Below are 230,686 nucleotides of genomic sequence, written 5' to 3' on the forward strand. Positions count from 1 at the left end.
CGAGCAAGAGCTGGCCGATAAGCTTCACCGGTTGGAGTTTGAACGAGCAGGAGAGATTGTTGCAAAACCCGGAGCTCAAGAAATCCTTTCCTACCTTAAAGACCAGGGATCAAAACTCGCCCTTGCCACTTCAAGCAAAGTTCCTCGTGCGGAGATCATCCTGACAAACAATCGTCTGCGTGATTTTTTTAATGAACTCACGTTCAGCCATGAGGTCAAATATGGCAAACCCGCTCCCGATATCTTTTTGAAAGCTGCATCAAAGCTTGGCGAGAAGCCCGGTGAATGCGTCGTGTTTGAAGACTCCGAAGCTGGCGTTCGCGCTGCTCATGCAGCGGGCATCCCTGTTATCTGCATTCCGGACTTAAAGCAGCCAAGCGACGAGGTGCGTGCACTTGCCTGGCGCATTGAGCCATCGCTTCTCAGTGCGTTGGAGTTTCTGCGTCAAAGCTAGCCTCTAAAGACTCTTCATTCGGCAGTGGAGTGGTAACATCCAGCGGAATTCCAAGCTTCCAGTACGAAAGGCTAAATGCCGGCAACTTCACAGTACCTGACAGGTCAGCAGACTCTCCCGTAAGTAACTCTTGCGCCGCTCCCCCATTAAGCGGTACGTCAAAGTCGCATTCGTCAGCGTTGACGGCAACCCAGATTTTCTCGCCATCACACGCGCGCTCAAAAACCAACTGTCGGTTGGTAAGAAAGACCTGTCGATAACCACCATATTGAAGCGCTTTTTGTTTGCGATGAAGCTTTGCGAGCCGCGAAATCAACGCGGTAAGCTCATTCCATTCAGGCGTGGGATAGCTCATACGCAGCGCGTCGTCTCCGTCGTGCTTATCGCCTACAGCACCCCACTCGCTGCCATAATACACACAGGGAATGCCAGGCATGCCAAAGAGAATTCCATAGAGTGCCGGCAGGTGACGTTTATCTTTGAGTATTGTTGCGACGCGCGTAACGTCGTGATTGTCAGCAAACGACAAAAGATGTGTGTTTTGGTATATACCGCCCTCACCAAACTGCCGGTTGAGGGAGTAGTTAATTTCAAACAGGTTAAGGTCGTTAAAGCTGGAATACAGCCCCTTTTGACATTCGTAGTTTGTGCAGCTCTCAAGCATGTCGGGATTGACGATGCGCTTGTAGTCTCCACCGAGGATCTCTCCAAGCAGCAAGAAATCAGGTTTCAGGCTGTCACAAAACGAACGCAGCTGTCGCAAAAAGCCCTCATCAAGCAGATATGCCACATCAAGACGGATCCCATCGATGTCAAATTGCTCAGTCCATAGCCTGATGGACTCAAAGAGATGCTGTACTACCTCAGGATTGTGCAGGTTCAGTTTTACCAGGTCATAGTGGCCTTCCCAACCCTCATACCACAGGTTGTCCCCATAGGCATCGTTGCCGCCAAAGTTTATAAAAAACCAATCTTTGTAACGGGATTGCTCTCGCTTTTCCAGCACGTCCTGAAATGTCCAAAAGCCGCGGCCGACGTGATTAAACACACCGTCAAGCACCACACGAATACCTGCTTCGTGAAGTGCTGCGCACACGTTGGCAAAGTCCTCATTCGTTCCCAAGCGCACATCGATTTTTTGATAATCACGCGTATCGTAACCATGCCTATCCGATTCAAATACGGGCGAGAAGTACACGGCATTGCAGCCAAGCCTCGTCAGATGAGGTATCCAGTCAACGACCTTGAGAATTCTATGTTCAAGTACACCGTCGTTCTCGCGTGGTGCACCGCAAAACCCAATGGGATAAATTTGGTAGAAAACGCTCTCGTTTGCCCAATTGATTGAATTGTTGTCAGCCATAACCCGCTCTCTTCTGATTGCTTTGTACTCACCATAGATATGGTACATATTCAGTTTAGCTTTAGGGTCTTACTTTTGAGGTTTATGAAACCAAGTATTCTTGATTTGCCACGTCTTGTGCTTTTATGCCAAAGGTTAAGAGCGTAAAATACTAGAGGCAGCTTTAACTCAGTCTTTTGAACATCAAAACATTTCAACAAAATGTGAGGTGCGTATGAGGGTACAACGGCTTATCAAAGAAACCTGCAAAATCGTCTCCGAAGATGTGGGTGAAGTCAAAGCAGCCCAAATCGCACGGTCAGCGCAAAACCGATATGAAGCTCTACGTGCAGAAAACTCGTCGGATTCCAAAGAGCTCCGATCTCATTCATATAAGCGCATTTATCCTGGAATTGCAGTATATGAAGCCATGAGGTCAGAGGGTATTTCTCAAGAAAAGGCCGTCTGGTATATCCGCGAGTATTTCCAACGACTTGCTGCTAAAAGAGTGCCTTTTTTCCAGAGAACCATTAAAACGTTTGGCCTTGCTCGGAAATTCCCTCACCTTTTTGTGGCAGGCGTTAAGAAAAGCTGTCAACCAAACGCAGGATTTGTCTATGAGCTTCCAGAAAGCCATGACAATGAAGCTCGAATCAATATTGTCAGATGTCCATATTTCGAGATATGTAAACGGTATGGCTGTCCAGAAATAACTTCTGCATACTGCGATAGTGATGACGCAGGATATGGCAACCTGCACCCAAATCTCATCTGGGGTCGTACAAAAACCATAGGACACGGTGGTGATTGTTGTGATTTTCTTTTGGAATATAAGGAAGAATAAATTGTATGTAAAACGTCATTTATTCTTTTCTCAATTTTTAAACCATGAAATATTACGTTGTACTATATAGATTGTAAGGAGACGAGAAACCCTATGTGCTTGATTTGCGACCGAATCCAAATGATCAAAGCAGGCAACAATCCTTATTTTGTTAAAGAATTAGAAACAGGCTATGTCGTCCTGGGAGATAATCAACATTTCAAGGGTTATACAATCTTCCTCTGCAAACAACATGCTACAGAACTACATGAGTTAGACGCTGACTTCAAGCTTAACTTTCTCAAAGAGATGTCGCTTGTTGGAGAAGCTGTATCGCGTGCGTTCCCATGCGAAAAAATGAACTACGAGCTCCTTGGCAACGGCAACTCTCATCTTCACTGGCATCTCTTCCCCAGAGTAGCCGGCGACCTTGGAAAATATGGACATAACGGCAAAGGTCCCGTCTGGTGGTATCCCATGGAGAAGATGTATGACGACTCCACTCGTCCTTCTCCAGTAGAACTAGATGAGCTGAAGTCAAAACTTTCACGTGAGCTTACTAAGGCGGTTTCTTTATAAAAAACATAGTTTGTTACGATAGGACTGCTTTCGCTAACCTTTCGTAAAGGAGATGAAGAATGGCTTTTGACTTCAAAAAGGAATTTAAAGAGCTATATGCACCAAAAAATAAGCCCAGCTTAATAACTATTCCGCCTATTAATTATCTTGCGGTAAGAGGATCTGGAGATCCCAACGTAGAAGATGGTGAATACAAGCAGTCAATAGGTCTGCTTTACGGCGTTGCTTATGCCATCAAAATGAGCAAAAAGAGTACACATCATATTGAAGGATACTTTGATTTTGTTGTTCCTCCATTAGAGGGCTTCTGGTGGCAAGAGGATACTCAGGGCGTTGATTACGCACATAAAGAAAACTTCAAGTGGATTTCAGTTATTCGCCTGCCTGACTTTGTTACCAAAGAAGATTTTGATTGGGCTGTTGCTGAAGCAACTAAGAAAAAGAAGTTAGATTTTTCTAAGGTAGAATTCTTTACCTATGATGAAGGCCTCTGTGTACAATGCATGCATATTGGACCTTACAATAACGAGCCTGAAACTGTTTCACTCATGCATGAATACATGGAGAACCAGGGATACGTTTTAGACATCAACGATGAGCGCATGCATCATGAAGTTTACCTAAGTGATGTGCGTAAGGTAGCTCCTGAAAAACTAAAAACCGTGATCAGACATCCAATCAGAAAAGCCTAATGAACTTCATTGCTTTGGGTATAAATCTGTAAACCAATCTTCTAACTAAAGCAATAACATTAAATTCTAATTTCACGAGTAGTAAAATAACGAAGGAGGAGGTGTTTATGTCAAAGAAACAGATTAATCTATTTGTAGGCTCTATCGGAGCTTTTATCGGAGTATTTGTTTTTATCGCTTATATTCCACAAATTATTGCAAACCTACAGGGAGTAAAGGCTCAACCTTTTCAACCACTATTTGCAGCAGTTTCTTGTCTAATTTGGGTCATCTATGGTTGGACTAAAGAGCCCAAAAAGGACTGGATTCTTATTATTCCAAATACTGCTGGTGTAATTTTGGGCGGTTTAACGTTCCTCACTGCTTTATAGTAATTAAACAACAGCTTTAATTTAATAATCCAGCAGCATCTAGTGGTGCTGTCGGATTTTAATTAACACACATCTTGCCTCTGTAGTTTTTCTTGGTGCTTTTTTCGTTCTGTATCATAAACAAACTCAATAGGCTAGTTTTTAGACATCCATTCTTGGAAAACCAATCTGCCTCAGCGCCTCATACAGCACAATGGCAGCCGCATTTGAGACATTGAGTGCGCTGACCGAAAACTCGTTAGGGTCAATAAAGTTCCCACAGATATCCTGCTGTAAAAGCACAGGATGAGAGTACTGATCCTCACCGTCAAGTGCGTCGTGCTTCTGGCTCCAGTCTTCACGGTTAACTAGACTGACAGAGTCTTGCAACATCGGAATTCTCTCGCACTCGTCTGCGTACTTAGCAAGAAGTTCCTCGGATAGTCCTAGGCTTTCTTTGCCAAAAATGAGATAATCACCATCACGATACGTTGCCTGCGTATACGTCTTCTTGGCTTTTTTAGTAAGAAAATGCAGGCGAGGTTTATCTACAGCACCATCGTTAACATCGTGTGTAAAATCGTCTGCTGATACGTTAGGCATATCGGCTAAACCGTTCTTCTCTACAAATTGATTCCAATTGTCATAGACAGAAACGTTTAGACTTTTCCAATATGCCATACCTGCACGTTTGAGGCTTTTATCATCAAGTGAGAAACCCAAGGGGCCAACTAGGTGCAGATGCGTACCACTTACAACACAGGTGCGACCAATATTGCCAGTATTGGCAGGAATCTCTGGTTCTACTAATACAAGATTAAACATTACTGACCTTGCCGTTATGCCAAAACAAAGCTGATCAAGAAAGCAATCAAGCCGCCAAGCGCCATGGTTGCCGGCAACGTAACAAACCAAGCGGCAATAATTTTACGAGCCACACCCCAACGAACAGAGCTACGACGCCGAGCAGATCCGGCGCCCATGATGGAAGTGGTAATGACCTGCGTGGTGGAAACGGGTGCGCCTATGGCTGTCATGAGTTCGATAGCAACCGTGGAGCTTGCTTCTGCAACAAAGCCAATAACCGGAGTAAGCTTGGTTACACCGTCGCCAACGGTGCGCATGATGCGGCTACCTCCAATAGAGGTACCGAGCGCCATGGTGGTTGCACAGAGTAGCTTGACCCATAGAGGAATTCCCATTGAAGGGTCATGAAGGCCGGCTGTCACCAGTGCAAGTGTGATGATACCCATGGTTTTTTGAGCATCGTTGTTACCATGACTGTAAGCCATAAATGCAGCCGAAAGAACCTGAAGACGGTGAAACAGACCGTGCGCTTTTTTAGGTGGCCAGTTTGCAAAGAGCTCAAAGACCAGCTTCATGATGAAATAACCCAAAGCCATGCCAATAAGCGGAGAAGTAAACAGTGGGATAACGACCTTCTTCAGAACACCTTCCCACATAATGTGATTGGTAGTTCCGGTAAATACGATGGTTGCACCAATAAGGCTCCCAATCAAAGCATGCGAAGACGAACTTGGAATTGAAGCCCACCAGGTAAATAAATCCCAAATAATGGCTCCGGCCAATGCAGCAAAGACCACATAAAGCTGCAGCTGAATATCGACAAGACCGGACGCAATGGTCATGGCAACTTTTTCACTCATTAAAGCGCCAATGAAGTTCATGGTTGCCGACATCAGAATGGCAACACGTAAAGGCAGTGCCTTGGTATACACCGTAGTGGCAATGGCATTTGCAGTATCGTGAAAGCCGTTAATAAATTCAAAAATGACTGCGGCGGCAAGAACCGCAACAAGCAGAATACTACCCATTTTTCACAATGACATTCTGTAGGGCATTTGCGACGTGTTTGGTGGCATCAAGCGTAGACTCAAGTCTGTCCATCAGGCTCTTCCACTTAATGACCTCAATAGGATCGGTGACGTTTCTAAAGATTGAACTCAGGGCATTGCGGTAGACAACATCACCTTGATCCTCGTATTCGTTGGTTGCCCGCGTATGATCAATAACAGAATCATCCTTATGATAATCAGGGAGATGTTCAAATGCTTTCTGAAGTTCTTCGGAAGCAAACAGGATAAGATGTGCCATCTGACCTGCTTCTGGACGTATCTCGTCAATATCGTACATATCAATATGAGCTGTAACGCTTTCTATACCATCCACAATCTCGTCCATAAGAAGAGCCAGCTCAGAGATATCTTCACGATCAAAAGGTGTGATAAAAGAGGTGTTAAGAGTAGAAATAATCTTTCCTACCTGATCGTCACAGAGCGACTCGTAATTTGTAATTTGAGCGGTAAGATCTTCATGATCAGGGTAATTTTCAATAAACGTGACAAACAGTTTTGCAGCTGAAACGGTCAAAACACTAAACTCAGAAAACATACTGTAAAAAGCATCTTCTCTACGAGAAACACGGCTCATATATTGCCTTTCGATCAAGCTATTTTGCCAAAACCACAAATACATTATGAGTATACAGCAGCGTAGGAAAACTATTAAGCACGTTGTAGAGGCTGAAAGTGCTTTATTTATAGTTGCTTTATGTCTTGAATTTCACAACTCGTTTTCTTGTCAGACTTCCCAACTGCATACCTTCATATCAACGCGACCATCAGGCAGAAACGTAATACCTTCTTTCTCGAGAAGTACTCTTTGTGCGTCAGGTCCACCGAAGGCAAAGCCGGGAGCAAGGGAACCATCTTTGAATACCACACGGTGGCAAGGAACTCCTCCGGCTACACCGGGACTTTGGTGCATGGCAAAGCCCACATAACGAGCCTTGCGAGGCTCACCGATCATACGGGCAATCTGCCCGTATGTGGTAACTCTGCCTTCAGGAATCTGTTTGACAATATCAAAAACGCGCTGAAAGAAGTTGTCCATGGCACCCGCTTCATTTGTTTGCTTTAGAAAAGAAATGTTGATTCTTACTTGCTCATTTTATGCCCAGATGATAAGGTACTAAATCGTGCAATGAAGACGCACATCGGGTGGTGGCGCAGTTTGGTAGCGCACTTGACTGGGGGTCAAGGGGTCGCTGGTTCAAATCCAGTCCACCCGACCATTAAAACACAAGGTCAGAGGGTATATTTGCTCTCTGACCTTTTTCATTATGCCCCAACTGTACCCCGCACTGATTTTGTAGTAATGATATCCGCATCAGTTCCGGCCACCCGGGCGAGAAGCACGGCGCCAAGAGCAACGGGAGCCTGAACCCTCAGACCGGAAATCTCCTTGACAACGTCAACTACTTTATCCTTTGGCACCTCTACCGACGTCTTCACCGAAACCATGTCAATAACACCATTGTCTACGGGAACCGTAGTGGTAACCGTACGCACGGGATGCGTCACCTCAGCGCGGGCATAGGAATTCCCTCGAGGACAAGCGTTGCCTGAAACTTCAACGATCTTCTCGTCATCAAAATGAACGGTTACCGAGCAGCCCCTCGGACACCGGATACAGGTAACGGTCTGTATGTTAGGCATGGGCAACCTCCTCAAGGCAAACGGTGATGGAATCAAGCGCGCCGTGGTCATGTGTGTAAGAAAGAATCGCTTCTTTTTTGAGAACTACCTGCTCCATCTCACCCGGCACCATAATGGGTTTACGCTTCTTTAGTACTTGCGTGTCATCAAAATAGACTGCGATCGCTCTGTCTTTATATACGTTGTCCACGCGAAAACGCACACACAGGCGCTCTCCCATAGCCTCGGGGTCAATGTGCTGCGGAACGGTGTACCGGATGCCGTCTTTAGCGAGAAGCTCAATATGAGAGGAGTTCTCTTGAGACAGCGCCTGCCCACGCTCCACAAAAGCAGCGGCACTCTGACCTGCAAAGCAGGCTTCTTCGGAGACATAATCGACAAGGTCATGCACGTGAAGAACGTTTCCGCAGGCAAAAATTCCGGGTATGGATGTCTCAAGGTGCTCAGAGACTACGGGTCCGCGAGTTATACGAGAAAGCTCTACTCCGGTCTCACGTGAGAGATCGTTTTCGGGAAGCAGACCCACGGAAAGCAGCAAGGTATCGCAAGGATAGAGTTTTTGCGTACCGGGGATGGGAGTGCCGTGAGCATCAACCTCGGAGATCTCCACCGCCTCCACGCGCTTCTCGCCATCAATCCTGGTGACGGTATGTGAAAGCAGCAGTGGAATGCCAAAGTCATCAAGACACTGCACGATATTGCGCTTGAGGCCGCCTGAATACGGCATAAGCTCGGCCACACAGGCAACATGAGCTCCCTCAAGCGTCATACGGCGAGCCATGATAAGGCCAATGTCACCGGAACCAAGGATGACAACTTCTTTGCCCGGCATACGTCCTTCGATGTTCACCAGACGCTGCGCCGTACCGGCGGTAAAAACTCCGGCAGGGCGAAAACCGGGAATGGCAAGTGCACCACGTGGGCGCTCACGACAACCCATGGCTAAAATAACGGCTCCCGCATGAATGTGCATGAGACCGTTCCGTGAATTTACACACGTAACGGTTCGGTCACTCGCAACGTCAATGACCATGGTGTTTAAAAGCACCTCAACGTTTGGATCGTTTGCAACTTTCTCCACGTATCGTGCGGCGTATTCAGGTCCGGTAAGCTCCTCTTTGAATGTGATAAGCCCGAAACCGTTATGAATGCACTGGTTAAGAATGCCGCCAAGCTCGCGGTCGCGCTCTACAATGAGAACGGAATGCGCACGCGTCGCACCGACGTTTACCGCCAAGGCTGCCGCCAGTCCGGCTGGTCCCCCACCGATAACAACCACGTCATATGAGGCGGACACCAAGAACTCACTATTCACACTTCTCACCTGCCTCAAATGGGGCAACAAGCTGCCCTTTATTCAATCCATAAAATATTTCTGAACCAGTCCCTGCTTTCGAGGTTTTCTCGATCGTAAGTCCCGGTACCCATTGAGCGAGAAGATCAAGAATCTTCGGCGTACAAAATCCCGCCTGGCAACGACCCATACAAGCTTCCGTGCGGCGTTTAACACCGTCTAAGGAGCGCGCACCCACAGGAGAGGTGATGGCAGCGATAATCTGCGCCTCCGACACGCGATTACAACGGCATACGATTTGTCCGTACGCGGGATTTTCATCTATCAGCGCTTGCCAATCGTCTTCCGATATTTTCAAGAGATCCGGCATTTTAGGACGATATGGATTAAACGAAGGATTTTGCGGAAGGCCAAGCATCTCTTGAACCATCTGCGCCACAAGGTGCCCAATGGCAGGCGCTGAACTGAGACCCGGAGACTCGATTGCGGCACAGTCGATAAAACCGGGAGCTTCAGGAACCTCGCCGATAACAAAGTCATGATCTGGCTGATGTGCGCGAAGTCCGGAAAATGTGGCAATAATATCCCAAAATGGAATATCTTTTACCGTCATTGCAGATTTGGCCTTCACCTCAAACAATCCCTCTGCGGTAGTGTCAGTCCCCTCTTTTTCCGTAATGTCTTCCGCATTGGGTCCTACAAGAAGATTTCCACCTGTCGTTGGAGTAACTAACACACCCTTTCCCAACTTTGTAGGAAGCGAGAATATCGTGTGGTTGACATGGGCTCCCGCCGATTTATCAAGCACATAATACTGGCCTCGTCGTGGAGTTATGGTGAGCTTCTTTGTGGAAACCCAGTTATGAATTACGTCTGCATAAACCCCAGCGGCATTAACAACCGCACGAGTCTGGTATTCACACTTACTTGTACGAACACACCAAAGAACCTTGCCGTCATCTGTTATGAGTTTTTCCACGCTTTTTACGGGGCTGTCAAAGAAAAACTCAACGCCGTTTTGCGCGGCACAATCTGCAAGGTGATGACAGAGCTGGAAGGGATTAACGATGGCGCTTGTTGGAGCAAAGAGAGCCCCTACGGCTTCCTCGGATATGTGAGGCTCAAGCTCAACTAAACGTTTACGATCTATAACCTCAAGCTCATCTACACCGTTATCTTTGCCACGTTGCTGCAGATCATACAGACCTTTGAGCATCTCTTCTGCAGTGCAGACCACAAGCGCGCCAATTGGGTCATAATCCACGCCCAACTCTTTGCAAAGCCGTGGCATACGACGTGATCCCTCAACGTTGAGTTGAGCCATAAGACTGCCTGGTTGTGCATCAAAGCCGGCATGTACGATGGCAGAATTTGCCTTTGTCGTTCCGGCACAAACATCTTCTTCACGTTCAATGACTGCAAAGCGTCCGCCGTACATGGAAAGCTCTCGCGCAATGGCGCAGCCAGAAACTCCTGCTCCGATGACAATCGCATCGTAAACCTGCATTACCTTTCACCTCTCCTACCGTGCAATGGGCTTCTCGCTACGCCCCGATGTTGAACCGATCTTTAGTTTTGAGTTTCTTCAAACTGGCTCTCGTAGAGCTTTGCATAAAAACCACCATGCGCAATAAGCTCATCGTGAGAACCACGTTCAATTATGCCCCCATCCTTAAGCACAAGGATACTGTCAGCCGTGCGAACGGTAGAAAGTCGGTGGGCAACGACAAGAGAGGTGCGTCCTTCCATCATGGTATCAAAGGCCGTCTGTACCAATTTTTCGGTTCGTGTATCAATACTTGAAGTAGCTTCATCCAAAAGGAGAATGGGAGGATCGGCGAGCATGACGCGAGCAATACACAGAAGCTGCTGCTGACCCTGGGAAAGCGACCCTCCGCCTTCCCCGATCTTAGTGTCATATCCTTGAGGCAACTGAACGATAAACTCATGCGCCTGTGCCTGCCTGCACGCATCTTCAACCTCTTTATCCGTGGCGTGAGGCTTGCCATATCGAATATTCTCCCGTATGGTTCCCTCAAAGAGCCACGTATCCTGCAGCACCATACCAAACTGTGCTCGAAGTTCAGAGCGCATAAGGTTTTTCGTATTGTGCCCATCAACGAGAATGGCTCCGGAATCAATGTCGTAGAAACGAAGCAACAAATTGATAAGGGTTGTTTTTCCGCAACCGGTAGGTCCGACAAGTGCGATTTGTTTACCCGGAGCTGCATGAAAACTAATGTGTTGCAGCAAAGGATGCTCTTTATCATACGAAAATGACACGTCATCAAAAACGATATCGCCCAAAGGATTCTCGATATGTTCAGGACAGGCGGGATCGGCGGTATCCTCTTTGGCGTCAAGCAAAGAAAAAACCCTGCGAGCACTTGCATAGGCAGTCTGCACTTGTGTGACAACGGCTGAAATTGCGTTAAACGGGCGCATGTATTGGTTGGCGTATGCCAAAAAGCTCTGAACTTGGCCGATACTCAGCACCGAAGGGATACCGGTAATGACACAAATACAACCCAATGCAGCCACAAGAGCATAAATAAGATTGTTGACCAAACGGGTCGATGGATTTGAAAGAGAACTTGCAAATTGTGCACGCTGACCTACCGTATAAAGCCGTTCGTTGATGTCTTGAAAGTCCTTCTCGACAGCGCTTTTATGGGCAAAAGCAGCGATAAGTTCTTGGTTTGTAACCATTTCCTCGGCATAGGCGCTCAACTCTCCCTGAAATGCCTGCTGGCGTGCAAAAGACTGGGTGGCAAAACGGGCCACCAACGTCGCGGCCACAATAGAAAGAGGCGTTGCAAGAGCCACCACAAGCCCCATTGGTACGGAAAGCGAGAACATAAAAGCAAGCGTTCCTATGATGGTAACCACGCCGGTAAGAAGCTGAGTAAGACCTTGCAAGAGACCGTCTCCCAGCTGATCAACATCGTTGACCACACGGGACGCAAGGTCTCCTTGGGCATGAGAGTCAATATAGGAAAGCGGGAGACGTGCGATTTTCTCGTGAGCGGCAATACGAATGGCGCGTGTTGTTTCATACGTCAAACGATTTGTGGCCCAACTTGCAATCCATTGGGTCACGCTGGCACAAAGCACCACAAGAGCCAACTTGACAAGCACGGGAATCAGCGTGGCTTCACTCCCCTGTACCAAATGAATCAGCTGATCGATAGCCGAGCCAACGATGATCGGCACCCAAAGCTGGAGCACCATAGTCACAACGGATCCTAAAAGAGAAAGTAAAAATAGTGCCGCATGGGGAGCAATATATCCCGCAAGGCGTCGGGTAACCTGTGCTGCGGACATTTGAGTCCCGTCTTCCGAAGCAAAGGATTCATGATGTTTTGGATCGTTCGAGCCGTCACTGCGCACGCTGGCGCTGATGGCAGAGGCCGATCCGCCGGCTGCATACATATCGGCCATCTATGCTTCCACCTCCTCCGGACGAAGCTGTGAGAGACAGATTTCTTTATATAGAGGACAGGTGGCGAGAAGTTCTTTATGGGTACCAAGGCCAACCTGATGCCCATGGTCAAGCACCAATATCTGATCTGCCTGCATGACGGCAGCCACACGCTGGGAAATAATGACGGAAGTCACCTCTGTACGCAGTGAGTACAGTGCCCTACGGAGGCTTGCATCCGTCGCAAAGTCAAGTGCTGAAGCCGAATCATCAAGTATCACAATGCGCGGATTTCCTACCAACGCTCGTGCAATGGTAAGTCTCTGCCGCTGTCCCCCGGAAAAGTTTGTGCCGCCTGCCTCAACAGGGCTGTCAAGCTGACGAGGCTTCTCGCGTACAAAATCAGCCGCCTGAGCAAGCTCAAGGGCTTTCCAAAGATCCTCATCGGTTGCATGAGCATCGCGCCAAGTAAGATTTGTACGAATGGTGCCGCTTACCAGTGAAGCATGCTGAGGTACAAGGGAAACAAGATGCCGGAGTTGAGAGAAGGTATAGGTAGAAGCGGCATGACCAAAAACTTCAACGCTTCCCTCTTCCGGCTCATAAAGACGTTCGCAAAGCTTGGCTAAAGACGATTTTCCCGAACCCGTACCTCCAATAATTCCCAGTGTTGTACCAGCGGGTACCGTAAGAGAAATATGAGAAAGTGCGGGATCTCCTCCGCCGTCATAGGTGAGCGTAGCGTCTCTCAACTCAAGAGCAACACCATCGGAAAGCTCCTGATCGGAAAGGGTAATGGAGACGTTTCTTTCATCGGAAAGACCGGGAGTGATATCGAGCACTTCCATAACACGACGTGTAGAGGCCACCCCCCTGGTAACGATAATAATCAAATTTGCAATATATCCCACTGCCAGAAGTGTCTGGGTCATATAGCCAACCAGCGCAACGATACTGCCCGCGGAAAGTGAGCGAGAAGTAACCTGCGGTGCCGCAATCCAGAAAATGAAAGCAATTCCTGCATACATTATGAAAAACGTTGCCGGATTTAAGAGCGCCGAGTAGTTGGCGGCCGTAGCCGCAATATGCGTCTGTCTATCAACCGCTTGAGCAAATTGCACGCGCTCGCTCTCTTCTCGGCGAAAAACCCGAATTACGCGCACGCCGGAGAGCATTTCCCGCATAAAAAGTGAAACCGTATCAAGACTTTCTTGCAAGATATGAAAAAGCACCGTAGTGCGGCGGATAATACACCAGAAAATAATACCAACGATGAGCATTGCTCCCAAAAAAACACTGCCGAGCTGTGGGTCAATTAAAAATGTTGCCACAATTGAGCCAACGGCCAAAATAGGCCAGCGCATCAACTGTCTGATTCCGAGCGCTACCATAACTTGCACTTGATTAATATCGTTAATGAGACGGGTAATAAGTGTATCGGTGCCAAAACGGTGTACATCAACGCTCGACAACTCTTGCACCTTTACAAAAAGTGCACTTCGCAAATCAGTACCAATGCCTTGCGATACGATTGAGGCGTTATATTGACAAAATATGGTAAACGCAAAGCCAATACATGCGATAAGCACCAGCAGAAGACCATAGCGGATAATGTCATATACATTGCCCGAGGCAATGCCTGCGTCTATCATGCGTGCAATGATAAGTGGCGTAAGTAAATCTCCCACCACCTCAATACTTTTTGCGCCCGTTGCCATCAGTGCACGCGTGCCGTATTTTGTCAGCATAAAGCGGCTAAAAAGTTTCTTCACTCCATCTCACCCAAGTTTCTCTGAAAGCTCAAGCCATTCATTCTCAAGCTCCGAAACGGCGGCATTAGCATCTTCCAGCTCCTTTTGCAGCCTCATAAGGGTCTCAGCATCGCTTTGATCAGCCGATGCCATCTGAGCCTGTACCTGATCAGGCACAATCTCAGCCTTTTTAAGACGTCGCTCAACCGAATCAAATCGCTTCTTGAGTTCCCGCCGTTCCTGGTTGGCCAGAACGTGGCGAGAAGAACCCTTGGTATCTTCGTCCTTCTCGTCAGCGCAATTCTCGCCCATGGCGTATGTCTTTGCTGATGAAGCTGCTTTTGAACCGTCTTTTACATGGCGAGACGAATCTATGTTTTTAAGGTACTCGTCAACACCACCGGGAACGTGACAAATCTTGCCTTCCATGAGAGCAAATTGATCGTCGGTGACGCGCTCCATGAGATATCTATCGTGCGTAACCACCAAAAGCGTTCCCGGCCAGCTGTCAAGCAGATCTTCAAGAACAGCCAGCATATCGGTATCCAAATCGTTTCCCGGCTCATCAAGTACCAAGACGTTTGGCTCTTCGAGAAGAACGCACAGAAGCGCCAGACGTCGCCGTTGTCCGCCTGAAAGATCTTTGATGCGGTCGGTAAACTCTCGACGATCAAATCCTAAGCCTTCAAGAAGCTGTGTGGGGCTCTGCATTCTACCGTCAACGTAGTAGCTGGTCTTATACCGAGACAAAAGAGTGAGAACGCTTTGATCTTCTTTTTCAGACAGTCCGTCAAGTTGCTGAGAAAGCCAGCCAAACGTAACCGACGCGCCTACTTTTATCAAACCTTTCGTAGGCATAAGCTGCTGTGTCATGAGCTTTAAGAGCGTGGATTTTCCGGCGCCATTCTCGCCAAGAATACCGTAGCGGTCTCCTGGTCCTATCAGCCACTCAACACCATCGATAATGGGCTTTGCGCCTCTGCCATCTGAAGACGGATAGACAAATGAGACATCGTGCATCTCAATGACCTGCTTGCCAAGGCGTGACATAGCCATCCGTTTCAGCTCAAGGGTATTGCGGAGCGGCGGATCGTCGGCAAGAAGTTTCTGTGCAGCCTCCACACGAAACCGCGGTTTTGACGTACGTGCTTTAGCTCCATGAGCCAACCAGTTGAGTTCTTTGCGAAGGGTATTTTGCCGACGCTCTTCCGTTGCGGCGGCTTGTCGGTCTCTCTCAACCCTCTGCTGGATATAGGCCGAATATCCTCCTTCAAAGGGATCGATAGTACCGTCATGCACCTCCCACATATGGTCGCAAACCTCATCAAGAAACCAGCGGTCATGCGTAACCACGATAAGGGCACCCTGACCCTTGGGCCAAAGGTTTGTGAGTTGTGCGGCAAGCCATTGTATGGCGTGCATATCAAGATGGTTGGTAGGCTCATCCATCAAGATGACATCCCATGTACCCGACAAAAGACGTGCAAGATCACAGCGGCGACGCTGTCCGCCGGAAAGCTGTCTTACGGGAGCATTCCAATCAAGATCTCCCACCAGCTCATCGATGATATGACGGATACGTGCATCGGATGCCCACACATATTCAGGGGTATCCCCCACGATAGCCTGGCCAACCGTTGCATCATCATCCAACGTATCCTGCTGGCCCAGATATCCTACATGGATATTGCCGCGCCAAACCACCTGGCCCTTGTCGGGCGTTAACCGATGAGCAATAAGCCGTAAAAGCGTTGACTTGCCGTCACCGTTTTTTCCCACAACGCCGATACGGTCGCCTTCGTTAATTCCGATGGTCTGGTCCGACAATACTTTTTTGCTTGGCCATTCCATCGTAAGTTCTTCACAGCCAATTAAAATACCCATGTATACCACACGATTTCTACCGAGCTTTCAGAAGTTGCAAGGTCTTATCAAGTACCGCATTGGCAACGGCAACCAGCGGCAAAGTTTCCAGCTGCTCAATCCCTGTCTTACTTACGAAAGCGACTCGATCGGTATCGGCACCAAAGGTGGAATCGGCTCTTGAAACATCATTGGCCACAATCATATCGGCACCCTTACGCTCAAGTTTAGCCTGAGCGTTTTGTAAAAGATTGTTGGTTTCAGCAGCAAAACCTATCACAATACGGTTACGCTTTTGAGCCGATAGGGTTGCGAGAATATCTGTGGTCTCTTTGAGCTTAATCTCTACAAGCGGTTCATGTTCTTTCTTGAGTTTATGGTCTGCGCACATAACAGGAGTATAGTCGGCAACGGCCGCTGTCAGAATGGCCGCATCAACACTCTTAAATGCCGACTCTGCAGCCTCAAGCATTTGATCTGCGGAAATTACGTCAACACGACGTACTCCACAAGGTGTCTCAAGTGAAACGGGTCCCGCAACCAACACGACATCGGCGCCACGGCGAGCAGCCTCTGCCGCCACGGTAAATCCGAGCTTTCCCGTTGAGGCATTTGCCAAGAAGCGCACCGGATCAATAGCCTCGTGTGTGGGCCCTGCGGTAATAAGCAGGCGCTGACCGGACAGGTCTTGAGCTTCTTGCGATGCGCTCCGGAAACTTTGATCCAAGAGCTTGCAAGCAGCCGAAACAATTTCATCAACCTCGGCAAGCTTTCCGTTTCCGGTGTATCCGCAGGCGAGAAGACCGCTTTGCGGTGAGACAAAATGGTATCCCCGGCACATCAGGCTATGAACGTTTGCCTGTGTCGCCGGGTTATTCCACATGTGGGTATTCATGGCCGGCGCAATAAGTACGGGAGTATGAGCCGCAAGTAAAGCAGATGTGAGTGCATCATCACCGATACCTGCAGATATTTTTGCAATTACATTGGCCGTAGCCGGAACTACCAAAAACAAATCGGCCCAGTCGGCTATATCAACATGAGGCGTTGGACTCTCACTATAGTCATAGAGGTCCGTGAGCACTGGATGCTGCGAAAGGGTACGAAACGTTGTTACTCCCACAAATTTCTGCGCATCGGTCGTCATGATAACCCGCACATCACAGCCGCCGCGCTGAAGCGCGCGCAGAACTTCAACAGCCTTATATGCGGCAATACCCCCCGTTACCGCAAGCGCTATCTTTTTTTGTCCCGAAGTTGCACGTATCATGACCGACTTTTCTCCTTTTCAGAGATTTCCTCCGGCGTATAGTCCGTTACCAATATGCGATGGCAATACGGACACTCGGTAACGTTTGGACCATGTGCAAGATCGTGAAATGAGCTTGGTTGCAATGCCACCCGGCAGATGCTGGGCGTATTGCCGTCAAGATATTCAACCGCCAGACCCTTAAAACGTTTGCGTGCGCTTTCGTAAGTTGTCAGCATGTCTTCGGAAAGTTGGGAAACCACATGCTCACGTTCGTCTTTAAGCTTTAACACGCGACTTTGAAGTGAAGCGGTATCAACGACAAGAGACTTATGTGTAGTCTCAAGCTCAGCATTAAGCTTGGTAAACATTGTCTCGGCTCCTACTTCGGTATGCTTCAGCTTTTGTAGTACCTTCTGAGCCTCCATAAGCTTAAAGCTCGTCTTCTCAAGTGCTTTTGCCAGCGTAGAGAGCTGCTGGTCATAGTCTTGAATGGCACGATAGTCAGTTTCAGTAGCTGCACGATCTTGGGTTTCCTGCTCTTTTTTCTGATATGTCTCATGCTGACTTTCAAGATCTTTGACCTCAAGTTCCGCGTCCTTACGAAGGCCAACTATCTTGTTGTACTCACTTGAAAGCTTCTTTTTTGCAAGTTCAATGGTTTCAAGCCGCTTATGTTGCGGCATGGCAGCGAGGGTTGAGGCGGCTTTAAGCAGTTTAAGATCAATGGTTTGGAGCTGCACCAATAACATAGATTCGCTCATATTCCCTCCTTATACGGTTATGTCCACATACTAGAGTAACGCAGTTAGCTGAAGAAAACCTCAGAATTTACAAGGTAGTCTTTCACTCAACAAGTCCTAAAAGTGCCTCCGCAAAGCTCTCAAGCTCTTCTTCTGAAACTCTTTCGTCAAATGAAATTCGCAAAGACCCCAGAGCCTTCTGGCGAGAAATTCCCATGGCCGACAAAACATGGCTTGGCTCAAGCGATCCTGAAGAACAGGCAGAGCCTGCCGAAACTTCAAATCCTGCCTGATCAAGCGCAAGTACCAACGATTCCGAATCCATACTGGGAACAAGGATGCTCACGGTTCCCGGCAGATGGTCATCCCCAATAACGGTGGAAGTTGTGGGCTCAATTTTACGAGAAGCACATAAACGCTGGTAAAGATGGTCTGCTCGCATTGAAACGGTGTTCTGCGTTGCGCTAAGCCGCTCCGTACACTCACGCGCCACTGCGGCAAATGCAAGCGCTCCGCGAACTGCCTGCGTTCCGTGGCGTCTCCCCTGTTCTTGTCCGCCGCCATAGCTTTGCGGTCTCAACGGCGTACGGGAACGAATAAGTTCGGCTCCAATACCAATGGGACCACCAAGTTTGTGTGCGGTAATCGTAAGTGCATCTACGTCGTCAAGATGCAAAGCAATGCGTCCAAAAGCCTGAACCGCATCGGTATGAAAAAATGCACCATACTGATGCGCCACTTGAGAAAGCTCTCTTATCGGCTGTACAACCCCTGTTTCATTGTTCGCATACATAATGCTCACAAGAGCGACGGACACATCAAGTAGTTCACTGAGTGCCTGAGGTTCAATCTTCCCTTGACGGTTAGGCTTAACGATACGCACGTCAAACCCTCGATCGCGAAGTACCGGCGCAGTATCCAAGACCGACTCATGCTCAATGGCCGACATCACAACAACGGTCCGCGTGTGATCTTTTTGACGCACTCCCTCAGCAATGCCGAGAAGCGCAAGGTTATTGCCTTCGGTGCCTCCTGAGGTAAAGATAACATCAGGAGTTCTAAAGCCTCCTCCTGCCGCCTGTACGAGATCTCTACGCGCAGCGTCAAGTGCACGTGCGGCTTGGCGACCCAAGGTATGCAAAGAATTTGGATTAACTCCCGCAAACGCTGAGTTTTCATAGGTTTTCTCGGCAAGAAGAGCGGAAGGTCTTGTTGGTGCGGAAGCAGCGTAGTCAAGATATAGGTATGGCATAGTTTGTTGTGATCTCCTCTTATGCCTGCGTACTGTTGCCCAAACGGGCTTCATGTTTCAATTCGGAAATTGCAGCCTCTCTGTCGTCTGCCTTAAAGATGGCGCTTCCGGCAACCAGCATGGTTGCACCTGCACTCACAAGCTCGGAAGCGTTTGCCGCACTGACGCCACCGTCAACCTCAATGAGAGGTGTAACCTGATGGCTTTTACACAGCTCCTTGACTTGCCGAATCTTGGCATATGCACCCGGAATAAACTTCTGTCCGCCAAATCCCGGATTCACGCTCATAACGAGTACCAAATCAACGTCTTCGATGATGTCTTCCAAAAAACAGACCGGCGTTGCCGGGTTGATGGCAATACCTGCCCGAGCACCGGCGGAGCGTATAAGATGCACAAGTCGATGGGCGTGAGGCGTTGCCTCCATATGAAAGGTAACGATGTCCGCGCCAAGATCCAAAAACAAAGGGATGATCTCGGCGGGATTGGTAACCATAAGATGCACGTCAAACGGCATCTGAGTTGCCTTTTGTGCTTCCTTCATAATGGCCGGACCAAATGAAATGTTTGGCACAAAATGTCCGTCCATCACGTCATAGTGGATATAGTCAGCGCTCTTGATGCTTTCCAGCTCATGGGCAAGCCGGGTAAAATCAGCCGAAAGAACCGATGGAGCAATATAGACGTTATTCATATACCTTCCCATCACTCAATACCATAAAATTCGTTGCGAGGCATACGATCCATAAGATTTGCAACAACTGCGTCAATGGAGGCGCCTTCATACAAAATGGCATGAACCGCATCGGTAAGCGGCATTTCAATATGCTTTTGGTGTCCGAGTTCGTACAGACCCTTTACCGCCTGAGCGCCTTCTACCACCATATGAGTGCGACTCTGGTATGTATCGAGAGTTTCCCCTCCTACCAGCGCCTCACCAAAGCTTCTATTGCGAGAATGGCGGGAAGTACACGTAACTACCAAATCTCCCATACCGGCAAGACCCATGCATGTGAGCGGGTTTCCCCCAAGTGCCACAACGATGCGACCGAGCTCAGCAATACCTCGCGTCATAAGAGCCGCAAGCGTATTGTCTCCCGCACCGCTTCCGACTGCAACGCCACAGGCAATGGCAACCACGTTTTTGGCGGCAGCGCACGCTTCCACGCCTCTCACGTCATCACTTACGTACGTCCTGAACTCTCGACACGAAATGGCTTTCTGAAACCGCTTCGCACACGTAAGATCTTCGGAGGCAACAACTGCCGCAGAAAAGCTCTTCTCGACAACCTCTTCTGCGTGATTGGGGCCTGAAAGAACCGCAATTCGCTCCGGATGCCCAAGCTCATCAGCGACAACTTCATGCATGAGCTTATGAGAGTGCGCTTCCATGCCTTTTGAAAGTACCAATATCGGAACTTGAGTATCAATATATGGAGCCAGTGAAGCGCAGGTGGAACGCAGAAAAGCCGACGGAGTTGCAAGTACAACAGCTTCAGACCCAGACACCGCTTCTTCCTGAGAAGTTGTGGCAACGATATTTTCCGGCAAAAGAGCATCGCGTAAATGAAGGCAATTTCTATGCTCTGACCTTATGCTTTCTGCAATTACGTCCTCACGCGACCACACGACAACCGTCTCGCACGTAGCTGCCAAGAGTGTGGAAAACGCGGTTCCCCAAGAACCCGATCCAACAACACAGACACGCTTCATCGTGTGCCCTTTTCCCTACGGACGCTGCGTCTCTCTTGAGGCTGATTCCCCAAAAGCTGTGCCTTTTTGGCGGAAGGATGCTGAATATGCGGTTTTTCCTTACCTTCTTCAATGGGCTTCTCGCCAAAGTCTTTTGATCCAATACTGAATTTTCGCTCGCTCCCCTGCGACAGGCGGCTCAGGTTTTCGCGGTGTGCCCATACCACAGTGGCACCGACCACTAAGATGCACAGCACGGAAAACGGCGGCTCACCGAAAATAATCGCAAAGACACCGATGGCCACGGCAGCGCCCACCGAACCAAGCGAAACATACTGCGTTGGCAAAGCAAGCGCCAAAAAGACAAGAAAAGCCATGACTGCCATTGGCCAATTAAGCGCCAAACCTCCGCCAAAGCCAACCGCAATACCTTTTCCGCCGTGAAAATGGAGGAAGGGAGAAAATATATGCCCCAGGACACAGCACGCATATACAAACGAAATTGCCCAGTGATATGCGCCCTCGAGGTCAAGCGCAACCGATCCGCCATCAACCACAGAAGACAGGATAAGACGCGCCACACAAACGCTTAAGAAGCCCTTGCCAGCGTCACATACAAGCGTGAGCACACCCGCCGTACTTCCGGCACTTCTCGCCACGTTGGTAGTACCGATATTGCCGGATCCCACGCTTCGAATATCCTCGTGTGCCAACAGCCGAGCGATGATGAGCCCAAAGGGAATGCCTCCCACAAAAAAGGCACCGACGCTGAGAAGTAAAATAACAAAAATGCTGGCCATATCTATGCCTCAGCTTTCTTACGGAACTTTAGGCGCAGAGGAGTTCCCGTCAAATCAAAGCACTCCCGCAGACGGTTTTCAATAAACCGCTCGTAATTGTCGTCAACAAGATCGGGGGCATTGCACCAAAACGAAATTACCGGAGGTTTTGATCCAGTCTGCGTCGCATAGTGAATCTTAAGGCGGCGTCCTTTGTCGGATACGCTGTGTCCGCCCTCACGAATCCGAGTGAGAAGATCATTCAGCTTTGAGGTGCGGATCTCAGAAGCACGTGCGCCTGCCGCAGCCAGCGCGGCGCCGAGCACCTTATCAATCGCTCTGCCCGTCAATGCAGACACACGAATAAACGGAATCCACGGCGAGAAAGACATGCGCTTGTCCACCGAAGCGGACACCTCTGCTTGCTTTTCCTCGGTGTCGATAAGATCCCACTTGTTCAAAAGTCCTACCAGCGCACACCCACGCTCAACGGCCATATTGGCGAGTTTTTGATCCTGCTCGGTAACGCCGACCGTTGCGTCAATTACCAAAAGACACACGTCGGCTCTATCCATTGCCCGAAGTCCGCGAAGCAGACTGTAATATTCAACGTCTTCATGCACCTTACTCTTCTGGCGCATACCCGCGGTGTCCACAAGGCATATGGGCTGATCTTTCCACATAATCATTGTGTCTATCGCATCGCGCGTAGTGCCCGCAACATTAGAGACGATGGAGCGCTTCTTGCCTGCCAAGCGGTTTGCAAGAGACGATTTCCCTACGTTGGGCCTTCCGATAATGGCCAAGCGTATAATGCTGTCGTCTACCGGCTCTTCTCTCTCTTCAGGAAGCTCCGCTACGATACCATCAAGTAAGTCTCCCGTACCAATGCCGTGCGAGGCAGAAATGGGAAGGGGTTCTCCTACACCAAGGGCATAAAAGTCCCACAGCCCGTCTTGCTCGGTTTCGGGACTATCCTTTTTGTTGACCACTAAAAAGACCGGCTTGTCGGACCTCCGCACAATGCGAGCCACCTCTTCGTCTTCGTCGGTAATGCCCGTTTTGCCGTCAACGACAAACACAATGACGTCGGCTTCTTCACACGCAAGGAGCGCCTGCTCACGAATGTGCGGTGCAAATTGATCCTTTGACTTCACGGATTCAATGCCGCCGGTATCAATAAGACAAAACTCACGTCCGTTCCAATCGGCATCATGGTATGAGCGATCGCGCGTAACGCCGCGAGACTCGTGCACAATGGCCTCGCGTCTTTGAGCAAGGCGATTTACTAAGGTTGATTTACCGACATTTGGACGGCCTACAACAGCAACAATAGGCTTAGGCATAACTCTCCTTGAATGTATGTACAGACACTATCATGTTACCATGATGCGTCTCTTAGTGTTTCTCCACCATCTGTGAAATTGCATCTTTAACGGCTCTAATTTGAGCGGCCGGAGTTGAAGCGCCGGCGGTTATGCCAATGTCTTGCGCTCCGTCAAACCAGTTGGCAAGAAGCTCTTCCGCTCCTTCAATATGGTGTGTTTTGCGGCAAAATTGAGATGAAATCTCTGCAAGCCTCGTAGTATTTGCAGAGTTCCGACCCCCTATCACAATCATTACGTCAGAGCGTTTTGCAAGACGCTCACATGATTGCTGATGGCCCGCCGTAGCCTCGCAAATGGTATTCATTACACGGAGTTCTTCCACGAGCGGCAAAAGAGCGCCAACTACCTCGCGCAGTCGAGCAGCCGACATCGTTGTCTGTACAACCAACCCAACTCTGCGTGCATCTTGAAATTCTCGCGCACGTGCCTCTACCTCAGAGACGGAGTCAATGGCGGTAGCACCCGGGACGTGTGCAAGGGTTGCTTCTACTTCAGGATGACCTGCCTCGCCAACCACATACACAGCATAGCCTTCACTCGCCAGACGTTCTGCGGCCGCATGAGTCTTCTTTACAAAAGGACAGGTTGCATCCATAACCTCCGCGCAATCAGCGCGCGCCAAGTGCTCTTCTTCAGGAGTAACCCCGTGAGTGCGCAACAAAAGTGCAGATCCCGCAGCATCTTTTGCACGATCCACAACCTGAACTCCTCGCTTATTAAGGGATTTGACCACCTTTGGGTTGTGGATCAGAGGACCCAAGGTTTTTACCGGAGCGGCTCCTTCCTCAAGCGCCGCTTCGACCATTTCAAGAGCTCTCTCAACGCCATAACAAGCGCCTGCTTCATCTGCAATTCTAATGGTGGGCACAACTAATTCCTCCCAGGATGCTCACGCATCAGCTGATCTCTGAGTTCATATACCCGATCCATACCAAGCTCTTCCATCTCCCGAGCTTGATCTTTACGCTTAGTGGCCTGCAGATCGGCAAAACTGATACGCTCTCCCGCCAAACCCCAAATCTTAACGGGCCGAATTACGGGCGAGTTTGCACGCTTGATGTCCAAGGCACCAAAAATAGCCGCAGGCTGAACGTCGCAACCCGCAAGCTGAGCAATGAGTGCAAAACCGCCATGAATTTCAGGGCGTATGTGATTGTCGCGGATGCGCGTTCCCTCAGGGAAAATCAACAGGCATTCTCCCCGGCCAATCGCCGCCACCGAGCGCCTGATTGCTTTCATGTCGGCTTTTCCGCGCTCAACGGGAATCGCACCCACCCGAGAAAACAACCATTTTACCAGTGGGTTTTTATCAAACTCACTCTTGTAGATGGTACGGACAGGAATGTGATGCCACATGAGATAGGCAACCATCATCACCGGATCAAACATCGACGGATGATTCATGATGATAACGCGCGGACGCCTGTCGTCTTTAAGCAATGAGGCGTTGGCAATACTCCAGCGAAACCAGAGTTTTGTCACTACCATAAGAACAAAAATGGCAATCCGTAAAAAGATTTTTGCCGGAAGCGGAAAGTTCAAGAGCCCCGTGTCAAAGTAATCGTCACATGAGTTGCCCCTAAATGCCTTAAGTTTCTTATCCCCACTCTTTTTTTCGCGCGTACCTTTTCTCTTCTGATCAGCCGATCTGTGAGACTCGCTATCGTCTGAGGAGGACGTTTTTGTTTCATGCGTGCTTTGGTGGCGAGAAGCACGTGGTGCGTGCCGATCTCGTTCCTGAAGACCAGGATGAAGTGCGACAACGGCATCTACCACTTCGTTGAGCGTCATGTGCGAAGAGTCTATATGGTGCGCATCGGGCGCAGGCTTTAGAGGGGCAACCTTTCTGGAAGAGTCGGCCTCATCGCGCGCTTTGATATCCTCGAGAATTTTCTTCTCTTCTGCCGCATCGGCAGTTGCGGAAGCATTTGTTGCAGTATCTTTTCCTTCTCGCTGTACCGCCCGTCGGTGAGCCCTGGCTTCAGGATCTGCCGTCAGAAATACTTTAACTTCTGCTTTTGGAAATACGACCGTTCCGATATCTCGTCCTTCGGCTACCACGTCTCCCGCCTCGCCAGCACGTCTCTGAAGGACAACCATAGCCTCACGAACCTCGGGAATGGCCGCAACGCGAGAAACACACGCATCAATTTCAGGGGTCCGGATAGCCTGAGTGACATTGTGTCCATTCGCAAAAACAGTCTGACCCTCAGGTGAATTTCCAAAGGTGATCTGAATTTCACGAGCCTCTTTGATAATGGCTTCCGTGTCGTCAAGAGAGATGCCTTTCTCAAGACAAACAACACTCACCGAACGATACATGGCACCAGTATCCAAAAAGACAAGGTTCAAGCGCTGAGAGAGCGCACGGGCAACGGTGGATTTTCCTGAACCTGCGGGTCCGTCAATTGCAACGATCATGCGTCCTCCTTGTGAACTCCCCAAATGTTACGAGAGTCGTAGATACTGGGTGTTGTTGAAGCGTATATCACTTCTTGTGGATCAAGATTAAAACCGCCTAATTTTAAGTCATTTCCTCCGTTTGAGGTGAAATAAACAGAAGATGTATTGGCAAGATGTACACCACACGCGGTATTTGCAGGAGTTTTAAGAATTTGACCCATCATACAGCGCAAATATCCGCCATGCGTCAAACAGACCGTACGCCCGTCCAATGCTACCAACTCATCAAGAATGTGCTGACAGCGAACGCGTACCGCTTCATACGACTCCGCATAAGGTGCGGGTTGTGAGTGGTTTTGCTCATCCGAGCTCCATGGAAATGTCAGGCCATACGGAGCCAACACCGTGCGAGCCTCGGCAAAAGAGACGCCTTCAAGAATGCCAAAATCTATTTCTGCCAGGTCATTCTTTACCTCAAGCGTAAGTCCCAAGCGTTGCGCCGCCATCTGCCCCATATCACGACAACGTGAAAGCGGACTTGTCCAGATGCGATCCGGCTTAAATGCCACAAGCGCCTCAACCGCACGCTTTCTTTGAATGACACCGTTTTCCGTAAGAGGTACATCTCGTCTGCCGGAGAGAAAACCTTGCGTATTGGCAATGGTTTCGGGATGACGCATAAACAGTATGCGATGCGTAATGCCACTCACCGGCCTCTCCTTACCGTCACTCATCGGCATCCTCTTTATCCGCACTTGTCTGCTCTCGCAAAGCTGCAATTTCCTCGTCTCTCAGCTCTCGCCAACAACCCTCTTCAACATTGGTAAGCCTTAACGGACCAAAGGCGTCTCTGTGCAAAACCAACACACGGTGCCCAATGGCACTCATCATCTTTTTAACCTGATGCTTTCTGCCTTCATGAATCCAAATCCCTACGATGGCGTTTTGAGGCTTGTTTGGATTTTGGGGATATCGAGACGTTCCGTGAAGCTCCAAAAGATCATCTCTCAGCTCAACTTTTGCCGGCTGAGCCATACCGTCATCAAGCATGATGCCGCGCCTCAGCCGCTCCAACTCGGCTTCAGTAGGCACTCCCAAAACAAGCGCCAGATAGTGCTTCCATACGTGGCGAGAAGGATGCAGGAGCTCCTGCGCCATGGTGCCATCGGTGGTAAACAATAAAAGCCCCGACGTATCCATATCCAGACGGCCAACCGGAAAAAGACCGGGATAGCGCTTTGTTGGAACCATGGTTTTGATGGTGGGACGTCCCTGCGGGTCACTCATGGTTGTAAGGTATCCCTCGGGCTTGTTCAGCATAAGATATACCGGTGCATCGGCAATGCCGACAATATGTCCGTCCACCTCTACCGTATCGCGCGTCGGATCAACTTTACTGCCCAACTCACTGACCACAACGCCGTTGACACGTACGCGACCTTCTGTCATAAGGCGCTCGGAACCGCGTCTGCTTGCTACACCCGCTCGCGCCAAAAAGCGTTGCAGGCGCATGGGTACAATACGCTCACCTTCCACGTTATTCATCGTCCTCAAGCGAGTCATCCGACACGCTGCTCCGCGCACCACGTGACGTACTTCTCGGCGTGTCAAAAATCTCCGCATCATAATCTATGTCATCAATATGACCGATGTCATCAATATCGTCATCGGTATAGTCTTCACGCAAAAGTTCTTGTTCTTCCGCGAGGTCTTCGGCCGCCTCTTCGAGCGTTGAGGAAATGCTTCTCCCCGAAAGACGCTCGCGAATAAACTGCTTTGACTCTTCATCGGGCGCAAAATCTTCCAGAGGCGGCAACTCCCTCAGCGATTTAAGACCAAAACGATCCAAGAAAAGTGCCGTTGTTCCGTACAAGATTGCCTGCCCATGAGCCGCGTCTCTACCAACTTCTCGCACGAGGTTCTTCTCGCAAAGAGAAGAGATAACTCCATCAGAATTAACGCCGCGAATCGCACGGACCTCTTCTCGCGTGACCGGCTGATGATATGCAATAACGGCAAGAGTCTCCAAAGCAGCCTGAGAAAGCCGGCGTGTATCCCAGGAAAGCACAAAATCAGCCACAAGGTCGTGAAAGGCGGGATGTGTAAAAAGTCGCCAGCCACCGGCAACTTCTCTAAGCTGAAATCCACGGTTCGCTTCCGCGTATTCAACGGAAAGCTCCGCGAGGGCAGAAGCCACCTCGCCGGGGGCAGCACCGGTTATCTTTGCCAGCTCCGTTGCCGGTACGGAATCTGATGCCACAAGGAGCAGGGCTTCAAGGGAAGGCTTCAAAGAGCCGCTATCGAGTGTTTTCAGATCGGCTTCCATTACACTTCATCCTCTGTTTCATACTCCGAAAGTACAGATGCATCAAGCTCGTATGGATCCGTGCCTTCGATATGTTCAATTTCAATATCACCAAACAAAGCGTTTTGAGTTACACGTACAAGCCCGCGCTTGAAGAGCTCAAGAACGGCTAAGAAATTAGTTACCACGATCTCAGGCGCATCCTGACCGTCGAGAAGTTCAGAAAACCTCACGTGGCCACGTGAGCGCGTAAGGCGATCAACCGAAGCAACCGTGAGCGCCACGGGAAGTCTCCGCGGAGCCACATGCTCTGCCTCCAGAAGAAAGGTCTCCCTGCGTGAATCAATATCCGCGCAAATAACGGCAAGACTTCTGAGCGTAATGCCTTCAAGATAATCCGGCATAAGATTCAAAAACTCAGGGTCGGGCCCCACACTGCGAGCAAACATGCGCTTCTCGGCCTCTGCCCGAGCACCAAGCGCTGCGCCGGCATTCCTAAACTGCTTATAGGCAATAAGTCGTGCGATCAGCACCTCCCGAGCTTCATCGGGAGAAAGTCCTTCAAAAAGGTCTTCATCCTCATCGTCGTCCTTGTCTACACGCAAAGATGCGTCTTCAGGAACGAGGGCGGACGCCTTCATATCCAACAAAGTAGCGGCAACCAATACAAAGTCGGACGCGACATCCAAGTCAAGATCTCGCATGGTTTCAACCTCTGCAAGATATTGGTCGGCAACCTCCGAGATGGATATGGAACCTATGGCCACCTTCTGACGGCTTACAAGCTGGAGCAAAAGATCAAACGGGCCGGAATAGGTAGCTGTTTTTACCCGATATGACATCTTAACCGACCATAAGTTTCATAAAGAACGATACGCCCGTATCGATAATCGCATTGATCTTTTCGGGGGCAAACCAGAGAAGCACCATGAGTGCAATCATGCAATACGGCTCGATTCTGTAAAATTTTTGACGGGCGTCTTCGGGCAATATCAAAAGCAGCAACTTGGAGCCATCAAGCGGTGGCAGAGGGATCAGATTGAAAACCGCAAGTACAATGTTTGAAATGATTATGGTTGAAAGTATCGGAATGACCCACGCGGCCAACAGATCTATATGCGTCATGGCCCACGCGGGGTTATTCCGAACGAAACCAATCAAAATACGATAGATACCCACAGCAAGGGCAGCCTGCAGAAGGTTTGAAAGCGGACCGGCAAGCGCCACAAGAACCTCATCTATCCTGCGTCGCCGTAAGTTGTTGGGATTGTACGGAACGGGTTTTGCATACCCAAACCCCGGCCAACCGAGAATTGCACAGATTGCCGGCAGAATAACCGAGCCAAAGGGATCTATATGAGCCACCGGATTGAGCGTTAAACGTCCTGCATTTTTTGCCGTTGGATCGCCGCAAAGATATGCAACATATCCATGAGCGATCTCGTGAAAAATAATGGCAAAAAAGAGCACTATGACATGGACAAGTATTGCAATCCATTGAATGCCGTTATATGCATGAGTCACATGAAGCCTTTCTTCTTACCTTGTACTTCTCGCCACACGCGAAGCACCCCACGCGGCGGCTATAGCAATGATAACAACAATTAAATAATCTCCACGCAAAACACCGCCCGTTGGCAAAGGGAACACATACAGACCGGCAAGCGTCCGCGGTAAAAGCCTCGTGGCAAAACCGTCAAAGTGCAGCTGCCACACGCGAAGCATGTCGGGTTTTATGATATCAACCGTCAAAATAATTCCATAAAAAATTGCCAGCGCACATGCCAAAAACAGTATCACCCGAAGAAGTGTTTTTATTGCGCCTCTCATGGTGCGAGAAGACCTACTCATGAGCGTTCGCCTCCATCTTCTCTGAGAGTTCGAGCCACTCCTGTTCAAGCGCGGGAATCTTTTTTGCAAGCGCATTGTATTCCGCCATGCACGCATCAAACTTTTCCGCATCATTGTAGAGGTCTTCGTCCGCCATCAAAGCCATGAGCTCATCGTAGCGTTGATGTGCCGGCTGAAGAGCGGCTTCGACTTCTTTGAGGCGCTTCTTTGTATCGCGCAGCGCACGGTTCTTGCGATTGCGCTCCTCTGCCTCAGCGCGCCGTTGCTCTTTTGTCTTCACATTGCGAGAAGTGCTGATTGGAGCCTCATGGTGCTTTTCTGCGCGAGCTCCGTCAGAGCCATACGCGGTAGGTGCTTTGTGCTTCAGAACACCCGCGTCCGACGCTCCATTTTTTGTACCCACAGCCTCTGCTGCCTCAAGTTCAGCCCGTTTGAAACAGAAATACTCGTAGTCGCCCTCGTACACCGTGATTTTGTGGTCGCGTACGTCAACGACCTTGTTTGCAAGTGCTCTGACCAAATGCTCGTCATGACTGATGAGGACGATAGTTCCTGGAAAATCAACAAGAGCCTTTTCCAGCACATCGACCGAATCAATGTCCAAGTGATTGGTGGGCTCGTCAAGTAAGAGCAGAGGATCCGGCGATACGAGCATCTTGGCAAGAGCCAAACGAGCACGCTCACCTCCGGAAAGAACCTGGACGTGCTTCTCGACATCATCGCCGTGGAACAGAAAGGCTCCCAAAAGGCGGCGTTCCTCGCTGGTAGTCCAGCCGGGAGCCACCGAATCAAGTTCCGCCATGACGGTGTTTGCGGGATCGAGCTCTTCAAGCTGATGCTGGGCATAGTAGGCTTCACTGACGTTCTGGCCAAGTTCAATTTGCCCGGTATCAGGGGAAATCTTGTGTGCCATGAGTTTCATAAGCGTTGATTTTCCGGCACCATTGGGGCCGACAAGCGCCACGTGGTCACCCCGGTAGAGCTTCAGGTCAACATCTTGGTAGACAAGGTTATCCTCATAGGATTTAGAGACATTCTCAAGTGAAATGACGGTATCCCCCGTACGCGGCGGATCGGGAAACCGAAAATGTACGTGGTGAGACTGCTCCGGAAGCACCACCAGCTCTTGCTTGATCTTCTCGACTTTTGCCACACGCTCCTGCACCTGCCGCGCCTTTGTCGGCTTGTAGCGAAAACGCTCGATAAACACTTCCATGTGGGCAATGTCGCGCTCCTGAGCCGAGCGCTTGGCGCGGAGCTGTTCAAGGTTTTCCTCGCGCTGATGCAGGTATCCCGAGTAGTTGCCAGTATAGGTTACCAACATGCGATTTTCCAGCGCGGCTACATGACTTACGCAAGCGTCCATAAAGGTGCGGTCGTGTGAGACGAGAAGCACCGCGCCGTCGTAGGCGGCCAAAAACTTCTCCAGCCATTGAACCGACTCGAGGTCAAGATGGTTGGTAGGCTCATCGAGCAGCAAGAGATCGGGATGGCGCAGAAGTAACTTTGAGAGGGAGATGCGCATCTGCCAGCCGCCCGAAAACTCTTTGGCGGGCTTGTCAAAGTCCTCCACCGGAAAACCGAGGCCGCCAAGGATTTGACGCGCCCGGGCCTCAAGCTCATAGCCGCCCAAACGCTCAAAGCGCTCCATGGCATGACCATAGGCTTCAAGGATCTTCGTGAGCTTTGGACCTTCCGGAGTCTCGGCAATCTCTTGCGAAAGCTTGGCCACCTTGCGCTCCCACGTTTTGATTTCGTGCGCCGAATCGATAACCTCTTGAAGTGCCGTCTTCTCCCCCATAAGCTCGGTTTCTTGCTCAAGATAGCCGATGGTAGTATCGCGCGCAAAGGAGATTGTGCCCTCATCGGGAGTTTCTTGTCCCATGATGATTTTCAGAAGCGTTGTCTTGCCGGCGCCATTAGGACCGACAAGCGCCCAGCGCTCACCGGCGTTAAGCTGGAGCGTTGCGCCCGAGTAGAGGACGCGTCCACCAAATGACTTTGAAATTTTATCTGCCAGTGCGATCAAAAGGACTCCTGAGCTCTCTAGAATGCAGCTGTCTATTATATGGCATATCCGTAGGTATAACGTAAAACTCTATGCCCGTTTGTCTTCTCGCCTATGCGCTTGCACATGCATCCTGATGCGCTTGCGTGTTCATCCCTGCGCGCTTATGTACTCACGCCGAGGTCTTTGTAAGACACCATTTCACCACTAAACGAGAAATTCTGGAATCTGCCGGAAATCGACTGTTTAGTGGTGATTTTTCCGGGATTTGGGTGTTTAGTGGTGGATCAAACCACCACTAAACACCCGATTTGGTACCTTTTCCGAAAAAAGCAGTTTGTCGGTGATTTTACCGGTCGCTCACCGGCTACGAAACGGCCGCTCGATGGCCACCCACCGGCTGTCCGATGACTGCCATCGGCTACGCAATGATTGCCCGATACTACTTGAGCGCTTTACTCATATACAAAAGCAGCGAGTCGTCATTGCAACAATCGGCATACTGCTCGAGAATCTCTGAGTTGTACCACACTCCGGATCCGTCAGGTACATATCCTCTTTTTACATACAGCCGTTGGGCGTTTCCATATCCATAATGAAGCCCTACGGCAAGAGTAATCTCATCTGAAAACCTTGCGACATCTTCTTCTATTACGTTTAAGATGGCACTTCCTATACCCTTTTGCTGATATGCATCGAACACTCTCAAATCTGATATTTCTGGTTTGCCTTTTTCTTTCCACGGTCCACTCTCAGCGGAAAAAAGCAACGTACCGTATCCCGCTATTTTGCTACCGTATTCTGCTACATAAACACTACGAGCACCTACTTCTTGGTCTTTAAAATATCCGGAGTAAGTTTCTATTTTGTTATTCCATCCATATGATTGAAATACCTCAATGATTGCTTGAGCATCACTTTCTAGCATGCTTCTTATCTTGAGTTTTCCATGCTCATAATATATTTTCATAAGAAGTTACCTCAATTACCAGTCCCTAAGATATGTACTCACTTCAATACACTTTATATAGATACACAAATCTAACAATCTACACAGATCTAACAATCGAAAATTTCCTCCCACTGTACACATTTTTTGTGGCAGTAGGTCTCAAAGAACTGTATGCATACTCCAAGAGAAAATATGCAGAACTAAGAACAAATCTTCAAAGGTGCCCTACGATGACCTCGTGGGGCACATTTTTTTACAGCGTGGGGCACAATGAAAAAAGCCAGAGAACAAATATACCCTCTGACCTTATGTTTTAATGGTGGGCGATACAAGATTTGAACTTGTGACCTCTGCCGTGTGAAGGCATTGCTCTACCCCTGAGCTAATCGCCCGATTAGCGCTTGCAAATCATATCAAAAAGCAACCCATAATGCTAGTTTCTTACGCAATTATGTATGTAAAGTTGCCTATTTTGCTTCGATGGACTTTTTTACCCTGCGAGATCCAAAGGTAACAAAGACCGATAAGGCGAGAAGAACCAGCTGTTCGACACCCAATACCGTAAGATTCTGAGCCACCGCTATCTGAATAACCGTAATGACTGCCAACACCGCAGTTGCTCCTAAAAGCATTGAAAACGCATCTGCTGCTTGGTTGGGAACATTGGCGGCTCGAGCCGCATATCCGCCTTCAAGAATGGCAATCATACACGCAAAGAGAAAAAGTGCCGAGTCAAGTTTTGGTCCGTTTCCGATAACCGCAACTACCACGGTTATCAGACCCAAAAGACCACCAATCAACAAAAACAAGCTGACGAGCTTCATTGCACGAGTTTCAGGAGTCATAACTCCCCTTTCATTTGAAAAGCAATACGAGAGGTATAGCACCACTACATATTTTACCCTCACGTCTTTCAGAAACCATAATATTTTCAAACACGTTACTACTGCGTCGCTACCGTGTTGCTACTGTGTTGCTGCCGCATTCTCTAAGCCCAGCTGATATTTTACAAAAAGACCCATAAAACCAGAAAAACCTGACAGATAAAAATCCTGCCAGGTTGAATGGTTGGTGGGCCCAGTAGGATTTGAACCTACAACCCAAGGATTATGAGTCCTCTGCGCTAACCGTTGCGCCATGAGCCCGTATAAAAAAGGCGACGGTCGCCCGCCGCCTGTCATGTATGGTGGAGAATAGGGGGATCGAACCCCTGACCTCATGACTGCCAGTCATGCGCTCTCCCAGCTGAGCTAATTCCCCGGAAGTGGTGCGGAACTACTATATCAGAGTACGCATATCACGCAAGCGAGAAACTCAGATTGCATCCAAAAAATGCTTCCGAGAGCCCTTCTCGCCCCTCTACAGCTGCCTGAGTGGAGCGATGCGGGAGACAAGCCATGCGGCAACTTCATCAAGTGCTACATCAACGCGCTCACCGGTTTCTCGATTTTTGACCTCAGCCACACCGTTTGCAACGCCACGCTTACCCACAATAACCTGCCACGGCAAACCGATAAGATCGGCGTCAGCAAACTTGACACCGGGACGCTCGTCTCTGTCGTCCACGACGGTTTCAAGACCCGCTTCAACAAACGAATCGGCAAGCTGTTTGGCAACCGGCCAAACCGTATCATCACCAACGCTCAGAGGAACAATTTCCACCTCGTACGGAGCAACGCACACCGGCCAGATAATACCGTGCTCATCGTTGTGCTGCTCGACAACAGCCGCAAGCAGGCGAGAAACACCAATACCGTAGCAGCCCATCAGGAACGGCTGCTCGGTGCCATCCTCAGCGGTAAACGTTGCGCCAAGTGCCTCGGAGTATTTGGTTCCCAGCTGGAAGACCTGTGAAACTTCAATGCCGCGCGCTTCATGAAGGGGTTGGCCGCACGTAGGACAAAGGTCTCCCTCACGAGCCGTCACCACATCCACCCACGCATCAATCTCAAAATCACGTCCAAGTTTTGCGTGTGTAAAGTGGAAGTCCTTCTCGTTTGCACCGATAAGCCACCACTCGGAATCTTTTAAAGAAACGTCCGCTACCGCGCGAATACCGGCAGGCAAATCTTTGGGGCCGATAAAGCCCTTCACAAGACCGTTCTCTTTGAGTTCCTCATCGCTCATAAGGTGATAGTTGCCAAAGACATGCTCGCCTTTGACCTCGTTAAGCTCGTGAGTGCCGGGTACAAAGCACACCACCGGACGGCCATCCCCATCGATAAGTGCCAGCGCCTTGCGTGTTGCACCCTCATGAACGTGCAAAAACTTCGCAACATCTTCAATGGTACTAACTTCGGGCGTGGCGACTTTCTCAAGCTCTCCTGCCGTCCCCTCTTCAACATGAACCTTCACGGTTGCAGCTTCGGTATCGGCTGCATATCCACAGTCGCAATATACAAGTGCCGCCTCACCCGCATCGGCAAGCGCCATGAACTCAACGGAGGTGTCTCCGCCAATCTGACCTGAATCGGCAATAACGGGCAAAGCACGTATCCCTGTACGCTCACAGATTCGAGCATATGCCCCTTTTTCAGCGTCATAACACTCTTGCAGTGACTCCTGCGTAGACGAGAAGGAATACGCGTCTTTCATAATGAACTCACGACCGCGCATAAGACCAAAGCGCGGACGCATTTCATCACGAAATTTATCCTGAATTTGATACAGCGTTACCGGCAGCTGCTTATAGCTCTTAAGCTCGTTGCGTACCAAATCCGTAAAGGTCTCCTCATGAGTGGGACCAAGCGCAAACTTACGCTCATGGCGATCGTGCAGGCGCATGAGCTCAGGTCCGTATACGTCCCAGCGACCTGACTCTTCCCAAAGCTCCGCAGGAGTCAGAATCGGAACCAATATCTCCTGCGCTCCAATGCCGTCCATTTCATCACGGATAATCTCTTCAATCTTGCGAAGAGAGCGCCATGCAAGCGGCAGATAGCTGTAGAGCCCTGCGGCGGTCTTGCGAATCATGCCCGCACGAAGCAAGAGTCTATGGCTGGCAAGCACCGCCTCAGCAGGGTCTTCTTTCAAGGTCGGCGCATACAGTGACGACATTTTTACCCAGTGCTTCAAAGTTATTCCTTCCGGTCACACTCTGGCGAGAAGCCCTTCTCGCCACCACGTTTTCTTATAGTTTACGTATTCTTGTCTTCATCGTCGGGCTTTTTGACAAATCGAGCTTCTATTTCACCAAAAAGCTCATCAACGATATCTTTTTCGGCAATTTTTTTTGTAGGAACGCCTTTCTCAAAGAGAACGGCACTCCCCTTGCCGCACGCAACTCCTATATCAACGCCACGCGCCTCGCCGGGGCCGTTTACCACGCATCCCATAACGGCCACCGAGATTGGTGCGTGAACGTCCTCAAGGCGTTTGGATACCTTTTCCGCAATAGGTATCATGTTGACACCGCAACGCCCGCAGGTAGGACAACTCACGAGCTCAGGCTTATTGCGGCGCATACCCAATGCCGCAAGAAGCTCCCATGCCACATGCACTTCTTCCACCGGATCGGCCGTAAGCGAGAGGCGCATGGTGTCTCCGATTCCCTGCTCAAGAAGGATTCCCACGGCCGCAGCATTTTTGACCGTTCCCTGACGAAGCGTTCCTGCCTCGGTTACCCCTATATGTAAAGGTATCCGGGGAAGCTCACGGGAAAGTGCTCGATACACCGCAAGAGTTGTAGGAACGTCATGAGCCTTTGCAGAAAGCACAATATCATCAAAGCCACGTGCTTGGAAATGAGCGACAAAAGAACTTGCCGATGCTACCAGCTTTTCTGTAAGTGTCATATCGGGGCGTGTATCAAACTCTTTTGCAAGAGATCCCGCGTTTACGCCTATACGTATGGGAATACGAGCCTTTTGTGCTGCCTCAATAACCGCATCCACACGCTCCCACGAGCCAATATTTCCGGGATTGATGCGAAGTGCTGAGGCACCGAGACGCGCTGCCTCGATGGCAAGCCTATGATCAAAGTGAATATCAGCAACAACAGGAAGCGGGCTTTTCTGGCATATCTCTTCAAATCCCGCAAGAGCATGTGCGTCAGGAATGGCTACACGGATTATCTCGCATCCTGCGTCTGCAAGTGTTTTAACTTGTGCAAGTGTCGCAGCAGCGTCCGTTGTTTTGGTGGTACACATGGACTGCACGGATACCGGAGCGCCACCTCCCACCTGCACAGACCCCACCATCACCGGATGTGTTTTTTCACGGGCAAGCTCAGCCATACGCATATCAGTTATCTCAGCCATACCTCCACCAGCTATCCAAACAGTAAACGGAAAATGTCATTTTTGAGTGCAACAACAAAAATGAACAAAAAGAATGCAAGACCGATATAGGTCAAAATATTTTGTACCTTTACGGAAAGAGGACGGCGGATAATTATCTGGACAATCTCTATCAGTATCTTGCCGCCATCAAGAGGCGGAATGGGAAGCAAGTTCATAAAACCTAAAGACATCGAGATCATGGCGATGATCATAACAAGATTGGCAATTCCAGACTCAGCAGCCCGAGATGCCATGACCGAGATTCCGACTACCGAAGACGATTGATTAAGCACATTCATAGTCTGTGTGGGAATCAAAAGGCTTCCCGCAAACTGTGCCACCTTACCAGCATAGTTAAACGATGCCATAACCGCTTCGGAAAGAGAAAGTCGATACTGGGCCGCTGTAGGAGAAATGCCTATAACCTTTGCCTCCGGCTTGAGAGTGGGATTGATGGTCACTTCAAGATTCATACCGTCCCGCGTGTATGCCACAACCATCTCACGTTGCGCAGACAACGCCGAGTGAATCTCCTCGCTCATATCCGTCCACGTAGACACCGCTTTTCCATCAATGGCGGTAATGGTGTCTCCCGGCTTAAGACCTGCGAGCGCCGCAAGTGATTTCTCCTCAATGGCACCTATCTGTGGCGTATTTTGCGGAACCGCCACACCCACAACCATCAAAGAGCCTGCCACCAAAACCAAAGCAACGGCCACATTGACCACAATTCCGCCAAGAAGCATCACAATTCGCTTGGGAATGCTGGCACCAAGGTAGGTGTGAGAGCGTTCCTGGGCGAGAAAATCGTCTTGATTCATCTGTGGCTCATGGGGCTCTCCTGCCTTGGTTGAGCCGTCAAGGGTAAAATCATGGCCACGATCATATTCGGTTCTCAGCTTTGCATCACGTGCAAGGGTTTGATATTGAATAAGGGCCTCATCGTCCGTCTCGCCATTGTCCGTCTCACCGGTTTTGTGCGCCTCATACGCCTCAATTGCAGCCCAATCTGCAAGGACCTCTAAGGCTTCATAAGCAACATTGTTTTCAATGTTGAGCTCTGCGGCAACTTCGCCAACCGTAACGCGACCCTTTTTCTGCACATAGGCAAGCGCTGGTGCAAGATTGGCACTTTCAGCGCCCTCCATACCACAAATGCGCGTATAACCACCTAAAAGCAGCGGAGTTACTCCGATTTCGGTTCCATGCGAAGCGCTCTTATAGGAGAGCTTATAGCGAAACGGCATGCCTAAAAAGAACTCCGTTACCCGTACGCCAAACGCACGAGCCGCAAGATAATGGCCTGCTTCATGCACAAATACCAAAAGCGATAAAACAACCAATCCCCAAAAAACAGGAGATAAAATACTCAATATATTCAATTCTTATCCTTTCAACACACACGTCTGAGCAAGAGCTCGCGCATGCGCATCAATCTCAGAAAGCTGGGCAATGCTTTCGGTAGACTCTCTTGGAATTTTCTCTATAACGGACGAAACAATACGCTCAATATCAAGAAAACCAATTTTTCCGAGACGAAACGCCTCATTTGCAATCTCATTCGCAGCATTCATCACGCAAGGGGCAGTTCCTCCCGCCCTTCCAGCTTGCTTTGCAAGTGCAAGGCAACCGAACGTCTCTTCATCAGGCTCTGCACAGGTCAGAGGGTTGGTAGTCCCCCACAAAACAGGTTGGGCAACCCCCTGCCAGCGCTCAGGATAGCTCAGGGCATACTGAATGGGGATGCGCATATCTGAGGGGCCAAGCTGTCCTTTAACCGAACCGTCAACAAATTCAACCATGGAATGGATACGGCTTTGCCGATGAATCAACACGTGAATATCGTCGATGGGCGTTTCAAAAAGATGATGAGCTTCGAGTATTTCAAGTCCCTTATTCATAAGCGTCGCCGAATCAATGGAGATTTTTGCCCCCATTGACCAGGTTGGATGTGCAAGAGCATCCGCAACGGTAACGTGCGCTAGTTCTTCTCGACACTTGCCAAAAAATGGTCCGCCTGAACATGTCAGCCAAATTTTTGATACATCCGAGAGTTTCTCGCCGACAAGACATTGGAAGATGGCACTGTGCTCGGAGTCCACGGGAATAAGCTGACCGGGACGGACCAGCGGCATGAGAAGATCGCCACCGACCACAATGGACTCTTTATTGGCGTAGGCAAGAATCTTTCCCGCGGTAAGCGCTGCATATCCGGCATAGATACCCGCCTCACCCACAACGGCATTAACCACACAGTCAACATCCTCAAGCTCCGCAAGTGCGCACACCGCCTCAGAGCCGAAGGTGAGCTTACAGTTTGCAGGCAGATTGGCGAGAAGCGCATCATGACGACAAGACTCATCGGCAACGGCGACGCACGTGGGATGAAACTCATGCGCTGCTGCAACAAGCGCCGCACATGAAGAGTGGACCGCAAGCGCAACAACCTGCAGCCTATCTGTATGATGCCGGCATACGTCCAATGTCTGCTGACCAACCGAACCGGAGCAGCCCAATATGGCCACGCGCAAAGGACGCCGGCGCGACGCATGCGGTGCGGTGTTCTCAAAGATACTCATACAAGCAAAAACGCTCCCAAGAAATAGAACGAGAAGTTTAAGAATAACAGAGCGGCTACGCTCCCAAAAATCATCGAGTCAGAACGATCGAGAAGACCACCGTGGCCGGGCATTATGGAGCCTGAGTCTTTTATACCGACACCACGCTTAATGCGCGATTCAAAAAGGTCGCCAACAACCGCAAAAATGCCCTCAAAAAGACCAGCCACAATGCCCCACCAGATAGGCATATGGAAGGTAGGGCTCAACGTACTTATGAGGACCCATACTAAAACAGATCCTATAAGGCCGCCGTAAAATCCTTCCCAACTTTTATGAGGAGAAATACGGGGAGCCATTTTATGTTTTCCAAACTTAGACCCTATCAAAAAGGCAAACGAATCATTTGCCCAAACTGATACCATAACGGCCAAGGTAAGCCATGGAACAGAAAATGACGGTTCGTATGAGCGAAGCATCACTATGGTGGAATATGCCAGCGAAGTGTATACGGGACCAAAACAAGTTACCGCAACATCCGCAAGATTGGCACGGGGTGTCAGTACATACCAAGCTCCACAGAGTATAAGCAATATGAGCAGGGAGCTGAACATGCCATAGAATCCAAAACGAGCCAAGACGGGAAAAACGACCGCAAACGTGAGTCCCAAAGGCTCATTGGGCATGCGTCCGCCCAACCGGCAGATATGAAAAAACTCCGAACAACATACCCAACCCGTTGCCGCTATAAGAACCGTCGTGGCATCGTGGCCAACATAGAGACATGCCAGCACGGTAATGGCATAAATAGCACCCGACAAAGACCGCGTTAAAAGTTTTTCCGTTAGAACGCGAATACGTTGTCCAAAGAGATTTCCCTCTGCTCGAAGCGGTTCCTTTTTGGAGCGTCTATTCTCAAGCTTATCAATCTGTTTATCCAGTCCGGCGGCCTGCTCGGAGAATTGATGGGCAGCTTCGACGGTTTCGGCTGTTTCGGCTGTTTCGGCTGTTTTAGAAGTTTCGGCGGCTTCGGTGGCGTGAGAGCCCTGCGATAAAATATTTTTATGTTGTTTTTTCTCTGCCGTCATGACTGCGCGCCCCCAAAGCGTCTTTCACGCTTTTGATACGCCACAAGCGCACGTAAAAAATCCCAGCGAGTAAAGTCGGGCCACAACACTGGTGTGATGTAGAGCTCTGAATAGGCAATCTGCCAAAGAAGATAGTTGGAAAGACGCTTTTCACCCGAAGTTCTAATAAGCAAATCAGGATCGGGCAGACCGGCGGTATAGAGGTTCTTCTCGATATCTTCCGGTGTGATGGCTTCAGGATCAATACTCCCCTCTTGTGCTTGCTTGGCGAGAAGAGCTGCCGCTCGAGTAAGTTCTGCGCGGGCTCCGTAATTAACTGCCAGCGCGAAAATCATACCGGTATTGTCTTTTGTTTCAGTAAGCCCTCGTTGAAATGTCATGTATGTCTTTTTGGGAAGCGCTTCCAGATTTCCAAAAAAACGGAGCCGTACATTCTCTTGATGGAAAAGTGGCAATTCTTTGATGAGCGTTTCAGCAAAAAGTTGCATCAGAAAGTTAACTTCTTTTTGTGAGCGCCGCCAATTTTCCGTTGAAAACGCATATACGGAAAGAACGTCCAAGCCAAGACGGACTGCTGTTGTTACCGCTTCACGCAGCGACGTCACTCCTGCACGATGACCCTTTGTGCGCTCAAGACCTTGAGCCTTTGCCCAGCGACCATTTCCGTCCATAATGAGCGAAACATGTGCGGGTATACGACTTAGATCAAGGGCATCAAGTGAGATATCATCCGGAGCGTCCTTGTAATATGCAGCCAGCTTTGCCTTGTCAAACTGCATTTATATCTCCATGACCTCAGCGGTCTTGACCTTCAGAAGTCTTTCAATCTCTGCGACCGAATCGTCGGTGAGCTTTTGAATATGCTTTTTCTCGCGTGCCTGGTCATCTTCGGAGAGCTCTTCGTCACGCTCAATTTTGCCATTTATATCACGGCGGACATTTCTGATGGCAATACGCGCTTCTTCCGCCAAACCGGCACATTCTTTTGCAAGCTCACGGCGACGCTCTTCTGTAGGCATCGGGAATGGGAGGCGAATCGTGGCGCCATCGTTAGATGGTGTGATTCCCAAATCGGATGCCTCAATGGCCTTCTCGATAGCTTTAAGCGAAGTCTTATCCCATGGCTCAATAACCAGCAGTGAGGCTTCCGGTACTTTTACTGCAGCAAGCTGCATGATGGGCGTAGGCTGACCGTAATAATCAACTTTAATGGGATCAAGGGCATGCGGATTTGCTCGACCCGTACGCACGCGTGCGAAATTATTTTTGAGTGCCTCAATACCCTTATCCATTGAGGCTTTTGCTTTGTCAGTATAGACGCTCATTAGTCCTCCTCAATAACAGTTGTACCTACTTCTTTTCCGCAGATAGCATCATGAAAAACACCCGTGGTTGCCATATCAAATACCACAATTGGCATCTTATTATCACGGCAAAGAGCAATTGCCGCTGCATCCATAACCTTAAGCTCTTTGGTCAAAACGTCCTTGTACGTTACGACGTCATATTTAACGGCATGAGAATTTGTCACCGGGTCACAGTCATATATGCCATCGACCTTGGTTGCCTTCATAAGAGCTTCCGCTCCTATTTCACATGCGCGAAGTGCAGCCGCAGTATCGGTTGTAAAGTAGGGATTACCGGTTCCTGCAGCAAAAATAACAATACGACCCTTTTCAAGATGGCGAATTGCCCGACGGCGAATATACGGTTCTGCAATCTGCGACATGGTAATGGCGCTCATGACACGGCAGTACATACCGTTTCTCTCAAAGCAATCTTGCAGGGAAAGTGCATTGATGACGGTCGCGAGCATGCCCATGTTGTCACCTTGAGCACGATCCATACCCGCAGCAGCCTGAGAGACGCCACGGAAAATGTTTCCGCCACCGACAACAACCGCAATCTGGACGCCTGACTCCCATACCGGCTTGATTTCTTTGGCAAGCTGTTCAGGAACAGAAGGGTCAATTCCAAAGTTCTGCTCGCCCATAAGAGCCTCACCAGAAAGCTTTAGAAGAACTCTCTTGTATTTGTATTCTGACAAGATTTCCTCCATCCACACGCAAACATCTAACCGTTCATTATTTTATCAGACGCTCTGTTTGGCATTCGTCTCAGACAGCCATTCCTTCGGTAAGCCTTCGTCCCAGACAAATTCGCCTCAGACAGCCATTCTCCCAGTAAGCATTCGCCTCAGTAAGCGCGAATGTGGTATACAAAAAAGAGCCAACTGCAAGCAGCTGGCTCTTTTGTCTACGACGATAATTTTTACTCACCAAAAGAGAAGCGAACGAAGCTGACAACCTGAACGTTATCATCAACTTTCTTGGAAACAAGCTTTGCATATTCACCGATGGTCATATCCGGATCCTTTACAAAGGCCTGCTCGGTAAGGACGCTCTCCTTGTAGTACTTCTCAAGGCGACCCTGTGCCATGCGCTCCTGAATTGCCTCAGGCTTACCGGACTCGGCAGCCTGTGCCTTATAGATAGAAAGCTCATGCTCAACAATATCGGAAGGAACATCCTCACGACGTGCCGCAACAGGCGCAGCGGCTGCAACCTGCATGGCAACATCATGGGCAAAATTCTTGAAGTCTGAAGAGTCGCGTGTTTCAGGCTTGTTAAACTCAAAAGTCACCAATGTGGCCAGCTTGCCACCAAGGTGAACGTAGCCGGCAAGGGCACCGGATTCAACCTGAGTGCGTGCAAAACGCAAAATGCGCATATTCTCACCGATGTTGTGGATCTTGTCGGTGAGAGCCTCCTGTACCGTGCCCTCGCCAAACTTTGCCGCGAGAAGAGCGTCAACATCGGCAGGATCATTTTCAACAACAGCTTCGGCAAGCTCAGACGCAAAGCCGGTAAACTGCGGGTTGGTACCAACGAAGTCGGTCTCGCAGGAAAGCTCAAGAATTGCTCCCTTTGTACCATCAGGCGAGATAAACGTTGCAATTGTACCTTCATTAGTCTCGCGACCGGCACGCTTAACGGCCTTGGCGACACCCATAGTGCGAAGGATATCAACTGCCTTGTCGATATCGCCGTCTGCCTCAACAAGTGCCTTCTTGCACTCCATCATAGGAGAACTCGTCATATCACGAAGCTGCTTGACAAGAGCTGCAGTAATTTGTGCCATGTCCCCTCCTTAGGGGTCGTAGGAATACCTGTCTTAGAACTTATGAAGCGCTTATGCGCTCTGCGTAGCCTTACTCAGCCTCAGGTGCTGCTGGCGCCTCGTCTGCCTGAGGAGCAGCCATTTCTTCCGCTGAAATCTGCTCTTTGCCACTGCCGGCAAGAATTGCGTCTGCGGCAAGCTCGCACATCAGCGAAATGGAACGGATGGCGTCGTCGTTTGCGGGAATACCGTAGTCAACCACATCAGGATCGGAGTTTGTATCGAGAAGCGAAACCACGGGAATGTGAAGGCGATTGGCCTCACGAATGGCATTCTCTTCTCGCTTGGAATCAATTACAAAAAGTGCGTCCGGAAGCTTGTTCATATCACGAACGCCGCCGAGGTTAAGCTTGAGCTTTGCGAGCTCCTTGTTGCGAAGAGCCTGCTCCTTTTTAGGAAGCGCCTCCATGCGACCATCCTCAACCATAGCCTCAAGCTCTTCCATACGCTGGATTCGTGAGCGCATGGTAACAAAGTTGGTCAACATACCGCCGAGCCAGCGCTGGTCAATATAGGGGGCATTTGCACGCTTTGCCTGTGTTGCGACGGGCTCTTGAGCCTGCTTTTTAGTTCCGACAAACAAAATGGTTCCGCCTTTTGAGGCAAGATCTTTAAGGAACGTGTACGCCTTGTCGGCACCCAGCATAGTCTGCTTAAGGTCAATAATGTAGATACCATTGCGATCGCCAAAGATATAGGGCTTCATCTTAGGGTTCCAGCGACGAGTCTGGTGACCATAGTGGCAACCAGCATCAAGCAGTGTCTGGATAGTAATCTTTGCAGCCATAGATAACCTCCTGGTTTAACCTCCGCACGAGGTCGGCCTTATCAAATCCACTCACAGTCTGGCTCGAACTCTGAGCACCACGGATGATAAGTAGTCGTGCGTGTGTGATTGTGCCGCTTGGTAGCGACAGACCGTGCATTTACACAGCCGGGCGATAGTATACCACGACCCGCTACAATTCCGAGCGCGGATGAGCTTGTTTTGCAGCATCTTTGAGTCTCTCTATCGAGAGATGCGTATAAATTTGAGTTGTCGAAAGACTCTGGTGTCCGAGAAGCTCTTGTACAACACGCAAATCGGCTCCACCACTCAGCAGTTCTGTTGCAAATGTATGTCTCATTGCATGAGGCGTGAGCATTGGATCAAGGCCTGCCTTCTTCACGTAAGTCTCAAACATTTTACGCAAAACATCGGCGCTCATGCGATGTCCTCTTATGGAGACAAAAAGAGCTTTCTCTTCTCTTGGATTTCGCAACGATTTTCTCCCCTTTCCAATAAGCTGAGATCGAGCTCCATACATATATGCCTCAAGCCAATCGCGTGCCGTTTTGTAGAGAGGAACGTCTCGCTCCTTAGATCCCTTGCCAAAAAGCCTTACCACACCTTGGCTCATGTCTACATCTTCTCTGTCTAAATGAGATATCTCTGAGATTCGAGCCCCGGTAGCGTACATACATTCAAGAATTGCTCTGTCTCGAAGTCCTACGGCAGTATCGGTATCGCACGACAATAACAGCTTTTGAACATCTTCATCCGACATGGTTTGCGGAAGTCGGCGAGAAGTACGTGGGCTGGTAAGAATTAAAGAAGGGTCCACTTCAAGATATTTCTCTTTATTGAGCCACTTGTAAAATCCCCGTAAAGCCGAGAGATGCCTATTGAGTGTACGCGCTGAATAACGTGCCTGGTCAAGATAGGACAAATACGCGCGAAGACTTCTGTGCGTGGCTTGCAGAGGATCAAGCTCTTCTCGCTTGCACCATGATATATATGAAGCTAAATCTACAGAATATGCCCTGGTTGTGTTATCGGATAAGTTTCTTACCGTTCTCAGATACGCAATGAACTCATCAACATATGAGTTTGCGGGCGAATTGTCAGAGGTTTGTGACAAGAGCATCACCTTCTAGTACAAAAATATCATGACGTGTACTGAGGTACTCATCAAAGTCTCTCTGTGCTCGTTGCGTCATACGCCGACGTCGCTCATCCTTCTTTTTTATTTCTTCGTCCAAAGGCGGGAAAAGCCCAAAATTCACGTGCATGGGTTGATATTCTTTGGTATTGGGATCTGTGGCATACGAGACAAGAGAACCAAGCGCACCGGTTTTTGGCAAACAAATCTCAGGCGCGGCGATAAGGTCAGCATAGGTATTAAGCGCCGCAAGCAACCCCGATGCGATTGCCTCGACATAGCCCTCCGTACCGGTAAGTTGTCCGGCAAGTCGTATGTGGGTATGGGGAATTGCAAATGAAGGAGTAAGGGCATGGGGTGCATCTACAAAAGAATTTCTATGCATAACACCATAGCGCAAAAACTCTGCCTCCCCCAGACCGGGAATCATCGAAAAAACTCGCCGTTGCTCACCCCATACGAGGTTGGTCTGAAAACCAACCAGATTATATGCCGTAGCATCCGCATTCTCAGCACGAAGCTGAACAGCAGCCCACGGACGCCGTCCATCTCTTGGATCGGTAAGCCCTACGGGTTTAAGCGCACCAAAACGAAGTGAATCTACTCCGGTACGCGCCACCTCCTCAATGGGTTGACATGCTTGAAAAAGATCCCTTTGCTCAAACTCATGCGAAACCACACGACATGCAGCCAAAAGCTCTTGAATAAACATCCCATATTCGTCCTTATTCAAAGGGCAATTGAGATAGTCGCCTTTCTCGCCTTCGCTGTATCGTGATTGCGCAAACACAATAGAACGATCAATGCTATCGGCAGCGATGATCGGTGCCGCCGCATCATAAAACGACATGCGATGAGTGCCAAGACGCTGAGAAATTGCGTCGTAGAGACTATCCGAGCAAAGGGGGCCAGCAGCAATTACGCAAGGTTCCGCTGGTATTTCCACCGCTTCCCTACGCTCGACTCTGATGAGCGGATTCGATGAAATAGCAGCAGTTACCATGGAAGAAAATTTTTCTCTGTCTACCGCTAACGCTCCGCCGGCAGGAACCGCAGTGTCTTGTGCAAATTGCAGAAGAAAACTTTTCATTCCGGCTAATTCCCTTTTCAGAATGCCTGCGGCGCTCTCCTCCTTTGTTGACTTCAGTGAATTTGAGCAGACGAGCTCCGCAAAATTACTTGTATGGTGCGCCGGCGATTGTTTGGTAGGCCTTTGTTCTATAAGCAAGACCTCTATGCCTCGAGCCGCAAGCTGAAGCGCGCACTCGCTGCCCGCAAGACCTGCTCCTATAACGGTTACTTGTTTTTTCATACTATCCTTCAGGTACGCATTTTTGGTTTGTCTACTAATCCTAAATGATACTCGCGCGTTGGGGTATAGCGACCGTCGGGCAACCTTTGAATGATTCCGGATGCTTCAAAGTCTGTCAGAGTTCTCATGAGGGTCAACACATCCTCCCCTAATCTCATAGCCAATTCCTCTGGCCTGCTCGGTGAAGCGAGAAGTGCGGAAATAATGCGACTTTTAGGCGAAGTTTGGTCTTTTTGCGCCCGAGCAACGGTTCCAAAATCGAGAGCAAGAGACACGGCAAGTGAACTCTCGTCTGAAATAATTCTTGCTCCTTCAGAAATAAGTCGATTGGTTCCTGCTGAGGTGGGAGAAAAAATTGATCCTGGAATTGCATACAGTGCTCTGCCTAAATCTATTGCGGCTTCCGCCGTTGTCATAGTTCCTGAGCGAATGCCCGCCTCTGTCACAACAAGAACAGATCCAAGTGCTGCAATAATGGCGTTTCTTCTTGGAAAGGCAAAACGACGAGGCGGGGTTTTCCACGGATCCAAGGACAGAACCACCCCTTGTTCTTGAGCGGCTAAAATAAGGGGTTCTGAAGAGCGCGGATAGATAACGTCAGCACCACATCCAAGTACTACAATTGTCTTTCCTCCCGCTGACAGAGCGCTCATTCCTGCTGCAAAATCACAACCCATAGCGCCTCCGGAAACAACGGTAACACCACAATCCACCGCAACTCTCGCCGTCATTTCTGCAATGGCAATTCCATAGGGAGTTGCCCTGCGCGCTCCAATCACTGAAAGCATCGGAGCTGAGAGTAACGTTGGATCGCCTATGCCATATAAAACTCTCGGTGGAGAATGTAGGTCTTCAAGACATTTTGGATAGTAGTCATCTCCGCGTGTAAGTATCCATCTCTCTGCCATATATCCACTACCTTAAAATCCGTGAACGAAATGCTACCGCTTCGCTCAGATCGTCTTTTGTTACAAGCTCATGGTGCTCAAGATCAGCCACCGTTCGCGCAACGCGAGAAACCCTGGCAATTGATCTGCCTCCTAAAGACAGACCTCTGGCATAACGCTCAAAAAGCCGTTGAGCTCCTTCTTCAAACACAGCGCGTTGATCTCCTTTGGATTGTTGTTCTTCTCGCCAACGCCGATACTCGCGACCTGATATCACCAGCTGCCTCATCTCTTTTGAAGTAAGACCTCTATCTCCTTCAATAACTTTGGTTGACGAAGGCCTCACAACATCGCACACAATATCTATCCGATCCATAAGCGGACCCCCTATTTTTGACTGATATGTATCAATGCGTGCCGGAGTGCAAGTACAAAGATGGTCCGGGTCGCCGCAAAAACCGCAGGGACAAGGGTTAGCTGCAGCCAATAATTGAAAATCACAAGGAAATGTATATAAACCATCAACGCGTACGAGCCGGACCTTCTTGTCCTCTAACGGCTGACGCAAAGCCTGCAGCGTATTGGTTGCAAACTCCGGCAGCTCATCGAGAAATAAGACACCCTTGTGCGCAAGTGATACCTCCCCTGGTAAAACAGGTCTTCCTCCTCCAATGAGGCCACCCAAAGATATTGAGTGATGCGGAGCTCTAAATGGCCTCATACCATGAGCCAGTAATTTTGAAGACTCACCGGCTACTGAATGTATAAGAAGCGCTTCTTGTAATTCGTCTTGTGCAAGTTTTGGAAGAATCGATAAGAACCGCCGTGCAAGCATGGTTTTTCCTGAACCCGGTGGCCCAACCATCAACATGCCATGCGATCCAATCGCAGCAAGAACAAGCGCTCGCTTAGCAAGTTCTTGATCGATAACGTCTCCAAATTCAAGATCTTTTCCACAGCTTTCAGAAATCTTCGGATTTCTCATGCCTCTTTGGCAATATCGTTGTAGTTTGACGTGCATACATAGGTCACGTAAAGATTGGATGGCATAGACGTGTTCTGTATGTATGCCGGCTAACTCACTTTTATCGGAGATAACCAAATTATTTTGTAAATCATGGGCAAGTGTGGCGTATGCGATTGTCCCTCTTACAGGAGAAACATCACCGTTAAGCGTAAGCTCTCCAACAAAAATGTTATCTCGAAGAATCTCTTCAGAAAGCTGACCTGTAGCAACAAGAATTGCAACGGCCATAGGCAGATCAAATCCTGAGCCGGTCTTTCTCATATCAGCCGGCGAAAGGTTTATGGTAATGTGTCGTCGAGGAATGGCAAAACCGCAGGCATTGATGGCACACCTTACCCGAGAACGCGCCTCAAGAACCGCTGAGTCCGGCATTCCTACCACAGTTACGCCAGGGATACCTCCCGCAACGCTTGCCTCTACGTTTATCGGAACAGACTCAATTCCTCTAATCGTTGCAGTTCTCACGCAAACCACTTTTGAACTAGACATTTTCATCCCAGCTAAAAGCACCAATGAGGTGTCTGAGACTTGCATTGTGTTCAGCAACAAGATTGATAGCAATCACATCGAAACGGATCATACTCACTTGTCCATGAAACGCAAGGTAGAGCAGAGCCATCTTTCTATACATTCGTTGTTTTTGCGCGGTAACGGCTAATTCAGGCATGAGATTTGCATCTACTTGAAGCATCCTTCGAGTCTTTACTTCAACCATGACATACACATCACCATCTTGAGCAATAATATCTGCTTCTCCGCCGCCCTTGCACCTCCAGTTCCTCTGTATGATTTTGTAGCCGCGCTCGGCAAGATAATCGGCTGCAAGTTGCTCTCCCATTGCTCCTATTTCCCTTCGGGAACATTCAGATAGCAGCCTTTTGGATAATACAGACTCATTACCTGTAGCGCCGTTAGGCTCTTTTTTACTTTTCCCCATACCGTTCATGAGCTCTCCTTCTACCTCTTCTGGAAGAGCAATCATGACAGGTGTATCTGACAGATATCTGACCGCTATCTGACTGATATCTGACAGATGTTTTCAACATAAAAAACTTTGATATCAAATTTTGAAGAGTTGTGAACAATCGCTGTACATACGGCTTAAAAATTCCAATGCACCTACACCAACACGCACGAGTAATTAAGTACTTGATTTAATACCCATTAAAAGAGACGGGGTCCCTTCGCAAAATTTCCACAAAAGGTTGTACGATGAATCGGTGTAAGACCATAATCGGCAATTGCTTTAATATGATCGGCTGAAGCATATCCCTTGTTTTGGGCAAAGTGATATGCCGGATATTGTGCATCATAGTCAACCATAAGGGCATCTCGGGATACTTTCGCAACAATAGAAGCGGCAGCAATGGATGCTATTTTTGCGTCACCTTTTACAATGGTCTTCTCACGAGGATGTACGTGAACCGGATTTCCATCAATAAGAACACAATCGGGGTCTACCCCCGTTTGTTCAATGGCAATCTCCATTGCTTTTCTGAGCGCAGCAGACATACCAATTTCGTCTATTTCTGCAGGTTCAATAAAAGCCATTCCTATCGCAAGAGCAACTTTTGCAATCCGTGCGGCAATAGTTTCTCGTCTTGCAGCGCTCAGTTTTTTTGAATCGTTTAAACCATCAATGAGAGGCGTATCCGAAAGCACCACGGCACCAACCGTTAAAGGACCGGCGACCGGCCCCCGCCCAACTTCATCGACACCAACAATAATGCCGGAGCCCCCGAGCTTGCGCTGAAGGGTATACATTGCTTGCACGCGAGAGTTCTCAACGGCAGAGCGCTCTAGTCTTCGTTGCGCAGACTCTAGGGCTTGTTGAACTTGTTTGCGCGGATCCTCGGCATAACGCTCGGAAAGAGCGGCAATCTCCGATGCGGACGCATCACTTAAAAGAGCTGCTATCTCTTTTGCGGTAAGCCGAGACGAATCAAATGCCACCATACTCTCCCGCCATACAAAAAGCCGCCCATACGGACGGCTTTATCATAAACCAATTGCTTCTAAAACTAGCGCTGCTCACGAAGACGAGCTGCCTTACCAACGCGATCGCGAAGGAAGTACAGTTTAGCGCGGTGTACAACACCATGACGAACAACCTCAAGCTTAGCGATCTTGGGACTGTGAAGCGGGAAAGTACGCTCAACACCAATACCAAAGCTGATCTTGCGAACCGTAAAAGTTTCACGAGATCCGGCACCAGAAAGACGAATGATATCGCCCTGGAAAACCTGTTCACGGGTACGGTCACCCTCAACGATGCGATAGTGAACCTTGACATTGTCACCAACACGAACAGCAGGAATATCCTCGCGGATCTGCTGGCGCTCAATTGCGCGAATGTAGTCCATAATTCCTCATTTCTAGAGGTGCCGACGCGACCGCGAGCGACACATAGTTCAACACACAGGTGAAAAGTATATTAGACCAAGCGCTTCTCCGCAAGAACAACACAAGATTTTTATTGCCCCATTTTTATTGCCATATGTATAAAAACCTTGGTATTCACAAATTCATAGCGAGAAACACGTAGTTTAGCCCCTATTTTCTGGAATAGTTGCCTCTTCTCTCCCTCCACGACCTTGGAAGTCTTAATTCTTCAAAGGTACGGGTAGCATATCTGTCAGTCATTCCCGAAACGAAATCCGCAACTTGAAGTTCAGGGTTTTCCGCATCATGAACCGTATACTCAGCAGGTATTTCATTGGGATGCGAAATAAAGTAATCAAAGAGCTCGATAATGAGATCGTATGCCTTCGGCTCTTCATATTTTGCATCACCATTTGCATAAAGGTTTTCGAAAAGAAATGAACGCATCTGCATCATGGCAGTCCATATAGTATCTGACATGCGGATATCTCCACACTGAGCGCTTTGCTCCACGATATCGTGAACCATGGTTTCAATGCGCTCTGAGGACGAATTGCCGAGAAGAGCTCTTGGACCTGCCGGAAGTGCTTCTTCGGTAAGCAACCCCGCGCGCTTTGCATCATCGATATCATGCGTAACATATGCAATCCGATCAGCGATGCCAACTACCTGGCCTTCTGCTGTCATGGCTCGGAGACTACCCGAGTGACAGCGAATGCCGTCAACTACTTCTCGGGTTAGATTAAGTCCTCTGCCATTGCGTTCAAGAAGATCCACGATACGGGCGCTTTGTTCGTTATGCGCAAAGATTCTTTGATTTTTCGGATCAAGCGGATCCAAACCGCGATACAGAGCAATTGCTGTTGAGAGCGCTTTCTCGCCAATATGACCAAAGGGAGTGTGTCCAAGGTCATGACCTAATGCAATGGCTTCAGTGAGATCCTCATTGAGCCCCAACGGACGTGCAACAGAGCGAGAAATTTGTGCCACTTCCAGCGTGTGGATTAAACGGGTTCGATAGTGGTCTCCTTCTGGCGCAAGAAATACCTGCGTCTTATGGGCAAGACGTCTGAAACTCTTGCTATGCAAAATACGATCTCTGTCACATTGATAACAGGTACGAAGCGCATCAGGCTTCTCGGGAATCATACGCCCCTGTGAACGATCAGAAAACGCCGCTTCCTCAGCAAGGAATTCATGTTCGCGACGCTCAAGTTCTTCTCGCGTGAATGCCTTCATGAAGCCTCCAAACCCAGCACAACACTCAGATACGATTCTCGTCAAAGTCTAACAGAAAAGGAGGATGCCCGAAGACACCCTCCTCATCATATCGACGAAAACTCGATACGTACTTCTTATGCCTACAGCCTACTACCTAAAAGCTTACTTGGTAGCAATCTTTTGAGGACCACCATTTGCCTCAAGCTTTGCCTGAGCTGCAGAAAGACGTGCAATAGGCACGCGGTATGGCGAGCAGGACACGTAATCGAGACCAAGGTTGTAGTACATGTGGATGGACTCAGGATCTCCACCGGTCTCACCGCAAACACCAATGGTGAGGTTTGGATTACCCTTGCGGCCACCCTCAACCCCCATACGGACAAGCTCTGCAACACCCTTATCAAGCGTAGCAAACGGATTGGTTTTAACAATCTTGCGCTCCAGATAAAGAGGCATAAAGGCAGACTCAACGTCATCGCGTGAGAATCCGAGACATGTCTGGGTAAGGTCATTGGTACCAAAGGAGAAGAAGTCAGCATGCTTTGCAATCTCCTCAGACATGATGGCAGCACGAGGCAGCTCGATCATGGTGCCAACAGGAATGTCAAGCTCAACACCATATTCAGCCTCAACCTGCTTAATGGTATTCTCGACCTCTTCACGTACCTGTACAAGCTCCTCTTCAAAGCCAACAAGAGGAACCATGATTTCAGGACGAGGATTGAGGCCAACGCGCTTAAGCTCAGCTGCAGCAGATGCAATGGCGCGAACCTGCATAACATTGAGCTCCGGATAAACAATACCAAGACGGCAGCCGCGAAGTCCGAGCATGGGGTTTGCTTCCTGGAATGCATCAAACTTAGCGAGAAGGGCACGCTTAGCGGCAACGTCCTTACCCTGCTCTTCATCATGTGCAATCTCAACCTCAAGATCACGTGGAGAATCCAGGAACTCATGCAGAGGAGGATCAAGCAGACGCACGACAACGTCTTTGCCGTCCATTACCTTGAACATGCCAAGGAAATCACCCTTCTGGGCGCGACCAAGCTGCTCAATGGCAAGCTGCTTAACATCTTCAGAATCGGCCAAGATAAAGTCCTGAATAAGGTGCTTGCGCTCACCGAGGAACATATGCTCGGTACGGTCAAGACCAATTGCCTCTGCACCATTATCAAGCGAAGTCTGTGCGTCAGCAGGATTATCCGCATTTGCACGAACGCCAATATTGCGGCCACGCGAGCTGTCAAGACGAATCTCGTCGGCCCACTTCAAGATAGTTTGAAGATCGCCGGAAAGCTCTGGCTGGACAAGATCAACAGAGCCGAGAATAACATCGCCGGTAGTGCCGTCAATGGAAATGATATCACCCTCATTGACTACCAAATCCGAACCGGCAACGGTAAAGCGCTTGTTGGCTGCATCAATGCGAAGGACATCAACGCCGCAGACACACGGAGCGCCCATACCGCGGGCAATAACTGCAGCATGGCTGGTCTTACCACCGTGGGAAGTCAAAATACCTTCAGCGGCTACCATGCCGTGAAGATCGTCGGGCGTGGTTTCCCAACGAACCAAAATACAAGGCTTGCCGGCCTCGGCGTACTTCTCGGCATCAGCTGATGAGAAGACGGCAGCACCGACGGCAGCACCAGGAGAAGCATTCAGACCCTTGGCGATAGTCTCATACTTGGCGTTGGGGTCAAACTGTGGGTGCAAAAGTTGATCGAGCTGCTCAGGGGCAACACGAGTAACGGCCTGCTCTTTGGTGATGCGGCCTTCCTCGTACATCTGAATGGCAACCTTCAAAGCAGAAAGTGCCGTACGCTTACCAACACGGGTCTGGAGCATCCAGAGCTTGCCGTTTTCAATGGTAAACTCAATATCCATCATGTCTGCATAGTGATCCTCAAGAATCTCAAACACGTGGAAAAGCTCTTCTCCTGCCTGCTTAAGTGCGGGAACTTTAACCAAATCGGTAATAGGCTCAGTGTTGCGAATACCGGCAACAACATCTTCACCCTGTGCATTAACCAAGAAATCGCCGTAGCGCTCGTTTGTTCCGTCAGCCGGGTTACGCGTGAAAGCAACGCCTGTTGCAGAGGTCTCGCCCTTATTACCGAAAACCATAACCTGAACGTTGACGGCCGTACCAAGATCATCAGGAATCTTGTTCTGCTTACGATAGAGAATGGCGCGATCGTTCATCCAAGAACCAAAGACCGCCTGCTCCGCAAGGCGAAGCTGAAGATATGGATCAGAGGGGAATACCGCAAAACCACCCTTAGAAACTTCAGGATGCTCTTTAACATCAACGTTTGCTGCAAAGATACCCTTAAACCACGTTACCAGCTCACGAAGATCGTTTGCTGTGAGTTCCGTATCAAGTGTAACACCCTTCTCGGCCTTCTTAGCAGAAATTGCATCCTCAAAGAGCTGACCGGAAACGCCCATAACAACACCAGAGAACATCTGGACAAAGCGTCGATATGAGTCCCACGCAAAGCGCTCGTTTCCTGTTTGCTTAATAAGACCCTGAACAGACTCATCATTCAAGCCAAGGTTCAAAACGGTGTCCATCATGCCGGGCATAGAAAATGGAGCGCCCGAGCGAACGGATACAAGAAGCGGGTCTTCCTTGTCACCCAACTTTTTACCCATACGCTCTTCAAGATCCTGCATGGCTGAATCAATTTCATCAAGAACACCGTCGGGCCATACATTACCGGCTGTCGAATACGCAACGCATGTCTGGCAGGTAATTGAAAAACCCGGAGGAACGGGCAGACCGATCTTGGACATCTCGGCAAGGTTGGCACCTTTTCCACCAACAATCCACTTTGCCTCATCTACGGATGCGCCGGCGACCTCAGTCACATCGTTTCCGGCATGATCCTTTCCGAAGCTGTATACATGCTTCTCAGACATAACACTCCAAACCTTTTAAAACCAGACACGCCGAAGCGTGCACTTACAACACGACACTTGTGGATTAGACCTCACAACAAAATCCACATCGAACTATTTTATCAAGCTTAAGACTCTTTGAGGTCTGTTATACGGTAAACGGCTTTATTTAACCGCTCACAGATTTTTATATTTGAAGCATAATGAAGTATGCAACAAATGCTATAACTGCGACCCACATAAGAGGCTTCACCTTTTTTACATTGCCGGTTACAAGAGCAACAATCACGTAGAAGATAAATCCAAACCCGATACCGTCTGATATAGAGTATGTAAGTGGAATTCCAGCGATAACCATAAATGCGGGGAATCCCTCAAGAAGATTATTCCAGTCTATCTCGGTCACTTCAGTCATCATCAAAAAGCCCACAAGAACAAGGGCACCTGTTGTAGCACATGAATCAATGACAGAGATAAGTGGTGCAATGAATGCAGCTGCAAAGAAGCATAAACCCGTGAAAACGGAGGACAACCCGGTACGTCCACCGTCAGCTGCTCCTGAGGCAGACTCGATGAATGTGGTAATTGAGGAGGCACCAAACAAACCACCAGCCGCAGCTGCTGCGGAGTCAACGATAAGAATCTGTTTGATGTCCTCTACTTCTCCGTCCTTGGTAAGAAATTCTCCCTGCTTTGCAATTGCCATTGCAGAACCCATAGTGTCAAAAAAGTCAGACATCATAAGTGAAAAAGCAAACACGAGAAGTACCGGAGTAGTCAAGACTTTCACAATACCCATAACACCATTGGTGTCGGCTTGGAAAGGGGCTCCAAACGATGAAAAATCAAGACCTGAAATAATTCCTTCAGGAACTGCCGTCACTCCCAATGGAATGCCGGTAAGAACCGCCAGAATAATACCTATAAGCAGCGCACCCTTTACCTTTGCGGAATAGAGAATCACGGTAGCAACAATGGAAACTAAGCCAACTATAAACGTTGGTTTGAAAATGTCACCGAGCGCAACCATAGTTGACTCATTGGCAACAAGAATCCCTGCATTCTTAAGGCCGATCATTGCAATAAAAAGGCCAAGGCCCACCGAGATTGCATGGCGCAACGAAACGGGAATTGCATTCATGATTGCCTCACGAAGCCCGCAAAGAACCAGCAAGAGAATTGCAAGGCCCTCTATAAAAATAACCGCCATTGCAGCATGCCAGTCTCCATTGGTTATTTGGGAAAGAGTAAAAGCAACAACCGCATTGACTCCCATACCTGAAGCGCAAGCAAGTGGCCTATTTGAAAAAAGTCCCATACAGATTGTCATAACGCCGGCACCAATACATGTAGCCGTGATTGCTGCACTTAAAGGAATTCCGGCGACCTCAAGAATACCTGGGTTTACGGCAATGATATATGCCATTGCTAGAAATGTTGTAAGTCCTGCTCGTAATTCTTGGCCTACAGAAGATCCGCGTTCCTGTACCTTAAAGAACTTTCCCATCACGTACTCCTCTCCCAGATAAACCAACTAGAAACATATTTGCAAGATCTAAACACCACTTGACCCAAAACCACCGGCACCACGATCAGTTTGATCCAGCTCATCTACCTCAACAAGCTGAACAACGGGAACTTTTTGAATTACAAGCTGGGCAATACGTTCTCCCCACTCTATATGGATTGTCTTTTTTGCATCAAGATTAACCGCGCAAACCTTAAGCTCTCCACGATAGTGAGCATCGACAAGACCAGGGGTATTGGCCATTGAAAGACCCTCACGATATGCAAGGCCACTCCTCGGTTGAACAAACCCCGCGTATCCATCTGGAATTGCAATAGCAAGACCCGTTGCAATGAGACGACGCTCGAATGGTTTTAAATCAAGCTCTTCTGCACTACGGAGGTCTAAACCAGCATCTCCGCTATATGCATACGAAGGAAGTTCCACGGAAGGATCAAGACGTTTAATAGGAAGCTGGATGGTGTAGGTATCATCATGACAACTCATTGGTTTAAGCTCCTTAACTCTTCACTAAATTCATCTACATCTTTAAAATCCCGATATACTGAAGCAAAACGAATATATGCAACCTTATCGAGAGTAACGAGCTCCTTTAAGACGGCGCTTCCAAGATCTTCTGATGAAACTTCGTTTTGCCCGCCGTCACGAAGACTGGACTCAACGGAATCAATAAGTGTCCCAAGTTTCTCAATGGGAATATCTCGTTTTACGGTAGCCGCAATAAGACCTCTCATAAGCTTTTGCCGGTCAAAAGGTTCTTTATGACCATCTTTTTTCAGCACTACAAGAGGCGTTTCTTCTCGTCTTTCATACGTTGTAAAACGATAGCCGCACTCTATGCATTCACGGCGTCGCCGTATGGCATCATTATTGTCAGAGGAACGAGAATCAACAACTTTTGATTCTTCACATCCACACTTTGGGCAATGCATAATATCCTCTCTGTCAGCATATCAAGAAGATACCATGTATTTTATAAAAAGAAGTTCAGAGTTACGAATCCAACTCCAAAAAAGTATCACTATTCTCAATAATCATCACGCAACAGGAATCTTTAACAGCTGACCGGAAACCAACCTATCCGAAGAAATATGGTTAATCTTTTGAACATAGCGAACCATATCTGTTGTAGAAACTCCAGAAACGTTATGATCTTCTGCAATTTTCCAAAGAGAATCTCCTGGCTGCACCATAATTGTCTCCACGGGAGCATATTGGAGTTTATCTAAAACTTCATTTTCAATTGCCGCTGCGCGTAAGTTGTATGTTGAAACAAGAAAACATACTATTGCAACTAACGCAAGAGCTGCCACAAATAGCTGTTTTCTCGAAAGAGGACAATATGAGGCGCTTGACCGCTTATTAAGAAATTCTGCCGATGTAGCTATATCTTGTGCTACAGAAGCCCCTCCCTCAAGAAGCGTAAACTCACAAGGTTTTGAGGCTAGCGCCGATGTGCCATCAGATATGCATCGATTAACGTATTGCTTTTTCATATTTCAATCCTTTCCGAAATGTTCCTCGGAATGGTTATACCTAACCGGCCGGACAACAATTGAATCGAACGTCTGTACTTAATATAAACCGCACATTTGTTCGTGTCAATAAAAAATTAGAACATTCGTTTGATTTTTATATAGAACAGGTGTATGATACGTTTACCAGTAAAGGAGGTTTCTATGCCCAAAGGAAAACTCAGTAAGCGTCAAACAGCTATCTATGAGTATATTTGCTCTTACACAGACACACATGGATATCCACCTTCAGTACGAGAGATTGGTAAAGCGGTGTGTCTCGCTTCACCTTCAACCGTTCATATGCACCTTAAGGTACTTGAGGAACTTGGGTTTATCAGCCGAGATCCTAAGAAGCCTCGCACTATGAAAATAGTTACCAATCAAACATCTGACAATCAATCTACCAACAAACTTTCTTCCATTTCTCAAGATTTAAATAGCAATGTCATAACGTTGCCTGTAATTGGAAATGTCGCTGCAGGTACTCCAATCCTTGCAGAACAAAATGTTGAAGATAAGCTTTCGCTACCAACTAGTATCGTTGGAGATTCAAGCACTTTTATTCTTCGTGTTCATGGTGAATCTATGATTAATGCTGGAATTTTTGATGGTGACTACATCATTGTCAAAGAGCAGGCAGAAGCTCACGATGGGCAAATTGTCGTCGCCCTTATTGATGACTCGGCAACCGTTAAGACATTCTATCGGGAAAAAGATCGTATTCGTCTCCAGCCAGAAAATGACACAATGGCTCCCATCTATGCAAAGAATCCTCGAATTCTAGGTATTGTGACCGCTCTTATTCGCTCCATCGTATAGGAGCAGCTTTGGATACATCTGAGCTCTCGCCAAAGAATCATACTGAAGGTCGTGTTGTATTTTTTGATATTTGGCGAGGGTTCGTCATTGTATCGATGGTTTTATTTCATTTTGTATATGATCTCGTTTACTTGAGCAGTATACACTTGTCGTGGTTTGCCTCTCCGTTTATTGACATCTGGCGCGCCAGTATATCGTGGTCATTCCTTTTTATTGCAGGATCTATGTGCGCATTCTCAAAGAACGCTCTCAGAAGGGCGTGTCTCTATGGCACTCTTGCGGCTCTAATTTTTTTGATTACTTCACTTGTCCGCGTTGATGTCCCTATTTCGTTTGGCATCATTTTTTGCATGGCAGGCTCTACGTTACTGGAAGCTATTCTTCAAAAGTTTCACATTACCCTACAAGGATATATTCCGGCAGCCATCTTCTTTTGTATATTCCTTTTTACGTTGCGCCTTCCTTTTGGAACGATAGGAATTGGCCCTCTCAATATACAAATCCCGCAAATTTTATATACCTCTGATTTCTTCGCTTGGCTTGGCTTTCCAAGCAAATACTTTTTATCCGGTGATTACTATCCTTTGCTCCCTTATGCAATGCTCTATCTCTGTGGAGCTTCCTTTAATAGATCAGCTCTTAAACACGGATATCCACACGCTCTTATGAAGCTGTCTTGTCCCATAATTTCTGAAATTGGTAAACATCCTTTAAGCATATATCTTCTGCATCAGCCTCTTTTGCTGCTACTTGTCAATCTGCTTACCGGAAGAGCCTTGTTTTAGGAGCACGTAAAAGGGCTTAGAGTTGCTTGCATTTGTTTGTCGGCACGGACAGTCATCTGCAATCCGCTGGCCTGATAGCATGTACGAATTATCTGACAGCGCTCGTGCACCATATGGATAAGAAAACCTTGGTCAAATGGAATACAAACATGCAGCGTTTTATCGTCTTCACCGGCGATATGGGCAATCGTATACAAAAGCCCACGTAAGCCCATCGCTTTTTGGGCAGAAATAAAGACCGCATCAGGATATAACGTGCGCATTTTTGCAAGATTGTTGGTATCGAGAAGATCAATCTTATTAAACACCAGCAATTTTTTATGCGCAGAAACCTTGATATCATTCAAAATCGAAGTAACCACTTCGATTTCCTTATCAAAATTTTTATCGGAAGCGTCCACAACCAAAAGAATCAAATCGGCTGCCTGAGCTTCAGCAAGTGTTGACTTAAACGACTCAATTAACGTCGTAGGCAACTTCTGAATAAAGCCTACGGTATCAGTGAGGGTAATCTTTCTCCCCTCTTCCAGCGTAATAGTGCGCGTCGTTGGATCAAGTGTTGCAAAGAGCTCGTCTTTTGCATACACCGATGCATTCGTAAGCTGGTTTAAAAGTGTTGATTTCCCTGCGTTAGTATATCCGGCAAGTGAGACGCTAAAGATGCCGGAATCCCACCGCAACTTACTCTGTACTTCTCGCCTCTTCTCGAGATTTCGAAGCTCATGTTGAAGCATGGAAATCTTATCGCGGATTAGGCGTCGGTCAATTTCAAGCTGGCTTTCGCCTTGGCCAAAACGACTTCCGATACCTCCGCGTGTCTGCTCACCCACTAAATGACTCCACATTCCTCGAAGCCGAGGAAGAACATATTGCAGTTGTGCAAGCTGCACCTGGAGTCTGCCCTCACGTGTTTTTGCGTGCGTTCCAAAGATATCAAGAATCAAAGCAGTTCTATCAATAATCTTTGTTGGCGAACCTACTATTTTCTCAAGATTTGATTGTTGAGATGGAGAAAGCTCGTCATCAAAGATAACCACATCAACATTCAGATTCCGAACAAAAGAGACAAGTTCTTCTGCCTTGCCTTTACCGATAAAAGTCTTTGAAACAGGAGTGTCGAGCCGTTGGGTTAACGTAGCAACTACCTCTGCGCCATCAGTTTCAGCAAGTCGTGCAAGCTCTGCCATAGAATCTTCGAGCGACCACTCTCGCCTTCCGTATTCAACACCTACAAGCAGCGCCCTTTCGGGAACAGGTTCTGTATCAAATGGTTTAAATCGACTCATGACAACCCTTTTCAATCTCTGAAAGAATGGTCTTCGTCGCTTGCTCTATCCCCATTGTATCCATATCAAGCCATCTAACACGGCCGTCGCGCTTAAGCCAGGAAAGCTGGCGTTTAGCATAGTGGCGCGTATGTTGTTTCACGGCCTCAACTGCTTCTTCCTGTGAAAGCTTACCTGACAGATAGAGCAAAACTTCCCTATACCCAATTGCCTGACCGGCGGTACTGTTTTCCTCAAATCCCTGTGATTTAAGACGTTGAACCTCATCTATAAGACCCATTGAGAACATACGCTCAACTCGCTCGTCTATTCGTGTATACAGACGCTTCCGATCCATCACAAGACCCCAGATCAGGGCGTGATAGTAAGGAAGATGGCCTTTTAAGCCTCTGTGATGTTCTGCATATGAAACCCCTTCATCGAGCATTTCAAGTGCACGTATCACACGACGCACATTGTGCGGATGGATAAGTTCGGCGCTTGCCGGATCTCGATCACAAAGAAGCTGGTACAGCGCAGCGGGACCGTCCGTTTTCGCACGTTGCTCGTACAAAAGGCGACTTTTTGAGCCTACTGTTCCTGAAGGAAAGTGCATCTGGTCAATCACGGCATCTAAGTAAAGGCCGGTTCCTCCACAAAGAATGGGGATTTTTTGCGCGGCGAGAAGCGCGTCTATTTCAAGGCGAGCATCCTTCTGAAATAGTTGCACGGAATATTCTTGTGTTGGGTCCACTCTATCAACCATCAAAAGAGGCACTGCTCGCTCATGCTCAGGAACTTTTGCCGTTCCAATATCCATTCCTTTATAGACCTGCATTGCATCAACCGAAACAACCGAGGAATGCAAATTTTTTGCTACTTCCTCAGCAAGAGCACTTTTTCCCGAGGCGGTTGGACCAACAATGCAGACGACAAAAGGACAATCTCTCATCGAGGTTCCCCTTGAAGCGTTCCCTTGAGGTACCACGTACGAGCTTTTTCAACATACACATCAACTATTTTTCCAATGTAATCATCGCTCACGTGACCTTCCGGAAGAACAAAATGTACCGTCTGGTTCTTCTCGCTATGTCCCACCATAACGCGATTATCGCGCTTTGAGGTGTTCTCAACCAATACAGACACCGTTGTATGCAGATCCTTCTGATTTGCCTCAAATGCCTGCTTTGCCACAAGATCGGTCAATCTATTAAAGCGCTCCTGAATAACCTCATGGGAAGTATTGTCCTCAAACTTTGCAGCAGGAGTTCCCGGACGCTTAGAATATATAAACGTGTACGCCGAGGAATACGCAGCTTCTTTTACCAGCGAAAGAGTCTGTTCAAAATCTTCTTCGGTCTCCCCTGGAAAGCCCACGATAATATCGGTAGAAAAGGCAATATCCGGCATGGCCGCCTTAAGACGATGCACCAGGTCAAGATATTCTTCCCTCGTATAGCTTCGGTTCATCTTTTTCAAAATCCGCGTGGAACCGCTTTGTACCGCAAGATGCAAATGAGGCATAACGGCAGGCGTTTCTTTCATTGCAGCAATGGTTTCGTCGGTAAGATCTTTTGGATTAGAAGAGGTGAACCGAAGGCGCTCAATACCGGTTTTACCCACTGCCCGAAGAAGCTCGGCAAACCGAGGCGTTCCATATAGATCTCGACCATACGAATTAACGTTTTGACCCAAAAGAGTGATTTCGCGTACCCCGTCGGCCACCAGGCGCTCGCATTCACCGACAACCGCCTCAAACGTCCTGCTGCGCTCTCTGCCACGAACATACGGCACGATACAGTAGGTACAGAAATTATTGCATCCCGTCATAATGGGTACCCATGCGTGAAATACTTGATCTCGATGACTCGGAAGATCCGTCGAGAAGCCCTTGTGCTCCTCACTGGTATCAACTTTGACAGAATCGTCATCATCTGCAAAAGCGGCACTTAAAAGTGAAGGAACACTTGCAAGAGCGCTGGTTCCAAAAACCACGTCAACTGCGGGAACTTTCTTCTTAAGCGCTTCTCCGTCACGTTGCGCAATGCATCCGCCAATGGCAACAACACGCTTTCCCGACGGAGGCGTAGGAGCGCTAACCATAGCCGACGCCTGTCCATAAAGACGTTGATCGGCATTTTCACGGACACTGCAGGTCATGAATATAACGATATCCGCATCGTCAGTACTCTCTACCTCATTACAGCCACACACATCCAAAAGCCCACGTACTCTCTCAGAGTCATGAAGATTCATTTGGCAACCGAATGTTTTTATATGGTATGTCTTTCCAACGAGCTCTTCAGCTTCATACATAATCTATATAACTCCATTAAAGTGAGAATTTTCCTGTTGGGCGTTCTTCTCGCCATCAAAATTGATTGTTTGCAATTCAACAACGTCAGTTGAAGGAGGAAGGGTGTGCACGTATACCCCAATACGAATGGCAGTTCTGCTCTCCCCTCCTATTTCAATTTCAGAAAAGGTGGGGGCACAAGAAATGTCATAGCCGGTTGGTATAAGAAACCCACGCGCAATAGCCACTGCCTTAATGGCTTGATTTACGGCACCGGCCCCAATACACTGCAGCGTAACAGGCTCCTGATCTTTAACCAAACCCGCAATGGCACCTGCAACCGAGGCGGGTGATGACTTGCTTGAGACTTTTAGTAATCCCATTCATACTCCTGCATACTACGTTTGAGCTTCATTCTTACAATAATCACAACTCACCACTATATCTACGCCGCTACTCATCTGAGCTTAGTCCAAATGTTACGACAATCTTGTCTTTTTTGACGGTAATCTTAGGTTCATCACTCATGAATACATAATATTTCTCAGAAAGATAGTTAAAATCCTTCTCCAACAGACGCGCAAATGCACTTTTATCCTGCTCTGATACTTTCAGGCTGCGCCTATCCTTATACAGATCGATTTGTTTTGCCGCAGATTTTTCCTGAGTGTGAAACAAACGAGAATAGCAGCTTCGAAGAGGTTTGATTTGTCCGGCCAAAATACGATGACAGGTACGCTCAGACAAATCAAATCCAAGTGATCTGCACACATCAGAGAGCTCCTGAACATCAGAGGCACCACGGAACCTCTCAAGTACGGGCAGCTCTGAGAGATCATCAACAAAAAGAAGATCGGAAGACGATACGGAAAGCCGAACTCGGCTGCGAGCGGTTGCGATAATTTCTGCCGGAGAACCAAGAAATATGTCACAGCTTCCCTTTGATTCCAGGGCAAATTCACAGCAGGTTCGAACGATATTATGAGGTCCTTTTATAACGGACTTTTCTCCGTCATCATCAACACCTACACGAGGCCAACTTGATTGATCGCTGCGCTCGGTGAGCTTTTCTGCATCAACGACCACTTTTATGGCAGATCCCAGACCCGGTGCGGAAGACTCAACTTTTGTATAGTCAGCATTCTCTCTGATGGAATACAGTGCCATACCACGGCCATGGACACCCCATCGATCCATATGCACGCTTTCAAGCTTGGATGTTACGCGGGCGTCAAATACTTTTTCTTGCATGTCTTTTGGTATTCCGGAACCATCATCCAGAATAATAAGTGAGCGAGTGTTTTGTTCACGAGTGGTCGCGACATATATGTGACGAGCTCCGGCATCGCGAGAATTGCGAAGCATTTCGATAACAATGTCTTCAACGCAACGGATATCATGCTTTGCCTGTCTGCGCTCGGCCTCAGCAACACGAAGACGAACGTACCCTGCACCAAGGTTTTCCTCAATGCGAAGTGCACGCTCGCCTCCCATAGAAGCAACAAAGTCCAAAAGCTGCGTTGTATCTGTCATGCGCTATTTAGCCACATCAACCGCACGGGACTCGCGAATGACAACCACGCGAACCTGACCGGGATATTCCATCTCGTCTTCAATCTGCTTGGCAATATCATGCGCAAGCACCGTAGCTTCGGCATCGGAGATCTTCTCGGGCTCTACCATAACGTGGAGTTCACGGCCTGCCTGCATTGCATAGGTACGCTCAACACCCGCATGTGCGTTGGAAATCTCCTCAAGTTTTTCAAGACGCTTGATGTAATTCTCCGCAGACTCACGACGGGCACCGGGACGTGCAGCCGAGATGGCATCGGCGGCCATTACCAAAACATCAAGTACCGTATTAGGCTCAATATCTGCATGGTGAGCCTGAATGGCATGAACGATATCAGGACGCTCTCCATGACGGCGTGCAAGTTCGGCGCCGATAACCGCGTGAGGACCCTCAACCTCATGATCTATTGCCTTGCCAAGATCGTGCAGGAGACCCGCGCGCTTTGCGGGGGCTGGATCCATGCCAAGCTCCTCGGCCATAATGCCACAAAGAACGGCTACTTGAACCGAGTGCGCCAATACGTTTTGCCCATATGAGGTACGGTAACGAAGCGCACCAAGCGTTCGTATAATTTCCGGATGAAGATCATGGATACCACAGTCAAACGCTGCCTGCTCTCCCGCTTCAATAACGCGCTCTTGTACAAGGCTCTCTGCCTTTTTATAAAGCTCCTCAATACGCGCTGGGTGAATTCTGCCATCCGCAATCAAATTCTCAAGAGCAACTCGAGCAGTCTCACGACGAACGGGATCAAAGCTTGATAGCACTACCGTCTCCGGCGTGTCATCAATAACAAGAGAAACACCAGAAACCTGCTCAAAGGTGCGAATATTTCGACCTTCTCGGCCAATGATTCGACCTTTTAAGTCATCCGAGGGAATGTGGACGGTAGTAACCGTGATCTCAGAAGCCTGATCTGCGGCAACACGCTGGATGGCAGTAGAAATAATCTCACGAGCGGTTTTATCCGCCTGGGTGCGAATTCGCTGCTCAGACTCACGTAAAACTTGTGCTTCATCACGAACACTCTCGGCACGAACACGCTCCATAAGCTCATCGTGAGCTTCATCTCGTGAAAGAGCGGCAATACGCTCAAGCTCTGTGGATTGCTGTGCAACAAGTGTATCCAGATCATTTTTCCGACGATCGAGCTGTCCTTGAAGGCTGGAGAGTTGGTGTTCCCGCTTATCAAGAGCATCATTTCTGTGATCGAGAGATTCTTCACGCTGCAAAATCCGATTTTCCATGCTCCGAAGCTCGCTCTTGCGCTTTTTTTCTTCCGCTTCAGCATTCTGCTTCAATTGCAGAACCTCTTCTTTTGCCGAAAGAATGGCTTCTTTCTTTATCGTTTCAGCCTGACGGCTTGCCTCAGAAGCAATGCGTTCAGCATTTGATTCGGCTTGCTTAAGCTGCTCATCAGCAGTTTTTAAGCGAGAATTACTTTTTCCGGCAAGAATGCCGTACGCAATGGCAGCGCCAACGACTAAACAGGCCACTCCTACGACTATAAGTGTTACTTCCATACTTACTCCTAAAATGGCAATTACAAAATGTTCAGGAGACTCTACTGGGATGCAGTAAATACATCAAAGTAAAGAACCCGCCACAAGAGGAGAAAACCACACACAAATACAGAACATTATGCTTGCTATACAAACTCTATAAAAGTGACGCCGGCAAACCGACGGGAAATGCTCATTCTCATGGCATTCTTAATCCTACTGAGTAGGTTGGCATTTGTCAATTAAAAGCAGGTAAACAGATGAATTTATAGCAAATAAACATACTAACCATTGATATGAACTACACGTCTCTTAACATCTGCCTTGCCACATCAGTGCAAATTCCCAAGGGATACCCCTTTGCTGCTAAAAATCGAACAATCTTTCCATAATCATTTTTACCCGTTAAACGCTTACGTTGTGCCAACATATGCGCGTGTTCGCGCTGGTTTTCCAAAGACAGATAGGTATCGGGCCAACCGTCAAGTAAGGTAGGTTCTATCCCTCTTTGCTTTAACTCACAGGAAATCTTGAGAGGACCCCACCCTTGTGAAACCTTTGATCGAACATAGAGGTCAGCGTATCGTTGATCATTAAGAAGGCCTACTTCAACGGCGCGTGCAACGGCTTTTTCAACAACGGGAATAAAAAAACCGTCCAAGCGTAACTTTTCTGAAAGCTCAAATGTTGAATAATCACGCCGTTGCAGCAGGGCCTCAATACGAACACGAACAAGATCTTTTTGTATAAGCGTAAGCCGTTGGAGGAACTCTGACCTTGAAACAGAATCAAGCTGAGATTCCTTATCAAGAGCGACCACCTTTTTTGCTACGCTTATAGGAACAAAAAGCTTCTCATCCCCATGTGTATCAGACGAAAGAAAAATTGTTGCACGAGGCTTTTTTCGATTGAATGTTGTCTTCTTTTTCTCGGGAAAAACAACACTCCACGTAAAATCTGCCACTATTGTGCAACCTCAGTCTCTGTTGGCATTACAGGCGAACCTACAGCAGTATCTTCATCTTCAATAAGGCCAACAGCCAAACGAACCTTATGGTCAATTTCTTCCATAAGCTGCGGATTTTCAAGAAGGAAGGTTTTTGCCGCTTCCCTTCCCTGACCAAGACGCTCTCCTTCATAGGTAAACCAAGAACCAGACTTGTTTACGATCTCTTCTTCAACGGCCATATCAAGAATGGAACCTTCTTTAGAGATGCCTTTGCCGTACATAATGTCAAACTCAGCCTGCTTAAAAGGTGGAGCCACCTTATTTTTAACAACCTTTACACGAACACGATTTCCTACAACATCACCATTGACTTTAATGCTATCAATGCGACGAATATCCATACGAACCGAAGAGAAAAACTTGAGTGCACGCCCTCCTGAGGTAGTTTCAGGATTACCAAACATGACGCCAATCTTCTCTCGAAGCTGATTGATGAATATACATGTTGTGTTTGATTTGGAAAGTGATCCTGCTAACTTACGAAGTGCTTGGCTCATAAGACGTGCTTGAAGGCCAACACTTGAGTCACCAATCTCACCCTCAATTTCCGCGCGAGGAACAAGAGCGGCAACGGAGTCTATTACCACAACATCAATGGCGCCGGAGCGAACCAGCATGTCGCAAATTTCAAGCGCTTGCTCTCCGGTATCAGGCTGGGATATAAGCACCTCGTCAATATCAACGCCAATACGTGCAGCATATCCTGGATCAAGTGCGTGCTCTGCGTCAATAAACGCAACAACACCACCAAGAGCCTGTGCTTCAGCAAGAATCTCAAGAGAAAGAGTGGTCTTACCTGAAGATTCAGGACCATAAATTTCAATAATTCGACCGCGTGGGACACCGCCGATCCCTAGAGCTGCATCTAATGCAATTGAACCTGTAGGGATAGATTGGATATCAAAGGAAGGGCCTCCGTCACCGAGCCTCATAATGGAGCCCTTGCCAAATTTCTTCTCTATTTCTGAGGTAGTTGTCTCAAGGACTTGGTCTCTTTCTTCACCGGTGGTACGAGGCTTGATTTCCCTGATAACCTGCTTTTTTACCATTGCTTCTCCTTGCACTTGAACTGTAAACATCCTATAGGAACAAGCGTTCTAAGTCAACACTTTATCGATGATTCTAGTGAAGCAATTTGTCTGATATTTGACGGTTATCTGACACAATTTTGACGCGTATTGCAAGAAGAGCACACATAAAAACATAAACCTGCTGGAAGACATCGTTGCTCTAAAAAATAGATTGTTGAAAAGCCGATCTATTGAGAATTTGAACTCTCCACAATTCCATCACGAAGAAGCTCAAGTGCATGAATTACCGCTTGAAGACGAACTTCATTACGGCTGCCTTCAAAGTGCATGACATGAGCACGAGTACCCAGAGGCGTTGAAAGACCGAACCATACCGTTCCAACGGGTTTTCCGGGTTCTGCTCCGCTTGGTCCCGCAATACCGGTTACAGAAACAGCTAAGGTGGTTCCCATAAGACGTTGCACGCCTAAAGCCATCTGACAAGCGCACGGTTCAGAAACGGCACCGAGTTGTGGGTCGTCAAATATCTCTTTTGAAACACCAAGTACCTTTTGTTTGATTGAAATGGCATAACTCACTACCGAGCCGAGAAGCACTTCAGAAGACCCCGGTACTGCGGTAAGAGCACCCGCAACAAGACCTCCCGTACACGACTCCGCCGACGCAACGCTCACATGAGCGTCAGTCGCCTCATGAACAACCAAAGTTGCAAGATTTACAACTTTTTCGTCAAGAATTTTTTCATCAAGCGCTGATGAGGCCATGAGCTTATTCTCCTTTGGCAATAACCGTCCACGACTTTATAAAGTAGTCGATACCGCTCCATGCCGTCAAAGCAACGGCAACCCACATAAGCGCCGAAAAAAGAAAACCGAGACCTTCCTGTATGGCTCCTGAGGGAATGACGGTCAAGAACAAAAGGCCACATATGGCAACCATCGTTGTTGCGGTTTTCCACTTCCCCAGATTTGATGCCGCTATCACGGTACCTTCCGAGGCAACAACCATACGTAGACCCGATACGAGAAATTCACGCGCCACAATTACCAGAAGAACCCACGGAGACACCATATGCCACTCAAGCAGTACAAAAAGTGCCACAACAACGGCGAGCTTATCGGCAATAGGATCAAGAAACTTTCCGAAAACCGTCACCTCATTTCTGCTGCGCGCAAGATAGCCATCGAGCTTATCGGTAAGAGAAATCACCACGTAGCTCAAAAACACCGCGAAAGCCCCTATGGACACACCGCCCTCAGCGGCAGCCGTGGCAACCGAGCGTCCCAGCAGTTGTGCGAGAAACAACCATACGGGTACCAGCACCACACGGGCACAGGTTACGATATTTGCCGGCGTCCACATTTTTTTAGACACGAGAAATCCCCCAATTACCTGTTCTTCTCGCCAACAATCTCACCAATAATTTCGTAGCAAAAAGAATCAACCAAATCGCAAAGAACAATATCGCCCACACGGGCCTCTCCATTGGCAATGTGTACCGCACCGTCGCAGTCCGGCGCCTGAAACCACGCATGTCCGATAAGTTCAAACCCCTCATCGGTATCCTCAATGCCGTCGATAATTACTTCGCACCGCTCCCCCACATGACGAGCAGTGCCCGCAAAACCAAGTTCTTCCACAAGGTCAATAAGTCGCTGCGTGCGCTCCATCTTTATCTCATCAGGAACTTGGTTGGGCATCGACGCCCCCGCCGTTCCCTCCTCCGGAGAATAGGTAAAGACCGAGGTGTAGTCAAATTCCTGCTCCTGAATAAAGTCGTAAAGCTCGTCCGACTCTTCTTCCGTCTCACCAGGAAAGCCGCACATGCCGGTTGTTCGAAGTACCATGCCAGGGATTTCACGGCGCAGACGATCAAAAAGACTACGCAGCTCAGGGGCAGAGCCCGAGCGACCCATACGTGCAAGAACACGTTCGCTGCAATGCTGAATGGGAATGTCAATATACGGCAGACACTCAGGGGTATCTCTGATGGTAGAGATAAGTTCATCGGTCATGCCTTCCGGTTGAAGATACAGCACGCGAACCCATCCGTTATACGGCCGCACAACCTGAGCAACTTGGCGCATAAGCCACGCAAGCGTAGGAACCTCGCCGGTGTTGGTCTCTGCAATATCATTTCCCCAAATACCGGTATCTTGTCCGATAAGGATGATTTCACGAACTCCTCCCTCCATGAGAGAAGAGACTTCCGACAAGATTTCATCTGCGGGGCGGGATTGATAATGACCTCGAATATACGGAATGGCACAAAATGCACAGAACCGATCGCAGCCATCAGATATCTTTACGTATGCGCTTGCTCCCTCAACAGTCCGAAGCATGCCATGCGCCGCAATAACAGATTGAGGCGTGCGTTCAATTCCCAGAACTTCAGACACCACTTCAACAATGCCGTCTTCTTCATCCGCTCGTACAAAAGCAGCAACCTCAGGAAGTTCCTCGGGAAGCTTTGATCCATACCGGGAAGGTACGCAGCCGCACATCACAATAGGAAGACTCCGAACACCGTGAGACGCTCCTTCTGCAATTTGAAGCGTAGTCTCAATGGATTCTTCAGTCGCCGAAGCCAAAAAAGAGCAGGTGTTAATCAGGACTATATCGGCCTCATTAGGTGTATCAACCTCAGAGAACCCTTGCGCAAAAAGCAAGGCCCTCATGCGGTCGGTATCTACCTCATTTTTTGCGCATCCCAAGGTAACAAAAAGGATGTTCTTCTTATCGATAGTTGGTGTATTGGAGGGGCTGACCATACTCCTGCTCCTTTAAAAATGCAATAACAGACTGGAGCGTATCGCGAGAAGCGCTTGTCACTCGCAACTTATTACCCTCAACGGTAGCTTTAGCCTTAACCTTCATATCACGAATATCTTTGGCAATACGCTTCGCCGTTTCTTGATCAATGCCCTGTACCAGCGCTCCCGTTTGCCGAACCGTAGAACCTGCAGCTGCGATGGGATCTTTCCAGCGCACGCTCTTCAGATCAATACCCCGCTTCACAAGCTTACTTCCCAAAACATCACGAACCTGTGCGGCGACAAAATCCGCCGGTGCCGTAATGGTAAACGTTCCTTCTTTTTTAGAAAGTTCAAGCGTTGCGCCGGAATCCTTTAGATCATAGCGTTGTGAAAGTTCTCGAACGGCCTGTTGATATGCATTGTCAACTTCCATCAAATCGACTTCAGACACAACATCAAAGCTGGACTCTTTAGCCATACATTCTCTCCTTGTATACAAGCGGTGAGAAGATCTTCTCGCCGCTGAAATTTATATCCCTTAGTTGCTTGACGAGCTTGACGATGAGGACGAAGTTGATGACGTCTTGGTACCCGTATTTGAGCTCCCTTGAGAGTTCTCGGATAACGTGGTTGTCTTGGACGACTCCGTACTTGTCGTTGAATTCGTAGTGTCTGAGGAGGTATCGTCCGTATCCGAACCCTTAATGGTCATGACGCCGACCCCTTGCGAATTAATCTCAAAGGCCTTTGTCTCTCCGTTAACCTTTACGGTAACCGCACCGGGAACACCCGATTGGATCTTCAATGTGCCCTTTACGGTAATCTTCTTTGACCATGGTCCGGTTACTTTGTCCGCCACGGTGTACGTACCGTCTTCATTTACCTCAAGCCAGCTCGCCTGTCCCTCAGGAACGCTGATTTCAACCTCTTTTGTATCTGTTTTGGTCTCCGTCGTTGTCTCAGGCTTCTTTGATTCAGAAGAATCCTTCTTGGTATCTGTCGTCTTATTGGTATCAGAAGCATTCGTTGAAGAAGTCTTCTCCTGCGTCTTGGACTCGCTATTTACGCTTACCGTACGTGAAGGAACCGGATTTGTTTTACTGGTAGTACACGTACGAACCGAGAAAATGATAATAAGCGTCAGAATAATGGCAAGCGCAATGACAATCGTAGCAATGGTCCGCGCGGGGTTAGAGAAAAACTCATCAAGAGCACCCAAAATACCACGACGACGAGGACGGCGCATCGTACGCGGTGACGATCCCGCCGGCTGACGGCGGCGAACATTTGGCCTGTCCACCCGTGCAATATTGCGAGAACCACGGCGACCTGAAATAGTGGATGCGCGCTCGTACGGAGCCGCCGGATCATCGTAGTGCAAATCGTCCACATATTCACTTGGTCCCACGCTTCTTGTACTTACATCAGAGCGAGAACCAAGCCTTGAACCACGAGACATCATGCGCGTTTGATCATAGGACGGCGGATATGAAGATGATTGTGTTTCACGAATCAAGCGAGAAGATCCCTCCGTTCCGGACACTCCCGCAATTCCCACACGACGCCGTGCGGCAACACCTCGTGTACGAGCCCGCGCCGAACTTTGCCTCTGAGAAGTATCAACCGAAGCATTATACGCATGACCAGTTGCGTATTCGGAAAACGAATACGCATTTGTCTCATTAGAAGAACTTGCTAAAGGAACACTTGATTGGCGTGAGCGCACACCTGAAGTGGTTGCAAAAGCACCCATATCACCTGCAGGACCGCCGGCCGTCGGAAGCAATCCATGATACTGTACATACGCTTTTGGACGAGACTCCGCCTCGTTCGGAATATCATAGCCCGAAATTCCACGACCCGACTGCGTATCGCGTGTCTTGCGTCGAAGCTCATGCGAATAGGTACCGTGTTCATGTTCAAAGACTTCCTCCTGAAAGAGGTCAACGACCTCTCGAGGATTGAGTCCAAGATAGCGGGCATACGAAGACAACATACCCTGCGCATAACCACTTTGAGGAATATTTTCAAAATCGCCTTCTTCAAAGGCAATAAGCGCCTGCTCTTTTAACTTCAGAGTCTTTGATGCCTGGGTAATTGAAATCCCAAGCTGGCGGCGGCGGGCAACAAGCATCTCACTAAAACGCGGGCGTGGCATGCTTACTCGACCTCCTTATAGGCTGCGTCCTGCACTTTCAACTCTTCAAGTGCATCTTTATCTATCAAAACTTCACGAGGCTTGGAGCCGTTAGCCGGACCAACAACTCCCTTTGCTTCAAGCATATCCATAATTCTACCAGCACGAGCATATCCCACAGAAAGAGCACGTTGCAAACTGGACGTCGATCCCAGCTGCGAGTCAACAATAATCCGAGCGGCCTCCCAAATCAGCGGGTCATCTTCGCGAGAAGCGCCTGCAGATGCACCGCCATCAACCTGGCTGGGCACTGCAACCGTCAGGATATTGTCGTGATACTCAGCAGTGCGTTGCTCGCGTATATACTTGACGGTTTGCTCGATCTCCTCGTCGGAAACCCAACATCCCTGCGCGCGTTTGGGCTTGCTTCCGCGAAGCTTCACCAGCATGTCACCGCGGCCAAGCAACTGCTCGGCACCTTTTTGATCCAAAATAATGCGTGAGTTGATGGAATTGTCAACGGAAAGCGCTACTCGGTTGTCGATATTGGCGCGGATAAGACCCGTGACAACATCTGCGGAAGGACGCTGCGTGGCAACGATTAAGTGGATACCGGCCGCACGACCAAGCTGCGCAATGCGGACAATGGAAGATTCCACGTCTTTGCCCGCAACCATCATAAGGTCGGCCAGCTCGTCGATGACAATTACAAAATACGGCATGTGCTTGGGAGGATTTTCCATGTCGGCATATTTGCCACCGTCAACGTTTCTGTTATACGTCTTAATTTCACGCACCTTATAGTGCTCAAACACCTTGAGGCGGCGCTCCATCTCAGTGACTCCCCACTGAAGCGCGCTTGCAGCCTGGCGGGGCTCGGTTACCACAGGAACATACAAGTGAGGAAGGCCGGCATAACCGGTAAACTCAACGCGCTTTGGGTCTACCATAATAAGGCGTACCTGTTCCGGTGTGGTACGCATCAACATCGACATCACAATGGCATTCAAAAGCACCGACTTACCCGAGCCTGTGGTACCTGCCACCAACAAGTGAGGGAGGCTTGCCAAATCAACCACGATAGGCTTGCCTTCGGAATCGCGGCCAAATGCACATTCAAGAGGGCCACCTTTTGCATAAGGGAGCACGTCCGCAAGGTTAACCGCCTGTGATTTTTCATTGGGTATCTCAATACCCACAAGCGATGTCCCCGGAATAGGAGCAAAGATACGTACCGATTTTGCCGCCAGAGAAAGAGCGATGTCATCCTCAAGATTTGTTATCTTGTTGACCCTCTCTCCCTCACCCATTGAGATTTTAAACGTGGTAACCGAAGGGCCGGACACCCAACCAACGACCTGACTGGAAAGACCAAATTCCTCCAGTGTTGATTGGAGACGCTGTGCAGTAGCCTCAAGTTCGTCTTGGGAGACGGCTGACTTCCCCGAGTTGGCATTTGTCTTTAAAAGCGAGAAGGGCGGAAGCTCATAGGTGCTGTCGTCATCGCCGGGCCTTTTAAGCGCATCGGGGTTTGCAAGAAAATCCGGAACGTCATGTTTCTGCTTACGAGATCCGGGCTTTTTCCTCGTCTTCTCAGACGTCTGTGTATCCAAGGAACCCGAATCGTTTTTTTCCGCGTGGGTGTCCTGTGCGAGAAGCGTTGTTTTCGCCTTATCTAAAAGACTCGTAGGAGCATCTCCTGCATCCTCACGCGCCTCATCTTCTTCAAATTTTTGCGCACGACGGCGCAAAACACTGGTCTTTCGATCCCCAATGAAGGTGGTTTTGCCTTCTCCCGTCTCATCAAAAAGCGACGGTCGGCGAGAGTCCTTGCGCCCCCTCTTGTTTTGAGGAGCAGCGTCTCCTTCATCCCACGAAGTCTCTTCCTGCTTGGCCAGACGCTCTTCTTTGCGCAGACGATGCTCTTCTCGCAAATCATCAAGGTGTCCTGAGGCGCGCATGACCATGTCAGAAATTGAGAAGCCACAAACAACGATGCCCGCAATAAGCACGCCGCACAAAAAAATGTTTCCCACAATACGTCCAAGCAACTGTAAGAGCAACAGCGCTATGCCGCCTCCTACATAGCCTCCGGCAGCTTCAAGGTTGGCGGCATACAACAAACTCTGCGGATTTGCTTCTGCTCCGGGAAAGTTTAGAGAAATCAGTGCAAGAGCAGCCAGCACGTCAAGAACCAGTCCCGTTGCAATGCGTGTGGAAATGGATCCTTCATTTCGCATAAAGAAGGTCATGGCAATCACAAAAAGCGCAATGGGAAAAAGAGGCGCACCGGTACCAAAGCACAACCTGAGGGCATGGCCCGTCGCATGTGTCACCACGGCAGAAGTAGGCACCAGTACCGAGACAAACAGTGCTATGGCAAGCACCGCAAGAACAACGCCGATAATATCGTTCTGAACAGGTGTAAGACCCTTGGAAAGAGTAGAACGATCTGAACGGGTTCCTCGTTTTGCTGCATTTGAGCTACGTTTAGCGGGCATTCGGCTTAGACCTCCATAACAACCGGAATGACCATTGGACGAGTATGTGTTTTAGTCCAAAGGAAATTGGAGAGAGAATTTCTGATGTTTTTACGCATTGCTTCAGGATTGGAACCTTCAGACTTAGAGAATTTATCCACTTGCGTGCGGACTAAATTCTGGGCACCGTCCATGAGTTCGTCGTCCGTGGCAAACGAGACACCTCGACCGGACACCTCGACCACACCTGCCCTTCTGCTGCGACCTACAAGGGTTACCACAACCGTAACAATGCCGTCTTGGGCAAGACGCTGGCGATCGCGCAGTACCACGGGATTGGATTCAGTTACCGACAGACCGTCCACAAAGACAACGCCGGACTCAACGGACTTTCCGCGCTTTATCTTTCCCGAACGCATCTCAAGCGAGTCTCCGTTATCCAAAATGAAGATGTGCTTATCGGGGATGCCCATCTGTTTTGCAAGCTCCGCATGAGCGCGAAGGTGTACGGCCTCTCCGTGTACCGGCATAAAGTTCTTCGGGCGCGCCATACCCAAAACAAGCTTGAGCTCTTCTTGGCTACCGTGACCGGAAACATGAACGAGCGTTTTTGACTTGTCGTAGATGGCACAGCCTATTTTGGAAAGCGAATTGATAATGGACTGCACGCTTTTCTCGTTACCCGGAACCGGCGTTGCGGAAATAATCACGGTATCTTGCGGACGGATGGTCAGCGATTTATGCTCGCCGTTGGCCATACGGGCAAGCGCCGAAAGCGGCTCTCCCTGTGAGCCCGTACATAAGACAACAATGCGATCATCCGCAAGTTTATCAACATCGTATGCATCGACAATGTTCTTGTCGGAAATGTTGAGGTACCCAAGATCGCGCGCCACCTTGGTGTTGGTAATCATGGAACGTCCCGTTACCACCACCTTGCGACCTACCGCAACGGAAGCATCACATACCTGCTGCAACCGGTGAATATGAGACGAGAAGGACGCCACAAAGACACGGCCCTTTGCGTTTTTAATAATATGTCTCAGTGCAGGGCCTACCGCAGCCTCGGATGGTGTAAAGCCGGGACGATTTGCATTGGTGGAATCGGAGAGCAAAAGGTCAAGGCCTTCTGAAGCAAATTTGGTAATGGCAGCATAGTTGGGACGCACACCGTCAATGGGTGTTTGGTCGAGCTTAAAGTCTCCCGTATGCATCAAAGAACCCGCAGGCGTTTTCATATGCACACCAAACGCAGCCGGAATAGAGTGAGTCATCGAGAAAAACGTGACGTCAAATGCACCAAAATGAATGTTTGAGCCGTCGTTGACCTCGCAGAGCTTTACACCGGTTATGGAATGCTCCGACAGCTTACCTTCAATAAAGCCCAAAGAAAGCTTACTGGAATAAATAGGAACTTTGCGGGTCAAATCCATCAAAAGGTATGGCAAGGCTCCAATGTGGTCTTCATGACCATGGGTAATCAAGATAGCGCGCAGCTTGTGCTCGTTTTCCAGAACATACGTATAGTCGGGAAGCACGAGGTCAATGCCCGGCTGCTCGTCATCGGGAAACATAAGGCCGGCATCGATAAGAACCATATCATTGCCGTACTCAAAGACGGTCATGTTTTTACCAATGCCGTCTAAACCACCCATAGGAATAATCTTTAAGGGTGTTTCTCTTTTTGGCATTAAGAACAAATCCTTTCGTAGAGCAGATTTCTCTGCTTGTGGAACTATTTTTTGGCGAGAAGCACTTCTCACCTATCGTCTATGCTAAACGTACAGCTAGTGTTTATTATATTTTAAAACTCGTACAAAAGTTTGCTCGATTGTCATCTTAGTAAAAAACGCAAACTTATACCCCAAAATACACAAAACCCCAGTATTTTACTGGGGTTTTGCTATCAGCTTTATTGGCTGCCAAGAAATCTATGCAAAAACCTTACGCATCATGGTGGCGACGCGGCTGACGACGCTCGCTTGAGCTTCCATTATCGCCAGGATGGCGACGGACGCGTCTCTCCTCATTCTTCTTGCCGGATCCGGCAGGAACTTCGGGCTTATCGAGACGATCGAGGGAAATCTTGCCCTTCTCGTCAACTTCAAGAACGCGAACCTTCACTTCGTCTCCGATGGACAGAACGTCCTCAATTTTCTCAACGCGACCCTGCGCAACACGAGAAATGTGGAGCAAGCCATCTTTACCGGGCAAAAGCTCAACAAAGGCACCAAACGGTTGAATGCCCACAACACGACCGGTATATTCCTCGCCTACTTCAGGAACCTTAACGATGGCCTTAATGCGCTCCGCAGCTGCCTCGGCAGCTCCGTTTGTACCGGCGATAAAGACCGATCCGTCCTCTTGGATGTCAACGGTTGCACCGGTGTCTTCCTGGATACCACGAATAACCTTGCCGCCGCTTCCGATAACGTCGCGAATCTTATCGGTAGGAATGGAAAGCGAGAGAATCTGAGGGGCCGTCTCTTTCGTTTCTTCACGTGGTGCAGGAATTGCCTCAAGCATCTTGTTCAATATGAACATCCGGCCCTCATGAGCCTGCATAAGCGCCTGACGCAAAATCTCAGGGGTAAGACCGGTGGCCTTGTTGTCCATTTGCATCGCCGTGATGCCCTTGGTTGTACCGGTTACCTTGAAGTCCATATCGCCGAGGAAGTCTTCAAGACCCTGAATGTCCGTCAGGACAACCGTCTTGCCATTCTCCTGGATAAGACCCATGGCCACACCGGAGACAGGACGTACCAGCGGCACACCGGCATCCATAAGGGCAAGCGTTGATCCACAGGTAGAAGCCATTGAAGAAGAACCGTTGGACTCCATGACCTCTGAGACCACACGAATTGCGTAAGGGAACTCGTCCTCGGAGGGAATAACGGGGAGCAGAGCTCGCTCTGCAAGAGCACCATGACCAATCTCACGACGCTTGGGGCTTCCCATGCGGCCGGTTTCTCCAGTGCAGAACGGCGGGAAGTTGTAATGGTGGATATAGCGCTTGCCATCAACGGGTTCAATGGTATCAAGACGCTGCCATTCATTGAGCATACCAAGAGTGCAGATGGAGAGAACCTGCGTTTGACCGCGCTGGAAAAGACCCGATCCGTGTACCAAAGGCAGGTAATCGGGCTTCACCATGATGGGTCGAATCTCATCGGCTGCACGTCCGTCAACGCGCTCGCCTGTTTCAACAACCATAACGCGCATGGCGTGCTTCTCTAGACTCTTGAGCTCAACGGCAATGGCGCGGCTCCACTCCTCTTGCTCTTCTTCGTTAAACTCAGCCTTGATTGTCTCCATAAGATCAGCCACTTTGGCCATACGAGATTGCTTATCGGCATCTTTGAGGGCCGCGCTCATCTCATCATAGTGAGCAAAGATGCGCTCATGTACCTCAGGGATTGGCTCATCGAGAATATACTCGCGCTTCTCGATAGGACCGTTGACTGCCTCCCACTTCTCAAAGAACTTCTTTTGCTCTTCACAAAATGCTGCAATCGCCTCTTGTCCAAAGGCCATAGCGGACAGCATATCCTCTTCTGAAATCTCGTGTGCGCCGGCTTCAAGCATTGAGATAAAGGTTGCAGAACCCGCAAGCTCAAGATCAAGATCGGAGTGATCGCGCTCTTCATAGGTTGGGTTGACGAGAAACTCTCCGGTCTCGCTATTGCGCCCGATTCTGACACAGGCTAAAGGACCCTCGTACGGCACGCCACCAATATGCAGCGCGGCTGATGCGCCCATGACGGAAATGGTATCAACAGCGTTAATTTGATCCGCAACAAGCGAGGTTGCTACAATCTGCACCTCATTGCGGAATCCCTCAGGAAACGAAGGACGCAGCGGACGGTCAATCATACGGGCGATAAGCGTGGCCTTCTCGCTTGGACGAGCTTCACGCTTAAGATACCCGCCGGGAATACGTCCCACGGCGTACATCTTTTCAATAAAATCAACGGTTAAGGGGAAGAAATCGTAATCTTTACGCTCTTTCGAGACAACTGCGGTCAGAAGTACCGTAGAATCCCCGCACTTAACCACACAAGCACCAGTTGCCTGTTTTGCGAGTTCTCCCGCCTCCAGTACATAGTGCTTACCATACAGGTCAAACTCGTGTGTTACTTTTGCCATATATATTCCTCTTCTATCTCCGCCTGCCCCATTGCAGACGGGCTCACAAACATAAAGGGCGCCAGTTGCGGCGCCCTTTGAATACCACGTTACTGGATGTTATCGCGGATACCCAAACTCTTAATAAGCTCACGGTATTCCTCAATGTCATTCTTCTTGATATAGGAAAGAAGACGACGACGCTTACCAACAAGCATCAAAAGACCACGACGGGTATGGAAGTCTTTCTGGTGTGACTTCATGTGCTCAGTAAGCTCACGAATGCGCTCGGTTAAAAGAGCAACCTGTACCGGAGCCGAACCGGAGTCCTTCTCGTCTTTGCCGTACTGCTTGATAAGCTCAGCCTTACGTTCCTTGGAAACTGCCATAAATAAAACCACCTTTCATATATTCGCCTCACACTGAACAAACGCCGGCAGTGACAATTTGCTAAGAGTGAGGTACTAACCTGAGAAAGTTTACCAAAAAACTACCGCGAGCGCCATACCTACACACTCAATAAAAACTCAAAAGCTCGAAGACGGGCGTCCAAGTGCGTAGCCGCCCACATATGAGCCAGGCTCAAGAGAAAAAATGCCGTTTCAGCGTCAATCGCAACTTCTTCAATTTGGTCAAACGTCAGCGAGATAAGAGACGCGAGCCACGTCCGTTGTGAAGCACTCAGCGCCTCCGCCCCTTCAACTTCCCGGGCACATGATGCACACAGCACACCTCCCGCACGTGACGAGAAGAACGTGGGGGCTTCATCCCCGCAGGCAATGCACGAATGAAGCTCCGGGCGCCAGCCTCCATGTGCAAGCACCTTAAAGACATATGCAGCCACGATAACATCAAGGTGTGCTTCATCCGATGCTCTCTCCACCGCAGTAAGCGCACGTGAAAGAATGGGAAACAAAAAGGTATCGGTATATCCTTCAATACAGGTAAGGCGTGCTATCTCACAGAGAGTCGATGCCGCAGATACCCGCGAGAGGTCACCTCGGATTTTTTCATGAGCGCTCAGAAGCGATGCTTCCGAGACCACAAAGAGGGATCTTCCTTCGGCAACCAGCATGTCAACTTCAGAGAACAGTTCAGTCCGCGCAGCGAGACGACCGCCCGGCTTTCGGGCTCCCTTTGCCACGGCACGCAGTTCTTCTCCCGTGTCAGTAAGACAGGTCAGGATAAGATCTTGCTCGCCAAGCTTGGTTCTGTCTAAAACAAGAGCCTTTATTCGACGTGTACGTCTGGCAGCCACGATTAATCCTCAAACGCATATCCCAGGCGGCGAATCTCGTTGGCATCTTTTCGCCATTGCGGCTGAACACGAACTTGGAGGTCAAGATAGACGGAACAGTTGAACAGTTTTTCCAAATCTTTTCTCGCTTGAATGCCTATACGCTTAATCATCGATCCACCTTGTCCAACCACGATCCCCTTTTGACTTTCACGCTCAACAAGAATGGTCGCAGCAATGGAGGCGTGGGTATCGCTTAAAAACTCAAGCTTATCGCAGACAACGCCAATTGAATGAGGTACTTCTTGACGGAGATTGTGTAAGAGCTTCTCTCGGATGAACTCTGCCACAAGATCTTCGTCAGATGCATCAACGTCCATATCATCCGGGAACCACTTGGGTCCTTCAGGAAGATGCTCTGCGACACGGGCGACAAACGCCTGGACGTTGAAGTCCTCCGTTGCGGACAGCACCAGCACGTCATCGAAGTGGCCGAGTTTCTGCGCAGCCTCAAGCTGAGCGGATACCTTCTCTTGATCTGCAAGATCGGCTTTGGTTATAACAAGCAGCTTATATGAAGCTCGTGCTGCGCTGACGTGCTTTGCCACCCACTCATCACCACGGCCCACAGGCTTTGTGGCATCAACGAGAAACGCAACGCAATCGGCATCGTTAAGCTCACCTAATGCAGTCTTGTTGAGCTCTTTGCCAAGGGCGTCTTTTGGCTTGTGTAACCCGGGCGTGTCAATAATAACCAGCTGAAAGTTGGGGCCATTTACCACCCCGCGAAGGCGACGGCGCGTTGTTTGTGCCACAGGCGAGGTAATGGCAATCTTTTCTTTCAGGCACGCATTTAAAAGCGTTGACTTTCCCACGCTTGGCCTGCCTACAAGAGCGACAAAACCACTTTTAAAGGGATGTTCTGACATCACAGGCAGATCCGCCACAAAAACCTCCTCGTATATACCTACAGATGAAAAAGAGCTCGAATAAAAACGAGAATACCGATAATTGCGGAAATTCCGCTCATGAACCATGAAGCGGCAGCGGCAATGTCTTTTGCCTTTCCGGCCAACGGATGAAATTCCGGAGAAACCAAATCAACAACAGTCTCAACCGCAGTGTTCATGAGTTCCGCTGAGATAACTGCCCCGATACACCCTACTATGACAATCCAACCAAAAAGATCCAGTCCCATAAAGAGGCTTACAACCAAAACCACCGCCGCAATACCGAGCATACGCTTGAGGTTTGCCTCTTGCTGAACGGCACCTCTGAAGCCCTGAACAGCAAAAAGAAAGCTCCTGCGATAACTCGTATGTTTGCCTCTTGAGCCCGGAATCATTCGTCTGTCCCCTCACGATGGCGGGTAAACGTTACAAAAGCAATGGGATTATCCGTTTTAATCATAGCAACAAGTGCGTCTTCACGCGCCTCCATGCATTCGGCTTCCTCGTCATTCAGATGATCGTAGCCCAAAAGATGAAGCATTGCATGAACCAGCATCAAGCGAAATTCGTCGGCCGGCGTTGTGTGATAGGTTGCTGCCTGCCGTTTGATATATGCCGGAGCAAGCAAGATATCTCCCAGCTCACAAGGCTCACCGGGCGCCAAGTCTTCATCGTTGGGTCTTTCCACCTCAAGAGAAATGACATCTGTGACCGCATCCGCATTGCGCCAGGTACGATTAACGGTGCGGATCTCCTCATCACTTACAACCGAAATCGATACCATGCAGGGGCGCACTACCTTCTCTTGTGCAAGCACAAAGTTGCAGGTGGAAATAATCTCATCTTCAGGTATGAGAGGATCAACACCATCTGAGACAGAAATGTCGTATTCATTATGCATGGGCTGGAGGTCTCCTTTTGAGGGGTTGAGTCTTCTCGCTTTGTTCATATGCATCAACAATTTTAGCAACAAGGGTATGTCGCACAATATCGTCTTTGCCTAAATCAACAAACGCAATGTCATCAATGTCCGAAAGTATTTGGCGCGCAACGCTCAGCCCGCTTTCACCCAAAAGATCGCGCTGCGTTGCGTCTCCCGTTATGACAAACTTTGACGAAAAACCCAGACGGGTGAGAAACATTTTCATTTGCTCCGGCGTGGTGTTTTGTGCCTCATCGAGAATGACAAAGGCATCATTCATGGTTCGCCCGCGCATGAACGCAAGCGGAGCAATTTCAATTACTCCCTGCTCAATGAGGGAATTTCCACGATCTCTCTCAAGCATGTCAAAAAGTGCATCGTACAGAGGACGAATATAAGGATCGAGTTTTTCTTCAAGAGTTCCCGGCAAAAAACCTAAAGACTCCCCCGCCTCAACCACGGGACGCACCAACACAATACGGCCGGTATCCTTACGTTTAAGAGATGCAATTGCCATGGCCATGGCCAAATATGTCTTTCCCGTACCGGCAGGACCAAGACCAAAGGTGATGGTGTGGTTTTCTATTGCATCGACGTATCTTTTTTGACCTGCCGTCTGCGGCCGAATTGAACGTCCACGAGAGGTTAAGAGAATGCCCTTGGAAAGCGATTTTTGATGTGCGGGATTTTTATGCCCCATGTGGTCAAGCAACAAGTCCACGTCCGCAACTGTTGGAATGCCTCCTGACTCAACCGTCTGAATCAGATTTGAGAAGACGATAAGAGCCTGCTCAACATCGTGAGCAGAACCGGAAATAGTGATAGTGGTCCCTCGCACGGAAATGAGGGCTTTGAAAGCTCCTTCTATGCGTCGGAGCAATATGTCGGAGGGCCCCATAACGGCCGTAGGATCAACTGAATCCGGAATGGTTAAGCGCACCTGTGTTGGCTCCATGGTCCTCCTCTACGCCGTAATAATCGATGCCTTAAGTGTAGCGTCCTTTAAAACAGATTCAAAATGTACCGGCACAAGTGAGTCAAGCGGGATGTCCTCATCAATCATTACGTCAAAAAGGCCGCTTGAAACCGCTTTGCCCGGACGCTGCACAATAACCAAATCGGTGCTTCCGACGAGACTTTGTGCGTTTTCGTAGCGCATCTTTTTTGCAAGCTCACGCATTTTATGGGCGCGCGCCGCCATTATCTGCGGCGGAACCTGGTTGGGGGCGTCTGCCGCCGGCGTACCGGGACGTTTTGAGTACCGAAAGAGATGCATCTTTGAAAAATTCATTTCCTTACAAAACGCATACGATTCCTCAAATTCTTCTTCCGTTTCTCCCGGAAATCCAACGATGAGATCGGTGCCAAGAGCTACCTGCGGAAGATACGTACGTGCCGCAGCAACGGCACTGCGATAGAGCTCAGCTCCATATGCACGTCTCATACGGTGCAGCGTCTCGTCGCAGCCGGACTGCAGGCATATATGTAAAAAGGGCGCTATACGACCATGGGACGCCGCAATGGACTCGAGAAGAGCTTCATTCACGTCAGGAGGCTCAAGCGAAGACAGACGCACACGCTCTATCGTTGTTTTTCTCAATATAAGACGTAAAAGCCCGGGAAGCCGCACGTCCTTCTCGGCAAAGCGCGAGGTATAGCTACCCAAATTAATGCCGGTAAGCACCACTTCATGAGCTCCGGCTTCCTGGGCTTCTTGGATTTGCCTCAATACCTCAGCCGGATCAAGCGAGCGAGCAGCTCCTCGTGCCTTCCACACAATACAATAACTGCAGCGATTATTGCAGCCGTCCTGAATCTTGATACCCGGACGGGTGCGTCCGGTAGGAGTTGGCTTTTGCAGGAGGTACCCCTCATCGGTGACTCCGTCAAGAGCACAGCCAAGCTCCTGCATCACCACTTCGGCAACCATGTCTTTGCGTGTCTCAACGACAACATTGGGCGCCAGAGAGGAAAGTTCGTCTGCAAAAAGACTTGCGACACACCCGGTTGCCACAACAAGAGGCGCATGCGGAAGAGCCGCCGCATGGCGTATGGCCTTCCTTGTTTTTGCCTCCGCCTCTGCGGTCACGGCGCAGGTATTAACAATAATAGCCGCGGCATCCTTGGGTTCTACAATCGCACAGCCAAGTTGTATAAGGTCGGAAGCCATAAGATCAAGCTCAACACGGTTGACACGGCACCCTAAGTTGAGCAGAGCCACTCCTTTGGCCTCTTTGTTTGCCATACTACTTTCTCGATTTCTTATGCGGTCGTGGATGCTTCTTTTTTGCCTCGGAGGCAGCTTCTTTTATGTCTTTTTCAGACAGAACGTCCGAGCTTCTTTGGGCGACAAGAGCGGCAAGATCCAACAGTTGCGCAGAGGTAAGATCCGTTGGCGTAGTGATTTGAACCATTACTATGAGATTACCTCGAGCAATTCCATTCACCTGAGGCATGCCGTGATTACTCACTATGATTTGCTGACCATATTGACATCCGGCAGGAATTTTTACCTCAACACGTTCGTCTTGCATAATACCGTCAACCATGACGGACGTTCCCACAATGGCCTGAAGCGAGTCTATGGAAACGCTCATGTACAGATCGTCTCCACGGCGCTCAAACGTCTCGTGAGGAGAAACTTCCACGGTTACAATGAGGTCTCCCGTTGTGTCCCCACGCACACCGGCCTCTCCCTTTCCTTTAATGACAAGAGACTGACCGGAATGAATGCCGGCGGGAATATCGATACGCAGGTGCTCGTGATCGGGAGTACGACCTTCTCCCCCACACGTTTCGCAGGGCTTATCAATCTTTTTTCCGGTACCGGCGCACTCGGGACAAACCGCCTGCGTCTGCATTTGACCGAAAACCGTTTTTTGAACCTGTACGACCGCGCCCGTTCCTTTGCAACGCGGGCACGTTGTTATATGTCCTCCTTCTGCCACGCCGGATCCGTTGCAGTCATCACAGGGAGACAGTCTATCGTAGGCGATTGTTTTATGCGTCCCACAAGCGGCTTCCTCAAGAGTAATGGAGAGATGTATGGCCATATCCGAGCCGCGCGTCCGTGTATGCGCACCACCGTGGCCCGATCTTCCTCCAAAGAATGAATCAAAAATATCGCTGAAGCCGCCAAAACCTCCGCCAAAAATATCGGACATATCAACATAGCTTGAAGAGCCGCCAAAACCGGCAGGGCCGCTTGCATCTCCGTATCGGTCATAGTTGGCACGCTTGGTTTCATCGGAAAGAACGGAGTATGCCTCGTTAACCTCTTTAAAAAGAGCTTCGGCATTAGGATCATCCGATACGTCCGGATGCAGCTTACGGGCTTTCTTCAAAAACGCTCGCTTGATGGTACGCTGGTCGGCGTCCTTCTCAACTTCCAAAACCTCGTAATAGTCCCGCTTTGGTTTCACGCTTAACGTCCCCCATTACCTACGAACTTGTGTGTCTTTTGCGAGAAGAACGGCCTTGCGTCCTTCTCGCTTCTCCTTACAAAATATCTCCTACCAGCGGCCTAAACCAGCCGTACAGGAAAAGAACATATAGGCAACCAGTGCCCACGCAATGCCTGTCAGAGCGCCGTTTACTACCGCATAGCCAAGATTTCTCCACCAACGCTGCGACCGTTTAATGCCGTCGCCTACGATATTTCTTACGCCAAAAACAACCAGCATCGCAACAATAATCGTACCCAGAAGAGAAGCACCCGTAGCTAGGTCAACCGCAAAAAATGGGAGTGCTATGCCAATTGCTCGCGCACCCATTGACTGGCGCAGGGTAACTTGTTCTTCCGGAACGCGCACGCGCACGACAAAATCGCCTGTCTTTGAGCCGTTTGTACCGGCGTTACCCTTGCCCTCCATGCGAATTTCATCTCCGTCGTGCGCATGAGGCGGAACATTCACCACCGCTTCGCTGGCACTCAGTACCCTTCCTGAGCCACCACACGCCTCGCACGGATCCGCCACCACATGTCCGGTTCCTTCACACTCAGGACATTCCATCTCAACGGTACCAAAACCAAAAATACCCGAAAGATCCACGTGAATATGACCAGTTCCCCCACACGTAGGACAGGTAGAGGAAGCTTCGCTGTGATGTACTGAGCCGGAACCGTGACAGGCCTCACACGCAGAAAAACGCTGATAGGTGATGCCCTTACGTACACCCTCTTGAGCCTGCATGGGCGTAAGGGTCAAATCATATTCAATATCGGCACCGGTTTGCGGCTTGTATGCCCGTGAGCGCCGTGAACCTTGCGAGCGCCACGAGGAGAAATCCACACCGCCAAAAGGAAATCCCCAACCAAAGGGATCTTGACCGTATGAATTTGAGCCTGCAGGCGATCCGGAAGGACCATAACCGCCCGCAAAGGGATTACCCGAGCGCATTGCATCGTAGCGACGACGCTTTCCCTCATCAGAAAGTACCGCATACGCTTCAGAAACTTCTTTGAAGCGCGCTTCCGCATCGGGTGCTTTATTAACATCGGGGTGTAGTTTACGTGCTTTTACCTGAAACGCCTTACGGATTTCTTCGGTAGTAGCAGTCTCTGAGACTTCGAGAATGACGTAATAGTCCTTCTCGTTCATCGATGCCATGCAGTATCTCCAACCATGTGATTAAATTATTGCGAACCGAACCTCGCAAATTGTACCCACAAATACCAATGTTAATGCAAATCCCAAAGACGTCCATAGAGTTCGTTGCCCAAAAGCCAGCCTGACTCCGTGGGTACCAAAGCACCGGCTGCGGTTCTGGCGAGAAGACCATCGTGCACACAGCTCTCCAGTGTCCCCTCCACTCGCTCTTTTCCAAGAACTTCCTGTGCATATGCTACCAAAGACGGTGACAGTCCCTGCGTAAGGCGGGCTCCGAGCATAAGGTCTTCAGCCGCGGCTTCACAGACGTCCAAAAACTCAACGTCAAACGATGTGTCCGCAAGTGTCTTTCCGGCTGCAATTGATTGCCGGGCGTCGCATACCTTGAGTCGAGCCCGAAATGCGTCTTTTGGAGGCTGCGGAAGTGAGGTTTGTATCGTACAAAGCTTATCGTAGCCTTCACGTGTCAACATGGACGCCGCTCCCGTGCCAAGCCCTATATATGGCTGAGCAGTCCAATAGCTAAGATTATGCCGACAGACTTTGTGATTTCGTGCATAGCTTGCCACTTCATAGCGAGCATAACCTGCGGCTTTAAGGATCTTCTCGGCCTCTTCCATACGGCCGGCTTGTACGTCTGGGCCATTCCAAGGCGTCTTTGCACCTGCCGTTTGTTTTGCAAGCGGCGTGCCCTCTTCAATGGACAATGGATACACGCTCACGTGGTCCACATCAAGCTCCAAAAACGTTGCAAGCGTTTGCTGCCACGATTTTTGTGTTTGACCCTTTAAGGCGCACATGACATCACACGACACGTCAAAGCCCATGGAAGCGGCAGCACGCGCCCGATCAAACGCCTGCTTCGCGCTGTGAATGCGGCCAAGCCAGAGAAGCTCCGCATCACAAAAACTCTGCACTCCCAAAGAAATACGAGTTGTACCCGCATCTTTGAGCACGAGAAGTACCTCATCGGTAAGTGAATCCGGATTTGCCTCACACGAGAATTCGGCAATGGGAGCCTTTGCGCGAATGCACGAAACGAGCCGGCCAAGTTCTGCTCCCAAAAGAGTTGGCGTCCCCCCACCCACATACGCACTTTGGCAATCTTCAAGCAACCCCAACGCATACGCTTCTTGAATCTGAGATTCAATCGCAGCCTCATAGCGAGCCATCAGCGGGTCGGAAGATGCCGTAGCCCACGAGGCAAAATCACAATAGACACACTTATGAGCACAAAACGGGATGTGCACATAGAGCGCTTGTACGCCATTCAAATGCAACCGTTCCGACCAACTGCATTCTGGCCTATCACTAGCGCCCAGCATAATCCTCACGTTCCGGATCAATCTCATTCGTCACGCAAAAGAGCAACTCATCGGCAAGACGTATAAAATCGGATGCCGTTACGCAACGAACCGAACGTCCGCGCCAATACGCCGCATGAGGTACCCCGCGAAAATACCATGTTGAAAGGCTGCGCGCTCGCGCAATATGAATATGGGCGGCTTCCAGAAGATGCACGTGGAGCTTAAACGCAGACAGACGCTGGGAGAGCGTTGGGCAAAACAGCTCTTTTTCAGCACAGGCCCTTCTGGTATTTGCAAATATCCAAGGATCTCCATAGGTACCGCGCGCAAGCATGACTGCGGATATCCCTGTTGTTTTGAGTACACGAGCAGCGTCATGGGCGCTCATTACATCCCCTGAGCCAATAACCGGAATTGAAACCGCACAGACCACGCGCTCCACGCAGTTCCAATCAGCCTTGCCCTGATAGAGCTGCGAGGCAAAGCGCCCGTGAACGGTTACCGCCGCCGCTCCCGCCGCTTCCAAGGCTCGCGCGAACTCAGGTGCACATTCTGAACCTACGGTGCGTCCCCGGCGAATCTTTGCCGTAACCGGTACGTCTACCTCTGAGATACACGCACGTACAATCTCCGCCGCACGAACGGGATTGTCGAGAAGAGCCGATCCCTCCCCTTTTTTGACAACTTTCGGCACGGGACACGCCATGTTGATGTCGATAAGAGCCAGCTTTGGCCCAAGACGTTCGGCTATCTGAGAGGCTGCCTCACGAAACTGTTCAGGTTTTGACCCAAACAACTGAACCGCAATGTCCGGCTCAGGATCAAGCGGATATACAAGCTGCCAGGTTTTCTCGCCCCCAAAGTGGATGCCTGCCACAGAAACCATCTCGGTATAGGCAAGAGCTGCTCCACCCGCTCGTGCAAGAAGGCGGTATGCCCCATCGCTCACGCCTGCCATCGGTGCCATAAGAACCGGATTGTGTGCTAAGCGTTCGCGCAGGCTATTCCCTGATGTAAACGGTACAAGAGAATCGTCAAGACCCGCTGAGTCCGCCTCTTGTTTGAGAATTTCCGCTATATCCCCACTCACAAAATCACTCATCGTCAACTTTCAAAACCGCCAGGAAGGCTTCTTGCGGAACTTCCACAGAACCAATCTGCTTCATGCGCTTCTTTCCCTCTTTTTGCTTTTCCAACAGCTTGCGCTTGCGGGAAATATCGCCTCCATAGCACTTTGCCAACACATCCTTGCGGCGAGCGCGGACCGTGGAGCGAGAAATAATCTTGTTACCGATGGCACCTTGAATGGGCACCTCAAAGAGCTGCTGCGGAATGATGCCCTTGAGCCGATCGCACAGACCGCGCGCAAGACTATATGCCTTGTCTTTATGCACGATAAACGACAGGGCATCCACCACATCTCCCGCCAGCAAAATGTCAAGCTTCACCAGATCGGACGGGCGATAATCATCAAACTCGTAATCAAGTGACGCATAACCTTTTGTACGGCTTTTGAGCTGATCAAAGAAGTCAAGAATAAGCTCTGCCAGAGGAATAGAAAGATGCATCTCAACCGATTTATCGGTCAGATATACCATATCTTCAGAGATACCGCGGTGATCCACAACCAACTGCATAACCGCACCAACATATTCCGGAGGCACAATAATCTTTGCCTTCAGATACGGCTCTTCAATGCGATCGATACGCGTTACGTCAGGTAGATCCTGAGGGCTTGTAATTTCAACCATAGAGCCATCGGTTTTGTACACGTGATAGTCCACCGAGGGACTTGTGGCAATAAGATCAAGGTCAAACTCACGCTCAAGGCGTTCTTTAACCACTTCCATATGAAGAAGCCCCAAAAATCCTACGCGAAAGCCAAAACCGAGCGCCACGGAGGTTTCGGGAGTCCATGTCAGCGAGGGATCGTTTACACGCAGCTTATCAAGGGCATCGCGAAGGTTTTCATATTGTTTGTTGTCAATGGGGAAAAGCCCAGTAAACACCATGGGCTTTGCTTCACGATATCCCGGAAGAGGCATTTCACATGGATGGTCCCTATACGTCAGAGTATCTCCCACATGCACGGCTCCGGGATCTTTTAAGCCGGTAACCACATAACCTACCTCGCCCACAGAAAGAGAATCAAACGCCACTTCAAGCGGACGTTTGGCGCCAACTTCTTCAACAAGAAACGGTGTGGCAGCCTGCATCATCAAAAGCTGATTTCCGGCTTTGATAGAGCCGTCAAAGACGCGAACCGTTGCCACTACACCTCTGAACTGATCAAAATACGAGTCCAAAATCAAAGCCTTAAGCGGCGCGTTCTTGTCCCCTTTTGGCGGAGAAACAAGATAGACAATTGCCTCGAGAAGATCGTGGATCCCTTCACCGGTTTTTCCCGAAACGCACACGGCATCATCAGCCGGAATGGCAAGGCTGTCTTCAATCTCTGCCTTTACTTCATCAGGATGCGCCGAGGGTAAATCTATTTTATTGATGGCGGGAACAATGTCTAAATCCGCGTTCATGGCAAGCATGGCATTTGAAACCGTTTGTGCCTCAACACCCTGCGTTGAATCCACTACCAGCACCGCTCCTTCGCATGCAGCGAGAGAACGAGAGACTTCGTAGGTAAAGTCAACATGACCGGGAGTATCAATCAAATTGAATTGATAGCGCTCACCATCGTCTGCGTCATACATGACGCGGACGGCATTCGATTTGATGGTGATACCGCGCTCACGTTCAATATCCATAGTATCCAGCAGCTGAGAGTCCATATCGCGCTCTTCAACGGTATGGGTAAGCTCCAAGATGCGATCGCTGATGGTTGATTTCCCGTGATCGATGTGCGCAACAATGGAAAAGTTGCGGATATGTAATGTGTCGTATGTATTCATAAAGAAAATAATAGCTCATACCGAGCACATCGTGCTATACTTTTACAGCTGTCCTCATCGTGTCTCAGCGTAGAGGCCTCACATTGTACATTCGAAAGGAACTACACGTGGCTAACATTAAGTCTCAGAAAAAGCGCATTCTCACCGCTGAGAAGGCACGTCAGCGCAACAAGGCTGTCCGCTCCGAGCTCAAGACCGCCGTTAAGCATGTTCGCGCTGCTGTCGAAGCCGGCGAAAAAGATGCAGCTCAACTTGCAGCTAATAAGGCGGGTCGTCTTCTTGATAAAGCTGCTTCCAAGGGTATCATTCACAAGAACCAGGCAGCCAAGCGCAAGAGTGGCGTTCAGAAACTCGTGAACACACTTTCATAAACGCTGCACTCACTACGATGTCAAGGCGGACTCTTCGGAGGCCGCCTTTTTTGTTTGGACACGTTTGCATGCGGAACAAACATCACGCAATAAACTTGCAGTTTCTATGAAGCCAAAGCTAGACTTTATACTTATTTCCACACATCTGCATAATAAGTTTCAACATGACGGTCTTCTCGTCAGCACCACTCTTTAATCCCCTCTCACAGCAAGCGCATGCAAAGAGAAGTCTTTCAAGTTCGCCGGGCTTAAAAGCCGAAGCCCATTTCACATACTCACGAACCTGCCAATCCTGTTTTTTTAATTCAGTTGCAAGATGAGCCGCTTCACCTCGAGATTTTAGAGACGCGGCGCAAATGAGCTCCCGTACGCGCGTTGTGATAAGCGTCAAAAGGCCAAGGGCATTTTTATCCGGGAGAATCTCATACAGCTCCAATGACCGACGCAAATTACGCGCCGAGAGACTGTCTAAAAATGTCCATGGTTTTACCTCAGCAACACGAGCAATATGCTGCTCTACAAAGGAAGTTGTTATCGGTTGGCCATCACTCAGTGCAGCAAGTGTTTTAACTTGTGCATCCAGCATGGTCGTTGAGTCTCCCACCCTATCAACAAGCTCCTGCGCCGCGGAAAAATCAATCACAAGCCCGTAACTTGCCGCAAGTTTTTGAACATACGGAGCAAGCTCACGAGGCTTCATGGAAGCACAAAGTACAACTGATTTTTCACCAATTTTTGCGACCGCTTTGTAGAGTCTTGTTGTTCTTGCAAGCGTCTGAGCAGTAAGTAGAAGCGTAGTCGTAGGATTTGGATTTTCAAGATACAGTATAACTACCTCAGATGCAGCCTTAGAAAGTTTGTCTGCCTCTCTCAGTATCACTATGCGACGGCTATCTCCCATGGGCATTGTTTGAAGAGCAGAAACAAGGACATCTATATCAACGGTTGACCCAGTAAACTCATCCAGATTAAAGGCAGAAAATAACTCATTGAGGCGTTTCTTCAGCCTCTCAACCATCTTGTTCCTCTTAAGCTCATCGGGGCCAACTGCCAGATAAGCCGGAAGAAGATCTTTTGCCATTTCTTACCTCCCTCATTCTTTTTGCCTCTCTACTTTACACGCTTACGAGTTTTTATGTTGTGTGCGCACGCGCGGTCCTTTACTCCCGGGTTCTACCGTCACGTCTCCGAAGTCCTTTGTGCAATAAAATATTGAGCCACCATTTTCCAGCGTAGCCACGCACTGCGGCTTTGGGTGTCCAAATGTATTATTCCTCCCGGCGCTTGCGACGGAAACTTCAGGTTTCAGCTTTTGTACCTGCTCTGGAGTAATTGATCGAGCAGAACCGTGGTGACCCACTTTCAAAAAATCAATGTCTCCGACATCTCCCCTCTGGAGTGCTTCTCCTGTCCTATCTTCTTCCGCATCTCCGGTAAAAAGCGAGGTGAGTGAATTTCCAGCGTCATCATGATAGCAAGCGACCATTTCGATTGAATCGGTATTCTCGTTTCCCGTTACCTCCCCTAAAGGAGATATCACTTTCATGTGAAAACGACCAACTGTAAGCTTCTCCCCATACACAACTTCTCTGGAAGGCTTCCCGGTAAGTTTTTGTATAGAAGACTGCAACCACGCTTTCTCATGCTTGGTAACTCCTTTTGCCACCACAACTTCATTGCAGCTTATTTGACCAACCAGATCATCAACGCCTCCAACATGATCCATATCAAGATGCGTTAAAACCACCGTATCAATATGGAACACATTTTGTCGCTGAAGGGCATCAAGAACGGCGTCGTTAGGACTTGTATCTATGAGCATTGACGATGCACCATCGGTCACCAAAATAGCATCCCCTTGGCCGATATCCATGACACAAACACGAGCCGGAGCAAAGTAACGCCATCGAATAACATGGCAGGTACACCCCGCTACCACAAGCGCCACGCATAGCAAAACAATTTTTGGACGTATATCAGGCCACCATATAAGCAACACTATCTGAATCAAAATAAAACCCAACCATACAATATATGTTGGCACATCAATCAATATGCTTGACATGGGTATGTGTGCAAACAGGCGCACGAGCGTAACAAACACGGCTCCCACAAAATCAACTTCATAAAGAAGAGTCGTAGTGATAAACGAAAACGGCAATGTACAAAATATGAGAAAGCCCAATACAACAAGAATGGAAAAAGGAATTGCAAGAAGGGCGTTGACAACAGGAGCGATGAGCGAAAGTCTTCCGAATATCGTAGTTGTGATAGGAAAGGTTGCGAGCTGCGCAACTATTGTTGTAGCTATTGCATCGCTTCCGGTTTGTATGAAGGCATTGCTTCTCTTTTTAAATGTGTACGGACATCTCTGACTTATTATACGCGGCGTTATTGTCCGCCATCCATATCGTCCGTATGCTCCATATACCATAAGTCCCAAGACGCTGCAAAGTGAAAGTAAAAACGATATGGATTCGCATATTGCAGGCTGCACTAATATCATACAAAACGCAAGAGTACAGGTTGAGGCTAAGGGATTTTTTCTCCTCCCCAACACCTCAGATCCACACGATGCCACAACAAGCAACAAAGCCCGTACCGCTGAGAGAGGAAATCCACAGAGCATAACAAAACAACCGATAATACCAAGCGTGGTTGCATCTCTTACAAGAGGACGAACTGATAGTTTCTTTAATACAACCTGCACCAATCCTGCCAGAAGGGTCAAATGAGATCCGGAAACGGCAACGAGATGAGAAATACCGCATTGTGCAAACGGTCTCTCAAGCGCATGCTCCTTAAACGCTCCCCGATATCCGCATACACATCCCGCAACTATTGCTCTTCCTGCCGTTGCACGTGGATTGATGCTCTCAAGAAACGCTCTTCGAATCTGATAGAGCGTCCCTAAAAATCCCCGTGAGTCTGAAGTGGTTGTTATTCGTACCATCCGCACAGATCCCGCTATCCCCTCAAGCCAATGTCTTTTCCCTCTTTCATCCTCTTTATAGGATTGATACTGACCAATACCTTTTATATGTGTACCGAGATCATATTCTCGCGATGCCTGAATAAAAACTCTCCCTTTGTAACACCCGTCAAGATATGCCTTTGCCTTACCTCTCCACGCCGTATCCCCCCTTTGCATATCGCTCACAAGAACAAATTCGTAGCGCGCCATTGACGTACGAGACAGCTCTTCATCGCATTGCAGAAGAACTTGGTATTGCATGATGGTTACCAAAGAGACTAAAAACATTGAGGTACTCATCATAAATAGAAGGACTGCCGGCCTTTTTGTGCACCATAAGCAAAAACCTATAACAAGAGCCCCAAACATTACAAATCCAAGTATCAATATCGCTCCATTTGAGCATCCCTTCTCTAAAAGCCACCGTACACTTACTATTGACGCTCCGAGTACATAGAGCATTTGCGACAATACGGGCCTCTGAGGTTTTTCCGACTTATGAGACGCAAACATAATCTTTCATTCGCTCAAATTTTTTCTCGCCTATTCCACTTACTCTCATAAGATCTTCGGCCTTGATGAAGGGTCCGTTTTTATCCCGATCTTTAACGATTGCTTGTGCCATTGATTTGCCGACTCCAGGAAGTTTGGTTAGTTCCTCCTCTGTTGCAACATTAATATTTACCAAGGACTGTTCCGAGTTTTTTGAGGAGGGCTCTACCGAATTCTCAGAAGAAGGTACCTGCTTTTCTCCCTCTTGAGGAACGTGAATTTTATCCCCATCTTTAATAGGCTTTGCAAGGTTTAACTCTGATATGTCAGCGGTATCACTTGGTCCTCCGGCGGCGTCAACCGCATCACATATACGTGGCGTTTCCTGGGAAAGCGTGTACACTCCCGGCGTTACAACCGCTCCGTCAACATATACCACCACAGAAGGCGTTTTCTTTGTATCTTCTGTTTTTGTTGTCTCAGAGCTCTGAGAGGAAGAACTATTCCCAGAGTCATCCTTTTGAAGCTCAGCGTATTTGTTTTGCACCGGTTCACTCCGCTGTCGAGCAATCGTTGTACCCGCCACCGTACACGACGCCCACAAAATTATTGCGATTGCTCCTATAACAAGCACAAAGAACCCGACCACGAGTTTCTTTTCCCCTATAAAACCATACCGTCGTTTTAGCGTTGACCAGAGCTTTTTTGAGCCGGATGGAATTTGAGCCATAGCGGACACCTCCACCTCTATCGTGAAGATATCTCCTTTAGACAACAATCAAAAAACCTGATATCGGATAGGCAATCTGTCAATATTCTGACCAATATCTGACAGAGACACATATCATTCGAGATAAACATCTTGCTTTGTCTTGTACTCGTTCAGACAAAAGCGGATTATCAAACACTTCACCGATAAAAAGATACCTCTTGGCGCTTATGCAAAGAGGTATCACACATACAACAACACGTAGGATTGAGTAATGGGTTCAAATTTGACTACGCAGTCTCCCTGGGAAGAAGTTCCTTATGAAATCTTGAAAGTTCTTTCGGAGGCCGATATGAAGGACACTGATTAAAATCCCTGTATTCTACCTGTGCCACTAAATCATCAACCATTGCCTCATGGTCAAATGAATTCCAAGCACTCAGAACTTCTCGCATACGAGCGTGCGTCTCGGGACGACGAGGCATAAAAAGCGTACAGCAATCATCTGCGGCCTGCGCGGATATATCAAAGGTTCCAATTGCCTGGGCGCGGGCAATAATCTCTTGCTTATCGGAACCAATGAGAGGTCGAAGGATTGGGATGGTTACCGCTTCGTTGACCGCAGCAATATTATCCAAGGTTTGAGAGGCAACCTGTCCAAGAGACTCTCCCGTTACAAGTGCCGATGCGCCCTCAATTTGAGCGATACGTTCAGACACCTGATACATGACTCGCCGGTACATGATAATACGAAGACTTTGCGGAACGGTTAAAGATATCTCTCGCTGGCGCTCGCCAAACGGCACAACATACAAACGGCCAATTATTCCCGCACCTTCAAGCGTACTAATAATATCCTGACAAAGATATTCACTCGTATCCGCCGTCATGGGTCGTCCAGAAAAATGAACCGGAATGACCGTAGCTCCACGGCGTCCAACCATCCACGTTGCAACGGGAGAATCAATACCGCTTGAAAGAAGCGACACAACCTTTCCGGCCGTCCCCACCGGAAGGCCGCCTACTCCTACAATTGAGTCGGCATATACGTAGGTACTTCCTTGGATTACATGAACGACAACGGTTGCATCCGGCGCATGCATAGCTACTTTTTTATCGGGGAAATGCTCGCATAAAACAGATCCCACCATACGGTTCAGCTCGATTGAGTGAATGGGAAAGTTTGTTGCAGAACGCCTTGCATGCACTTTAAACGTAGTAAATGATGCAACTTCCTCAAGAGCACGCACGGCAGCCGAGAAGAACTCTTCTTGATCAAGACCACAACGATATGCCCGAGATACGCGTGCCACTCCGGGGACCTGAGAGATGGCTGCCTGAAGCTCCTTTGTAGCCCTATGATCTTCTGTTTCAACGACAATATAGCCGGAAATGCGAGAAACCCCCGCAACCGGAAAGGCGCGGAGGGCTCGTTTAAGGTTTATTACCAACTGATTCTCAAAGGTTGAGCGATTTTTCCCTTTAAGACCAATCTCGTGGTAATGAACGAGACATACGCTTTCAAACATACGCTAAATCTCGATGGTATTTGCACCCTTGATGGCATCGTCAAAGGTATCTTTCACAAAGCCGAGCGTACCGTCATTAACTTCATTCATTGCAACGGAGATTGAATCTTTACCAGATACAACTGTCGTAATATCGTCAAAATCCTGAACGGCAACGACGCGGAGGTGCTGACCATGAAGCATATTATTAATATCGCATGCACGCTTTGACGCCATTGAGCACAGAAGGAATGGATTGTGCTCGGTCTTTTCAAGCAGCGAGTCAATTTCAGGTTTAATTACGGACATTTTTTCGAGACCCTTCATCTGATTCATACGTGTCAAAAACAGCCTCAAGTTTACAAAGGGCATCATCAAGACTGTCATTCACAATACGGACATCATACGTATCCGCAAATTCCATTTCACGTTTTGCATTTGCAAGACGCATCTGGATGGTTTTCTCGTCTTCCGTACCCCGGCCCCGAAGACGTGTCTCTAACACCTCAAGCGAGGGAGGTTCAATGAAGACGAGAATAGCATCAGGATTCATACGACGGACCTGCAAACCACCTTGCACATCAATCTCAAGAACAACCGACTTGCCTTGAGCGAGCAGTTTTTCAACCTCTGACGTAAGAGTACCGTATCGGTGACCATGAACTTCAGCCCACTCATAAAATCCACCGGTTTGTACTAAGTGCTCAAAGGCTTCTTCACTCAGAAAGTGGTAGGAAATACCATCTTGTTCCCCTTCACGAGGAGAACGTGTTGTAGCTGAGACCGTCAGGCCCAGATTGGGACGCTTCTCGCGAAGACACGAAACAAGCGTACCCTTACCGACACCTGACGGTCCAGAAACAACGAAGAGTTTAGCGGAACGCGACACTTACTTGGAAAGAGCCTCAAGAAGCTGCTCACGCTGACGGGCGCCAAGACCCTTAACACGACGGGTTGAAGAGATGCCAAGCTCAGTCATGATCTTGGCAGCCTTAGCCTTGCCATATCCAGGTAAAGACTCAATCAGAGCAGAAACGCGCATACGCTCAGCAATAGGATCGTTGGAGTCAAGAACCTCTTTGAGGGCGACTTCGCCATTCTTGACCTTCTCACGAAGCTCTGCACGGGCGTGGCGAGCCTCTGCTGCCTTCTCGAGTGCTGCCTTGCGCTGCTCAGGTGTGAGGTTAGGTAGTGCCATTATTCCTCCAAACATCGGTACTTTTTGGTTAAGTACACAAACAATATTTTGTGCCGTACGCACAATCAACGAACTAGTATGCCAAACATCAGCGGTTTTACAAGGGGGTACAGAGCATTTTCCCTTGAAACGTCATTATTTTTGCACATTCTACACACAAACTCAATCCCTGTATGTAGAAAAGTATAATATTTACCTGCTTATTTGTAAAATTTTAACAAAATCTCCGTTTACGATAAAAAATGTTAGAAACCCATTCAAATAAGTTCATTTACAATTTCTTCAAATGTCGCACAAGGATCTTTCGCTTCAGTAATGGGTCGGCCGATAACGAGTTTTGATGCACCGGCCGCAATCGCTGATGCGGGAGTTGCCGTGCGTTGTTGGTCGCCCTTCTCGGCACCCCTTGGTCGAATGCCCGGCGTAATTATCAACGCTTCCGGACCCAAAATCTCACGCATCGAAGAAGCTTCCTGAGCAGAGCACACAAGGCCATCCGCACCAGCGCTATACGAGAGCTTTGCAAGGCGCTCCACCTCGCTTGCAACCGTATCACGAACGCCAATGGAAGACAGATCCTCTTCATTCATACTCGTAAGAATCGAAATAGCCACAAGCTTGGTACGGCCTTTTTCGCCCACACCGCGTATCTCCGCAGCTTCCGCAGCACCGCTTCTCCCGGAAGCAATCATGTGGGATCCACCAAGTGCATGAATGGATATGATGTCAGCCCCGGAGAGCGACGCGGAGCGCACCGCACCATGAACCTGAAACGGAATATCATGCACCTTAAGATCAAGAAACACGTTGAATCCACGGTCCTTCATCTCTTGCACAATACCGGGGCCATATCGATAAAACAACGTCATGCCAACCTTGACCCATCTGGCATGGTCCGCGAGAAGATCGGTAAGCTCAAGAGCTCGCACACGATCACAGTCAAGAGCCACGATAAGCGCATTGCGTGCCTCGGTATCACTTAGCATTCAAAAGCTCCAATCAATTCGTGTATATCGGATACGCCCTGTGATTCAGCCCACTTCGTAAGCTCCGCAAGAATCCGAGGAGCGCTCATGGGATCGTAGAGATTTGCCGAACCGACAGAAACCGCCGTGGCGCCCGCAAGAATAAACTCCGCAGCATCCTCGCCCGTCTCAACACCGCCAACACCGCAGATAGGAATCCGCACTGCCTGTGCACACTCCCAAACCATACGGACGGCAACATTGTGGCAAAGCGGTCCGCTCATGCCCCCGGTAGGTTTGGAAAGACGGCTGCGGCGCGTATGAACATCAATGGACATTCCTGAGAGCGAGTTTATGAGCGTCAGCCCGTTTGCTCCCTCCGCCTCAAGTGCCCTACCGATTTCGGCAACATTAACGGGAGCCATCTTAACCAAAAGCGGAAGGGTGGTAAGAGGCCGCACGGCGCGCATGACCTCAGCGGCCTGCCGGGGCGTAGCGCCAAGGGGCGTACCTCCCCTTGCCAGGTTAGGACAGCTGATGTTAAGTTCAAGGGCCGAGATATGCGGCGCAAGCTCTTCGGTGCGCTCCACGACATCAACCATCTCTTGCACCGAATGAGCCGCCATCTGCATAATGACGCGCGTCCCGCGATTTTCAAGCTCATCCATATACGAGCCAACATGATCGACAAAAGCGTCAATACCCGGATTTGCAAGACCAACGGAATTCATCATTCCGCTGGTAAGTTCACACATGCGAGGCGCAGGGTTGCCGTCCCACGGCACACGGGCGACACCTTTCATGGTAATGGCTCCAAGTTGTGACACGTCGTAAAAGCCCTCAAACTGCCAGCCATATCCAAACGTACCGGCCGCAGTGTTGATGGGATTTTTCATGGCAATGCCACCAAGGTTTACCGCCATATCAACGCCGCTCACCATGCCACCTCCTCTGCATCGAAGATGGGCCCGTCCATGCACGCAGACGCATACCCTCCACGCGCAAGGGCAACGTTACAGGTATTACAAGCCCCAAAGGCACAGCTCATCATGCGCTCCATGGACACCTGGCACGAAACATTGTATGTGTGCGCAAGACGGGCAACACTTCGCATCATCGGCTCAGGTCCGCAGGTATACACCGCATCCCAAACTCCTTGTGAAAGCGGCTCGGAAAGAGCATCGATCACCAAGCCCTTCACACCGCGAGACCCGTCATCGGTTGTCTCAATAACGTGTTTTGCACCAAGTGCTAAAAGTTCGTCTTTACCGTAGAGTCGTGAGCCCGTCTGTGCTCCGATACACGCATCAAAGGCAATGTCCTTCTCGGCAAGTACGCGAGCGGCCGCAATGAGCGGAGTAATACCAACTCCCCCGGAAACAAGCACCGTTCGTGTGGAAGTCGCAGATATCCGCCATGGCTTTCCACAGGGAGCCACCAAATTGCTTCTCTCTCCCGGCTGCATGCACGCAAGACGGCGCGTACCCTCGCCTACCGTGGCATAGATGAGTTCAAGTGTCTCATGAGCGCAATCAGCGTGCGAGAAGGACAGAGGAATCCTAAGGATGTGCGTTGAGTCGCCAGGAACCCTCACATTTACAAACTGACCCGGCTCCAGCACGTCAGCAAGTCCGGGAGCAGAAAGGATTGCTTTATACGTATCTTCTGCCACCAAAGAATTGGAGACGATCGTAAAGTCAAACAGGCGTGCCTTTCCCCGAAGCGCCATTACTTTTCTCCTTGAGGAGTCACAATGCCTTCCGCAAGCGTACGGCGACCTCCGACAAAGACGTCGGTAGCCACGCCGCAGAGCTTCTCGCCAATGAACGCGGAGTTCTTTGATTTGCTCTCAAAGTAGTCTTCGGTAACGTCTATCTTGAGATTGGGATCAATAAGCGTAAGGTCCGCCGCACAGCCGGCTTCAAGACGTATGGGCTCAAGACGCAAAATCCGACGGGGATTTACCGCCATGAGCTCCACCAGGCGGGTCCATGAAAGTTTGTTTAATGCCACCATACGCGTCAGCATCAGCGGCAGTGACGTTTCAAGACCAATGGTGCCAAAGTAGGCAATCTCCCACTCGGTGTCCTTCTCGTGTGCCGCATGCGGTGCATGGTCAGTCACGATGCAGTCGATGGTGCCGTCAACAACGGCCTCTTGAAGCGCGCGCGCATCATCGGCTGTTCTGAGTGGCGGATTCATCTTCAGATTGGTGTTATAGGTGGTCGTGATGTCTTCCTCGTTTAAGAAGAGGTGGTGCGGACAAACCTCGGCGGTAACCGGCAGCCCCTCAGCCTTTGCCTGACGCACCAAATCAGCACCGCGTGCCGTTGAGATATGGCAGATGTGCAAAGGACATCCCGTCAAGCGGCAGAGCTCAATGTCTCGGGAAATCTCCAACTCTTCTGCGAGTGCGGGCCAGCCAAACATGCCAAGGCGCGTACTGGCTCTCCCCTCGTTAATAACGCCGTTTGCGGAGAGGGACTCAACTTCGCAGTGAGCCGCCACGACGCGATTGAACTGCGAGACGTACTCCATGCAGGTGCGCATCATGCCGGCGCTCTGTACGCCATGGCCATCATCGGAAAAGGCACAGGCGCCCTCCATGACCATGTCGCCAATCTCGGCCAAAGTCTCACCCTTTGATTCTTTGGTGAGAGCTCCGATGGGACGGATGTGTACAAGACCGACTTCTCGCCCATGATCAAGCTGATAGCGAATCTCCGCTCCGGTGTCTGTAACCGGATTGGTGTTAGGCATGGTAGCGACATCGGTAAAGCCACCGTGGACCGCCGCCCGAGAACCCGTCTCGATGGTCTCTTTATATTCAAACCCAGGATCTCTAAAATGCACGTGCATATCAACAAGACCCGGCACCAAATACTTGCCCGCAGCATCAATGACGCGGGCGTCTTTTGGCGTCGCAAGATCTTTTCCGATCTGAGCAATCTCTCCGTCTTCAATCAAAACGTCACAGATATCATCAAGATGGAGCTGTGGGTCAATTGCGTGAGCAGCTTTAAGCAGATAGGCCATCAGATTCTCCTCCAAGCAGTAGATACATTGCAGCCATACGAGTCAAAACACCGGCATTAACCTGATTGAGGATGCGCGAGCGAGCCGAGTCGGCAACCTCCGTATTAATCTCCATACCACGGTTCATGGGTCCCGGATGGCACACAATCGCTTCGGGCTTCATGAGGTTTGCGCGGCGCTCGTCAAGACCAAAGAGACGGTTGTACTCACGGCGAGAAGGAATGGCGGCACCTTCCATACGCTCAAGCTGCACGCGCAGCATGTATACGACATCCATCTCAGGAATGACTTCATCAAGATCAGCGGTCTGAGGACAACCAAACCACTCGGGATCATCTACTTGGAACGTAGGAGGTCCCACAAGCGTTACCTCAGCACCCATGGTCTTGAGCGCCGGTGCAAGAGATCCTGCAACGCGGCTGTGCGACAGATCGCCCACAATGGCAACCTTAAGGCCATCCAAATGTCCGAAGTTTTCACGAATGGTATAGAGGTCAAGCATGGCCTGTGTGGGGTGTTGATGTTTGCCGTCACCTGCATTGATCACAATCGCGTCGGTGTTTTCCGTAATGCGCTGAGGCGTACCCGCCAGGCGCGCACGGCATACAAACATGTCTACGTTCATTGCATCGATAGTTTGAATCGTGTCTGCAAGGCTCTCGCCTTTTACGACAGACGAGGTGGAACCACCCATATTCAAGCTGTCCGCCGAGAGGCGCTTCTCGGCCAGTTCAAACGAAGACCGCGTACGCGTTGAGGGCTCAAGGAAAAGGTTGACAATGGTACGTCCGCGAAGAGCGGGAACCTTTTTGATATCACGGTTATTGACGGCTTCAAATGCCTTTGCAGTATCCAGAATCTGAGTAATGTCATCGGCAGTCAGGCTGTTGGTATCAATAAGATGTTTAACTGACAGCATTTACTCCATGCCCCCTTTAGCTTCATCGGTGTGGCGTTTGTCCCACACGCATACCTCATTTGTAGAGTCAATGGGTTCGACCTCAACGCGAACAATCTCCTCATGGGAAGACGGTACATTTTTGCCTACATAATCGGCGCGAATGGGAAGCTCGCGGTGGCCTCTGTCGACAATAACAGCCAACTGTACCGTTTTGGGACGACCATAATCCATCAGAGCATCAAGGGCGGCTCGGATGGTGCGGCCGGTATAGAGTACGTCATCAACCAGTACGATATCACGACCGTTAATCTCAAAAGGAATATTGGTTGCATGAAGCACCGGTGCAATGCTGCGCCGTACATCATCGCGATAAAAACTGATATCAAGCGAGCCAATCTGAGGCCGCTCTCCTTCAATTTTTTGGATTTCATCAGCAAGTCGCATTGCAATGGTTTCACCGCGGCGGATGATACCCACCAACGCAATGTTTTTGGTGCCTTCGTTATGCTCAATGATTTCATGAGCAATGCGAGTAATGGCACGCGAGAGAGCCGCATCGTCCATGATAACGGCCTTGGGTATGGTTTGCTCCATATACCCTCCTCAAAAAAAGATGCCTGACCACCACGCGGCACAGACATCCCGGAAAGTATATAAAGTTCTTTTTTCTTTCGGGTATCTCGTACCACGTTTAAAGACAGCAAGAGTGTAGCATACGGACGCCATAATCCGACTGAAAATTCACAGAGAAGCTCTTATATTCATCACTTAGGGACATTCTCTGTCATGAGCGCTTGAGATGCTCGTATGCTTCGCAGACCTCATCTACCGGTCCAAGCATACGCTGCTTTCCCTTTTCAATCCAAATGGCACGGTCGCAAATTCTCTGGACCAAATCAATCGAGTGGCTCACGAGAAGAACGGTAACGTTGTTGGAAGAAATGAGATCCTTGATGCGCTTCTCGCATTTTTGCTGGAACAAGAAGTCACCTACCGAAAGCGTCTCGTCAACGATCAACACATCCGGCTCGGTAACGGTTGCAATGGCAAAGGCAATTCTCGCCACCATGCCTGAAGAGTAATTTTTGAGCGGCATATCCATAAAGCCCTCAAGCTCCGCAAAGCTCACGATATCATCAAAATGCTCGTCAATAAATTCTTTTTTATAGCCCAAAAGCGCACCGTTAAGATAGATGTTCTCCTTAGCGGTCAGCTCCATATCAAAGCCGGCGCCAAGTTCAATAAGCGGCGCAATGGTTCCCATGACCTCACAGGATCCCTTTGTCGGTTCAAGAACGCCGGCAATGATTTTGAGCATCGTAGACTTGCCGGATCCGTTCGTGCCCACGAGGCCAAAGGCTTCTCCTCGCTTAACCTCAAAGCTAATGTCATCGAGGGCTCGAAACTCCTTGAAATTAAGCTCATGGTGGGCAAGGGCGATAAAGTACTCTTTCAAGGAATTGTATTGCTCGGACGCAATATTGAAAATTTCGCAGACATGATCGACTTTTACTACCGTCTGCGCGTCCTCGGAAGGAAGCGCGGGGCGCATGAAGTCATTTTCTCCGGCTACGACAACCCATGCCGTCACCGTTTGCGGATTGCCCTTAGGATCAAAAGCATCGATGTAGAGATGGTAGCGACCGGCCTCATCAAACGTATAGGTCCAGCTGGTGTCGGTAATGGAGCCTCCAAACTCATGCTCCGTCGTATCCCACCAACCGTCCTCCCAACAATCGTCTCGCGACCACACATAGTTGAAACGAAAGCCTTCAGGATTTGCGCCTTCGATACACGGAGTAGCAACAATGGGCTCGCCAACACGCACTTCATAGGCGCTCAGTGACACCTTAACATCCCACGTTAGCTCTGGTTTACGTGAATTGCCCATATTGCTCCTACGATTACTCTCTCTCGACACAACTCTATCGAGTATAGACCATACCGACAAGAGCTGCCCATGAAGGTCTTTTGAGCATTTCTCAATGAAGATTCCTTACGGTATCTCGCACGATAAGCCGCCCCGGAATACGAACGATCTCAGGCGTATATCCCGGTTTGCGCCCCAAGAGTGCATGTTCAAAGGCAGTGCGTCCGCGTTTAAGAAGGTCAAAGCGGATGGTTGTCAAATTGCAATGCGGGATATACCCCTCAAGAGAATCATCAACGCCGACAACACTGACATCTTCCGGAACCCGAATGCCTCTATCTTGAAGCGCCGCAATAATACCGAGTGCCATCTGATCGTTTGCCGAATAAATTGCCGTCATTTCCGTATCGGCTGAAAGCTTGCATCCTATTTCGTAGCCGCTGTCTGCCAACCAATTACCCGCAAGGGGTTGCACCACCGGAAGGCCGAAATGCACGAGAGCGTCTTCCCAACCTTTTTGTCGGAAATTTGAATCGATTGAGTACGAAGGGCCTGCCACAAAACGGATATTTCTGTGGCCTGCGTTTTTCAAGTACTCAACAACCGTCCATGAACATCCATATTGATCCGACTCCACCGTTGTGCAGCACGGATGTTCATACATGCTCAAAAGAACGGTTCCCATGCCGGGTTGCGGCTTAAATGAATCAAAATCAGATGCCATGAGACTCATGCTGATAATCATGCCGTCAACGGGAAGCTCGGTGATTTTGTGGGAAACGTCTTTTAGCGAAAGATTGTCGTCAACATTTTCAATCATGGTAATGGCATATCCGTGTTCGCGAGCAGCGGAGAGAATACCGTCTACGGTGGCTAAGTTACCAAACTCACGCACATCATACAGGCAAAGTCCTACCGAGTTATACTGTCCACTTCTGAGGGAACGACCGGCAAAGTTTGGCCGAAATCCAAGCTTTGCCATGGCTGCTTGCACACGCACTCGTGTATCTTCGTTAACATTTGATAATCCATTCGCCACTCGAGAGACCGTCTGCTGCGAGACACCCGCCTCCCGCGCAACATCTGCCATTGATATAGGGCGCTTTTTCTCAAGCGATCGTCTCGCCATGTGCTACCACCTCCGAATGTTAACGAACCCATAATAACAATGCGGTTGTTCATTATCAAAAATTTTCGTTGCGTTTGATATTGTGTACCGCTTGCAGTTCTCGACCGACCGCTTATCGAAAATATACCGCTGCACTCGAAAAAGATTCCGTTCACCGCAAAGTATTTGAGTACGTTAACATCATGGCTATACTTGAGATATATACAGGTTATGTACTGGGAGGTGTCATGATTTCTCGCACATTATTTGGAACAACGCCCGATGGTCTTCTGGCATATACCTATACGCTTGCCGCCGGATCTCAAGAGGTTGTACTTACTGACTTTGGTGCTGCCATTACTTCAATATCCATTCCAGACGCCGCCGGCAAAAAAAGCGACATTGTTTTGGGCTTTGACAAACTGGAGGATTATTTTGACAATCCGGCTTGCTACGGAATGACGGTGGGGCCTTCGGCCAACCGTACCGATAAAGCAGAAGTTCCTCTCGCCGGACACATCTATCATCTTCCAAAAAACGACGGGCCCACAAAGCAGAACAACCTTCACACTGATCTTGAACACGGTCTGCACAAACGTCTTTGGGATGCTGAAATTGACGAAGAGGCAAATTCCGTCGTATTTAGCCTCCGTCTTGACGACGGCACCTTTGGTCTTCCCGGCAACCGCTCTTTACACGCACGCTATACGCTTAAAGAAATACCTGAAGGAGCCGAGCTTCTTCTCACCTATAGCTGTACTTCAGATATGCCAACGCTGGTCAATATGACCAATCATACCTACTTTAATTTATCGGGACACGATCGCGGCACCGTACGCAATCATCTTGTTCAAATTACCGCAGATACCTACCTTCCCCTTCGCGAAGATTGCGTATCGCAAGGTGTTATGGCACCGGTTGCAGAAACTCCGTTTGACTTTAGAGCGCCAAAGTACATCGGAAAAGACATTGACGCCGATAACGAGCAAATCCACCGGGCTCATGGATATGACCACTGCTTCTGCATTGATGGATATACGCCACAGGGGGAGCCGCGTCTTGCGCTTCTCGCCACCGGAACAAAAGCAGAGCTCACTATTTTGCTCACAACTCCGGGAGCTCACTTCTACACCGGAAACTGGCTTGGCGATATAAACGCCAAAGACGGAGCCGTTTACGGACCAAACGACGGCTTTGCTTTTGAGCCGGAATTCTATCCCGACTTTATCCATCATCCTTCATGGAGCCAATCATGCTGTGACGCAGACCATCCGTATATAGAGTCGATCGTCTATCGTATCCGCCCGCGAGAAGAGCCCATGCGTTCATAAGCCGTGCGTACATGATTTGATTTTGGCATATCAGCCCCGTCGTAAAGGAATTTTTATGACCCACCAGATTAGCCCGCGTCTCAGCAGTCGCCTCGAAGTTGCCAAGGCGCTTTTTGAAAAACAATTTGGCACCCGTCAAACATATCTTGCCGTTCATGCTCCCGGTCGTTCGGAGATTGCCGGCAACCATACCGATCATGAGGGAGGTCACGTTATTGCAGGCGCACTCAATGTCTCAATTGACGGCATTGCAGCGCCCAATAACACCGATATGATCCGCGTGGCAAGTGAAGGATACGAATCCTTTGAAATTACCGTTTCTGAGCAAGAGAAGAATACGGACGAATATCTTTCAACCATCGGCATTACCCGCGGAATGCTTGTGGCACTGGTCAACCGGGGCTTTACCCCACGGGGATTTGATATTGCACTTACCAGCACCGTTCCCGGAGGCGGCGGACTCTCTTCTTCTGCAGCCATTGAAGCGGCTTTGGGACGCGCCATGGAAGCGCTTTGGGAGGGCCCTGAACTCTCCCCCGTTGATTTGGCTCTTGCTTGCAAGTTCTCTGAAAATGAGTATTTTGGCAAGCCCAGCGGCCTTATGGATCAGCTTTCCGTTTGCATGGGCGGCCTTGCGTTTATGGATTTTGAAGATCCCGCAGCTCCTAAGACTGCCAAACTTGACTATAACTTTGAGGACTACGGATATGCGTTGTGTCTTATTGACGTTGGCTCCGATCATGTTCTCTTTACCGATGAATACGCCGCCGTTCCCGTTGAAATGCAGAAAGTAGCCGCCGAGTTTGGAAAAGCGCGTCTCTGTGAAGTAGACTCCAAAAACTTTAACGATCGCGTCGTAGAGCTTCGCGAGAAACTGGGAGATCGAGCCTTACTTCGCGCCATTCACTACTGGTACGAAAATGACCTTGTCGATAAGCGCTGGAGTGCACTTACCCACGCAGACATTCGTGAGTTTCTTTCTCTTACCCGTGCATCCGGCGCGAGTTCTGCCATGTATTTACAAAATGTTTCCACTGCCGGCAGCTTCCAGCCCGCCATGCTTGCTCTCGGCCTTGCCGAGCATATATTGGACGGTCGCGGAGCTCTACGCATCCACGGAGGCGGCTTTGGCGGCTCCGTCCAGTGCTTCGTGCCGCTTGATATTGTCGAGACCTTTACAGAGGAGATGAACACTTGGTTTGGCGACAACGCATGTCAGCGCTACGCAATCTCTGAGGAAGGAGCTTGGGCACAATGGCTGTAAATACCGAAAAAACCGATAACGCCGAAGAGGACATCGATGTCGAGAAGGACATCCACGCTGAAAGAGCCATCGCGCAAACCGTTCAAAAACTGATTGACTATGCTGTCTTGACAGATCTTATCGGCTGGAACGATCGTATATGGAGTTACAACCTTGTGCTTGATCTCATTGGAGCCGAAGGACCGGCACCTGATGAGACTTGGGTACTTGCGGAAAAAGATTCGTGTGGCGGGCATGCGGGGGCATCTGCGGATACATTTGATTTGAAAGATATGTTGGCGCTTCTTGCACGCGCAGCCGTCTTAAATGGAAAGGAAGAAGACACCGCTGCCGGACGCGATCGCATATCCATGCGTATCATGGGCATCCTGATGCCAAAGCCTTCCGATATTTTCCGGACGTTCCGAGCTCTCTATGAAAAAAACTCCCCCAAAGCCGCAACCGACTATTTCTATCGGTTAAGCTGCGATGCAGGGTATGTCAGACGAGAAGCCATCGCACGAAATATTCAATGGACAACCCCCACGAAGTGGAAAGACTTGGAAATCACAATCAACCTCTCCAAGCCTGAAAAAGACCCTCGTGAAATAGCGGCCGCAGGAGCCGCTGCGGCTGCAAAAACTACGGGTAATGCGGGAGTCTCAGGAGCCGCAAAGACCGCGGGAACCGCACAATGTTCCGGCGAGAAATACCCCGCCTGCCAGCTGTGTATTGAAAATGAAGGCTACTCGGGGCGAGACGCTTCTTCCGCTTTTGGAGCTCATCCAGCTCGTCAGAACTTGCGCATCATTCCCATTGAGCTTGGCGGCGAGCGTTGGGGACTTCAATACAGCCCATACGCATACTTTACCGAACATTGCATCGCCATGAGCGCTCATCATCGCCTCATGCATATTGATCGCAGTGCCCTTGAGTGCTTATTTGATTTTGTTGACTTCCTCCCCCATTACTTCGTTGGCTCCAATGCCGACTTGCCTATTGTGGGAGGATCCATTCTCAGCCACGATCACTTCCAAGGTGGTGCGCACGAATTTCCCCTTATGAAAGCCGATGTCTCAGAAACCTTTGGCTTCCACAAATATCCTGATGTAAAAGGAGAAATCCTCACGTGGCCGCTTTCCGTAGTACGGCTTACTTCTTCCAACAAAAAAGCTCTTCTCGATGCGTCCGATCATACTATCGCAACGTGGAGAGCATACTCGGACGCGTCTGTTGGAATCATCGCTCACTCTGCGGACGGAACGCCTCATAATACGGTAACCCCTGTCGTACGCCGCGTTAATTCCCACTATGAGGTCTATCTCATACTGCGTTGCAACATCACCTCAGACGAGCATCCGCTGGGTGTATTTCACCCTCACGCTGAGTACCATCACATCAAAAAGGAAAACATCGGCCTTATTGAAGCCATGGGTCTGGCCATTCTTCCTCCGCGCCTTGCAAAAGAACTCAATGCAGTTGGAAAGGCACTTTTGTCCGCCGTGGAAACAAACGATGAAGAAGCCCTCAACGCAGCGCTTCTCGCCACCCCTGAAACAGTCTCTCACGCGCCATGGGCCCTTGAATTATTCCGCCGTCGCAAACAAGACATCGCGCAAAACCCCGGACACATTGAAGAGATTCTCCACGACGAGGTAGGAAAAGTCTTTGGACATGTCCTGGAAGATGCGGAGGTCTTCAAATGGGACACGGCCGGTCGAGAAGGACAACGCCGCTTCATTGAGGTACTTCTCACGTCATGATTTTCTCACACTACAAAATCCACTCCAAAATGCTTTGGAGTGGATTTTATCTCTGAACACCATTTCAGAGGTGAATTTAAAACCAAACTTCGAACTTAGCTGCAGTGTAAGCTTAGTCGTGATCTTTCTTTTTGCCCTTCACCAGCTCAGGAGACTTCTCGCCACCAACGCTTTCCGGAGTCACCACAACCCGCGTAATATCCAAGTCAGACGGCAAATCAAACATAGTCTCTTGAAGAGTGGATTCGCAAATGGCACGCAAACCACGGGCACCGGTACCACGCTCCAGAGCCTTGCGGGAAATCTCCCGAAGAGCTTCATCGGTAAACTCAAGATCAACGCCCTCAAGCTCAAACATACGACGGTATTGCTTGACAAGAGCATTCTTGGGCTCAGTCAAAATGCTTACGAGATCGTCTTCACCCAGTTCTCGCGTAGAGGTAATGACGGGAATACGGCCGAGAAGCTCGGGTATCATGCCAAACTTATGCAAGTCCTGAGGCATCACCTTAGCGATAAGATCAGACTCGCCTTGGTCAAAGCGCTCAGCAACATGAGAGTTAAACCCGATGCCCTTCTTACCGATACGATCCGCAATAATCTTATCGAGACCAACAAAGGCTCCGCCACAGATAAAGAGGATGTTGGTGGTATCAATGTGAATAAGCTCCTGTTGAGGGTGCTTGCGACCGCCTGTTGGAGGCACACTCGCCTCAGTTCCCTCCAGAATCTTCAGGAGCGCTTGTTGAACTCCCTCACCGGAAACATCTCGGGTAATGGAGAGGTTTTCCGCCTTACGAGCAATTTTGTCAATCTCGTCGATGTAAACAATGCCAACCTGCGCACGCTCAACGTTTCCGTCAGCCGCCGTGATGAGTTTCAGAAGAATGTTTTCAACGTCCTCGCCAACATAACCGGCTTCCGTAAGCGTGGTGGCGTCGGCAATGGCAAAAGGAACCTCCAAAAAGCGGGCAAGTGTCTGAGCAAGCAAGGTCTTGCCGGTACCGGTAGGTCCAAGCAGCAAAATGTTTGACTTTGCAATCTCAACGTCCTCATCGCCCTCAGCGGGCTCATCATTGCCTGAGAGAATGCGGCGATAGTGGTTGTATACCGCAACGGACATAGCCCGCTTGGCGTCTTCCTGACCCATAACATACTGCGACAACTCGTCATAAATCTCATGAGGCGTAGGGAGGTTCTTAATGAGAGGCTCGTCTGAGGTGGCATCACTACGCTCGGCTTCTTCAAGCTCAAGCTCAAACGAATCGTTAATCATGTCGCTACAAGTGCGCACGCACTCATCGCAGATACAAACACCATCCGGACCTTGAATGAGCTTGTTTACCTGACTGCGACTCTTGCCACAGAAGGTACAACGCATCTCTTGGTCATCAAAGGGGAAACCTTGCTTTTTTGACATTAAAAAGCCCCTTACTCAGCCTTTGATTGATCGTTACGGGAAGAAATAACGCGATCCACAAGGCCATAATCAGCTGCCTCTTGGGCGCGCATATAATTGTCACGCTCGGTATCAACGTTTACTTTCTCAAGCGGCTGCCCGGTATACTCTGAAAGAAGTTCATTAAGGTGCTGGCGAAGCCACTTTGTCTCATCGGCAACAATTTGAATATCGGTTTGCTGACCTTGGACACCACTTGACGGCTGATGGATCAAAACCATGGAGTTTGGAAGTGCCAAACGTTTTCCCTTTGCACCGGCGGCGAGAAGAACGGCGGCCATTGAAGCTGCCATACCCACGCAAATAGTTGAAACATCGGGCTTGATAAAGTTCATCGTATCAAGAATGCCCAGACCGGCGTACACATCTCCGCCAGGAGAATCAATGTAGAGTGAAATGTCCTTCTCGGGATCCTGGCTTTCAAGATGGAGGAGCTGTGCAATAACGAGGTTTGCGGAATCTCGTGTCACGGGCTCACCGAGAAATACGATACGGTCATTGAGCAACCGAGAATAAATATCATAGCTGCGCTCGCCGCGGGGAGTCTGCTCGATAACATATGGAATGAGCGGAGTGTTTGTTGGAACGTTCATGCATCCTCCTTGTGTATACAATCAGTCTCTAAAAGGATACCCCGAGACACTATATTCTATCCCGGGGTATAAAATCTATCTAAGCAGATTCTCTTTACTGAGCGTCTTTTTCGTCTGCTTTGTCTGCATCTGCCTTGGATTCTTTTGTTTCCTTCTTAGTTGACTTTTTGGCAGCGGTCTTCTTGGCGGGCTTCTTCTCGGCTTCTTTCTTTGCGGCTTCAGCGTCCTGCTCGGCAATCTCATCCTTTACGGTAACCTGAGCATTATCGCGGAGCCAATCGAGTGCCTTGGAGCGACGGATAGACTCACGTATGGCAGGAAGACGGCCAGCGCTTCTCCACTCCTCGATAGTCTTTTCGACATCCTTGACTCCTGCCTTCTCAAACTCAGCACGGACATCATCGTCGGTGGCTTTGATATCCTGGTTGCGAGCAACCGCATCAAGCGCTAGAGACTGGCGAGCACGCTCGTCTGCCTGCTCCTGAAGGTCTTTGATGAAGTCATCGGTCTTAATGCCGCGAGCAGCAAGGAACATATCAAGGGTTGCTCCTTGACGCTGTAGATTATTGAGGAACTCCTGTGCAATCTCGTTGAAAATTTCATTTTTATACTCAGCGGGGACCTCATCAAGCTGCAGGCGTTTACCCATCTCTTCAACAACGCGATCTTCTTTGAGGGTTGGAAGAGAGTTTTTCTTATCGTTTTCAATCTCTTCCTTAACGGCATCGCGAAGTTTGGCTACAGTATCGAAACCAAAGTTCTTCTTTGCCAAATCATCAGTCAGCTCTGGCGTAACAGCCTTTTTATGAGCAACAAATTTGACCTTGATGTCATAGTCATGTGAGTGAACCTCGTCGCCATGGGTATGGCTGTGAGTCCACTTGATTTCCTTCTCTTCACCGGGCTTCATGCCAATGAGCTCCTTCTGGAACTCTTCCGGAATCTGAGTGCCGTCCAACGTAATGGTGCGACCCTCGCCTGCCATATGAGCAGCACCTTCGATGTTTTCAACATCAACGGAAATGACATCGCCCTCTTTAGCGGCGCGCTTCTCCTTTGTGTCTTCATAGGTAGTCTGATAGCTCAAAAGTGTCTTGATCTGACGATCAATCTCGGCATCGGTTGCTTCTTCCGGCGGCATGGTGATAGCCGGTGCATCATACGAATCAAGCTGTGCGTCAGGGCGGACGTTAAAGGTTACCTCATAGGTGTAATCCTTGCCCTCCTCTACGAAATTATCATCCTTGCCATAATCTCCCCGTCCGATGGGAACAAGATCAAGCTCTTCAAATACCTGAGGCTCTGCTGTGCCGAGAAGATCATTGGTTGCCTGAGCAAGCACTGCATCATAGCCGACAACGCTATTAATAACAGGACGCGGTGCTTTGCCCTTACGAAAACCCTGGAAGGAATACTTATTAGCAATGTCTTTGTAAGCCTGCTTAACCGCAGCGTCAACGTCTGCAGCAGGAATGGTGACCTTAACGGCAAGCTTCTGATCTTTTGGCTTGTCAGCGGTAACGGTGATGTTCAACGTTCCTCCAGTGTCTCGAACCTATACGTGCTGGATGTACCAGCGGCTTTCTACGTTGCCCGTGGTGCGGGCGGAGGGAATCGAACCCCCATGGACTCAGTCCACTAGAACCTAAATCTAGCGCGTCTGCCAGTTCCGCCACGCCCGCAAAATTCACGTAGCCTTGAAATAATAGCAAACATCCAGCGTTACACTGTCGAGAAGTGTAAAACCACTTGATTTTTCACCAATATAGCGCCTACGTACTACAATCTCATTGGAATTCCCAAGCACGTTCAACCGGTTGTTCCAAATCCAAACGACTAAACGTCCTAAAATGTCAGAAGGCAATACGTATTTTGTTTGGTGGTGTTCATGTTTCCTGACTTTCTCGAAGACTCGGCCGACGTCGTTGCACAAAGATTACTTGGCTACACATTTACGCGCACTATCACTTACGCCGGCGAGAAGCACACCTTAGTTGCCCGTATCGTCGAAACCGAAGCATACGATGAGAGTGATCCTGCCAGCCATGCGTTCGGTGGCAAAACCAAACGCAACGCTGCCATGTACGGGCCAGCCGGCCATCTCTACGTCTACCTTTCATACGGGATGCATTTCTGCTGCAATGTCGTTTGTAGCAAAGATGGCTACGGTTCCGGTGTGCTCATCCGAGCCGTTGAACCGATTTCGGGAATTGAAACGATGCTCGCCCTCCGTGAAAGCGGTAAAACTCGCAAACATCCTCTACGCGATTACGATCTCACCAATGGTCCCGGTAAAGTTTGTGCCGCCCTCAGCATTGATCGTACACTCTACGGGCATAATCTGCGCAAGACTCCCCTTGTGCTTTCTGTCAACCCTCTTCATGACGGCGAACGCATCATTGCAACGCCACGTATTGGTATCAGCAAAAACGCCAATGCTCTGAGAAGATTTTCTATCGAGGGGAACCCCTTTGTATCAAAGTAGTTCCCCTCGCTTCTAGCACACACCCTGAGCCATCATGGCATCAGCGACCTTCAAGAAGCCTGCGATATTAGCGCCAAAGATAAGATTGCCGGGATGTCCGTACTTCTCGGCAGCCTCAGATGCGGCAGTGTAAATGTTTGCCATGATATCTTGAAGCTTTGAATCAACCTCATCAAAGGTCCATGAAAGATGTTCGGCATTCTGAGACATCTCAAGGCCCGATACGGAGACGCCTCCGGCGTTGGCAGCTTTGCCGGGTGCAAAGAACACGCCATTCTCAACTAGGTAATTGGTTGCTTCGAGTGTCGTAGGCATATTGGCACCTTCAACAACAAAACGCGTACCACCAGAAACCAACTTCTGAGCGTCTGTAAGTTCCAGCTCATTTTGTGTTGCGCAAGGCATGGCAATGTCGCACGTCTCACCCCACGGACGCTCGCCCTCGTGATAGATTGCACTGGTACGAGCCTCGGCATACTCTCTGATGCGAGCGCGGCGCACCTCCTTGACATCTTTCAGAAGCTCAATGTCAATACCATCAGGATCGTATACGTAGCCGGAAGAATCAGAAACGGTGACAACTTTGGCGCCCAACTGTTGTGCTTTTTGAGCGGCGTAAATGGCGACGTTTCCGGAACCTGAAATGCAGACCGTCTTACCATTGAGCGTCTCGCTCTTCTCGGCAAGCATGTGTGTGAGGAAATAAACCGCACCGTAGCCGGTTGCCTCCGTACGCGCAAGAGAGCCTCCAAACGGAAGACCCTTACCGGTAAGTACTCCCGACCACTCATTGCGCAAGCGCTTATACTGGCCAAACATATAGCCAATCTCACGTGCACCGGTGCCGATGTCACCGGCGGGAACATCGGTGTTAGGACCAATATGGCGATAGAGCTCCGTCATAAACGACTGACAAAATGCCATCACTTCTCTATCGGACTTGCCCTTGGGGTCAAAGTCAGAACCTCCCTTGCCACCACCCATGGGGAGCGTGGTCAAGGAGTTCTTGAAAATCTGCTCAAACCCAAGGAATTTTAGGATTGAAAGGTTGACGGAGGGGTGCAAGCGCAGCCCGCCCTTATACGGTCCGATTGCTGAATTGAACTCAATACGATATCCGCGATTTACCTGAACCTTTCCGGCATCGTCAACCCAAGGAACACGGAACATGATGATACGCTCGGGCTCCACCAAACGCTCAAGCAATGACACTCGTTCATACTCAGGATGTGCATCAAGAGCAGGCTGAATGGTTGTCAGAACCTCACGCGCTGCTTGAATAAATTCTGGCTGATCCGCATAACGCTTCTCCAGCTCAGCAATGATCTTCTCGGAATAACTCATAGTGCTCCCTTCATATGTGTTGTAAACAGAATACGTCTATGTGTCGAGAAAATCGCTTTTCTTACCAAGTTGAAACAAAATGAAAACATGAATTTCACTATCAAATTTCAAATTGAGCATTGCCGCAAACGACAGACTCCCCTATACTTTTCTTTCGGCTCGGGGTGTAGCGCAGCTTGGTAGCGCAACTGCTTTGGGAGCAGTGGGTCGCTGGTTCGAATCCAGTCACCCCGACCAGCTTTCGTACGTTTTGCTCTATGCGGCGGTAGTTCAATTGGTAGAGCATCAGCCTTCCAAGCTGACTGTTGCGGGTTCGAGTCCCGTCCGCCGCTCCATTTTTTATTGCGCACTCATCCGTATGTATGCGCTACATCCAAGCTCACCAACGGGTACTAACCCAACCGATGAATAAAATGCTTTTGATTTTTCCGTAGAATCCGTGAGAAGCTCCACCTGATACACGGAAGCATATTTTTTCAGAATGGCCCGCATCAATGCAGAGCCTACACCTTGCCTTTGATATTCTGGAAGCACAAGAATGTCTTGAACGAATACGATGGATATACCGTCACCGACAACGCGAACAGCTCCAACGAGCTTCTCTTTTTCAAATGCACCCAAAATGCAAAGTGAGTTTTTGTACGCTTTTTCGAGCATCTCCGGACAACTTGTATAGTTTGTCCAGCCAACGCTTTGATAGAGGTCAATGATTTCTTGTTCATTGTACGTTTGGTACTCTTTGATTTCCATGTTCTTTTCCAAACTCAGCGCTCCCGGAGTAATTGCGGTATTGCAGCGAAGCACTCATAAACCTGACCTCATATATCATAGAGGGAGACGGCGTGCTTTGCCAGCATCCCGGCCAGCGCACCGATTTCCAAGCGAATGACCTGCAAGGTAGAGGGATTTGTGAACAGGTGCGGATAGGCAAAGATAACGGTCTGCTTGGCCTTCTCGTCTATGTAAATGTTTGTCTCACAGCCAAGTTCCTGAGAGAGTTCTGCCTGAATAGTGGGGAAAAACTGCTCCTCAAGGAAAACCTCCACCCGTGCATTGGCTTTTTTGTTGAACGCATCCTGCTTGGTGTTGGAGCGCTTTTCCCATGGCTCGTCCTTACTGTATCCTAACAACCGCCAATCCAAAATCAGATCAATATCTTCGGAAAAGCGGCTGATCAGATTGAATGCTTTGAAAAGATTGGTGCCGTCTTTGAAGGTAATAGCGTTTTCCAGGGGCGGCGGTGGATTTCCGGCCTTCGTGACTGCTCATGCACTCATTCAGACCTTACTGGCAACCATTGAAAGTGCGTTACTTTCCGCTCTTTTCATTCCCTTTGCCCGGTATCCAGCCGTTCAAGAAATGACATACCTTATCATCAGCGTTGGATTGCTTCTTGCCATTAGCTTTATGGCGGCCGTAGTCGGCGTTCATGTGTTGATTAGACGCAACAACTTTCTGGCCGTTTCCTTTAGCAGCGTCTTACTGATTACTTTTGCCGGTGCATTCTATCCCATTGACTCACTTCCAACATGGGCAGCTACAATTGCCGCATACAACCCTATCACCTATCTTGTAGACATTATCCGAGCTGCCCTCTTTGGCATAGAGCCATTGCTGACGCCTCCTCTTGAGATAGGCATTTGCATAGCGTTTCTTGTTGGCCTCATTATTGCTGCGTTCTGTGTTGCTCATTGTCCATTTGATACATCAAACGTACAGAACGTATGATACTAAGCAAGAAGGCTGGTTAAATCGCTATAGAAGGTCTAAATGGACAACAACGCAAGGTTTAAATAAACAGCTACCCAAACCTGTGAGGTACTTTTGCAGAGCTGTGAGGTACTTTTTTATGGCGATAAGACCGGTTTTCTCGCCAAAAGTACATCACAGCCCCATGTTTTGAAGCAGAAAAGTACATCACAGGTTGTGAGAAGTACATCACAGGTCACAGGATGTACCTCACAGGTTGTGAGAACTACATCACAGCTCGTCAAACCCACCTCACGGGTTTCCCTTATCAGCACATCAGATGAACAGGATAAAGCGTTTCTCCAAGCGACGAAACACCGCGTATCCCACAATGAGGACAACAAAAGCTGCTACCACACAACCCATAATAGTGCCACGGGAAGGAAGCTGCTGAAAAAGTAGGCAATCACGAATAAACGTTACATAGTGATACATAGGATTGAAACGCTCCACCTGCAGCATCCATGGCGACATGATGTTTACCGAGTAAAAGAGCGGTGTACCATACATCCATGCCGTCACAACGACGCTCCACAGGTGAATAATGTCGCGGAAAAAGACTGCCAGCGCAGAGAGTAAAAGCGAAATACCAACGCAAAACAGCGTCAAAAGCAGCAACGCAACCGGCATAAGCAATGCATACACCGTAAGCGGTATTTGAAAGACTACCATAACCACCGCTACGGCAATAAGCGAGAACGCATAGTTTACTACGGCAAAAAGCACCTTTTGCACGGGAAAAACGAGACGGTTGATACGCACCTTTTTAAGAAGGCTGGAGGCGTCAATGATTGAGCGCATACCCATAGTCGTCGCATCACTCATCAGCTGAAATGCCGTATTTCCCAAAATAAGATAGAGCGGATAGTTGACCACATCTGCCGCTCGGTTACCCAAAAAAGTAGAGAAGACCACCGCCATAACAATCATCATCAAAAGCGGGTTCAAAACCGACCATACCACGCCCAGCACACTGCGGCGATATTTAAGCTTGAAATCCTTACCCACAAGCTGGCGCAAAATATACTGGTCACGCTGCTTTGGCGGATACCAGGCATCTCTGCCGGACACCGCAAGCATGTCGGAAGTTTCTTTAGCCACTCGGCATCCCTTTCTCAGACCGATTCTTTGCCGAATAATCGTAGCACAGCCGCGCACATGAAGCTAAACTAGAAGAGCATGTGAGGAAAACTACCCAAGGAGTCCTATGGCACACTCTCCGCTTGGCCGCACGCTTGTTATCGCCAACCCCGCAGCTCATAGTGGCAAAGGTGCTACCGGCGCCGAATTTGCTCGTCATTTCCTTACAAGCTACGCCTCAGCCACCAAAGGCTATGAAATTCGTCTAACCGCAAGTATGGGCGATGCCGTAAACATTGCGGCCTCCGCCGCCTCTTTTGACAGTGTTCTTGCACTTGGAGGAGACGGTGTCATTCATGAAATAGCCAATGGACTCATGAAAATTGCACCTGACAGACGACCTGCCCTTGGCATTATTCCCATGGGCTCGGGTAATGACTATGCGCGCACCCTTGGCATGAAACCAAATAACGTGGAAGGTGCACTCGCCCAGCTGGTGCGCGGACACATAATGCCCGTTGAGCTCGGTTTGGTTAATGGAGAATACTTCATAGAAACGCTCTCATTTGGGTTGGATGCCGCTATCGCCCTTGATACCACCACAAGACGCGCTCACGACACAAGCCAAGAAGGTGAGGCACTCTTCTTTACATCAGGACTTAGAATTCTCTCCGCAGGCTCTAAGGGATATGCGTGCTCCGTCTCCTTTGACGGCGAGAAGCCCCTTGAGCTCCGCGAACTTATTTTGGCATTCCAGGTTGGTCCCACCTATGGCGGCGGCTTTAAAATCTGTCCCGATGCCTCTCCTATCGACGGAAAGCTTACTGCCTGCTATAACTCAAAAATTCCCAGTATTCCCCGTTTGCTGACACTCTTTTTACTCGCAAAGAAGGGTCGGCACGTTAACTCAAACATCATCAAACAGCGCCACCTTGACAGGGCTGTTGTAACGTTTTCCGAGCCGGTGCCCGTGCAAGTTGACGGAGAAGAACTCCCTTACGCCGACAAATACGAGGTACACGTACTTCCGAAGGCACTGCGCGTCATCATGCCATAATCATGTTTCATACCGTACAAAGCTCACGCAAAAGCCCTGGCTATCACATGAATAGCCAGGGCTTAATACAATATCCAAACAGTGCCTAGCGGGCTTCCGCCTCAAGAAGGGCGCGAACCTCAGCTGACGTATCAAGTTCAAGCGCACGGCGCGCAAGATCGTCGGCCTCAGCCTTACTCCATGCGGCAATCGTCTTGCGCGTACGCAAAACGGAAGGCGCTGAAACGGAAAATTCAGACAGGCCAAAGGAAATCAAAATGGGGATAAGAAGGGGATCTGCCGCAGCCTCACCGCACATACCGACCATGATACCGGTCTTGTTGCCCTCTTCGATAATGCGCTTAAGCGAGCGAAGAACTGCAGGCTGATATACCTCATACAAATATGCCACACGATCATTGCCTCGATCGGCGCACATGGTATAGCCAATGAGGTCGTTGGTGCCGATAGAGAAAAAGTCACACTCACGAGCCAACTTATCGGCAATAAGAGAAGCCGCAGGGGTTTCAATCATAGTGCCGACTTCAATATCCTTGTTGTATGCAATGCCGCGCGCATCAAGATCTTTCTTGCATTCCTCAACAAGGGCACGTGCCTGACGAACTTCATCAACAGCGGTTACCAATGGAAGCATAATCTTGATATCACCAAACGCAGATGCGCGGAGCAATGCGGTAAGCTGAACCTTATACTGCTCAGGATTATTCAGGCAATATCTGATGGCACGGAAGCCCATAAAGGGGTTCTCTTCCTGCTGCATATTGAGATACGGAATTTCCTTATCGCCACCGACATCAAGAGTACGGATAATAACCGGCTTATCCTTCATGCGAAGTGCAACCTTCTGATATGCCGCAAACTGCTCTTCTTCACTTGGAAGCTCTTTGGCATCCATGAACAAAAACTCAGAGCGGAAAAGACCGACACCTTCGGCGTCAGCATCTACCGCACCATTTGCATCATCAGGATTGCCGATATTTGCAACGAGAAGTACCTTCTTGCCATCAGATGTGGTAGTTTCCTTACCGCGGAATGTTTCAAGTGCCGCTTTTTCTGCCGCATACGCTTCTGCTTGTGCGGTGTAATCAGCAAGCTCTTCTTCGGACGGACGCAAAATGACTTTACCGTGCGTGCCGTCAACAATGATTGTGGCGCCTGTTGCCACTTCCGTTGTAATGTTGGCAACCGAAAGAACGGCCGGAATTTCAAGGGCGCGTGCAATAATTGCCGAATGAGACGTACGACCGCCGGTCTCCGTGATAATGCCGCATACGTGCTCTTTGTCGATGTCAGCCGTCATCGACGGAGTGAGCTCATGGCACACAATAACGGAATTTTCCGGAAGCGTAGAGAGGTCCACTACGGCTTTGCCGAGAAGATCTGCCAAAAGACCGGTCTTTACATCGGCAACATCGGCGGCGCGCTCACGGAAGAGCTCATCTTCCATGCCCAAAAACATGGTGTAGTACGTATCATAGGCATCACTGACTGCCTGCTCAGCGCACGTACCTCCATCAATGGCACCGTTGACCATATCTTTAATGCCCTCGTCCTCGGCAAACTCGATATGCGCTCCCATGATTGCTGCGGCATCTTCACCAACAGTTTTAGTCATACGTTCCATTTGAGCGTTTGTCTGATCGATGAATTTTGCAACAGCGTCCGCGTAGCGCTGCTTTTCTGCCGCAACATCATCAATAGGGTGCGCTGTAAAGGAAAGATCTGGCGTAACTGCTACTTGGGCATTACCAATTCCAATGCCGTTTGATGCATTGACTCCCTCGTACATAACCACTCCTTACCTGCGTCGCTTCCGCAACGACTTACATCCCCCAAAGTCACCAAGTCAACTGCCCGATGACCTATATACCTAAGCTATGTGCAATAAACTCCTATTTATTTGTCTTCCTTCTCATGAGCGTGTTTTGTACCAAGCCAGTCTTTCTCACGAATCTCTGCTTTGGCATGGTTTGCTTTAATTTCTTCCGCAATAGCGGCGGGCATTTTACGCCCCATCTTCTTATAGAGGGCACCCACCACTCTATCAATGGTTGTGCGCTTGGCGATGCCTTTACTTGCAGCAGTAGCCGTACCGCACGCAGATGCATAGATAAGGGCTGTCTCGTAATCAAAGCCTTGTGTGGTCTTAGCCAAGAAGCCTCCTACCATTGAGTCTCCGGCACCTGTAGCATTTACCAGATGAATCTTTACCGAAGGCACAATATGAGTCTCGCCGTATTCATCCAGAAGGAGCGAGCCTGAACCACCGCAAGAAACAATAACGTTACGAGCGCCGTTCTCTTGAAGCTTCTGTGCAAACGGGATGCACTCTTCAGGAGTCTCCGGAGTCGCATTAAAGATACGACCAACTTCATGGTTGTTTGGTTTGATAAGGAAAGGATGCGCCTTAATAGCCTCCATCAAAAGCTGTCCGGGCGCATCCACGACAAACTGAATACCCCTTCCAGCAAGTTGCTGCATAAGACGTGTATAAATATCTTCAGGAAGTGAGTTGGGAATAGAGCCGGTAAGCACCAAGGTGTCTCCGGACCCAACAACGTCCATACGCCTGAGAAGCTCGTCTACTTTTTTCTCAGGAATACGAGGTCCCATGCCGTTAACCATGGTCATGACAATGCCGTCCAGCTTGACATTGATACGTGTAAAGCCTGAATCAAGCTTTACGAAGTTACTGGGGATACCTTGCTTTTGAAGATCGCTCAGAAGATAGTCACCAGTAAATCCGGCAACAATGCCCATGGCAACCGTAACCATATCAAGCTCATTAAGCAGCGTAGAGACATTAATGCCGTTACCGCCGCAATGGAGCTCTTCCGCTTGTGATCGGTTAGTGAAGCCCATATCCAGCGTATTGGGTTGCATTACGTAATCAAGTGCAGGGTTCAACGTCATTGTGTAAATCACGGCAATTCCTCCATGACAAAAGAACATGAAACGATTGCCTTCTAGTATGACGCATTTTTATTATTAGGTCATGCAAAACATAACAAAATCGGTTAATGCCCGATAAATTGCAATAGCGAAACACCCCGGCGGAAACCGGGGTGTACAAATGCGCTGGTGGATCGTCAGGGGTTCGAACCCTGGACCTTGGGATTAAGAGTCCCCTGCTCTGCCAGCTGAGCTAACGATCCAAGAACTTCAAATGGGGTGGGAAAAGGGGCTCGAACCCTCGACCTACGGAGCCACGGTCCGTCGCTCTGCCAACTGAGCTACTCCCACCGTTTAGCCACCTCTTGAAGCAGCTAAATTATTATTACAGAACTCGACGATTATGCAACCCCTAATTTGAAGTTTTCCGCGTAAGTTCCTCTGAATTTCTTTTTACTCTCCTTCAAGCTCAAGCAATGCCCTGTCAAGACGATCAAGCGCCTCATCAATCTCCACACGCGGAGCGGCCAAATTCCATCTCTTAAATCCATCGGCCGCCTCACCAAAAAACATTCCGTCCGTAAAGAAAAGCTGTGCCTTATTCTCAAGAAAGTCGTCAAGTTCGTCATGCGTGAGGCCAAGCGCACGAAAATCCAGCCACTGAAGATATGTGCCCTTAACCGGGATAAGACGAATCTCAGGGTGCTTCTCGGCAAAAAAGTTAATAACGTGGTGCTGGTTGGCATCCACTGTTGCGATACAGGCATCAAGCCACTTCTCGGCATAGTTGTATGCAAGTTCGCAGGCCTTAAAGCTGATGGGGTTACACGAGGTGGTATGGTTTTCACTCATGCGGGCGGCTAAGCGCTCTCGAAGCTCGGGGTTGCTGACGATAATGTTTGAGAATTGCGTACCCGCAAGATTGAAACTCTTTGACGGCGATGTGCAGGTAATGGTGCGCTCCGCTATCGTTGGCGTAACCGTTTCAAAAACCGTATGATGTGAACCCGGCATAATAAGATCATGATGAATCTCATCGGAGACTACAAGCAGTCCGTACTTCTCGGCAATCTTGGCGACTCGTATAAGCTCTTCTTCCGTCCAAACCCTGCCCGCAGGATTATGAGGAGAACAAAAGATGAGCAGCGTATTTTTTGGATCCGTTGCGAGTTGCTCAAAAAGATCGAAGTCAATATCGTAGGTAAGGTCATCATTCAAGATAAGCGGGCACTCAACAAGCGCCCGATGAGAGTGCTCGATAGCCAGGTAAAATGGATGATAGACCGGCGTAAAGATGATGACCCCTTCATCGGGTTTGGTAAACTCCTCAACCGATGAAAAAATAGACGGGACAACTCCTGCAGAGTTCAAAATCCATTCAGGCTCAACATGCCAGTTATGTCGGCGCTCCATCCAGCTTGCCACGGCTTCTTTTGTCTTGTCCGTTGGCTCAGAGTATCCAAGCACTGCCGTGTCAATGAAACGTTTCAGACCATCAACAATCTCTGGAGCCGTATGAAACTCCATATCAGCCACAGAAAACGGCACAATATGCGCCGGAAATTCAGGATGTGCTCTGCGCATGGTGTTCCATTTACAGGAACCTTCCTGACTGCGGTCAATACGAGATTCAAAATCGTAGGTCATAAAACCTCCAAAATCAGCAGTGTTCAATTTCCGTAACGAGAAAAACGTGAGCATACAGCAAACGTCGCAAGAATAGCACAATTTGAATGCGTGCCTCACTACCGGACTTGAGCATTCGATGGAAGGTATGTAGCTTCCGTATATCTTTGCAGTCAATTTTTACCGTGTCCTTGCTATAATGAAGGGCGCAAAGGTCCCCTTAGCTCAGTTGGATAGAGCGTCGGTCTTCTAAACCGCAGGTCAGGCGTTCGAATCGCCTAGGGGACACCAGAGATTTCAGCCGTCCGGTTTGCCGGGCGGCTTTTTTAAGCGCGCTACACCAAATACTCTGCAATCTGTACGGCATTGGTGGCAGCCCCTTTACGGATTTGATCACCACAACAAAAGAATGTAAGTGAGTTTGTAGCGGCGGATGCGGAAAGATCTTTGCGAATGCGTCCAACATATACAAGATCTTGATCGGATGTATCAAGCGGCATAGGATATGCAAGCGCAGACGGATCATCAACTACCCTAATCCCAGGGGCATCCTCAAGCACGGTGCGAGCTTCGTTAGGTGTAATAGGATAGTCAAACTCAGCAGTAATAGATTCAGAATGTGAGCGCATAACAGGAACACGAACGCAGGTACAATTTACTCGCAATTCCGGAAGATGCATGATTTTACGGCCCTCGTTTTGCATCTTCATTTCCTCGGATGTATAACCTTCTTCGTTAAAACCACCAATCTGCGGAATCAGATTGGCTGCCAGCTGATAGGCAAACGGCGTTGTCTTACCTACAGACTCGCCTGAAACAAGACAGGCCATCTCCCGTTCAAGCTCTTTGAGTCCCGGCAAACCGGCGCCTGATGCGGCCTGATACGTAGACACAATCAGCCGCTTTACGCCCGCAGCCTTATGAAGTGGCCACAAAGGTACCAAACCGATAATGGTCGCGCAGTTGGGATTGGCGATGATACCGTGGTGATTCTTGATGTCTTGAGCATTAATCTCAGGAATGACCAAAGGTACATCTTCATCTAGGCGAAATGCATGAGAGTTGTCCACACAAACACAACCACGCTTAACCGCTTCAGGTAAAAGTTCTTTGGCTTGAGCGTCACCGGCTGCTCCAAGTACGATATCAACGCCCTCAAAGGCTTCAGATGTCGCTTCACGTACCTGGATCTTCTCGCCACAAAAGTCAACAAAACTTCCGGCAGAGCGAGAAGAAGCCAAGGGGACAAGCTTAGAAACGGGAAATGAACGCTCCTCAAGACAGCGCATCATTTGTGTGCCTACAACACCAGTAGCACCGAGAATTGCAACAACCTTCCCTTTTGCCTGAGTGCTGAGGTTGTTCTGTTTTTGTGCCATATCTTTATTGCTTACTGCATTCATTTGCATACCCACACCTATCTCAAAACCATTTCATCGCGAACAAAGCGCTCGTAGATGACGCTAATGGTACGATCGAAATCAGCATTATCAACGCCCACGATAATACTAATCTCCTCGGAACTCTGTGTAATCATGCGGATGTTGATGTTGGCTTCACCAAGTGCGCCAAAGATCTTTCCGGAAGTTCCTGAGCGCTTTGACATGTTACGGCCTACCACGGATACCAGTGCCAAACGATCAACCATCGTAATGTCATCGGGTTCTATTTCATGGCGGATATCAGCAATAATGGAATAGATGGTGTCGCGCACGTCAGCGGCATTAACGACAATACCAAATGAATCTACACCGGTTGGAATATGCTCTACCGAAACACCATAGCGCTCAACAATGTGAAGCGCACGAGAAATAACACCAACTTCATTGGACATGTGAGCCTTTTTAATATGGATGGCCGTAAAGTCTTTTCGACCGGCAATACCCGTAATAAGGTGCTCGCTGACGTCACCATCCGCCGTCTCGCGAATAACGGTACCTGCATCAGAGGGACGGTTGGTATTTTTAATTTGAATGGGAATGTTTGCCTCGCGTACCGGAAAGATTGCTTCTTCCTGCAAGACCGAAGCTCCCATATAGGAAAGCTCACGCATCTCATCAAAGGTAATACGTCCAATGGCACGTGGATGTTCAACGATATGTGGGTCAGCGGAAAGAAAACCGGAAACATCGGTCCAGTTCTCATACAATCCGGCATCAAGACAGCGAGCTACGATAGCACCGGTAATGTCTCCCCCGCCACGCTGAAAAAGCTTGATTGCTCCATCGACGGTAGCGCCATAAAAACCCGGAAGCACAAAGGAGCCCTCACGGGCAACCGCATCACGCAGGCGCGACGCGGTGCGCTCCATATCAACGGTTCCGTCATGATGGAAGACAATAACGTCAGCGGCATCGATAAAGGGCATATCGAGATACTCTGCCAGAAGATTGCATGTAAACCATTCTCCACGCGAAACTACAAACTCAGGCGAATATTTTTTGATACGTGAGGCAAACTCTTCAAACTTCTCGGCAACAGGCCACGAAAGTCCCAAGCCGTCGGCAATTTCTTGAAACCGTGCTTCGATATCGGCCAAAAGAGACGTGCAATCAACGTGGTACTCAATATGGGCATTTACCAAAAGCAGAAGATCGGTGATTTTGTTATCTCCGCTAAAACGCTTGCCTGATGCGGATGACACAATAAAACGACGGTCAGGGTCTGCCTCAACAATGGCTTTCACCTTTTTAAACTGTTCGACGGACGCAACGCTTGAGCCGCCAAATTTTGCAATTTTAATCATACCTATTTCCTCTCACCCAGCGCCGCCATAAACGACGTTGGATCACTCTTTAAGGCTTCATCGAGAAGCTCGCGTGCTTGAAGAGCGGTTATATCACGCACAATATACGCACCGGGTTCATACACCCTTCCGTCACAAACGGGAGCCTCCGTACGGATAACATACGAAGAACGCAGGAGCTCCGGCTCATATATAAGAGCTTGTGAATCCTTGTGTACAAAAGAATACGTCGGGAAGTTTTTATGAGCTATGTCGAGAATATCTTGTACTACGGCATTTGCCGTTGGATCTCCGCCTGCGCCCTGTCCATAAAATGTAAGTTCTCCGATAGTTTTTCCGGTAAGGGTAGCTATATTGAAGTTCAAAGGAACATGCGCCTCAAGGGTCTCCATCGGAATGGCTACGGGTTCTACTGCAACAGCGTAGCGCCCGTCTTTACACACACCGTGTCCAAAAAGTTTAACGGTACGTCCGTGATTGCCAAAAAACGCCAAATCTCGCCGGGTAAGATTGCGAATACCCGAAGTTGGCACTAAGTCCGTACAGCGCACATCAAAGGCAACCGTTGCGGAAATCATCGTTTTTGCTCGAACGTCAAGACCGTCAATGTCTGCGGAAGGGTCGCGCTCGGCATAGCCCAGCTCTTGTGCCTTACCAAGGACTTCCGCAAAATCAGTACCATCCTTGAGCATTGAGTAGACAATGTAGTTGGTGGTTCCGTTGAGAATGCCTGAAAAACCGATAATGGCATCTATTCGCTTGGCCTTCTCAATGCCGGCAATCCAGGGAATACCGCCACCAACGCACGCTTCAATACGAAGCGTGCCTCCGTACTTCTCGCCAACGGAAACAAACTCTGAAAAATAGGTTGACACCACGGCTTTATTGGATGTTACTACGTGTTTTCCGGACATGAGAGCGCGCACAATATACTCATGGGCAGGCTCAAGACCGCCCATACACTCCACCACAACTTCAATGGAATGATCGTCCAGGATGCTCTCAAAGGAATCGGTCATGCGCCGGTCTTTCGGATTAAATCCCGGCCGCATTAAAATTCTTGCAAGTTTGGCTTCATCGGTACACTCATCGAGAATGCGCGCCACTGACCTGCCAACGGTGCCATAGCCCAGGAGGGCAACCTTTACAGGCGATCTCATTGATCGCTACGCTCCTTTCACCCGCAAAACAAAACCCGCTCACATATCATTGAATTTCTGTTAACAATACTACGGGAGAAACAACACATTCTGTAGATTGTTAAAATACTTGAAACGTAAATGTTGGTTCTCGGTTTGTTATTGCCTTATTTTTGGAGGGTTCATGAACGTCGGGTTTCACAGTACCAGAGATGATCGTGTGTCGGTTAGCTCAAAAGAGGCTATTCTCGCCGGTATTGCTCCTGACGGAGGATTGTTTGTTTCCGATTCACTTGGCGAGAAGCACCTGGATCTGACACGTATTTCAGCTCAGGACTTTCATGCAACCGCACACGATATACTCTCTGCCCTCCTTGGTGACTATACCTCCGAAGAACTTGATGACTGCATTCAAGGTGCGTATGGAACACAGTGGGACACTCCTGCAATTACACCGGTTACTCCCCTGGACAATCACTGGCTCTTGGAGCTGTTCCATGGTCCAACCTCTGCATTCAAAGACGTTGCCCTACAGATGCTTCCCCGCCTGATGACAAAAGCTCGCACGAATTCGACGCACAACATCTTGGTTGTAACCGCAACCTCAGGTGATACCGGAAAAGCAGCACTCGACGGATTCAAAGACGTTGCGGGAACGGGCGTGGTTGTGTTTTACCCCGAGGGCAACGTGTCTGACATCCAACGTCTGCAAATGCTCACCCAAGAAGGTTCAAATATTGCCGTATGCGCCGTGCGGGGAACCTTTGATGACGCACAGACGGAAGTGAAGCGAATTTTTTCCGACACGGCCTTAAACAAGCAACTCAAAGACGGTAAAGTTGCGCTTTCCAGTGCAAATTCAATCAATATCGGACGACTTGCCCCGCAGGTTACGTACTATTTTGACGCGTATGCACAACTGGTACGCCGCGGAGCCCTTTCTCTTGGCGAGCGCGTGAGTTTCTGTGTTCCTACCGGCAACTTCGGCGATGTATTGGCCGGCTACTTTGCAAAAAGAATGGGCCTACCCGTTGATAGACTCATCGTGGCCTCAAATTCCAACAATGTCCTCACTGACTTTATTAAAACGGGAACCTATGACAGGCGGCGCCCCTTTAAAAAAACCATCTCGCCTTCAATGGATATTTTAGTTTCATCAAATCTTGAACGATTACTCTACTACCTCTCCGATGGCGATGTCGAGCGCATTGCTTCTTTTATGCGTGATCTCAGCGAAAAGGGACACTACACCGTCCCTTCAGCACTTCTCGATCGCATTCAAGAAACGTTTGCATGCGGCTTTGCCACCGATGATGAGACGCGTCATACCATCCAATCCACGTGGAGAGACGCACACGTACTTATCGACCCCCACACTGCGGTAGCCCAAAGTGTGCTTACACGAACCTCTCATGAAATCCATGCAAACAGCAAGGCGTGCGTATGCGTCTCAACGGCAAGCCCTTTCAAATTCTCATCTGATGTCCTAAGCGCTCTGGGCGAGAAGGACTTCATACACGACAGTCTTTCGTGTATGGATACGCTTGCCGGGCTTACCGATACCGTTCCCCCAATTCCTCTTTCGAAACTCCGTGACAGAGCTATCATTCATTCATGTGTGTGTGATAAAGATCAAATGGGACACTTTGTTGTATCGGCTTCTCAGCGGATCTTCAGGTAAGCCTATCTAAGGGATGTACGGGGAACTGTATGCAAGACGATGTCATTTTTTCCGTTTCCGTACCGGCAACCTCGGCAAATGTCGGTGTCGGATACGACTGTTTAGGCCTGGCCTTTAACCTGCGTGCCCACTTTACGTTCAAGGAAGCCGATGAACTTGAAATTGACGGTTGCCCTTCTCGCTTTCAAAATGACGACAACCTCGTGTGGCAGGCATACTGCACGGCATGTGACAAGCTTGGCGATGAGCCTACGCCCAAGCACATTACCATTGACTCTCCTATCCCCTTTTCCGGCGGCCTTGGCTCAAGTTCAACCTGTGTTATTGCAGGCGTTGCCTGTGCTCTTCAAGAATCGCACAGCGGTTGGGATCCCGAACGCGCACTTGATCTTGCCTGTAGGATAGAAGGTCACCCCGACAATGTAGCACCTGCCATTTACGGTGGTCTTACCTCGTCTTTTGTTGAAGGCGGACATACCGTTTGTTCCCGCATCAAAATTGCATGTGGGTTTTCTTTTGTGGCCATTGCACCGCCATATTCGGTGCAAACGGAAGATGCCCGTCTTGCCATGCCTTCCGAAGTCCCCGTTGAGACAGCCGTTTGGCAGATGGGTCGTGTGGTTGCAGTCACAAACGCTCTCGCAACCGGCAACGCCGGTCTTCTCTCCACCGCCTGCGTTGACAAACTTCACGAACCGTATCGGAAAAAACTCATTCCTGACTATGATGCCCTTCGCGAAGCGGCGCGGATGGCCCGGGCAAGCGCCTTTGTCATCTCGGGTTCAGGAGCTGCCATGATTGCCATATGTGAATCGCCTATTGTTGCTCAGGCGGTCATGAATAACGCCAGGGATGTCCGAGATGACCTCTGGATACAAATCCTTGAGCCATCGCTTGCAGGAACCTCGATTACCTGCGACGACAACACCATTCACCACAACACCTTTGACGAAATATAAAAACACTCACATACACAAGCATCAAGGGTCCTTGTGTATGTGAGCTTCTTCAACAGCCGCACCTCAGCAACCTAAACGCACCTCAACAACCGCACCTCAAATGTCGTAGCCTATCCTCCCAGATAGGCTTTACGAACATCGTCGTCATGCAGAAGCGCTTCTCCGGTTCCTATTTTTACAACTTTGCCAATTTCCAACACATACGCTCGATTGGCAACCTGAAGTGCCATATTGGCATTTTGTTCAACCAACAAAATCGTGGTACCGGCAGCGCCTAACGTCTTAATAATCGAGAAAATCTCTTCAATCAAAAGAGGCGCCAGACCCATAGACGGTTCATCAAGCATAAGCAGTTTTGGCCTGCTCATCAGCGCGCGTCCCATTGCAAGCATCTGCTGCTCACCGCCGGAAAGTGTGCCCGCCATCTGCCTGCGACGCTCACGAAGACGAGGAAAATGCTCGTATACAAGCTCACGAGTTTCCGCATTCTCCTCGTCTGAATGCGTATAACCTCCCATTTCAAGGTTTTCCGCAACGCTCATACGCGAGAAGACTCGTCTGCCTTCCGGACAAAGCGCAAGACCCGCTTCGACGATTTTATGCGGCTTCATACCCACGATATTCTCGCCGGAAAACACTATCGAACCGGCATCGGGCTTAATAAGACCGGAAAGCGTATTGAGTACCGTTGATTTACCGGCGCCGTTTGCGCCGATCAACGTAACGATTTCTCCTGCTTTAATTTCAAACGAAATAGAACGCACCGCTCGTATCGCACCATACGATACGCTCAAATCCTGTACGGAAAGGAGCAAATCTGAAGAGGCCATCTACTTCACCTCCTGGGTACCTAAATATGCTTCAATAACTCGAGGATTACTCTGGATTTCAGAAGGGGTGCCCTTGGCGATAATCGATCCATGGTCAAGCACTGCCAAACCTTCGCAGACCCCCATAACAAAAGACATGTCATGCTCAATGAGCAGCACCGCAATATGAAAACTCTCTCGAATTTTAAGGACGTTTTCCATAAGCTCATGTGTCTCATTGGGGTTCATGCCGGCTGCCGGCTCATCCAACAGCAACACCTTCGGATGCGTGGCTAACGCACGAAGAATTTCAAGTTTACGCTGATCGCCATAGGGAAGATTTCCCGCATTGGTTGCGGCAAGAGCGGTCATGTCAAAAATATTCAACAGGTCCATTGCACGCTCCCGAGCCTCTTTCTCTTCTCGCCAATGCTTTGACGTGCGGAACAAATCCTGTAAGAGATGGCTTGAAAGCGTCTGACCAAGACCAACCAGTACATTATCAAGGACGCTCATATTGTTAAAAAGTCGAATGTTTTGAAAGGTTCTTGCAAGACCCATGTGGTTGGTTTCAATAACACTCTTCCCTGCCAGATCGTATCCGTCGAGAAGAACCGTTCCGCGCGTAGGCTTATAAACGTTAGTGAGCAAGTTAAAAATCGTTGTTTTACCTGCGCCGTTTGGCCCAATGATACCGGAAATCTCAGTAGGTCCAAGGGCGATGTTAAAGTCTTCAACTGCTTTAAGGCCACCAAAATCAATGCCCAAATGTTCCGCTTGAAGCACGGGGATGGCGTTGAGATCACGCTCAGGGATAAGGTTTGGTGACTCTTGGCGAATAAGTTTTGACATGTTACTTCACCTCCTTGTGAGAAGCGTCATCATCTGTATCTTTGTTCCAGACATAGTCATGGTTCATAATGCGTTCAATGATGCGAGTGAGCGAGAAATCATAGGAGCCGCATAAGCCTTTGGGACGGAAAATCATTACAAGAATGAGTACGACGGCATACGCCAACATACGATAATCCGCAAACGCTCTCAGAGCTTCGGGTAGTATGGTCAGAACCGTTGCGGAAATAACGGATCCAAACATAGAACCCATGCCGCCCAAAACCACCATGACAAGAATCTCAACCGACTTCATAAAACCAAATTTCGCCGGAGCCATAACCCCAATGCAACCGGCATAGAGTCCGCCTGCAATACCGGCGAGAAAAGCGGAGAACACAAAAGCCAGCGTCTTGTAATAGGTGGTATTAACGCCGGATGCTTCGGCCGCTATTTCATTATCGCGAATGGCCAAAATGGCGCGGCCATGGCGAGACTTCATAAGCGTATGAATAAGAAAGATTGAAAGGGCCACCACAAGCGCCGTATTCAAAAAGCTGGTATAGGCAGGAATGCCGGTTAAACCGGAAGCGCCTCCGGTAAGTTTAAAGCCCAGCGTTGCATCAATGTTTATCAAAACCACGCGAACGATTTCGGCAAAACCGAGCGTAATGATTGCGAGGTAGTCTCCCTTTAAGCGAAGTGCCGGAATACCGATAATGACACCGGCAAGGCCCGCAACGACGCCGCCAAAAAGCAGTCCCGAAACAAATAATGCAATGGCAGGCGCAGATCCAAGAGCCATATCGGTTACACTGAGTCCCACAAGCGGCATTACGCGGATAATAAAAATGGCACAGGCATAGCCGCCGATGGACATAAAGCACGCATGTCCAAGGGGAAGCTGTCCCAAGTAGCCCGTCACAATATTGAGCGACACGGTCATAAGCACATAAATACCCACCTGCTCAAGAATGACCGTTTGGTAGCGAGAAATAATCCCTTCCCCTACCAAAGCATTTCCTCCAAAGATAAAAACAGCCACTACAAGAGCATTGATAAGATAGCGCTGTGTCATAGAGAGATGTTTGCGCGGCCCCTCTATTCCCGCTCCTGTTGTGATTACGGGGTTCTTCTCGCGAGAATACTCTTTTGTCATGACACTACCTCCTAAACTTTTTCGGTAACGGCATGGCCGAGAAGACCGGTTGGTTTAACAACAAGAACGACAATAAGCAGCAAAAACACAACGGCATCCTGCCAGACGGAAAGGCCAAGTGCGGCTACAGAAACTTCAACGAAGCCAACAACAAGGCCTCCGACGACGGCTCCGGGAATGGAACCGATGCCGCCCAGGACTGCCGCAACAAACGCCTTTGTTCCCAGCATAATGCCCATGGTGGGTGTTGCTTGGTGATATGCCATGCTGTAGAGAATTGCTCCGATACCTGCAAGCGCAGAACCAACGGCAAAGGTGAACGAAATGGTACTGTTAACATTGACGCCCATCAGGCGAGCCGCTCCCATGTCTTCCGAAACGGCGCGCATGGCTTTTCCAAGACGCGTCTTTTGCACAAGGAACGTCAAAACAATCGTTGAGATGCAGGTTATAGCAACGGTTAGAATAGCCGTCAGCGAAAGAGTGACGGCGCCAAAACTAACGGTCGTCAAATTAACAAACGACGGAACCACCTTTGCATCGGCTCCGAAAATAAGCTGTGAGCCGCTTTCCAAAAAATATGAAACACCAATGGCGGTAATAAGAACCGAAAGACGAGGTGCTTCTCTCAGCGGTGCATAGGCGATCTTATCGATTGCCACTCCCAATGCCATGCAGCCAACAATGCTTAAAAGCGCCGCAAGAGCAGGATGCATACCCAGCTGAGCCATGGCAATCCATGAGATATACGCGCCAGCCATAATAATATCGCCGTGTGCGAAGTTTAAGAGCAAAATAATGCCATACACCATGGTATATCCAAGGGCGACAAGGGCGTAGATACTGCCCAGTTGCAGGCCGTTTAAAAGTTGCGTAAAAAATGACACAGGACTCACTTCCTAACCCTCAATGGTGTCATAAATAACTTCTTTACCATCCTGAAATGCTACGATGAGCGTTGATTTCACCGGATCACCCGAGCCGTTATATGAAATGGCTCCCGTAACTCCGTCAACTTTGTTGGAGGCAATTGCCTCAATGGTGGCCTTGCGATATTCCAGTGTGCCCAGTGTATATCCAGCCTTTTCCACCACGGCAAGGGCCTGACATACAATCATTGCCGCATCGTAGCCAAGAGCACAAAAGTTTGTTGGAGCGCTTTGGTATTCTTCCTGGTAAGCCGCAACAAAGTCTTGAACCTTTTTATCCGTATTTGAGGCGACAAAGGATGAGTTATAAAAGCAATTATTCAGATCAGCAGCGGATGCATAATCTTGCTTTCCACCGATAATATTCGGCCATCCATCCGAGCCCATAATAACCCCCGTATATCCAAGCTGGCGAGCTTGCGTCACAATCTTGCCGTCATCTTGGTAGTAATTGGGACAGAAAATGGCATCGGGCTTTTTGGAGATGATGGTAGTGAGCTGAGCATTAAAGTCAACGGCTCCTTCGGGATACCCCTGCTGAGACGTAACCTGAATTCCCAATTCGTCAGCATGTTTAACAAAGGCATTGTTAACACCGGTTTCGTAGTCTCCGCCTGAATTAAAGATAGTGCCGATATTTTTATATCCCTGCTTATACGCAAACTCCGCCATCACACGACCCTGAAATGGATCGGTGACGCAGGCGCGAAACATATTATTCCCATGAACAACCACATCCCCCGCTGTTGCGGAAGCGGTCACACAAGGTATGGTGTCCAAAACGGACTTTTGTGCAAGTGCAATTGTTGGCGTTGAGGTAACATCGCCGATAATGGCGGTAACGCCCTCGTCAATCAGCTTGTTGTATACCAGAATGGCTTCCGTTGAATCGCCCTTCTCGTCTTCTGCAATAGCCTCAATTACCTTGCCATTCAAAATGCCTTGCTCGTTGAACTTCTTAATATAAAGGAGAGCTCCGCTTCGTACCGCCAACCCATATTGCGCGACATCTCCGGTGTACGGTCCCATAACACCTACGCGAATATGTGAGTTGTCCGCCCGTTGAGATCCACAACCCGCAAGAAATGCGGACGTGGCAATTGAGCTTGTCAGCGCAAAAAAGCGGCGGCGTGACATATACGCATCTGCCATATCTCAGGTCCTTCCAAACTACACTCCGTCAGTTGTAGTACGAAAGTGTATGACTGAGCCCGACCAAAGCCGGGCTCAAAGAAGTAAGTTTTTCTTTTTGTAACTTTTCTTTTTACGTCAAAGGTGAAACAAGAAAGTTTATGCTTCGATGGCTTCTTGCATACCTGTCGAGAAGTGCTTGGGACAGTAGCGCTTCTGAGACCTTGCCTCCGTCTGTTCTTTTTTCGCGGACTTCAAGGCTTCTATTTGTTCGGATGTTGTTGCCGGCGTTGGAATTCGCTCTAAGGAATGAGTACCACCGTCAATAAGACGGAAAAGCTCGCGCGTAGGACGCTGCTCTTCTTTTTTGGCAGCTCGCTGCATTTCTTCTTCAACGTCTGCAACAAGATGCTCGATATAGGCCGACCGTATGTAATCTGAATTTCCAAGAGAGTCTGACGTGCCTGCGTTCGCGGAAGTTCCACCTTGCGTCGCAATACCGGACGTAGCCGGAATAACTTCAATGGGATCGCGCGTAACATTGTGCGTATCATGGCCAAGTTTTGCGTCGAGCGCATCAAGCGCGAGCTCCCAGTCATCCTTGTGCGATAGTTCGGAAACCGTCCGTTTCTCGGGGAACATACCTTGATCAACAAAGGCTACGCGATCGGCAACGGGCACATCACCACGACCATCCAAATTGTGGTTCATGCTTCCGCATGCTTCTTCCATACGTGTTTTTGTCCCAACGGCCATATCCGTATGGTTTGCGATTGGCCTGAATGTGCGAGAAGAAAACTCATCCGGAATAGCCTCGGCTTCTATCGCAGTAATGCCAAAATCACGTGCGATGTTCTTCTCGCCAACCCTTGTGGTCCACCAGCTGGTACCAACATCACCCACGGTTCCGTCAGCACGAGGAATAACGGGCAGGCCTTCCATGGGATCTCCCCCAAGACGCTCTTTCAGCACCTCGGCAGCTCCACGGGCACGAGATGCCATGCGTTCACGAAAAGACATGAGCTTAAGGTAGTTCTCAGCAACTTGTTCGTAATCTTTTGCAGCATGTGCGGCGCGAGGTTGCGAATGTAGCGGTTCTTGAGAAGTCTTTACGTGTACCTTTGGACGAGCGGAAAGCGGTTTTGCCGCCTCGGATACATTGCTCTGCGAAACATGAATTGCGTTTTCATCGGATACATGTTGAACTCGGATACCCCGATTCTCGCTCCATTGCTGTGCGCGCATATGACGAGGTTTGTACTCGGTACATGCAAAGCTTTGAGGCCTATCAAGAGCGATAACCGTGCTTATATCAGCATTTTGAGAAACGCTGTGGGAGTGCTTGGATTCATATTGAACAACTGCCTCAGAGCTCGGTACTTCGGACAGCTCTTCTCGTTTTTGTTGGGCATGATAGCCAATAAGCCACGCGATTCCGGATACCATACCAATACATGAAAGACCGCCAACGGCACCAATGGCGGCGTATACCACCGGAGAGTCTGATGGCTCAAAGGTAGCAGCTTGGACAGATGCCGGCACCGCTGCCAACATTACTCCCCCAAGCAAACCAGCCATAACCGCTGGGTTTTTGCGCCATGTCATACGTACTCCTCCCACAAAACCACACGAAGGAGAGAGATTACAACCCTATACCGAGAAGAACATTGACCCATACGTCTTGGGTCTCAATGAGTTTGCAACGGTATGGGGTTCGTTTTATCTTCGTGTATCCGTTGCAGCATCTTTATGCCTATATGAGACTATAACGTACTTGTACCTGTTACGCAGCAATATTCACAAAATAATTTCAAATTTCAATCCAAGCGCTTCCGGAAGTGTCAGAAACTATTTAATTTTTGCAGTTCCCGCCATTCCTCCACCTGCAGCAGCACCTATAATCACTTTATATTTTCCGTCTGATGTTAATCCAGATTTTTCCGGCGTACCTTCTATTTGTGTATCAGGAGAGACCGCAGTGACCCATATACCATCACCACCAAAAGATCTTCCGGAACCGTCTTCATCTATATAAAAACTTCCCTTTGACAAAAACGCATACTCGTCATACACAACTCCCTGCTTCCAATAATGCGTATGACCAAATTCGCAATATTTTGTAGCTCTTTCTGTAGTTTCAAACGTTGCATACGGAAGATCAATCGTTACTTTCGTATCAGGATAGTTTTTCTCTTCATCAAGGCTTTCAGATTTTGGTGGCAGAGGAGTTGCATCCAAAGCACTATTCACCTGAGTCGTTGAAGCATCCACCCGCTTTAAAAAATCCTCTTTCCATGTATCACTCTCAAATGTACCATCCACAATGGTAGAAAGTTTATCAACGTATTGAGGAAGCCTTTCGAGACGATCTTGATATATTAAAAGACTTCTATGTGATAGTGGAACTCCTCCAAATTCCATTTCACTCACATCATTCAGTTCCTGTTCAAGGACAGTTCGAACGTTTTTTGTGAACTCCTCTTTTTTAGCCTGAACCGCCTGTTGGAGTTTTGAGAGCTCTTGCTCAGTTAAATCTTGAGAAGTTGAATCTTTTGAAGACGTGAGGGCATCCAACTTCTTTTCCATATCTGTAATTGCCTTTTCTTGTTTTAGACACCCCTCTATATTCTTCAAATCTCCTTCATCATCTGATGAATGATTCACCGTATGAAAAGAAAAGGTAACGCGCGTATCAAGAGCATCAACTTGAGCTTTAAGCTCTTTATAGCGAGAGGTGTCTTGCTTTGCATCCGTATCAGCCTTTTTTGCATCCTGCTTCGGAGCTTCTTGCGGGGCCTGCTGTGCATGACATCCCGCTACTCCTCCCCCACACACGACCATCATACAGACGACCGCGAGGACAAAAGCAGAATGTAGCTTTCCACGTACCTCAAAAAGCTTTTTAGTATAGCGATTCATATAAACTCCTTACATGACTAAAGAAAACCTTTAATCCATAAGACGAATCAACTATATAAAACGTTGCATACGCTTCAGAAATATTTTCTTTTACTCCATATATATCCCATATTATTACGCTAGCTCTGCCGCCTTTTTGGCAGACCGAATGAGAAAGTCCTCATTGTTTGCCGTCTGTTGCAGGCCCTTGATAAGCGCATTTGTGGCTCTCTCGGTTGTAGGCATGTTTGCAAGAGAGCGCCGCAGACCCCAAATCAATGGCTGGTAGTCAGGCTTCATAAGAAGATCTTCATTGCGCGTACCGGAAGCGACAGGATCGATTGCCGGGAAGATACGACGATCGGCCAAATCACGATCAAGCTTCAGCTCCATGTTGCCGGTACCCTTGAACTCCTCAAAGATAACCTCATCCATCTTGGAGCCGGTATCAATAAGGGCTGACGCAATAATGGTAAGCGAGCCGCCTCCTTCAATATTTCGTGCGGCACCCAAGAATTTCTTGGGCGGATAGAGTGCTGCTGAATCAACACCGCCGGAAAGAATGCGTCCTGATGCAGGAATAGCGAGGTTATATGCTCGAGCAAGGCGTGTGATAGAGTCGAGAATAACCACGACATCCTGACCCATCTCAACAAGGCGCTTTGCTCGCTCAATAACAAGCTCGGAAACAGCAGTGTGGTTTTCAGCAGGCATATCAAACGTTGAAGCAACTACCGTTCCCTGAATGGAGCGTTGCATATCGGTTACTTCTTCCGGACGCTCATCAACAAGCAAGCAGAACAGATGGACTTCCGGATTATTTGCTGAAATGGATTGACAAATCTTTTTCAGAATTGTTGTCTTTCCTGCCTTGGGAGGAGAAACGATCAACCCTCGCTGTCCCTTACCAATGGGAGCTACAAGATCAATGGCGCGACCGGTAATTGAATTCTTCCCGTGCTCAAGCTTAAGCGGCTCATTTGGGAAAATTGGAGTTAAATCACGAAAACGTGGACGAGACTTGAGGTTCTCGACCGATCCGCCGTTTACTTCAAGAACGCGCTGCAGCGGAGGATATTTGCTGTTTGCGCGTCCCGGGCTTACCGTTCCTACAATCTTATCTCCCTGCCGCAGGCCAAGATGACGGATGATTTGTTGGTGAACAAAGGCATCGTCATCGCCTTCCATATAGTTGCCCGTACGAACCCAGCCATACCCCTCAGGTCCAATCTGAAGGATACCTTCAACGGAGCGAAAACCTTCGTTTGCAGCGGCTGCGTGGTAAATCATTTCGATAAGGTCAGGTTTACGAATGCCAAGATACTCAAGGTTGAGCTCTGCCGCTTTTGCACGCAGTTCAGCGACCTTCATATCCGCCAGCATCTCTCGCGTAAGTGAAGGCTCTACCGGTGCTTGTTGGCGACGCTTGGAAGTGCGCTGGTTGGTGTTCTGCCGACGATCTCTCGAAGACTCACGCACGTCATGAGCATCATTTTTACTTTGCTGCTGAGAATCTCCGTGGGCGCCAGTAGTGTAGCGACGACGTATACGTGGTGCAGATACCTCGGAAGAATCTCCCGTACTTTCCTCAGGAGTTTGTGGAGCTACAAGCGCTCCTTTTGTTGCTGTATCCTCGGCGGACGTTGTTGGCTGGGGGGATTTTTCTAAATGTGATGACGCTGCCTGCACAATCAGACGATTCATCTCGGCGTCAACGGTTTCATTTTTACGAGGACGTCCACGACGGCGCCTTAGCTTAACTTCTCCAATACCATGCTCTCCGTCGCCACTATCTGAAATTGTTTCTTGCTGTGGCTCCTGAGCGGATTTTGGCTGTGAGGTGGAACCTTTGACCGCTACATCTGTCGAAGCCTCTACATCAACCTTGCGAGGACGCCCACGACGACGCTTGGGAGCGGCTACCTGCTCTCCATCAGCAGGAGAAGCCGACGCTGACTCAGAAGTATCCATCATGGGAGATGCGTCCGGCTTATTATCGACTTTAATTTCAGACTTACGCGGACGACCACGGCGTCGCTTTGTTTTTTCTTCTGTATTGGCAGTACCTGTAGTTGGTTGAGGCTGCTCCGTTATTTTTTCCTGTGCAGCACTCTCTGTCTTACGGGGGCGTCCACGACGACGCTTGGGGGCGGCTACCGGCTCTTCGGAAACCTCTAGGGCAGAAAGGGAATCAACATCCGCCATATACTATGCCTCTCTATTTCAATCCAAAATACATAACTAAAATAAAATCTCTTTGTCAAATAGTAGATAGTAAGCGCAATACAAGCGCCATAAGCTTGCAAGAAATACTGCAAGCAGGAAGAACTATAACACAATTATGCCCGCCTTGCACCAAAAAATAAAGGAAGTTGCAAGGCGGGCTATATAAGGCGCCGGCGCTAGGTGTACTGGGGGAAATACACACTATGCACTAACGCGCGCCCTCCTCTTAACAACCAGCCGTACAATCTGCTGATTGATTAAATGGGCTGAATACGTACCCTGTGGTGTCAAGGTAATCTTGGTTGAGCGTCGAGAAAGTACGACATCCTTTGAGCGTTCTATAAGACCTTCATTTGCAAGGGCGGTAATGGACATGGAGACAGTTGGCTGCAATAAACCAAGATCATCAACAAGTTCATTAACCGTACGAGTACCGCTTTTGGCATCATGCAAACATAAAAGAACCAAATCTCCCGCACGACAAAACAGAGCGCCCATGGCATTGACGTACATACAAATACGTTCTGCCGAAGTGCGCGCAAGCGCTTGACCCGGAGAGATGCAGGCACAGGTAAGGCGAGCTAAATCAAGAACAGCAGTATGTCCTTTTTCAGTCAACGTACACACCACATTGCGGTGATCCGAAGAACCTTCCTCACGATGTATGAACCCTAATTTTGCAAGGTGAGACGTACGATGCGTGATTGTGGGGCGAAGCGCTCCTTGATATTCCGCAATTTCAGATGTCTTAATCGAACTATCTTGTACTTTCAAGCGGCATAAGATAGCAAATTCTTCAAACGTTAATCGCCTATTTGCCGGAACAGATCTCCGTACCAAGTTGTAGGATCTGCGGATGGACATGTACTCCCGAAGCTCCATCTTAGACCTCCGTTCTATGCCCGAACGATAAGTTCTTTATACTCTCAAAAACAGTATACTCCTAAAACTCTGCCGATTATGTGGGAACACAACAATAGTTTTCAAATATATTATGCATACAATAACAGACTTATGACATCAAAATTTGAAATCATAAGCCCGTTATAAAACTCTCGTGAATAAAAAGAACTTTAAGTATCTTTTCTCGCTTGATTTGTCTTCACAAAAATACCATGTAGAAAAATGCAACTACATGCTTTGTGGCGCACTCACTCCAATCAAGTTAAGAGCAAGGGCAAGAACCCGACGTGTAGCGTCGCAGGCGGCCAAGCGTGCACGTGAAAGATCCTCATCAAGCGGACGACTCTCAGACGGAAGAACCTGACAGACCGTGTAGAAACCATGGAAATCGGATGCAAGCTCCTCAACATAGTGCGTAATACGGAACGGAGCACGATCTCTTGCACAATTCTCAACGAGCGTTGGGAATTCAGAGAGCTTACGAGACAGTGCCTGCTCAACATTCTCAGAAAGAAGACTCAGGTCATACGAGTCTCCAATGGCACGCGATGCTACCTCATCCATTCCAAGCTCTTGCGCTTCTTCTATGCTTACACCGGCACCACGGCGAAGAATAGAGCAGATACGCGCATGGGCATATTGCACATAATACACAGGATTTGAGCTGTCCTGACGCTTTACCTGTTCAATGTCAAAATCGATCATCTGATTGGATGATTTGGACATCAGCGTATAACGTGTTGCGTCAACGCTCACTTCGCCAAGCAATTCATCAAAAGGAATACCGGTTCCCTTACGTTTAGACATCTTTACGGGAGTTCCGTTACGCAGCAAATTGACAAACTGGCCGAGAAGAACCTCAAATTGTCCCGGGAATCCAAGCGCGGTACAAACCGAGTCAACACGCTGGATATAGCCATGGTGATCGGCTCCCCAAATATCAATGACATGATCAACACGCTGGAACTTGTTCCAGTGGTAAGCCACATCGGAAGCAAAATACGTGTATTCACCGTTAGACTTTATGAGTACGCGGTCCTTATCGTCACCAAATTTTGTTGAACGGAAGAAAAGCGCTCCGTCCTCATGGTAGAGATACCCCATACCATCAAGTGTTTCAAGGGCTCGGTCAACCGCAGACTTGCCGTTTTCATCCGGAACATACAGAGAGCGCTCAGAGAACCAGACATCAAAGTCTGAACGAGCATTGTGGCACGTTGCTTTAATAGACTCAAGCATCAGCTTATAGCCACGCTCACGAAAATCAGCCATACGGTCATCTTCGCTGGCGCTCACCCAAGCGTCTCCGTTCTCCTCACAGAAGCGCTTTGCAAGATCAATGATGTAATCGCCACCATATGCATTACCGCCGAGCGACTCATTAAAGGCGTCCATATAGGGGTGAGTTTCAGGACGAGAATCATCCTCATCCTCAATAAAGGCTTCGCGGTCGTCCAAAAGCATCTGATAGGCCTCTTGGAGCTCCACGTTCTTCTGTGCCATGATTTCATTCAGCTGAAGATAGCGCTTTGAGATTGAAGAGCCAAAAACATCCATCTGGGAGCCGTGATCGTTAATGTAATACTCACGCTCAACATCATAGCCGGCATGCTCAAACACACGGCACAGCGAATCGCCAAGTGCTGCCCACCGACCATGACCAACATGAAGCGGACCCACCGGGTTGGCGGAAATGTATTCCACCTGAATCTTTGTACCCTTGCCAAAATCCGACTTACCAAAATCCGCACCCTGCTCACGAATGGTACGGAAAATTTCATTTCCAGCAGCGGTTGAAAGATAGAAGTTTACAAATCCCGGTCCGGCAATCTCCACGCGTTCAATTTCCGGAACATCCGACATATGTGCAACAAGTGCGGCAGCAATGTCGCGAGGAGACTTGTGGGCAAGGCGAGCCGAGCGCATGGCTACCGTAGAGGTCCAATCGCCATTTGAAGCATCAGCCGGTCGCTCAAGGCCCAGATCCTCGACCTCAAACTGGGGTAAGTCTCCTTGTGCCTGAGCATCTGCCAGTGCCTTACGTACCAGCTGCTCGATCTTCTCGCGCATAAAATCTCCTTGTATGTCAAAACGCATCTATTCCACATGGCCTAAGCCACTCGATTGCACAAGACTTTTGCCCTGTAACAATCGGCTGGTTATTGTACCACTTATTCGCTGGTAGTTGTGACAGCACACGCATGCTCCACGGCAAGTTCATGACGGAGCTTTGCAAGCCCCTGTTCAAGACCAACCGTATACACCTGAGGATTTAAGAAGCGCGTATAAGCGGGATCCAAATGCATCAGTGCGTCATGGCAGCGCTCGCGTGCCACTTCAATGGTCTCGGCCTCTTTTGTCCGCGTGCCATCTGCAACCACACGAATCATCAGCTCTTGCGAAGTACCTGCAAGTTTATGAGTGGAGTATGGATCGAGAATATCGGTTACTACCGCAGACGTCTCGACGTTTTGGGCGAGAAGCACCGCTTCGTCGTAAATCATATCGCCTATCGGGCATCCGCTCATGTCGTAGTAGCGGCGAATAGACTGAATACCAGGGATGGTGCGCTTGTAAGCCATCTCGGAAAGCTTGATAACCGGCCTCCACGCTTCATCTTTATGTTCCCGAATGGCACTCAGCTTATAGACACCGCCAAGTGACGGCTGAGGATCACACGTGGCCAGTTTGGTGCCAACACCAAAGGAATCAATAGGGGCACCTTGGGCAAAAAGTGATTGAATCGTATATTCATCAAGATCGTTTGATACGGAAATCTTTACATACGGCAGTCCCGCATCGTCAAAGGCGGCACGAGCTTCTTTGGCCAGCTTTGCCAGGTCTCCGGAATCTATACGAACGGCACCGAGCTTCTCGCCACGCTCTTCCATTTCTTTGCCCACGATAATGGCATTTTTAATACCTTCATGGACATCATAGGTATCCAGAAGAAGCGCACAGTTTTTAGGGAAGGAACGGGCAAACGCTCGGAATGCTTCCAGCTCCGTTGAAAAAGACATAACCCACGAGTGAGCGTGCGTCCCAAATACGGGGATTCCGTAAATCTTTCCGGCAAGAACGTTTGAAGTGCTTGAAGCACCGGCAATATACGATGCGCGAGCAACCGCAAGACCACCGTCAGGACCCTGTGCCCGGCGCAATCCAAAGTCAGAAACAGGATTTCCCTGAGCCGCACGGATAACGCGAGCGGTTTTGGTGGCCACAAGCGTTTGGAAATTAACAAGATTGAGCAGCGCGGTTTCAATGAGCTGACAGTCAATAATGGGGCCTGTGACGCGAACGATTGGCTCACGCGGAAACACAAGCTCGCCTTCAGGAATGGCATCGATCGTAAGATTCAGTCGATGATTGCGCAAAAAGTCAAGAAATCCGGGCTTAAAGAGGCTTCCGCCACCAGGAGAAGGAACGCTTGCCAAGTAGCTGATATCGTCATCTTCAAATACAAAATTTTCAACAAGATCCGCTATCTGACCAATACCGCATGCAATGGCATAGCCGCCACCGAAGGGATTCTCGCGGAAAAACGCGGTAAAACAGGCTTCATTATCAACCATCCCCGATTCCCAGTATCCCTGTGCCATAGTGAGTTCGTAGAGATCCGTATTCAAACATACGTCGGACGGTTTGGTGCGATCGGTTAACGACATAGCGCTCACTTCCCCCTTGAGTGAATTGTTCACTGGGTTGCATTGTTAAGGTTAATGTACTACGAAAGTTGCAATAAAGAAAAGTATGGCGAGAAGAACTACCGATATTATGACGATTTTCTGACCAATCGGCATTCTGAGATCATCTTCATCCGGCTGCATGAGCTTGGCACCACGGGCTCGAACCTCGGCAATGTGCTCGGCTTCTTTGCGCTCTTGCTCGATACTTTTTGCCTGAGCTTGTTCCGCTCTGAGCTGTTCGAGCTCCGCGCGCTCGGCTGCAGCCTGCGCTTGAGCCTCTCGCAATTTCTTTTCCTGTCTGAGGCGCTCTAGCTCAGCGCGCTCATCTTTGGAAAGAGTGTGCATATCATCTGACATAGCCGCTCCTTATAGTTTGATCTTCTCGTCGTAGCTTCTCGTTGTGCCTTTTCGTTGTATCTTCTCGTTGTATGCTCGGTCTTCGCAATTCACCAAAGTCTATCCGTGAATGTCCGTAGTTCCTTGATGGGATTGGGGTACCAAAAGTGCCGGACCTTCAATCCCCGTTGCATCAAATTGTGGCACAAAGCTCTCGGAAACAGTACCGCCTTCCTGCCACCAGATTTGTTTGAACCCAAGATCGTCGGCGTGGCAAATGACAATTTCATATTCCTCATCCGAAAGCGTCGCAGACAGAAGGCCTCCTTGCTTGAGGCAGCGCTCATTCGGCGTGTATTGATTCATGATGGACACATCAACGTCATTGCCACAGATATTCCAAATCCGGTTAAGTACCTCGCACGAATCGTCTGCGTGCCCCGGAAGCACAAGGTGGCGCACAATAATGCCCTGTTGCATGCTGCCGTCTGCGCTCATCTTGCGACCACCATGAGCGCGCAGAAGACTTAGCATCTCCGTCAGAGCCGCAGCCGCAACATCGGGATAATCCTGGGCGTATGAAAGTTCTTTTGCCAAACGTGTGTTGGCGTATTTGAAGTCGGTAAGCCATACGTCAATAACGTCTCCCATGGCACGTATTACCTGCACAAGTTCGTATCCCGAGGTATTACATACAATAGGAAGGTTAAGCCCTGCCTGTTTGGCAAGCATAATGGCTTTTTTCACCTGCGGTGCAAAGTGCATCGGCGTAACCAGGTTGATATTGAGTGCTCCCTGCTCCCGCAGCTCAAGCATCATACATGCAAGACGCTCAACCGATACCGCACGGCCAAAACCCTCTTGTGAAATCTGGTGATTTTGGCAAAACACGCAGCGAAGAGGGCAGCCGCTAAAAAAGATGGCTCCCGACCCTGCCTCCCCCGATATAGGCGGCTCTTCCCAAAAATGCAAAGCCGAGCGAGCAACGCGAAGCGTATTTGAAGCACCACAGAACCCGGCTTTTCCAGAGTTTCTTCTCGCCTTACAGCGACGAGGACAAAGCTCACACATATCGTATGCCAAAAAGGCTGGCGATGTATCCAAGGCTAGCGATGTATCCAAAGTTACGGCCCTCTGTTCACGTATAAAAAACGCGCAGGCGAGAAGCACTGCGCGTGAAGTTTGCATGGTGGAGATAAAGGGATTCGAACCCTCGGCCTCTGCCTTGCGAAGGCAGCGCTCTCCCAACTGAGCTATATCCCCGTCTTGCGTACTTGCCGTAACTATGTCCAAGAGTCTGTAGCTACTGAGCATCCGAACGATACCGAACACAAGTCACAACAAGTGCATATGTATTGTGGCGATTCTTTGGGAATGTGTCAACGTTTATATGAATAGAGCTTTTAGAGAGAGCTTTTAGCGTATGGAAAGCTCATACAAAAGACCTTCCCCGTGGTCATATTATGAACCCACCTTCATAAGGTGGGTGCCGCACCCGTCTCTTCCAGCTTTCTCGACAACGGAGAATCCCTGTACTAACACGGGAATCAGGCTCCCTTGTAAAACTTGTCGGTTCACCCAGTTTTGACCACGGGGAAGAGACACTTACACTATATAAAATCCTGACATTTAATAAAGTCTTGACTTGTTTTTCTAACATGAGAAAATTAATAGGATGTGAGTTTTAGCAGTTAAAGAGTATTTTTCAGGGTGCGGAAGGAATTGAGCGTGGATCTTTGCTTACTTATGCTCGGAGTCTTTTGTATCGCCGCCCTTCTCGCCTGCTTTATTACTCCCCCCATACGAAAACTTGCCTGGACGTTAGGCGTAGTGGATAAGCCCAGCAAACGACGCATCAATAAAAAACCTATCGCACGTCTTGGTGGCGTGGCCTTGTTTGTTGGCCTTGTCGCCTCTCTTGCTTTGTACTTTGTGGTGCGCGACAAAAACGGCGGCCTTTTTGATAAAAACGTTAACTTCTATCTGTTGAGCTTGGCATTTCTTATCATTTTTGCAACCGGTCTCATCGATGATTTCATCTCTTTAAAGCCTCTGCAAAAACTATTAGGACAAGTCGTAGCGGCTTGTCTTGCCGCCGCTGCCGGACTTGTTATTGGTAAAGTTGCAGACCCTCTGAACAGCGGCAGCTTTATTTCTCTAGGTCTTCTTGCCTATCCCGCCACTGTTATCTATCTCGTTGCCTGGACAAACATCATTAACTTAATTGACGGTCTCGACGGTCTTGCCGCAGGGGTATCGTGTATTGCAGCGGCCACCATGTTTATTCTTTCCATATGGGCACATCGTCTCGATGCCGCCGCGCTCAGCCTGGCCATTGCGGGAAGCACGCTCGGTTTTCTTGTACACAATTTCTATCCCGCCCGTATTTTTATGGGAGATTCAGGAGCGCTTACCCTTGGGTTTGCCCTTGGCACGGTCTCACTTCTTTCCGTCACAAGAATCGCGGGTCTTACCACTATTATCGTGCCTCTTGTTGTTGCCGGTATTCCAATTATCGATACCTTTTCCGCCATTGTGCGACGCACCCGCGCCCACGTAAGTTTTGCCACTGCAGATCGCGGACACATCCACCACCGTCTTATGGCTGCCGGATACAATCAGCGTCAAGCGGTTCTTTTTATCTACGCTTGGACCGGTCTTTTGTGCATTGGATCTCTTGTAATGACACAGGTCAACGCCCTGCCGCGTATTGCAATCTTTATGATGCTTCTTGCGATGTCTGCAGTATTTGCCAAGCACCTTCATCTTTTTGAGCCGGTGCTTTTACATCATACCGACCCGGGAACCGGAGAAGATGAGCTCATAACGCCAACAGACCCTGAATTTCAAGATGAAATTGAGCAACTCCACGAACGTGAGCACGAACGCGTTGAAGAGTTTGAGGAAGCAGCCGGTATTCGTCGAAGCAACGCTACTAAAAACACAAGCAGGGCTGGGAGGGAAACAAACAAAATCGATAAGGAAGACTAGTTCATATACCCGGTTGAAGCCAATGAAGTCAGTTTTTTCGCTTTCTTGCTGCTATAAGGACAGTCAAAAGCAGGATGCCAGCAAGAATGAATCCCACGGCTGCCATATCTGACTTAAGGCGAACCACAATAAGCTGGGGAATCATGAGAGCGTAAGCAAAAGCCAGCTTAAACAATGCAACCACTAAAACAGCACCGATACCGTATAATACCAGACGCTTGATACCATCCTGCACATTATCAAAACGCGAACGCTTCGGGTTCTTCTCGCTCATCATTCCTCCTTACTCACAATCGCCGTTTTTTGCTACTAAAAAATCAGCTCATCAGCCTGTATAAAGGCCACAATAAATAGGATACCATGCCCTTTATACGGTTACCAAAATTGCTGTTATGGAAATAAAACATCTTGGTAGAGGCAAGCCGGCTTACACAGACCTGTGAGGTAGTTTTGAAAACCTGTGAGGTACTTTTCTATGGCGAGAAGGGCGATTTTCTCGCTAAAAGTACCTCACAGCCCCCTTTTTTGAAGCAGAAAAGTACATCACAGGTGGCAAAAAGTACCTCACAGATCGGTGGATCTACCTCACAGCCTCATTTTTGAAGCAGGGCTTGCCCATATTCCCAAGGATACTCATAAGAAACACCCCACCGGTAAAAGCCGGCGGGGTGTTTATATGCTCTCTATCAAGACCTGCTTACTATAAAAGATTCCCTAAAGGATTGTTATCTAGTCAACAAGCGCCTTCTTGGCTACCTCAGCAAGGTCGGCAAATGCCTGCTCGTCAGAATACGCAATCTCAGCGAGAACCTTCCGGTCAAGCTCAACACCGGCAAGCTTAAGACCATGCATAAACTTGCTGTATGAAAGATCGTTCAGACGTGCCGCGGCGTTAATGCGCTGAATCCACAGCGCACGGAACTCGCGCTTCTTATTGCGACGATCGCGATATGCATACTGTCCGGAATGTTGTGCCTGCTCTTTCATACCACGGAACGTACGAGAGCGAACTCCGTAGTAACCCTTTGTACGCTCAACAAGCGTCTGACGCTTCTTGCGACCGGCCATTGCGCGCTTAACTCGTGCCATATCTCATCACTCCTTGTTTGTTATCAAATACTTGAGACGCACGTAGCCCTAAGCGCCAATGCGCTGAGAAACTACTGCTGTATCAGCAGCTGAAAGGACTGCTTCTTTGCGGAAGCCGCGAATACGCTTCTGCGACTTTTTGGTAAGAATATGGCTCTTAAATGCTTTCGCACGCATGATCTTACCGGTGCCGGTACGGCGGAAACGCTTTGCCGAACCCTTGTGTGTCTTCATCTTAGGCATACTACTTCTCCTTTGTTGCAGTGTCGGCGCTCTTTGCGTCGCCCTCGGGCTTCTCGTCAAACGCACCCTTGATTGGTGCTACGAGCATGTGCATATTACGACCCTCCATGAGCGGTTTCTGCTCAATGGTGGCATAGGGCTTAAGATCTTCGGCCAAACGATCGAGAACAAGACGTCCCTGCTCTGGGTGAGCCATCTCACGACCACGGAACATGATCGTAATCTTGACGCGCGCGCCCTTTTTCAGGAACCGAAGGACATGCCCCTTCTTAGTCTCATAGTCGCCTACGTCAATCTTGGGGCGGAACTTCATCTCCTTAACCTCAATTTTGACCTGGTTCTTACGAGCTGCCTTGGCCTTACGATCCTGCTCATAACGAAACTTGCTGTAATCAAGAATCTTGCATACCGGAGGCTCTGCATTTGGTGCAATCTCCACAAGATCCATTCCGTGCTCACGAGCACGCTTCAGTGCATCGTTCACACCAAAAAGACCAAGTTGCCCCCCGTCGGCATCAATCAGACGACAGGTGCGGCCAGTAATTTCCTCGTTGATACGAGGACCATCGTTCTTGGCTATCTTCTACACCTTCCCTTCATGCAACAGCTTGGTGCCGTCGCAATAAAAAACTCCCAAGCGCATACGCATCCGGGAGACAAACGAAGCAGGAAGGCCTGCAAACACATGAATTGTCCGACCAGACAGCTGCAATATGCGCCGTGTAGGTGGGGATCTACGTACAATCCCGCTTCAAAATACTTGAATAGAATACCCCGATAGGAGCATCTCTGCAAGTCACATTGCACATCCGTGAATTACTTTCACAGGATGCCGAGAAGTACACGAACTTGCAAGTACTTCTCACGCACAACTTGGTGCCCGAGGTGGGACTTGAACCCACACAAGGTTTCCCTTAAGGGTTTTTGAGACCCCCGCGTCTGCCAATTCCGCCACCCGGGCCAAAATATGTGCATAGGTACTATAGCAGTCTTACGCTCGCCTGTCTCGCAAAAGAAAAAGTTTTATCGAAAGGCTCACGCAAGAAACGGATTTTCTTTGAGTTCTTGGACAAACTCCGTCTGCTCGCCGTGTCCAGAAAGAATGAGAGACGTGGGGTCAAGCTCGCATTTGAGGCGCTGCAAGGAACAGGTGAGGGCCTCTAAATCTCCTCCATCCAAATCGGTTCTTCCAACAGAACCTTTGAACAGGGTGTCCCCCACAAACACCGCCCCTTTGGCAGTGCCGTCGCCCACAAGACAGATGCCGCCCGGCGTGTGCCCCGGAGTTTCCATCACATGAAACAGTGCCGTGCCAAATTCAAGCGTATCGCCTTCGGCAAGAAAACCATCCGGCTGAGGGGCGTTATCGTAGGCTGCATCATGTTCGGCGGCATGGCACGCGCGTTCGGCATCTTTTTGGTTGATACGATAGGTACCACCGGCAGCAAGCTTTAAGGCCTTTACGCCACCCACATGATCCGCATGTCCATGGGTAGCAATGATATATTTGAGGTTCAAATCATGAAGCTGTAAGGCAATCTCAGAACCCGAAGCACCTGGGTCCACAACCATACACTCATTGCCCGATACATAGATGTAGCAGTTGGTTTCAAGGGGTCCTACTCGAAAAATACCAATTTGATCATGGTGATGTCCGCAGCCTTTACCGCAGCAACCTTCCTCATGGTGCTCGCAGCAACCATCCTCGTGACCATGGTGATGGTGTCCGCAGCCTTCCCCGTGGTGGTGTCCGCAGCAACCATCCTCATGTTCATGATGCCCACAGCACTCATGCGTATGAGATGTATCTCCCATTACCCTTTTCTCCTCTTCATTTGATTGGCGCCTTCTCCTGGCATAATGCGCCGGGCATCGTATACCGACGGGACGCGGGCAACCGTTGCTAAGAGCGTATCCAAAAGACTGGCATCCGAAATTGCCACCAAAAAGCGCATCCGCACAACACCCTGTCCACCAACCTGCGTTGCTGCCGAAAGAATATTTGCGCCGGAATCAGAGAGAGCAATGGTGATGTCTTTCAAAAGACTGGTGCGATCGATTGCTTCAATCACAATCTCAACTCTAAACTCCGTTGCTCCTGAGGTGTCCCATGCCACGTCAATAATGCGATTGGCATTCTCTTTGCTTAAGAGATCCTGTACATTTGGACAGTTGGCCCGATGAACGGAAACGCCGCGACCGCGTGTTACAAACCCAATAATGTCATCCCCCGCAACCGGATTGCAGCAATGAGCCAAGTGGACCAAAAGATCAGAATCGCCCTTAACGACAACGCCACAGTTATTCCGTTTATGCCGAGCTCCCCGAGCAGTACGTGAGATAGCATATGCCGTGGTAAGCGGTTTGTTCTGAGAAATGGCCGCTTCTTTTGCGGCTTGTTTCTCGCGCTCACGTGCCGCCTGTGCAATGGCCTCAGGACTGCCCTCTTCCAGAATCTCACTGACCTTATTGACCACCTGAATAATAGAGCATTTACCGGCTCCAATACCGGCAAAAAGATCATCGATGGTATGGTAGTCAAACTGGCTCACGACTTTTGTAAGAGCTTTAACGGTACGCGTAGTGGAAATGCCATACCCACGTTTACGAAGCTCTTTCGCAAGCTCCGATCTTCCGCGCTCGGTATCGTCAGACCTAGATTCTTCTGCAAAGTACTTGCGAATTTTTGCCCGTGCGGAAGGGGTTTGAACCAGCGTCATCCAGTCGTGAGAAGGACGCGCGTTCTTGTTGGTTAAAATCTCAACACGGTCGCCCATCTCAAGGGTATGAGTAAGCGGCACTACCGATCCATTGACCTTTGCTCCCACACAGTGATTTCCTACCTCAGTATGCACCGCATAGGCAAAATCAAGAGGTGTAGCGTTACGACGCAGGCTCATAACCTCGCCTTTTGGCGTAAACACAAAGATCTCATGCTCAAAAAGATCAACTCTCAGATCGTTCAAAAACTCGTGCGGGTTATCAATATCGTCTTCAACGGCCCAATCAAGGCTTTTTCTAATCCAGTTAATCGTCGAGTTAATCATGCGGTCTTCTGACGACATCTGTCCTTTTGAATTGCCTTCTTTTTTATAAAGCCAATGAGCTGCAATACCGTATTCGGATGCCTCATGCATCTCTGCCGTACGAATCTGAATCTCAATGGGGCGCCCGTCAAGACCTATCACGGTCGTATGGAGTGACTGGTAGAGATTGGCCTTTGGCGTTGCAATGTAGTCCTTAAAACGACCGGGCAATGGATGCCACAGCGAGTGCACGGCACCGAGCACAGAATAGCAATCCCCTACCGATTGTGTAATTACGCGCAGGGCGATAAGGTCATAGATATCCGAAAACTCTCGTCCCTTACGAACCATTTTCTGATAGATCGACCAAAGGTGTTTGGGGCGACCGGTAATTTGGAAGTTTTCCAGCCCCACTGAGTTCAGCTCATCCGTCAGAGTTTTAATGGCCGCATTGGTATCGTCTTCGCGCTGCGCACGAGAATCCTGAACCATGCGAGCAATACGCTGGTATTCTTCCGGTTCAAGCCAGAAGAACGACAAATCCTCAAGCTCCCATTTTATTGACGATATACCAAGACGGTCGGCAAGCGGCGCATACACGTCCATGGTCTCGCGCGCCTTAAAAAGCCTACGATCCGGTGCAAGTGCCGCCAAGGTTCTCATGTTATGCAAACGATCGGCAAGTTTGATGATGACCACGCGGATGTCTTTTGACATGGCGAGAAACATCTTTCGCAGATTAAGTGCCTGTTTCTCGTCCATGGATGAAATTTCAATAGACGTGAGCTTGGTAACTCCGTCAACAAGATCTGCGACCTGCTCGCCAAAAAGATTCTTAAGTTCGGTAAGTGTAGCCGAGGTGTCTTCCACCGTATCATGGAGGAGTGCGGCACAAATGGTATCTTCATCCATGTGAAGGTTCTGAGCCAAAATAAGCGCCACTTCAACCGGATGGTTGATATATGGCTCACCGGAACGCCGGCGCTGATCCTTATGATAGTCAGCAGCAAACCTATAGGCTGCCTGCACCTTCTCACACGATTCCGGCAACAGATAATTTCTGCACGCACTTTCCAAAAGTCTAAAGTTATCCGCACTTGGAACCGACGGCTGCTTTGGCCTCACTTTGTGCACAGGCTGTCGTACCTCTTTTGCCTCACCCATATAAGACACCCTCCTCTCCATCAACAACAATACCAAATTCAGGAACAATCGGCTTATTTATGGCGCTTAGAAGTTCGTCTGCTGAAGCAGAAAGCGCCCACTGGGCAAACGAAGTAAACGCACTACGTGTTTTCAAGCCTTCAGCATACCGAGCTGATGACGCCAAATCCATAGAAGAAGCCTGGATATTCATCAAAATGTTACGCTTCTCATCAAATCCTTGCAGAGATAAGAGTCCAAGCTCAGCAAAGATGTCCAAGGCACAAGCCACAGCTCGCTCATCGCTTCTGTTTTTTGGATCAATCGCAAGCGCAAGTGCCGCAATTTCTTCATTTGTTGCACAGAGAAGTCGTCCTTCTTTTTGTGCCCGAGCAAACAATGTCATAAGCGCCCGATAGATAGGGACCAACACGGCGCGTTTTGGTGCTGCCGAGGATAAGATCCGTTCATTAATGCGCATGTCATGTGCATCAAAAAGCAGGTGAACGTAGGCTCGAGCGCCATCTCTTCCGGCACGACCTGACATTTGATTGTATGCAACACGCCCAAACGGAAGGTGGTAGAGGACAACATGACGAATGTCATGTATGTTAATTCCCTCACCAAACGCACTTGTTGCGACCACGCACGTAACCTCATTATTTCTGAACGCGCGCTCAATGCGCTTGCGTGTCTCATGCGCCAGTCCCGCATGATAAAACACAATCTTATGACCCATCTCAGAGACGGTGTGACGAAGCATACGGCAGACGGACTGTGCTTGCTCGCGAGAATTCACATAGGCAATGCACTTCTCGCCTGATGCAACAAGACACGTAAGGGCTGCTTCTCTGTCAGGTGCCTCTCTCATGTCTTTGAGCCGAAGATTATTTCGTACCGTTACGTCTTTAATAACGTCCTGTTCGGAGATGTTAAAAAGCCGACAGATTTCTTGCGCCGTTGCGGTTGATGCGGTAGCCGTTACCGCCAAAACCTGAGGATTACCAAGTTGATTAATACTCTTTGGCATATCCGCATACGCATGGCGACCCTCGGCAACCGCTTGACCGGCATGATGGGCCTCATCGATAACCACAAACCCAATACGCCCGCTTGCGGCAAATGCTTGTGTATGGATCGTAAAGAACTCGGGCGTGGTCAACACAACATCAATTGATCCGTCCGTAAGCGCCGAAAAGATTTCTCCGCGACGCTCTTGCGGCGTCTCTCCCGTAAGTACCACGGCAGAGGCACCGCAGGCAGAAAATTCTTCTTCAAGATGATGCGCTTGATCGTGCACCAGTGCCCGAAGCGGATATATAAAGACGCTTGCACGCTTGGCGAGAAGAGCTTCTCGCAAGGCATGGACATGGAAAATGAGCGATTTCCCTCTTCCGGTTGCCATGACGCAAAGACACGAATTTCCCTGTTCGAGCAAACTCAGTGCTGTCTTTTGAGCAGGCAGAAGTTGCCTGTTTCCAATGAGCATATTGCGAAGCCGCTCAGTCAAAGCAGCGTTTTCCAAAGACGCAAGTTCCGCTCGTATTGCCGTATTTTTGCAGACCAAAGGCTGTAACGGAGTTTTAGGTACTTCGGATACCGTCTCTTTGGGTGCGCCTTGAGCGACGAGCACCTGCGAGAGATCCTCAAAGAGATCTTCTTCATTCTCAGGAGTATCCCGATATAGGATATCTTTAACCATGAGCTTTGGTTTTGTACGTCCCTGCCATGTCTCGTTGACCGCTTCAAAAACTATGTCAACCGCACCGTCATAGTTAGCTGCAACATCAATATGCGGAGCTCGAAACATGATAGAGGCTACCGATGAAACTCCGTCTGATGCCATAAAACAAAGATGTATGCCACCGGCTCCCGCACGGTTGCGATTTTTCATGGTTACCCCTTGGACTGCAAAAAGAGGTTTTTTATTGCCCTGTCCAAACGGCTGTAGCACCTCAAGAGCATCAAGAGAGGCGGCATTTATTTCGGATAACGTAACAAGCGCCGAAACCTCTCCCGTTGATTCAAAATCCTTGGCAGGAAGTTGTGACAACACCTCAGAAAGACGGTGACGAAATTCATCGATCTTCTCCGCCTTAAGAGTCACGCCCACCGCTCCTTGATGGCCTCCAAAGCGGATCAGCAAATCGGAGCATTCTTCTACCGCATGAAAGAGATCGACCGATCCCACCGAGCGACCGGAACCCCGGGCAATACCTTCTTCGACAGTAAAAAGAATGCACGGCACATGGTATCGGTTAACCACCCGAGATGCCACAATACCTTTCACGCCCTCATGCCAGCCCTCTCCGGCAAGCACAATGGCACGTGCGCCGTCATACGTTTCTTGTGCTTGGAGCAGCGCTTCATTGGTCAGTTGCGATTCAATCGTCCGGCGGTTGGCATTGATTTCCTCAAGCTTTCCGGCCAAGACGGTAGCTTCTTGGATATCGTCAGAAAGCAAGAGGTCAAGCGCAAGCTCCGTTGAACCCATACGACCCGCGGCATTGAGCCGAGGAATAATGGAGAACGGAAGCTCATCGGCGCGAACCTCAGAGATATCTTGATTTGCAGCGGCCGCAAGAGCCACAAGACCGGGGCGCTTACCCGCGTGAATCTGACGTATTCCCGCAGAAACAAGAGCGCGGTTCTCGCTATTAAGCAACATCATGTCCGAAAGAGTTCCCAAAGTTGCTATATCAAGGTATGATCTCCACACCTCGGGTTTGCCAAGACGACGGCCAAGCTCGCATACAAGCTTCAGGGCCACTCCCGCTCCGGCAAGCTCGCGAGAAGGACACTCTGAGGTGAGTTTTGGATCAGCTACCGGCACCCCCTGCGGCACCAATTCAGCCGGCTCATGATGGTCGGTAACAACGACATCAATACCTCGCGCAACAAGCTCCTGCACTTCCTTGGCCGATGCAATCCCGTTATCAACGGTAATGATGAGATTGGGAGCTCCGTCCGCAAGCACCCGCTCAAGTGCCTTGACGGAAAGGCCATACCCCTCGCCAAAACGATGCGGAATATATGGCCTGACATCGGCGCCAAAGTCGCGAAGTGCCAACGTCAGAAGACAGGTAGAGCTCATTCCGTCAACATCAAAATCACCGAATACCGCAATACATTGATGCGTTTCAATAGCTTTCTGTACTCTATCGGCAGCTTCATTGAGGCCGGGTATGATACGCGGATCAAACCAATCCCTCTCAAGAGAAGGATTGAGAAACTTTTGAGCTTCCGCCACGGTTCTACACCCACGCGCCACAAGAACCCGTGCCACCAACGGATTGACGGAAAGTTTTTGCGAGAACTCCTGCTCAAGCTTGGGAACCTGAGGTAAAATATTCCAGTGCGTGCTTGAGGTTATACGAGCCATTCTGACCATCTCTTTTCTTTTTTAGAAGATGGTGCACCCCAAGTCATAAAACCGGTAGAGGGATACATACAAAGCCTTCTTTGGTCGTGGCCGGCATACGCCGACCGGGGCATCTTGGATGCCCGCGCGTGTTTATCGCTACCCATTGTACCCGCACTACGCAACGTACATTATTAGAAGTCTTTAACTCCTCCGGATTCCAGCCATTTTGTCACAAATTCACCATAGTTTCCCGCAAGAATTGCCTCACGTGCTTGATGCATGAGATTCAATAGGAAATAAATGTTGTGCATCGAGAGCAGCTCACCTGCGAGCATTTCATGCTGTCGAACAAGGTGATTGAGATATGCCCGTGTGTAGCCGCCCGTACACACCGGACAAGTACATGCACTGTCAATGGGACCACTGTCATGGACGTACTTGGTATTTTTCATGTTCATGCGACCTTGATACGAAAACGCCGTACCCATGCGCGCCGTTCTTGTAGGAAGCACGCAGTCAAACATATCGATACCCGCCGCGACGCTGCGTATCAACGTTGTCGGATTACCGACACCCATGAGGTAACGTGGCTTTGTACGGGGCATATAGTCTGCACAGAGCGGTTCAAGGGTCTCAAACATCACCTCATGCGGCTCGCCTACAGAATAGCCTCCGATGCCGTACCCCGGAAAATCTCCCGCCTGCTCCAAATGCTCAATCGAGCGGCGGCGTAAATCAAGATGCATACCACCTTGCACGATGCCAAAAAGTGCCTGATCAGGACGTGTATGAGCCTGATAGCAGCGATCGGCCCATGCACTTGAAAGCTCAACGGATCGCTCCACCTTAGTGCGCGAGGACGGATAGCCAACGCATTGGTCCAGCTGCATTACAATGTCCGCGCCAAGATTTTGGGCAATTTGCATATTGGTCTCGGGAGTCCACCACGACCAGGCTCCGTCATAATCGACCGCACGGAATTTTACGCCCTCATCGGACAGTTTCATAAACTGCTCATGAGAAAATACCTGAAAACCACCAGAGTCTGTCAGAATAGGCCCATCCCAACACATAAACGAGTGCAAACCACCCAACTCTGCGATAAGCTCATCGCCCGGTCGCTGGCTTAAATGATAGGTATTGGCAAGTAAAATCTTCGTTCCCAAACTTTTAACGGTATCGGGTAGAAGACCTTTAACCGTTGCCTTGGTACCAACCGGCATAAAAATGGGTGTTGGAATATCGCCGTGGGGCGTATGAAAAACACCGGCACGGGCATGCGTTGTTGGATCTTCGGCAACTATGTCATAGGTAAACCATGCGGGGTCTTTCTTGGAAGCCCACAGCTCTTGATGGACGCAATGAACTTCAGTGGTAAATTTGGATGTCGTAGTTTTTTCAGTATGCGGCATATACCTTTGCAACCTCACTCATAACACGCGGGGCGAGAAGAACTTCTCGCCCGATACCATAAACGCAATAAAAAATGGAAGTACACCTCAACCAAGAGCAGCTCAGATCGTGCGCAAGGCATCAACCAACGCCGTCTTTGACTCCGTTTTTGCATCTTTCATCTTGATGAGACGTGCAGGACTTCCGGCAACCACGGCATGCGCAGGGACGTCGTCGGTAACAACGGCACCTGCCGCCACCACGGCTCCCTCTCCTACGTGCACGCCTTCGATAACCACGGCATTGGCACCAATCAATACGTCATTCTCAACGATAACCGGCGTTGCCGACGCAGGCTCAACCACGCCTGCAAGAACGGCACCGGCACCAACATGACAGTGCTTACCGACAACCGCTCTTCCGCCAAGCACCGCGCCCATGTCAATCATGGTACCCTCACCGACAACGGCACCGATGTTGATAATGGCACCCATCATGATAACGGCGGAGTCTCCGATCTCAACATGTTCGCGGATAATGGCACCGGGCTCAATACGCGCGTTGAGATTTTTGAAGTCAAGCAGAGGAACACCTGAGTTGCGGCGGTCATTTTCGATGTCATAATATGCGATTTTGTCAGCGTTTTTCTCAAGCGTAAGCCCCAGCTCCGACCAATCACCAAAGACAATTTTTACGGAGCCCATCCCATAGACATGGGTATCCGCCCCAAAGTCAATGCACGCTCCGTCCTTCTCACAAACATAGACTTTGACCGGTGTTTTCTTGGGTGATGTTGCAATGTAGTTGATAATTTTTTGAGCGTCCGTAAGACTCTCCGTCTGCCTATTCAAAAGAGCCCTCCTCTTCTTGAAGCATAAGCTGATCAAAGGTATAGAAACCGTTTTTGCAGGCGAGAATTCTTTGGGCGCATGCCACTGCTCCATTTACAAAAATCTGCCTGCTATTTGCCCGATGCGTAAAACAAAGTTCTTCGTCTTGTCCAAAAAAATGTACTTCATGAGTACCCGCAACCGTTCCCCCGCGAAGCGCGTGCATACCAATCTCACCTTTTGGACGAGAACCCACCATCCCAACACGACCGTTTACCACACACTCGTCTCCTTCGGGATCAATGGCATGAAGGAGAAGCTTTGCGGTGCCGGAAGGCGCATCCGCCTTTTGGTTGTGATGCGTCTCAACAATCTCGATATCCCACTCGGAAAGAGCACGCGCCGCCTGCGTAACGGCTCGCCGAAGAACGGCAATCCCAAGGGAGTAATTTGCAGAATAGACTACGCGGGTTTTCTCGCCAAGCGAGCGCAGCTCAACCAAATCGGACTCGTCATACCCCGTTGTGCCCGAAACAAGAGCGGCTCCCGTACGCGTTACGTAGGCAAGAACATGTGGAAGAGCGCACGCGTTGGAAAAGTCAATCACCACGTCAGCGGCCGGCGCTTCCGTATCCAATTCCACACAGTTTTGCGCTCCGTAGCTGCCGATAACGTCAAATGAATGGTCGGAAAGCGTCTGTTTGATAAGGCTTCCCATGCGGCCTCTTCCCACGACGATTGCACTAGGCATGGAGAATACCTGCTTTCTTCAGTTCTGCGGCGAGAAGAGCCTTATGGGCATCGGTAAGCTTCCATAGGGGAAGACGGTAGTTCTCGCCCAGTAAACCCATTTCTGCAAGGGCATATTTTACCGGAATAGGATTGACCTCGCAAAAGAGTGCATGGATGAGGTCGAGGTTGGCAAGCTGAATCTCCCGTGCTTTCTGAGGGTTCCCGTCGTGCCAATATGCCACAAGATTGTGCACCGTTTGCGGCGCGACGTTGGACCATACGGAAATGACGCCCGAAGCACCCAAAGACAACAGCGGTGCAATCATGTCGTCATTTCCTGACCACAGCGTAAAGTCATCGCCGATATACCGCGCGATCTTCGTCGCATAGGCAATATCTCCGGAAGCTTCTTTGATGCCCCACGCATTTGCATGTTTTGAGAGACGTGCCACATTTGCTTCAGAGAGTGTACACCCGGTACGACTTGGCACATTGTAGAGTAAACAGGGCACATCCACACGATCAAGTACATACGAGAAGTGCCGGTAGATGCCCCCCTCGTTGGACTTGTTATAGTAGGGAGTAATTAAAAGAAGCCCATCGACACCTGCCTTTTGGAGCATCTTTGACTTGCGCATTGACTCAGCTGTTGCATTTGATCCCGCGCCTCCGATAATCGGAACACGGCCGGCGGCGCGCTCAACAACAGTACGGACAACTTCTACGTCCTCAGCGTCAGTCATGGTGGCGGACTCACCGGTAGTTCCCAATACCAAAAGACCGTCAATGCCCCCGTCTATCTGAAAGTCCACAAATCTTTCAAGCGCCGCAAAATCAACGTCGCCCTTCTCGTCAAACGGCGTTACCAATGCGGTAATTGCTCCCGTAAGGTGTGTTATATCCATTACGTCTCCTTTGTTTGTATAGGTCCTTGATGGAGAAGGCAAAACCTCTTGATCGTTACTTGCCCGTTACTTGCTATGCCTCCGGATGAGCAAGATCTGAAAAAGGTGAGCCGGGATAATCAAACGTTGCAAAGTAGTCTGCCATTGTCTCCGCACGGCGGATAAGCTCTACCGTCTTGTCCTCATGATAGAGCAACTCAGCCGAACGAAGCTTGCCATTGTAGTTATATCCCATCGAAAAACCATGCGCTCCGGTATCGTGAATAAAGAGCAGGTCACCGACGTGAACTTTGGGAAGTGCACGGTCGCGGGCAAACTGATCATTGTTTTCACATAAACCGCCAACGACACTATATACATGATCGGCGGGAACATCTTCAGATCCCATTACGGTGATGTGATGGTAGGCATCATAGATTGCCGGCCGCATCAGGTTTGCCGCACACGCATCAACGCCAAGATAGTCATGATAGGTAACCTTTTCATGGAGTACGCGGGTAACCAAGCCGCCTGCCGGAGCCAAAAGCCACCTGCCAAGCTCAGAATATATGGCCACGTCATCCATGTTCTCAGAGACAAGCACTTCTTCGTATGCTCTTCGCACTCCCTCGCCAATGGCGCAAACATCGGCGCTTGCTTCTTCAGGCCGATAGGCAACACCGATACCACCGGAAAGATCAACAAACCCTATGTGAATGCCAAGTTCTCTGTGCAGTCGCACGGCCAACTCAAAAAGAATACGGGCAAGCTTCGGATAGTAATCTTGCTCACGAGCATTGCTGGCAAGAAACGCATGCAATCCAAACACTTTTACACCGCGATCACGCAAGACTCGAAACGTTTCGAAAAGCTGTGCCTCAGTCATGCCAAACTTCGCATCCGCGGGGTTTCCGATGATGCCGTTTGTGGACTCAAAGGTGCCTCCCGGATTAAACCGCGCACAGATGCTATCCGGGAGTACGCCTCCAAGAGCAACGTCGAGTGTATCAAGCATATCGCCGCCGGCATCAAGATTGATAATGGCTCCCTGAGCGGCGGCTCGTTTAAAGTCTTCAGGAGGCGTGTCGTTGGATGAAAGCATGATGTTTGAGCCCGTTACTCCGCAGGCATCAGCGAGTACCAACTCCGTAGCCGTTGCGCAATCACACCCGCAGCCAAGATCGCGCAGTAACTTGATGATTGTCGGATTGGGGGTTGCTTTTATCGCAAAGAACTCTCGAAACCCGGGATTCCATGAGAAGGCTTTCTGCAAAAGGCGCACACGACGCACGATTTCCGCCTCATCATAAATATGAAAAGGCGTGGGATACTTTTTGGTAATGCGTTCAAGCTCATCTTTTGTTATAAACGGGTGCTTTTTCAACACTTTTCCTCCAAAGCCCTATAGGGTACGAAGCCGATCCACAAACCCGTGCAATCGAGCAAGTCCTTCTCGAAGTGTCTCCTCAAAAACCGCATAACTGATGCGTACAAAGCCCTCGGCACCAAAAAATACGCCAGGTACCAAAGCAACTCCTGCCTCTTCAATGGCCCGCAGACAGAATTCCTCACTTGAAAGGCCGAATTCCGAAATTCGAGGAAACGCGTAAAAAGCACCCTCCGGCCTTATCGTAGGCAAGGCCATCTTGGCGAGAGCGTCAAGGGTAATGTCTCTGCGTCTTTGGTACTTCTCGCGTGAATCAGACGTAGATGTTCTAAGCGCCTCACAGGCAGAGGCCTGTAAAAATGACGGAACCGATGAAACCATTTGCTGGTGCACTTTTGCGATATCGGCCGCAAGACTATCAGTCGTTGCCACCCAACCAAGACGCCAGCCGGTCATTGCCCACGGTTTAGAGAAGCTGTTTGTCACAATAATGCGATCCGCAAGCTGCGGATATTTTGCTGCGAAACGCGGTACGTCTTGCACGTAGGAAAGCTCCCGGTACACGTCATCGCAAATGACATAGAAGTTTTTCTCAGCGGCAACGCGCGCCACCGCATCAAGAGATTCATGCGAAAGTATGCATCCCGTAGGATTGTTTGGAGAGGTAAGCACTATTGCTTTCGTTTTCTTGGTTACTGCCGCCATAAGCGCGTCCAGACTGATTTGAAAGTCAGTCTGAACCGTATCAAGGACCACCGGAGTTGCGTGAAGAAGCGTGGTGATTGAGCTGTACACAATATAGGCCGGAGACGGAATGATTACCTCATCTCCCGGGTTGAGAAGAGCCGCGAGAGAAGCAAAAAGAGCTTCGGTTGCACCAACCGTTGTGATAACGCCCTCGGGAGTCACGGAAAACCCGCGCTCACGCTCCCATGCCGCAATGGCGTCCCGCAACTCCGGATACCCCACGTTAGGCGGATAATGCGTATTTTTTGCTTTAAGCTCCGCATCAACCAAAGCCGAAATGTTTTGCGGTGTGTCTTCCGCCGGCTCGCCGATTGTTAGCGATATGCAATCGGGATTTGCGGAGGCAAGCGCCGAGAAGCGTCTGATGCCCGATGGCTTAAATGCGTGAAGAGTTGAATTTCTCGTAAGTGACATATGCAGTCCTTCGCAACCAAACGTCAAAGTACGCGGTATGATTTAAGCATACGACACAAACGTTGCGGAGAGGTTGCCGGCACGTAAATTTTTGTATTTACAGGCGTATCTCCGCAATTGCGATCCGTCGATATGCTCGCCGTGTTCATGAGGAGGCTCAATGAAAAAGCACGTCTTACGCGTTTTAAAGGTATTACTTGGCATGGTAGTTGCCATTGCGCTTATCTTTGGTGGATACGTCCTCTATTTGCAGCTTAACTACTATCGTATTTCCGACAATACCGCCGTCACCAATGAGGGAGCCTCTCCTTCCACCACGCACATTGAGGTTGGTAAAGAGTACACCGCCTCAACCTACAACATTGGTTTTGGTGCCTATACTCCCGACTACACCTTCTTTATGGACGAAGGCATCATGGCCGACGGTACGCGAACCAAAGGTGAACACGGACGTGCCGTAAGTAAAGACTCTGTCGAGAAGTGCACTGAGGGAGCGCTGGGAACTATTGCCTCACTCAATAATGGAACAGCCCCTGATTTCATGCTCTTTCAGGAAGTGGACAGAAACTCTGACAGAAGCTATCACGTTAACCAAGTTCAAGAAACGGAATCAAAGTTCCCTCAAGATGCTTCCTATTTCGCGCAGAATTTCCATACCGGTTTTCTTGCGTACCCGATTCCTGAATTTCACGGAAGTGTGGACGCGGGTCTCATGACTCTCTCCAACGTCACAGCTGCAAAGAGCACGCGCCGAAGCTATCCCGTTGACCAGTCGTTCTTTGCAAAATTCTTTGACCTTGACCGCTGTTTCATGATCACGAGATATCCCACAAGTGATGGGCATGAGCTGGTACTTATCAATTCGCACATGTCTGCATACGATGCCGGAGGCACTATGCGCGCCAAACAACTTGCCATGCTGAGAGAAGTTCTTACGCAAGAGCGCGCCAAAGGCAATTATGTTATCGCCGGCGGGGATTGGAACCATGCGCTTGCAGGATCTCTTTCTCTGTATCCGTCTGACCAGCAAGTCCCTGACTGGGTCGCCGAGCTGAAAGACTCTGATTTGCCGGAAGGATTCTCCGTAGTTAAGGCTGACAACCTCGCAGACGTTCCCAGCTGTCGTGGTGACGATATCCCCTATACCAAAGGTCATACCTACACCACTACGGTTGACGGTTGGATCGTTTCCGACAACGTAAAAGCTCGGGCGGAAAACATTGATACCGGCTTTGCGTACAGCGACCATAATCCCGTACTTCTGCGCTTTACACTCGGTACGAACGCACAGTAGTTAAGGTGGGAACGCTCGGTAACCGGAGGCACGAACGCGCAATAGCAGGAGGCGCAGGCACGCAGTAGCTGAAGTTCGAGTGCATAGTAGCCGGACTTTTGCGTTTTCTGCTTAGCGTAAGCATACGGTCATCAAAAGAGCAATACCCCATCAAATTCCATGCAAATGTTGTAATTACAACGTTCTTCTCGGCACAAACGTGACAAACTGCTGTTGAGTAAAAAGTCAGCCTTGGTGGACTCTTGAAAGTAAACCGGGGTAGACTCTTTATGGATCACCGATATATTCATTGCTTCCTGAAGCTTCTTGAAAGGAGTTCTCATGCAAAACATGATTGATTTGGATAAATCCGTATACGAAATCTGCACAAAGTTCCCCGCCATTAAAGATCTTATGGCAGAAAACGGATTCAAAGAGATTACCGAACCTGGTCGTCTGCAAACCATGGGCCGCTTTATGACGATTCCCAAGGGATGCGCGCATAAGGGCGTTGATCTTGAAGAACTAAAGGACGTCTTCCGAGCTCACGGATTTATCATCAAAGGTGACGACGTTGCTGCAGACAAGTCCTCTGTTGCTACGGTGGAAGCTCCTGTTGCTCCAGGTGGGGCCCCTGCTACCCCAGATGAAAACCCCATTGCCACAACCCCTGAAGAGCGCAAGGCTCTCATTGCGCAGTATCTGGAGCGCCTCAACGACGGTGAGGATATCGAGAGCGTTCGTGAAGACTTTGCTCGCAACTTTAAGGACGTTTCCGGTGGTGAAATATCCACCGCCGAGCAGGAACTCATTGCGGGAGGCGTTCCCATGGAGAAGGTTCTTCGCCTCTGCGACGTTCATGCCTCGCTCTTTGAAGGTCATGTTTCCTGTGCACACACCGGAGCAGCCGGAGCGGTTGAAGAAACACCGGGACATCCCGTATGGACCATGCGTCAGGAAAACGATCGCATTATGGCTTTTATCAACGATCGCGTAAAGCCTGACGTCAAACGCACCCGCATGCTCACCGAAGCCTCTTCTGCGGCAGAGCGTGAAGGCATCGTTGCCATTTTGAAGGCCGACATGGAAGCGTTTGATGAGGTGTTTATCCACTATAAACGCAAGGAAGAGCTGCTCTTTCCTCATCTTGAGCGCCATGACATCACCGGTCCCTCTAAGGTCATGTGGGGCAAAGATGATGAGGTAAGAAATGCCGTGCATGGTGCTGAAGCTCTGCTTGGAACCGCCTACGGTGAGTACGATTCCCAGCTTTTAGCAGGTGTTGCCGACTACCTTGATGAGGCCGTTGAAGGCACCCTCTCCATGGTGAGCAAAGAAGAAAACGTGTTGATTCCACTTTCCCTCGAGCATCTCTCGGCAACCCAGTGGACCCAGATCGCCTCGGAGGAAAACGAGTTCGGTCACGCGTTTGGCGTCACTCCTCCTGCGTGGCACGCAGATCCGCTTGAGCTTGCAAACGATAAGCTGAACGAGATGGAAGCTACCGCCTCCGGTGAGAACGCAGAAAACTCCTCTGACACGCGCACTTCTCAAGATGAAACAATCCGTCTGTCTACCGGCGAGTTTACTCTCGCACAACTCGAAGCTGTGTTTGCAACCATTCCTTTGGACATTACCTTTGTGGACGCCAACGACAAGACCTGCTACTTCAGCCATGGCGATACCCGCGCTTTCCCGCGCCCCAAGAGTTGTCTTGGCCGCGATGTGTATGACTGCCATCCACCCAAAAGCCAAGAAGCAGTACGCCGCATCTTAACCGAGTTCAAGAGCGGTAAGCGCGACGTTTCAGAGTTTTGGTTCAAGGCCATGGGTAAGTTCTTGTACGTCCGCTACTTTGCCGTTCGCGATGAGGAGGGCAACTACCTCGGCGCTCTTGAAACCACGCAGGATATCGGACCTATCAAAGCACTTGAAGGCGAGAATCGCCGCGGATCTGATGCATAAAGGTACTTGACTCCACCTTGAATTTCATATGCTTCAACAGCACGTTCTTCTCGCCGCGCGTATAGCGAGAAGGGCGTGTTTTCGACTATTAGTCCGTATGCTTGTCGACATCAATCCTGGAAAGCAATATGGTTAACCTGCAATTTTTGTATCAAGAATTAAACACACAATAAACTGATTTGTGCTGCTTGCAGTACTTTTCGAAATGTGGCTCAAATTTGCTATTTACTGGTGGTTTTAGTCGACAAAAGCGATGTTTAGTGGTGGTTTTTCCGGGATTTGAGCGTTTAGTGGTGAATCAAATCACCCGTAAACGCTCAATTTGGCACCAATCCGCTGCCTCATATGAAAAGCACAACTAAAGCAAAACAGCTGCCTGCGGATTTGCAATTCATGCAAATCACGGAGAAATCCACTTTGAAGTTTTGTGCGTTAAAACCGAGAAACTCTTGCATTCCAAATTGCAGGCGAGAACTCCTTGGAATGAAACCTTCAATCTTGGCTACAATAGTCACGAATCATCGACCAAAGGATTGTTATGTCACCATCAACACGCACTTCTCGCGACACCTTCCAAAGCGCATCTCGCAGTACATCTCGGCATACTCAAAACTATGCATACGCCATCGTTGCGTCATGCATAGCCATTATGTTTTTCCCTTGTGCCATTATTCTGACCTGCTTTGGTATATTCATTACGCCTGTCACGCAGTATTTTGGGGTCCCAAAAGTCAGCTTTTCACTCGTATTTTCCGTCATCTGCCTCACGATGATGGTTGCACTTCCCATCACGGGTCGGCTGCTAAAAAAATACAGCATGCGCACGATTCTTACGATAGACACGCTTCTTTGTGGTCTTGCATACGGTGCCATGGGATTGGTGCAGGCAGTTTGGCAGCTCTATATCTGCGGCATTGTCATTGGAATTGGTCTGCCAGGCCTCATCTTTTTAGCCGTGCCAACGCTTATAGGAAATTGGTTCTCCAAACGAGTCGGATTTTTTACCGGTCTGTGCTTTGCTTTTACCGGCATCGGCGGTGCTCTTTTTAATCCCATTGGTTCAACGCTCATCGCAAGCGGCTCCGACGGCTGGCGTATGTGTTATTTCATCTTTGCCGCAATCATTCTTGCATGTACGCTGCCTTTTACCTTCTTCGTTGTTCGCGACAAGCCCTCTGATCTTGGACTTCTTCCCATGGGCTCAGACGAGAAGAACGTCGAAGCCAGCGCCTCTACCGACGCCAAAACCGCCACCGAGAGCGCACACGCACAGTCAAACCTTGACGATGGCATCTCGGCACACAAGGCGCTCCGAATGCCGTCCTTCTTCATGATTGGAGCATTCTACGCCCTCATTACCTTAAACCAGCAAATCTCGCAGTTTTTTCCCAGTTACGCAGCCACATTTGCCGCTACGGCACCTGAAATCGCCACTGCCGGAGGCCTTATCGCCGGTGCCGTTATGGTCGGACAAGCCGTGGGAAAGGTAGTCCTTGGCGCTCTTAACGATACCTCTGAGAGAATCGCTTGTTTTGCTGGCGTTCTCTGCGGCGTCGTTGGTCTGGTACTGCTTTGGCTCAAGATAACCGCACTTCCCATTATGCTTCTCGGAGCGGCTCTTTTTGGCGTGGTATATGCCATGACCACCGTTGAGACGCCTATCTTGGTTCGTGCGGTTTTTGGCAACAAAGACTACACTATCATTTACTCCCGGATTGCCATTGTCAGCTCGCTCATGTCCGCAATCGCACTGGTAGTATGGAGTCTTATCGTCGATGGCTCGGCCGGTGGATACGATATCCTGTTTGGCCTTGGTTTTGCCCTCATGCTCAGCTGCTTGATCTTGGCTCTTTTTGCGCTCAGGAATGCACACTGGGCAAACTGCACGCGATAATTTCAAACAGAAACTTACTGACGTACCTCAAAAGCATCCGCTTCAGAGATGACTACGTCGGCATTATAAAATGCGAGAAGCGCCCGTATTCCTAAGACCGTATCGTGCGATCCCGTGGTCTCAAAAACGGAATGCATGGCAAGCTGCGGAAGTCCCACGTCAACACCATGTATGCTCACGTGCATATTGGAAAGATTGCCTAAGGTTGATCCTCCCGGCATATCACTGCGATTAGCAAAAACCTGGTACGGTATGCCATTGGTCGATAAAATCTCCTCAAATGCAGCGCGACTGAAGGCATCGGTGCAGTACGACTGACGCGCCGCCTCTTTGATAACAATACCTCCGTTGAGGACACACTGATTGACCGTGTCGTACTTCTCGGGATGTGCTGGGTGCACGGCATGAGCATTATCACAGCTCACCAACATTGAAGCTGAAAGAGCCCGGTGCAAATCTTCTTCGCCCAAACCAAGCGCTCCGTTAATGCGGCTAAGAGTATCACGTAAGAAAGTAGATAGAGCCCCTTGTTTGGTGTTGGAGCCCACCTCCTCGTTGTCAAAACACGCATACACGGAAATATCGGCATCATTGTCAGACGCGAGAAATGCTCTCAGCGCAGCATAAGCTGCCTGTAAATCATCCAAGTGCCCGGCAGACACAAACTCATCTTGAATACCCCAAATACGACCTCCCGTATGGTCGGCTAAAAAGAGATCCCAAGAAAGAACATCCTCCTCATTAACTCCGGCCTCCTTGGCAACCATACGTTTAAACGAACCTTCTGAAAGCTCGCCTGCCGAGAAGAGCGGCATGAGATCAACGGATCGATTGAGCTCGGGAGTCAATCCCGACGCATGATCCAAATGAATAGCCAGACTGGGGATAAGCGCGACATCGCGCGTAATGTTAATCAGACGAGACTCTATCCGGGCACCACTTCTGACCAGCACACGACCTGCAAGCCCAAGTGGCCTGTCAAACCACGTATGGTCAATCATGCCTCCATAGGCTTCTACCGAAAGGCGCAGCATCTTTTGTGCACTCTGTACCTCAGGCACTGCCTTCACCTTATAGGAAGGAGAGTCGCCATGAGCTGCGGCAATTTGAAAGTGATACGGCGCCCCTTGATACGTCGCTCTCCGGCATGGCGCGTCTGTATTGAACTTCTCGCCCACCTTCCACGCAATGACGGAAGAATTATTTCTCACGGTAAAATAGCAACCGCCAGGAGAAACATTCCATGTGGCACCCTCAGAAAGATAGACAAATCCCGCCTCTTCAAGACGATTGCGAATGGCGTTTGCCGTATGGAACATTGAAGGGCTCTCATCAATAAATGCAAGTAAATCGTGGGAAACTGCAAGATATTCTTCTGTCAGTGACAACAAGACCACTCCTTAGCATTTTGATATTTGCGTTAAGCCTAGCACGTAATCATACCTTTTACGTGAGAGGAAAAGAAATTCGCGAAGCTCATACATTTCTCCCATGGCAATGCACTACCCTAGTATTTGAAAAAGAATTTGTGCCGGAGCAAAATAAGTGCCCATGCGCAATAAGTGCTCACGTGTCACTCGTATCGTAAGGTAGGTGTTATGGAACTCAGTCAGGCAATAGAGCATGCGAGTGCATATCTGATACCGGGATTTTTGAACGACGATGCCACGCTCACGGCGGAGCGTCTCAAAAACGAAGACGCTCTCAAGACACTCCTTGATGCCTGGAATGCCGCTCCAAAAGACAGTCTTCCGTTTTCTTTTGATCTGGTACGCCAGCTCGCCGACCGTAATCGCGAGGTTTGTGACCTCTATGGTTCCGAGCGCCTGCGTAATGTCAATGGAGTGTCGCTTGCGCGCGGACTTACCATCGAGGACACCGCGCGAGGAGTAGCAAAATTACAACACCGACGTGAAGCTGCAGTCATGAAAACGGCAGGACCTACGCTTGCCGATCTTGCCCTCGCCTATCACGAAAAACCGGTTTCAGGCACGATTTTGGGTATCGACATCGAGACAACTTCTCGCTTCCCCGATCAAGGCTACATCATCAATATAGGTTTTGAGTTCTGGAATCTTGGTCCTGAGACCGTTCCGGTGGATCCTCATGCGGCATACTTCGGCATGCCGGAGCTTTATCGCGAGAAGGGCGTTCCCCTGAGCGAAATCCATCATATTACCTGGCAAGACCTTGACGGTAGACCATTGTTCCGCTCAGATAAAGCCGCTCAAAAAGCGCTGCTTACCGCAATGAAAAAAGTTCCGTTCATGGCTCATAACGCTGCTTTTGAAGATTCCTGGTTCATGTTGCACATAGACGGATATGCCGAAGCTCACAAAGAAGGCAAGATCGTCCCCATCGACACGCGTGAAATCTGTCGCCGCCTTGATCCGGAGTTTCGCTCTCTTCTCCCTGCGTCAAGACCTGCAAGTCTTGAAAACTGGGCACGCAGACGTGGAACGCTTGCGGCTCATGAGGTCGAGCAGCACCTTGGTCTTGACGATGTTGATCTTATGATTCGCACCGTACAGGCGGAACTGAACGAGAGGAATATGTTCAAAGCCTCGTGACACATTGCGGCCGCTTGAGCTATATACTTGTTTGGTTGTTTATTATGTCGTCATGCAGCACAAAATTGGCTGTATATATTTGACTCTTCGGACTCTCGTGCTGAAGATGTCAGCTGTTAGGAGGAGCCTTGTCTCAAAACAAGCAGGTCCGTGTACGCTTTGCCCCCTCGCCCACCGGAAAGCTGCATATAGGAGGCGCGCGCACCGCTATCTATAACTGGGCGTTTGCGCGAGCCAACGGTGGAACCTTTATTCTGCGCATCGACGACACCGATCCCGCCCGCTCCACTGACGAAAATACGCAAATCATCCTGCGCGCCATGCGTTGGCTTGGTCTTGACTGGGACGAAGGTCCCGACAAGGGCGGCGATTTTGGCCCGTATGCACAAACCGAACGCCTTGAAATTTATCGTAAGGCCGCACACAGCCTGTTGGCAGAGGGTAAGGCATATCCGTGCTTCTGCACGCCGGAAAAGCTTGCAGCGGATAAAAAGGCAGCAGAAGAGCGACATGACTCATTCCAAGGCTATCAACGTACCTGCAGAAACATTGATCCCGCAGAAGCTCAGGCACGCATTGAGGCCGGCGAGCCCTACACCATCCGCATCAAGGTACCACTCGATCGCGGAGACGTTATCGTTCACGACGCGGTCCACGGCGACGTTACCTTCAATGCCCGTGAGCTCGATGATTTTATCATCTTCCGTTCTGACGGCACGCCTACCTATAACTTTGCAACCGTCGTTGACGATGCCTTGATGGGTATCACACACATCATCCGAGGCGACGATCACCTCTCCAATACTCCCCGTCAGATCATGGTATATGAAGCTTTGGACGCACCGGTACCTGAGTTCGCACATATTTCCATGATTTTAGGTCCCGACGGCAAAAAACTTTCCAAACGCCATGGTGCCACCTCCGTTGAAGAGTATCGCGACGCAGGCTACCTTTCCGATGCCTTCGTCAATTACCTGGCGCTTCTCGGCTGGTCGCTGGACGGAGAAACCACCATTGTCCCGCGCGACGTCCTTGCTTCTCAGTTCTCGCTCGACCACGTTTCAAAAAACCCCGCCAAATCAGATCCCGAGCGGCTCAACTGGATAAATGCTACCTACCTCTCGGTCATGGACAATAAAACGTTTTCCGTACAGGTTCTTATCCCGGAACTTGTCTCCGCAGGCCTGGAGCCCGTTTCCGATACGGAAACCGATGCGGAAAAAATCTATGCCACACGTCCCGCCTGGTATGATCTGCTCTCTGAGATTCTTAAACCTCGCACCACCGTTTCCCCTGATGTTGTGGAGAAATCCCGCTTCCTCTACGAAGGCGCCGAGGTTACCTTTGACGAGAAGAGCGTCTCCAAGAGTCTTGCAAAGGACGGAGCTGTCTCCATTCTTGAAGCGGCACATGCCGCACTTCTGCCCGTTTCCGAATGGACTCCGGCAAACATTGACGCGGCACTTGAGGTCCTCCCCGAACAACTCGACCTCAAAAAACGTGTGGTTTTTCAAGCAGTTCGCGTTGCCGAATGCGGCAACATGGTTTCCCCGCCGCTTGGAGAATCCATGGCGCTTCTCGGCAAAGACATCGCTCTTGCACGACTTGAAAGAGCCCTTAAAATAGCCCAATAACGCGCAGATAATTCGCATTTTATATAAGGAGTTTCTCCATGATGACCATGTCTGCACTTGAGGTCTTGGGTCCCATTATGGTTGGCCCTTCCTCATCGCATACCGCAGGCGCTCTTCGCATTGCCCTCGCAGCCCGTTCGCTTGCGCCCGACCCTCTCGTTCGCGTAGAGTTCTGGCTCTACAACTCGTTTTCTCACACACACCGCGGACATGGCACCGATCAGGCCCTCGTTGCCGGTATGCTCGGCTGCGCTCCCGATGACAAACGAGTACGCGATTCCTTTGCCCTTGCAAAAGAGCACGGCTTGGCCTTTGACGTTATCGAGAAGGGCGACGATGAGTCGCTCCATCCCAATACCGTTGAAGTGCACATGTATGGCCCCGAAACCGCACACGTGGCTGTCATGGGAGAGTCTATTGGCGGAGGCCGTATTCGCATCAGTGGCGTTAACGGTGCTCATGTCCGTATGGCCGGCGACATGCCTACCATCTTTGTCTCTCACCACGACACGCCTGGCGTTCTTGCGGCTCTTACGGCGGTTCTTGCCCAGCAGCATATCAACGTTGCAACCATGCGCACCTTCCGTGCTGCGCGCGGGGGTGTGGCATACACCATCTTTGAGATAGACGAGGAAATTTCTGAGCGCACCCTTACTCTGTTTCGACAGGCTCCCCACGTTATCTACGCAACTCAAGTCTATATCCCAGGCGCTGCCCCTGCGATTACGCAAGGTCCGCACAGCACTCACTTTGACAACGGTGTCGAGCTTCTCGCTCTTTGTGAAAGCAACAATCTCTCCATTGGCGCAGCCATGCAACGGCGCGAGAAGATCTTACGGCCCGAGGCGGACAGTGAAAAAGAAATGACGCGGGTACTCAATGTCATGCGTCAAGAAGTACGTGACACCATTGAAAATCCCCGCGCATCCATTGGCGGTCTTCTCTTTGGCCAGGCTCAGGCAACCGCCAACACAAGCCCCGCCATAATTGATGCTTTAATGGGGCCGGTGCAAACAAAAGCGGTAGCCTTTGCCATGGCCGTTCTCGAGCGCTCGGCAACCATGGGTATCATTGTGGCCGCCCCCACTGCCGGCGCCTCAGGTGTCGTACCCGGCTCCATCCTCGCCGTGGCAGAGCACATACACGCAACAGACGACCAAATCCTTCTTGCGCTGTGGAATGCCGCCGCCTTAGGTGCCATCCTGTCAACAAACGCAAGCGTCTCAGGGGCGGAAGGCGGATGTCAGGCAGAAATAGGATCGGCGGCCGCCATGAGCGCATCGGCCCTCACCGAGCTTCTCGGCGGCACGCCAAAGCAATGCCTTGACGCCGCTTCGATTGCGCTTTCCAATTTGCTTGGCTTGGTTTGCGACCCCGTGCGCGGACTTGTTGAGTATCCGTGCCAAGATAGAAATGCCATCGGAGTTGCGGCGGCTATCAGTTCTGCACAACTTGCCCTCGCCGGTATTGGCAATCCTCTTCCGTTTGATGAGGTGGCGCACACTATGGCAGACGTGGGAGCAGAGCTCCCCTCCACCCTTCGTGAGACGGCAAAAGGAGGACTTGCTGCCGCTCCAAGTGCACAAACAGCCTGCTCTGCCTGTACCGCTTGCCACGTGGCTTTACCCAAAATCCCCTAGAAATACCCGTGTATAGCACCTGTTCCATCGTATGAACCAAGAGAATTTCAAAAATTCTCGATATTCTCACTTGCATAGCTCTCGCTGCTCCTTTATAGTTATTTGTCGCGCTGGTGCGCGTGGATGACATCTTGGGATATCGTCTAGTGGTAGGACAGCGGATTCTGGTTCCGTCAACGGGAGTTCGACTCTCTCTATCCCAGCCATGTCCTTCCAAACATATATGGCCCGTTCGTCTAGCGGTTCAGGACGCCGCCCTCTCAAGGCGGAGATCACCAGTTCGAATCTGGTACGGGCTACCAACTATTTCAGGGGTCACGTTGACCCCTTTTTTATATTGATAGGTATACTGGGTAGAGTGTTCTCTTTTTCGATTCGGAGACTTCATGTGGCCTGAGTTTGTACGTGCTGTCCTTGTATTGTGTATACTGCTCTATCTTCCCGGAACACTCTTCCTTAAGGCGTTTCGTATGCCCATAGGTTGGGCACTTCCCACTGCCCCTCTTATTAGTTGCAGCTTTATTTTTATAACCGGAGAAGTCCTTAACATACTCCGCATTCCGGCACATATCTTTTTGATGGCAGGTGTCCCACTTTTCATAGCAGGCGCAACATATGCCTTCACTCATGTTGGTACGCACCACAATCCCGCACCTTCTTCTCACACCTATGATGATCTTCCGTGGCAGATACTTCTTATCTCTGTCGCAGTCGGTCTTGTTACCACCACGCTTTTATACGTAACGTCTCTCTCAAGCGCCGGTGCATTTGTACAGGGTTGGGATATCACTCATCACCTCGACGTCACCCAGGCTATGATTGACTCACAATGTTATTCTTCCATTAATTACAACTATTACAGCACCCCCGATGCCGCAATAATCCCCTGGCAGTCCAGTTCGTCGGGATTTTATCCAAGTGGATGGAATATTTTAAATGCTCTTGCAACGCAGCTCGTACATACTGACACAACCGTTGCTGGAAACGCTCTAAACTTCGTAAGCGCGGCAATACTGTTGCCACTCTCCATAACTACCTTCATTGCAAAAACGTTCCCCAACAAACGCACAGTTCTTCTTGCTGGAGCATTTACTGCAGGCTCCTTTTCGGTATTCCCTTGGGCGCTCTTTGTATATGGACCTATTTATCCCAACACGTTTGCTTTTTGCACGATGCCTGCAATTTTTTGGGTATTTATGCAAATTACTCGTTCAAAAACTCCAAAGCATGATCTTATATTGCTCAGTATCACATTTGTACTAGGATGTATCAGCTTAACCGTCCTTCATACCTCTACTATTTTTTCAAGCATCATTATTCTCTTCCCTTGGTGCTTGGCGCGCATAAAACAATCAAATCGTCGCATTTCTCTTTTTGGGCATCAAGTAAAGCCACTTATACTTGTTGGTGTATTTTTTATTTTTGTCATCTTGGTATGGCTCACATTTTACTTTGTTCTGATCGTACGAGGAGTCGCCCTCAGCTTTTGGTGGAACTCCTATTCAGATCCTATAAACGCTCTTATACACGTTATTGGCCTTGACTATGTTGGTGAGTCTTATGCAGGTGGCGAGCTGGTTTCTATGCAGCCAATGCTTACGCTGACCGTCTTTGTAGGTATTGTATGGACATTTAGTAAAAAACAGGGACGTTGGCTCTCCGTTGCCTTCTTCTATATTTCGCTTTTATGCGCATTTATCATCTCTTTTGACGTTCCTCTCAAAGGCATACTTTCTGGATTTTGGTATACCGATCCTTTCCGTATTGCAGCAACCGCTGCAATTTCTGCCATGCCGCTTGCCGCAATTGGTCTCAGTACGCTTGGATGTGCACTCTTTGATTTAATCTGTAAATACCAGCCACGCCTTCCACACTTTCTCGGGAAGAGAGCTTCTCTAGTCTTAGTAATTACCGTATTTATCCTTGGTAATTATCTCATCGCTATGCCTTCTTCTAAGCATCCTGCGCCCACCAATGCATTCTCTGCTTTTAAAACCGTAGCAGTCGAATCTTATGGTGACAAAGATCCTCTCACAAACGAAGAACGTGAATTTTTACGTCGCGTTAAGAATGTCATTCCAAAAGGAGCTCGCGTAGCAAACATCCCCTATGACGGAAGTCTTTGGGCATATGCTACCAATAACGTACATGTCGTTTGGCGATATCCCACCGGATATGACAATACTGAAAAGCCAACTTCAGCGATATTGAGAAAACGTCTGAAGGACATTGCTTCAGACGAAGAAGTTCGAAGCATTGCTAAAGAACTCGATATCCATTACGTTCTAGTACTAGGAATTCCTTCAGAGTCTGGTGCAATAGGGAACAACTATAGATCGGGTACATTCAGAGGAATTTTAGGTATCACTGACGACACCCCGGGATTTGAAGTAGTACTGTCTGAAGGTAATATGCGTCTCTATAAGATTACCCTGTATTAATTACCAACAGCGTTTTAGTCTCACACCAAAAAGCGGTATAGACCCTTACGAAATCTATACCGCAGCAACTCTGCACCTTATATTAGTGTTTCTGCAAAGGCTAACCCTTGCGAATTGCGACAAGAAGCTCATTAACTCGATTAGTTTGCTCCCATGTAAAGTCAGCGTCATTACGGCCAAAATGACCATATGCAGCTGTCTTTTCAAAGATAGGACGGCGCAGTTTCAAATCCCGAATGATTGCTCCCGGGCGAAGATCAAATACCTTTTGTATGGCCTTCTCGATATCCGTATCAGAAGCAACGCCATTATTTGTACCAAACGTATCAACCATAATTGAAAGTGGATGCGCAACACCAATGGCATAGGCAAGCTCAATTTCACATTTATGAGCAAGACCTGCGGCAACCACATTTTTTGCCACCCAACGCGCAGCGTATGCAGCACTGCGATCCACTTTGGTGCAGTCTTTTCCTGAAAATGCTCCACCACCGTGGCGACCCATACCGCCATACGTATCTACAATAATTTTTCTGCCGGTAAGACCTGTATCTCCCATGGGACCGCCGACCACAAAACGGCCTGTTGGATTGACATAAATATCAGCATTATCCCACGCAATACCCACGTGCCCAAACACCGGTTTAATCACATGCTCAATCATGTCGTCTCTAATGACGCTCATGTCTTCAATCTCGGGAGCATGTTGTGTAGAGATGACAACGGCAGAGACCTCAACCGGCCGGTCGTCCTCATATCTAACGGTTACCTGTGTCTTTCCGTCAGGGCGCAAATAGGAAAGCTCCTCCGTTTTGCGAACCACCGCTAGGCGCTCAGCAAGACGCTGTGCCAAATACGCAGGCATTGGCATGAGCACGTCGGTTTCATCGGTTGCATACCCAAACATCATCCCCTGGTCTCCTGCACCGATAAGATCAAGCGGATCTGCACTTCTCCCCGTCTGTACGTCATAGGACTCGTCAACGCCCTGCGCAATATCGGGACTCTGTTCATGGATAAGATTCAATACGCCGCAGGTCTCGCAGTCAAACCCATACTTCGCGCGATCATATCCAATGCGCTTCAGCGTTTTTCTGGCGATGTCCTGCACATCAATATATGCCTGCGTACGAATCTCACCGGCAATGATAATGGTTCCGGTTGTTGCAAATGTCTCACATGCACAGCGCACATGATTGACATTGGCAGCCTCCCCTGAAGGAGAAATATAGCCTTGTGCCTGCAGTTTTGATTCTTTTGCGAGAATGGCGTCAAGCACCGCATCGGATATTTGATCACAAACCTTATCGGGATGGCCTTCCGTAACGGATTCCGATGTAAAGTAATACGACCTATGAGTCATGGTTCGTCCTTTCTTTCATGGCAGTTATGTAAAAACAATTGCGAGAAAATCCTCACAATCCATCTGTGTCTATCACCTAAGATACAACTATTTATACCGATACTTCCGACTGAGTTCCAACACCTTTCAAAACCATCGAGAGAAGCTTGGTGACAAGTTCATCAACGGTCAGCTCATAATGAGTGCCACCCATAAATCCGATGGCGGAAAGTACCAAAGAACCCACTATTGCACAGGCCGCAAGACGAGTGTCTGCATCTTCTTGAATAAAGCCTTCCTGCTTACCTTGCTCAAGCTGCGCGGACAAGAACATAATGACTCGTGACAGATGCGAATCCACATTAGAAATTAAATCTCCTTTTGAGCTTGCAAATTTACTTACCAGCGCAAGCACGAGAGGAGATCCGGGCATAATCTGAGAAGCTAGCTCTTTAAGAATTGCCCGCAGTGAATCGATTGAAACTGAGGTTCCTGTAGATACACGCGTCACTTCTTCAGCCAAATCATCGACGGAGCTGTCAAAAATTGCCTGCACAAGAGAATCTTTATCGGCAAAGTAATAGTACAAAGCACCCTTACTTAATTGCGCCTGAGAAGAAACCTCGCTCATCTTGAAATCAGTACTTCCCCGCTCAACCATAATCTTCGTTGCCACGGACATAATACGCTTGCGCGTTTCAACGCTTTTCTTTGTCCGTCTTTCATCTTTTCTGTGAGAGGCAGCAACGATGGCTTCGTGCACAAATTCATGAGCTTGAGCATGTACGGCAACAATATGTGCGGCAGTCTCTTCCAAAGCATTGATGTCTTTCTTGCTCATATGCAGACCTCCAGAGTCTTGTTTTAGTAAGCTCATGATATCGTATATCCAAATTTTGAACATTATTTAAAAATTTTTCAATTTGGCTATTATAATGGCTTCAGGTGGGGTAAAGTTCCACCGTAAAATACGTCATCGGAAGGACCGCAGTGAAGACGGTACTACATATATTTGCACGAGACCTCATAAGAATCCTCAAGAACCCCATAGCCATCATCGTGACGATCGGTGTTTGTATTATCCCCTCGCTCTATGCATGGTTTAACATTGCGGCTAACTGGGACCCGTATAAGAACACCCAGACGATGCCCGTTGCCGTTGTGTCTGAGGATACCGGAGCTGAAGTGGGAGACCAGGGATACCTTAATGCAGGCTCTATGGTCATAGACAAGCTGAAAGACAACACGCAACTTCAGTGGACTTTTGTTTCATCCAAAGAAGAAGCTCTTGAGGGGGTTTCTGCCGGCACTTACTATGCGGCAATCATTCTCCCTAAAGACTTCACCTCCGATCTGGCTTCGGTTCTTTCGGGTAATCTGGAAAAAGCTCCCGTTCAATATTACGTTAACGAGAAAATCAACCCTGTTGCTCCAAAAGTCACCGACACCGGAGCAAAAACCATTACCACACAGATTAACGAAACGTTTGTGTCAAAGGTAAGCGAAGTTGTTTCCGAGAAATTCATCGGTCTCGCAAGTACCATTTCATCTCAGACAGACACGGCTGCCGACAGAGTCACTGCTGGTTTGCACGACACGAGCGATGATTTTAAAAAGATCTCGGGCACGATTGAGGCTTCTCAATCCACCCTCAAAGACGCGCGCACCACACTTGCACAAGCTCAAAAAACGCTTGATACTCTTATAGAAAGCGCCGATAAGGCCGCGGGCACACTTTCCGACATTACTTCTCAACTCCCAAAAATTAAACAAGATGCCAATACCCTTTCCGCAAAGCTTTTTTCTTCCCTCATAGAAGGCGGTGCTTCCATAAGCGACATCTCAAGCCACGCGGATGCCGCAGTGGGACAGATTACCGGCTCTGTAGGAAGTGCCATGGGAACCGTTGACGGTACCGTTGCTTCCGTTCAAAGTCTCGTCTCTACAAACCGTCAGCTGGTAGATGATCTGAAAACCATCAGAGATTCATTGCCGGCTGCTCACCAAAGTTCTCTTGACACCCTTATTGACGAGCTTGACGCAAGCGTTTCTCAAGAAGAAGCACTTCTCGCCCGCCTGCAAACCGCTTCAAGCGACATACACGCAAGCAACGACTCCTTGTCCAACCTCTCAAGTACCATGAATACAACGGTCAATACGAACATCGATGCAATACATCAAACGGTGCAAACGCTTTCAACCACATCAATCCCCGAGTTCAATGGATCCATTGATTCTTTCGGTGATGCAACCTATACCCTTAATGCCACGCTCAGCGCCACAAAACCGGCGCTTCAACAAATCAAAGGAACTCTCAACCAACTTGACCACGTGCTTTCCCAGGCACAAGATGCAACGCTGCGTACGGAGGACTCGCTCTCAACAACGGCAAAAACCCTTGATACCCTCTCTTCAGACATGGACGTCATCAAGAACTCACAGCTTATGGGTCAGCTCAAAGAGGCCGTTAACCTCAATCCAAAAGATATCGCTTCATTTATGTCCTCCCCGGTAAAGATCGAAGATGACATTGTGTATCCGGTGGCAAATTATGGTTCAAGCGTTACGCCGTTTTACACCAATCTCGCCCTTTGGGTTGGCGGTATTGTTCTTATCGCCATCTATAAGCTTGAAGTGGACCATGAAAATATCGGAAGCTTTGCTCCTTGGCAAGGCTATTTCGGCCGATGGCTTTTGATGATGCTTCTTGCAATCCTTCAAGCAACCATCTGCTGTATCGGAGATTTGCTCTTGAAGATTCAGTGCGTAAGTCCGGCTGCTTTTATCCTTGCCGGCATCGTCGAGGCCATTGTCTACGCCACTCTTATTTACTCTCTTTCCATTGCATTCAAGCATATCGGCAAGGCTCTCTGTGTACTCCTCGTTATCCTGCAGATTCCTGGTGCGGCAGGCCTTTACCCCATTGAAATGATGCCCGGCTTTTTCCAAGCCATTCACCCGTGGCTTCCTTTTACCTACGGCATCGCAGCCATGCGTGAAGCAATCGGCGGATTTTATGGGAACTTCTATCTCGAGAACCTCGTGAAGGTCTCACTTTTTATTGTCCCTGCATTTGTCGTTGGCGTCTTACTTCGCCGGCACCTTTTAAACATCAACTATCTGTTTGATCGCCGCCTTGCGGCAACCGGTCTTATGGCCCATGAGCGAGACGGGATTAAAATCGAGCACTACCGGCTTTCGTCTCTCATGCATGCTCTGCAAAACAGCGATGAATATACCCACGATGTGGAAGCTCGCGCACAGCGGTTTGAGAGTCGTTACTCTGCTCGAATCCGCTATGGACTCAGAGCGCTTATCGCCTTGCCCATAGGCCTTCTCATTGTGTTGTTCATTTCGCAAAACAAACTTTTCTGGCTCATTATGTGGATTATGGCCATCGTGGTCACCTGCGCCTACCTCATCATTATTGAATACCTCCACGAAACCATGAGGCGTAGAAAATCCATGACCGGCCTTGATACACCACATATGGTCAAAATAATCAGTGCGCAACTTGAGCACGAGGAGCGAGGTGAATAGCATGAAAAAGATTTGGACACTCTTTGTACATGACGTACGCTCCATTTCGCACAACGTCATCGCTTTGGTGGTTTGCGTGGGATTGGTAGTTCTCCCCTCTCTGTATGCATGGCTTAATATTGAGGGAAGTTGGGACCCATACGGACACACAAGTGAGCTTAAAATAGCGGTTGCCAATGATGACGAGGGCTACAAAAGCAGCCTCATTCCGGTAAACGTCAATATCGGTGAGCGAGCGGCCTCAAAGCTGCGCGAAAGTACAAGTATCAATTACATCTATACAACACACGATGATGCCATGGAAGGCGTTCGAAGCGGCCGCTATTATGCTGCACTCATCATCCCCAAAGATTTTTCAAAGAACTTACTGAGCGGCCTTGGAAGCGATGGGAAAAGCGACCCGGACAAAGCCGCTGCCATTACCTACGTAAGTAACGAAAAGATCGGTGCCATCGCACCTCTTGTTACCGACAAAGCCGCTGAATCCGCCCGTACTCAAATTGAATCGGGCTTTACCGATGCCCTTACTGAGGTAGGCGCCGGCGTATTAGGAGAACTTTCAACCTCTTTGGATGATCCGCATCTCATGAATGCCGCTGCAACGCTTGATACCTCACTCGAGCGTAGTATCTCAACCCTCCATACCATCTCTGAGCACATTAAACTCTATGGAGACCTTATCTCTTCCTCACAATCCATTGTTTCAAGTACATCGGATCTTATGGGTTCGACAAATACTGCCGCGCAAAACGCAAGCAACGCGCTAAGCTCGGCTTCCGATGGCACCGACGCACTTAAAGCAGGCGCTTTGTCTGCAGGCAATGCAGTTGACAGCGCTCTCGCATCAACTACGGAAAGCTTTGAGGCTCTGGATGGCGCCATTGATTCCGCACTCGACACCGCATCCACAACCGCAGCCGACACCTCCTCCAACTTGCGCGCACTTGCGGATAAAGTCGGGGGTATTGCACAACGTTACCAATCCTTGCTTGCCGACATCAAAAACATACAGGCAGCGCTTCCTTCTCACCTGCAATCGGTTCTCGATGCGCCGATTGCGCGCATCCAAGGCACCATTGACACGCAGCAATCTTTACAAGAACGCCTTTCATCCACAGCCGATGCAATCGATAAGGGCGTCTCTGTCTCTGAGTCCGACAGAGCAGAAATTAAGTCCTTGGTTGCACAGGCAAAAAAGGACGTTGCAAGCACTCAAAGCGAGCTCAAGAATACCCTTAATGACCAGCTTGACTCGCTCTCATCTGCCCTTGATGGAGCAACATCGAATACCTCAGCTATCTCAGCCTCAATAAATGAGACAATATCCCAGCTCAAAGATGTATCTTCTTCTACGAACAAAAGCTTGGACTCCATCAAAGAAGATCTCGCCACGGCTCAAAAGAGAATCGATTCGCTTGCCGACAGTCTTAGCACCATCCATACTTCACTTTCCCAGGCACTTGCCGGGGGCGACCTTGGTGCCGTGCGGCGCATCTTAAGCGCAAACAGTACCGATCTTGCCTCATTTATCTCATCCCCTACACAACTTGAGCGCACTGCCGTCTATCCCGTTGCCAATAACGGCTCGGCGATGGCCGGCTTTTACACTACGCTCTCACTTTGGGTGGGTGCGATTATTCTTGTGGCAATGCTCTTAACCGGCACCGACCAGTCGTTTTCCGAATCAATCGGAGCAAAACCGCGTCATAGCTATGTGAGTCGTCTTTTGGTCTTCAGCATCTTCGGGTTCCTCCAAGCAACCTTGGTGGGCCTGGGAGACCTCTACTACCTGGGAATACAATGTATCGACCCGGTGCGGTTTATGCTGACGTTATGGATAGCATCATTTGTTTATGTCAATATCATGTATGCGCTTACCTATGCCTTTGGAGACGTAGGCAAGGCCATCGCCGTTTTCTTGCTGGTCATCCAAGTGGCAGGCTCCGGTGGAACCTTCCCCATACAGATGCTTCCTCAAAGCTTTCAAAACGTTAACGCTCTCTTGCCGTTTGTACACACCATCAATGCAATGCATGAAACCATTGCGGGCTATTACGGAAACGTCTGGATTTCAGAGGTAGCCATTCAGGGAACCTACCTCGCCGGTGCCCTCCTCTTGGGCCTTGTTCTGAGAAAGCCTCTGGTTCGTGCAAACGAATGGATTGCCCAAAAACTTGAATCAACAAAAATTATGTGATCAAGCGCCTCGACTTCAGCTCAAACGCCTCGGCTTCAGCCTGTGACAAAAAGTATCGCTTGTGCCTGCTTGTGCCTATACCAAAAGGGCGAGAAGGTCTTCTCGCGTATTGTCCACTTCTCCGGCAAGATATGCTTCAAAAAGTTGCCTGAGATACATCCCCACACTTGGTCCGGGCCCTATATGAAGCAGCTGCATAATATCAGTCCCTGAGACCGCGAGGTCTTGAGGGTTTTGTGCAACTCCTTTTTGTATCTCCTGTCGTACCATGCGAGAAATATCATCAAGCTCAAGAGCATACTCTCTACACGCCGGCGCTTTTGCAAGAGCATCCGCCTGTTTCAGCTCAATAATCTGAGTGGCGAGAAGCGCTCCACCACCTATCCAACCTTCATCGAGAGTGGCAATAAAGCGGCGGATAGACGGAATGTTTTTGTCAATCTCAAGATCGTGCCAGCGAATGAGCTGTATTGCTTGTCGCACCACCGACTGAGGAATTGCCATCGACTCAAGAATGGTTTGTGCCATCTGCGCACTTACCTCCGGATGCCCAAAGAAATGACCGCGATGGGAAACATCTTCGGAAAAGGTTTTTGGTTTGGCAACGTCATGAAGAAGCGCCGCCCAACGAAGCGCGCATGAAGCCCTGCCCGCACTGAAAGCTTCCACTCCCGCGCATACCCTTGCGGTATGCTCACAAACGTCGTATGCGTGATATTGACTCTGCTGATCAAATCCTTCCATGGCGGCAAGCTCTGGAACGGCAGCGGCAACTCCGGCAAAACCAATACGAAGTGCCCGCGCCATGACTCCCGCATCCATAATGGCGCACATTTCGTTTCCAATACGCTCCTGTGCCACAAAAGCCAGACGAGATGCCGAGGCAGACAATGCGTCCGCTGTTTTCTTCTCAATCGAAAATCCCAGTTTGCATGCAAAGCGAATGGCTCTGAGCACGCGCAGGGCATCTTCTTCAAAGCGACTTTGTGCATCTCCTACGGCACGGATACACCTTTGTTGAAGATCATATTGGCCATGGTAGGGATCCAACAATCCGCGCCGTGGATGAAACGCCATGGCGTTCACCGTAAAATCACGACGAGCGAGGTCCTTGTCGATACTGTCAACAAAGCACACCTCATCCGGGTGGCGGTGATCTGAATAGGTGCCTTCAGTACGGTAGGTTGTTATTTCAAGCGGATGTCCATTGACAACAACGGTAACGGTACCGTGCTTGATACCGGTTTCATGTACGACATATCCCGCTGCCCGATACGTCTCTGCGGTCTGTTCCCAGTGCGCTGAAGTGGTGATATCAATATCATGCGTAGCCGACCCAAGCAATGCATCACGAACCCAGCCGCCTACGATCCAAGCCTCAAAGCCTGCGCTCTCAAGTATTTCAAGCGCACATACCGCATATTCGGGAAGTAGCTTTTGTAACATGTGAGATGCTCTTTGAGCCTGTGTATCTGTCCCCTGGTTATATGGTGGCATCTTCAGGGCTCCTTCCCACCTGATGTGTTCATGAAGTCATCAGCACTACGGGCACGCGTCAAACGTTGTATTTATCAGTATAAACACAGAACGCTCAAATCACATTCTCAGAATCTTCTCTACGAGCCGTACGTTCCCGCTCAGGCAATAAAAACAGAAAATTTGTTCTATTTTTCTCGTGTCTCTCACAAAAAAGCGCTACACTATATATAGAACTTATGTTCGTTCTCGCGAGAAAGGCCGTCCGTGGATACCCTTGACAAGCTTTCCATACTCGCAGATGCCGCGAAATACGATGCTGCCTGTACCTCCTCCGGCGTAAACCGAAATGCGCAAAAAGGAAGCTTGGGCATGGCATCCGCTGCCGGCTGCTGTCATTCCTTTGCACCGGATGGGCGCTGTATCACCTTACTCAAAGTGCTTCTCTCCAATGCGTGCGTCTATGATTGTGCCTATTGTGTAAACAGGTGTTCCGCCTCGTGCCGGCGGGCAACTTTCACGCCGCAAGAACTTGCCGATCTCACCGTGGACTTTTATAAACGTAACTTTATCGAAGGACTTTTTCTCTCATCCGGCGTTCTCGGCACACCGGACCATACCACCGAGCTGATGATTGAGTGTTTGCATATCTTACGCAATAAGCTTCGCTTTCGCGGATATATACACGCCAAAATTATCCCGGGAACATCTCCTGAGCTTATTGATACCATTGGACGCCTTGCCGATAGACTTTCCGTAAACCTTGAACTTCCCAGTTCTCAATCCCTCAAGCTTCTTTGTCCTAACAAAAATACCCAATCAGTCATGGAGCCTATGAAGCTCATTTACCAGAAACGGTGCGCTGAAGAGAATTTCCTTCTGGGCTTTTCACAAAAGCGCAAAAAATTAACGGGGCCACAAGGAAACCAACAGATCACCGCGCAAAACAGTAGCCCCGGCAGAACCCTTGCATATACGGCCAAAAATCGTGCCGCTTCAGAAGGACTCCGCCTCTCAGGCAATGGTGCCGCCTATACGCTCCGTCCTCACGCTTCTGTCTCTGCAAGCAAGAGGTCCTTCTCGCCTGCCGGTCAGTCAACACAGCTTATCATCGGCGCAACGCCGGAAAGTGACAACCAAATTCTCCGCCTTTCTCAGGCACTGTATGCTCACTACGATATGAAACGTATTTTTTTCTCGGCATACATACCCATGATTGAAGATGTGCATTTACCGGAAACAAATACGCCCGTACCCTTAAGACGTGAACACAGACTCTATCAAGCTGACTGGCTGATGCGCTATTACGCATTTACCCCCGATGAACTTGTTTCTCCTGAAGCCCCTTGGCTCGATCTTGAGGTTGACCCTAAGCTTGCATGGGCGCTCGCCCACATCCACAAATTTCCCGTTGAGATTATGGATGCCCCGCTTGAACTTCTTCTTCGCATTCCGGGAATAGGACCGGTAGGTGCGAGAAGAATCATTGCGGCCCGGAGAAATCGCTGTCTTACCTTTGATGACCTCAAGCAAATGAACGTTACCCTCAAACGAGCCAGACACTTTATTTGCTGTCGGGGAAAACGAGATCCCCATTCTCCCCTTGACGCTGAGCTTATAAGAAAATTGGTGATCGATGATGCAAAAAAGAGCTCTTATAACAAAACGCGGAGAGCCATCGAGTGCGCACAACCAAGACTCTTTTGAACCATCTCAGATCCCCACCATCGAGCAACTCAAAGAGCTTTGCAGCTCTTCTTCCCACGGTGTGGCTCTCGTTTGTAACCCAAGTTTAGAAGGTGTCGTTGCGGCCGTTGGCCTCGTATACCTTGCGCATATATCAACTTCCGAGTTTCGCCTTGTAAGAAGCGATGCGTACCAAGGACGCCTGGGAGAAACTTGCATACCCAGCCTTGATCCTGCCAAAGAAAGTACCGTCGCTCTTGCGCAAAGAGTTCTCACGGGTTTTGAAAGGCAGCAAGGAAGAGAAGCAATACGGCGCATTGTTCTGGCATGCGCCTCAGATGAGCCCGATATGCCTGACATTGTATATCGCTTTATGAAGGATGGTTTTTCTCGAAAAGATCGACTGATAGAACACTTTGTCGATGACACTGCCCATGCCCTCAATGCGCTTGCGCGCCAAGTTGCCACTGAGTGCGAGCATATGCGGCAATTCGTACGGTTTTCTCGCATGTCAGATAATTCCTTCATGGCTGTCTTCAAGCCTCATGCAAACGTCTTGCCATTGGCTTCCAACTACTTTGTCCGGCGCTTGGGAAATGAGCGGTTTTTCATTGTGGATCCCATACATGGTATTGTTGCCTTCCATGCTCCGGAGATGAGAAACTTTGGCATCATGAAGCCCGACAAGAGCAATCTTGATATCCTCATTTCCCGCAAGGATCTTGCCGCCGATGAACCCTATGTCAGAGCGTTGTGGAAAGAGTTTTATAAAGGAGTTGAGTTGCCAGGCAGAGATGCCTCGCAGCGCGGATATGATCTGCGTGCGCATTGGATGCCCAAGCGATTTTGGGAAGGCCTCACTGAGCTTTCCTGCCAAGATTTTCCACGTAATGCCAAGGTTCCCCTGCGCTATCAGGGTACGTCCAAGAAAGGCTTGCTTGATACCTAAATGGACTTGTCAAACCTATAAGAAGCTAAAAACAAAAAACGACACCGGAAGTGTATCCGATGCCGTTGTAATGCCTAAGGTATCCGGCACAGAGCATGTCTACGCTACTATACCAATGCCAAGTCAACCGTACTAGTCCAGATCGCTAAAATCATTTGCCGCAGGCGCAGAAGGTTTTTGTGCAGGAGCTGAAGGAGCCGAAGCCGCTCCAAGGTGAGCATCCTGCGGATTGCCACTGTTGAGTACACCCTGCGGGAAGACGGAGTCCGCATCATCCATGAAGTGCTGCAAGAGCTTGCGGTACTCGGCGCGGAAATCTTCACGAGACTGCTTCAGGCGATCAATCTCATCAAGCTCATTTTGCTTCTCGGCAAGGGCCTGACGAATAACCTCACGCGCCTTTTGATCGGCTTCGTTACGAATGCGCTCTGCATTATCTTTGGCATCAGCAACGAGCTTATCCGCAGAAGCCTGAGCAACGAGAAGCACTTGGGAGATTTGATGCTCGGAAGCTGCCACGGCTGCATTTGTCTTATCTGCCGCTGTTTTCTCTGAATTCTCCTCAAAATGTGCTATCTGATCTTGAGCTACCGCAAGCTGCTGTTCAGTGTTTGTGAGACGGCCTTTAAGGTCAGCAATTTTCTGAAGCATTGCGTCAATCTCGGAAGAAACCTGCTCCAAGAAGGAATCTACCTCTTCCGGGTTGTATCCAAGCTCTGAGGGAGAGAAGGACTGTTTTTCGATGTCTGCTGGTGTGATTGCCATTCTTGTTCCCTTTCGTTATGCGTAGTATCGCAATACCTGCAGTTTACAAACTTCTTCCTCGTACAACTTATACGAGGTACTTACACAAGTATATTCCAAATAAGACGTTCGACCAGTTGCAACACAATTAACGCAACAATCGGCGAAAAATCCATACCTGAAAACGTCGGAATGAAGCGTCTGAATAGTGAGAGGTACGGCTCAACAAGCGTACCAAGTGCCTCGCGGACAGACATAAGCTGACGGCTGCTTGATGGAATCCAAGACAACAGACACCAAGCAGCAATCAAAAACTCATAGACTTCTATGAGGCGCACGATAAGTGATATAAGCCGTGGGCCAAACACGCAATACCTCCGTATAATCCTCTGTCGTCAAAATTACTTTGTAATATCCCCATCTGTGGCTAATTTATCCAAATCAGCTTGAGATAATTGTGTGCCTTGCGGAAGAACCACAAACACACGCTCTCCGATTTCTTCCACGGAGCCCTCGATGCCATACGAGAAGCCAAAGCTAAAATCAAGAATTCTCTTAGCCACTTCGGTATTTGTATTCTTCAAGACAAGAACCACGGGCTGCCCGGTGCGGACACGGCGAACCACAGACTGAACGTCTTCATACGATACCGGACGCAACACATAAGGCGGAAGCTGTCCGGATCGTACACGAGAAGCCTGCTGGAAATTCAGGGTATTTGAGGTCTGCATCGGCGCGGCAGCGGGAGCCTGTGCGCGGGATTGAGAGCGCTGTTGCTCATAGGAGGCGGCTGGAGTTGCCGAAACAGGACGGCCGGAGCGCGTATACACCGATACGCTCTCTGCTTCAGGGCGAGAAGGATTACCAAGTAAGCGGTTAGAAGAGCCCGTCTCCCTTACATGAGGTTGACCCGCGTTTCCCTCATCGTACTCATCGTCTTCATAGTACTCATCGTCATAATACTCATCATCTTGAGCGCCGCCAAAGCGTTCACGCAATGTATCAAGAAATCCCATATCCAACCTTTCGCTCGTTGCAAATAAACGCAATTGAACAATCCTATTGTAAAACGCTCGATACCGCATACTCGGGACTAAATACTAACCGGCCCAAACGAACCATTGTTGAGCCTTCCCGAACAGCCAACGGAAAATCGTCACTCATACCGCAGGAAAGTACCGACAGAGGCAGTCCCATTTGCTTTGAAAGAGTGCCTTGAAGCTCTCTGAGGCCAGCAAAGGTTTTTCTCGCCCTATACGCATCACCTTGCGGCGCCATGGTCATAAGACCGCAGATAGAAATACCCGAGAGACTCATAAGATTGTCTGCTGCCCTCTGCACTTCCTGAGGAGAAAAGCCTGACTTAGACTCCTCACCGGACACGTTAATTTCAAGCAATACTTGGCAGATACAATCCTTTGCCTCGGCACGCATGGACACCGCACGTGCTAGATGCTCGGAAGAGATTGAATGAATGAGTCGAGCCTTACCGATGACGTGGTTAATCTTGTTGGTCTGGAGGTTGCCAATCATGTCAAAACGAACATCGGCCATATCGGGCCACGTCTTTAGAGCCTCAATCTTTCTTCCGAGTTCCTGTGGACGGTTTTCGCCAAAAGTACGATATCCTGCCTGGTACGCATCGTGTACTGCTTCAGGCTCAACAGTCTTTGACACCGCAATAAGCTCAATTTCTGACGCATCGCGCCCAGAGCACTTGGCAGCCTCAGACACAAGCCCAAGAATCTCCGAGCGCCGTTGGGTAAGAAAAGATACATAATCCATGTTAATTCCCCAACCTCACTGCAAGTGCGGCATGACGTCCGCAATGGCCATGTTCTGCCCTGTACGAAAAAAAGCGGTCCGTATGAGTTGCCGTAGACTCACTGACTTCAAAGATATGTTCGGGCAAAACCCCGGCCTCCGCAAGAGCCGTGCGAACCGCATACCCAAGATCAAGATGGCAACCGCCTAAATCGGAGGGTGCAACCTCTGAACCAAACTCGTCCACAAACCGATCAATGAGCTCCTGGGGCACTTCATAATCGGGAGCGCCAATATGAGGACCAACATAGGCGAGAAGTTCTTCCGGACGATCACCCGTTTGTTCTACAAGAAGGCGTGCCGTTTTGGCGGCAATGTGCGCTATCGTTCCGCGCCATCCCGAGTGCGCAATGGCAAACCCTCCCGGAGCTGCCAAGATAACCGGTACGCAATCAGCGAAGCAGAGCATCACGGGGACCGTCTTTGCAAGGCAAACGATTGCATCAGCGCCTTGAGTAGCCTCCGTACGCACGGCTGCCACTTCATCTTTATGAGCACTATGAACTACAAGAATCTTCTCGCCATGAACTTGATGAGGGCACACCAAATTATCGGCGTATTGTTTTGCTCCAAGAGCCTCAAGTGCCCGCAGCCTGTTGCGCCGGACTGCGTCCGCCGCATCACCGCACGCACTCCCGAGATTGAGCGAAGAGAACTCACCGCATGAAACTCCCCCGCCTCTTTCGGTAAACGCGAGCGTGACTCCGTACGGACACGTCGTATCCGTAATCAGAGTCACGCCACTTTTTCGCTGTTGTACCAGCGCAGCCATATTAGATTCGACTACGCTTCAAGAAATCAGGAATGTCAAATTCCTTATCGTTTGTCGTTGCGGCAGGACGCGGTGCCGGAGCCGGAGCCGGAGCCGGAGCCTGCGTCGGACGGGCGCTTGGCATGCTTGGACGAGACGCCTTGCGCGGTGCGGGGCGTGAGGCGGCAATGGTATGTGCAGCCGGAAGGTTTGTCTGCTGGACGTTATTGTCATTAAAGCCCGTTGCGATAACCGTAACGCGAACCTGATCGCCCAAGGATTCGTCAACAACGGTACCGAAGATGATATTTGCTTCAGGGTCAACGTTTTTGGCGACAAGATCAGCGGCATCGTTAATCTCCTGAATGCCCAAGTCTTTATTGCCGGCAACCGAGAGAAGTACGCGGGTGGCACCGTCAATGGAACTCTCAAGAAGACGGCTTGAGATGGCCTCGGTTGCGGCGTCGGCCGCACGATTGTCACCGGAGGCAATACCGATGCCCATCATTGCGGTACCCGCGCCCTTCATAATGGTGCACACGTCTGCAAAGTCAAGGTTGATAAGGCCCGGGACCGTAATCAAATCGGTGATGCCCTGGGTTCCCTGGCAAAGCACGTCGTCTGCCATGCGGAAGGCCTCAAGCATGGTAGTCTTCTTTTCGGAAAGATCAAGCAAACGATCATTTGGAATCACAATGAGCGTATCGACGTTCTCGGCAAGATTTTTTATACCCTCGGAAGCCGATGCATAGCGACGACGTCCCTCAAAGGTAAATGGCTTGGTCACAACACCAACTGTAAGAGCTCCGACATCATTTTTTGCAATGTCGGCTACAACCGGAGCAGCACCGGTACCGGTACCGCCGCCCTCGCCTGCCGTAATGAAGACCATATCGGCGCCGGCAAGTGCTGCCTTAATCTCATCACGAGAATCCTCCGCAGACTCTTTACCAACCTCGGGGTTAGCGCCTGCACCAAGACCCTTGGTGATATCGGTACCAATATGAACCTTAATATCGGCATCGGAAATGGCAAGGGCTTGTGCGTCAGTATTGACGGCGACAAACTCAACGCCGCGAATGCCTTCTTCGATCATGCGGTTAACGGCATTCGTGCCGCCGCCGCCTACACCTACAACTTTGATTACTGCAAGGTAGTTATTAAGGGTGTCAGTATCCTTAACCATCTTTCCTCCTCGTGGCATGCGTCTTGTCCCTTCGGTCTTGAGCGCGTCTGCGCTTTTACTGCCTGTCTTATGCGCTCGCAGGAACCGCAGGTAACAACCCTTAACCTCAAGTTAAGGCTTACGCTTCATGCAAAGCGGGGTATATTTGCATACCTTGAGGGTTTCGTCAACAATTATGTAGAAATTATGAAGACAGCTGGTAGGCGCAGTGTATTTGCGCACCTTGCTCGCATCGCTTACTGGGAAGAACTCTGCTGATCAGTCTCTGTCTTTTTGGTTTGAGAGGTTTCTTCCTCAGTCTGAGAGGTTTTTTCTCCCTGCTCTTCCTGACTTGTCGATTCGCTTTGATTGGTTGATGTACTTGTCGTTGAAATGCCGGTTCCGTTTTGGGTGTTTCCGCCGGCAACACGTCTATACGTGGGACTTGAGGGAACCCGCACATTGAGATATGTCATCTCACCGGCATACTGCTCAATCATGCGTAGGATAACCTTCTCTTTATCTTCAATTTGTGTCGGAGAGCCAAGTGCCACCTGAATACCATTCGTAAGCGTGATGTTTATGCTGTCCGAACTGGCCGCGGAATAACTGACAATCTGCGACGTTAACTCTGAAGTAAAGGTTGACTGATACGTCAGGACCGCCTTGATAACCTCATCGGTTGCCGGTGCTCCTGCAACAGGATTTACCGTTGCCGGTACATCTGAGACGAGAAGAACGCCGTCCTTCTCGGCTTGTGCAAGTGCGGCGGCACTCAGCGAGCTATTCTCCCCAACCGACAGATCCACCTTTTGAAGCCATGTTCCCTCATCGCTCAAATACCAAGCGGAAGAGCCGGCGGATGGAACCACAAGGGCGGCAACCTTATGTTCTGTAATGGTAATGTGCAAGGTATTGGGAAATTGCCTCTCAAAAGAAACCGAGGCAACCCAAGGGTCCTCTTTGAGGTTTTCCGTTATCTGCTTCTCGTCCATATTAAGAAGCGTCGTGCCTTCGGGAACGGCCACCAGCTTTTGAATGTCTTCGTTGGTAATGTGATCGGTGGGATCAACGGTAATGTTGGTAATGGCAAACACAGACGAATTCTTCAATACAAAAAATGCCACCAAGCCGACCACCATAAACGCGACAAGACCTATACATACCCTGCGTATTGTCTTTTTTACGTCCACCGTGCCATGGTTTGCACGGCGCAGGCGTTCTGCACGGGCCTCCGAAGGACTTCTGTATGCAGAAGCGCCCTGTACAGAAGTGCCCGAAGTCTTTTTGGACGCTTGAGAGCGAGTACGAGGTTTCCTCTGAGACGCTCGAGCCGTATCTTGAGCCGGAGCCTGAGAAACCTTGGGAACGCTCTTTGCCTTACGTGGAGTACCACGCCGTCTGTCAGTATTTTGTGCCATTGGTGCCCTGCGCAAGTTTAGCAGTGATCGGTTTGCTCGGAGAGCGCTTTAATGAACGCCGGGCCAATCTGGGTAACGTCGCCCGCACCTTGTGTAATGACCAAATCGCCGGGACGACAAAGCTCGCACAGTGTGTCTACCAGCTTATGGCGAGAAGGAATATAGCGCACGTCAGATACCTTGCCCGCATCCTTCACATGGCTCGAAACCGTTTTTCCCGAAATACCCGGAATAGGCAGCTCCCCTGCGGAAAACACATCCATCACAAGAAGCGTATCAACGCCATCAAATGCATGGGCAAATAAGTCGGCAAGATCTTTTGTCCTGCTATAACGATGAGGCTGAAACACGCAGATGACACGCTTAAAACCTAAGGGCAGTGCCGCTGAAAGGGTTGCTTTGATCTCGGTTGGGTGATGCCCATAGTCATCAACTACCGTAATGCCACAGATATCCCCCACATGGGTAAAGCGGCGACGGGCGCCCTTAAACTGCGAAAGAGCTCGTGCTGCCTCGCTCAGGTCATATCCCAAAATATCAGCGGTTGCAAGGGCGGCGCACGCATTTGCAATATTGTGCGTACCGGGACTTGCGGGCAGCACAACATCGATACAGGCACCCGAAGGTGTCGTAACGGAAAGCGGATTTTCAATTCCTTGCGTACGCATACGTGCGCGGCACACGTAATCGCACGTCTCACTGAATCCATACGATACGACCTTGCGGCCCGTAGAACGAGCAAGCTCAACCCAATGAGGATTATCGCCGTTAATGATTACCGTCTCACTGGGATCAAGCAAACGCATAAAATCACAGAAGGTCTTCTCGATATTTTCAAGCGTTCCATAGTGATCCAAGTGGTCCGCTTCGATATTGGTGATGACGATCACATTGGGAGTAAGGTACATAAACGAGCCGTCGGACTCATCCGCCTCACATACAAAGTAATCACCTGAGCCGTTGCGACCGTTTGTATCATAACCCTCAACAACGCCGCCGATAAGAAATGACGGATCAAGATCCATCTTATCCAGCATGGTTGCAATCATGGACGAAGTGGTGGTCTTGCCATGCGTACCCGCTACCGCAATCGTCTTACGGCCGCGAGAGAGATACGAGAGCATCTTTGCCCGTGGCCAAATAGGAAGACCGAGCTCTCTTGCCCGAATAACTTCGGGATTTGTCTCGGGAATAGCCGACGACGTTACCACCACATCCGGCTGTACCTCATCGATGGTGGCTGCAACGTGGCCGATATGGACACGTATTCCGGCTTCTTCCAGCTCTCGCACATAGCGCGAGCTCTTCAGATCGGAGCCCGTTACGGTACAGCCCCGCTCATGAAGCACAAGCGCAATGCCGCTCATGCCGGCGCCCCCAATACCGATGAAATGGGCACGCGTAACTGTAAGACTGTCTTGATTGGCCATACCTAAGCTCCTCTGATAAACCCTCTGAGATATATAACTTTACCCGAATAGCTTACACTGAGCGGGCTTGTGCAGAAAGTTCTACTTGATCCGCCAAAAGCTGTGTCGAGCGTCCCTGGTCAAGCCCTTGCGCCGCGTTATGCATCTTAAAGCGCATATCGGCATCCTCCACCATCTTCAACAGTGGTGTCGAGAAGGACTCAGTTGCTACTTCGTCATCGGGAACCAACACGGCAGCCCCCACATCGGAGAGCAGGTGCGCATTCGTTGTCTGATGGTCTGCCGTGGCCAGGGGAAATGGTACCAGTATACTTGGAAGGGCGCGCGCTGCGATCTCAGCAACCGAGGAAGCTCCGGAGCGAGAAACGATACAATCCGCTGCCGCAAGCGCTTCTCCCATATTTGAGATATAGGGCCGCACTTCCCAACGGCGCTTCTCCTCCTCCGACAGCTTCAGCGCGTCTACCACCTCGTCATAGAGCTCCGCTCCGCACGATTGCAAAATACGCACTCCTGGGTGCGATAAAAGCTGCTCTTTCAGGCCAATAACTGCATTGTTCAAACTCCGGGCACCAAGACTTCCTCCAAAGATAAGGAGAAATACCTCGTCGTCATGTACTCCCAAGGCATGACGAGACAGTTCGCGTTGAGCGTTGAGTACCGAGCGGCGTACCGGATTTCCGGTTACCACAATACGATCGGGGTCTGATACGTGCTCTAAAAACGCGGATTTTGCCTGGGGAAATGCCACGCACACACGTGTGGCCGCTCGTGCCGAAACTCGGTTTGCCAAACCGGTAACCGAGTTTTGCTCGTGCAGTACATAAGGCACCTTATGGGAGGCACACCAGCGCATGAGAGGCAACTCAACGTATGCGCCAAAACCCACCGACACATCAGGGGCACCCTCTTGTGCAAAAAGACGCTGCAGTCCGGCCTTTGCTTTCTCCATTTGAATGCCTGCCGATATAAGCGTCCAAGGCTTGCGCCGATTAAAACCCGAAACATGGATGGGAACCAGCTCAAAGCCCGCTTCGGGCACCAAGGTTCCCTCCAGTTTGTTGGGTTGACCAAAAAAGCGCACATGATGTCCGCGTTCGCGCAGCTCTTCTGCCAGTGCAAGCGCTGGGTTGATATGACCTGCCGTGCCGCCTGCGGCGATTGCTATCTCAAGCGGCGCATGTGAATTAGCCACGAAAATCCCTTCCTTTACCGCGAGTGCCCCTGCTCTCTAAAGAACCACGGAGACGATCGGTTGCGCTTGGTCCAAGATCGATACGTTCTCGAGAAGAGCGTGACGGGCTTCTCCCCGTATTTCCCCCATCAACCATCGTAAATGATGAGCCCAACGTTGCCGGTTTTGAACGAGGGGTACCTATCGTTGTAAGAGAAGGTGTCTCGTATGCTTCCATAAAATCCTCAGGAAGCTCTGAGCCCTCTTCATCGGCAAAACGCCACGAGCGACGACGCGAATCATGCTCGGTTTGAGGCAGAGCCGATCTTCTCGAGATAGACATAAGAACACCCACGGTTATCAAACTTGAGAGCAAAGTTGAACCTCCGTAGGAAATAAAGGGCAGCGGCTTGCCGGAAAGCGGCAGCACGCCCACGACGCCGCCTACATTGAGCAGCGCCTGAAAGATGAACATCGAGGTAAAACCTGCTGCAATAAGTCGTCCGGTAAGGTCCGGCGCATATTTGGCAATTTGATAGCCTGCCCACGCAAGCAGCGCAAAGGCCGCAAACAAACACAGAATGCCGATATAGCCGGTCTCCTCGCCTATAACCGCAAATATGAAATCGTTGTGAGCCATGGGAAGATACGAGTACTTTTGTTTTGAAAACCCGATTCCCACGCCAAATAAGCCGCCCGTACCAAAGGCATATTGAGCCTGAGCCAGCTGATATCCCGTATTGTTATAGTCGGCCCATGGATTGAGTCCGATCAAAAAGCGCGCGCGGGAGTATTCGTCTCGGGTAGCCAAGAAAAGCAGCACCACGGCACCTGCAGCGCCAAGCATCATGACGAGGCGCATATCAAAACCGGCGAGAAACGCCATGACAATAATGGAGGTAACGATAATAAGCGTGGTTCCTTTATCGGGCTGGCGCAAAATAAGCCCAAGCGGAAGCACCACAACGGCCACGCAGGTCATGATAAAGCGACGCCGATCAATGACGCCGTCAACCAGGTATTGTTGAATCAAAAATGCAACCATCATAATGATGGAAATCTTTGCAAACTCAGAAGGCTGAATGGTGAAGCCTCCGATGGCAATCCAACGCGTAGCTCCAAGTGCATCGGTACCTGCAAACGGCATAAGTACCAAGGCCAAAATCGCCACCGTGCCACCAAACAAAACAGGCCATGCTCTGCAGAGCTTACGATAATCAAGTACCGCAAGACCAACTGCAAGAACCGTACCTACAAGCGCAATGATTCCCTGCTTCGTCACAAAGTAGAAGGGATTGTTGCCCATATCGGGATTGGTCATGGCGGTAACCGATGATGCCGAATAAATCATCAAAAGGCCAAAGAGAACCAGCAGCGTCACGACCACCAACAAAACAATACGGGGTTTCATGAAACGTTCCGGCACGCCAAACAACGTGCGCTCTTGTTTGGCCGACTGAGACTGGCTCCGACGGGTTCTAACCATCAAAAAACACCTTCTTGTGCTGCAAGCTCGCTCACATAGTGCTTAAACGTCCGACCGCGCTCTGCCATATTGGAGAACTCATCGAACGAAGAGCATGCCGGAGAAAGCAGGACGACGTCTCCTGCCATCGCTCTTTTTGTCGCCGCCTCAAAAGCTTCTTTCATGTGAGGGGCACTCACGACATGAAGATCGGAGTGCTGTTTTGTCTTTTCTACCTCAAGCGCTTCGGCAATCCGTGGACCGGCGGCACCGTAACATATTGCCGTTTTACAGCTCCTATTCACCGCCGCTGCAAGTGAGCCAAGGTCTGTCCCCTTATCATGGCCTCCCAAAAGAAGCACCACGCCTCGCGTGGGAAAGGCGGTAAGCGACTTCTCAACCGCGTCGGTGTTTGTCGCTTTTGAATCGTTGACGTACAGTACGCCTGAAACTTCCCTGACCGGCTCAATTCTATGCTCAAGCGCCTCAAAGTCGAGAAGCGCGTGGCGCACGGAAACGGGATCGACGCCCGCCTCAAGAGCCAAAGCAGATGCGGCAAGCGCATTCAAAGCGTTGTGTAGCCCGTGAATCTTTAGGTCAGCCGCACGTATAAGCTCTGTCTCCTTGCCCGAACGCCTGACCACAAGCACACCGTCTCGTATAAATGCAGCGTGTTCTGTCTTTGGATCTTCCGTGTTGAGATGGCATACGCGTATGTGCCGAGCTTCTAGGCGTTGGGCGCATGCACGGCAATACTCATCAAGATCTGATACAACCGCCAAATCATGGATGTCAAAGTTCTCAAAAATTCTCTCTTTTGCCGCCGCATACGCCGCAAGAGTACCGTGCCACTCAAGATGGTCGGGGGTGATATTCAAAAGTGCGGCTGTTTTAGGATGCAGGCGGGCAATGGTAGCCAGCTGAAAACTTGAGAGTTCCGCCACAAACCACTCATCGGGTGTGCGGCTCGAAAGTTCATCGGTAATGGTGCGGCCAATATTTCCAACTGAAATGGCCTTTTGCCCTGCGGTCTGCAAGATTTTTGTCACTAAGGTAGTTGTGGTGGTCTTACCGTTGGTTCCCGTAATGGCAATCCATTTTTCCGGACTTTCCCGAAACGCAAACTCAGGCTCACCGATAATCTCTTGCGAATGTGCTGCGGCAGACAAAAAGAGTGCTGAGGTATCAGGAACACCGGGAGAGGCTATACAAAGCGAATACGTACCGCACACCTCATCGGTACCCGTAACAACATGCACTCCAAGCGCTTCAAACTCGGCGCACTTCTCGCCTTCGTGAGTTTGAGCACCGCCAAAAAGTGTAACGGAGTGCACACGAGAAGGACCTTGTGCCATCAGATAGGTGCAGACGGACAGAGCAGTCTGTCCAAACCCGAGAACACAAACATCTCCAAGTGTTTTAGATACCTGCGGCTCCATAAGATATGCCTCCCCCAGCAAATTTATCCGAGCTGAAAATAAAGAGCAAAACCAAGGGCGGCAAACGCACCGGAAACAATCCAAAACCGAATGACAACCTTTGTCTCGTTCCAACCGAGCTTCTCAAAATGGTGATGCAAAGGAGCCATCAAAAAAACTCGTTTACCGGTAAGCTTAAAACTTACCACCTGGATGATGACGGAAAGTGCCTCAATAATAAAGAGACCTCCCATGACCAAAGAAGTTACCTCGGTTTTTGTAAGAACGGCAAGTGCGGCCAGCGCTGCTCCCCATGCAAGAGATCCGGTGTCTCCCATGAAAATGGACGCCGGGTAGCTGTTGAACCACAAAAAGCCGATACACGCGCCTGCAATGGCGGCGGCAAAAACGGCCAAGTTTATCTCGCCATACCGAAACGCCACGGCAGCCATAACCAGCATGACCACCATGGTGCAGCCCCCCGCAAGACCGTCAAGCCCGTCGGTAAGGTTGACCGCATTGGAAAGTCCTGCCATAAGCAAAAAAACGAAGAATATATAGAGCCACGGGATGTGAAGCGTGCCTTCTCCAAGCGGAATGATGGTAGAGAGGACTCCCAAATCAATACCAAAACCACCGGGAAACGAAATCACCGGTGAGATGCCAAGCACGTTGACCGCTAAAAGACAAAAACCGACGGAGATGGTTATAAGCCCCAGCATCTTCTGGGAGGGCGTAAGACCAAGGGATCGGCGATGTGCCACCGATTCAATGTCATCAAGCAGACCCAACGATCCGGTAAACAACATGGCTGCCACGGCCAAAATAAGATCGGTACTCCACGTTGCACAAAGAACGCAGGTAAGGATAACCGAAAGAAGCATAACGGTACCGCCCATGGTGGGGGTACCCTGCTTTTTGAGGTGCTGCTGTGGCCCGTCGGCACGGATCTGCTGGCCGACGCCTTCCTTCTTCATCATTCGTATAAAGAACGGCATACCAATAAGCGTGATAATCGCCGAGACGCCAAGAGAAAGAAAGACCTGATACGTTGGATATGCTGGATTACCAATCATTATGCAACAACTCCCCTTACAAACGCATCAAGTCCGGCGGCACGAGATGCTTTTACCAAAACCGTATCCGTATCTTTCAGTATAGGCGGAATTATTTTCATCACATCTTCTACGCTTTCAACCAGCTCGATTGCATCCTCTGACAAACCCATCGTTTTGGCCGCCTCTGCCATCTCGCGGGCGGCATCTTTGCCCACAAAAACTACCAAGTCTATGGGCTTTGCGGCAACATAGGCACCTACATAGCCATGCAGGCGCTTCTCTTCTTGACCCAGCTCCCCGATCTCTCCAAGAATCGCAATGCGGCGGCCACGCGTTGGCATGCGGGAAAGCACGTCAAGAGCCGCTGCCATGGAGCTGGGGCTTGCGTTATACGAATCGTCAATAATACGTGCACCACAAACGGCATGCAGTACCGACAAGCGCATACGTGTCGGCGGCATGGTAGCAATGGCGTCAAGCGCCATGTCTCGATCCAAGCCCAAAAGGGTAATGGCTTCAAGCGCCATAAGTGCATCGGAAACCGCAACGCGTCCCGGTACCGAAAACGTTACCGTCTTCTTCCAACCGTCTTGTGTGACAAACGTTGCGGTCGGAAGACTCTCTTCACCCACGGTAACGTCCTGGGCTCTCAGAATATCTCCTGCATGAGATCCCACGCATACCACGTCAATGCCTTTGGGACGCGCGAACTTCTCGCTCACAAATGACGTAAAATCGCCTCCGCTCTCAAGAATAAGCGTAGGACGTATGTCGCCGTGAGCCTCCATCCCCTCGACAATCTCTGCCTTAGCGCAAGCGATGTTTTCACGACTGCCGAGAAGACCGATGTGACTTGTGCCCACATTGGTAATGACGGCGATTGTGGGACGACAACAACGTGTCAGGCGTAAAATCTCACCCTTGTGGTTCATGCCGCATTCACAGACCAAGACCTCGGCATCCTTGGGAGCCGAAAGAATCGTCATGGGAAGCCCAATGAGATTGTTGTGGTTACCGGCGGTGGCATGAACGCGCCTCTGCGTTGCAATGCCCGCTCTCAGCATATCTTTCGTGGTGGTCTTACCAACGGAGCCGGTAACCGCCACTACCGTCCAATCCTGATGGAGCGCTCTCCAGGCTCCGGCCAAGCGGAGAAGAAATTCTTCGCAGTCATCCCCCTCGGCTCGCAGAAGCGTGGCATCAACACGACGGGCGTGTTCGAGGGTGGCCTGAGCCGGCTCTACACTTGCGCATACTACCGCGGCTCCTGCATCAAGTGCGGCATCTATATAGGAGTTTCCGTCGACCTTCTCGCCCGCAAATGCAACAAAAAGCGAGCCTTCGCCCACACGGCGAGAATCGATCTCCACCTCACCGGCAAGTGGGCGTTTTCCCTCAACCAAAAGCATCGCTCCCGTAGACTCAACTACGTCGCGCGCGGACATACAAATCATGCAACCTCCCACTTATTGGCTCGCAGGTGGAATTTCCAGCTGCGTCACCGCTGACTTCATAAACGTTGAGAAAACCACTGCGGCCGACTGTGAAGCCAACTGCTGCGTATCATTGAGACCGGCGTACACCAAAACATCAGGATCATCCGCATTGGCAAAGCCGCAAAGCGACGATACATAATGGCCGGAATTGTCGTATGCACTTGTCTTCTTATCTACCTGCTGACCCGTACCGGTTTTACCGGCAATATCATACCCTGATACCTGCGCACGAACACCCGTGCCCTCTCGAATGACCGTACGGAGCATCTCTTTTTCGCCGTCGCAGGTTGTCTTGGAAAGGACGCCTTCCTTAACGGGCCAGTCAATATCTTTGCCTCCTATGGAGGTGGCAAAATGAGGGGTTACGAGGTTGCCGCCATTTGCTACGGCTGCATACACACGTGTGACCTGGATAAACGGAATGGCAAGACCCTGTCCAAATGACATATTTCCACCGGTATACGACTCATACTTATCAATCGGCTTTACAATGCCGTCTGCTTCTCCGGGAAAATCAATGCCGGTTGCCTGACCAATTCCAAGATCCTCCAGACCTTGAGCAAATCGTTTGTCGCCGATGACCTGTGTTTCAAGCGTCGCCATACCAACGTTAGAAGACCTGCGCATCATTTCGGTAACCGTCATGTCCATGGCGCCACTGCGCCAATCGTCATCCTCAACAATATGGCCGCCTACATCAATGGTGAGAGGAACGTTAAACGTGGAATCAGGTCCAAAAAGCGTATTTTCCATTCCGATGGCAGTGGTTACCACCTTAAACACGGAGCCGGGTTCATACGAGTTAGATACCAGTTTCAAGTTGAGCGAATCCGGATCAAGATCGGTCTTACCTGAAAAATCAGGAAGCGGATAGGAGCATGCCGCATAAATCTCGCCGTTTTTGGGATTCATGGCAAGCAGCGAACCACCATCTTTGGCATCGTTGTCTTTTACGGCCTGCGTAAGTTGTTTTTCCGCCTCATCTTGCAGGTTAATATCCAGCGAAAGTACGATATCTTTTCCGTTTTTTGCTTCGGTCACCTGAGAAGACCCGCCGGCGATGGGTGTACCACCCAAGCCCGTCTCCATAATCATGGAGCCGTCTTCTCCTGAAAGTTCCTTGTCATAGTAGTATTCAAGGCCGGATATGCCCTTGCCGTCGCTGCCAACATACCCAAGAATTTGAACGCCCACGTTTCCGTAGGGATACACACGCTTGGTATTGTCGACATAATAGACACCGGCAAGCTTCTTTTCTTCCAAGACCGCTTTTACCTTAGCTGAGGCGGTCTTATCGGCTTGGCGCTTGATATAGGAAAACGTAGTGTCTTTTTTGAGCGCTTCAAGATAATCCCCCGGTTTCCCGCCAAGATTATCCGCAAGTACCTGCGCCACTCCTGCAGGATCTTTAATTTCCTTCGGATTACAGTAGATGTCCTTGCAGTCAACACTCATGGCAAGCACGTTACCGTTTCGGTCATAGATGGTTCCGCGCTTAGCGTGCAGAGGTATTACATTTTTCCGGTTCTCCTCGGCACCTTTTGCAAGGCTCTGTTGATTGATAACCTGGTAGAAAAAGAGAAAACCCAAGATAACAATCGCTATAAAGCCCATGACGACAAACAGCACCTTGAACCGGCGGCCAAAAAGGCTGTCGTCACTGGCTGCATTGCCCACAATGCCTGCACGCGTGCGATACCGTGCACGAGAGGCCTCGTCATACGAGGCCTCCGGAGCATTCCTCCGCCTTCGGCGGTTATTATTTCTCGTCGTAGTACTCACGGCGTATATGTTACGCCTGTGGAGAGTTATTTACATTCAGAACGGCACGGTTCTCGGAAAGTTTCATGCCGTACCTCTGAGTTGCAATCTTCTCAATGCGGGTGTTGCTGGAAAGCAGTGAGCGCGAAATGCGAAGATTGTCATTTTCTGCCGTCATTTGGCGCAAAGCGGTACGCGTCTCATTATTTGCCTGAAGCTTTGAGACTGTCATGGTTGAAAGCACAACGCGTCCCACTCCAATGGTAAAAATGAGAGCAAAAGCAAGCACGACCATCATTACGGCAGAAACAAACTGAGTAGACACACCACGACGGGCATGAGCATCAAGCCCACCGCCGGGTACCACTTCAAACGAGGGACGGGCAACTGTTTGCTGACGTTCATAGTCCCTCTCAACTGAGGTTATGTCAATCGCCTCTGATGTATAGCGTGCCATGTTGCTTAAATCCTCTCGTTTTCGGTGTTGCGTTTTACCGCCACACGCATGAGTGCGCTTCTCGCCCTCGGGTTTTGCGTAATTTCTTCCGACGTTGCCGTCAGAGGTTTTTTGGTCTTAACATCGACTATCGGCACATGCCCACACACACAAACGGGAAGATCAGGCGGACAGATACAACCTTGGCTCAGCTCAGAAAACACATGCTTCACGATGCGATCTTCCAGCGAGTGATATGCAATCACACAAATTCTGCCGCCGGGATTTGCCCAAGCAATCGCAGAGCGAAGTCCGCGCTCAAGCACGTCAAGCTCATGATTCACCTCAATGCGCAACGCCTGGAACGTTTTGCGTGCGGGATGTCCTCCATGGCGACGTGCTGCTGCAGGAATTGATGCCTTGATAACCTCGACAAGCTGCAAGGTTGTCTTGATGGGAGCTGTCTTGCGAACTTCCACGATTCGGTGGGCAATCCGCGGCGCAAACGTTTCATCGCCAAAGACTCGCAGGATTCGGGTGAGGTCAGCTTCGGTATAGGTGTTGACGACCTCTTGTGCGGTTGGGGTTTGTTTCCCCGGATCCATGCGCATATCCAACGGGGCATCTTCGTGATACGAAAAACCCCGCTCGGGGATATCAAGCTGCGGTGATGACACGCCGATGTCAAACAGAAAGCAATCCACTCCAGGAACCTCTGCGGAAACAAGCAAAGTATCCAAATCTCCAAAGTTACCTTTAAGAGGTAAGAACTCCGCTGTCGGAACCTCTTTGGCTATTCGAGCGGCTGCGGCTTCATGTGCCATGTCGTCTTGATCGATTCCAATGGACAAGCCGTCGGGCACAATGCGCTTTGCAAGTTCTACCGTGTGTCCTGCCCCGCCCAGCGTGCAGTCGCACACAATTTCTCCCGGTTTTGGATTGAGTTGCTGAAGTACTTCAGCGAGCATCACAGGTTGGTGCCGATATTCAACTGTCAAGTTGCACTGCTCCACGTTCTTCTCGCCTCGGATTACATGCCAAAGATGAGATTCTCAAGTGCTTCGACACCGCTGTCGGCATTGAAGTAGTCGTCCCACTTCTTGGTGTCCCAAATCTCAATGTGGTCACCGTTGCCGACGATAGTGACATCGCGCTTGAGGCTCAGCTCTTTGCGGGCATTTGGATCGGACTCGTCAATCTTGCCCAGTGCCACGCGGCCGGCCGAGTCAATGTCAACCGTTGTTGCACGAGCATTGAGAGATCTGAGCGCCCTATCCACCTGGCGACGATCTTTTCCCTCCATGGGGATAGACGCCACAAATGCCTCGTAAGCCTCAGGTGAATACCCATGAAGCGCGTTCTCACGACGAATGAGCACTATGGAATCGCCCAGCTCTTTGCGCTGTGTTGCAGGAAGCGTGACACGAATCTTGGAGTCCAATGAGCGCTGGTACTGTCCAGTGAGCATGTCCTCCTCCTTTCGTAGTGCTGCCTGCATCGCGTTTTCGCTTGCCAAAAATGCCGCGCGGGGTGCGTTTAAGGTTTGTGTGCGCGGCGGTCGTTGGCAAAATGCTCATACGCCATTCGAACGTAAGATAAATATAGCTCAATGCCACACTTTTAGACACTAGAAAACACTTTGCCCCACAAATTATTTTTGACGCTCCACGAATGAGTAGCTTTCACTTACTTGGTTTTTGAAAATAGCCACAATATCTAGTAGAAAGCACTCCGCTTCTATACAATGGGCAGGATTACCAGTACAAACGTACTGTTTTTAGAATTGTGTTTGAATTATGTACAAGTTTTGAAGATGTGTGGCAAAGCAATCGATAGTTGGGTCGTCATAATGGTGCTGCCGGAACAGCGCTGCCAAACTTGCAGCAAGTTGAGCACGATTAACCATACTTGCAGCAAGTATGGTTCATATTTACCAAACTTACAGTAAGTATGGCAGTCCAAGCCATACTTGGCGCATTTTTGGCAGCGCTAGGAAGTATGATCATACTCGCAAGGTAAGGTCTTCTCGCTTTATTGTCGGATCGTTGAAATTGCGTATCGACGGCTGTCTGCAAATCCGCAGGCAGGCGTTTTGCTTTAGTTGTGCTTTTCATATGAGACAGCGGATTGGTACCAAATCGGATGTTTACGGGCGTTTTGATTCACCACTAAACGCCCAAATTGACGAGAAACCACCACTAAACACACGTTTTGCTTCCAAAAACCACCCGTAAACCATAAGTTTAAAGCAATCGCGAGAAGAATCTCGTTTACTGGTGTATTTGGTTGGATCGTGTCTTAAATGTTGGCGTCAGGCCATCTTTAGAAACGTGATCCAGACGATGTACAGGAGCCCCTATAAATGAAAACCTCAAATAAGTGTATTCATAAGAGTGCATACTCCGAGAAAGAATATGCAAAACCGAGTAACTTTTGAACTTGCTCTATGCGCGCACCCGTCAATCGCACATGATACGCAAGAGCCGGCAGTGTTTATACAACCACTGGCAACCCTTATTGAGCAACGGTTAGGTGAATGGCAAAGCCTGCAATCTGTTTTTTGAAGTACACAAGAAATGTGCCTCCATCGGGCAAAAGACGTCTGGAAGATTCGTCTATCTCAAATCCGCGCGCCTCAAACCACTTTTCTGCCGCAGGCAGATCGTCCACGTGAAAACCAATGTGGCCTTTCTCGCCACGACCATTTTGCTTCATGATTTCAACAAGGGTTCCCGAGAAAAACGAGGGTTCCATCTCTTTTTTGGGAAGGCCCATGAGAATAGAAAACCTGTCGGCGATGTCCTCTGCTTCATGAGCATCACATGCATTGATGCCGACATGTGCCACATACATTCCAAAAAGCTCAACAGGGTTTTCTGTTGATGAAACGTCTGACGGAGTTTTTGACACAACGCGAGTCAGATCTTTCTCTGGCATCATTGCTTCCCTTCTTCTTACTTTCCAGCACTGCTACCAAACGGATCGCGTTCGTCGGCGGTTGCTTTCATGTGGCGGGCTCCTACATATACTAAAGTTCCCAACACGCCAAAAGCAACGATTCCCACACAAATAATCCTAAAAAGACTCACGGGATTTGCGGTTAGATAAGAGACGTAAAATTTGATACTCATTCCAACCCTGAGGGTTCACTGTAAACTCACATGCTTCTACTTTTCTGAGGTTTTTTCAGTTTGTAAGGTCTTGCATAGCAGTAGCCTTCATCTGAAAATTTAGGAGAAATATAGGAGAAGCGCACATCGGATACAAACTCTTCTTTTGAATTTATAAGACGATAAAGATCCCCCTTTCCTTCTGGACAGACAAAAACTACATCACACTTTTCATTGTATGAACCGATATATGCATATTTAGGCTCTACCACCCACTCACCGGAGAGATCAATAAAGCCCCAAAGCAAATAGTCAGAAGACCTTTTTGTGCACCCTTTAGCTGGAATAAAGTTAGATTTATTGGGAGTGCTGATACCAAAGAATTTTGGCTCTACAACCCAGTTTCCCTGCTTATCAACAAGACCAGACCGCTTTGTTTCAGCCAATATAACATCGGCATAACCGGTCTTGCCAAAAGCACCGAAATCCAAAAACTTAGGTTCTACAACCCAGCTGCCCTCAATATTGATAAGTCCATATAAGGCACTGTCGACAGGAGACGCAGCGTAAATCTTATCATCTCCTGCATAGTTAATCCATTTTGCAAAAGGCTTAACAACCCAGTCCCCTGAACCATCTATAAAGCCCCAAAGGTCAGATGCTTCATCACACGCTTTTGCTATTTGCGTGTGTGGATTGAAATAGCCTATACGTGAAAAACCACTCTTTCCTGAAAGATACGGCTCAGCTTGCCAAGACCCGTCTTTTCTCGCAATGCCCCAAAGACCACTCTCAGCATCTTGTGCTCCAAAGTAATCAAGCTCAGAGAGACATCCAGCATCTCTCCACTTCGGCTCTATTACCCACTCACCAGAAAGATTCACGATTCCGCAAAGTACAGAATCAGAAGGTGAAGCTATGCAGAGTCCTTTAACAGGAGTAGATATCCGATTGAATCTTGGCTCTATCACCCAAGTACCGTTTGGGAAGATTTATCAAGGACATAAACAAAATTTTTTGATAAATTTATATCTTCTCCGTTTCTCTCTTGATTAGCTTTAGTATTTTATCCTTGTATGTTTCCCCTGTACCTTGCTTGAAATGTAGGTTTACGGTGTATTTTGTTTTTCCAATATCCATTATTAACTGTTTATGTTGTGGTTCTTTTATTACTCTTTTTTCTTCTTCCATGTGTCCTCCTTTCCGTTTTTAAGCAAAGAAAAAACAGCAAACCTTTTTTGATTTACTGCTTTCGTGTTAGCTTTTATTGAATTGTTAGTTTAGCAAGCTAAAAATATCCTACTTGCAATACTCTTTTATTTTATCGGCATATTCAGTCAAAAGATTCTTTGAATAAATTTTTTCATTTCTTGAATTTCTGACTTCTTTCCAAAGAATAGAAGCTACTTTTAATTTGTTTGAGTAGTTGCAACTATTTTCGTCTGCACAGAAATCCTTTAAAAATTGATTCCATTGACAAACCGAATCATCATACTTTGCATAATCTGATTTCCCATAATAAACTTTTAGCATATCTTGAATTGTAAAACTCAAATCATTTTCTCTTTTTACTTTTCTCCAAACTGTTGCCATATCAGCAGTAAATTTAAATGGTGAGATACCTGTTAAAACAGCGAAATATTCTCTGAACTTTGCATTAAAAGAAAAACCACATTCAAGTAATGGTGTATCTAAAGTAATATTTTCCACTTGCTTCTTTTCATTTTTTATTGATGATTTTTTAATCAAATTACCCTTAAAGTATTGCTCAATAATATAATTGAGTTCCTGTTTTGTACCTCTATATTCTAATCCTAATGACTTGCATATCTGTGAAAGTTCTTCACGATACCAATAGTATTTAGTAAATTCATCAAACGATGTAATTTTGTCAAACTCAGGTCTACTTTCTATCAATTTTTTATCTCCTCAAAACCAATTTACTTTTTCATCTCTAAATGAGGGTGTTTCACTCTCTTTGTAAGGATTGTAGTTGTTACAATTACAACCAAACTCTTTCAACGCTTTTATCTTATTATCGGCTGTCCAAACAATCAAAGAGATACCGTCAAATTCTTCAACTTTCCCCTCATTCATTTTATTTTTGAAGTGCCATTCTACAATAGTTTGATTATCCTTATGAAAAAATTGCTTTATATCCCACGCAAGAACTTTTCCTCTTGTATTCCACTCATTAAACCAGTGCTTTACTGTTTGCCGATTTTCATACTTAGGACACCAACTCTCAATATAAATCACATCATCCAAAAAAATATCATCTATTCCTAAGTCTTGTTGTGTAAGCCACATATCAAACCATAAACGAATGATTTTCTCTCTTTCATCCATGAATTTAAGCACCTCCAAAATCAAATACTTGTTTAATATTATACCATTTTTTCGCTTGATTTTATAGGTCTAACTCGTTCCGTTTTACCTGTGTTAGTTGCTTTGAATGTTCCTGGCTCTATTACCCACCTACCCGAAAGATCAACAATTCCACAAAGCGAATCATCGTCTCTGGAAAGTAAAGCTGTGCAGAGTCCTTTAACGGAGTCAGATATCCAACCAAATTTCGGCTTTATGATCCAGGTACCCGTAGTGTCAATAATGCCGTACTTCTTATCATCGTAGTAACCTGTAAGAGAACAGGAAGAAAGAGCAACACTTGAGAGTCCAATGAGACCTATAGATAAGAACTTTCTTCTGTCAATCATGAGAGCTCCTTTGGAATACTGCGTTGCTTTAGAATAGGCTCAAGGTTAAGTAGTCAAAGATTTGGTCTCACAGACGTTCCTTTTTAAAAGAGGCTACTCATAGATTCCTACAAGCGGCTCTCTTTAAAACTATGTTTAATAAACTAAATAACTAGCCGCGAAACTGTGCTGCAATCTGAACATCGGTCTCTTCAAGAGAGAGCGCGATTACATCAAGGGCTTGTGTAATCTCGTCGATAGTTCTTGTGCTTTTACAAAGCCGGAACGAAGTTCACCAAAATGCTCCATATAAGCTTAGATAGCGAATTCCTCTATCTTTGAAATTGTGAAAGAAGGGAATCCATACGAGAGATTACTTCATTCACTTAACCTTGCTATTGGCGCTACTTTCTTGCACAGGAGCGTATTTGATTTGAAGTAATCCGAATTTGTCCTACCATAAAGATCCCTTCTCGCTAAAGACTTTTTAGCAAAACTCTCTTAATTTGAGTATAGAAAGAGAATGCCACATCCGGCTATGAAAAAGGTAAGCGGTAGTAAAAACTCTTATAGACGGCAAAAAGCGGCGTGAGCGGTAGTAATCGGTGCAAGCGGTACTGCCAAAGTTACTTTTCAAAACACTCAGCTTCAAGTTCAGCAAACTCTTTTGGTACGGCACTCGGATCACAGTTGAACGATTCTGCTACGGCTTGTGCCTGAAGATGCCGAAGACCTGATGCGTCAGTATTTCCCAGTTGATCATATATGCGAGAAGCACGTTCAAGTGCATAACTCACATACTCTGCCACGGAATCCGCTACTCCTGACAGAAGCATCATTGTTACCAGCGAATCCGGAGCGAGAGCGCATGCAGTCTCAGGAGACAAATCGATAAGCTCTGCAACTTGTTGCTCAACTATCTCCAAAGATTTGGGATCTTTGGTATCGTATGCCTGTTTGAGGGCTTGCGTAACAGCTCTGCTAAAGTCAGCAATAATCTCAAGTATGTAATCACGCTGCAACATATAAAATCCTAACGTTGTGAGGGGAACGGTATACTCAAATGATTGAACGCACTCTGGGTGGCTTGGCGTCCCTGCGGCGTTCTGATAATAAGACCTTGCTGTAACAAAAATGGCTCATACACATCTTCAAGTGTAGAAGGATCTTCCGAAACAGCACTCGCAAGCGTCGTAAGACCAACCGGACGACCGTGAAACGTCTGACACAGCGCGCGAAGCACGCTGACGTCCATAGCATCAAGCCCCAGCTCATCAATATCAAAAAATGACAGAGCCTGAGCAGCAATTTCCCATGTAATCATTCCGCCTGCCTTAACCTGAGCATAGTCACGGACTCGCTTCAAAAGACGGTTAGCCAAACGAGGTGTACCGCGAGAGCGAGAAGCAATTTCCAGAGCCCCCTGCTCGTCAATGGAAACATCTAAGATGGTAGCCGAACGCAAAACAATAGTTTTGAGCTCCTCAACGGAGTAATAGTCAAGGCGGTACGCAATACCAAAGCGATCACGCAAAGGACCCGTTAAAAGACCAGTTCTTGTAGTTGCCGCTACCAGAGTGAAACGTGGAATATCAAGTCTGATTGAGCGGGCAGCCGGGCCTTTGCCAATAACAATATCCAAAAAGAAATCTTCCATGGCAGGATAGAGAACTTCTTCAACTTGATGATTTAAGCGGTGAATCTCATCAATAAAAAGGATGTCCCCCTCCTCCAAGTTTGTAAGAATGGCCGCTAAATCTCCCGTTCTTTCAATAGCGGGACCAGAAGTAGTATGAAGTTTTGAATTCATCTCGCCTGCAAGGACACCGGCAAGTGTTGTTTTGCCCAATCCCGGAGGGCCCGAGAAAATAACGTGGTCAAGCGGTTCATCCCTCTTTTTTGCAGCCTGAATAAGAACTCGAAGGTTCTCTTTTACGCGCGACTGCCCAAGGTATTCATCAAGCGTCTTTGGTCTCAAAGACCGTTCCTGCTCAATGTCTTCAGGACCGAGTTCGCCAGAAACCATCCGATTTGATTTTTGAGTTCTTTGATGGGTTTGTTGTGGAGATGACTTTCCAAACAAATCCCCTGCGTCCGCTTCCCACATTAGTTACCACTTCCTAGACGACGAAGTGCATAGCTCATGGCCTTCTCAATGGAAAGAGCACCCGCCTCTTGCCTACCCTCAAGAGCCAAAGCGGCTTCTTGCGAGGTAAATCCCATGGCGAGAAGAGCTTCCGTTACTTCATCGTCAAGCGACGTATGAGCGGAAAGTCCTCCCGACACGTTTGTATCCGATAGACCAGAAAGACCCACAAGGTTTCTGAGCTCTGCATCTTTTGCAAAAACATCCGAAAGTTCAACAAGCATCCTGCCGGCTTTTTTCTTTCCGAGTCCCGCAACCTGTGTCATGCGGGTTACGTCTTCAGAGGCCACCACACTTGCAAGCTGCTGGGGTGTAAACGTTGAAAGAACGGAAAGCGCGAGCTTAGCACCAATACCGGAAATGGCACGCAAGCGATCAAAAAGAGCACGTTCTTCTCGCGAAGAAAATCCATAGAGCTCCATGGCATCTTCTCTCACCACCATCCGCGTAAGAACGGTAACGCCCGCTTCTCCTGCCTGAGGAAGAGACGCCGCGGTGTTAGCCGAAACGCCAAGTTCATACCCAACGCCGTTGACGTCAAGAACCACAAGAGATGGCGAAACAGAAAGTAGTGTTCCGGTAAGTTGCACAATCATAGACGGATTCTCCTTTTGCCAAGCTCTTCCGTTCTTGTGAGATTTGCATGACACACTGCTGCCGCCAGTGCGTCTGCGGCGTGATCGGGATGAGGCTCATGGTCGAGAGCCAAAACGGAACGAATCATATACATAACCTGGGCCTTATCAGCGGAACCCGTCCCAACGACGGCCTGCTTAATCTGCATAGGCGTGTATTCTCCCACGGTCAGGCCGGCTTTTGAACACGCAACGATTGCCGCTCCCCGCGCCTGAGCCGTTGGAATGGCGGAGCGAACATTTTGCCCAAAGTAAATACCTTCAATGGAAAGCGCCGTGGGTTCATATTTTTGGATAACCCGAGAAAGTTCATCGTAAATTCTACCAAGACGCATATCGATAGGCTCATGAGCCTTTGTCTCCACACAACCGTAGGCGCGAGCGCGGCACACCGACCCGCGAGTTTCAACAATGCCCCAACCGGTATGTGCAAGACCCGGGTCGACTCCTAAAATTACCACAGCACCTCCTTAGAGACAATAAGAACGTTCGTTCCATTTTATCACAGAGATTGTATTAGTTTTCCGAAAACGGCCCCCGCCACATTTTTGGCACGCCGAACATGACACCCGCCCCTTCAAGACCTGAGAATTCACGCAGGTATTCAAGGATTTCCTGAACGCTTTCAGGAGAAGGCGCCTCCATTTGATCGGGTACTGAATTTGAAAAGGTGTGTTCCGCCGATGAACGTAGCCCATCAAAAAGAGTGGAGGTATCCTGCCTTGGTACTTCACTTGCCCTCGTGTCTCTCCACATGGAAAAGAGTGGGAAACTTTCCTCAACAATCGAATGTTTTGAGAAAGTAAGAATGGGTCGCATACTCTGTCGAGCAAACGTATTCTTTTGAAATGCCTCACAAACACGCTCTGCAACTTTTGGATGCTCAACGCTCAAAAGGAGGCTTCTGACGCTTTTGTTTCCCTCAAGCATCTGAGTTAACACATGATCGACAAAGGCATCCCGCTCCGTCTCATCTGCAAACGGTGTCATATCTCCGTCTAGCCCACTGACCATACTTGGAGCCTCTTGGAACTCAGTCTCTCTGCCCAAAGAAGCCGGCTCTACAAGATCTCTTACTTCAGACAAATAAAAATCCCCAAGAATATAGAGTGAGCCGGTAGCATGTACACCACTCGGATTCAAAGCAATATCAGTCTTATTTTCGGTGGCTAAAACAAGCAGGTTCTTCTCGCAAGCAACCGCAGCCAAACGCGCGTATTCAACATTCTTCTCCAGCCGGCCATGCGCATGCAATTTCTGTATGTACACCTGTTTCTCATTCAGCACACTTTTTGCAAGAGCTTCTACCACGTGGGCATTAAGCGAGTTGTCGAGAAGAACGGCGACGCCCTCAAAGCCTCCCTGGATAACTGCCTGCGTCAGTCCCAGCTGAAGTGCCTTCCACGCAACGTCGGTCGTATCATACGTGTTCAAAGTCTCTTGATGCGCTTTATTGGCGGGCTCGTCCGCAGCAGATACGGATGCACCCGTGGCAAATACATCCGTAACAGGTGTGTCCGTAACAGACGACTCCGCAACGGACGTATCCGTGTCAGACGGCTTTGAGAGGTCGGAAAAAATGAGGTCTTCCTCAAAAGCTTTTCCGCAACTTGTCAGCCGACCATCTGGGGTCATAACAAAACTTGATCCAATGTACACGTGCGTACCATAAAGGCCAACAGGATTGGCAGCGACAATCCACGTACCCAGCTCATTGGTATCTGAGACAAAGCGGCTATTTTCTGCGTGAAGCCCCATAGCCGTGTTTTTGTCATGGAGGATATACCCCAACGAACTGAGGTAGAGCAGGATATCTGCCGACTGATCTGTATCTTTCCACGCATTAAGCTCTTGATAGGTGAAGGCAACGCCTATAGAAAAATCCTGCATTTCAAAGCAGGGTAAATCAAAACTCAAATCACCAAAACCCATCATTTTTGCAGCGGCATCTGTAAGAGAACCTCGTGTCAAAGCACTGAGATGGGCAATTTCCGCTGCAAGACGCAGGGGCGTTACATGTCCTTTTCGAAGAAACATGGCTTCTTGGAGAAGTTCTCCATCCTTTTGCACAACCACCGGTATAAGCGCCGGTATCGGGAGCTTTTCAGCAAGTGCCTGCAAGGCCGTAAAAAGATCTCCGAGGAAGTCGTCAATCGTGGCATCACTGAGCGCCATAAGACCGGTGAGGGTTGGAGCCGGATATATAACAAGATCCGCATCCCCCTCTTGTGCGCGACAAGCATACGCAAGCATTCGCTCACATGTTTCCGACAAGGCTCCGGTATGGGTATTCATTTGTGCAATGGCAACTCTCATGGTTCACTCTCTTTCGCGCTCTACCACAACAAAACAAGTATGCCCAAAAGCAATAAAAAAGAGCTGTACTTTCTACAGCTCTTAAGAAAACACGTAATGCGCGTACATAAAACACGAAACGCACGCATTATTAACGCACGTATTGTTGCGAGAAAATCATGCCAAACCTTAGAACTCTGCCTTCCAAAGACCATGCAGGTTACAAAACTCGTACGCAACGCCACCCTGGTTTTCGGGAAGTGCAAAGTGAGCCTCAGGTGTCTCACCTGGGTTCAAGCGCTTCAGATTTATACCCTGCTCTGTTTCAAGAGCAATGAACACAATATAGTGCTCAGGAAGCATAGGATGCGCAACCTCGCCAACCTTAACGGTTAGCTTAAAGCCATCACGAGAAACAACCGGAACGTGCTTTTCTGTAGCACCGTCAGTTGTATTGGCCTTAAGAAGTGTCATTGGCTCACCACAGCAAGATGGAGTAACCCCTTTATCCTCAACAACATATACGATAGCTCCACAGTGCTCACAACGGTAAAACTTGGCCTCTGCCATTTTTTCTCCTCTCCTTGACACCGCTCAATGCAAGCGATGATTACTTCAACAGTATTCCCCATACCTTAGATTCTCAATCGCAAATGCTACAAATTAAATAACATTTTTGAAACGTTGATTCTAAACTACATGAGCAAAGCCCTTCTCGCCAAGCACATATGAAAGCTCTGTAATCATTGCCATATTGCGAGCATCCACACGCGTAGCTATCTCCATGTGCATAACGTCACCTTGAGTGCTCTCAATCCGAAGTTCAACGCAGTCATTCCCACGGTACTTATTAAAAATTTGACTGAGCATCTCATAGTTGGCGCGGGAAAACTTTGAGACGGGAATCTGAATCTCAAGCACACGCGGGCGCTTGTTAGCCTCATTCAACTCAATGGGAGTAACCCCTGAACAGATAAACTGCGTACCTCGATCCGATCGCTCAAGCTTGCCGAAAACACCCACGATAACATCGCCCTGCGTCTCTCCGGTTTCTGGGTCAACACTTCCCGCCAGCGTAGAGGCATATTTTTTGTATGCCTTTGGAAACAGGACCAAAGAAAGCTCGCCTTCCATATCCTCCAAGGTAACGATGGCCATGGGGTCGCCGTTTTTTGTTATACGCTTTTGGATGTTTGTAACCATGCCCGAAAGACGGATATTCTCGCCCTCAGGCACCTTAAACCTTTCTTTAATGCCACCGTCAGGGGCACGGTATTCTTCTGTTGCATCAATATCGACAAGTTCATAATCACGTGCAAGCGACAGAGCATACGCATACGGCGTGAGCGGATGATCGGAAACGTAAATACCCAGCACATCGTATTCCTGGCTCAGTTTAAAGCGACGCTCCCATTCCACTCCATCAGGATCCGGAAAATCCTCCGTAAACCCTGAACCCTCAACTTCAGAGAAGAGGTCAAACATCGAAATCTGTCCGGACGCTTTATCCCTTTGGCGCTTTGCCGCAGAATCCAAAAGATTTTCAGGATTGTTTTTATCAATAAGCTTCATAAGCTGCATACGGGTATATCCCGTTGAGTCAAATGCGCCGGCTTTAATGAGGGCCTCGACAACATTACGTTTTGCCTGGCTTGCGTCCATACGATCGATAAAGTCCCGAAGATTGCTAAACGGACCTCCCTTCTGTCGCTCGGCCATAATGGCTTCCGCCACACCGGCACCCACGCCGCGAATACCCGCAAAGCCAAAGCGAATACCCTCTTTTGTTGCGGTAAAGTCACGGCCGGATTCATTGATATCCGGCTGGCTTACCTTAATTCCCTCTTGTCGGCACGCCGAAACATAGTGAACGATCTTGTCCGTTTTGCCCATAAAAGAGGTAAGCACTGCCGCCATGTATTCATGCGGATAATGTGCCTTCAACCAAGCCGTTTGCATAACCAAAATAGCGTAGCCCGCTGAGTGGGACTTATTGAACGCATAGGAGGCAAATTTGAGAACGTCTTCCCAAATGATTTCTGCGGTCTCTCGCTTAAAACCATTTCGAACGGCGCCTTCTTTCCAGTGCTGCTCCATGGTTTCATCGGCGCCGTCATCCCAATGCTGGATAACCTCTTGCATCAGTTTGATTTTCTTCTTTGCCACAGCCTTGCGAACTTTATCGGACTCGCCCGCCGTAAAGCCGGACATCTTCATGGAAATCTGCATGACCTGCTCTTGGTACACCATGGTGCCATAGGTTTCGGCCAAAATATCATGCAGACGAGGATCGTAGTCAACCGGCTCTTCTCGACCATTCATGCGGTCAATATAGCTGGACACCATTCCCGCTCCCAAAGGACCGGGGCGATAGAGGGCGATAAGTGCGACGATGTGTTTAAACTCGGTTGGACGCATGCCCTTGATGGTTGCCGTCATACCTGCGGATTCAATCTGAAAAACCCCAGAGGTTCGACCTTCACGCATCAGCCGATAGATTTCAGGATCCTCAAAGGGTATCTCGTCAACGTTAATATCGACATCAAAATTTGCCTTGATGTTTTTGAGCGCGCGAGAAATGACCGTCAAAGTTCTAAGTCCCAAAAAGTCCATCTTCAAAAGACCCATGTCCGCAACCGAATGGCCTTCGAACTGGGTAATTTCAACCTCGCCTTTGGTATCCATCTTTGTGGGTACATGGTCGTTGACAGGCGTGGGGGCAATGAGGACGGCACACGCATGAACGCCCTCGCCGCGATGCAAACCCTCAATGGCAAGGGCGGCATCGATTATTTCCCGAGAAGCTTCCTCGGTGTTGTATGCTTCCTCAAAATCAGGATTATAGAGATCGTTTTTTTCACCGTCACCTTTGTGAAGCACCTTGGAAAGCTGCGCCTTGGGATCATTTGAAATCATCTTCGAAAGGCGCTGTCCCTGGTAAACCGGATAGTCAAGTACGCGACACGCATCGTTTATGGCCTGCTTTGCCTTAATGGTAGAGTACGTAATAACGTGGCTGACGCGCTCGGGACCATAGAGCTGACGAACGTGCTCAACAACCTCAAGACGACGCTCATCGTCAAAGTCCATATCAATATCAGGCATCTCAGATCGCTGTGGCGAGAGGAACCTCTCAAACATGAGGCCGTTTTCAAGCGGATCAAAGGTGGTAATATCCATCGCATAGGCAACGATGGCTCCCGCTGCAGATCCGCGGCCGGGCCCAACGCCAATACCGTTTTGTTTGGCCCAGCGCACATACTCCTGAACGATGAGGAAATAATCCGCAAAGCCTTTTTTACAGATAATGTCGTACTCATACTCAAAGCGCTCTTTAACGTTGATGCCGCTAATCTCCACTTCGCGCCAGTTTTCTCCATAGCGCCGCGCAAGTCCTTCTTCACATTCCTTACGGAAGCGCTCCTCAGACGTCTCCCCTTCAGCAAGGTCAGGAAACTTTGGCAAATACATATGCGTCCAGTCCAGCTCATAGTTGCACTTATCGGCAACCTCAAGCGTGTTATCAATCACCTCGGGAGCCCACGAGAAAATCTCACGCATTTCTTCTTCTGTTTTGAAATAAAACTCATTGCCCGACATGCGCTTTCTATTGGCATCGGCAAACTTTGACCCCGTACCAATACAACTTGCAATATCTTGAACGGAGGCATCTTCACGAGTGAGATAGTGATTATCGTTGGTAGCAACTACCTTAATGTTGAGCTTATGTCCAAGATTTAAAATTTGCTCCGACAGTGTACGATCCGTAAAGCCGTTCCAGTTGGGATCTGACAGACCGTGATCTTGCACCTCAAGATAGAAATCATCACCAAAAATCTCTTTGTAAATAAGCGCCCAGCGCTCTGCTTCTTCCGGCTGTCCTGCAAAAAAGCTCCGGGGGATGATACCGGAAACGCAAGCAGACGTGCAGATAATCCCCTCATGATAGCGACGAAGCATATCTAAGGTGGTGCGAGGCTTAAAGTAGAACATCTCCTTACTTGCCGCCTCTGACATCATCTTCATAAGGTTGACATAGCCTGTTTCATTTTTGGCGAGAAGAATCAAGTGATAGCGAGTCTGTTTGGTTCCGCGCTCGATACAGTCATCCGTAATAAAGTATGCTTCACAACCAAAAATAGGTTTGATCAGCGGGTGTGGTTTGTTTGCTTTTACCGCTTCTATATCATGCGTCTTATTCCAAATAGCAATATCGCTCTCCCATTGGCGGTGCATACGGTCATGCTCGCCGGCATCCAAAGCATCTGTCGGAGGTTCTTCCAAATCCCAGTTCTTCTGGAAGCATTCAAGGTCAGAGCGCCATTGCTGCATGTCTTTTTGAGCGTCATTGTACTTGCGACAGGCAAGGTCAAAGTCAGGTATCCCAAACAGATATCCATGGTCCGTAAGTGCGAGAGCGGGCATCTTAAGATCAACTGCGCGCTTAACCATATCGTTCACGCGGGTAGCGGCATCCAAAATGGAAAAATCCGAGTGGTTATGAAGATGTACAAATGCCATGTCTTCTCTTTCGTGTCTGTGCTCTCATCTTGTATGGCGAGAAGAACTACGGGCTAAAAAGGCTTCTTTGAGCGAAGCTCTTCTCGCTTCTCTACTATACCTGAAAGCGTCGTTTCATGCCGGTAATACAAACATATGTTCTAGCAGCGAAAAGAAAGAGAATAGCAGGTCAAATTTGCGCAAATATTTTTTATTACTCTTTTGATGAGAAAAGTTCCAAATGGATAACTCTCTGAAATTGGTTGCCAACTCTGGGCATATACTCAAGCAGTTCTGTCATTCAAACCGTAAGGGGTACTATGGACGAGATGAAAAGCATTACGCTTGATGACGTATCAGCCGCTCAGAAGCATTTTGCCGCTGATCGTGCAAATTTAGTTGCCAAAAACGCCGCCACCGCCGCCGGTGTACGCAAGGCTGCGCGTGTTCCCGAGGGCGTTGCGGAAAATCCACTGTCTTTTGATGTGGAGGTTAAACAGGGAGAACGCACCAATCAGAAGCGGTCCGGTCGCTGCTGGATGTTTGCAAGCTTAAACACCTTCCGCTACCGCATCATCAAGAAATACAATCTTTCCACTTTTGAGCTTTCACAGGCCTATCCCCTGTTTTGGGACAAGATGGAGAAGTCCAACTGGTTCCTTGAGAACATCCTTGACACCCTTGATGAGCCCCTTAACGGCCGCCTGGTAGCTTTTCTTTTGACTGACCCTATTGGTGACGGCGGGCAGTGGGACATGTTCAAGAGCTTGGTAAAAAAGTATGGCGTCGTGCCTAAAGAAGCCATGCCCGAGACCGAAAACTCCAGCAATACCCACGATATGGACAAGTATCTCACCCGCTATCTGCGTGGCGCCGCCAAACGTCTGCGCGAGACCCACGAGGCAGGAGAAACGCTTGAGACACTTCGTGAGATGAAAAAAGAAATGATGGGAGACGTATACGCCCTTCTCGTCACCTGTCTTGGTGAGCCGCCGGCGCACTTTGGAACACGTCTGCGCGATAAGGACGACAAGCTTGTTCTTTCCGGTACCTTTACTCCTCAGGAATTCTTCGCAAAGACCGTTGACATGAATCTTGATGATTACATTTCAATCATCTCCGCTCCTACTGCTGATAAGCCTTTCAACCACACCTACACCGTTTCTCGTTTGGGTAACGTTATTGAGGGTGGCGGCGTTCACTACCTTAACCTTGAGATTTCCGAGCTTAAGCGCCTTGCCGTAGCTCAGCTCAAAGACAACCTGCCTGTCTGGTTTGGTTGCGATGTTGACCAGTCTTACCTGCGTGAAGAGGGCATCATGGATACCCGCGCCCTCGACATCGACGGCCTCTTTGGCTTCCCTGTTGAAGGAGCGCTCAACCGTGCTGAGCGCCTTGACTACGGCGAGTCTCTTATGACCCACGCAATGGTTCTTGAGGGCGTTAACCTGGACGCCGAGGGCAACACCGCCCTCTGGAAGGTTGAGAACAGCTGGGGTAAGGACCATGGTCGCGACGGCTTTGATACCATCTCTGACCCTTGGTTTGATGAGTACGTATACCAGGTAGTCGTTGATAAAAAGTACCTCACTCCTGAACAGCGTCATATCTTCGATACCGAAACGCCAACAGTACTTGAGCCGTGGGATCCCATGGGGTCGCTTGCTTGCTCTGATTAAGGCCGGCTTTCTCTTAGACGTGCGTCACATCGCGTGGCGCACGTTTTCATTTTTGTTACATCTTTTCTTCTGGCGAGAAGTTCTTCTCGCCTCTGCATATACTGAACAGCGTTTATCCATAACGCAGTAAGGAGATTCTTATGGCTGAAGCAACCATTGACCCCAAATGGGCCGCAAAACAGCAAAGGGCGTTTGGCAAAGATCGAGCCAATCGTATTGCACGTAACTCCGTCACGTCCATGGATGTCATGGCAGCCGCTCGCGACGTTACCGCCATGCGCAGCTATACCGATACGTATGGTATCTCCATTCCCAAGACCGGCGATATTACCAATCAGCGCCAAAGCGGGCGTTGCTGGATGTTTTCCGCTTTCAACGTGCTTCGCCAGGAAGCCATCAAATTTTTGGACGTGGATACGTTTGAGTTTTCACAGGCATACGGTATGTTTTATGACAAGCTTGAAAAAGTCAATTCAACGCTTGAATATATCATCGAAACTACCAACAAACCTGCTGATGATCGTTTGGTGCAGACGCTTCTTACCGAGGGCATCGGAGACGGTGGCTATTATCCCTTTGCCATGAACTTAGTAAAGAAGTATGGGCTGGTTCCCAAGAGTGCCATGCCTGAGACTGCATGCTCTAAGAACTCAGACCAGATGGACGCGCGCATCGACCGTCTTTTCCGCAAAGACGCCGCACTGCTCCGCAAGGCCGCAGCCAACGGAGCAACCCTTGATGAGCTCCACGCAACCAAACAAAAAATGCTCGGCGATTTCTACAAGATTCTTTCCGTCTGCCTTGGCGAACCGCCAATCAAGTTTGACTTTGAGCTCAAGGTTGGCAAGAATTGCAAGGCTGATGCCAAGAAGCTTTCCTCCATCGAGCCTTCCGAAAAAGCAGACGATGCCGACTCCGCCAAAGAGAGCCGCAAAAAGAATACTGCGGACAAAAAGGACGAAACAGACGAGAAGGACGAGAAAGGCTCCCAGATTCTGCGCGACTTTGGTATTACGCCACTCCAATTTGTAGAGCGGTATTGCAACATCAACCCGGAGAACTTTGTTGCATTGGTTTCCATTCCCGGCACCCAGTTCCCCTACGGTAAGGTATATCGCGTCAAGCATGTTGATTCCGTTCTCGGTGGACTGAAGACACGCTGCCTGAACGTTGAGCCGGAGGTTCTTGAGGCCGCAACCATTGCCTCTCTTAAAGCGGGACATCCGGTTGCCATGGCATGCGATGTCATGCAGGAATTCCCCCGTCGCATTCAGGATTTCAATTACGTCCTGTCTACCGATACCGTTGATTTCAATGGCCTTTTTGGCGTGGACTTTGACATGGATCGCACGTCCATGATTGACCACTATGAGACCTACCTCACGCACGCCATGACCTTCCAAGGCGTTGAGCTTGACAAAGACGGTAAGGCAAAGCAGTGGCGCATTGAGAACAGCTGGGGTAAGGATGCCGGCAAGGATGGTTATCTCATCATGAGCGCCGATTGGTTCCGTCTCTACGGTGGAGAGTCTGACGTCCGCCGCGAGTACGTTTCCAAAGAGCTTCTTGAGCTTTGGGACGACGAGTCAAAGGACGTCGAGGTGGAACTATGGTCCGGCATGGGTCGCGCACTCGGTGGTCGCGGACGCAATTAGTACGCAGCTAAAGACGTACCCACACAAGCGGACAGCTCACAGAGTTGTCCGCTTTTTGTATGCCTCGTCTTAAAACGTATCAAAGCGCGGTGCTTCCACCGTCGGCGCAAGGTCACCTGAGCCAAGTTCTTTCAGTGCATCCACAAACGCCATCTCTTCTCCGCTTTTGAAATCCATTGCGAGAAGTACTTCTGCTCCGAAGTCGCTCCGTACTATCTTGCCCCCAAAATCAGAAACCATATGACGTATCCGCTCGTAGCGCGTATACGGAACACTCAGCATCACGCGGGTAACCAACCGCATTTCAACAAGTGAGTTGTTCTTCTCGGCATCCGTAAGAGCAATTTGTGCTGCTGCGGTATATGCGCGGACCAAACCTCCCGGCCCAAGCAACGTGCCGCCGAAGTAGCGCGTCACCACACAGCACACATCGGCAAGACCGGCGCCATGTAAAACCTCAAGGATTGGCATACCGGCGGTACGTGACGGTTCACCGTCGTCAGAGCAGCGCTCACGACCATCCGAAAGAACCCATGCCGGCACGTTATGGCGTGCGTCATGGTGCCGACTCCGAACGACAGCGATAAACGCATGCGCTTCATCTTCAGATTCTGTATGGGCAAGTTGGGCGATAAAACGACTGCGTCGATCCTCGATCTCGCCCACTGCTTCAAAATCCGACCTGAGCGTTTTATATGACGGATGCTCCACTACTCACCGGCGGTTTGTTCAGACACACGAAGGATGGGAGCTCCTGCCTCAATTTTTTCCGCTGGTTCAACGGGGGTAACCCCGGAAAGCTCAGACGTATTGGTTACCGCAATGATGATGACTTCCGGGTGCTTCGCAGCATGAATTTTCTTCAAATCAAAGCTCATCAATGGCTGGCCGGCTTTAACTTCTTCATTCTGCTTTACAAAGGAAGTAAACCCATCGCCGCGCATCTCAACGGTATCCACGCCTACATGAATCAAAATCTCAAGGCCGTCTTTGGAGGTAAGGCCAAGGGCGTGCATGGTTGGAGTGGTTGCGCTGATAACGCCGCTTACGGGAGCATAAATAATGCCTTCATCAGGCCAGATGCCATAGCCCTCGCCCAATACGCCTCCGGAGAACACGGGATCGGGAACGTCGGCCAAAGCAACGCCGCGACCCGTAGCGGGTGCAAAAACGGTTAGTTTTTCTTCCTGCACGTGGACAGACTGCGGCACAACGTTCTTCTCGTCAGCAGACTGTTTCTTTAGAAAGTCTAGTAGACCCATAATTCCCCCATGTACTCCGTTTGAATACCAACCCTTTAATAGTACCAGTGTCAGATACACAACAAAGCAAACTTTTCTATTTAGCTTGGTTTAGTGATACAATCGCCCATGCAAAGTGGACCAGACAACCGCGGAGCTCCCGTCCAGCCAAGTGGAAGGGTGCTATGAGGAAAGTCCGGGCTCCACAGGGCAGGATGCTGGCTAACGGCCAGGCGGGGTGACCCGACGGAAAGTGCCGCAGAAAAGAAGACTCTCACCTGCGCATTCGCGTAAAGAGAAAAGCTGAAACGGTAGTGTAAGAGACTACCAGCATGCTGGCAACAGCGTGGCTTGGTAAACCCCATCCGGAGCAAACGCAAATAGGAGCGCTATGGTGTGGCCCGCACTGCGCTCGGGTTGCGCGCTAGAGATCAGCAGCAATGCTGGTAGTAGATAAATGGTTGTCCGCGACAGAACCCGGCTTACAGGTCCACTTTGCATCTTCTCGCGTGATGGAAGCGATAACTTACGGCAATCAACCCTTCGGAAAAGTCACGCGTCCACTGAAAAGCGTATGCCTGAATCAAGCCGGGCTTCGGTAAGCACCCGAGAAACCGCCAAACTTGTCTCAAGCTGATGAGAACAATATGCCAGGTTACCCAAATCAATCATACGTGCAAAGGTTTCAAACTCCGCCTGATAATGGTTGTCGGGATTCATATCAATCTCTTCCGTCTCCCCGCCCCGAAGATGCAGCGTTACCCGACCACACACTCCGGGTGCCGTATGCTGTACCAGATAGCCCTTCTCGCCCTCAATAACCGAGCGATTTGGTCCATCACAATCCTTTGCGTCTATAGCCACAGCCTGGAAATCGCCATAGTCGAGCGTTGTGATACCAGACGTATCTATCCCGCGCTGAATGTTTGCAAACCGGTGTACACGCTTAGGTGCACCAAAAAGACCCGCAATCCATGTCACCGCATACAAACCAATGTCCATCAATGAACCGCCTGAGGCCTCCAAAGTAAACGCACGCGGATTTTGCCCCGCGCAAAAGGCTTCGTAGCGACTGGAGTACTGGCTGTAATTCGACGACACAAGCCTAATCTTGCCGAGCCTTGGAAGCGCTTCTTTAACGGCCTGGTAGTTGGGCTGATAAAGTGTTGTGGTTGCCTCAAACAAAAAGAGCTTACGCTCACGAGCAATACGCACAAGTTCCGAAGCTTCATCAAAGTTTGAAGCAATAGGCTTTTCCACAATGACATTTTTTCCTGCTTCAAGCGCAGTTTTGGCAAGCGAGAAGTGCGTGTTGTTGGGCGTCGTAAGATATACCGTATCAAAATCCGCACCCGACAGCGCATCTTCGAAAGAGCTGAAAGCAACACTTTTTGTAAGCCGCGCAAGATCTGTGGCCTGTGCAAAAGAGCGAGGCGTGCTTACTATTGCCGCGAACTCATACCCCCACTCAACAAGGTATGACACAACCTGATGTGCAATCTTTCCGGTACCAACAACCGCAAGCTTCATGGTGTCCTTTCTGTATGTAATTCTGATATCTTCCCTATTGAGATACCCCATAGTATAGATGACTACCAAAGATTTCTATGTAATATAAAACCCGCTTTTGCCATGTTGATGAGCAAAAGCGGGCATACGCTACGTATCATCTATGCATGAGAGTCTTATCAATTAGAGGTTCTTTGCTGCTTTAACAAAGCGTTTGGCTCGAACAGGATCAACGTTGTTCCAAAGAATTCCATCTTTCTTAATGCTTGTTCCAACAATGACTCCGTCAGCGTGAGGTAAGAGTTTGCTGATATTTTCAGCTGTCCCTCCACTGCCAATAATCAGCGGAACTTCTGTAAATTCTTCTTTAAGTCGCACGATATGAGAAGCCTCAGGCGGAAGACCCGCATGGGCACCTCCAAAAAGCGCACCTGCAATCGGAAGATTCGCAATTCCCGCCTCAAGCATTTCTTCACTAGATCTCACATCAAGACAAGTTCCCGCATGAGGCTCAAAATACGTATACACACGAACATCTGTAGCTTCTATCTGCTTTTGATAGCGGAAAATCTCCCCTGGATTAAACTTTTGTGATCCAAAAAGTCCTTCATACGATCCAGTAACATAGGTACGGACAAACTTTGCTTCAAGAGCTTTCGCAGCAGCAAGCGTTGCAAAAGGATCAATCAATACTCCACAGCCATAGGGAATACTCAGTTCTTCTATAACTTCCGTGGCTATTCTCACATAATTTGCAACTGTATCAAAACCTACCGGAGTTATGTAAGGACGATCCCCTTCATTAGCAAAAACCACAGCATCAAATCCCGCATCTTGAAGCGTGTAGGCATCTCTTTTTAAGCGCTCAATCTGATTCTTAAGCGTAATTTTCGAATCTGAAAACGGTGTACCAGGCAAAGCTTGCATATGAAGACAGCCAATTATAGGGCAAGAAGAGCCAAAGGTAGCATAATGCTTTTCTAAAAGCGTAGACATAACAATATTTTCCTTCATTTACATATGTATTAAGGCCTATATGCTCTAATACAATCCATTACAAAAGAACACCTGTCAGAGAAAGCGCAATAGCAACAACAAACATGACAACAATTACTATTGTTGGCTTCACTCCTTTTCTAATAGCAACGTACGTCAGTAAAAATGCTACAAGGGGAAGAAACTTCGGCAAAATAGTATCTAAGATGGTTTGCATTTCAATGACGCCAGTCGCTAGGGTAAACGTTAAAGGACATTTAATCGGAATGACTGTAGCAACCAAGCATCCAATTACCATCATGCCCATGGCACCCAAACCTTCAGTCAGCTGTTTAACAAGGCCACCTGACAGCAGTTTTGTTACTGCATTCTTTCCAAAGCGATAACCTGAAAAATAACAGAAATATCCAACACCAAGAGCATAGATACTAAAAAGAACCACAAGAAGAATCGGGCCAAGAGCACTTCCCTGCGAAGCCAAACCAATAGCAATAGAAAGTAAAACTACTTTGACAAGACTCTGAGTAACAGAGTCACCAATACCTGCCATTGGGCCCATCAGTGCAGTCTTAAGATTATTTTCCATGTCATCATCAATTGCGGCACCATTTGCACGCTCTTCTTCCATTGCTGCAGTAATACCCGGAATAATTGAGCCCCAGGTGTTTTCAGTATTGAAATATGCAAGATGGCGCTTGAGTCCCGCCGCTACCGCCTCTTTATCTCCACCATAGAGCTCCTCCAAAACAGGAATCATGCAATGGCAAAATCCTAATCCCATCATGCGCTCATAGTTGTAGCAGATCTGCCCCCAACATTGCCAAGCAAACCATGACCGACGAAGTGTCTTTTTGGAGAGTTTTTTGCTGGTATCGCATTTTTCTCCTCTATACTCAGCTATCTCGTCAAACGAAAGGTTTTCAAATACTGAGGTATCTCCAGAGGTATATATGAGATGCAAAATACCAGCAGCAGCACCTATAATTGCTACAGGCATAGTACCAAGTCCAAGATACGATGAAAGTACGAATCCAACTGCAAAAAACGGAACAAGAGATGCTTTATAGAGTACTCCCATCAACATTGCGAGGCCAAGTGCAGGAATTAGGTGTCCCGCAAGTGAAAGAATGGAAATCACCTGTTGAGGAACAATCGAAAGCAACATTTCAAGTGTACTGGCACCGAAGAAAATACACAAAAAAGAAGGGATAGCATAAGTAACAAAAGGAAAAATCTGAGAAGCAAATAGATTCATGATAATAACACCACGAGAATTACCCTCAGCAGCATATCTGTCAGCTCTATGAATCCAAATTGAGTTCAAAGACATTTTTACATTAAAGCTCAACAGACCTAAAAGACCCAACGGAACCGCAATCGTAAGACCAACAGAAGGATCAGTACCGGCAAGCATCGTCATTGCCACACCTAAATATCCTGCAAGAGCATAGTCGCTTGGAAGGGATCCGCCGATGGCAACCATACCGATATAGGCCATCATTACCGTAGAACCAACTGATAAGCCATATCCAAGGTTGCCAAGCAATAATCCATTTACAAGACCTGCGACAAGCGGGGCTCCAAAATAAACTGACCACCGAAGCCACATCGGACAGGCAGTTGCGGCAAACCATGTAATAAGCGCGATGATAAGCGCCTGAAGCGCAAGCATCATTTAACCCACCCCTTTCATCTGAAACGGATATAAAAACAGAGATTGAATCCTGTACTTTTACAAAAGGACTTGACTAACAGGTATAGCTTGATCGGTATACAGCATTTGCAAAAAAACGTTCACCCCCATGTCTTGCAGGCTT

205 protein-coding genes, 14 tRNA genes and 1 other RNA gene (2 of these 220 cut by a window edge) are annotated in these 230,686 nt (G+C 49.2%); 37 read left to right on the plus strand and 183 right to left on the minus strand.

Translation table 11 applies throughout. The features are described 5' to 3' along the window. Positions 1 to 454, plus strand: the 3' portion of a protein-coding gene (locus ATORI0001_RS00810; protein WP_003148654.1) for an HAD family hydrolase. 197 nt of this gene lie to the left of the window's left edge; only the last 454 of its 651 coding nucleotides appear in the window; its start codon lies off the left edge, out of view; its stop codon occupies positions 452 to 454. On the opposite strand, the gene ATORI0001_RS00815 is transcribed toward ATORI0001_RS00810, so the two are convergent. Then, a complete protein-coding gene (locus ATORI0001_RS00815; protein WP_003148764.1) occupies positions 423 to 1,817 on the minus strand; it encodes an alpha-amylase family glycosyl hydrolase in 1,395 nt (464 codons plus the stop codon). The genes ATORI0001_RS00810 and ATORI0001_RS00815 overlap by 32 nt on opposite strands. Positions 1,818 to 2,031: 214 nt before the next feature. On the opposite strand from ATORI0001_RS00815, the gene ATORI0001_RS00820 reads away from it, so the two are divergent. From ATORI0001_RS00820 to ATORI0001_RS00835, 4 genes are all read left to right on the plus strand, one after another. After that, positions 2,032 to 2,640 (plus strand): L-2-amino-thiazoline-4-carboxylic acid hydrolase, encoded by a 609-nt coding sequence (locus ATORI0001_RS00820; protein WP_003148704.1) that lies wholly within the window; start codon positions 2,032 to 2,034, stop codon positions 2,638 to 2,640. Between the two features lie 93 nt (positions 2,641 to 2,733). Beyond that, entirely contained in the window at positions 2,734 to 3,198 is a 465-nt protein-coding gene (locus tag ATORI0001_RS00825; protein ID WP_003148582.1) for an HIT family protein, read from the plus strand. A gap of 59 nt (positions 3,199 to 3,257) precedes the next feature. Continuing rightward, a complete protein-coding gene (locus ATORI0001_RS00830) occupies positions 3,258 to 3,890 on the plus strand; it encodes a GyrI-like domain-containing protein (protein WP_003148503.1) in 633 nt (210 codons plus the stop codon). A gap of 107 nt (positions 3,891 to 3,997) precedes the next feature. Next, the gene (locus ATORI0001_RS00835) at positions 3,998 to 4,261 is read left to right on the plus strand and encodes a SemiSWEET family transporter (RefSeq protein ID WP_035428211.1); all 264 of its coding nucleotides are present in this window, start codon (positions 3,998 to 4,000) and stop codon (positions 4,259 to 4,261) included. A 141-nt stretch (positions 4,262 to 4,402) separates the two neighbouring features. Here the strand turns inward: ATORI0001_RS00835 and ATORI0001_RS00840 are convergent, their stop codons facing one another. The 4 genes from ATORI0001_RS00840 to ATORI0001_RS00855 all read right to left on the minus strand — a co-directional run bounded on the left by ATORI0001_RS00840 (position 4,403) and on the right by ATORI0001_RS00855 (position 7,153). Further along, on the minus strand, positions 4,403 to 5,065 hold the full coding sequence (locus ATORI0001_RS00840) for a tRNA (cytidine(34)-2'-O)-methyltransferase (RefSeq protein ID WP_003148416.1): 663 nt from the start codon (positions 5,063 to 5,065) through the stop codon (positions 4,403 to 4,405). 14 nt (positions 5,066 to 5,079) lie between these two features. After that, positions 5,080 to 6,075, minus strand: coding sequence for an inorganic phosphate transporter (locus tag ATORI0001_RS00845; RefSeq protein WP_003148258.1), 996 nt, complete (start codon positions 6,073 to 6,075; stop codon positions 5,080 to 5,082). Beyond that, positions 6,068 to 6,736, minus strand: coding sequence for a DUF47 domain-containing protein (locus ATORI0001_RS00850; RefSeq protein ID WP_342290591.1), 669 nt, complete (start codon positions 6,734 to 6,736; stop codon positions 6,068 to 6,070). Before ATORI0001_RS00850 ends, ATORI0001_RS00845 begins: the two co-directional genes overlap by 8 nt. A 105-nt stretch (positions 6,737 to 6,841) precedes the next feature. Next, a complete protein-coding gene (locus ATORI0001_RS00855; RefSeq protein WP_003148343.1) occupies positions 6,842 to 7,153 on the minus strand; it encodes an MGMT family protein in 312 nt (103 codons plus the stop codon). A 104-nt stretch (positions 7,154 to 7,257) separates the two neighbouring features. On the opposite strand from ATORI0001_RS00855, the gene ATORI0001_RS00860 reads away from it, so the two are divergent. Continuing rightward, positions 7,258 to 7,334: transfer RNA gene (locus ATORI0001_RS00860), tRNA-Pro, on the plus strand. A 46-nt stretch (positions 7,335 to 7,380) separates the two neighbouring features. Here ATORI0001_RS00860 and ATORI0001_RS00865 read toward each other — a convergent pair. From ATORI0001_RS00865 to ATORI0001_RS01110, 50 genes are all read right to left on the minus strand, one after another. Then, positions 7,381 to 7,758 (minus strand): DUF1667 domain-containing protein, encoded by a 378-nt coding sequence (locus ATORI0001_RS00865; RefSeq protein WP_003148544.1) that lies wholly within the window; start codon positions 7,756 to 7,758, stop codon positions 7,381 to 7,383. Then, positions 7,751 to 9,073 carry an NAD(P)/FAD-dependent oxidoreductase gene (locus tag ATORI0001_RS00870; RefSeq protein ID WP_237755883.1) on the minus strand — a complete coding sequence of 441 codons (1,323 nt, stop codon included), beginning with the start codon at positions 9,071 to 9,073 and terminating at the stop codon, positions 7,751 to 7,753. The genes ATORI0001_RS00865 and ATORI0001_RS00870 overlap by 8 nt, the downstream gene beginning before the upstream one ends. Then, positions 9,066 to 10,559: an NAD(P)/FAD-dependent oxidoreductase gene (locus tag ATORI0001_RS00875; protein ID WP_003148418.1), complete on the minus strand. Its 1,494-nt coding sequence runs from the start codon at positions 10,557 to 10,559 to the stop codon at positions 9,066 to 9,068. The genes ATORI0001_RS00870 and ATORI0001_RS00875 overlap by 8 nt, the downstream gene beginning before the upstream one ends. A gap of 62 nt (positions 10,560 to 10,621) precedes the next feature. Then, on the minus strand, positions 10,622 to 12,493 hold the full coding sequence (locus ATORI0001_RS00880; protein ID WP_003148695.1) for an ABC transporter ATP-binding protein: 1,872 nt from the start codon (positions 12,491 to 12,493) through the stop codon (positions 10,622 to 10,624). Continuing rightward, positions 12,494 to 14,221: an ABC transporter ATP-binding protein gene (locus ATORI0001_RS00885; protein WP_244851826.1), complete on the minus strand. Its 1,728-nt coding sequence runs from the start codon at positions 14,219 to 14,221 to the stop codon at positions 12,494 to 12,496. Positions 14,222 to 14,251: 30 nt separating this feature from the next. Continuing rightward, positions 14,252 to 16,108: an ABC-F family ATP-binding cassette domain-containing protein gene (locus ATORI0001_RS00890; protein ID WP_003148483.1), complete on the minus strand. Its 1,857-nt coding sequence runs from the start codon at positions 16,106 to 16,108 to the stop codon at positions 14,252 to 14,254. Between the two features lie 16 nt (positions 16,109 to 16,124). Then, on the minus strand, positions 16,125 to 17,357 hold the full coding sequence (gene coaBC, locus ATORI0001_RS00895) for a bifunctional phosphopantothenoylcysteine decarboxylase/phosphopantothenate--cysteine ligase CoaBC (RefSeq protein WP_003148806.1): 1,233 nt from the start codon (positions 17,355 to 17,357) through the stop codon (positions 16,125 to 16,127). Then, positions 17,354 to 18,100, minus strand: coding sequence for a zinc ribbon domain-containing protein (locus tag ATORI0001_RS00900; protein WP_003148194.1), 747 nt, complete (start codon positions 18,098 to 18,100; stop codon positions 17,354 to 17,356). The genes coaBC and ATORI0001_RS00900 overlap by 4 nt, the downstream gene beginning before the upstream one ends. Before the next feature lie 82 nt (positions 18,101 to 18,182). Further along, positions 18,183 to 19,331: a cysteine desulfurase family protein gene (locus tag ATORI0001_RS00905; RefSeq protein ID WP_003148407.1), complete on the minus strand. Its 1,149-nt coding sequence runs from the start codon at positions 19,329 to 19,331 to the stop codon at positions 18,183 to 18,185. Positions 19,332 to 19,350: 19 nt separating this feature from the next. Beyond that, on the minus strand, positions 19,351 to 20,025 hold the full coding sequence (gene rpe / locus ATORI0001_RS00910; protein WP_003148320.1) for a ribulose-phosphate 3-epimerase: 675 nt from the start codon (positions 20,023 to 20,025) through the stop codon (positions 19,351 to 19,353). Positions 20,026 to 20,036: 11 nt separating this feature from the next. Further along, positions 20,037 to 21,044: an NAD(P)H-dependent glycerol-3-phosphate dehydrogenase gene (locus ATORI0001_RS00915; protein ID WP_003148427.1), complete on the minus strand. Its 1,008-nt coding sequence runs from the start codon at positions 21,042 to 21,044 to the stop codon at positions 20,037 to 20,039. After that, the gene (plsY, locus tag ATORI0001_RS00920) at positions 21,041 to 21,823 is read right to left on the minus strand and encodes a glycerol-3-phosphate 1-O-acyltransferase PlsY (protein WP_003148342.1); all 783 of its coding nucleotides are present in this window, start codon (positions 21,821 to 21,823) and stop codon (positions 21,041 to 21,043) included. Before plsY ends, ATORI0001_RS00915 begins: the two co-directional genes overlap by 4 nt. A 2-nt stretch (positions 21,824 to 21,825) precedes the next feature. Next, a complete protein-coding gene (gene der, locus ATORI0001_RS00925) occupies positions 21,826 to 23,148 on the minus strand; it encodes a ribosome biogenesis GTPase Der (RefSeq protein WP_003148156.1) in 1,323 nt (440 codons plus the stop codon). 52 nt (positions 23,149 to 23,200) lie between these two features. Then, positions 23,201 to 24,058 carry a 4-hydroxy-3-methylbut-2-enyl diphosphate reductase gene (ispH, locus tag ATORI0001_RS00930; RefSeq protein ID WP_003148155.1) on the minus strand — a complete coding sequence of 286 codons (858 nt, stop codon included), beginning with the start codon at positions 24,056 to 24,058 and terminating at the stop codon, positions 23,201 to 23,203. Positions 24,059 to 24,060: 2 nt separating this feature from the next. Continuing rightward, complete coding sequence (gene cmk / locus ATORI0001_RS00935) at positions 24,061 to 25,611, minus strand: (d)CMP kinase (RefSeq protein WP_003148784.1); 1,551 nt, start codon at positions 25,609 to 25,611, stop codon at positions 24,061 to 24,063. Further along, positions 25,608 to 26,327: a histidine phosphatase family protein gene (locus ATORI0001_RS00940; RefSeq protein WP_155811519.1), complete on the minus strand. Its 720-nt coding sequence runs from the start codon at positions 26,325 to 26,327 to the stop codon at positions 25,608 to 25,610. Before ATORI0001_RS00940 ends, cmk begins: the two co-directional genes overlap by 4 nt. Next, a complete protein-coding gene (locus ATORI0001_RS00945) occupies positions 26,320 to 27,138 on the minus strand; it encodes a pseudouridine synthase (protein ID WP_040324405.1) in 819 nt (272 codons plus the stop codon). Before ATORI0001_RS00945 ends, ATORI0001_RS00940 begins: the two co-directional genes overlap by 8 nt. Further along, a complete protein-coding gene (scpB, locus tag ATORI0001_RS00950; protein WP_003148732.1) occupies positions 27,131 to 27,919 on the minus strand; it encodes an SMC-Scp complex subunit ScpB in 789 nt (262 codons plus the stop codon). Before scpB ends, ATORI0001_RS00945 begins: the two co-directional genes overlap by 8 nt. Beyond that, positions 27,919 to 28,740, minus strand: a complete 822-nt coding sequence (locus ATORI0001_RS00955) for a segregation and condensation protein A (RefSeq protein ID WP_003148575.1) — start codon at positions 28,738 to 28,740, stop codon at positions 27,919 to 27,921. Before ATORI0001_RS00955 ends, scpB begins: the two co-directional genes overlap by 1 nt. A 1-nt stretch (position 28,741) precedes the next feature. After that, positions 28,742 to 29,422 carry a site-2 protease family protein gene (locus ATORI0001_RS00960; protein ID WP_003148218.1) on the minus strand — a complete coding sequence of 227 codons (681 nt, stop codon included), beginning with the start codon at positions 29,420 to 29,422 and terminating at the stop codon, positions 28,742 to 28,744. Positions 29,423 to 29,437: 15 nt separating this feature from the next. Continuing rightward, the gene (locus ATORI0001_RS00965; RefSeq protein WP_003148146.1) at positions 29,438 to 29,749 is read right to left on the minus strand and encodes a hypothetical protein; all 312 of its coding nucleotides are present in this window, start codon (positions 29,747 to 29,749) and stop codon (positions 29,438 to 29,440) included. After that, entirely contained in the window at positions 29,742 to 31,778 is a 2,037-nt protein-coding gene (locus ATORI0001_RS00970; RefSeq protein ID WP_003148756.1) for an ABC-F family ATP-binding cassette domain-containing protein, read from the minus strand. The genes ATORI0001_RS00965 and ATORI0001_RS00970 overlap by 8 nt, the downstream gene beginning before the upstream one ends. Positions 31,779 to 32,199: 421 nt before the next feature. Continuing rightward, positions 32,200 to 32,727 (minus strand): GNAT family N-acetyltransferase, encoded by a 528-nt coding sequence (locus ATORI0001_RS00975; RefSeq protein ID WP_003148452.1) that lies wholly within the window; start codon positions 32,725 to 32,727, stop codon positions 32,200 to 32,202. A 299-nt stretch (positions 32,728 to 33,026) separates the two neighbouring features. Further along, positions 33,027 to 33,101, minus strand: a tRNA-Val gene (locus tag ATORI0001_RS00980). Between the two features lie 75 nt (positions 33,102 to 33,176). Further along, positions 33,177 to 33,554, minus strand: coding sequence for a hypothetical protein (locus tag ATORI0001_RS00985; protein WP_003148566.1), 378 nt, complete (start codon positions 33,552 to 33,554; stop codon positions 33,177 to 33,179). Positions 33,555 to 33,778: 224 nt separating this feature from the next. Continuing rightward, a tRNA-Ile gene (locus ATORI0001_RS00990) sits at positions 33,779 to 33,854 on the minus strand. A gap of 39 nt (positions 33,855 to 33,893) precedes the next feature. Then, positions 33,894 to 33,969, minus strand: a tRNA-Ala gene (locus ATORI0001_RS00995). 99 nt (positions 33,970 to 34,068) lie between these two features. Beyond that, positions 34,069 to 35,784, minus strand: a complete 1,716-nt coding sequence (locus ATORI0001_RS01000; RefSeq protein WP_003148327.1) for a proline--tRNA ligase — start codon at positions 35,782 to 35,784, stop codon at positions 34,069 to 34,071. A 62-nt stretch (positions 35,785 to 35,846) separates the two neighbouring features. After that, positions 35,847 to 36,968 carry a flavodoxin-dependent (E)-4-hydroxy-3-methylbut-2-enyl-diphosphate synthase gene (gene ispG / locus ATORI0001_RS01005; protein WP_003148378.1) on the minus strand — a complete coding sequence of 374 codons (1,122 nt, stop codon included), beginning with the start codon at positions 36,966 to 36,968 and terminating at the stop codon, positions 35,847 to 35,849. Positions 36,969 to 36,979: 11 nt separating this feature from the next. After that, positions 36,980 to 38,371 (minus strand): site-2 protease family protein, encoded by a 1,392-nt coding sequence (locus ATORI0001_RS01010; RefSeq protein WP_003148180.1) that lies wholly within the window; start codon positions 38,369 to 38,371, stop codon positions 36,980 to 36,982. A gap of 3 nt (positions 38,372 to 38,374) precedes the next feature. Beyond that, the gene (gene dxr, locus ATORI0001_RS01015) at positions 38,375 to 39,568 is read right to left on the minus strand and encodes a 1-deoxy-D-xylulose-5-phosphate reductoisomerase (protein WP_003148147.1); all 1,194 of its coding nucleotides are present in this window, start codon (positions 39,566 to 39,568) and stop codon (positions 38,375 to 38,377) included. Then, a complete protein-coding gene (locus tag ATORI0001_RS01020; protein WP_003148394.1) occupies positions 39,565 to 40,635 on the minus strand; it encodes a phosphatidate cytidylyltransferase in 1,071 nt (356 codons plus the stop codon). The genes dxr and ATORI0001_RS01020 overlap by 4 nt, the downstream gene beginning before the upstream one ends. Then, on the minus strand, positions 40,632 to 41,414 hold the full coding sequence (locus ATORI0001_RS01025) for an isoprenyl transferase (RefSeq protein ID WP_003148333.1): 783 nt from the start codon (positions 41,412 to 41,414) through the stop codon (positions 40,632 to 40,634). Before ATORI0001_RS01025 ends, ATORI0001_RS01020 begins: the two co-directional genes overlap by 4 nt. Then, positions 41,415 to 41,960, minus strand: coding sequence for a ribosome recycling factor (gene frr / locus ATORI0001_RS01030; protein ID WP_003148412.1), 546 nt, complete (start codon positions 41,958 to 41,960; stop codon positions 41,415 to 41,417). Next, positions 41,960 to 42,682 (minus strand): UMP kinase, encoded by a 723-nt coding sequence (gene pyrH, locus ATORI0001_RS01035; RefSeq protein WP_141752206.1) that lies wholly within the window; start codon positions 42,680 to 42,682, stop codon positions 41,960 to 41,962. The genes frr and pyrH overlap by 1 nt, the downstream gene beginning before the upstream one ends. Positions 42,683 to 42,906: 224 nt before the next feature. Next, entirely contained in the window at positions 42,907 to 43,776 is an 870-nt protein-coding gene (gene tsf / locus ATORI0001_RS01040; protein WP_003148249.1) for a translation elongation factor Ts, read from the minus strand. Between the two features lie 70 nt (positions 43,777 to 43,846). Continuing rightward, the gene (gene rpsB / locus ATORI0001_RS01045) at positions 43,847 to 44,602 is read right to left on the minus strand and encodes a 30S ribosomal protein S2 (protein ID WP_003148456.1); all 756 of its coding nucleotides are present in this window, start codon (positions 44,600 to 44,602) and stop codon (positions 43,847 to 43,849) included. Between the two features lie 172 nt (positions 44,603 to 44,774). Further along, positions 44,775 to 45,716, minus strand: a complete 942-nt coding sequence (gene xerA, locus ATORI0001_RS01050) for a site-specific tyrosine recombinase/integron integrase (RefSeq protein WP_003148829.1) — start codon at positions 45,714 to 45,716, stop codon at positions 44,775 to 44,777. Next, the gene (trmFO, locus tag ATORI0001_RS01055) at positions 45,700 to 47,049 is read right to left on the minus strand and encodes a methylenetetrahydrofolate--tRNA-(uracil(54)-C(5))-methyltransferase (FADH(2)-oxidizing) TrmFO (protein WP_003148294.1); all 1,350 of its coding nucleotides are present in this window, start codon (positions 47,047 to 47,049) and stop codon (positions 45,700 to 45,702) included. Before trmFO ends, xerA begins: the two co-directional genes overlap by 17 nt. 8 nt (positions 47,050 to 47,057) lie before the next feature. Further along, positions 47,058 to 47,957 carry a DNA-processing protein DprA gene (locus tag ATORI0001_RS01060; RefSeq protein ID WP_003148587.1) on the minus strand — a complete coding sequence of 300 codons (900 nt, stop codon included), beginning with the start codon at positions 47,955 to 47,957 and terminating at the stop codon, positions 47,058 to 47,060. 7 nt (positions 47,958 to 47,964) lie between these two features. Further along, complete coding sequence (locus ATORI0001_RS01065; protein ID WP_040324406.1) at positions 47,965 to 49,452, minus strand: YifB family Mg chelatase-like AAA ATPase; 1,488 nt, start codon at positions 49,450 to 49,452, stop codon at positions 47,965 to 47,967. Beyond that, complete coding sequence (locus ATORI0001_RS01070) at positions 49,445 to 49,945, minus strand: YraN family protein (RefSeq protein WP_081450652.1); 501 nt, start codon at positions 49,943 to 49,945, stop codon at positions 49,445 to 49,447. The genes ATORI0001_RS01065 and ATORI0001_RS01070 overlap by 8 nt, the downstream gene beginning before the upstream one ends. Positions 49,946 to 50,127: 182 nt before the next feature. Continuing rightward, complete coding sequence (locus tag ATORI0001_RS01075) at positions 50,128 to 50,919, minus strand: ribonuclease HII (protein WP_003148767.1); 792 nt, start codon at positions 50,917 to 50,919, stop codon at positions 50,128 to 50,130. Between the two features lie 65 nt (positions 50,920 to 50,984). Continuing rightward, entirely contained in the window at positions 50,985 to 51,326 is a 342-nt protein-coding gene (gene rplS / locus ATORI0001_RS01080; protein ID WP_003148389.1) for a 50S ribosomal protein L19, read from the minus strand. Between the two features lie 190 nt (positions 51,327 to 51,516). Continuing rightward, positions 51,517 to 52,584: a deoxyguanosinetriphosphate triphosphohydrolase gene (locus ATORI0001_RS01085; protein ID WP_003148171.1), complete on the minus strand. Its 1,068-nt coding sequence runs from the start codon at positions 52,582 to 52,584 to the stop codon at positions 51,517 to 51,519. 144 nt (positions 52,585 to 52,728) lie between these two features. Then, positions 52,729 to 55,491, minus strand: a complete 2,763-nt coding sequence (gene ppdK, locus ATORI0001_RS01090) for a pyruvate, phosphate dikinase (RefSeq protein ID WP_003148506.1) — start codon at positions 55,489 to 55,491, stop codon at positions 52,729 to 52,731. 166 nt (positions 55,492 to 55,657) lie between these two features. Further along, positions 55,658 to 56,977: an NCS2 family permease gene (locus ATORI0001_RS01095; protein WP_003148590.1), complete on the minus strand. Its 1,320-nt coding sequence runs from the start codon at positions 56,975 to 56,977 to the stop codon at positions 55,658 to 55,660. A 48-nt stretch (positions 56,978 to 57,025) separates the two neighbouring features. After that, positions 57,026 to 57,484 carry a dUTP diphosphatase gene (dut, locus tag ATORI0001_RS01100; protein ID WP_003148699.1) on the minus strand — a complete coding sequence of 153 codons (459 nt, stop codon included), beginning with the start codon at positions 57,482 to 57,484 and terminating at the stop codon, positions 57,026 to 57,028. Further along, positions 57,481 to 57,930: a transcriptional regulator NrdR gene (nrdR, locus tag ATORI0001_RS01105; protein WP_003148766.1), complete on the minus strand. Its 450-nt coding sequence runs from the start codon at positions 57,928 to 57,930 to the stop codon at positions 57,481 to 57,483. The genes dut and nrdR overlap by 4 nt, the downstream gene beginning before the upstream one ends. 105 nt (positions 57,931 to 58,035) lie before the next feature. After that, positions 58,036 to 58,494 (minus strand): LysM peptidoglycan-binding domain-containing protein, encoded by a 459-nt coding sequence (locus ATORI0001_RS01110; RefSeq protein WP_003148209.1) that lies wholly within the window; start codon positions 58,492 to 58,494, stop codon positions 58,036 to 58,038. 183 nt (positions 58,495 to 58,677) lie between these two features. On the opposite strand from ATORI0001_RS01110, the gene lexA reads away from it, so the two are divergent. Both lexA and ATORI0001_RS01120 read left to right on the plus strand, forming a co-directional pair. Next, on the plus strand, positions 58,678 to 59,334 hold the full coding sequence (gene lexA / locus ATORI0001_RS01115; protein WP_003148268.1) for a transcriptional repressor LexA: 657 nt from the start codon (positions 58,678 to 58,680) through the stop codon (positions 59,332 to 59,334). A gap of 8 nt (positions 59,335 to 59,342) precedes the next feature. Continuing rightward, complete coding sequence (locus tag ATORI0001_RS01120; RefSeq protein WP_003148190.1) at positions 59,343 to 60,119, plus strand: heparan-alpha-glucosaminide N-acetyltransferase domain-containing protein; 777 nt, start codon at positions 59,343 to 59,345, stop codon at positions 60,117 to 60,119. Here ATORI0001_RS01120 and hflX read toward each other — a convergent pair. The 28 genes from hflX to lepA all read right to left on the minus strand — a co-directional run bounded on the left by hflX (position 60,116) and on the right by lepA (position 92,225). Beyond that, positions 60,116 to 61,405 carry a GTPase HflX gene (gene hflX, locus ATORI0001_RS01125; protein ID WP_003148624.1) on the minus strand — a complete coding sequence of 430 codons (1,290 nt, stop codon included), beginning with the start codon at positions 61,403 to 61,405 and terminating at the stop codon, positions 60,116 to 60,118. The genes ATORI0001_RS01120 and hflX overlap by 4 nt on opposite strands. Further along, complete coding sequence (gene miaA, locus ATORI0001_RS01130) at positions 61,392 to 62,336, minus strand: tRNA (adenosine(37)-N6)-dimethylallyltransferase MiaA (RefSeq protein ID WP_003148289.1); 945 nt, start codon at positions 62,334 to 62,336, stop codon at positions 61,392 to 61,394. Before miaA ends, hflX begins: the two co-directional genes overlap by 14 nt. Continuing rightward, on the minus strand, positions 62,333 to 63,700 hold the full coding sequence (gene miaB / locus ATORI0001_RS01135) for a tRNA (N6-isopentenyl adenosine(37)-C2)-methylthiotransferase MiaB (RefSeq protein WP_003148191.1): 1,368 nt from the start codon (positions 63,698 to 63,700) through the stop codon (positions 62,333 to 62,335). The genes miaA and miaB overlap by 4 nt, the downstream gene beginning before the upstream one ends. Positions 63,701 to 63,703: 3 nt before the next feature. Beyond that, on the minus strand, positions 63,704 to 64,063 hold the full coding sequence (locus ATORI0001_RS01140) for a stage V sporulation protein S (RefSeq protein ID WP_003148453.1): 360 nt from the start codon (positions 64,061 to 64,063) through the stop codon (positions 63,704 to 63,706). 70 nt (positions 64,064 to 64,133) lie between these two features. Further along, positions 64,134 to 65,213, minus strand: a complete 1,080-nt coding sequence (locus ATORI0001_RS01145) for an ATP-binding protein (protein ID WP_003148321.1) — start codon at positions 65,211 to 65,213, stop codon at positions 64,134 to 64,136. 3 nt (positions 65,214 to 65,216) lie between these two features. Next, complete coding sequence (rny, locus tag ATORI0001_RS01150; protein ID WP_003148561.1) at positions 65,217 to 66,776, minus strand: ribonuclease Y; 1,560 nt, start codon at positions 66,774 to 66,776, stop codon at positions 65,217 to 65,219. 280 nt (positions 66,777 to 67,056) lie between these two features. Continuing rightward, positions 67,057 to 67,719 (minus strand): regulatory protein RecX, encoded by a 663-nt coding sequence (locus ATORI0001_RS01155; RefSeq protein WP_003148507.1) that lies wholly within the window; start codon positions 67,717 to 67,719, stop codon positions 67,057 to 67,059. Continuing rightward, positions 67,719 to 68,813, minus strand: a complete 1,095-nt coding sequence (gene recA, locus ATORI0001_RS01160; RefSeq protein WP_003148789.1) for a recombinase RecA — start codon at positions 68,811 to 68,813, stop codon at positions 67,719 to 67,721. The genes ATORI0001_RS01155 and recA overlap by 1 nt, the downstream gene beginning before the upstream one ends. A 209-nt stretch (positions 68,814 to 69,022) precedes the next feature. Beyond that, positions 69,023 to 69,559, minus strand: coding sequence for a CinA family protein (locus ATORI0001_RS01165; RefSeq protein ID WP_003148728.1), 537 nt, complete (start codon positions 69,557 to 69,559; stop codon positions 69,023 to 69,025). A 4-nt stretch (positions 69,560 to 69,563) separates the two neighbouring features. After that, complete coding sequence (gene pgsA, locus ATORI0001_RS01170) at positions 69,564 to 70,169, minus strand: CDP-diacylglycerol--glycerol-3-phosphate 3-phosphatidyltransferase (RefSeq protein WP_003148576.1); 606 nt, start codon at positions 70,167 to 70,169, stop codon at positions 69,564 to 69,566. Between the two features lie 14 nt (positions 70,170 to 70,183). Then, a complete protein-coding gene (rimO, locus tag ATORI0001_RS01175; RefSeq protein ID WP_003148714.1) occupies positions 70,184 to 71,566 on the minus strand; it encodes a 30S ribosomal protein S12 methylthiotransferase RimO in 1,383 nt (460 codons plus the stop codon). Beyond that, the gene (locus tag ATORI0001_RS01180) at positions 71,532 to 72,029 is read right to left on the minus strand and encodes a YajQ family cyclic di-GMP-binding protein (protein ID WP_003148799.1); all 498 of its coding nucleotides are present in this window, start codon (positions 72,027 to 72,029) and stop codon (positions 71,532 to 71,534) included. Before ATORI0001_RS01180 ends, rimO begins: the two co-directional genes overlap by 35 nt. Before the next feature lie 60 nt (positions 72,030 to 72,089). Next, positions 72,090 to 73,709 (minus strand): helix-turn-helix domain-containing protein, encoded by a 1,620-nt coding sequence (locus ATORI0001_RS01185; protein WP_003148473.1) that lies wholly within the window; start codon positions 73,707 to 73,709, stop codon positions 72,090 to 72,092. Between the two features lie 2 nt (positions 73,710 to 73,711). Then, on the minus strand, positions 73,712 to 76,189 hold the full coding sequence (locus ATORI0001_RS01190; RefSeq protein ID WP_003148599.1) for an FtsK/SpoIIIE family DNA translocase: 2,478 nt from the start codon (positions 76,187 to 76,189) through the stop codon (positions 73,712 to 73,714). 5 nt (positions 76,190 to 76,194) lie between these two features. Next, the gene (locus ATORI0001_RS01195) at positions 76,195 to 77,859 is read right to left on the minus strand and encodes a ribonuclease J (RefSeq protein WP_003148334.1); all 1,665 of its coding nucleotides are present in this window, start codon (positions 77,857 to 77,859) and stop codon (positions 76,195 to 76,197) included. 253 nt (positions 77,860 to 78,112) lie between these two features. After that, positions 78,113 to 80,314 (minus strand): polyribonucleotide nucleotidyltransferase, encoded by a 2,202-nt coding sequence (locus ATORI0001_RS01200; RefSeq protein WP_003148396.1) that lies wholly within the window; start codon positions 80,312 to 80,314, stop codon positions 78,113 to 78,115. Positions 80,315 to 80,403: 89 nt separating this feature from the next. Then, positions 80,404 to 80,682, minus strand: coding sequence for a 30S ribosomal protein S15 (gene rpsO, locus ATORI0001_RS01205; protein WP_003148251.1), 279 nt, complete (start codon positions 80,680 to 80,682; stop codon positions 80,404 to 80,406). A gap of 119 nt (positions 80,683 to 80,801) precedes the next feature. After that, positions 80,802 to 81,551, minus strand: coding sequence for a DNA repair protein RecO (gene recO, locus ATORI0001_RS01210; protein WP_003148227.1), 750 nt, complete (start codon positions 81,549 to 81,551; stop codon positions 80,802 to 80,804). 2 nt (positions 81,552 to 81,553) lie between these two features. Further along, complete coding sequence (era, locus tag ATORI0001_RS01215) at positions 81,554 to 82,459, minus strand: GTPase Era (protein ID WP_040324459.1); 906 nt, start codon at positions 82,457 to 82,459, stop codon at positions 81,554 to 81,556. Between the two features lie 38 nt (positions 82,460 to 82,497). Further along, the gene (locus ATORI0001_RS01220; RefSeq protein ID WP_003148181.1) at positions 82,498 to 82,875 is read right to left on the minus strand and encodes a diacylglycerol kinase family protein; all 378 of its coding nucleotides are present in this window, start codon (positions 82,873 to 82,875) and stop codon (positions 82,498 to 82,500) included. Next, the gene (gene ybeY / locus ATORI0001_RS01225; protein WP_003148324.1) at positions 82,872 to 83,381 is read right to left on the minus strand and encodes an rRNA maturation RNase YbeY; all 510 of its coding nucleotides are present in this window, start codon (positions 83,379 to 83,381) and stop codon (positions 82,872 to 82,874) included. The genes ATORI0001_RS01220 and ybeY overlap by 4 nt, the downstream gene beginning before the upstream one ends. Continuing rightward, on the minus strand, positions 83,374 to 84,357 hold the full coding sequence (locus ATORI0001_RS01230; protein ID WP_003148174.1) for a PhoH family protein: 984 nt from the start codon (positions 84,355 to 84,357) through the stop codon (positions 83,374 to 83,376). The genes ybeY and ATORI0001_RS01230 overlap by 8 nt, the downstream gene beginning before the upstream one ends. Before the next feature lie 9 nt (positions 84,358 to 84,366). Continuing rightward, a complete protein-coding gene (gene mtaB / locus ATORI0001_RS01235; protein WP_003148746.1) occupies positions 84,367 to 85,647 on the minus strand; it encodes a tRNA (N(6)-L-threonylcarbamoyladenosine(37)-C(2))-methylthiotransferase MtaB in 1,281 nt (426 codons plus the stop codon). A 1-nt stretch (position 85,648) separates the two neighbouring features. Beyond that, positions 85,649 to 86,824, minus strand: coding sequence for a molecular chaperone DnaJ (gene dnaJ / locus ATORI0001_RS01240; RefSeq protein WP_003148618.1), 1,176 nt, complete (start codon positions 86,822 to 86,824; stop codon positions 85,649 to 85,651). A gap of 90 nt (positions 86,825 to 86,914) precedes the next feature. Further along, entirely contained in the window at positions 86,915 to 88,012 is a 1,098-nt protein-coding gene (locus tag ATORI0001_RS01245) for a DnaJ domain-containing protein (RefSeq protein WP_003148459.1), read from the minus strand. 71 nt (positions 88,013 to 88,083) lie between these two features. Then, positions 88,084 to 89,286, minus strand: coding sequence for a radical SAM family heme chaperone HemW (gene hemW / locus ATORI0001_RS01250; protein ID WP_040324409.1), 1,203 nt, complete (start codon positions 89,284 to 89,286; stop codon positions 88,084 to 88,086). Positions 89,287 to 89,323: 37 nt separating this feature from the next. After that, positions 89,324 to 90,421, minus strand: a complete 1,098-nt coding sequence (locus ATORI0001_RS01255) for a tRNA dihydrouridine synthase (RefSeq protein ID WP_155811521.1) — start codon at positions 90,419 to 90,421, stop codon at positions 89,324 to 89,326. Next, positions 90,414 to 92,225, minus strand: coding sequence for a translation elongation factor 4 (gene lepA / locus ATORI0001_RS01260; RefSeq protein WP_003148284.1), 1,812 nt, complete (start codon positions 92,223 to 92,225; stop codon positions 90,414 to 90,416). The genes ATORI0001_RS01255 and lepA overlap by 8 nt, the downstream gene beginning before the upstream one ends. 107 nt (positions 92,226 to 92,332) lie before the next feature. Between lepA and rpsT the strand changes: the two genes are divergently transcribed. Then, positions 92,333 to 92,596 carry a 30S ribosomal protein S20 gene (gene rpsT, locus ATORI0001_RS01265; protein WP_003148167.1) on the plus strand — a complete coding sequence of 88 codons (264 nt, stop codon included), beginning with the start codon at positions 92,333 to 92,335 and terminating at the stop codon, positions 92,594 to 92,596. A 118-nt stretch (positions 92,597 to 92,714) separates the two neighbouring features. Here rpsT and holA read toward each other — a convergent pair whose 3' ends face one another. The 15 genes from holA to ATORI0001_RS01340 form a co-directional block, all read right to left on the minus strand. After that, positions 92,715 to 93,677, minus strand: coding sequence for a DNA polymerase III subunit delta (gene holA, locus ATORI0001_RS01270; protein ID WP_003148478.1), 963 nt, complete (start codon positions 93,675 to 93,677; stop codon positions 92,715 to 92,717). 42 nt (positions 93,678 to 93,719) lie between these two features. Further along, complete coding sequence (locus ATORI0001_RS01275) at positions 93,720 to 95,873, minus strand: ComEC/Rec2 family competence protein (protein WP_244851827.1); 2,154 nt, start codon at positions 95,871 to 95,873, stop codon at positions 93,720 to 93,722. Between the two features lie 193 nt (positions 95,874 to 96,066). After that, positions 96,067 to 96,792: a ComEA family DNA-binding protein gene (locus tag ATORI0001_RS01280; RefSeq protein ID WP_003148159.1), complete on the minus strand. Its 726-nt coding sequence runs from the start codon at positions 96,790 to 96,792 to the stop codon at positions 96,067 to 96,069. Between the two features lie 269 nt (positions 96,793 to 97,061). Continuing rightward, positions 97,062 to 98,300: a tRNA uracil 4-sulfurtransferase ThiI gene (thiI, locus tag ATORI0001_RS01285; protein ID WP_003148237.1), complete on the minus strand. Its 1,239-nt coding sequence runs from the start codon at positions 98,298 to 98,300 to the stop codon at positions 97,062 to 97,064. Between the two features lie 3 nt (positions 98,301 to 98,303). After that, on the minus strand, positions 98,304 to 98,588 hold the full coding sequence (locus ATORI0001_RS01290) for a DNA-directed RNA polymerase subunit omega (RefSeq protein WP_003148291.1): 285 nt from the start codon (positions 98,586 to 98,588) through the stop codon (positions 98,304 to 98,306). Then, positions 98,575 to 99,168 (minus strand): guanylate kinase, encoded by a 594-nt coding sequence (gene gmk, locus ATORI0001_RS01295; RefSeq protein ID WP_003148362.1) that lies wholly within the window; start codon positions 99,166 to 99,168, stop codon positions 98,575 to 98,577. Before gmk ends, ATORI0001_RS01290 begins: the two co-directional genes overlap by 14 nt. After that, entirely contained in the window at positions 99,169 to 99,477 is a 309-nt protein-coding gene (mihF, locus tag ATORI0001_RS01300) for an integration host factor, actinobacterial type (RefSeq protein WP_003148513.1), read from the minus strand. 257 nt (positions 99,478 to 99,734) lie between these two features. Next, positions 99,735 to 100,463 (minus strand): orotidine-5'-phosphate decarboxylase, encoded by a 729-nt coding sequence (gene pyrF / locus ATORI0001_RS01305; protein ID WP_003148759.1) that lies wholly within the window; start codon positions 100,461 to 100,463, stop codon positions 99,735 to 99,737. Beyond that, a complete protein-coding gene (locus ATORI0001_RS01310) occupies positions 100,457 to 101,383 on the minus strand; it encodes a dihydroorotate dehydrogenase (protein WP_003148646.1) in 927 nt (308 codons plus the stop codon). The genes pyrF and ATORI0001_RS01310 overlap by 7 nt, the downstream gene beginning before the upstream one ends. After that, positions 101,377 to 102,171, minus strand: a complete 795-nt coding sequence (locus ATORI0001_RS01315) for a dihydroorotate dehydrogenase electron transfer subunit (RefSeq protein ID WP_003148229.1) — start codon at positions 102,169 to 102,171, stop codon at positions 101,377 to 101,379. Before ATORI0001_RS01315 ends, ATORI0001_RS01310 begins: the two co-directional genes overlap by 7 nt. Beyond that, positions 102,171 to 103,478 (minus strand): dihydroorotase, encoded by a 1,308-nt coding sequence (locus ATORI0001_RS01320; RefSeq protein ID WP_003148145.1) that lies wholly within the window; start codon positions 103,476 to 103,478, stop codon positions 102,171 to 102,173. Before ATORI0001_RS01320 ends, ATORI0001_RS01315 begins: the two co-directional genes overlap by 1 nt. Beyond that, entirely contained in the window at positions 103,462 to 104,397 is a 936-nt protein-coding gene (locus tag ATORI0001_RS01325) for an aspartate carbamoyltransferase catalytic subunit (RefSeq protein WP_003148139.1), read from the minus strand. The genes ATORI0001_RS01320 and ATORI0001_RS01325 overlap by 17 nt, the downstream gene beginning before the upstream one ends. Beyond that, complete coding sequence (gene pyrR / locus ATORI0001_RS01330; RefSeq protein ID WP_003148182.1) at positions 104,398 to 104,973, minus strand: bifunctional pyr operon transcriptional regulator/uracil phosphoribosyltransferase PyrR; 576 nt, start codon at positions 104,971 to 104,973, stop codon at positions 104,398 to 104,400. Positions 104,974 to 105,163: 190 nt separating this feature from the next. Beyond that, positions 105,164 to 106,270: an ABC transporter ATP-binding protein gene (locus ATORI0001_RS01335; protein ID WP_003148216.1), complete on the minus strand. Its 1,107-nt coding sequence runs from the start codon at positions 106,268 to 106,270 to the stop codon at positions 105,164 to 105,166. Positions 106,271 to 106,361: 91 nt separating this feature from the next. Continuing rightward, complete coding sequence (locus tag ATORI0001_RS01340) at positions 106,362 to 107,378, minus strand: LacI family DNA-binding transcriptional regulator (protein ID WP_003148634.1); 1,017 nt, start codon at positions 107,376 to 107,378, stop codon at positions 106,362 to 106,364. 227 nt (positions 107,379 to 107,605) lie between these two features. Between ATORI0001_RS01340 and ATORI0001_RS01345 the strand changes: the two genes are divergently transcribed. From ATORI0001_RS01345 to ATORI0001_RS01355, 3 genes are read left to right on the plus strand one after another with little or no spacing between them, the layout of a single operon-like run. Continuing rightward, positions 107,606 to 108,688: an aldose epimerase family protein gene (locus ATORI0001_RS01345; RefSeq protein ID WP_040324411.1), complete on the plus strand. Its 1,083-nt coding sequence runs from the start codon at positions 107,606 to 107,608 to the stop codon at positions 108,686 to 108,688. A gap of 55 nt (positions 108,689 to 108,743) precedes the next feature. Continuing rightward, positions 108,744 to 109,952, plus strand: coding sequence for a galactokinase (locus ATORI0001_RS01350; RefSeq protein WP_003148567.1), 1,209 nt, complete (start codon positions 108,744 to 108,746; stop codon positions 109,950 to 109,952). Then, a complete protein-coding gene (locus ATORI0001_RS01355; RefSeq protein ID WP_003148426.1) occupies positions 109,943 to 111,694 on the plus strand; it encodes a UDP-glucose--hexose-1-phosphate uridylyltransferase in 1,752 nt (583 codons plus the stop codon). Before ATORI0001_RS01350 ends, ATORI0001_RS01355 begins: the two co-directional genes overlap by 10 nt. 112 nt (positions 111,695 to 111,806) lie before the next feature. Here ATORI0001_RS01355 and clpX read toward each other — a convergent pair whose 3' ends face one another. The 4 genes from clpX to ATORI0001_RS01375 all read right to left on the minus strand — a co-directional run bounded on the left by clpX (position 111,807) and on the right by ATORI0001_RS01375 (position 115,428). Next, entirely contained in the window at positions 111,807 to 113,114 is a 1,308-nt protein-coding gene (gene clpX, locus ATORI0001_RS01360) for an ATP-dependent Clp protease ATP-binding subunit ClpX (protein ID WP_003148639.1), read from the minus strand. Positions 113,115 to 113,125: 11 nt separating this feature from the next. Continuing rightward, positions 113,126 to 113,746 carry an ATP-dependent Clp protease proteolytic subunit gene (locus ATORI0001_RS01365; protein WP_003148551.1) on the minus strand — a complete coding sequence of 207 codons (621 nt, stop codon included), beginning with the start codon at positions 113,744 to 113,746 and terminating at the stop codon, positions 113,126 to 113,128. 94 nt (positions 113,747 to 113,840) lie between these two features. Continuing rightward, on the minus strand, positions 113,841 to 115,280 hold the full coding sequence (gene tig / locus ATORI0001_RS01370) for a trigger factor (RefSeq protein WP_003148250.1): 1,440 nt from the start codon (positions 115,278 to 115,280) through the stop codon (positions 113,841 to 113,843). Between the two features lie 62 nt (positions 115,281 to 115,342). Then, positions 115,343 to 115,428 (minus strand) — tRNA-Leu (locus ATORI0001_RS01375). 206 nt (positions 115,429 to 115,634) lie between these two features. On the opposite strand from ATORI0001_RS01375, the gene ATORI0001_RS01380 reads away from it, so the two are divergent. Beyond that, positions 115,635 to 116,231, plus strand: a complete 597-nt coding sequence (locus tag ATORI0001_RS01380; protein ID WP_003148207.1) for a DNA-3-methyladenine glycosylase — start codon at positions 115,635 to 115,637, stop codon at positions 116,229 to 116,231. 12 nt (positions 116,232 to 116,243) lie between these two features. Here the strand turns inward: ATORI0001_RS01380 and gdhA are convergent, their stop codons facing one another. Beyond that, complete coding sequence (gene gdhA, locus ATORI0001_RS01385; RefSeq protein ID WP_003148283.1) at positions 116,244 to 117,575, minus strand: NADP-specific glutamate dehydrogenase; 1,332 nt, start codon at positions 117,573 to 117,575, stop codon at positions 116,244 to 116,246. A gap of 160 nt (positions 117,576 to 117,735) precedes the next feature. Between gdhA and ATORI0001_RS01390 the strand changes: the two genes are divergently transcribed. Both ATORI0001_RS01390 and ATORI0001_RS01395 read left to right on the plus strand, forming a co-directional pair. Next, a tRNA-Pro gene (locus tag ATORI0001_RS01390) sits at positions 117,736 to 117,812 on the plus strand. Positions 117,813 to 117,834: 22 nt separating this feature from the next. Beyond that, positions 117,835 to 117,910: transfer RNA gene (locus ATORI0001_RS01395), tRNA-Gly, on the plus strand. A 4-nt stretch (positions 117,911 to 117,914) separates the two neighbouring features. Here the strand turns inward: ATORI0001_RS01395 and ATORI0001_RS01400 are convergent. Continuing rightward, positions 117,915 to 118,325: a GNAT family N-acetyltransferase gene (locus ATORI0001_RS01400; protein ID WP_202813990.1), complete on the minus strand. Its 411-nt coding sequence runs from the start codon at positions 118,323 to 118,325 to the stop codon at positions 117,915 to 117,917. A gap of 68 nt (positions 118,326 to 118,393) precedes the next feature. Continuing rightward, the gene (locus ATORI0001_RS01405; RefSeq protein ID WP_081450664.1) at positions 118,394 to 118,807 is read right to left on the minus strand and encodes a nucleotidyl transferase AbiEii/AbiGii toxin family protein; all 414 of its coding nucleotides are present in this window, start codon (positions 118,805 to 118,807) and stop codon (positions 118,394 to 118,396) included. Here ATORI0001_RS01405 and ATORI0001_RS01410 point away from each other — a divergent pair. Beyond that, complete coding sequence (locus ATORI0001_RS01410; protein WP_003148379.1) at positions 118,776 to 119,303, plus strand: ABC transporter permease; 528 nt, start codon at positions 118,776 to 118,778, stop codon at positions 119,301 to 119,303. The genes ATORI0001_RS01405 and ATORI0001_RS01410 overlap by 32 nt on opposite strands. A 297-nt stretch (positions 119,304 to 119,600) precedes the next feature. On the opposite strand, the gene ATORI0001_RS01415 is transcribed toward ATORI0001_RS01410, so the two are convergent. Next, positions 119,601 to 120,404: an ABC transporter permease gene (locus ATORI0001_RS01415; protein WP_040324466.1), complete on the minus strand. Its 804-nt coding sequence runs from the start codon at positions 120,402 to 120,404 to the stop codon at positions 119,601 to 119,603. A 127-nt stretch (positions 120,405 to 120,531) separates the two neighbouring features. On the opposite strand from ATORI0001_RS01415, the gene ATORI0001_RS01420 reads away from it, so the two are divergent. After that, a complete protein-coding gene (locus tag ATORI0001_RS01420; protein WP_003148608.1) occupies positions 120,532 to 121,461 on the plus strand; it encodes a diacylglycerol/lipid kinase family protein in 930 nt (309 codons plus the stop codon). 85 nt (positions 121,462 to 121,546) lie between these two features. Here the strand turns inward: ATORI0001_RS01420 and ptsP are convergent, their stop codons facing one another. The 5 genes from ptsP to ATORI0001_RS01445 form a co-directional block, all read right to left on the minus strand. Next, positions 121,547 to 123,250: a phosphoenolpyruvate--protein phosphotransferase gene (gene ptsP / locus ATORI0001_RS01425; RefSeq protein ID WP_003148821.1), complete on the minus strand. Its 1,704-nt coding sequence runs from the start codon at positions 123,248 to 123,250 to the stop codon at positions 121,547 to 121,549. A 107-nt stretch (positions 123,251 to 123,357) separates the two neighbouring features. Continuing rightward, positions 123,358 to 124,386 carry a 1-phosphofructokinase family hexose kinase gene (locus ATORI0001_RS01430; protein ID WP_040324467.1) on the minus strand — a complete coding sequence of 343 codons (1,029 nt, stop codon included), beginning with the start codon at positions 124,384 to 124,386 and terminating at the stop codon, positions 123,358 to 123,360. Between the two features lie 154 nt (positions 124,387 to 124,540). Further along, positions 124,541 to 124,616, minus strand: a tRNA-Lys gene (locus ATORI0001_RS01435). A gap of 12 nt (positions 124,617 to 124,628) precedes the next feature. Beyond that, positions 124,629 to 124,704: transfer RNA gene (locus ATORI0001_RS01440), tRNA-His, on the minus strand. 102 nt (positions 124,705 to 124,806) lie between these two features. Next, complete coding sequence (locus ATORI0001_RS01445; RefSeq protein ID WP_003148286.1) at positions 124,807 to 126,000, minus strand: MalY/PatB family protein; 1,194 nt, start codon at positions 125,998 to 126,000, stop codon at positions 124,807 to 124,809. 193 nt (positions 126,001 to 126,193) lie between these two features. Between ATORI0001_RS01445 and ATORI0001_RS01455 the strand changes: the two genes are divergently transcribed. Next, positions 126,194 to 126,270: transfer RNA gene (locus ATORI0001_RS01455), tRNA-Arg, on the plus strand. Positions 126,271 to 126,314: 44 nt separating this feature from the next. On the opposite strand, the gene ATORI0001_RS01460 is transcribed toward ATORI0001_RS01455, so the two are convergent. From ATORI0001_RS01460 to ATORI0001_RS01470, 3 genes are read right to left on the minus strand one after another with little or no spacing between them, the layout of a single operon-like run. Continuing rightward, positions 126,315 to 127,358: an aspartate-semialdehyde dehydrogenase gene (locus tag ATORI0001_RS01460; RefSeq protein ID WP_050768512.1), complete on the minus strand. Its 1,044-nt coding sequence runs from the start codon at positions 127,356 to 127,358 to the stop codon at positions 126,315 to 126,317. A 38-nt stretch (positions 127,359 to 127,396) separates the two neighbouring features. After that, entirely contained in the window at positions 127,397 to 128,725 is a 1,329-nt protein-coding gene (locus tag ATORI0001_RS01465) for an aspartate kinase (protein WP_003148592.1), read from the minus strand. Positions 128,726 to 128,727: 2 nt separating this feature from the next. Continuing rightward, a complete protein-coding gene (locus ATORI0001_RS01470; RefSeq protein WP_003148722.1) occupies positions 128,728 to 129,885 on the minus strand; it encodes a homoserine dehydrogenase in 1,158 nt (385 codons plus the stop codon). Between the two features lie 163 nt (positions 129,886 to 130,048). On the opposite strand from ATORI0001_RS01470, the gene thrC reads away from it, so the two are divergent. Together thrC and thrB are read left to right on the plus strand one after the other, a co-directional pair. Continuing rightward, positions 130,049 to 131,545: a threonine synthase gene (thrC, locus tag ATORI0001_RS01475; RefSeq protein ID WP_040324413.1), complete on the plus strand. Its 1,497-nt coding sequence runs from the start codon at positions 130,049 to 130,051 to the stop codon at positions 131,543 to 131,545. 29 nt (positions 131,546 to 131,574) lie between these two features. Then, a complete protein-coding gene (gene thrB, locus ATORI0001_RS01480; protein WP_003148791.1) occupies positions 131,575 to 132,504 on the plus strand; it encodes a homoserine kinase in 930 nt (309 codons plus the stop codon). A gap of 110 nt (positions 132,505 to 132,614) precedes the next feature. Here thrB and ATORI0001_RS01485 read toward each other — a convergent pair whose 3' ends face one another. The 14 genes from ATORI0001_RS01485 to ATORI0001_RS01550 all read right to left on the minus strand — a co-directional run bounded on the left by ATORI0001_RS01485 (position 132,615) and on the right by ATORI0001_RS01550 (position 148,678). After that, the gene (locus ATORI0001_RS01485) at positions 132,615 to 133,334 is read right to left on the minus strand and encodes an ABC transporter ATP-binding protein (RefSeq protein WP_003148238.1); all 720 of its coding nucleotides are present in this window, start codon (positions 133,332 to 133,334) and stop codon (positions 132,615 to 132,617) included. Further along, on the minus strand, positions 133,335 to 134,165 hold the full coding sequence (locus ATORI0001_RS01490; protein WP_003148309.1) for an ABC transporter ATP-binding protein: 831 nt from the start codon (positions 134,163 to 134,165) through the stop codon (positions 133,335 to 133,337). It abuts the gene before it with no gap. A gap of 1 nt (position 134,166) precedes the next feature. Further along, the gene (locus ATORI0001_RS01495) at positions 134,167 to 135,303 is read right to left on the minus strand and encodes a branched-chain amino acid ABC transporter permease (RefSeq protein WP_003148318.1); all 1,137 of its coding nucleotides are present in this window, start codon (positions 135,301 to 135,303) and stop codon (positions 134,167 to 134,169) included. An 11-nt stretch (positions 135,304 to 135,314) separates the two neighbouring features. After that, the gene (locus ATORI0001_RS01500; protein WP_003148450.1) at positions 135,315 to 136,190 is read right to left on the minus strand and encodes a branched-chain amino acid ABC transporter permease; all 876 of its coding nucleotides are present in this window, start codon (positions 136,188 to 136,190) and stop codon (positions 135,315 to 135,317) included. Positions 136,191 to 136,202: 12 nt separating this feature from the next. Beyond that, complete coding sequence (locus ATORI0001_RS01505; protein ID WP_003148157.1) at positions 136,203 to 137,384, minus strand: ABC transporter substrate-binding protein; 1,182 nt, start codon at positions 137,382 to 137,384, stop codon at positions 136,203 to 136,205. A gap of 138 nt (positions 137,385 to 137,522) precedes the next feature. Beyond that, positions 137,523 to 138,968, minus strand: coding sequence for a hypothetical protein (locus ATORI0001_RS01510; RefSeq protein WP_003148254.1), 1,446 nt, complete (start codon positions 138,966 to 138,968; stop codon positions 137,523 to 137,525). A gap of 243 nt (positions 138,969 to 139,211) precedes the next feature. Continuing rightward, positions 139,212 to 140,282, minus strand: a complete 1,071-nt coding sequence (locus tag ATORI0001_RS01515; RefSeq protein ID WP_003148681.1) for an OmpH family outer membrane protein — start codon at positions 140,280 to 140,282, stop codon at positions 139,212 to 139,214. Between the two features lie 114 nt (positions 140,283 to 140,396). After that, on the minus strand, positions 140,397 to 142,466 hold the full coding sequence (gene rho / locus ATORI0001_RS01520) for a transcription termination factor Rho (RefSeq protein ID WP_003148816.1): 2,070 nt from the start codon (positions 142,464 to 142,466) through the stop codon (positions 140,397 to 140,399). Between the two features lie 222 nt (positions 142,467 to 142,688). Then, positions 142,689 to 143,369, minus strand: a complete 681-nt coding sequence (locus ATORI0001_RS01525; RefSeq protein ID WP_003148826.1) for a MarR family transcriptional regulator — start codon at positions 143,367 to 143,369, stop codon at positions 142,689 to 142,691. Positions 143,370 to 143,618: 249 nt separating this feature from the next. Then, on the minus strand, positions 143,619 to 145,460 hold the full coding sequence (gene argS / locus ATORI0001_RS01530) for an arginine--tRNA ligase (RefSeq protein WP_003148491.1): 1,842 nt from the start codon (positions 145,458 to 145,460) through the stop codon (positions 143,619 to 143,621). A gap of 101 nt (positions 145,461 to 145,561) precedes the next feature. Beyond that, positions 145,562 to 147,058 carry a nicotinate phosphoribosyltransferase gene (locus tag ATORI0001_RS01535; protein WP_003148312.1) on the minus strand — a complete coding sequence of 499 codons (1,497 nt, stop codon included), beginning with the start codon at positions 147,056 to 147,058 and terminating at the stop codon, positions 145,562 to 145,564. A gap of 51 nt (positions 147,059 to 147,109) precedes the next feature. Beyond that, positions 147,110 to 147,436, minus strand: a complete 327-nt coding sequence (locus ATORI0001_RS01540) for a hypothetical protein (protein WP_003148383.1) — start codon at positions 147,434 to 147,436, stop codon at positions 147,110 to 147,112. Between the two features lie 99 nt (positions 147,437 to 147,535). After that, positions 147,536 to 148,486 (minus strand): radical SAM protein, encoded by a 951-nt coding sequence (locus ATORI0001_RS01545; protein WP_050768514.1) that lies wholly within the window; start codon positions 148,484 to 148,486, stop codon positions 147,536 to 147,538. 116 nt (positions 148,487 to 148,602) lie between these two features. Continuing rightward, positions 148,603 to 148,678, minus strand: a tRNA-Ala gene (locus tag ATORI0001_RS01550). A 465-nt stretch (positions 148,679 to 149,143) separates the two neighbouring features. On the opposite strand from ATORI0001_RS01550, the gene ATORI0001_RS01555 reads away from it, so the two are divergent. Continuing rightward, positions 149,144 to 150,406 (plus strand): glycosyltransferase family 4 protein, encoded by a 1,263-nt coding sequence (locus ATORI0001_RS01555; RefSeq protein ID WP_003148311.1) that lies wholly within the window; start codon positions 149,144 to 149,146, stop codon positions 150,404 to 150,406. Positions 150,407 to 150,434: 28 nt separating this feature from the next. On the opposite strand, the gene ATORI0001_RS01560 is transcribed toward ATORI0001_RS01555, so the two are convergent. From ATORI0001_RS01560 to ATORI0001_RS01630, 14 genes are all read right to left on the minus strand, one after another. Continuing rightward, the gene (locus ATORI0001_RS01560) at positions 150,435 to 150,680 is read right to left on the minus strand and encodes a hypothetical protein (RefSeq protein ID WP_003148201.1); all 246 of its coding nucleotides are present in this window, start codon (positions 150,678 to 150,680) and stop codon (positions 150,435 to 150,437) included. Positions 150,681 to 151,135: 455 nt separating this feature from the next. Continuing rightward, a complete protein-coding gene (gene rplT / locus ATORI0001_RS01570) occupies positions 151,136 to 151,495 on the minus strand; it encodes a 50S ribosomal protein L20 (protein WP_003148425.1) in 360 nt (119 codons plus the stop codon). A 48-nt stretch (positions 151,496 to 151,543) separates the two neighbouring features. Then, positions 151,544 to 151,738, minus strand: coding sequence for a 50S ribosomal protein L35 (gene rpmI / locus ATORI0001_RS01575; protein ID WP_003148451.1), 195 nt, complete (start codon positions 151,736 to 151,738; stop codon positions 151,544 to 151,546). A gap of 1 nt (position 151,739) precedes the next feature. Then, a complete protein-coding gene (infC, locus tag ATORI0001_RS01580; RefSeq protein WP_050768503.1) occupies positions 151,740 to 152,318 on the minus strand; it encodes a translation initiation factor IF-3 in 579 nt (192 codons plus the stop codon). Between the two features lie 294 nt (positions 152,319 to 152,612). Further along, positions 152,613 to 152,699: transfer RNA gene (locus ATORI0001_RS01585), tRNA-Leu, on the minus strand. A 74-nt stretch (positions 152,700 to 152,773) separates the two neighbouring features. Beyond that, positions 152,774 to 153,553, minus strand: coding sequence for an MBL fold metallo-hydrolase (locus ATORI0001_RS01590; protein WP_050768504.1), 780 nt, complete (start codon positions 153,551 to 153,553; stop codon positions 152,774 to 152,776). Beyond that, positions 153,553 to 155,928: a RelA/SpoT family protein gene (locus tag ATORI0001_RS01595; protein WP_003148706.1), complete on the minus strand. Its 2,376-nt coding sequence runs from the start codon at positions 155,926 to 155,928 to the stop codon at positions 153,553 to 153,555. Before ATORI0001_RS01595 ends, ATORI0001_RS01590 begins: the two co-directional genes overlap by 1 nt. Continuing rightward, the gene (gene recJ / locus ATORI0001_RS01600) at positions 155,921 to 159,289 is read right to left on the minus strand and encodes a single-stranded-DNA-specific exonuclease RecJ (RefSeq protein WP_003148505.1); all 3,369 of its coding nucleotides are present in this window, start codon (positions 159,287 to 159,289) and stop codon (positions 155,921 to 155,923) included. Before recJ ends, ATORI0001_RS01595 begins: the two co-directional genes overlap by 8 nt. A gap of 173 nt (positions 159,290 to 159,462) precedes the next feature. Continuing rightward, positions 159,463 to 160,683: a tRNA guanosine(34) transglycosylase Tgt gene (gene tgt / locus ATORI0001_RS01605; RefSeq protein WP_003148395.1), complete on the minus strand. Its 1,221-nt coding sequence runs from the start codon at positions 160,681 to 160,683 to the stop codon at positions 159,463 to 159,465. 102 nt (positions 160,684 to 160,785) lie between these two features. Beyond that, positions 160,786 to 161,514, minus strand: coding sequence for a 2,3,4,5-tetrahydropyridine-2,6-dicarboxylate N-acetyltransferase (gene dapD / locus ATORI0001_RS01610; protein WP_003148569.1), 729 nt, complete (start codon positions 161,512 to 161,514; stop codon positions 160,786 to 160,788). Beyond that, positions 161,507 to 162,244, minus strand: a complete 738-nt coding sequence (gene dapB / locus ATORI0001_RS01615) for a 4-hydroxy-tetrahydrodipicolinate reductase (protein ID WP_003148725.1) — start codon at positions 162,242 to 162,244, stop codon at positions 161,507 to 161,509. Before dapB ends, dapD begins: the two co-directional genes overlap by 8 nt. Continuing rightward, positions 162,237 to 163,130: a 4-hydroxy-tetrahydrodipicolinate synthase gene (dapA, locus tag ATORI0001_RS01620; protein WP_003148223.1), complete on the minus strand. Its 894-nt coding sequence runs from the start codon at positions 163,128 to 163,130 to the stop codon at positions 162,237 to 162,239. The genes dapB and dapA overlap by 8 nt, the downstream gene beginning before the upstream one ends. 73 nt (positions 163,131 to 163,203) lie before the next feature. Next, positions 163,204 to 164,496, minus strand: a complete 1,293-nt coding sequence (locus tag ATORI0001_RS01625) for a diaminopimelate decarboxylase family protein (protein ID WP_237755882.1) — start codon at positions 164,494 to 164,496, stop codon at positions 163,204 to 163,206. 15 nt (positions 164,497 to 164,511) lie between these two features. Next, positions 164,512 to 165,657, minus strand: a complete 1,146-nt coding sequence (locus ATORI0001_RS01630) for a pyridoxal phosphate-dependent aminotransferase (protein WP_003148684.1) — start codon at positions 165,655 to 165,657, stop codon at positions 164,512 to 164,514. Between the two features lie 160 nt (positions 165,658 to 165,817). On the opposite strand from ATORI0001_RS01630, the gene ATORI0001_RS01635 reads away from it, so the two are divergent. The 3 genes from ATORI0001_RS01635 to ATORI0001_RS01645 all read left to right on the plus strand — a co-directional run bounded on the left by ATORI0001_RS01635 (position 165,818) and on the right by ATORI0001_RS01645 (position 170,789). Further along, positions 165,818 to 166,951 (plus strand): exonuclease/endonuclease/phosphatase family protein, encoded by a 1,134-nt coding sequence (locus ATORI0001_RS01635; protein ID WP_003148315.1) that lies wholly within the window; start codon positions 165,818 to 165,820, stop codon positions 166,949 to 166,951. Between the two features lie 321 nt (positions 166,952 to 167,272). Further along, complete coding sequence (locus tag ATORI0001_RS01640) at positions 167,273 to 168,895, plus strand: DUF438 domain-containing protein (protein WP_003148151.1); 1,623 nt, start codon at positions 167,273 to 167,275, stop codon at positions 168,893 to 168,895. A gap of 538 nt (positions 168,896 to 169,433) precedes the next feature. Then, positions 169,434 to 170,789 carry an MFS transporter gene (locus tag ATORI0001_RS01645; protein ID WP_003148301.1) on the plus strand — a complete coding sequence of 452 codons (1,356 nt, stop codon included), beginning with the start codon at positions 169,434 to 169,436 and terminating at the stop codon, positions 170,787 to 170,789. Positions 170,790 to 170,803: 14 nt separating this feature from the next. Here the strand turns inward: ATORI0001_RS01645 and ATORI0001_RS01650 are convergent, their stop codons facing one another. Further along, a complete protein-coding gene (locus ATORI0001_RS01650) occupies positions 170,804 to 172,177 on the minus strand; it encodes a M18 family aminopeptidase (RefSeq protein ID WP_003148417.1) in 1,374 nt (457 codons plus the stop codon). 210 nt (positions 172,178 to 172,387) lie between these two features. On the opposite strand from ATORI0001_RS01650, the gene ATORI0001_RS01655 reads away from it, so the two are divergent. From ATORI0001_RS01655 to ATORI0001_RS01680, 6 genes are all read left to right on the plus strand, one after another. Further along, positions 172,388 to 173,359 carry a 3'-5' exonuclease gene (locus tag ATORI0001_RS01655; RefSeq protein WP_003148568.1) on the plus strand — a complete coding sequence of 324 codons (972 nt, stop codon included), beginning with the start codon at positions 172,388 to 172,390 and terminating at the stop codon, positions 173,357 to 173,359. Between the two features lie 128 nt (positions 173,360 to 173,487). Then, on the plus strand, positions 173,488 to 174,993 hold the full coding sequence (gene gltX / locus ATORI0001_RS01660) for a glutamate--tRNA ligase (RefSeq protein ID WP_003148666.1): 1,506 nt from the start codon (positions 173,488 to 173,490) through the stop codon (positions 174,991 to 174,993). 38 nt (positions 174,994 to 175,031) lie between these two features. Then, positions 175,032 to 176,633: an L-serine ammonia-lyase, iron-sulfur-dependent, subunit alpha gene (gene sdaAA / locus ATORI0001_RS01665; protein ID WP_003148177.1), complete on the plus strand. Its 1,602-nt coding sequence runs from the start codon at positions 175,032 to 175,034 to the stop codon at positions 176,631 to 176,633. Positions 176,634 to 176,765: 132 nt separating this feature from the next. After that, positions 176,766 to 176,839 (plus strand) — tRNA-Gln (locus ATORI0001_RS01670). 19 nt (positions 176,840 to 176,858) lie between these two features. Then, positions 176,859 to 176,935: transfer RNA gene (locus ATORI0001_RS01675), tRNA-Glu, on the plus strand. An 84-nt stretch (positions 176,936 to 177,019) separates the two neighbouring features. Then, positions 177,020 to 179,074, plus strand: coding sequence for a DUF6541 family protein (locus ATORI0001_RS01680; protein WP_003148281.1), 2,055 nt, complete (start codon positions 177,020 to 177,022; stop codon positions 179,072 to 179,074). Between the two features lie 100 nt (positions 179,075 to 179,174). Here the strand turns inward: ATORI0001_RS01680 and metK are convergent, their stop codons facing one another. Both metK and ATORI0001_RS01690 read right to left on the minus strand, forming a co-directional pair. After that, positions 179,175 to 180,437 (minus strand): methionine adenosyltransferase, encoded by a 1,263-nt coding sequence (metK, locus tag ATORI0001_RS01685; protein ID WP_003148744.1) that lies wholly within the window; start codon positions 180,435 to 180,437, stop codon positions 179,175 to 179,177. A gap of 91 nt (positions 180,438 to 180,528) precedes the next feature. After that, positions 180,529 to 181,257, minus strand: coding sequence for a TetR/AcrR family transcriptional regulator (locus ATORI0001_RS01690; RefSeq protein WP_003148616.1), 729 nt, complete (start codon positions 181,255 to 181,257; stop codon positions 180,529 to 180,531). A gap of 149 nt (positions 181,258 to 181,406) precedes the next feature. Here ATORI0001_RS01690 and ATORI0001_RS01695 point away from each other — a divergent pair, with 149 nt between their 5' ends. Both ATORI0001_RS01695 and ATORI0001_RS01700 read left to right on the plus strand, forming a co-directional pair. Beyond that, the gene (locus ATORI0001_RS01695) at positions 181,407 to 183,956 is read left to right on the plus strand and encodes a YhgE/Pip domain-containing protein (protein ID WP_003148838.1); all 2,550 of its coding nucleotides are present in this window, start codon (positions 181,407 to 181,409) and stop codon (positions 183,954 to 183,956) included. 1 nt (position 183,957) lies between these two features. Further along, on the plus strand, positions 183,958 to 186,153 hold the full coding sequence (locus ATORI0001_RS01700; RefSeq protein ID WP_040324415.1) for a YhgE/Pip domain-containing protein: 2,196 nt from the start codon (positions 183,958 to 183,960) through the stop codon (positions 186,151 to 186,153). A gap of 75 nt (positions 186,154 to 186,228) precedes the next feature. Here the strand turns inward: ATORI0001_RS01700 and ATORI0001_RS01705 are convergent, their stop codons facing one another. After that, entirely contained in the window at positions 186,229 to 187,650 is a 1,422-nt protein-coding gene (locus tag ATORI0001_RS01705) for a CCA tRNA nucleotidyltransferase (protein ID WP_003148454.1), read from the minus strand. A gap of 246 nt (positions 187,651 to 187,896) precedes the next feature. On the opposite strand from ATORI0001_RS01705, the gene ATORI0001_RS01710 reads away from it, so the two are divergent. After that, a complete protein-coding gene (locus ATORI0001_RS01710; RefSeq protein WP_003148179.1) occupies positions 187,897 to 189,336 on the plus strand; it encodes a putative DNA modification/repair radical SAM protein in 1,440 nt (479 codons plus the stop codon). Next, positions 189,266 to 190,264: a TIGR03915 family putative DNA repair protein gene (locus ATORI0001_RS01715; protein ID WP_237755881.1), complete on the plus strand. Its 999-nt coding sequence runs from the start codon at positions 189,266 to 189,268 to the stop codon at positions 190,262 to 190,264. Before ATORI0001_RS01710 ends, ATORI0001_RS01715 begins: the two co-directional genes overlap by 71 nt. Before the next feature lie 132 nt (positions 190,265 to 190,396). On the opposite strand, the gene ATORI0001_RS01720 is transcribed toward ATORI0001_RS01715, so the two are convergent. The 31 genes from ATORI0001_RS01720 to dnaE form a co-directional block, all read right to left on the minus strand. Further along, positions 190,397 to 191,029 carry a DivIVA domain-containing protein gene (locus ATORI0001_RS01720; RefSeq protein WP_003148630.1) on the minus strand — a complete coding sequence of 211 codons (633 nt, stop codon included), beginning with the start codon at positions 191,027 to 191,029 and terminating at the stop codon, positions 190,397 to 190,399. Between the two features lie 80 nt (positions 191,030 to 191,109). Then, entirely contained in the window at positions 191,110 to 191,376 is a 267-nt protein-coding gene (locus ATORI0001_RS01725; RefSeq protein ID WP_003148840.1) for a YggT family protein, read from the minus strand. A gap of 33 nt (positions 191,377 to 191,409) precedes the next feature. Next, entirely contained in the window at positions 191,410 to 192,024 is a 615-nt protein-coding gene (locus ATORI0001_RS01730; protein WP_003148640.1) for a cell division protein SepF, read from the minus strand. 43 nt (positions 192,025 to 192,067) lie between these two features. Then, positions 192,068 to 192,793, minus strand: coding sequence for a YggS family pyridoxal phosphate-dependent enzyme (locus ATORI0001_RS01735; RefSeq protein ID WP_003148552.1), 726 nt, complete (start codon positions 192,791 to 192,793; stop codon positions 192,068 to 192,070). A 1-nt stretch (position 192,794) separates the two neighbouring features. Then, entirely contained in the window at positions 192,795 to 193,604 is an 810-nt protein-coding gene (locus ATORI0001_RS01740) for a purine nucleoside phosphorylase YfiH/LACC1 family protein (RefSeq protein WP_003148197.1), read from the minus strand. Between the two features lies 1 nt (position 193,605). Then, positions 193,606 to 194,769 carry a cell division protein FtsZ gene (gene ftsZ / locus ATORI0001_RS01745; RefSeq protein ID WP_003148420.1) on the minus strand — a complete coding sequence of 388 codons (1,164 nt, stop codon included), beginning with the start codon at positions 194,767 to 194,769 and terminating at the stop codon, positions 193,606 to 193,608. A 236-nt stretch (positions 194,770 to 195,005) separates the two neighbouring features. Further along, on the minus strand, positions 195,006 to 196,169 hold the full coding sequence (locus ATORI0001_RS01750) for a cell division protein FtsQ/DivIB (RefSeq protein ID WP_003148375.1): 1,164 nt from the start codon (positions 196,167 to 196,169) through the stop codon (positions 195,006 to 195,008). Between the two features lie 17 nt (positions 196,170 to 196,186). Continuing rightward, complete coding sequence (gene murC, locus ATORI0001_RS01755) at positions 196,187 to 197,599, minus strand: UDP-N-acetylmuramate--L-alanine ligase (RefSeq protein WP_003148591.1); 1,413 nt, start codon at positions 197,597 to 197,599, stop codon at positions 196,187 to 196,189. A 52-nt stretch (positions 197,600 to 197,651) separates the two neighbouring features. Next, a complete protein-coding gene (murG, locus tag ATORI0001_RS01760) occupies positions 197,652 to 198,794 on the minus strand; it encodes an undecaprenyldiphospho-muramoylpentapeptide beta-N-acetylglucosaminyltransferase (protein WP_003148350.1) in 1,143 nt (380 codons plus the stop codon). After that, complete coding sequence (locus tag ATORI0001_RS01765; protein ID WP_003148436.1) at positions 198,787 to 200,259, minus strand: FtsW/RodA/SpoVE family cell cycle protein; 1,473 nt, start codon at positions 200,257 to 200,259, stop codon at positions 198,787 to 198,789. Before ATORI0001_RS01765 ends, murG begins: the two co-directional genes overlap by 8 nt. Beyond that, complete coding sequence (gene murD / locus ATORI0001_RS01770) at positions 200,259 to 201,677, minus strand: UDP-N-acetylmuramoyl-L-alanine--D-glutamate ligase (RefSeq protein ID WP_003148720.1); 1,419 nt, start codon at positions 201,675 to 201,677, stop codon at positions 200,259 to 200,261. Before murD ends, ATORI0001_RS01765 begins: the two co-directional genes overlap by 1 nt. A 23-nt stretch (positions 201,678 to 201,700) precedes the next feature. Further along, positions 201,701 to 202,732 carry a phospho-N-acetylmuramoyl-pentapeptide-transferase gene (mraY, locus tag ATORI0001_RS01775; RefSeq protein WP_003148761.1) on the minus strand — a complete coding sequence of 344 codons (1,032 nt, stop codon included), beginning with the start codon at positions 202,730 to 202,732 and terminating at the stop codon, positions 201,701 to 201,703. After that, complete coding sequence (locus tag ATORI0001_RS01780) at positions 202,732 to 204,168, minus strand: UDP-N-acetylmuramoyl-tripeptide--D-alanyl-D-alanine ligase (protein ID WP_003148150.1); 1,437 nt, start codon at positions 204,166 to 204,168, stop codon at positions 202,732 to 202,734. Before ATORI0001_RS01780 ends, mraY begins: the two co-directional genes overlap by 1 nt. Positions 204,169 to 204,180: 12 nt before the next feature. Beyond that, positions 204,181 to 205,992: a peptidoglycan D,D-transpeptidase FtsI family protein gene (locus ATORI0001_RS01785; protein WP_003148349.1), complete on the minus strand. Its 1,812-nt coding sequence runs from the start codon at positions 205,990 to 205,992 to the stop codon at positions 204,181 to 204,183. Between the two features lie 10 nt (positions 205,993 to 206,002). Continuing rightward, positions 206,003 to 206,428: a cell division protein FtsL gene (locus tag ATORI0001_RS01790; RefSeq protein WP_003148300.1), complete on the minus strand. Its 426-nt coding sequence runs from the start codon at positions 206,426 to 206,428 to the stop codon at positions 206,003 to 206,005. A 5-nt stretch (positions 206,429 to 206,433) separates the two neighbouring features. Continuing rightward, positions 206,434 to 207,405 carry a 16S rRNA (cytosine(1402)-N(4))-methyltransferase RsmH gene (gene rsmH / locus ATORI0001_RS01795; RefSeq protein WP_040324475.1) on the minus strand — a complete coding sequence of 324 codons (972 nt, stop codon included), beginning with the start codon at positions 207,403 to 207,405 and terminating at the stop codon, positions 206,434 to 206,436. Between the two features lie 32 nt (positions 207,406 to 207,437). Further along, the gene (locus ATORI0001_RS01800; protein WP_003148446.1) at positions 207,438 to 207,875 is read right to left on the minus strand and encodes a division/cell wall cluster transcriptional repressor MraZ; all 438 of its coding nucleotides are present in this window, start codon (positions 207,873 to 207,875) and stop codon (positions 207,438 to 207,440) included. Between the two features lie 1,046 nt (positions 207,876 to 208,921). Beyond that, entirely contained in the window at positions 208,922 to 209,347 is a 426-nt protein-coding gene (locus ATORI0001_RS01805) for a VOC family protein (protein ID WP_003148737.1), read from the minus strand. Positions 209,348 to 209,361: 14 nt separating this feature from the next. Then, on the minus strand, positions 209,362 to 209,538 hold the full coding sequence (locus tag ATORI0001_RS07805; protein WP_003148400.1) for a hypothetical protein: 177 nt from the start codon (positions 209,536 to 209,538) through the stop codon (positions 209,362 to 209,364). Between the two features lie 26 nt (positions 209,539 to 209,564). Beyond that, positions 209,565 to 210,401 carry a WG repeat-containing protein gene (locus tag ATORI0001_RS01810; RefSeq protein WP_003148346.1) on the minus strand — a complete coding sequence of 279 codons (837 nt, stop codon included), beginning with the start codon at positions 210,399 to 210,401 and terminating at the stop codon, positions 209,565 to 209,567. A gap of 142 nt (positions 210,402 to 210,543) precedes the next feature. After that, positions 210,544 to 210,708 carry a transposon-encoded TnpW family protein gene (locus ATORI0001_RS01815; protein ID WP_006627244.1) on the minus strand — a complete coding sequence of 55 codons (165 nt, stop codon included), beginning with the start codon at positions 210,706 to 210,708 and terminating at the stop codon, positions 210,544 to 210,546. 108 nt (positions 210,709 to 210,816) lie between these two features. Continuing rightward, the gene (locus tag ATORI0001_RS01820) at positions 210,817 to 211,434 is read right to left on the minus strand and encodes an SAP domain-containing protein (protein ID WP_003148344.1); all 618 of its coding nucleotides are present in this window, start codon (positions 211,432 to 211,434) and stop codon (positions 210,817 to 210,819) included. 12 nt (positions 211,435 to 211,446) lie between these two features. Further along, positions 211,447 to 211,866: a nuclear transport factor 2 family protein gene (locus ATORI0001_RS01825; protein WP_003148305.1), complete on the minus strand. Its 420-nt coding sequence runs from the start codon at positions 211,864 to 211,866 to the stop codon at positions 211,447 to 211,449. Positions 211,867 to 211,904: 38 nt separating this feature from the next. Next, the gene (locus ATORI0001_RS01830; RefSeq protein WP_003148241.1) at positions 211,905 to 212,234 is read right to left on the minus strand and encodes a WG repeat-containing protein; all 330 of its coding nucleotides are present in this window, start codon (positions 212,232 to 212,234) and stop codon (positions 211,905 to 211,907) included. A 605-nt stretch (positions 212,235 to 212,839) separates the two neighbouring features. After that, a complete protein-coding gene (locus ATORI0001_RS01835; protein WP_003148163.1) occupies positions 212,840 to 213,238 on the minus strand; it encodes a hypothetical protein in 399 nt (132 codons plus the stop codon). Positions 213,239 to 213,246: 8 nt separating this feature from the next. Further along, positions 213,247 to 214,320 carry a Holliday junction branch migration DNA helicase RuvB gene (ruvB, locus tag ATORI0001_RS01840; protein WP_003148782.1) on the minus strand — a complete coding sequence of 358 codons (1,074 nt, stop codon included), beginning with the start codon at positions 214,318 to 214,320 and terminating at the stop codon, positions 213,247 to 213,249. Continuing rightward, positions 214,320 to 214,955, minus strand: coding sequence for a Holliday junction branch migration protein RuvA (gene ruvA, locus ATORI0001_RS01845; RefSeq protein ID WP_003148702.1), 636 nt, complete (start codon positions 214,953 to 214,955; stop codon positions 214,320 to 214,322). Before ruvA ends, ruvB begins: the two co-directional genes overlap by 1 nt. Continuing rightward, positions 214,952 to 215,455: a crossover junction endodeoxyribonuclease RuvC gene (gene ruvC / locus ATORI0001_RS01850; protein ID WP_003148708.1), complete on the minus strand. Its 504-nt coding sequence runs from the start codon at positions 215,453 to 215,455 to the stop codon at positions 214,952 to 214,954. Before ruvC ends, ruvA begins: the two co-directional genes overlap by 4 nt. A gap of 55 nt (positions 215,456 to 215,510) precedes the next feature. Continuing rightward, a complete protein-coding gene (locus tag ATORI0001_RS01855; RefSeq protein ID WP_003148772.1) occupies positions 215,511 to 217,310 on the minus strand; it encodes a carbon-nitrogen hydrolase family protein in 1,800 nt (599 codons plus the stop codon). A gap of 168 nt (positions 217,311 to 217,478) precedes the next feature. Further along, positions 217,479 to 217,859: a desulfoferrodoxin family protein gene (locus tag ATORI0001_RS01860; protein WP_003148439.1), complete on the minus strand. Its 381-nt coding sequence runs from the start codon at positions 217,857 to 217,859 to the stop codon at positions 217,479 to 217,481. 120 nt (positions 217,860 to 217,979) lie between these two features. Next, complete coding sequence (gene dnaE / locus ATORI0001_RS01865) at positions 217,980 to 221,810, minus strand: DNA polymerase III subunit alpha (protein WP_003148563.1); 3,831 nt, start codon at positions 221,808 to 221,810, stop codon at positions 217,980 to 217,982. A gap of 299 nt (positions 221,811 to 222,109) precedes the next feature. Between dnaE and ATORI0001_RS01870 the strand changes: the two genes are divergently transcribed. Continuing rightward, the gene (locus tag ATORI0001_RS01870; RefSeq protein WP_003148831.1) at positions 222,110 to 223,468 is read left to right on the plus strand and encodes a C1 family peptidase; all 1,359 of its coding nucleotides are present in this window, start codon (positions 222,110 to 222,112) and stop codon (positions 223,466 to 223,468) included. Positions 223,469 to 223,608: 140 nt separating this feature from the next. After that, entirely contained in the window at positions 223,609 to 225,123 is a 1,515-nt protein-coding gene (locus ATORI0001_RS01875) for a C1 family peptidase (RefSeq protein ID WP_003148323.1), read from the plus strand. Between the two features lie 69 nt (positions 225,124 to 225,192). On the opposite strand, the gene ATORI0001_RS01880 is transcribed toward ATORI0001_RS01875, so the two are convergent. Continuing rightward, positions 225,193 to 225,834 carry an IMPACT family protein gene (locus ATORI0001_RS01880; RefSeq protein WP_003148245.1) on the minus strand — a complete coding sequence of 214 codons (642 nt, stop codon included), beginning with the start codon at positions 225,832 to 225,834 and terminating at the stop codon, positions 225,193 to 225,195. Then, positions 225,834 to 226,385 carry a PTS sugar transporter subunit IIA gene (locus tag ATORI0001_RS01885; protein WP_003148519.1) on the minus strand — a complete coding sequence of 184 codons (552 nt, stop codon included), beginning with the start codon at positions 226,383 to 226,385 and terminating at the stop codon, positions 225,834 to 225,836. Before ATORI0001_RS01885 ends, ATORI0001_RS01880 begins: the two co-directional genes overlap by 1 nt. 112 nt (positions 226,386 to 226,497) lie before the next feature. Here ATORI0001_RS01885 and rnpB point away from each other — a divergent pair. Next, positions 226,498 to 226,865, plus strand: an RNA gene (rnpB, locus tag ATORI0001_RS07610) — RNase P RNA component class A. Positions 226,866 to 226,916: 51 nt separating this feature from the next. On the opposite strand, the gene ATORI0001_RS01890 is transcribed toward rnpB, so the two are convergent. The 4 genes from ATORI0001_RS01890 to ATORI0001_RS01905 all read right to left on the minus strand — a co-directional run. Next, positions 226,917 to 227,894 carry a Gfo/Idh/MocA family protein gene (locus ATORI0001_RS01890; RefSeq protein ID WP_003148535.1) on the minus strand — a complete coding sequence of 326 codons (978 nt, stop codon included), beginning with the start codon at positions 227,892 to 227,894 and terminating at the stop codon, positions 226,917 to 226,919. 162 nt (positions 227,895 to 228,056) lie between these two features. Then, a complete protein-coding gene (locus ATORI0001_RS01895; protein WP_003148667.1) occupies positions 228,057 to 228,869 on the minus strand; it encodes a BtpA/SgcQ family protein in 813 nt (270 codons plus the stop codon). A gap of 58 nt (positions 228,870 to 228,927) precedes the next feature. Then, positions 228,928 to 230,544: a PTS system mannose/fructose/sorbose family transporter subunit IID gene (locus tag ATORI0001_RS01900; protein ID WP_003148528.1), complete on the minus strand. Its 1,617-nt coding sequence runs from the start codon at positions 230,542 to 230,544 to the stop codon at positions 228,928 to 228,930. A gap of 57 nt (positions 230,545 to 230,601) precedes the next feature. Then, positions 230,602 to 230,686, minus strand: the final stretch of a protein-coding gene (locus tag ATORI0001_RS01905; protein WP_003148175.1) for a PTS sugar transporter subunit IIB. It continues 401 nt past the right edge of the window; the window shows 85 of its 486 coding nt (coding positions 402-486); its start codon lies beyond the right edge, outside the window — the gene reads right to left on this strand; the stop codon is at positions 230,602 to 230,604.

Origin of the sequence: Lancefieldella rimae ATCC 49626 (assembly GCF_000174015.1) — a bacterium.
GTDB lineage: Bacteria > Actinomycetota > Coriobacteriia > Coriobacteriales > Atopobiaceae > Lancefieldella > Lancefieldella rimae.

Excerpts from the sequence above, each read along its gene's own strand:
- ATORI0001_RS00815 (WP_003148764.1), bottom strand. The coding sequence starts at position 1,817 with ATGGCTGACAACAATTCAATCAATTGGGCAAACGAGAGCGTTTTCTAC.
- ATORI0001_RS00820 (WP_003148704.1), top strand. The coding sequence starts at position 2,032 with ATGAGGGTACAACGGCTTATCAAAGAAACCTGCAAAATCGTCTCCGAA.
- ATORI0001_RS00825 (WP_003148582.1), top strand. The coding sequence starts at position 2,734 with ATGTGCTTGATTTGCGACCGAATCCAAATGATCAAAGCAGGCAACAAT.
- ATORI0001_RS00830 (WP_003148503.1), top strand. The coding sequence starts at position 3,258 with ATGGCTTTTGACTTCAAAAAGGAATTTAAAGAGCTATATGCACCAAAA.
- ATORI0001_RS00835 (WP_035428211.1), top strand. The coding sequence starts at position 3,998 with ATGTCAAAGAAACAGATTAATCTATTTGTAGGCTCTATCGGAGCTTTT.
- ATORI0001_RS00840 (WP_003148416.1), bottom strand. The coding sequence starts at position 5,065 with ATGTTTAATCTTGTATTAGTAGAACCAGAGATTCCTGCCAATACTGGC.
- ATORI0001_RS00845 (WP_003148258.1), bottom strand. The coding sequence starts at position 6,075 with ATGGGTAGTATTCTGCTTGTTGCGGTTCTTGCCGCCGCAGTCATTTTT.
- ATORI0001_RS00850 (WP_342290591.1), bottom strand. The coding sequence starts at position 6,736 with ATGTATTTGTGGTTTTGGCAAAATAGCTTGATCGAAAGGCAATATATG.
- ATORI0001_RS00855 (WP_003148343.1), bottom strand. The coding sequence starts at position 7,153 with ATGGACAACTTCTTTCAGCGCGTTTTTGATATTGTCAAACAGATTCCT.
- ATORI0001_RS00865 (WP_003148544.1), bottom strand. The coding sequence starts at position 7,758 with ATGCCTAACATACAGACCGTTACCTGTATCCGGTGTCCGAGGGGCTGC.
- ATORI0001_RS00875 (WP_003148418.1), bottom strand. The coding sequence starts at position 10,559 with ATGCAGGTTTACGATGCGATTGTCATCGGAGCAGGAGTTTCTGGCTGC.
- ATORI0001_RS00880 (WP_003148695.1), bottom strand. The coding sequence starts at position 12,493 with ATGGCCGATATGTATGCAGCCGGCGGATCGGCCTCTGCCATCAGCGCC.
- ATORI0001_RS00885 (WP_244851826.1), bottom strand. The coding sequence starts at position 14,221 with ATGCTGACAAAATACGGCACGCGTGCACTGATGGCAACGGGCGCAAAA.
- ATORI0001_RS00890 (WP_003148483.1), bottom strand. The coding sequence starts at position 16,108 with ATGGGTATTTTAATTGGCTGTGAAGAACTTACGATGGAATGGCCAAGC.
- coaBC (WP_003148806.1), bottom strand. The coding sequence starts at position 17,357 with ATGATACGTGCAACTTCGGGACAAAAAAAGATAGCGCTTGCGGTAACG.
- ATORI0001_RS00900 (WP_003148194.1), bottom strand. The coding sequence starts at position 18,100 with ATGAGCGAATCTATGTTATTGGTGCAGCTCCAAACCATTGATCTTAAA.
- ATORI0001_RS00905 (WP_003148407.1), bottom strand. The coding sequence starts at position 19,331 with ATGCCATACCTATATCTTGACTACGCTGCTTCCGCACCAACAAGACCT.
- rpe (WP_003148320.1), bottom strand. The coding sequence starts at position 20,025 with ATGAATAACGTCTATATTGCTCCATCGGTTCTTTCGGCTGATTTTACC.
- ATORI0001_RS00915 (WP_003148427.1), bottom strand. The coding sequence starts at position 21,044 with ATGAAGCGTGTCTGTGTTGTTGGATCGGGTTCTTGGGGAACCGCGTTT.
- plsY (WP_003148342.1), bottom strand. The coding sequence starts at position 21,823 with ATGGCCAGCATTTTTGTTATTTTACTTCTCAGCGTCGGTGCCTTTTTT.
- der (WP_003148156.1), bottom strand. The coding sequence starts at position 23,148 with ATGCCTAAGCCTATTGTTGCTGTTGTAGGCCGTCCAAATGTCGGTAAA.
- cmk (WP_003148784.1), bottom strand. The coding sequence starts at position 25,611 with ATGATCGTTGCAATTGACGGACCCGCAGGTTCAGGAAAATCCACCGTT.
- ATORI0001_RS00940 (WP_155811519.1), bottom strand. The coding sequence starts at position 26,327 with ATGAGTGACGGTAAGGAGAGGCCGGTGAGTGGCATTACGCATCGCATA.
- ATORI0001_RS00945 (WP_040324405.1), bottom strand. The coding sequence starts at position 27,138 with ATGAATAACGTGGAAGGTGAGCGTATTGTACCCATGCGCCTGCAACGC.
- scpB (WP_003148732.1), bottom strand. The coding sequence starts at position 27,919 with ATGGAAGCCGATCTGAAAACACTCGATAGCGGCTCTTTGAAGCCTTCC.
- ATORI0001_RS00955 (WP_003148575.1), bottom strand. The coding sequence starts at position 28,740 with ATGTCATATCGGGTAAAAACAGCTACCTATTCCGGCCCGTTTGATCTT.
- ATORI0001_RS00965 (WP_003148146.1), bottom strand. The coding sequence starts at position 29,749 with ATGAGTAGGTCTTCTCGCACCATGAGAGGCGCAATAAAAACACTTCTT.
- ATORI0001_RS00975 (WP_003148452.1), bottom strand. The coding sequence starts at position 32,727 with ATGAAAATATATTATGAGCATGGAAAACTCAAGATAAGAAGCATGCTA.
- ATORI0001_RS00985 (WP_003148566.1), bottom strand. The coding sequence starts at position 33,554 with ATGACTCCTGAAACTCGTGCAATGAAGCTCGTCAGCTTGTTTTTGTTG.
- ispG (WP_003148378.1), bottom strand. The coding sequence starts at position 36,968 with ATGGCTGAGATAACTGATATGCGTATGGCTGAGCTTGCCCGTGAAAAA.
- dxr (WP_003148147.1), bottom strand. The coding sequence starts at position 39,568 with ATGAGTATCTTTGAGAACACCGCACCGCATGCGTCGCGCCGGCGTCCT.
- ATORI0001_RS01020 (WP_003148394.1), bottom strand. The coding sequence starts at position 40,635 with ATGACGGCAGAGAAAAAACAACATAAAAATATTTTATCGCAGGGCTCT.
- ATORI0001_RS01025 (WP_003148333.1), bottom strand. The coding sequence starts at position 41,414 with ATGCAGTTTGACAAGGCAAAGCTGGCTGCATATTACAAGGACGCTCCG.
- frr (WP_003148412.1), bottom strand. The coding sequence starts at position 41,960 with ATGAGCGTCTATACTGACAAAGCAAAAGCCTCAATGGATAAGGGTATT.
- tsf (WP_003148249.1), bottom strand. The coding sequence starts at position 43,776 with ATGGCACAAATTACTGCAGCTCTTGTCAAGCAGCTTCGTGATATGACG.
- rpsB (WP_003148456.1), bottom strand. The coding sequence starts at position 44,602 with ATGGCTGCAAAGATTACTATCCAGACACTGCTTGATGCTGGTTGCCAC.
- trmFO (WP_003148294.1), bottom strand. The coding sequence starts at position 47,049 with ATGAAAAAACAAGTAACCGTTATAGGAGCAGGTCTTGCGGGCAGCGAG.
- ATORI0001_RS01060 (WP_003148587.1), bottom strand. The coding sequence starts at position 47,957 with ATGGCAGAGAGATGGATACTTACACGCGGAGATGACTACTATCCAAAA.
- ATORI0001_RS01065 (WP_040324406.1), bottom strand. The coding sequence starts at position 49,452 with ATGTCTAGTTCAAAAGTGGTTTGCGTGAGAACTGCAACGATTAGAGGA.
- ATORI0001_RS01070 (WP_081450652.1), bottom strand. The coding sequence starts at position 49,945 with ATGATTGCTCTTCCAGAAGAGGTAGAAGGAGAGCTCATGAACGGTATG.
- ATORI0001_RS01075 (WP_003148767.1), bottom strand. The coding sequence starts at position 50,919 with ATGGTGGCATTTGATTCGTCTCGGCTTACCGCAAAAGAGATAGCAGCT.
- rplS (WP_003148389.1), bottom strand. The coding sequence starts at position 51,326 with ATGGACTACATTCGCGCAATTGAGCGCCAGCAGATCCGCGAGGATATT.
- ATORI0001_RS01085 (WP_003148171.1), bottom strand. The coding sequence starts at position 52,584 with ATGAAGGCATTCACGCGAGAAGAACTTGAGCGTCGCGAACATGAATTC.
- ppdK (WP_003148506.1), bottom strand. The coding sequence starts at position 55,491 with ATGTCTGAGAAGCATGTATACAGCTTCGGAAAGGATCATGCCGGAAAC.
- ATORI0001_RS01095 (WP_003148590.1), bottom strand. The coding sequence starts at position 56,977 with ATGGGAAAGTTCTTTAAGGTACAGGAACGCGGATCTTCTGTAGGCCAA.
- dut (WP_003148699.1), bottom strand. The coding sequence starts at position 57,484 with ATGAGTTGTCATGATGATACCTACACCATCCAGCTTCCTATTAAACGT.
- nrdR (WP_003148766.1), bottom strand. The coding sequence starts at position 57,930 with ATGCATTGCCCAAAGTGTGGATGTGAAGAATCAAAAGTTGTTGATTCT.
- ATORI0001_RS01110 (WP_003148209.1), bottom strand. The coding sequence starts at position 58,494 with ATGAAAAAGCAATACGTTAATCGATGCATATCTGATGGCACATCGGCG.
- lexA (WP_003148268.1), top strand. The coding sequence starts at position 58,678 with ATGCCCAAAGGAAAACTCAGTAAGCGTCAAACAGCTATCTATGAGTAT.
- hflX (WP_003148624.1), bottom strand. The coding sequence starts at position 61,405 with ATGAGTCGATTTAAACCATTTGATACAGAACCTGTTCCCGAAAGGGCG.
- miaA (WP_003148289.1), bottom strand. The coding sequence starts at position 62,336 with ATGAGAGATTGTCCTTTTGTCGTCTGCATTGTTGGTCCAACCGCCTCG.
- miaB (WP_003148191.1), bottom strand. The coding sequence starts at position 63,700 with ATGTATGAAGCTGAAGAGCTCGTTGGAAAGACATACCATATAAAAACA.
- ATORI0001_RS01140 (WP_003148453.1), bottom strand. The coding sequence starts at position 64,063 with ATGGGATTACTAAAAGTCTCAAGCAAGTCATCACCCGCCTCGGTTGCA.
- ATORI0001_RS01145 (WP_003148321.1), bottom strand. The coding sequence starts at position 65,213 with ATGACAGATACAACGCAGCTTTTGGACTTTGTTGCTTCTATGGGAGGC.
- rny (WP_003148561.1), bottom strand. The coding sequence starts at position 66,776 with ATGGAAGTAACACTTATAGTCGTAGGAGTGGCCTGTTTAGTCGTTGGC.
- recA (WP_003148789.1), bottom strand. The coding sequence starts at position 68,813 with ATGGTAAAAAAGCAGGTTATCAGGGAAATCAAGCCTCGTACCACCGGT.
- ATORI0001_RS01165 (WP_003148728.1), bottom strand. The coding sequence starts at position 69,559 with ATGGCCTCATCAGCGCTTGATGAAAAAATTCTTGACGAAAAAGTTGTA.
- rimO (WP_003148714.1), bottom strand. The coding sequence starts at position 71,566 with ATGGTCAGCCCCTCCAATACACCAACTATCGATAAGAAGAACATCCTT.
- ATORI0001_RS01180 (WP_003148799.1), bottom strand. The coding sequence starts at position 72,029 with ATGGCTAAAGAGTCCAGCTTTGATGTTGTGTCTGAAGTCGATTTGATG.
- ATORI0001_RS01185 (WP_003148473.1), bottom strand. The coding sequence starts at position 73,709 with ATGCCACGCCCGCGTTTTAGTGAGATGCTTGTTGCCCGCCGCCGCCAG.
- ATORI0001_RS01190 (WP_003148599.1), bottom strand. The coding sequence starts at position 76,189 with ATGCCCGCTAAACGTAGCTCAAATGCAGCAAAACGAGGAACCCGTTCA.
- ATORI0001_RS01195 (WP_003148334.1), bottom strand. The coding sequence starts at position 77,859 with ATGCCAAAAAGAGAAACACCCTTAAAGATTATTCCTATGGGTGGTTTA.
- ATORI0001_RS01200 (WP_003148396.1), bottom strand. The coding sequence starts at position 80,314 with ATGGCAAAAGTAACACACGAGTTTGACCTGTATGGTAAGCACTATGTA.
- rpsO (WP_003148251.1), bottom strand. The coding sequence starts at position 80,682 with ATGGCAGTTTCCAAGGAACGTAAGGCTGAGCTTATCAAGCAGTACGGC.
- era (WP_040324459.1), bottom strand. The coding sequence starts at position 82,459 with ATGTCAGAACATCCCTTTAAAAGTGGTTTTGTCGCTCTTGTAGGCAGG.
- ATORI0001_RS01220 (WP_003148181.1), bottom strand. The coding sequence starts at position 82,875 with ATGATTCCGGGCTCAAGAGGCAAACATACGAGTTATCGCAGGAGCTTT.
- ybeY (WP_003148324.1), bottom strand. The coding sequence starts at position 83,381 with ATGCATAATGAATACGACATTTCTGTCTCAGATGGTGTTGATCCTCTC.
- ATORI0001_RS01230 (WP_003148174.1), bottom strand. The coding sequence starts at position 84,357 with ATGGAGCCAACACAGGTGCGCTTAACCATTCCGGATTCAGTTGATCCT.
- mtaB (WP_003148746.1), bottom strand. The coding sequence starts at position 85,647 with ATGGCAAACAAAGAGGCCAAAGGAGTGGCTCTGCTCAACTTAGGGTGC.
- ATORI0001_RS01245 (WP_003148459.1), bottom strand. The coding sequence starts at position 88,012 with ATGGCATCGATGAACGAGAAGGACTATTACGTCATTCTCGAAGTCTCA.
- ATORI0001_RS01255 (WP_155811521.1), bottom strand. The coding sequence starts at position 90,421 with ATGAGTGATTTTGTGAGTGGGGATATAGCGGAAATTCTCAAACAAGAG.
- lepA (WP_003148284.1), bottom strand. The coding sequence starts at position 92,225 with ATGAATACATACGACACATTACATATCCGCAACTTTTCCATTGTTGCG.
- holA (WP_003148478.1), bottom strand. The coding sequence starts at position 93,677 with ATGGCAAAAGATCTTCTTCCGGCTTATCTGGCAGTTGGCCCCGATGAG.
- ATORI0001_RS01275 (WP_244851827.1), bottom strand. The coding sequence starts at position 95,873 with ATGATGAGTACCTCAATGTTTTTAGTCTCTTTGGTAACCATCATGCAA.
- ATORI0001_RS01280 (WP_003148159.1), bottom strand. The coding sequence starts at position 96,792 with ATGGCTCAAATTCCATCCGGCTCAAAAAAGCTCTGGTCAACGCTAAAA.
- thiI (WP_003148237.1), bottom strand. The coding sequence starts at position 98,300 with ATGTTTGAAAGCGTATGTCTCGTTCATTACCACGAGATTGGTCTTAAA.
- ATORI0001_RS01290 (WP_003148291.1), bottom strand. The coding sequence starts at position 98,588 with ATGTCCGTAATTAAACCTGAAATTGACTCGCTGCTTGAAAAGACCGAG.
- mihF (WP_003148513.1), bottom strand. The coding sequence starts at position 99,477 with ATGGCACTACCTAACCTCACACCTGAGCAGCGCAAGGCAGCACTCGAG.
- pyrF (WP_003148759.1), bottom strand. The coding sequence starts at position 100,463 with ATGCTAAGTGATACCGAGGCACGCAATGCGCTTATCGTGGCTCTTGAC.
- ATORI0001_RS01310 (WP_003148646.1), bottom strand. The coding sequence starts at position 101,383 with ATGGTGAGCGGCGTTGATATGGCGGTAAACCTTGGTGGCATTGCCATG.
- ATORI0001_RS01315 (WP_003148229.1), bottom strand. The coding sequence starts at position 102,171 with ATGGCGCTTCGGGGAAAGGCACGCCTGTTTGACTTTACGATCGTCTCC.
- ATORI0001_RS01320 (WP_003148145.1), bottom strand. The coding sequence starts at position 103,478 with ATGGCCTATCTGCTTAAAGCTGCTCACGCAATTGACCCACAGCTCCAT.
- ATORI0001_RS01325 (WP_003148139.1), bottom strand. The coding sequence starts at position 104,397 with ATGCTGTCAGTTAAACATCTTATTGATACCAACAGCCTGACTGCCGAT.
- pyrR (WP_003148182.1), bottom strand. The coding sequence starts at position 104,973 with ATGGAGCAAACCATACCCAAGGCCGTTATCATGGACGATGCGGCTCTC.
- ATORI0001_RS01335 (WP_003148216.1), bottom strand. The coding sequence starts at position 106,270 with ATGGGCAATTCACGTAAACCAGAGCTAACGTGGGATGTTAAGGTGTCA.
- ATORI0001_RS01340 (WP_003148634.1), bottom strand. The coding sequence starts at position 107,378 with ATGGCGAGACGATCGCTTGAGAAAAAGCGCCCTATATCAATGGCAGAT.
- ATORI0001_RS01345 (WP_040324411.1), top strand. The coding sequence starts at position 107,606 with ATGATTTCTCGCACATTATTTGGAACAACGCCCGATGGTCTTCTGGCA.
- ATORI0001_RS01350 (WP_003148567.1), top strand. The coding sequence starts at position 108,744 with ATGACCCACCAGATTAGCCCGCGTCTCAGCAGTCGCCTCGAAGTTGCC.
- ATORI0001_RS01355 (WP_003148426.1), top strand. The coding sequence starts at position 109,943 with ATGGCTGTAAATACCGAAAAAACCGATAACGCCGAAGAGGACATCGAT.
- clpX (WP_003148639.1), bottom strand. The coding sequence starts at position 113,114 with ATGTCAAAAAAGCAAGGTTTCCCCTTTGATGACCAAGAGATGCGTTGT.
- ATORI0001_RS01365 (WP_003148551.1), bottom strand. The coding sequence starts at position 113,746 with ATGAACGTTCCAACAAACACTCCGCTCATTCCATATGTTATCGAGCAG.
- ATORI0001_RS01380 (WP_003148207.1), top strand. The coding sequence starts at position 115,635 with ATGTTTCCTGACTTTCTCGAAGACTCGGCCGACGTCGTTGCACAAAGA.
- gdhA (WP_003148283.1), bottom strand. The coding sequence starts at position 117,575 with ATGAGTTATTCCGAGAAGATCATTGCTGAGCTGGAGAAGCGTTATGCG.
- ATORI0001_RS01400 (WP_202813990.1), bottom strand. The coding sequence starts at position 118,325 with ATGGAAATCAAAGAGTACCAAACGTACAATGAACAAGAAATCATTGAC.
- ATORI0001_RS01415 (WP_040324466.1), bottom strand. The coding sequence starts at position 120,404 with ATGCTTGCGGTGTCCGGCAGAGATGCCTGGTATCCGCCAAAGCAGCGT.
- ATORI0001_RS01420 (WP_003148608.1), top strand. The coding sequence starts at position 120,532 with ATGGCACACTCTCCGCTTGGCCGCACGCTTGTTATCGCCAACCCCGCA.
- ptsP (WP_003148821.1), bottom strand. The coding sequence starts at position 123,250 with ATGTACGAGGGAGTCAATGCATCAAACGGCATTGGAATTGGTAATGCC.
- ATORI0001_RS01445 (WP_003148286.1), bottom strand. The coding sequence starts at position 126,000 with ATGACCTACGATTTTGAATCTCGTATTGACCGCAGTCAGGAAGGTTCC.
- ATORI0001_RS01460 (WP_050768512.1), bottom strand. The coding sequence starts at position 127,358 with ATGGCACAAAAACAGAACAACCTCAGCACTCAGGCAAAAGGGAAGGTT.
- ATORI0001_RS01465 (WP_003148592.1), bottom strand. The coding sequence starts at position 128,725 with ATGATTAAAATTGCAAAATTTGGCGGCTCAAGCGTTGCGTCCGTCGAA.
- ATORI0001_RS01470 (WP_003148722.1), bottom strand. The coding sequence starts at position 129,885 with ATGAGATCGCCTGTAAAGGTTGCCCTCCTGGGCTATGGCACCGTTGGC.
- thrC (WP_040324413.1), top strand. The coding sequence starts at position 130,049 with ATGAACGTCGGGTTTCACAGTACCAGAGATGATCGTGTGTCGGTTAGC.
- thrB (WP_003148791.1), top strand. The coding sequence starts at position 131,575 with ATGCAAGACGATGTCATTTTTTCCGTTTCCGTACCGGCAACCTCGGCA.
- ATORI0001_RS01485 (WP_003148238.1), bottom strand. The coding sequence starts at position 133,334 with ATGGCCTCTTCAGATTTGCTCCTTTCCGTACAGGATTTGAGCGTATCG.
- ATORI0001_RS01490 (WP_003148309.1), bottom strand. The coding sequence starts at position 134,165 with ATGTCAAAACTTATTCGCCAAGAGTCACCAAACCTTATCCCTGAGCGT.
- ATORI0001_RS01495 (WP_003148318.1), bottom strand. The coding sequence starts at position 135,303 with ATGACAAAAGAGTATTCTCGCGAGAAGAACCCCGTAATCACAACAGGA.
- ATORI0001_RS01505 (WP_003148157.1), bottom strand. The coding sequence starts at position 137,384 with ATGGCAGATGCGTATATGTCACGCCGCCGCTTTTTTGCGCTGACAAGC.
- ATORI0001_RS01510 (WP_003148254.1), bottom strand. The coding sequence starts at position 138,968 with ATGACATGGCGCAAAAACCCAGCGGTTATGGCTGGTTTGCTTGGGGGA.
- ATORI0001_RS01515 (WP_003148681.1), bottom strand. The coding sequence starts at position 140,282 with ATGAATCGCTATACTAAAAAGCTTTTTGAGGTACGTGGAAAGCTACAT.
- rho (WP_003148816.1), bottom strand. The coding sequence starts at position 142,466 with ATGGCGGATGTTGATTCCCTTTCTGCCCTAGAGGTTTCCGAAGAGCCG.
- ATORI0001_RS01525 (WP_003148826.1), bottom strand. The coding sequence starts at position 143,369 with ATGGAGCTTCGGGAGTACATGTCCATCCGCAGATCCTACAACTTGGTA.
- argS (WP_003148491.1), bottom strand. The coding sequence starts at position 145,460 with ATGCGCGAGAAGATCGAGCAGCTGGTACGTAAGGCACTGGCAGATGCT.
- ATORI0001_RS01535 (WP_003148312.1), bottom strand. The coding sequence starts at position 147,058 with ATGTCGTTAACCGATCGCACCAAACCGTCCGACGTATGTTTGAATACG.
- ATORI0001_RS01540 (WP_003148383.1), bottom strand. The coding sequence starts at position 147,436 with ATGTCAGATGATATGCACACTCTTTCCAAAGATGAGCGCGCTGAGCTA.
- ATORI0001_RS01545 (WP_050768514.1), bottom strand. The coding sequence starts at position 148,486 with ATGTGTGAGCTTTGTCCTCGTCGCTGTAAGGCGAGAAGAAACTCTGGA.
- ATORI0001_RS01560 (WP_003148201.1), bottom strand. The coding sequence starts at position 150,680 with ATGAGCGAGAAGAACCCGAAGCGTTCGCGTTTTGATAATGTGCAGGAT.
- rplT (WP_003148425.1), bottom strand. The coding sequence starts at position 151,495 with ATGGCACGAGTTAAGCGCGCAATGGCCGGTCGCAAGAAGCGTCAGACG.
- rpmI (WP_003148451.1), bottom strand. The coding sequence starts at position 151,738 with ATGCCTAAGATGAAGACACACAAGGGTTCGGCAAAGCGTTTCCGCCGT.
- ATORI0001_RS01590 (WP_050768504.1), bottom strand. The coding sequence starts at position 153,553 with ATGGGAGATACATCTCATACGCATGAGTGCTGTGGGCATCATGAACAT.
- ATORI0001_RS01595 (WP_003148706.1), bottom strand. The coding sequence starts at position 155,928 with ATGGGTGAGGCAAAAGAGGTACGACAGCCTGTGCACAAAGTGAGGCCA.
- recJ (WP_003148505.1), bottom strand. The coding sequence starts at position 159,289 with ATGGCTCGTATAACCTCAAGCACGCACTGGAATATTTTACCTCAGGTT.
- tgt (WP_003148395.1), bottom strand. The coding sequence starts at position 160,683 with ATGCCGCATACTGAAAAAACTACGACATCCAAATTTACCACTGAAGTT.
- dapB (WP_003148725.1), bottom strand. The coding sequence starts at position 162,244 with ATGCCTAGTGCAATCGTCGTGGGAAGAGGCCGCATGGGAAGCCTTATC.
- dapA (WP_003148223.1), bottom strand. The coding sequence starts at position 163,130 with ATGGATATAACACACCTTACGGGAGCAATTACCGCATTGGTAACGCCG.
- ATORI0001_RS01630 (WP_003148684.1), bottom strand. The coding sequence starts at position 165,657 with ATGTCACTTACGAGAAATTCAACTCTTCACGCATTTAAGCCATCGGGC.
- ATORI0001_RS01635 (WP_003148315.1), top strand. The coding sequence starts at position 165,818 with ATGAAAAAGCACGTCTTACGCGTTTTAAAGGTATTACTTGGCATGGTA.
- ATORI0001_RS01640 (WP_003148151.1), top strand. The coding sequence starts at position 167,273 with ATGCAAAACATGATTGATTTGGATAAATCCGTATACGAAATCTGCACA.
- ATORI0001_RS01645 (WP_003148301.1), top strand. The coding sequence starts at position 169,434 with ATGTCACCATCAACACGCACTTCTCGCGACACCTTCCAAAGCGCATCT.
- ATORI0001_RS01655 (WP_003148568.1), top strand. The coding sequence starts at position 172,388 with ATGGAACTCAGTCAGGCAATAGAGCATGCGAGTGCATATCTGATACCG.
- sdaAA (WP_003148177.1), top strand. The coding sequence starts at position 175,032 with ATGATGACCATGTCTGCACTTGAGGTCTTGGGTCCCATTATGGTTGGC.
- ATORI0001_RS01680 (WP_003148281.1), top strand. The coding sequence starts at position 177,020 with ATGTGGCCTGAGTTTGTACGTGCTGTCCTTGTATTGTGTATACTGCTC.
- metK (WP_003148744.1), bottom strand. The coding sequence starts at position 180,437 with ATGACTCATAGGTCGTATTACTTTACATCGGAATCCGTTACGGAAGGC.
- ATORI0001_RS01690 (WP_003148616.1), bottom strand. The coding sequence starts at position 181,257 with ATGAGCAAGAAAGACATCAATGCTTTGGAAGAGACTGCCGCACATATT.
- ATORI0001_RS01700 (WP_040324415.1), top strand. The coding sequence starts at position 183,958 with ATGAAAAAGATTTGGACACTCTTTGTACATGACGTACGCTCCATTTCG.
- ATORI0001_RS01705 (WP_003148454.1), bottom strand. The coding sequence starts at position 187,650 with ATGCCACCATATAACCAGGGGACAGATACACAGGCTCAAAGAGCATCT.
- ATORI0001_RS01715 (WP_237755881.1), top strand. The coding sequence starts at position 189,266 with ATGATGCAAAAAAGAGCTCTTATAACAAAACGCGGAGAGCCATCGAGT.
- ATORI0001_RS01720 (WP_003148630.1), bottom strand. The coding sequence starts at position 191,029 with ATGGCAATCACACCAGCAGACATCGAAAAACAGTCCTTCTCTCCCTCA.
- ATORI0001_RS01730 (WP_003148640.1), bottom strand. The coding sequence starts at position 192,024 with ATGGGATTTCTTGATACATTGCGTGAACGCTTTGGCGGCGCTCAAGAT.
- ATORI0001_RS01735 (WP_003148552.1), bottom strand. The coding sequence starts at position 192,793 with ATGGATTATGTATCTTTTCTTACCCAACGGCGCTCGGAGATTCTTGGG.
- ATORI0001_RS01740 (WP_003148197.1), bottom strand. The coding sequence starts at position 193,604 with ATGGCTGCGCTGGTACAACAGCGAAAAAGTGGCGTGACTCTGATTACG.
- ftsZ (WP_003148420.1), bottom strand. The coding sequence starts at position 194,769 with ATGGTTAAGGATACTGACACCCTTAATAACTACCTTGCAGTAATCAAA.
- ATORI0001_RS01750 (WP_003148375.1), bottom strand. The coding sequence starts at position 196,169 with ATGGCACAAAATACTGACAGACGGCGTGGTACTCCACGTAAGGCAAAG.
- murC (WP_003148591.1), bottom strand. The coding sequence starts at position 197,599 with ATGGCCAATCAAGACAGTCTTACAGTTACGCGTGCCCATTTCATCGGT.
- ATORI0001_RS01765 (WP_003148436.1), bottom strand. The coding sequence starts at position 200,259 with ATGGTTAGAACCCGTCGGAGCCAGTCTCAGTCGGCCAAACAAGAGCGC.
- murD (WP_003148720.1), bottom strand. The coding sequence starts at position 201,677 with ATGGAGCCGCAGGTATCTAAAACACTTGGAGATGTTTGTGTTCTCGGG.
- mraY (WP_003148761.1), bottom strand. The coding sequence starts at position 202,732 with ATGATTGGTAATCCAGCATATCCAACGTATCAGGTCTTTCTTTCTCTT.
- ATORI0001_RS01780 (WP_003148150.1), bottom strand. The coding sequence starts at position 204,168 with ATGATTTGTATGTCCGCGCGCGACGTAGTTGAGTCTACGGGAGCGATG.
- ATORI0001_RS01790 (WP_003148300.1), bottom strand. The coding sequence starts at position 206,428 with ATGGCACGCTATACATCAGAGGCGATTGACATAACCTCAGTTGAGAGG.
- ATORI0001_RS01800 (WP_003148446.1), bottom strand. The coding sequence starts at position 207,875 with ATGCTCACTGGACAGTACCAGCGCTCATTGGACTCCAAGATTCGTGTC.
- ATORI0001_RS01805 (WP_003148737.1), bottom strand. The coding sequence starts at position 209,347 with ATGATGCCAGAGAAAGATCTGACTCGCGTTGTGTCAAAAACTCCGTCA.
- ATORI0001_RS07805 (WP_003148400.1), bottom strand. The coding sequence starts at position 209,538 with ATGAGTATCAAATTTTACGTCTCTTATCTAACCGCAAATCCCGTGAGT.
- ATORI0001_RS01815 (WP_006627244.1), bottom strand. The coding sequence starts at position 210,708 with ATGGAAGAAGAAAAAAGAGTAATAAAAGAACCACAACATAAACAGTTA.
- ATORI0001_RS01825 (WP_003148305.1), bottom strand. The coding sequence starts at position 211,866 with ATGGATGAAAGAGAGAAAATCATTCGTTTATGGTTTGATATGTGGCTT.
- ATORI0001_RS01830 (WP_003148241.1), bottom strand. The coding sequence starts at position 212,234 with ATGATTGACAGAAGAAAGTTCTTATCTATAGGTCTCATTGGACTCTCA.
- ATORI0001_RS01835 (WP_003148163.1), bottom strand. The coding sequence starts at position 213,238 with ATGTTGCAGCGTGATTACATACTTGAGATTATTGCTGACTTTAGCAGA.
- ruvB (WP_003148782.1), bottom strand. The coding sequence starts at position 214,320 with ATGTGGGAAGCGGACGCAGGGGATTTGTTTGGAAAGTCATCTCCACAA.
- ruvA (WP_003148702.1), bottom strand. The coding sequence starts at position 214,955 with ATGATTGTGCAACTTACCGGAACACTACTTTCTGTTTCGCCATCTCTT.
- ATORI0001_RS01855 (WP_003148772.1), bottom strand. The coding sequence starts at position 217,310 with ATGAGAGTTGCCATTGCACAAATGAATACCCATACCGGAGCCTTGTCG.
- ATORI0001_RS01860 (WP_003148439.1), bottom strand. The coding sequence starts at position 217,859 with ATGGCAGAGGCCAAGTTTTACCGTTGTGAGCACTGTGGAGCTATCGTA.
- dnaE (WP_003148563.1), bottom strand. The coding sequence starts at position 221,810 with ATGGCATTTGTACATCTTCATAACCACTCGGATTTTTCCATTTTGGAT.
- ATORI0001_RS01870 (WP_003148831.1), top strand. The coding sequence starts at position 222,110 with ATGGACGAGATGAAAAGCATTACGCTTGATGACGTATCAGCCGCTCAG.
- ATORI0001_RS01875 (WP_003148323.1), top strand. The coding sequence starts at position 223,609 with ATGGCTGAAGCAACCATTGACCCCAAATGGGCCGCAAAACAGCAAAGG.
- ATORI0001_RS01885 (WP_003148519.1), bottom strand. The coding sequence starts at position 226,385 with ATGGGTCTACTAGACTTTCTAAAGAAACAGTCTGCTGACGAGAAGAAC.
- ATORI0001_RS01890 (WP_003148535.1), bottom strand. The coding sequence starts at position 227,894 with ATGAAGCTTGCGGTTGTTGGTACCGGAAAGATTGCACATCAGGTTGTG.
- ATORI0001_RS01895 (WP_003148667.1), bottom strand. The coding sequence starts at position 228,869 with ATGTCTACGCTTTTAGAAAAGCATTATGCTACCTTTGGCTCTTCTTGC.
- ATORI0001_RS01900 (WP_003148528.1), bottom strand. The coding sequence starts at position 230,544 with ATGATGCTTGCGCTTCAGGCGCTTATCATCGCGCTTATTACATGGTTT.